This window comes from Burkholderia sp. WP42 (genome assembly GCF_000745665.1).
GTDB classification, from domain to species: Bacteria; Pseudomonadota; Gammaproteobacteria; order Burkholderiales; family Burkholderiaceae; genus Burkholderia; species Burkholderia vietnamiensis.
This window is the reverse complement of sequence record NZ_KN050723.1, coordinates 179098-409783: the sequence shown is the minus strand read 5'-3', so window position 1 is coordinate 409783 and position 230686 is coordinate 179098. Positions and strand designations below refer to the sequence as shown.

Genomic DNA, 230686 nt, shown 5'->3' with positions numbered 1-230686 from the left:
CCTTCGTGCCGAGCACCTTGTACACGTCCTTGGTCGGGACGCCGTCGGCCATCAGCGCGAACTCGAGGTTGTAGCGCGCGCCCTTGCGCATCCCGCGCTTGCCCGGGAATTTCTTCACGTTCCAGAAATCGGCCCAGCCCGTCGGTGCGCTCTTCAGCTTGTCCGCGTTGTAGGACAGCGCCGTCGACCACACGAAGAAGCCGACGCCGCAGGTCTGCGGTGCTTCCGGAATCAGATCGGACTTCTTCGCGATCTTCGACCAGTCGAGCTTCTCGTACAGGCCTTCGTCGCAGCCGCGATTCAGGTCGCCCGATTCGACTTCGACGACGTCCCAGCTCACGTGCTTGGCCTCGACCATCGCCTTGACCTTGGCCTGTTCGCCGTTGTACTCGACGGCCGTGACCTTGTTGCCGGACGCCTTCTCGAACGGCTGGTTGAACGCGGCTTTCTGAGCGTCGCCGTTCGCGCCGCCGAAGTTGACGACCGTGAGTTCGGCCGCGGTGGCCGATGCGCCGACGACGGCGAGCGCCAGGGCGAGCGCGGTGCGACGCGCGGTAGTGCTTGCTCCGTTCATGATGGTTCCTCTCGTGGTGGAAGTGAGGCAGTTGTTGTTGACGTCGTACTGCGGAAAAGCGGATGAACCCGGCGTCACGCGAACACGCGCAGGTGCTCGGGCGCAAAGGCGAGCGAGATCGGCGCGCCGGGCGAGAACGTGTCGAGCGCGCCCGTTCCGAGCGGCACCTTCACGAAGCATTCGTCCTGGCCCGGCAGCGCGCAGCGCATGCGCACGTGATCGCCGAAATAGATGAGGCTGCGCGCCTCGCCGGTCACGCAGTTGGCCGGGCCGCTTGCCTGACCGTTCGCGAGACTCATGCGTTCGGGTCGGATGCACGCGACGGCCGGCGCACCTTCGACCGCATCGCCGATGCGGCGGCCGACGAGTTGCGTGCCGTCGTCGAGACGGAACTCGCAGAATTCGCCGTCGACGCGCGCGATGGTGCCGCGCAGACGGTTGCTGTCGCCGATGAAGTTCGCGACGAATTCGTTGCACGGCGATTCGTACAGGCGGTCGACGGTGTCGAGCTGCTGCACGATGCCCTTGTCGAACACGGCGACGCGATCGGACATCGTCAGCGCCTCGCCCTGGTCGTGCGTCACGTAGACGAACGTGACGCCGAGCTTCTCGTGCAGCGCCTTCAGTTCGTACTGCATGTGTTCGCGCAGCTGCTTGTCGAGCGCGCCGAGCGGCTCGTCCATCAGCACGAGCTTCGGCTCGAACACGAGCGCACGCGCCAGCGCGATACGCTGCTGCTGGCCGCCCGACAGCTGCGCCGGATAGCGCTTCGCGAAGCGCTCCATCTGCACCATCTTCAGCGCATGCGCGACGCGCTCGGCGCGCTCGGCGGCGCCGAGCTTGCGCACCGTCAGCGGATACGCGACGTTCTGTTCGACCGTGAGGTGCGGAAACAGCGCGTAGTTCTGGAACACCATGCCGATGTTGCGCTTGTGCGGCGGCACGGTGTTCAGCAGATCGCCGTCGAGACGGATCTCGCCGCCCGTCGGGAACTCGAAGCCCGCCAGCATCATCAGGCAGGTGGTCTTGCCCGATCCGGACGGCCCGAGCAGCGTCAGGAATTCCCCGCGCTTGATGTCGAGGTCGAGCGATTTGACGACCAGCGTCTCGCCGTCGTAGGTCTTTCGCACGCCGCGAAAGCTGACGATCACATCATCGGACTTCATCGTGGTGGTCCCCTTGCTGCGCGACAAATGTTTTTGACATGCGAACTACTATACGGCGCGTACGGTTCTACAATAGGGAACCATTTCAATATTCCTAGTGGGACCACTTTGGATACCGTGATCCTGGCCGACTGGCTGTCCGCCCGCCTCGACCGCAGCTCGTCCGAGCCGATGTACCGGCAGCTTCTGCAGCAGATGCAGCAGGCGATCCTCACCGGGGAACTGGCGCCGGGCACCAAGCTGCCGAGCTCGCGCACGCTCGCAGCCGATCTGTCGATCGCGCGCAATACGGTGCTTCACGTATACGATCAGCTCACCGCCGAGGGCTACGTGCTGACGACCACCGGCAGCGGCACCTACGTGGCCGACACGCGACCGGACGCCGCGGCGATCCGCGTGCCGGGCGCCGCGCAGCCGTCGTGCGAAGCCGATGCGGCGCCGCAGCAGGACACGCGCCGCGACCTGTCGATGCGCGGCCGGCAATTGATCGAGCATGCGGGCGTGTCGCGGCGCCAGTGGGGCGCGTTCATGCCCGGCGTGCCGGACGTGGCGGAATTCCCGAGCCGGACCTGGAGCCGCCTCCAGGCGCGGCTGTGGAAGGAAGCCAACCCGGAGCTGCTGACCTATGCGCCGGGCGGCGGCTACCGGCCGCTGCGCCGCGCGCTCGCCGACTACCTGCGCGTCGCGCGTTCGGTCAAATGCTCGCCCGACCAGGTCATCATCACGACCGGCATTCATCAGTCGATTGATCTCGCGGTGCGGCTGCTGTCGGACATCGGCGATCGCGCATGGGTCGAGGAGCCGTGCTACTGGGGCGTGCGCAGCGTGCTGCAGGCGGCCGGCCTGACGCTCGCGCCGGTGGCGGTCGATCAGGAAGGGCTGGATCCGCGCACGAGCGACATGCAGCATCCGCCGCGGCTCGTGCTCGTCACGCCGTCGCACCAGTATCCGCTCGGGATGGTGATGAGCCTGGCGCGGCGCCGGATGCTGCTCGAATACGCGCGTCAGCATCGCTGCTGGATCATCGAGGACGACTACGACAGCGAATTCCGCTACGGCAGCCGGCCGCTCGCGTCGCTGCAGGGCCTCGACGACGGCGGCCGCGTGATCTACGTCGGCAGCCTCGGCAAGATGCTGTTCCCCGGCTTGCGGATGGGCTACATGGTCGTGCCCGAGCATCTCGTCGACACGTTTCGCACCGGGCTGTCGGAGCTGTACCGCGAAGGCCAGCTGATGCAGCAGGCCGTGCTCGCGGAATTCATCATGGATGGTCACCTGACGTCGCACGTGCGGCGCATGCGCACGCTGTACGGCGAGCGTCGGCAATTGCTGATCGATGCGATCCATGCGCGCTTCGGCGACGCGCTGCCGGTGATGGGCGACGAGGCCGGCCTGCATCTGGTGCTCGGTCTGCCCGAAGGATGCGACGATCACGCGGTCACGCAAAGCGCGTTCGACGCCGGAGTGATCGTGCGCCCGCTCACCAGTTACTACAGCAGCGAGGCCACCGCACGGCCCGGGTTGCTGCTCGGCTATGCATGCGTCGCGCACGAGCGCATCGGGCCGGCGTTCGATACGCTCGCGGCAACGATCGAACAGCATCTGCCGCGGCATTTCACGCACGCGGCGTAGCGCACGGGCGTCAGCGCGTGGCGTTGGCGCGTGCGGTTACCGCGTGCCGGCCGCGCTGCGATCGAACGCCGCGGCGCGCACCGCTTCGCCCGGCTTCGTGAAGATCCGCTGCCGCAGCGCCGCGATCTGCGCATCGCGATCCTGCTGCGACAACCCGGCCGCATCGATCTGCGCGCGCTGCGCCGCATAATCCGCGTAACGGCTTTGCCACGACGCGTCGTCCTGCTGCATCTGCACGACGCGCGCGGCCACGTCCGCACCGAGCGACTGCGTCAGTTGTGCGCGCACCGCGTCCGGCGTCGCGCCGCTCTTCTGCAATTGCGCGATCTGGTCGAGCGCCGCGCGCTGCCGCTCGGCCGGCGCGCGCGCGGCACGCTCGTCGGCCGGCATCTGCTGGTCGAGCGCCGCGAGCCGCTCCGCTTTCTGCGCATCGGTCAGCGTGCGGTCCTGCACGATCCTGAGCCGTGCGAGATCGTAGCGCTGCTGCGATTGCTCGGCACCGAAGAACGGCTGGCTCCAGTCGCCGAGCGTCTGGTGCGCGATCGACGCGCGCTGGTCGAGCGCGCGCTGCAGCGCCTCGGGATCGATCTTGTCGACCGCGCCGCCGTCCGGCAGCTTCTCGAGCGCGTCGAGATACGCACGGTAGCGGCGCCACACGTCGAGCGCCTCGGGCTGCGCGGGCGTTGCATCGAGCTGCGCGGCGATCTCGCGTGCGACCAATGCGTCGAGCGCGGCCGCAGTGAGCTCGCTGCGCGCGGTCAGGCAGTAATCGAAGAAGTCACGCACCGCGCGCACCTTCGCGAGATGCCCGCCCGAATCGAGCGGCAACCGCGGCGCGCTGGAGCCGACCAGTGGCGCCGGCAATGCGGCGCTCGCCGGCAGCGCGGCCTGACGAACTGCGGCGCTCGCGCCGTCGGCCGCGACCGCATTGGCTGGCGTGCGCGACGCATCAGCGCCGCTCTGCGATCCCGTGCCGCTCCAGATCGCGACGCCGACGATCGCGGCCAGCCCCGCCGCACCGTATGGCGCGATCCGACGCAGCAGCGGTGCGCGTGTTTGTTGTGCACTCATCGATCACACACCCGCGAGTTTCAGCCGGTTCGCATGCGTGCGGATGACCGCGACCGGGTCCTCCGCAAACGCACCGTGCACGCCGAGCGTCTGATTGATCTCGTCGACGTGATTCCACTTGTAGTGCGTGCCCAGCACCTGCCCGTACAGCGCGCTGCATTTCGACACGAGCCCGTCGTTGCGCCCCGAGCCGCGATTGATCATCACCGTGCCGGTGGCGAGCATCGCAAGCGTCGAAGAGTCGTCCTTGTACGCGGGATCGATCAACGGAATCGTGCTGACATCCTTCGCGAGCATGACGCCGGATAGCGAAAAGGCCGGCCGAATCGCGGTGCCCGTCCACGAGTACAGCAGATGCGTATGGCCGCCGATCGTCTCGGTCGACGCGCCCGTCTCGCAGCTGCCCGGCGCGCCAAGGCCCGCGCTCGGATAGTTGACGTTGTAGACGGCGGCCTGCGACGTGGTCAGCGTCTGCAGCGCGGCCAATGCGTCCTGCTTCAGGTTGAAGTTGGTGCTCGTCAGGAATGCCATCAGATTGACGAACTTCGCGATCACCGCCGACGACAGCCCCGTCGGGTCGTAGGCGAGCACGCGCTGCACGAAGTCCGCGAACTCGGAGCCGCGGTGCGGCGTGCCGATCGTCGTCACCGATGCGACGAGTTCCGGCGCGACCGCCGCGACATAGCGCGACGTGAGGCCGCCCTGGCTGTGACCGACCAGGTTCACCCGCGTCGCACCGCTCGCGGCGAGCACCCGCTTGACGTAAGCGAGCAGCTGTTCGCCGCGCCCGTTCGGACCGTCGTCGCTCTGGAACGCCGACAGATTCGCGACATAGACGCTCGCGCCGTGCTGCTGCAGATCGCCACGTATGCCGTACCACTGATCGATCGCGCCGCCGATTTTCTCGTTGCCGTTGATGCCGTGCACGAAAACGAGCGGATAACGCGTCGCCGCGTAAGTGTCCGATGGCGCGGTTGCCGCCACGGCCGTGCGCGTCGTCGCGAGCGCCATCACGGCAGTCGCTCCCGCGAACGGCGCAGCGCTCATCGCGCATGCCGCTGCACCCGCCATCACCCTGGAACGCATCGATTTAGTCATGTGTACACCCCCGAATTCATCGTCCTCAAAGGCGTGCCGCCGGCCATTGCGTTGCCGTTGCGAACACGCGTCGGCGACGCGCACGCGCCGTTGCAGACAACGGTACCGGCGTGCGCGTCGAGGCCGAGAGTGAATCACAAACCGCGAAGGTTTGACCACCCCGCGAGACCGTTCGCCGAGTGGTCGACACGTCCCGCGACGCAACGCGACGCGCGTCGCGTTGCGCGCGAGCGGAGGTCACACACCCGCGAGTTTCAGCCGGTTCGCATGCGTGCGGATGACCGCGACCGGATCCTCCGCATACGCGCCGCGCACGCCGAGCAACTGGTTGATTTCGTCGAGGTGGTTCCACTTGTAGCGCGTGCCCAGCACCTGCCCGTACAGTGCGCTGCACTTCGACACGAGGCCGTCGTTCTGCCCGGCGCCGCGGTTGATCATCACCGTGCCGGTGCCCAGCAGCGCAAGCGTGGACAGGTCGAGCGCGTTGGCTGGATCGATCAACGGAATCGTGCTGACGTCCTTCGCGCCGGTGACGCCGAACATCGACACGGTGGGCTGAATCGCGGTGCCGGCCCACGAGTACAGCAGGTGCGTATTGCCGCCGACCGTCTCCGTCGGCGCACCCGTCTGGCAGCTGCCCGGCGCGCCGAGACCCGCGCTCGGATAGTTCTGGTTGTATGCAGCGGCCTGCGAAGTCGTCAGCGTTTTCAGCGCGGCGAGCGCGTCCTGGTTCGTGTTGTTGCTGCTGCTCGTCAGGATGCCAAAAACGTTGAAGAAGGTTGCAATCACCGACGACGACAACCCCGTCGGGTCGTAGGCGAGCACGCTCTGCACGAAGTCCGCGAACTCGGAGCCGCGGTGCGGCGTGCCGATCGTCGTCACCGATGCGACCAGATCGGGCGCGACCGCCGCGACATAGCGCGACGTGAGGCCACCCTGGCTGTGACCGATCAGGTTCACCTTGGTCGCGCCGGTCGCGGCGAGCACCGTCTTCACGTAAGCGAGCAGCTGCTCGCCGCGCCCGTTCGGACCGTCGTCGCTCTGGAAACCGGACAGATTCGCGACATAGACGGTCGCGCCGTGCCGCTGCAGATCCTCCTGGATGCCGTACCAGTACTCGAGCACGCCTGCGTACTTGTCGGTGCCGGTAAGGCCGTGCACGAGGATGACCGGATAGCGCGTCGCCGCGTAGTCGTCCGTCGCCGCGGTTGCCGCGGTCGCCGCGGTCGCCGCGGTCGCCGCGTGCGTCGTCGCGAGCGTCATCACTGCGGTCGTCCCCGCGAACTGCGCGCCGCTCATCGCGCATGCCACTGCCGCTGCCACCACCCTGGAACGCATCGATCTGACCATCTATGTTCTCCTGATTATTGTGATTCTGGTGCGAATGAGATCGGATCGATGCACATTGCCCGTTGCCTCGAACGCAGCCGGCATGTGCATCGAATGCGGGAGTGAATCACGAGTGGCGAACGTTGGGTCCCGACTAGATACGGTTCTCTAATCGCTTGACGCGCCCCGCCGCTTCGGGCGGGGGCGCGCCGCTGCGCGCGCATGCTGCATCGCACACGCGCTGCGCGTTACAGCTTCGCGCTGACGCGCACCCACGCGGTACGCCCGGGCTCCATCACCGGCGCGTTCGCCGAATAACCGAAGCCCGCGTTGCCCGCGAGGTTCAGATGCTCGGTGTAGGCCTTGTTCAGCACGTTGTCGACGCCGACCGAGATCTGCACCTTCTTGCTGACGTTGTATTGCGCATGGAGCGACAGCACGCCGAACCCGCTGCTCGGACCGAAGTCCTTGCCGACCACGTTGCCCTGGTTCAACGCATAGCGATGCTGCGCCGCAACGACTCGCCACAGGCCACCGGCCGACCAGGCGCCACGGGTGTATTCGAGCCCGAAGCGCGCGTCGAGCGGCGGCATCTGCGGCAACGGATCGCCGCTCGTCGCGTTGCGCCCCCATGCATACGCGAGCGACGTCTCGACGCGCAGCGGCGCGACGGGCCGCCACGACACGCCCGCTTCGCCGCCCATGATCTGCGCGTTGACGTTGGTCGCCCGCGTGGTCGCGCCCATCATTCCGGGCGAGTAGTCGAACAGGATGTAGTCCTGTACGTAGCCCGCATAGGCCGACACCCACGCATCGAACCGGTCGCTCTTGTACTGCGCGCCGATGTCGAGCTGCGTGGTCTTCTCCGGCCGCACCGCCGAGAACGCGTTGATCGAGCCCGCCGGGCCGCGGGTCGCGGAGAACAGCTCCCAATAGTCGGGGAAGCGTTGCGCGTGGCCGATACCGGCGTACCACGTGAGCGGCAGCGACGCGAGGTCGCGTTCATAGCGCACGAAGATGCTCGGCAGCACGCGTGCGCGGTCGTCGTCGAACGTTGGATTCGGCTTGCTCGTCATCATCCCGCTCGTCGCCGCACGCTTGTCGCGCGCGCTCGCGTAGTCGATCCGCGCGCCGCCGATCACGCGCGCCGCATCGCTCGCGAACCACGTCAGCTCGCCGAACGCGCCGGCATTCCACATCGTCGCCTGCGGGTCCCAAGGCTGGTCGCCGTAGTTCTGCCGTCCCATCGCCGAGCGCGAATCGAGCCGGTTCGACTGCGCGTCGACGCCGGTCACGAGCTTGAAGTCGTCGCCGAACCGGAGCGTCGCCGCCGCGCGCGCGCCGAACGTGCGGCGCCGCACCTCGGAGGCCATCCGCATCGGCATGCTGCTGGTCGGATCCGGCTGACGCAACGTGTAGTTGTCCATCACGTGATCGGCTTCGTTGTAGTACACCCGCGCCTCGATCCGCTCGAGCACGTCGCCGAGATGCCGCTTGTCGAACGACAGGCCGAACGTTTCGCGGCGAAAATGCGCGCCGTCCATTCCGCGCCCCGCGTAGCGGGCGTAGCCGTCGCCGGTGCCCGCCGTCAGCTCCACTCGCGTATGGTCGTCGGGCGTCCAGCCGAGCGCGGCGTCCGCGTTCCACTTGTCCCATTGCGACGGCACGGTATTGCCGTTGCCGTCCTGGTAGTCCTGCGCGTGCGCGTGATTCGCGATCACGCGGCCGTAGACGTCCGGCGTGCCGGCCGTCACGTCGACGTTCTGGTCGTTGCGGCCGAACGAGCCGCCGACCACGCTGCCGTCGAAGCGCATGCCCGGCCGCTCGAAACGCGGCGTCACGCGCTCGAACAGCACGGTGCCGGCCGACGCGCCCGGCCCGTACAGCACCGTCTGCGGCCCCTTCACGACGGTGACCTTGTCATAGCTCTCCGGCGCGATGTACGAGGTCGGCGCGTCCATCCGGTTCGGGCAGGCGCCGAGCGTCGGCAGCCCGTTCGCCAGGATGTTCAACCGCGAGCCGAACATCCCGCGCAACACGGGGTCGCCGTTGGTGCCGCCGCTGCGGATCGACGTGAAACCGGGGATCGTCTTCAGATAATCGGCGCCGTCGCTTGCCGGGAGCGGCTGACGCGGCGTCTTCGGATCGGTGACGACGACGAGCGGCGTCGTCAGCGGCGACGCGACGACTTCGACGGGCGGCAACAGCCACGCTGCGTCGTCCGGCGGCGCGCCGGCGACGCGCACGGGTTCGGCCGCGACGGCGGCGGTCATCGCGCTGACGGCCAGCGCGGGAACGGTGAGAGTGAGCACGCGCGGCACGCGCCGTGCATCGGGATGGCGCGACGCGTTCGGCGCGCGCGACGAAAAATTAGTCATGAGTAAGCCCGAGTGACGCCCTCCACGCAGCCTCGACGGACTGCACGGATAGCGGCGATGAAAGAGACGGAAGACTGCGCGTCAGGCGCGCTCGGGCGGTGCGCGTGGATACGCGCGCGGATAGCGTCGTGTGGCAGCCGCAAGCGTGCGCGGTGCGGCAGCGCCCGCGAACACGGCGGGGATGAAGGCGATCGACGCGGCGACGGGGCCGCCGATCGCGGGAACGTGCGCGAAGAAGCCGCAATAGCCGCAGGCGTCGAGATGCGCCGCGTGATCGTGCGTCTGCTGCGCCGCCCGCGCCAGATGTGCGCCGTGCCCGGTGCCGCAGACGACCGCATCGGGCGATGCGGCCTGCGCGATACGCCACTGCGATACCAGCGGCGCGGCGATCGCGAGCCAGATCGCGAACACGCCGAGCCAGGCGGTCAGATGACGATGTCGATGCAGCATGCGCGGCAGTGCGTAAACGGAATGTAAAAGCAGCCGCGATGTTACAGAATGTTCAGCGCGCTGGCCAGCCGAGCGCGGCCGTAAACGACGCAGGGGCGCATGGTTGTATCGACAACCATGCGCCCCTGCAGCGTGCGCGCGTCGAACCTGTGCGGATTACGGCATCATGCGACGCAGCACGTCGTCACGCCGGACGAAATGATGATAAAGCGCTGCCAGTGCATGCAGCCCGATCACGAAGTAGAAGGCGTTGCCGATCAGCTCGTGCGCTTCCTTGATCGTGGGCCGCAGCGCCTTGTCCGGGCCGAACAGCGTGAACGACACGCCGAGCCAGTCGAGCGACACCGGCTTGCCGCCCATGTTGACCATCATGATGCCGAGCAGCGGCTGCGCGACGATGAACACGTACAGCGCCAGATGCGCGAGCGTCGACAGCCACTTCAGCAACGGCGCCTGCATGATCGCGTCCGGCGCGCGGCTCACCATGCGCCACACCACGCGCAGCACCGACAGGACGAGCACGAACGTGCCCGCAGTCAAATGCACGTTCATCCAGAACGCGCGGCTGTCGCTGCCTTTGGGGCCGCGAACCTCGATCGCCAGATAAGTCAGCGCCACCAGCAGGAACACGGCCCAGTGGAAAAAGATAGCCGGCGTGCTGTAGCGCGACTGTTTCGCGATTATGTTTTTCATCGTTGCTCTCATGTTGCTCGTGGAGTATGCGCGGCCGGCACGGGCCGCGGCTGCCCGGCGCGCGGCGGCTGTCGCGATTGTAGCGTCGCGGGCAGCGGGTGTTGCACGACTGGATCAAATATCCGACGAATCGGAGCGGCGCGGCGGCATGGCGGCCATATGGAAAGTCCGCATCGCGCGCGTGCGCGGCTGTGGCACGATGAAGCTTTGGTGCGACGTTGCGCAGGCATCATGAGCAAAGCGTTCTTCGTTGCGGCCTACCGGCTCGTCGCCGCGCTGCTCGCGGTGTCCACCACGCTGCACAGCGTCGCCGGCCGCTGGGGCATGCCCAGTTTTCATCTCGGCAACTATCTCAGCTATTTCACACAACTGAGCAGTCTGTACGCGGCGGCGATGCTGATCGCGGGGCTGTCGCGCATTCCGCGCACGGGCTCCGCGCGCTACGAGTCGATGCGCGGCGCGGCGGTGCTGTACGTGCTGATCACCGCGATCGTCTACGAGCTGCTGCTCGCGCGGCTCGATGCGTTGCGTCACGTCACGCCACCCCTGAACAACTGGGTGCTGCACCGGATCGTGCCGCTCGTCGTGCTGTGCGACTGGCTGTACGTGGGGCCGCGCTCGCCGATTCCGCGCCGCAGCACAGTCGCGTGGCTCGGCTTTCCGGTCGTCTATCTCGGCTATACGCTCGTGCGCGGCGCACTGGAAAACTGGTACCCGTATCCGTTCGTCGATCCGCGGCCGCACGGCTACCTGCCGGTCGCCGTTCAGTGTTCGCTGATCGCGCTCGGCGCCGCGGCGCTCGCGCTGGGGATTCGCTGGCTCGGCAATCGTCCGGCGCGGCTCGGCGCCGCGCAGCTCGAGGACGGGTGAAGGCGGGAACGTGTGCGCCGCGCGGCGCACACGTCGTCATGCGATGGCGTCAGCCGCCGTTGCGCGCCAGGAAGTTCATCGGATCGGCGACCTTGCCGTTCTGGCGAACTTCGAACTCGAACGTCGCGCGTCCGCTCGGATCGGTGCCCATCTCGGCGATCGGCTGCCCCGTGCGCACCGCGTCGCCTTCGTTCACGAGCAGCTTGCCGTTGTGCCCGTACGCGGTGATCAGGCCGTTTTCATGCTTCAGGATCACGAGCGGCCCATATGCCTTGACGCCCGTCCCGGCATAAACCACGCGCCCGTTCGCCGCGGCGCGCACCGAATGATCGGGCCCCGACGCGGCAATCACGATGCCGCGCGTCTTGCCGGCCGAGAACGGCATCGCGACGATGCCGGTAGCCGGCCATGCCAGCGAGCCCGGCTGCGCGGAGGCGGACGGCGCCTGCGTGAGCGACGTCGCGGCCGGCGGCGGCGCGACGCGCAGCACCTGGCCGGGCGACAGCGCGTCGTTGGGCGACATGTGGTTCCAGCTCGCGACGTCCTGCACGCGCTGCCCGTAGGCAGCCGCGACGCTCGCGAGCGTGTCGCCCGGGTTGACGCGGTAATAGCCGGCGATCACGCCGGGCGTCGCGGCCGACATCGGCGTCGACGATCGCATCGGCTGCCAGCTGTCGGTCCACGGCGTCATCGTACAGCCCGACAGCGCCGCGGCCGCGACGACCAACGCCGCCTGCGGCAGCCAGCGCGTCAGCGCCTCGTGGATCGGAATCGTTTCTCTCAAGGGTCCTCCGGGGTTTGCGTCGTTGCGCCGCCCACCGCCCTCCGGCATGCGACGCACGATGTCCGGCCGCACGGCCGGACCAACCAGTATCCGACCGCTGGCGCGGCCGGCAGTTTCCACTGCGGAACGTCGGCGCGAATGGGCTCATCGGCCCCTTTTTCGCGTCGTCCCGCCCGGCAAAGATACCATTGGTCGCGCCCATGCCCGCGACCCGTAGCCGATCCCGCAACAATCTTGCGGCTGCCGCCGCCCGCTCGCGACCGGTGCAGCCCATGAAAACAGCCCGCCGTTCCGGGATGCGGAACGGCGGGCTGTTCGTACTGCCTGAGATCGGTCAACGCGGGCCGCGGTAGCGGCCCGCCGACCGTCGGCGATCAACGACCCTTGTAGATCGGTGCGCCGTCCGACACGCGCTTCACTTGCCAGCCGGTCTTGGCTACCGGTGCACCCGACTCTTGCTGGCCGGCCGGTTGCGCGCCGTAGCCGCTGGTATCGGCAGCGGCGACGTTCTGTTGCGGGTTCACACGCGCTTCAGCTGCCTGGATGCCGACCGGGTAGTCGGTCCGGTCGCTGCCCAGCTTGTAGCCGGCCTGTTGCAGTTGGACCAGCTCGGCCTTCACTTGCGCACGGGTGACCGGCGCATTCTGTTGGGCGAACGACACGGCGGGGACGGCGAGAACGGCAGCTGCAGCGAACGTTGCGATCAGCGATTTCATGATTACCTCCGGAATTTTTTTGCTCCGCCGCACACACCATGTCTGCAGCGATGGAACCAAGTTTAGTCCGGCGAGCACCTAGGGAAAACCATGAAAGAACGAAAACACTGTTTCCGTGACGCCAACAATTCCGGGATCTGGAACCAAAAACCCTACTCAAAGAATAGAATTTCGCAACAATCGCGGCTCGCCGCCTCCCTCAGGACCAGTTCGCGTGGAAGCTGCCGGGACGGTCGGTGCGCTCGAACGTATGCGCGCCGAAGAAGTCCCGCTGCGCCTGCACGAGGTTCGCCGGCAGCCGTTCGGAACGATAGCTGTCGAAGTACGCGACCGCCGACGCGAACGCCGGCACCGGCACCCCGGCCTTCACCGCGGCCACCACGACGTCGCGCAGCGCGGTCTGGTAGTTGGCGGCGATGTCCTTGAAGTACGGGTCGAGCAACAGGTTCGCGAGCGCCGGATCCTTCGCGTAGGCGTCCGTGATCTTCTGCAGGAAGCGCGCGCGGATGATGCAGCCCGCGCGGAAGATCTTCGCGATCGTGCCGAGATCGAGATTCCAGCCGTACTCCTCGGATGCGGTGCGCAGCTGCGCGAAGCCCTGCGCATACGAGATCACCTTGCTCAGGTACAGCGCGCGGCGCACGGCTTCGACGAACGCGGCCCGATCGCCGTCGAACGGCGCGGCAGCCGGCCCCGACAGGATCTTGCTGGCCGCGACGCGCTCGGTCTTCAGCGACGACAGCACGCGCGCGAACACCGACTCGGTGATCAGCGGCAGCGGCACGCCGAGATCCAGCGCGTTCTGGCTCGTCCACTTGCCGGTGCCCTTCTGCGCGGCGCGATCGAGGATCACGTCGACGAGCTGCTTGCCGGTTTCGTCGTCCTTCTTGCCGAAGATCTTCGACGTGATCTCGATCAGGTAGCTGTCGAGCTCGCCCTGGTTCCACTCGGTGTACACCGCGCCGAGCTCGTCGTTCGTCAGGCCCGCGACGTCCTTCAGCACCGCGTAGCTCTCGGCGATCAGCTGCATGTCGCCGTATTCGATCCCGTTGTGAACCATCTTCACGTAGTGGCCCGCACCGTCCGGCCCCATGTACGCGACGCACGGCTCGCCGTCCGACGGCGCCTTCGCGGCGATCTGCTTGAGGATCGGCTCGACCAGGTCGTACGCGTCGCGCTGGCCGCCCGGCATGATCGACGGGCCGCGCAGCGCGCCCTCCTCGCCGCCCGACACGCCGGTGCCGATGAAGTGCAGGCCCGATTGCGCGAGTTCCTGGTTGCGGCGGATCGTGTCGGTGAAGTGGGTGTTGCCGCCGTCGATCAGCACGTCGCCCTTCTCGAGCAGCGGCTTGAGCGACGCGATGGTCGCATCGGTTGCTTCGCCGGCCTTCACCATCATCAGGATCCGGCGCGGCGTTTCGAGCGACGCGACGAATTCCTCGAGCGTATAGGTCGGGACCAGATTGCGACCCGGGAATTCGGCGATCAGTTCGTCGGTTTTCTCGCGGCTGCGGTTGTACACCGACACCGCGTAACCGCGGCTCTCGATATTGAGTGCGAGATTGCGCCCCATCACCGCGAGCCCGATCACACCGATTGCTTGTTTGCCCATTAGTCAATTCTCCGGAAAAAACGGTGCGCGGCCCGAATCGGGCCGCGCGCACAGGCGAAAGGATAGTGGAAACCCGGTCGCGATGCGCGACGACGTGTCATTGCTCCGCGTGCGGCAAGCGCCGGAACACGACGCTCAGATTGTTCGCCGGCATTTCGACGACCTCGACGCAGTCGAGCCCGCAATCGAGCCCGAGTGCGACGACGGCCTCCAGATCGCGCACGCCCCACGACGCGTCGCGCTCGCGCAGTTGCCGGTCGAACGCTTCGTTGGACGGCGCGGTGTGACGGCCTTCGCGCCGATACGGACCGTACAGGAACAGCACGCCGCCCGCGCGCAGCGCGCGCGCCGCGCCGGCGAACAGCGCGGCGGTGCACGCCCACGGCGAGATATGGATCATGTTGATGCAGACGACGGCGTCGAGCGCATCGGCCGGCCACGACGCGTCGCGCACGTCGAACGCGAGCGGCTCGGCGAGGTTCGCGACGCCCGCATGCGCGGCCCACGCGGCGATCGAGCGGCGCGCCCGTGGATCGGGATCGCTCGGCTGCCAGCGCAGCCCCGGCATCGCCTGCGCGAAATGCACCGCATGCTGGCCCGTGCCGCTCGCGATCTCCAGCACGCTGCCGTGCGCCGGCAGCACGCGGCGCAGCACGTCGAGAATCGGTCCGCGGTTGCGCTCGGCGGCCGGCGCCGACAACCGTTCGGCCGGATCGGGCGATGCCGTCGGCCCGCTCACGCTGCACGCTCCGGCACGCCGGCCGCAATGCCGAGCCGCGTATTCAACGCGTCGAGCGCGGGCGCGCAATGCGCCTCGACTTTCAGCGTCAGCATCGGATCGGCGCGCGTGTGGCCGAGATTCAGCGCGGCTACCGGCTTGTGCTGCGCGTGCGCCCACACGCAGAAGCGATAGCCCGAGTACACCATCAGCGACGAGCCGACCACGAGCAGCGCATCGGCCGCATCGAGCGCCTGCGACGCCAGTGCGACGCGCTCGCGGGGCACGTTTTCGCCGAAGAACACCACCGCGGGCTTCAGCAGCCCGCCGCACGCTGGGCACGCCGGCGCGCGGAACGTATCGAGCGCGGTCCATTCGAGATGCGCGTCGCCGTCGGCGGCCGGCTCCGCCTGTGCGCCGAGCAGTTCGGGGTTGTCCGTTTCGAGGATGGTCTGGATCGTCGCGCGCGCATGATCGGCGCCGCAATCGAGACACGTCACGCCGTTGATGCCGCCATGCAGTTCGATCACGTCGGCGCTGCCCGCGCGCTGGTGCAGGCCGTCGACGTTCTGCGTGACGAGGCGCTCGATCCGGCCGGCTGCGCCGAGCCGCGCGAGCGCGCGATGCGACGCGTTCGGCTGCGCGCGGCCGACCACCGGCCAGCCGATCATGCTGCGCGCCCAGTAGCGCCGGCGCGCGGCGTCGGAGCCGAGAAAGTCCTGCAGCTGGATCGGCGGCGAGCGCATCCATTTGCCGTCGCGGTCGCGATAGCCGGGAATGCCGGAATCGGTGCTGATGCCCGCGCCGGTCAGCACGAGCAGCCGCGGATGGCGCTCGACGAAGGTATGCAGCGCATCGAGCGCGGCCGGGTCGATGCCGGCAGATGGCGGGTCGTACAGGTCGTGCTGGTCGGGATCGTGCAGGCGGGTGTCGTTCATGTCGGCGGGCGGGATCGAGCGTGATCGAACGTGATGGGGCGCGCCGGAACGTCGTGCGCCCCGCAACGGCGCTCCAGCACGCCAGCACATGATACAGAACGCTGCGCGATCCGGCCGGAGGCCGGCACACGACCGCGATGGCGCAAAAAAAGACGCCCATCGGCCACATGGCGATGGGCGCTCCAACAATTGATCCATCGGGGTAGTGGATCAACTGACAGCACAAACTCGTCGGATCCGCCGCTGCTCGGCCGGCGAACCCTACCCCTGAACTGCACCTGCGATTTCCCGGTATGGCGTGGCGGCCTGCGCGTCCACACTTCGCGGTTTTTGGCGATTCGCCGCGCCGCAGCGAGCGCGTGGCGTCCGGCTCGCGCCTGCTGCGCGCGGCGGGCGGCACGACGACGCTTCGCTGCCGTCGGTCGTCCCGCAGCATGCCGCCGCGGGTCATGCCGGCCGGCAGCGGTCGATCCCGTGCGTCACGCCTGCACACTGGCTGTCGGCGTGCGTCCGGACGGAACGGACGGGCGCGCGCCTACGTCGCCACCAGCAGCGGCGACGCGCGTGCACGATCACGGACAGGACTGCGATTCATGTTTGCAACACGACAGGTTGCGCTTCGATCTGTTCTCATTGTCTTGTCCCCGTGTTCGATGCGTCCGACCCGCTGAAGCGAAGGCCGCGCGCCACGGCGGCGGCGCGCGCACTTTTGGCGTGCACAAGACATGCAAGGAGCGCACCATGCTGCGCGGCGGAAGGCTGCACGGGCCCCGATATCGCGGCGATGCAACGCGCGCAGCGACGCCAACGCGCGAATGATTCGAAAATGAAACAGCGAGGCCGTCCGCGCGAGCGGCGGACGGTGACCGCACTGTCGTGGCGATCGCTCGCGTTGGCGGGCGCGGTTCACCGGTGCCGACGCGATACCGACGATCCGCTTACAATCCTGCGATCGTCGCCGCGGCAGCACGAATCGCGCGGCGCGCTCCGCAGCCGGCCCGACGCACGATGCACGATGCGTGCTCAGCGCGATGCCCGTCGGTACATCGCCAACCCCGGACACGGTCGCACGCGTGCCCGCTTCGTCCACTCATTCGAGGAATGACCATGCCGCCGACCGCTACCGACCACACCGGCGCCGCGAGCCGGGTCTTCTCGGACGAGCGGCTGTCGATCGGCCTGACGCTGCCGCTGCTGCGCGCCGGCGACAGCGTCGCGGATTTCAACGAACAACTCGAACTCGCCGCCCTGGCCGACGCGCTCGGCTTTCGCGCGCTGTGGGTGCGCGACGTGCCGCTGAACAGTGCCGACTATCCCGACCCGGTCGGACATCTCGACCCGTGGGTGCTGCTCGGCGCGCTCGCGTCGCGCACGCGCCGGATCGTCCTTGCGAGCGGTGCGATCGTGCTGCCGCTGCGGCATCCTCTGCACATCGCGAAGGGCGCGCTGTCGGTGGCCGCGCTGTCCGGCGGGCGCTTCGTCCTCGGCCTCGGCTCCGGCGACCGGCCGTCCGAATATGCGGCGTTCGGCGTCGACGCGCAAACGCGGCGCGACCGCTATCGCCGCCATTGGGAAGTCGTCGCGGCGGGGCTCGACGTTCCGTCGCGCGTGCTGCCCGACGAGACGCCGCCCGGCGCGCCGGCGTTCGCGCTGCTGCCGCACGGCGACGCCGCGGTGCCGATGCTCGCGGTCGGCTCGGGAGGACAAAGCGTGGACTGGATCGCGCGCAACGCGATCGGCTGGATGACGTATCACCGCGATCCGGAGACGCAGCATGCGCGTCATTCGATGTGGCGAGCGGCCGTCGAGCGGCTGGCACAACCGGCGTTTCGCGCGTTCGGCGTGGCGATGCGGCTCGATCTCGATGCGAACCGCGCTGCGCCCGCCACCGCCCTGCCGCTCGGTTACGCAACCGGACGCGCGGCGCTGATCGAGGTCCTGCAACGCATGCGCGCAGCCGGCACGCATCACGTGACGCTGAACCTCGGCTCGGCGCGGCCGCTGCGCGAAGTCGTCGAGGAAATCGCGGAACACGTGCTGCCGGTTTTTCACGACGGTCGCGAATGATTCGTCAGTGATCCGGGAAGTGCCGCGCAGCACGTTGCATTCCCGGCGGATGAACCCCATGGTCGCGCAACGATCGAGCGCGCGGGCCGCACCGCGACGCTTTCATCGCCTGAGCCGATGCGCTCGCATGCGCCGCCTGGGTTGCCCCATTCGCGCCCGCTCGCCGCCGATGGAACTATTCGGTTCCGGTCGCGATCATGTTAACGTCCGTCCATCGTCCAGACCGCCGGGCCGCATCCGAATGCGCGCCCGCATGCCCATCCATGCGACATTTCCTGCTCGGCTGGCTGCTCGCCGCCGTCGTCTCCATTGCCCATGCGGCCGCCCCGGCCTCGGCTCCCGCTGCCGCGTCCGCCGCGTCGGGCGCCGTGCCTGCGTTGACGCCGCAACAGGCGCAACAGGCGCTCTCCGTGCTGCAAAACCCGCGCGAGCGCGAACAGGTCGAAACGACGCTGCGCGCGATCGCCGCCGTCGGCGTACTGAGCACGCCAGCGTTGCCGGCGAGCGCGGCGGCGCCGGCCAGCGCTGCGTCGGCGGCCGCGCCCGCCGCGCTCACGACCAACGGGCTCGCGTCGATGCTGGTGCGCCAGGGCTCGCGCTGGGCCGGCGAAATCGGCGGCGCGCTGAACGAATCGCTGCGCTCGCTGCTCGACGTCGCTTCGGTCGGCAACTGGTGGCACGAACGGATGGTACGCGCCGACGAACGTGCGGACCTGCTGCACGCGCTCCTGACCATCGTCGCCGTGCTCGTGCCGGCATTGGGCGCCGAATGGCTCGCGAGAAGGCTGCTGCGACGCACGCTGCGCGCATTGGGCGCGCGTCGCGCGGAGTCGTCGCGACGGGCCGACGCCGCGCCGTCCGACACGGAGCCGCCCGAGTCGACCGAGTTGCCCGAGTCGATCGACCCCGCCGCGTCGACACCGCTCGCGGCCGGCACCCCGAGCGCCTCGAGCGTATCGAGCACGTCCGCCACGCCCGAGACGCAAAGCCGCGGCCACGCGCGGCGCCATACGACGCTGCTGCACCGGATGCCGCGCGCGCTGGTCAGTCTGGTGGTGCGCGCGGTGCCGCTGCTGGTGTTCGCCGGCGTCGCGAGCCTGACGATGTCGGTGCTCGACGGCGACGGCACGCCGACCGACACCGCGCTCGGCTCGCTGATCGACATCTACGTGATCTGCCGTCTCGTGACGATCGTCAGTCGCTTGTTTTTCCAGCCCGATGCGCGACAACTGCGGCTGCTGCACATCAGCGACGCGTGGGCCGCGTACGCGCAGCGCGCGATCGCGCGAATCGCGATCGTCGTCGGCATCTGTACGGCCGCGATCGAGCTCGCCGCGAGCTTCGGCCTCAGCGAGGCCGGCCACGTCGCGCTGCTGAAAGCGGTCGCGCTCGTCGGCCACCTGATGATCTCCGCGCTGATCCTGCGATGCCGGCAGCCGGTCGCCGCGCGCATCCGTGCGACCGGCGACGAGCACCGCGCGTTCGCGATGTTCTCCCACGCGCTCGCCGACGCGTGGGCGCCCGTCGCGGTGTTCGCCGTGATGGCACTGTGGTTCGTGTGGGCGCTCGACGTCCACAACGGCTACCGCGTGCTGATCGCGCTCGGCGGCCGCTCGATCGCGGTGATGATCGGCATGCGGATCGTATCGATCGTCGTGTTCGGCGCGCTCGCGCGGCTGTTCCAGCGCCGCGACGACGACCGTACGCTCGTCCATTTGCACGCGTACCGCTACTACCCGCTGCTGCGCAGGATCGTGTCGACGGTGATTGCGATCGTGACCGTCGTGCTGCTGCTGCAGATCTGGGGCGTGCCGATCTTCCATGCGTTCAAGACCGGCACGATCGGCCATCGGCTGGCGTCCGCGCTGATGACGATCGCGATCGCGGCGCTCGTCGCGCTGTTCGTCTGGGAGGCCGCCAACATCGCGATCGAGCGCCGCCTGCAGCAGTGGACGCGGGAAGGCAATCTCGTGCGCGCCGCGCGGCTGCGCACGCTGCTGCCGATGCTGCGCTCGCTGCTGTTGATCATGATCGCGCTGGTCGTCGTGCTGACCGGCCTCAGCCAGATCGGCGTGAACATCGGCCCGCTGCTCGCCGGCGCCAGCATCTTCGGCGTCGCGCTCGGCTTCGGCTCACAGAAGCTCGTGCAGGACTTCATCACCGGTATCTTCCTGCTGATGGAGAACGCGATGCAGGTGGGCGACTGGGTCACGCTCGCCGGCGTATCGGGTACGGTCGAATACCTGTCGATCCGCACCGTGCGGCTGCGCGGCGGCGACGGCTCGCTGTACACGATCCCGTTCAGTTCGGTCACGACCGTCAACAATACGAATCGCGGGCTCGGCAACGCGGCCGTCAAGGTCAGCATCGCGTACGGCCAGGACATCGATCCGGCAATCGCGACGCTGAAGGAGATCGGCGCCGCGCTGCGCGACGATCCGAACTACAAGGACGGCATTCTGTCGGATTTCAGCTACTGGGGCGTCGATCAGGTCGATGGCGCGACCGTCACGCTCGCCGGGCAGATCCAGTGCAAGGATTCGGCACGCTGGGGCGTGCAGCGCGAGTTCAACCGGCGCATCGCGGTGCTGTTCCGCGAACGCGGCATCCGCATTGCGAACCCGCAGCGCAGCGTCGTCGCGTATGACGCGGGCGCACAACACGGTGGCGCTGAAGGCGCCGAAGGCCCGGATACGGCTGCCGCCCCATCGGCAGCGGTCAATCCGCCGCCGCGGCCCGCACCGCAGTGATCCGCGCCGGGCGCGACGCGCGCGTGCCCGGATGCGCGCCGTTCCGCCCGGCACTTGGCCGAGCCGGCTGTCCGTGCACGTTGCAGGCAGCCCGCGTCACAGCTGCGATTCGATCGGGAACAAGCCGAGAAACCATACCTCGACGCGTCGTGCCGTCGACACTTCCGGCTCGTGGTCGAATTCGGTCACCTTGCCGTCCTCGTCAGTCTGAATCCACTCGAGGCGCCGTGTGCCGGACGGATCGGTCGTCGCTTCGACCCGCCACGCGATGCGATCGAGCCGCGGCTCCAGGTCCGCCGCGACTTGTGCCGCGAGCGCCGGGCTCTCGCAGTAAACGCCGATCTCGGTATTGAGCCTCAGCGAGCGCGGGTCGAGATTCATCGAGCCGATGAACACGCTCTTGCGATCGAACACATAGGTCTTCGCATGCAGCGACGCGCGCGACGAGCCGATGATCAGCCGCTTCGAAATGCTCTTGTCGCCTGACGGCCGGCGCTCGTACAGCCGCACGCCCGCTTCCACCAGTTCGCGTCGATAGCGCCGGTAACCGGCGTGTACGGCCGCGACGTCGGTCGATGCGAGCGAGTTGGTCAGGATCGTCACGCGGACGCCGCGCGCGGTGAGCGCGCGCAGCCGTTCGATCATCGCCGCGCCCGGCACCAGATACGGCGACACGATCAACAGCTCGTGCTCGGGCCGCAGCGCCAGCGCGCGCAGCTGCGGCAGCAGGTGCCCTTCGCTGTCGTTCGGCGCGCGTGCGATCTTCGCCGGATCGTCATACAGCACGGTCGCGCGTCCCCACGACAGCTCCGTGCCTTCGCCATGCACGATCCGGTCGAGCCGCTCGCGCGCTTCGAGCACGTACGGGTTGTCCTCCATCGCGCGCAGATAATCGCGCAGCCGCTCGCGCTCGCGATCGAGGCTGCCCGGCGTCGCGTCGTGCCCGACCAGCGCGCCGACGGAATACGCATACGGCGAATTCCAGAACGTATCGAACTCGGTCGAGATGTCGTTGACCACGCGGCCATGCACGACCACGTCGAGATCGCCGAACTCGAGCATCGACGACGCGCCGAAATACTCGTCGCCGATATTGCGGCCGCCGATGATCGCCGCCTGGTTGTCGGCGATCATCGCCTTGTTGTGCATGCGCCGGTTGACCCGCGAGAATTCGAGCACCGTGCCGATCTTCTTGAACTCGCGCGTCGCGACCGGATTGAACAGACGGATCTCGATGTGCGGATGCGAGCTGATTTCGAGCAGCTTGCGGTCGTCGGCGTTGGTGCCGAGATCGTCGAGCAGCACACGCACGCGCACGCCGCGATCGGCGGCCCGGATGATCGCGTCCGCGAGCGCGTGACCGGTCAGATCGTCGTGCCAGATGTAGTACTGAAGGTCGAGCGAACGATCGGCACGATCGGCGAGCAGCACGCGCGCATCGAGTGCGTCGACCGGATCGCTGAGCAGATGAAACGCGTCCTGCCCAGGGTGGGCGGCGGCCTGCGCGCGGAACGCGACGCCGAGGCGCGTGTTGCCGGTATCGGTGTAGGCATGCGTCGGCGTGCGGTCGACCTGCGGCGGCAGGCTCGCGCACGCGGCAAGCATCAGCAACGAGAGAATCGCACCCCACGAACGCAGCATGGTCATGATGGACGCCCGCCGTCGGGCGAAATCGGTTTGTGTTTGTTCCGGCTGACGGATGAAACGCGGCGCCGGCTGCGTCACAGGATACTTGATTGCGATCGCGCCGCTCCCGACATTTCTCGATGGAAACGTTGCCAGCGGATGCGGTGGCGGCCGCGCGCGGCGAGCCGCCGCCGATCCCGCGAATCGTGCTTGAATACGGTCCGGGGCCAACCGTTCAGCGGCAGCAAATGCTGCCGCGCGATCGAATCGACAATGCACAATATCGAACTTTATTTCGGCAGCACCGAGGAACTGAATTCGTCGGAGCAGCAGGCGCTCGAGCGCGTCGTTCGCTGGCTCGCGGAACACGAACAGGCGGCGGTCATCCTCTGCGACATCTCGGTCAACGGGCGACAGGTCGACATCCTCGTCGGCACCGAGACGACGACGTTGCAACTCGAAGTCAAAGGCTTCCGCGCGCCCGTCACTGGTCAGGAAAACGGCGAATGGACGCTTAACTACGCCGACGGATCGACCAGGCGCGTGGGCAATGGTTACCTGCAGGCGCTACGCAACAACCAGGCATTGCGCAACGCGATGTCGGAACATCGGCCCGACGGCGAAGCGGTCTCCTATCCGAAAGGCGCGGTGTTGTTCGAACCGGAAATCCCGCCGGGATCGAATCTGCGCATTCACGTCGATCCGCGCGTCGAGATCTGCGGCGCCGACGCGCTCGAGCTCCTGCTGTCGACGCGCGGCCGCGCACCGTGGCCGCTGGCGTGGCTGCGTGCGTTCGCGCACGAGCGCGAGCTGATTCCGCGGGCGATACCGGTCGCCACGACCGCACGAACCGTCGAGCGCGCCAGCGCGCCGACTTGGGAGGTGGTCGCGATGCCGGTCGCGAGCATCGTAAAGGCCGCCGAAGTGGTGGAAGCCGCTGAGCCGGCATCATCGCGCGCACCTGCACCGGTGCGGCCCGCGTCGCGCTCAGCCGACGAAAACACAACGTTCACCGTCGCGCCGCGGCCGGCAGCCGAGCGCGGCCACGTCTCGCAGGACACCGCGCGGCACGCGCCGTTGGCGACGGCGCGCGCCGGCGGACACACGCCGTTCGGCTCCGGCGACGCAATCGCGCGGCGACCGAAACGGCGCCGCACCGTGCTGCGCTATGCGTCGGTGGCGATCGCCGCAGCCGCCATCGCCTATGCGGCCGCCCATCGGCATCGGGCCGCCACCGTCGCTGCGACGCCCGCAGCGGCGTCGCAGCCGGTCGGACACACGGCACGTGCGCCGGCGAAGGCGCCGCGCGGCGAGCGCCACGGTGCCGTGCGGCAGGCCGCGCATGAATCGCGCGCACCGGTGACGTCGGCTTCGCCGAACGATACGGTCACTGCGGCGCACACGCGCGCTGACGAGACACGCGCGCCCGTTGCGGCCGTCGCCGCGATGGCCGCGCCGGCCACGTCGGCGATCACCTGTCCCGCAGGCGTCGACCGCCTCGGATGCAACGGCAGGACCGGCACGCTCGCCGCCCCCGAATGTCCGCCCGCGTTCCACGCGCAGGGCAACACCTGTGTTCGCGATCGGGAAAACTGATCGGGCGATACCGATTTCTGAAACGGGAATTTCGGGGCCGCGATTCGTCGGCACCTCGAACCACAAGCAGGATAGCTGAGGCCAAGCGGACAGAATTCCGTCCGCCTCCGAACGCGAGCGATTTCATCGCACCTCGATCATCCCAAGCATGCCCAACCACCGATAAGCCGGCCAGGTTCGAATGTTTCAGATATACGCAATTCGATCGGCATTGTTTTAATTTCGATTGGATTTTCCTCTTTTGCACACCTTGTCATCCGGCATTTCATTTCCTATAAATCACTGGTATCAAATCGATCGACAATAAAACAGCGATACCCGAGACCATCACACCAGAAGGAAATCGAATCCTGGGCCTTCAATGAAGCCATGCTCCCGCATGTCCCGCCGTCGCGGACGTGAGCATCGGCGTCGTCCGCCGCCATGGTCGATCCGCTATTGCCGAGCCAGATCGGAGCACCACGAAATTCGCCGGAATCGCGGCCTTTGACGATGCCGGCGCGCATGCGTCCGCGGCGCATGCAGCTGTTCTCGAAGGCACGGGGAAGCATCCAACCTCTTCAAGGTGAAAAAATGAACCTCAATCCGATTGAAAAGCAGCCGCACGGGACCTTTGCCGAATTCGCCAATACCGTCCCTGTTTCTGCCCGCGCCGTCGATACATTCAAAATGGCGCTCTATCACGATGGCGTGCAGTTGGGCTGGCTGGGGCAAAACAGCGGCGAATGGGCCATTCTGGTCGATTCCGCCGCGAAAGCGCTGACGCTCGAACAGTACCCTTATAACGGCGTGACGTATTACCGGATTCTCGGCACCAGCCGGTATATGTCGGTCAGCAACAATGCCTACGTCGGTTTTTATAACTGGATCGGCGCGCGCGGCTGGACGCGGCAAGGCTCGGTTTTGATTTCCGATTTCAATCACCAGAAACTGTCGATCTATTCGAAGGACAACGCGTATTTATATGCGTGGGACGCGTACACCGTGCTCGATGTGAAATTCGACGAGCAATAACGCAGGACGCTTCGTCCGTTTGCTCGAATTTCCGGCTTCGACCCAGCGCAGGAAGCAGGCGCCCGCCCGGCGACACGGGCGGGACGCCCGCCGGGTTGCGCCGTTCACATTCATCTCACGATCGAAAAAGGCAACACCATGACCTTCAAGATTCTCAGTTGCGACGGTGGCGGTATCCGGGGATTGATCACTGCCCTGCTCATCCAGGATCTCGACCGGCGCAGTCAGATCATCGCGCGCGCCGACGGCTTTGCCGGCACCTCGACGGGCGGCCTGATCGCCCTCGGGCTCGCGAACGGCGTATCCATTTCCGAGATCGTCGACATCTACAGGACGAAGGGTTCGGTGATCTTTCAGGAAAACGACGCATGGCTCGCACAAAAGCAAGCCGTCGAACAGGGCACGGTCTTCGCCGGACCCGGCTTCTTCCAATGCCAGTATGTCAACACCGGGCTGCAGCAGATCGCCAGATCGCTGGTGGGCAACGGCAGGCTGGCCGATCTGTCGCGCTTCGTCGCAATCAACTCGGCACGCCTGTGGGATCCGTCAGTCAAGAGCTGGGCGCCGTGCACGCTGTCCAACGGAAACGGCAACACCTATCGCAATGTCAGCCTGTTCGATGCCGCCCTTGCCACGTCGGCTGCACCGACCTATTTCCCGCCGTACGAGATCGCCGGGCTCGGCTATTTCGCCGATGGCGGCGTGTTTGCCAACAATCCTTCGTTGTCGGCGATCGCCGAGGCGCTGGCCAGCCGTCGCGCAGGCAGTCTGGACGACATGCGCCTGCTGTCGCTCGGCACCGGAACCAGCCCGGCGGGCATTCCGCCGAGTGCGGTCGGCAACCCGTTGGACTGGGGCGTTTCGACATGGCTGTGGCCGGCCGAAAGCGGGAACGTACCGGCAGCCGCGCTGCTCGGGCTGACGATGGATACGACGGCGATGGTCGCCGCACAACAGGCCGGGCAGATCCTGAACGCCAACTACCAGCGCGGCAATTTCGTGCTCAGTCAATTCATCGGCCTCGACGACTGGCATAAGGCGCCGGAGCTGGAGAAGGAAACCCAGGCGTACATGCGCACGGCCGAGTGGCAGCGTGTTTGCCAATGGGTGGAGCAATTCTGGCGCTGACGATGGCGGCTCGATAGTCAGGCCTCGCCGCGATGCTTCCGGGGTTCGCAGAGATGTGGACTGAAACCGGGACGATCGGCGGCGGGCCTGCATCGGCATCTCGTTCGTCGCGAAGACCGGTCAGGCGACGCCGCGACGCAACATCGCCGCAAACACATCCTTCAGAATCCGCGCGGCCAATGAATCGGGCACTGCGTCCGGCATCGACATGCTGAAGTGCCACAGGCCATCCAAGATGCGCGATCACGACGAGCGCGTGATCGGTGGACGAAGCTGCTGTTTCATGGAATCGAGAAGCGGTGGCATGGAGCAAGCGCAGCAGGCGAAGTCGAGGTGGAAGCACTGTCACTATTCGACATGAGAGCGTCCGTCGACACACCTCCGTCGACGAGACAAAAGCGATGCTCGTGCATGCGGTGTTCGGGCTGCTCGCCCGCTGCATCGAGCAGTTGCCCGAGAGTGCCAGCGCCACGCGGCGGCGCTTCACCGTTCGTCCTTTTTTATCGTTGGTAAAACCCGTCAAGCTTCGCCGAGGCGGAATACCGCCACGGCGGCCTTCATCGATTGCGCCTGATGCTCCAGCGCATCCGCGGCGGCGGCGGCCTGCTCGACGAGCGCCGCATTCTGCTGCGTGACTTGATCCATCTGGCTCACGGCGATGCCCACCTGCTGTATGCCGGCGCTCTGCTCGCTCGTCGCCGACGTCATTTCCACCAAGATGGTCGCCACGTTGCGCACGGCGCCCACGATCTCCTCCATCGCCGCGCCCGCTTCGGCCGCGAGCACGTTGCCGTTTTGCACCTCGTTCATCGAGGCGCCGATCAGTTCCTTGATCTCGCGCGCCGCGTTCGCGCTGCGCTGCGCGAGCGTTCGCACCTCGCCCGCGACCACCGCGAAGCCACGCCCCTGTTCGCCCGCACGCGCCGATTCGACGGCCGCGTTCAGCGCGAGAATGTTGGTCTGGAACGCGATGCTGTCGATCATGTTCGTGATCTCGGCGATCTTGAGCGCGCTTGCGCTGATGTCCTGCATGGTCCGGACCACGCGGCCGACCACGTCGCCTCCCCGGCGCGCGAGGTCCGCCGTGCCGCTCGCGAGCGCGCTCGCCTCGGTGGCGTTCGCCGCGTTCTGTCTGACCGTCGAGGTCAGTTCCTCCATGCTCGCGGCGGTTTCCTCGAGCGACGCCGATTGCTGCTCCGTGCGGCTCGACAGATCGAGATTGCCGGCGGCGATCTCGCGCGCGGCAGTGTGGATCGCGTCGCAGCTGTCTCGCACGCCGCTCACGGTGCGCGAGAGTCCGTCGAGCATGCGCCGCATGGCCGCGAAAAGCAGGCCGATTTCGTTGCGGCCCGCCTCCGGCACACGCACGGTCAAATCGTTCGACGCGATGCGGTCGAGCACCGCCACCGCTTCGCCGAGCGGGCGCGTCACGATGCGCGCGAGCGCGACGTGCGTGATGACCACCAGCGCAAGCGCCAGCCCGACGCCGACCACCACGAAGCCCACAATCCACTGGTAGCGCGCGTTGCCGTCGTTGAGCGCCTGTTCGGTGAGGGTGTTCGCGAGTGTCTGCAGCTTCTCGACGTTTTGCGAGTACACCATGCCCGCGCGGGTGACGTCGCGGTCATTGATGGTCACGTAGGCGGCAGTGTCGTTATTGCGCAGCGCGTCGGCCGCGCGCGCGAGCAGCGCGGCGAGCCCGTCCGACGACGCCACGAGCTGGCGCTTGAGCTCCGCATCCATGCCGTCGAACGCACTTGCGTCGCGATACGCGCGGGTTTCGCTCGCGGAGCGTTCCAAGGTGCGGTTCGCGCTCTGCAAGGCCGAATCGCGCGTCGCCGTGTCGTTACGCTCTTTCAGCGCGCTATAGGCGCGCACCAGCGCCGAACGCGTGCGGGTGCTGTCCTTGTAGGCGTCGTTGACGAGGATGGTTTGCCGCGCAATCTCGTGCAGGCGCTGCGCGTTCGCATTGGCCATCCGCAGCGACACGACGCCGGCGATGCCGCCAATCACGATCACCACCCCAAACATCGTCAGTGCCACGAGCAGACTGGCTCGTACCGTCATGTTGCGCATCTTGCTTTCCTGTCTCTGCTTGGTCATTGGCCGCTTGACGGCATGTCGTAGGACGTCCCGGGCATCGGGCCTGTACGTTCCGGGCATTTTTGGGCGGATTGCGAGTGTGTTACGTGGCGCCCGACGCATCGGTCGCGCATTTTAACGTATGACATCGTACTTTTAATACAGGATTTTTGCGCTGCCCCATAGGAAATTCGTGCCCTTTGAGGCAAACCAAAAGGGCACAAAAGACCCCAATACCCTCATATACTGCGTGGAATACACTAGTAACTCTGACGGCTTAGCCTCTGGCAGACACGGACGGGAGCGCTGGTGCATACCGCGATAATATCATCGTGTCATCGTATGACATAAATCCTGCCAATGGTATCGCCTCGTCGACAAGATCACAAGACCAGGACGGAGACAGCAGTGACCGACACCAATTTCGATACGCAACCGGGGCGGACGTCGACTTTTCACCTGAGCGCGAAGTGTGCGATCTTCTTTCGCCCCGGCCGACTACGCGAAGGACGGCCCCGTCGACTGCGGCGCCAACGGCGAGCTGTTCTACAGCCGCTGGCAGGCCAACGACTGCCTGAACTTCGCGCGCCGGTGTACGCCCGCAACGCCAGCCATATCCCGCTCACCGACGAAGGCAACACCTCGCGATCCTGAACGTGCACGCGATGCCGCCGTTTGCCCGCTCGGGCAACACGGCCACCTGCTCGTCGACCGACAAAGGCAACACGGGCGTCTACGATTGCGCTGGCGGGTGCACGCCGTCGCAGGCCTATACGACCCGAACAACGTCGCCCTGAAAACGGCCATCGTCGAGCAACTGCTGCGTGCCGGTCGATCAGTCGCCGGCGCAGTCGTTCAACCCGGATGCCCGTGAGGCCATGACCGGCATCCGAGGCATCATGGACAGACGTCAGAGGGGCTAGAAGGTGCCCGGACTGAACTGGGCATGCCGATTTATCAGAAACGAAAAAGCCGACCCACTGGGTCGGCTTTTTCGCGTCGAATCGCGGTCGATTGCCACCGCGAACCAAACCTTCAAACGTACAGCCAATTTCCGATAAAGCTGAAGCGAAACGTGTCCAGGTGGACAACTTGTGCTCAACGGCACAACGCAACGCATCGACCGGAAAGGAAATCTGGTGGGCCCCCCGGGAGTCGAACCCGGCACCAACGAATTATGAGTTCGCTGCTCTAACCAAGCATGAGCTAGGGGCCCCGATGTGAAACCAGGCGTGCGGCGCGCAGTTGCGGCGACGACGCCGGGCCGGCATTGTAACAACAAAGCGGCGGGGAGAGGACAAACGCCACCGGCATCGCGTGGATGCCGGAGGCGTTCGCAAGTGAAACGCTGGCGATCAGTTCCCTTCGAGGAACGACTTCAGCTTGTCGGAACGGCTCGGATGACGCAGCTTGCGCAGCGCCTTGGCTTCGATCTGACGGATCCGCTCACGCGTGACGTCGAACTGCTTGCCGACTTCCTCGAGCGTATGGTCGGTGCTCATCTCGATGCCGAAGCGCATCCGCAGCACCTTCGCCTCGCGCGGCGTCAGCGAATCGAGCACGTCCTTCACGACGTCGCGCATGCTGGCATGCAGCGCGGCGTCCGCCGGCGCGACCGTGTTGTTGTCCTCGATGAAGTCGCCGAGGTGGGAATCGTCGTCGTCGCCGATCGGCGTTTCCATCGAGATCGGCTCCTTCGCGATCTTCATGATCTTGCGGATCTTGTCTTCCGGCATCTCCATCTTTTCGGCGAGCGTTGCCGGATCCGGCTCGAGACCGGTTTCCTGCAGGATCTGCCGCGAGATGCGGTTCATCTTGTTGATCGTCTCGATCATGTGAACCGGAATACGGATCGTGCGCGCCTGGTCCGCGATCGAGCGCGTGATGGCCTGACGGATCCACCACGTCGCATAGGTCGAGAACTTGTAGCCACGACGGTATTCGAACTTGTCCACCGCCTTCATCAGGCCGATGTTGCCTTCCTGGATCAGATCGAGGAACTGCAGGCCACGGTTCGTGTACTTCTTCGCGATCGAGATCACGAGACGCAGGTTCGCCTCGGTCATTTCGCGCTTCGCCTGACGCGCCTTCAATTCGCCGGCCGCCATCTGACGGTTGGTTTCCTTCAGGTCCTTCAGCGGCAGCACGACGCGCGCCTGCAGGTCGAGCAGACGCTGCTGCTGTTCGCGGATCGCCGGGATGTTGCGCGACAGCACCGCGCTGTACGAATGACCTTCGGCCGCGATCTTCTCGGCCCAGTCGAGGTCCGTCTCGCTGCCGGGGAAGCGCGCGATGAATTCCGAACGCGGCATCCCGCACTTGTCGACGACGATGTGCAGGATCTGACGCTCGACCTGACGCACTTCGTCCACTTGCGCACGCAACGTGTCGCACAGACGCTCGACGGTACGCGCGGTGAAGCGGATCGTCATCAGCTCGGTCTGGATCGTTTCCTGCGCCTTCAGGTAGGACTTCGACTTGTAGCCTTCCTTTTCGAACGCACGGCGCATCTTGTCGAACCACTCGCTGATCTGCGAGAACTTCTCGAGCGACGCGCGCTTCAAGGCTTCGAGCTGGGCGGCGTTGGCGGTTGCCTGAGCGGCGCCGTCATCGTCCTCCTCTTCCTCTTCTTCCTCTTCCTCTTCGGCTTCTTCGTCCTCGTTCTCGATCGCTTCCGCTTCCTTCGCGGAGAAACCGTCGGTATCGGCGGCGTCTGCGGCGTTCGGATCGAGCAGGCCGTCGACGAGCTCGTCGACGCGGATCTCTTCGTTCGCGACGCGCTCGGCCATCGCGAGGATGTCGGCGATCGTCGTCGGGCACGCGGAAATCGCCATCACCATGTGGCGCAGGCCGTCCTCGATCCGCTTCGCGATCTCGATTTCGCCTTCACGCGTGAGCAGCTCGACCGTGCCCATCTCGCGCATGTACATCCGGACCGGATCGGTCGTGCGACCGAATTCCGAATCGACCGTCGACAGCGCGACTTCCGCTTCTTCCTCGACTTCGTCGTCCGACGACGCGGCCGGCGCGTTGTCGTTCAGGAGCAGCGTTTCCGCGTCCGGCGCCTGCTCGTAAACCGCCACGCCCATGTCGTTGAACGTGCCGATGATCCCTTCCAGGGCTTCCGTCTCGGTGAAGTTGTCCGGCAGGTGGTCGTTGATTTCGGCATACGTGAGGAAGCCGCGCTCCTTGCCGAGCTTGATCAGCGCGCGCAGCTTCACGCGGCGCTCTTCGAGCTCCTCGGCCGTGCCGGGCGTGCTCGTCGCGAACGCTTCCTTCAGCAGCGCCTTTTCCTTGGCGCGACGGTCGCGCACCTTGGATTTGCCCGGAGCCGCGGCCGCCGCTGCTGCTGCGGGCTGCTGCTCGTCGCTCTGATTTGCGTCGTCATCGACGGATACTTCGTTCAGCTTTTTGGTCATGGAGTTCGCCGTACCGGCTATATCGACTCGCGGCTGCTGGACGACAGCCGGTTGAACCGTGGGTGCATGAGTAGTACGTACTGCCGTTTCGTCCGCGGCGGCAGTCGTGTCCCTTGCGCTTTTCGCACTTGCCCGCTTCGCCGCCGGCTTGGCCGGCCCGGAGTCGGGTCTCGCGGCAGCTCGTGATCCGGCTGCCGGCGCCGGCGCAGCCTGAGCAGTGCCGGCCGCGGTTTTCTTTCCTGCAGGGGCCGACGTGGCCGAAGACGTTGCCCTGGTGGAAGAAGCAGACTTGGCCGCTGTGACCTTTTTGGTCGGCTCCGTCGAGCCCTTGCCCGTTGCTTTCTTTCCGCCTGTCGTCTTTGCCATCGCGATTCTCGCCTCTGCTTGGAAAACAAACCGCTGGAAACCTTATATTATAGCACGCTGGGTAGCCCTCTCCTGACGCCCCGGCCGCCTACAGCCCGAGCCGACGTTTCATGTCGGTTCGCTGCTGGTTCAATTCCGTCAACTCGGTCAGCTCCTCGGGCGTGAACGTCGATTGCCGCGCCAGCCGGTCGAGCCGGTCGCAGCAGGCGTCGTAGCGCATCTTCAGCACGGCCGCCTGCAATTCCTCCCCGGCGATCCGCTCCTGTTCGCGCTGTCGCTCGAACACCGTCTCGTCCTCCGGATTCTGTAACAGCAGATCGCGGACGTTTTCATCATAGTCCAGAATTTCGCGGAAGATTTCGTCGTAAGTCGCGCTGTTCGACGAGGCTCGCAGCACATCGGACAGCAGCCGGAACTCCGCGCCGTCGCCCAGCGCGCGCGCGTGCTCGGCCACTTCGGCGAACAGCTCGCCGATCCGCGGCAGCGTCCGCAGGGTCGCAAGCTGCTCGTCGTCGAGCGCGGTCGCGATCCGCGGGTACATCACCAGCGTACGCAACGCACGCTTTTCGCTGTCGGTCACGCGCCGCCGCTCGCTGCGCGCGGGCGCCTGGCGCGGCGCCGCCGCGATGCGCGCGTCGACCTCCGACAGCGCCGCGACTTCCTCGAACGGGATGTGCAGGCGGTCAGCGAACATGTGCATGATCTGCGCGCGCAACGCGTTGGCCGGCAGCGCCTGCAGCAACGGCTTTGCGTCGAACAGCGCCTTCGCGCGGCCTTCCGGCTGGTCGAGCGCCTTGCCGGCGATCGCTTCGTTCAACAGAAATTGCGACAGCGGCATCGCACGCTCGACCTGCTCCGAGAATGCATCGGCGCCGAATTCGCGCACATAGCTGTCCGGATCGTGCTCGGGCGGCAGGAACAGGAAGCGGATCGTCCGGTTGTCGGCCGCATGCGGCAGGCACGCTTCGAGCGCGCGGCGCGCGGCGCGCCGGCCGGCCGAATCGCCGTCGAAGCTGAAGATCACCGTATCGGTCTGGCGCAGCAGCTTCTGCACGTGGATCGGCGTGCAGGCCGTGCCGAGCGTCGCGACCGCGTTCGGAAAACCGAGCTGCGCGAGCGCGACGACGTCCATGTAGCCTTCGACGACGAGCACGTACTTGCGCTCGCGGATCGCGAGGCGCGCCTCGAACAGCCCGTACAGTTCGCTGCCCTTGTTGAACAGCGGCGTTTCGGGCGAGTTCAGGTACTTCGGCTCGCCGCTGCCGAGCACGCGCCCGCCGAAGCCGATCACCTGCCCCTTCACGTTGCGGATCGGGAACATGATGCGCTCGCGGAACCGGTCGTAGCGTCGCGCGGCGCCTTGCGCGTCGGTCTTTTCGCTGACGATCACGAGCCCCGATTCGACGAGCGAGTCGTCGCGGTAGTCGGGGAACGCGCTTTCGAGGTTCTGCCAGCCGTCCGGCGCATAGCCGAGGCCGAAGCGGGCGGCGATCTCGCCGGTCAGGCCCCGGTTCTTCAGATACTGGATCGCGACGGTCGCACCGCGCAACTGCTTGCGGTAGTAGTCGCACGCGACGGACATCACGTCGGACAGCGCGGTCGCGACCGATTTCGACACCGGCGCCGGATAGTCGCCACCGCCGCCGCCCGCACCGCCGCGCATCGACGGCTCGTGCGGCACGGTCAGCCCGACCGACTGCGCGAGCTCCTGCACGGCTTCCGGGAAGGTCAGCCCCGCGTGCTCCATCAGAAAGCCGATCGCGGTGCCGTGCGCGCCGCAGCCGAAGCAGTGATAGAACTGCTTGGTCGGGCTGACGGTGAACGACGGGCTCTTCTCGTTGTGGAACGGGCACAAGCCCATGAAGTTCGCGCCGCCCTTCTTGAGCTGCACGTAACGCCCCACCACGTCGACGATATCGACGCGGTTCAGCAAGTCCTGCAGGAACGAATGCGGAATCACCGTGGGATCGAGCGAGAAAGGGCCATACGACGCCCGGCGCGCGCGTGGCGACGCGCGCGCCGGGATGTGGGTGTCAGCTGGACAGCGCGGCCTTGACCAGGGCGGAAACGGCCGTCATGTCGGCACGGCCGGCGAGCTTGCCCTTCAGCACGCCCATCACCTTGCCCATGTCCTGCGGGCCGGCTGCGCCCGTGGCGGCGACGGCGGCCTGCACTTCGGCGGCCACCTCGGCGTCCGACAGCTGCGCGGGCATGTACGCGCCCAGCACGTCGAGCTCGGCTTGTTCCTTCGCGACGAGATCGTCGCGGCCGGCGGCCTGGAACTGGCTGATCGAGTCCTTGCGCTGCTTGATCATCTTGTCGATCACCGCGGTGATGCCCGCGTCGTCGAGCGTCACCCGATCGTCGACTTCGCGCTGCTTGATCGCGGCCATCAGCAGGCGAATCGTCGCGAGACGCTCGCTGTCCTTGGCGCGCATCGCGGTCTTCATGTCTTCGCTGATCTGCTCTTTCAAACTCATCTTGCACCCGGGATGAAAACGTGACTTCGACGCCCGCAACCGGGCGTCAACACAAAAACCCGCTTGGGAACATGTCTCAAGCGGGTTGCTCGAATCCTGCATCGGCGACTCGCGACCCCGGACCGGGGCCGAGCGTGCGAAGCTCGCCGGTGCGCCGCTCAGCGAACCGCGCGGCGCTCAATCGTTCAGTACAGCTTCTTCGGCAGCGTCTGGCTGCGGATGCGCTTGTAGTGGCGCTTCACCGCTGCAGCCTTCTTGCGCTTGCGCTCAGCCGTCGGCTTTTCGTAAAACTCCCGCGCACGAAGCTCGGTCAGCAGACCGTTCTTCTCGATCGTGCGCTTGAAGCGGCGCATGGCGACTTCGAACGGCTCGTTTTCTTTAACGCGAATGATCGTCATGATCCGACACGAATAAAGGTTTGCAGGGAAGATTCACGAGTATAGCAGAGCGACCTCGCGAGGGATAAGGGCCGGGCCCCGCAGCGCGCGGCGCTGCGCCGCACGTCACGCGGCGCGGCTGAACTCCGCCGCGGCTTGTCCCGCGGCCGTCCCCGACGCCCATGCCCACTGAAAGTTGTAGCCGCCGAGCCAGCCCGTCACGTCGACGACCTCGCCGATGAAGAACAGCCCGGGCACCCGCGCGCTCATCATCGTCGCCGACGACAGCTCGCGCGTATCGACGCCGCCCTTCGTCACCTCCGCCTTCTTGTAGCCTTCGGTGCCGTTGGGCGTCAGCGTCCAGCCGGCCAGCGCGTCGCCGATCTGGCGCAGCGTCCGGTCGGGCAAGTCGGCGAGCCGCGCATCGGCCGCCACGCGATGCGTGTCGAGCCACACGTGCGCAAGGCGCGACGGCACCCAGTCGGCGAGCAGCGAGCCGATCTGACGCTTCGACGTGCGCTTCGCGTCGAGCAGCTCCGCGACGGCGTCGCGCTGCGGAAGCAGGTCGATGCGGATCGGATCGCCGGGCTGCCAGTAGCTCGAGATCTGCAGGATACCGGGGCCGGACAGGCCGCGATGCGTCAGCAGCAGGTCTTCGACGAATTCGCCGCCGCGCTTCTTGTCGCCGGTCGACACGCGCACCTCGAGCGACACACCGGACAGCGCCGCGAACGGCTCCCAATCCTGCGATGCGAACGTCATCGGCACGAGGGCCGGCCGCGTGTCGATCAGCTTGTGGCCGAACTGCTTCGCGAGCCGGTAGCCGAAATCGGTCGCGCCGATCTTCGGGATCGACAGGCCGCCGGTCGCGACGATCAACGCCCTGGCGCGGATCGCCCCCGCCTGCTGCGTGTCGAGCGTGAAACCGTCGTCCGGCGCGTGGCGCACGGCGTCGACGACCACCGGGCGGCGCCACGCGATGCCGCCGGCGTCGCATTCGTGCTTGAGCACGTCGATGATTGCGTCGCTGCCGTGATCGCAGAACAGCTGCCCTTTGTGCTTCTCGTGCCAGCTCACTTGATGGCGCTTGAGCAGGCCGACGAAGTCGCGCGGCGTGTAGCGCGCCAGCGCCGAGCGCGCGAAATGCGGATTCGACGACAGGTAGTTGTCGGGCCCCGCGTAGAGATTCGTGAAGTTGCAGCGGCCGCCGCCCGAGATGCGGATTTTCTCGGCGAGACGCGGCGCGTGATCGACCAGCACGACGCGGCGGCCGAGCTGCCCGGCCACCGCGGCGCTCATCATCCCGGCGGCGCCCGCGCCGATCACGGCGATATCGTAAGTTTCCATGGCGCGGATTGTACCTGTCCGACCTCGCACCCGGGCCGCGGAGCCGGCGCGCAGCCTTCGCCTGCTATAATTTCGGGTTACGTTTACCTCCCGCTGCGCGCCGCTACGGCACGCGCCTTCCCGACCCATGCTCGTTCTCGGCATCGAAAGCTCCTGCGACGAAACCGGCCTCGCGCTCTACGACACGCAGCGCGGCCTGCTCGCACACGCGCTCCATTCGCAGATCGCGATGCACCGCGAATACGGCGGCGTCGTGCCCGAGCTCGCATCGCGCGACCACATTCGCCGCGCGCTGCCGCTGCTCGACGAAGTCATGACCCAGAGCGGCACGCATCGCGACGACATCGACGCGATCGCATTCACGCAAGGGCCGGGCCTCGCCGGCGCGCTGCTGGTGGGCGCAAGCATCGCGAACGCGCTCGCGCTCGCATGGAACAAGCCGACGATCGGCATCCATCATCTCGAAGGCCATCTGCTGTCGCCGCTGCTCGTCGACGCACCGCCGCCGTTCCCGTTCATCGCGCTGCTGGTGTCGGGCGGCCACACGCAACTGATGCGCGTGACCGACGTCGGCGTGTATGAAACGCTCGGCGAGACGCTCGACGACGCGGCCGGCGAAGCGTTCGACAAGACGGCGAAGCTGATCGGCCTCGGCTATCCGGGCGGCCCGGAAGTATCGCGGCTCGCGGAAACCGGCACGCCCGGCGCGGTCGTGCTGCCGCGCCCGATGCTGCATTCGGGCGACCTCGATTTCAGCTTCAGCGGCCTGAAGACGGCCGTGCTCACACAGATGAAGAAATTCGAAGCAGCGAAGCTGGAAGGCGACGCGCTCGAACGCGCGAAGGCTGACCTCGCACGCGGCTTCGTCGACGCGGCGGTCGACGTGCTCGTCGCAAAGTCGCTCGCCGCGCTGAAGCAGACGAAGCTCAAGCGACTGGTGGTGGCCGGCGGCGTCGGCGCGAACCGCCAGTTGCGCGCGGCGCTGTCGGCCGCGGCCGCGAAGCGCGGCTTCGACGTGCACTACCCCGACCTCGCGCTGTGCACCGACAACGGCGCGATGATCGCGCTGGCCGGCGCGCTGCGGCTCGGCCGCTGGCCGGAGCAGGCGAACACCGACTATGCGTTCACGGTGAAACCGCGCTGGGATCTCGCATCGCTCGCACGCTGACGCACGCAACGCCCGGCGCATCGCGCCGATAGACGCCGCAAAACAAACAGGCTGCCCGATCGCGAGCAGCCTGTTTTCATTTCAGCGCCGATACGAACCGGCGAACCGGCGAACCGATACGGACAACCCGGCGTTACGCCGCGAGCCGCTTGTCGCGCTCGATCAGCGCATATGCGCTGTGATTGTGGATCGATTCGAAGTTCTCGGCTTCGAGCACGTAGGCGATCACGCGCTCGTCCGCATCGAGACGCTGCGCAACGTCGCGCACCAGATCCTCGACGAACTTCGGATTCTCGTATGCGCGCTCCGTGACGAACTTCTCGTCCGGACGCTTCAGCAAACCCCACAGCTCGCACGACGCCTCTTCCTCCGCGATGCGGATCAGCGCCTCGACCGGCAGGTCGCCCGCGAGTTCGGCATCGATCGTCACGTGCGAGCGCTGGTTGTGCGCACCGTACTGCGAGATCTTCTTCGAGCACGGGCACAGGCTCGTCACCGGCACCAGCACCTTCAGAAACACGCGCGTGTGGCCGTCGCGGCTTTCGCCCGCGAGCGTGACTTCATAGTCGAGCAGGCTCTGCACGCCCGACACCGGCGCCGTCTTGTTCACGAAGTACGGAAACGTCACTTCGATGCGGCCGGCCTGCGCCTCCAGCTTCTCCAGCATCGACGCGAGCATCGCGCGAAAACGCTCGACCGTCAGCGGCGCACGGTTCTCTTCGAGCAGCGCGACGAAGCGCGACATGTGCGTACCCTTCTGATCGGCCGGCAGGCGAACGTCGAGGTTCCAGACACCGACGCTCGGCTGCACGTCGCCGCTCTCGGTGCAGACCGTCAACGGATGCCGGACCGCCTTCACGCCCACGCGCTGAATCGGAATCTGACGGGTATCGACCGTGCTTTGCACGTCGGGCATCACGAAGGCGGGGTTCATCTGGTTCATCTTGTTCAATCCTTGTTGTCCGCGCGTCCGACGACGCGCACGCCGCGTCATGCGGCAGCACAAAAGCAACATGGGCCCGCAGGCCCATGTTTGTCGCATCAGTGAAGACCGGTTGCGCCAGTTTATGCGACGCGCTTCGCCTCGCCGGCGAGATCGGCTACCGGGCTGAGGAAGCGTTCGCGAATCGACTTCGCGATGCCCGCGCTGTCGAGGCCGCATTGCGACAGCAGCTTCGCGGGGTCGCCGTGATCGATGAACTGGTCAGGGAGGCCCAATTGTAGTACGGGTCGGATAACCCCACTCTCCATCAGGGCTTCGACGCACGCGGAACCTGCGCCACCCATCAGGCAGCCTTCCTCGACCGTGACGAGATAGTCGTGCGTCTCGGCGAGCTCACGCACGAGCGCCGCGTCGATCGGCTTCACGAAGCGCATGTTCGCGACCGTTGCGTCGAGCTCGTCGGCCGCCGCGAGCGACGGCGCGACCATCGTGCCGAACGCGAGGATCGCGACGCGCTTGCCTTCCGGCTGCGACGAACGGCGGCGCACTTCGCCCTTGCCGATCGGAAGCGCGGTGAACTCCTTGACCGTCGCCACGCCGGTGCCCGAGCCGCGCGGATAGCGCACGGCGGTCGGGTTCGGCTGCTGAAGCGCCGTGTGCAGCATCTGCCGGCATTCGTTCTCGTCGGACGCGGCCATGATCGTCATGTTCGGGATGCAGCGCATGAACGCGAGATCGTATGCACCCGCGTGCGTCGCACCGTCGGCGCCGACGAGGCCCGCGCGGTCGATCGCGAACACGACCGGCAGGTTCTGCAGCGCGACGTCGTGGATCAGCTGGTCGTACGCACGCTGCAGGAACGTCGAGTAGATCGCGACGACCGGCTTGAGCCCTTCGGTCGCGAGCCCGCCAGCGAACGTCACCGCGTGCTGCTCGGCGATGCCGACGTCGTAGTAGCGATCCTTGAAGCGCTTCTCGAACTCGACCATGCCGGAGCCTTCGCGCATGGCCGGCGTGATGCCGACGACGCGTGAATCGCGCTCGGCTTCGTCGCACAGCCATTCGCCGAACACCTGCGTGTAGGTCTTCTTCGCCGGCGTGGCGGACGGCTTGATGCCTTCGGCCGGATTGAACTTGCCGGGGCCGTGGTAGAGCACCGGATCGGCTTCGGCGAGCTTGTAGCCCTGGCCTTTCTTCGTGACCACGTGCAGGAACTGCGGACCGCGCAGCTCGCGGATGTTCTGCAGCGTCGGGATCAGCGAATCGAGATCGTGACCGTCGATCGGGCCGATGTAGTTGAAGCCGAATTCCTCGAACAACGTGGCCGGCACGACCATGCCCTTCGCGTGCTCCTCGAGCTTGCGCGCAAGCTCGAGCACCGGCGGCGCCACGCTCAGCACGCGCTCGACGCCCGCGCGCGCGGCCGCGTAGAAGCGGCCCGACATCAGGCGTGCGAGATGGCGGTTCAGCGCGCCGACCGGCGGCGAAATCGACATGTCGTTGTCGTTGAGGATCACGAGCAGCTTCGCATCCTCCGACACGCCCGCGTTGTTCATCGCCTCGAACGCCATGCCGGCCGTCATCGCGCCGTCGCCGATCACCGCGATCGAGAAGCGGTCGTCGCCGTTCAGCTGGCTGCCGATCGCCATCCCGAGCGCCGCCGAGATCGACGTGCTCGAATGCGCGGTGCCGAACGTGTCGTACTCGGACTCGCTGCGGCGCGGGAAGCCCGAGATGCCGTCGTACTGGCGCAGCGTGTGCATCTGGTCGCGGCGGCCGGTCAGGATCTTGTGCGGGTAGGTCTGATGACCCACGTCCCAGACGATCCGGTCGTTCGGCGTGTTGAACACGTAGTGCAACGCGATCGTCAGCTCGACCGTCCCGAGGTTGGACGACAGATGGCCGCCCGTCTTCGACACGCTGTCGAGCACGAACGCGCGCAGTTCATCCGCGAGCGGTTGCAGTTGGCGACGATCGAGGCGGCGCAGATCCGCCGGGTCGTCGATGGTTTTCAGCAAGTCGTACATCGTCGTTCCATTGTAGGAAATCAAACGCGCCCGCATTCTATTGCACGCACCGTAGCGTGTGCGCAGCGGCGGGCTTCGCGTCAGCTGACCCGGTTCACTACCAGGTCGGCAAGTTCGGCGAGACGCTGTGCGCGCGCGCCGAACGGTTTCAGCGCATCGTGCGCTTCAGCGCGCAGCTGCGCTGCGAGCTCACGCGATGCGTCGAGGCCGAGGATCGATACGTAGGTCGGCTTGTCGTTCGCTGCATCCTTGCCAGCCGTCTTGCCGAGCGTCGCCGAATCGGTCGTGACGTCGAGAATGTCGTCGACGACCTGGAACGCCAGGCCCACGGCCCCCGCGTACACATCGAGTGCGGCCATCGCATCCGCCGACGGCGTCTCGCCTGCCAGCGCGCCCATCCGCACAGCGGCGCGCAACAGCGCGCCGGTCTTCATCCGGTGCATCGTCTCGAGCTGCTCGCGCGTCAGCTTCAGGCCGACGCTCGCCAGATCGATCGCCTGCCCGCCGGCCATGCCGATCGAGCCGCTCGCGAGCGCCAGCTCGCGCACCAGCGCGGCCTGCTGCACGGGCGACAGCGCGTCGGCATCCGTCAGCGCGACGAATGCCTGCGACTGCAGCGCATCGCCGACCAGCAGCGCCGTCGGCTCGTCGTACTGCACGTGCACGGTCGGCTTGCCGCGACGCAGCGCGTCGTCGTCCATGCACGGCATGTCGTCGTGCACCAGCGAGTAGACGTGGATCATCTCCAGCGCCGCCGCCGCCGCGTTGCGCGCCGCTTCGGTCGCGCCCGTCAGCTCACCCGCTGCATGGCACAGCAGCGGGCGAACGCGTTTGCCCCCACCGAGGACCGCGTAGCGCATCGCCTCGTGGAGTTGCGTGGGCACCACGTTGTCGGCCGGCAAATAGTGGCCGAGTGCGTCCTCGACACGGTCAAGTACGGACCGCATCCATTGTTCGAATGTCATAGATCGTCGTCGTCGCCGTCCGTGGCGGCCGTTCCGGAGGAAAGCGGCTTCAGCGTCGCGCCGTCGAGCACGCGGACCTGTTGCTCCACTTTCTCGAGCTGCTGTTGGCAAAACGCAACGAGGGCCGCGCCGCGGCGATACGCGGCAAGCGAATCCTCGAGGCTCAACGCGCCGCCTTCCATCCGGGCAACCAGCGATTCGAGTTCCGCCAGCGCCGTTTCGTACTTGTCCGGCAACGGTTCGGTGCCGTTACCGGCCGCGGTGTCGCCGGGGGATGCGGTTTTCGCCATGGACGAGGGTGTCAAATTGCAAAACAAGTCGGACATTCTACGGCAAAAGAGAAATTTCCGACCTGCCGACGTGGGTACCCGGCCCCACATGCGACCCCGTATCGGGCGCCGACCATGCGCGGGCCCATCGACGCCCGACAAAAAATTGACACAAATCAGGCACTTAATCCTGGCCTTACGAGGGGATCCGGGTATAATTCCCCGTTTCCCTAAATCGATTTTTCGATGGTTGGGTTGTTCACTGCTTTCACGCTATCACCGGGAGTGGGAATGTCCAATCTGAGCGATGCGCTTCAGTTGAAGTCGGCTCATAGCCAGCTTCCAGTCACTGCTTACTTCGATGAGGCGCTGCTTGAGCGCGAGATCGAAACCCTCTTCAAGAAAGGACCTCGTTACATCGGGCACGAGTTGATGGTGCCCGAAGCGGGGGATTATTTTGCGCTGCCGTCCGAACAGGAAGGCCGCGTGCTGGTACGCAATCAGGCGAACCAGGTCGAGTTGCTGTCGAACGTCTGCCGTCACCGTCAGGCGATCATGCTCAATGGGCGCGGCCGCACCCAGAACATCGTATGCCCGCTGCATCGCTGGACTTACGACCTGGACGGCCAGCTGCTCGGCGCGCCGCACTTCCCCGACAAGCCGTGCCTGAATCTCGGCAAGAGCCCGCTGCAGAACTGGCAGGGGCTGCTGTTCGAGGCCGAAGGCCGCAACGTCGCGCGCGATCTCGCGAATCTCGGCACGAAACATCATTTCGACTTCGCCGAATATCAGTTCGATCACGTCGAAGTGCACGAGTGCGATTACAACTGGAAGACGTTCATCGAGGTCTACCTCGAGGACTACCACGTCGTCCCGTTCCACCCGGGCCTCGGCAGCTTCGTGTCGTGCGACGATCTCAAATGGGAGTTCGGCGAATGGTACAGCGTGCAGACGGTCGGCGTGCACAACGCGCTCGCGAAGCCGGGCAGCGCGACTTACCAGAAGTGGCACGAGCAGGTGCTCAAGTTCCGCAACGGCGTACCGCCTGAGTTCGGGGCGATCTGGATGGTCTATTACCCGGGCCTGATGATCGAGTGGTATCCGCACGTGCTCGTGGTGTCGTGGCTGATTCCGCGCGGCCCGCAGAAGACGACCAACATCGTCGAGTTCTATTACCCCGAGGAAATCGCACTGTTCGAGCGCGAATTCGTCGAGGCGGAGCGCGCCGCATATATGGAGACGGCCGTCGAGGACGATGAAATCGCCATGCGGATGGACGCAGGCCGTCGTGCGCTGATGGCGCGCGGCGAATCGCAGGTCGGCCCGTATCAGAGCCCGATGGAAGACGGCATGCAGCACTTCCACGAGTTCCTGCGCCGCCATCTCGGCGATCTCTGATCGCCCACGCGACGGCCAGCCGCGCAACGCATCCGGCATCATGAAAAGACGGGCTTCGGCCCGTCTTTTTTTGTTTAGACTTCGGGTATCGGGCCGTTCGCACTCCAGGGAGCCGTCATGCCACACACTCACTACACCACGCTCATCTCCGCCGCCAATCTCGCCGAGCGGCTGGCCGCGGCACCGGGCAGCGTCGCCGTGTTCGACTGCCGCTTCGATCTCGCCGATCCGGCAGCGGGCGAAGCCGCTTACGCAGCCGGCCATATTCCCGGCGCACAGTATCTGCACCTCGATCGCGACCTGTCCGGGCGCAAGACCGGCACCAACGGCCGCCATCCGCTGCCGAGCCGCGACGCACTGGCCTCGCTGATGGCCAGCCGCGGCGTCAAGCAGGGCCAGCAGGTGGTTGCGTATGACGCGCACGGCGGCGCCTATGCGGCGCGCCTGTGGTGGTTGCTGCGCTGGCTCGGGCACGACTCCGTGGCGGTGCTCGACGGCGGTCTGCAGGCATGGGAGGCGTCCGGCCAGCCGCTGACGACGGACGTGCAGCATCCGGCTGCCGGCGACTTCCGCGCGGCCGCGCCGCTCGAGTCGACCGTCGATGCTGCGGCCGTGCTCGCGAACATCGCGTCGGGCGCGCGGATCGTGATCGACGCTCGGGCACCGGACCGCTATCGCGGCGAAAACGAAACGATCGATCGTGTCGGCGGCCATATTCCCGGCGCGCGCAACCGCTTCTTCAAGGACAATCTCTCGACCGACGGCCGCTTCAAGACGGGCCACGAGCTGCGCGAGACGTTCACCGCCCTGCTGGCCGGCGTCCAGCCGAACAGCGTGATCCTGCAATGCGGGTCGGGCGTGACCGCATGCCACAACGCGCTCGCGCTCGAAATCGCGGGGCTGCACGGCGCGTCGCTGTATCCGGGCTCGTGGAGCGAATGGAGCGCCGATCCGGCGCGGCCGATCGCGACCGGCCCCACGCCGTAAGCGCCGACACGGCACGACGAACGGGCGGCTCCCGACGCCGCCCGTTCGCTTACATCACGCCGTACTTCTGGAACCACTCGATCGCGCGTTTCCACCCGTCTTCGGCGTCGGCCTTCACGTAGCTCGGCCGGTAATCGGCGAAGAACGCGTGGCCGGCATCCGGATACACGACGATCTCCGACTGGCGCGCGCGCTTCGAATCGCTCGTCTGGATCGCATTACGCATGTCGGCGAGCGACGCCTGCGTGATGTTGGCGTCCTTCTCGCCATAGAGGCCGAGCACCGGCACCTTCAGCAACGACGCATGATCGACCGGATTGAACGGCGTCATCTCGTCGGTCTTGCCCTCGACGAAGCCGTACCACGCCACCGCCGCGAGCACGTGCGGGTTGTGCTCCGCATAGAGCCACGCCTGGCGGCCGCCCCAGCAGAACCCCGTCACGCCGAGCCGCGCCGGATCGCCGCCGTTCCTGCCGGCCCACGCGACGGTCGCATCGAGATCCTCGGTCACCTGCCGGTCGGGCACCTTGCTGATGATGTGCTCGTAGAGATCCTTCATCGTCGGATACTTCGCCGCATTGCCCTGCCGCGCGAACAGGTCGGGCGCGATCGCGAGATAGCCGAGCTTCGCAAAGCGCCGGCACACATCGGCGATATGCGCATGCACGCCGAAGATCTCGTGGATCACGATGACGATCGGCAGATTCGTCTTGTCGACCGGCTGCGCGCGATACGCGGGGATGCTCGCATCGCCGGAACGGATTTCGATCGTGTCGACGTCGAGCCCCGCGCTGTCGGTCGTGATCGTCTGCGCCGACACGGGCAGCACGGCCGCCGCGAAGGCGCTGCCGAGCGCGGCCTGCATGAACTTGCGGCGCGAGAACGGAACGTGGGGGACCAAGCTGTCGACTTCGGGTTTCAACATGAATGCACTCCTCGATTGGGCACCGCCGTCATGGCCGCGAACGGAACCGGACGGAGCGTCGCGCCGTCGAACGACGCGGATGTCGCGGCGGCTGGCACACCGCCGCAACCGGAAACCCGCACAAGATGCCCAATAATCCGTTGTCGCGTCAACTGTCGGAGATGTAAGACTCGATTACCGACGTGGCTGTCCCGCTCGTCGGCGGGCGCGCGACCCACCGCGTCGCGCGAATGAAACGGCGTGTCGTCATGCGTGCGCGGCTGGTCGGAGGCGGACCTCGCAGCGCGGCAATCGCACGTGCCGCGGGCATCGACGCAGCCGGTCACGCGCTGCCCGCTCGATGCCCGCATCCACCGCGCGCGACTAGTGCAGCTTCACACGCGGCAGCGTCGTCCGCCGCAGCCAGTGCGCGACCGTATCGAGCACCATGCGCGGATAGCCGTGCAGCGCCGCGACGTGCAGCCGGTACAACGACATGTACATGAACCGCGCGAACAACCCTTCGATCAGCATGTTGCCGCCGATCAACCCGCCCATCAGGTTGCCGACCGCGCTGAAGTGGCCGAGCGACACGAGCGAACCGAAATCGCGATACGTGAACTCGGGCAGCGGCCGGCCGTCGAGCCGGCATCCGATCGCCTTCAGCAGGAAGCTCGCCTGCTGATGCGCGGCCTGCGCGCGCGGCGGCACGTTGCGTTCGTGGCCGGGCCATGCGCATGCCGCGCAGTCGCCGAGTGCGAACACGTTGTCGTCGATGACGGTCTGCAGCGTACGGCGCACGTCGAGCTGGCCGAGCTTGTTGACCTGCAGGCCGTCCAGTTGCCCGAGCACGGCCGGCGCCTTGATGCCGGCCGCCCACACCGTGAGGTCGGCGCGCACGGCCTTGCCGCTCGCGGTATGCACGAATCCCGGCGCGACTTCGGTCACGCGCTCGGCCAGCATCAGGCGAACACCGAGCTTCTCGAGCAGTTCGGCCGTCGCCGACGACACGCGCTCCTGCAGCGCGGGGAGAATGCGCGGGCCCGATTCGATCAGCACGATGCCGACGTCATGCCGCGGATCAAGCTTGTGCAGCCCATACACGGACAGCACCTGCGCGGTGTTGCGCAGTTCGGCCGACAATTCGACGCCCGTCGCCCCGCCGCCGACGATCACGACCTGGATGCGCGGCTCGGCGGCCGCGCCCGGTGCGGGCTCAGCCGGTGCCTGGTGCTCGGCGCGCATGCACGCAGCAATCAGGCGCTTGCGGAAGCGCTCGGCTTCGCCGACCGTATCGAGCGCGATCGCGTTTTCCGCCGCGCCCTGCACGCCGAAGAAGTGCGTCGTGCTGCCGATCGCGACCACCAGCGTGTCATATTCCAGATTGCGCGCGGGCAGCAGTTCCGCGCCGTCGCTGTCGTTGACCGGCGCCAGCGCGATGCGCTTCGCGGTGCGATCGAGCGCGGTCAGCTCGCCCTGCTGAAACTCGAAGCCATGCCAGCGCGCCTGCGCCGCATATTCGAGCTCCTGCGTGAACGGGTCCATGCTGCCGGCCGCGACCTCGTGCAGCAACGGCTTCCAGATGTGAGTCGGATTGCGGTCGACGAGCGTGACGAGCGCACGCGCGGGACGATTGCCGCTCGCACCGTAACGATCGCCGAGCCGGGTCGCCAGTTCGAGGCCGCCCGCGCCTCCGCCTACGATGATGATCCGATGCATCCGATTCCCCCTTTGCGATTCGACACTGCTGCCGCCGGACGAGGCAGACGCGATGCCTTCGCGCCGCCCGCTGGATTAACCGGTTCGGACACCATCGATGTGCAGTTCGAAACACACTCCGATGCGTCCAAGCCAGGGAACGCGGGGCGCGCAGCCCCGAAACAATCAATTGCTGATCTGCATTGTCCGGAGCTTGCGCGTCGATCACAAGCAAACCATCTCGATATTCAGCATCCCCGCAACAATATGCCGAAGGGAGCGGGAATCGCGCGATGCGTCAGTGGGCCTCTTCCCAGTTCGCGCCGGCGCCGACTTCCGCGACCAGCGGCACCTTCAGCTTCGCGACGCCGCACATCATTTCGGGCAGCTTCTCGCGCACCAGCGACAGCTCGTCGTCGGGCACCTCGAGCACCAGTTCATCGTGCACCTGCATGATCATGCGCGATGCAAGCCGGTCGCGCGTGAGCCAGTCGTCGACCGCGATCATCGACAGCTTGATCAGATCGGCTGCCGTGCCCTGCATCGGTGCATTGATTGCGGCACGCTCGGCCGCCTGCCGGCGCGGCCCGTTGCCGCCGTTGATTTCCGGCAGCCACAGGCGACGGCCGAACACCGTTTCGACATAGCCCTGGTCCTTCGCCGCCGCACGGGTGTCTTCCATGTACTGCGCGACCCCCGGGTAGCGCGCGAAATAGCGGTCGATGTACAGCTTCGCCGCATCGCGCGTGATGCCGAGATTCGATGCGAGTCCGAACGCGCTCATCCCGTAGATCAACCCGAAGTTGATCACCTTCGCGATGCGGCGCTGATCCGAATTCACCTCGAGCGGCGTCACGCCGAACACTTCGGCCGCGGTCGCGCGGTGGATGTCCTCGCCGTGCGCGAACGCGCGCAGCAACGACGCATCGCCGGAGATGTGCGCCATGATCCGCAATTCGATCTGCGAATAGTCGGCCGACACGATCCGATGGCCCGGCGACGCGATGAACGCTTCGCGAATGCGCCGGCCTTCGGCCGTGCGCACGGGGATGTTCTGCAGGTTCGGCTCGTTCGACGCGAGCCGGCCGGTGACCGCCACGGCCTGCGCATAGTTCGTGTGTACGCGGCCTGTGGCGGGGTTCACCATGCGCGGCAGCTTGTCGGTGTAGGTCGACTTCAGCTTCGACAGCCCGCGATGCTCGAGCAGCAGCTTCGGCAGCGGGTAATCCTCGGCGAGCTTCTGCAGCACTTCTTCGTCGGTGGACGGCGCGCCGCTCGGCGTCTTCTTCACGACCGGCAACTGCAGCTTCTCGAAGAAGATCTGGCCGATCTGCTTCGGCGAGCCGAGATTGAATTCGCCGCCGGCCAGCTCGTACGCCTGCCCTTCGAGCTCGATGAGCCGCGTCGCGATCTCGTTGCTTTGCGCGTGCAACAGCGCGTCGTCGATCAGCACGCCGGTGCGCTCCATCTTGCGCAGCACCAGCGACACCGGCATCTCGATCTCGCGATACACGCGCTCGAGGCCCGCTTCGCGTGCGATCTGCGGATAGAGCACGTGATGCAGCTGCAGCGTGATGTCGGCGTCTTCGGCCGCGTACGCGGCGGCCTGGTCGAGCGCCACCTCGTCGAAGCCGATCTGCTTCGCGCCCTTGCCTGCGACGTCTTCGTACTTGATCGTCTTGACGCCCAGATGGCGCAGCGCGAGGCTGTCCATGTCGTGCGTGCGGTGCGATTCGAGCACGTACGACTCGAGCAGCGTGTCGTGCTCGATGCCGTTCAGCGCGATGTCGTAGTTCGCGAGCACCTGCGCGTCGTACTTCAGATGCTGGCCGACCTTCTTGCGGTCGGCCGCTTCGAGCCACGGCTTCAGGCGCGCGAGCACGTCGTCGAGCGGCAGTTGCTCGGGCAGATCGGGCCCGCGATGCGCGACCGGCAGATACGCGGCCTTGCCCGGCTCGACCGAAAACGACAGCCCGACGAGTCGTGCGGTCATCGGATCGAGCGACGTGGTTTCGGTGTCGAACGCCGTCAGTGCGGCTGCATCGATCTTCGCGAACCACGCGTCGAATTGCGCCCAGGTCTGGATCGTCTCGTACTCGCGCACGATGTCGGTTGAGACCACCGGCGCCGGCTCGCCGTCGCGCGCGTCGGCGCCGCCGCCTTCCGGCGGTGCGCTGTCGACCTCGCGCAGCCATGTCTTGAAGCCGTAACGCGCGAAGATGTCGCGCAGCAGGTCGCGTGCTTCGCCGTCGGTCTTCAGCGACGCCTCGATCGATTCGAGATGCGGTGCGAGATCGCAGGCCGTGTCGACGGTCACGAGCTTGCGGCCGAGCGGCAGGAAGTCGAGCGCGCGGCGCAGGTTGTCGCCGACCACGCCCTTGATCTCGCCTGCGTGCTCGATCACGCCGTCGAGGCTGTCGTATTGCGACAGCCACTTCACGGCCGTCTTCGGCCCGCACTTCTCGACGCCCGGCACGTTGTCGACGGTGTCGCCGATCAGCGCGAGGTAATCGATGATGCGCTCGGGCGGCACGCCGAACTTCGCGATCACGCCGTCGCGATCGAGCGTCTCGTTCGTCATCGTGTTGACGAGCGTGACGCGCTCGGTCACGAGCTGTGCGAGATCCTTGTCGCCGGTCGACACGATCACGTTCATGCCGCGCTGCTCGGCCTCGCGCGCGAGCGTGCCGATCACGTCGTCGGCCTCGACGCCCTCGACCATCAGCAGCGGCCAGCCGAGCGCGCGCACCGCGCCGTGAATCGGCTCGACCTGCAAGGCGAGATCGGGCGGCATCGACGGACGGTTTGCCTTATAGTCGGCATAAAGGTCGTCGCGGAACGTCTTGCCCTTTGCATCGAACACGCAAGCGCTATACTCTGCACTGACTTCCTTGCGCATACGGCGCAGCATGTTGATGATTCCGTAGAGCGCTCCGGTCGGCTCCCCGCCAGGGCCACGCAGATCAGGCATCGCATGGTAAGCCCGATACAGATAGCTCGAACCGTCAACCAATAGCAGGGTCTTACCTTCCAGATTTCGTTCTTCAGGCATTATGAACAAGAGAAAAGTGATTCCGAGTCTGCGTTCGCTCGCAGATCAAGAACGCGCGACGGCCAAGAAGGCGCGCGCATCGTGGCAGATGTTCACGATTATGGCAGAGTTTATCGAGGCAACCGAGTACCTGTCGGAGATCCGTCCGGCCGTCAGCATCTACGGTTCTGCCCGCCTCAAGCCCGACACGCCGCACTACAAGCTCGCCGCGCAAATCGCCCGCAAACTGTCCGACGCCGGCTTCGCGGTGATCTCCGGCGGCGGCCCCGGCATCATGGAAGCGGCGAACAAGGGCGCGCACGCCGGCAAGGCGCCGTCGGTCGGCCTGAACATCGAATTGCCGCATGAGCAGGCCGGCAACCATTACCAGGACATCTCGCTGCGCTTTCGCCACTTCTTCACGCGCAAGGTCACGTTCGTCAAGAACTCCGACGCGGTGATCGTGATGCCGGGCGGCTTCGGCACGCTCGACGAACTGTCCGAAGTGCTCACGCTGATCCAGACGAAGAAGTCGCGGCTCGTGCCGATCATCCTCGTCGGCAGCGAGTTCTGGAAGGGGCTGCTGCAGTGGTTCCGCGACCAGCTGATTCCGATGGGCCTGATCAATCCCGAAGACATGGACCTGATGCAGGTGATCGACGATCCCGACCAGGTGCTCGACGCCGTGCTCGCCTTCTACGAGGACAGCGGCGAAGAAGAAGGCCCGGAAGGCGACGACGAACCGCCGCGCCCCGAAGAAGACCGCATGTTCTATCTGTAACGCGGGCGCTGCCGCTGCCGGCGCATTGCCGGCAGCGCGCGGTCCACACGCGGCAGGCGGCGCGATTGCGCTGCCTGCCGCGTGTCATTTTGTAACCTCGCATTAATCGGCGCCGCGCGGCCGCGTGCGGTCGAATGTCAAATTCGCGCGCAACGTCGCACGACGTTGCTTGGCCGTGAACCTTCATTGTCAAATCGCGCCGAACGTGGTGGCCGACACGGCCGCGCCCGGCGCCAATCAGCCGTTACAAACGCGGCTCGCATTTTTCGTCGCGCGCCAGCACACTGCATCTCGTCGGCGCGGCGTCCCCCCGGTGGAAACGATTCCCCCTCGCGTCCATCGCGTCGCACCGGCATCTGATCACGACATCACGGAAAACAACATGAAACCCACGCTGCTCGCCCTTTCTCTCGCCGGCCTCGGTCTCACGGTGTCCGGCCTCGCCCACGCCGTCAACGTCGACGTGAACATCGGCACCGCGGCGCCGGTGATCGTCGCCCCCGCGCCTGCGGTGATCGTCGGCTGGCATGGCGACCGCTATTGGGACGGCCGTCGCTACTGGGAGCGCCGCGAATGGGAAGACCACGAACGCGGCTATCGGCACGAACCGCGCGGCGGCTATCACTGCCCGCCGGGACACGCGAAGAAGGGCGAGTGCTGAGCATCCGCGCGGCGCGCTGATCGCGCCGTGTAACGTACCAACAAGAAGGCCGCTTGCGAACCATGGTTCGCATGCGGCCTTCGTCGTTGCACGCGCAACTGCGCTGCGACGTGAGGTTACTGGAACGCCACCTCGGCAAAGCTCCGCAGCTTGCGACTGTGCAGCTTGTCGAGTCCGTTGGTGCGGAGGATTTCCATCGCCTTCACGCCGATCTGCAGATGCTGATCGACCTGACCGCGATAGAACGTATCGGCCATGCCCGGCAGCTTCAGCTCGCCGTGCAACGGCTTGTCCGACACGCACAGCAACGTGCCGTACGGCACGCGGAACCGGAACCCGTTCGCGGCGATCGTCGCGCTTTCCATGTCGAGCGCGATCGCGCGGCTCTGCGACAGCCGCTGCACGGGCTCGCGATGATCGCGCAATTCCCAGTTGCGGTTGTCGACGCTCGCGACCGTACCCGTGCGCATCACGCGCTTGAGCTCGGCGCCGTCGAGCTGCGTGACCTCGGCCACCGCGCGCTCCAGCGCGAGTTGCACTTCGGCGAGCGCGGGGATCGGCACCCACAGCGGCAGGTCGGCGTCGAGCACGTGGTCCTCGCGCACGTAGCCGTGCGCGAGCACGTAGTCGCCGAGGCGCTGCGTGTTGCGCAGGCCCGCGCAATGGCCGAGCATCACCCACGCGTGCGGACGCAGCACCGCGATGTGATCGGTGATCGTCTTCGCGTTCGACGGGCCGACGCCGATGTTGACCATCGTGATGCCGCTGCCGTCCGCGCGCTTCAGGTGGTACGCGGGCATCTGCGGCAGCCGCGGCGGCGCGGCGCCCTCGACCGGCTCGCTGCCGAGGTTCGCGTTGTACGTGACCACATCGCCCGGCTCCACGAACGAACTGTATTGACTGCGGTACGCACGCACGTCGGGATCGCTGCTTTCCGTCATCAGCGTGCGGCCGAGCTTCACGAACTCGTCGATGTAGAACTGGTAGTTCGTATACAGCACGTAATTCTGGAAGTGCGTCGGCGACGTGGCCGTGTAATGACGCAGCCGGTGCAGCGAGAAGTCGACGCGCGCCGCGGTGAACAGCGCGAGCGGATGCGGCTCGCCGGGCGCCGGCTCGAACGTGCCGTTGACGATGCGATCGTCGAGATACGACAGATCGGGCGTGTCGAAGATGTCGCGCATCGCGAGCAGGCGGTCGCGGTCGAGTTCGCCTTCGAGGTGGATGCCCTCGGGAAACGCGAAGTGCACGGGAATCGGCTGCGACGAAACGCCGATCTCGATCTTCACGTGATGGTTTTTCGACAACAGGCGAAGTTGCTCGCGATAGTAGTTCGCGAACAGGTCGGGGCGCGTGACGGTCGTCTCGAACACGCCGGGGCCGGCGACGAAGCCGTACGAGCGGCGCGAATCGACGTGCGTGTTGACGTCGGTGCGAATCCGCACGAACGGATAGCACGCGCGCACGTGCTCGGTGATCGGTTCGTGGCGCCGGTAGCGCGCGAACGCATCGCGCAGGAAGCCAGTATTGGTGTCGTAGATGGCCGACAGTCGCGCGACGGCGGCGATGGAATCGTCGAAGGCTTCGACGGGTGGGCTTTCGGGCGTCAGCACGCGGTGCCGGCGGCTCAAATCGTTCTTCATTTTCGTCACCTCATCTGATCGGACCACATTACCACGGAACCCGGTCACGCTCATGGCTCCGCGCAGCCACGGCGGTCGCACGCGACGGGCGGGCTGCACGCAGTAATTTGCTAAAATCGGCGGGTTCACTGGAGACTCATCATGAAGCCGCTCATTCTCGTCGTCGCCGCCGCGCTTGCTGGCACGTTTGCCGCCGCCGGAGCCGCGTACGCGGCCGGCAGCACGTCGGACGCCGACGCGCAGGCGCGCGCCGAGGCCAACGAAGCCGCCGGCCTGCCCGATCTCCGCAAGATCAACCGGCCGGGCGCCGAAGTCACGTCCAAGGTCGACTTCGCCGACATCCGCCGCACGCCGAGCTTTCACGAAAAAAGCAAGAACGGCACCGAAGTCACCGAGTATCGCGATCGCGGCAAGCCGGTCGAGATCGACGTGAAGTCGAATTTCGGCACGCGCTATCAGATGAGCTCGTCGATCGACACGTCGCCGAAGCCGCACGACGCCGGCGTGCCGATCACGCGCCTGCCGTCGGTGAACCTGCACTATTGATTTGCGCGACGCCGCGCCGGTTTCGGCGCGGCGCGCCGCGCTCCCTCCATTCCCGTCGCGCCGCACGCCGCGCGCGTCGACAACTGACCAGACGCATCTCGCATGGCCGTTTTCACCGCTGTTTCCGACTCCGATCTCGCGCAATGGATGCGCCACTACGAACTGGGCGACGTGCTGGCGTTCCGCGGCATTCCGTCCGGCATCGAAAACAGCAACTTCTTCCTGACGACGACGCGCGGCGAATACGTGCTGACGATCTTCGAGAAGCTGACGGCCGAACAGCTGCCGTTCTATCTGGACCTGATGCGCCACCTGGCAAGCCATCGCGTGCCGGTGCCCGACCCGGTGCCGCGCGACGACGGCGCCCTGTTCGGCCTGCTGCACGGCAAGCCGGCCGCGATCGTGACCAAGCTCGACGGCGCCGCGGAGCTCGCGCCCGGTGTCGAACACTGCATCGAAGTCGGCCAGATGCTGGCGCGCATGCACCTGGCGGGGCGCGACTACGCGCGCCAGCAGCCGAACCTGCGCAGCCTGCCGTGGTGGCAGGAAAACGTGCCGGCGATCGTGCCGTTCATTTCCGACGCGCAGCGCGCGCTGCTCGAAAGCGAACTCGCGCACCAGGCCGCGTTCTTCGCATCGGACGACTACGCGGCGCTGCCGAGCGGCCCGTGCCACTGCGATCTGTTCCGCGACAACGTGCTGTTCGCGCACGCGGCGCCCGGCACCGGCCACGACGTACGGCTCGGCGGCTTCTTCGACTTCTATTTCGCCGGCTGCGACAAATGGCTGTTCGACGTCGCGGTGACCGTCAACGACTGGTGCGTCGACCTCGCGACCGGCGTGCTCGACACCGCGCGCGCCGACGCGCTGCTGCGCGCATACCAGACCGTGCGGCCGTTCACCGCCGAGGAGCGCCGCCACTGGAGCGACATGCTGCGCGCCGGCGCGTACCGGTTCTGGGTGTCCCGCCTGTACGACTTCTACCTGCCGCGCGCGGCCGAAATGCTGAAGCCGCACGATCCCGGTCATTTCGAACGCATTCTCCGTGAGCGGATCGCCCACACGCCCGCGCTTCCCGAGACCCACACCGCATGCAACTGATCGAAGTACCCGCGAAAGCGGGCTATGTCTGGTTCCGTCAAGGCATCTGGCTGTTCCGCCGGAACCCACTCGCGTTCATCACGCTGTTCTTCACGTACCTGCTCGCGATCACGCTGGTGTCGATGGTGCCAGTGGTCGGCGCGGCGCTGCCGCTGGTGTTCATCCCCGGCATCGCGGTCGGCTTCATGGCCGCGTGCCGCGACACCGTGGCCGGCAAGCCGGTGATGCCGACGATACTCGTCGACGGCTTCCGGTCGTACGGCGCAGCCGCGACTCAGCGGCTGCTGGTGCTCGGCGTCGTCTACGTCGCGCTGATGGTGCTGGTGTTCGCCGCGTCGTCGCTGGTCGACGGCGGCGGCCTGCTCCACATGATGCTTGGCACGACCGGCGACACGAATCCGACGCCGGAATCGCTCGCCGCGCAGCGCACGCTCGGTGCGCTGCTCCTCGCCACGCTGCTCTACACGCCGGTCGCGATGCTGTTCTGGTTCGCGCCGGTGCTCACCGCATGGCACGACATCCCGCCGGCGAAGGCGCTGTTCTTCAGCATCGTCAGCTGCTGGCGCAATCGCGGCGCGTTCATGGTGTACGGGCTGCTGTGGTTCGGCGTCGCGCTCGGCACGTCGTTCGGCCTGTCGCTGCTGTTGCAGGCGCTCGGCGCCGGCGCCTACGTGCTGACGATCATGATGCCGGTGACGATCGTGATCGTTACGATGATGTACTGCTCGTTCTACGCGACCTATCGCGGCTGCTTCGGCGTGCAGGAGCCGGGCACGGCGACGCCGATGTCGGGTCGCTGAAACGGCGGTCGGCCGGCTTGCTCGGCCGGCCCTATCCCGTCCTTGGCGGTCGCCCGACCGCCTCATCCAGCCCCGCTGCCCGCGCGCTGTTCAAGCAAGCCGTTTGGGCGCAAAATAATTTGCGTGCAAATCGTCAGCGCCGTTTCGCGCCCCATCGGATCATGGACCGCACGCCTTCCCTGCCTCAGACCCTCGACGAGCAACTCTGCTTCGCGCTCTATTCGACTTCGCATGCGATGACGAAGGCGTACAAGCCGTTGCTCGACAAGCTGTCGCTGACCTATCCCCAATATCTGGCGATGCTGGTGCTGTGGGAGCGCGACGACATCGCGGTGAAGGACATCGCGGCGCGACTCGACCTCGATCCGGCCACCGTCACGCCGCTGCTGAAGCGGCTGGAGGCGCTCGGCTACGTCGAACGCGCGCGCAGCACCACCGACGAGCGCGTCGTGAACGTGCGGGTGACGCCGGAAGGCCGCGCGCTGAAGGACCAGGCGCGCTCGGTCCCCGCCGATCTTTTTTGCGCAATGCAGCAGACGCCCGAATTCCTCATGAGGCTGCGCGCGGATCTGCAGCAGCTGCACGATGCACTGGCGGCCGCCAACGGCGATTGACGAAGCGACCGCACGATGTTCGTGCTCAGCCCGACCGTGTCGCCGAAATTAATTTGCACACTAATCATTTGTGTTCTATATTGATCGGGTGGCTGGCGGCAGCATGTCGCCGGTCCGCTCTCCTCACTTCTACCGACAGGAGTTGCACGATGAACGTTCTATACAAGACGGGCGCCACGAGTACCGGCGGCCGCGACGGCCGCGCCGTTTCGGCCGACAACAAGCTGGACGTGAAGCTGGCCGCACCGCGCGAGCTGGGCGGCACGGGCGCGGAAGGCACGAATCCGGAACAGCTGTTCGCGGCAGGCTACTCCGCATGTTTCCTGAGCGCGATGAAGTTCGTCGCCGGCCAGAACAAGCAGACGCTGCCGGCCGACACGCAAGTGACCGCCGAAGTGGGGATCGGCCCGAACGATGCGGGCGGCTTCGGCCTCGACATCGAACTGCGCGTGTCGCTGCCGGGCCTCGACAAGGCCGACGCGCAAGCGCTCATCGACAAGGCGCACCACGTGTGCCCGTACTCGAACGCAACCCGCAACAACGTGCCGGTGCGTCTCACGGTCATCTGACGCAGCGCGCCGCAGCGGATGCAAAAAGGGCGTGTGCGGCCCGATGGCCGCACACGCCCTTCTTCGCGTGGTTCTCCGTGCCGGCGGCGACGCCGGCACGCGTCGCGCCGCTTAGCGGGCGCCGATCGAGAACGGACGGTTCATCGCCGCTTCGCGATCGATCTTGCGCATACGGAATTCGAGGTCGTAAATGTCGGTCGCTTCCGCCAGGTATGCGTCGGCGCGCTCTTTCGCGGCCCGGTCGGCGTTCTTGGTCAGCATCAGGAAGAGGTGGCTCAGCAGGTACATGTTCGATCTCGCTATCGGAAAGGTCTTTGACTAGGGTTTTCCCGTATTATAGGGAAAACCCTAGTTCCTTGCCAGCATCGATCACACCACCCGTCGTTCCGTCGCCACAGTGCGGCGATTGCTTTCGAAAAACGACCAGATCATCGCGCTCGCGTCGGGACCAACGGCCGCGTGAAACGGCACCGCTTCGTCGCCGCCGGCCCATGCATGATCGAGCCCTTTCACGTGACACAGGCGCACGACCGGCACGCCTTCCCGTCGCACCTCGGTGATTTGCGCGCCGGCCGACCGCGTTTCCACGCGCTCGCCGCCGCGCAGCGCGCCGCGGCTGTCCGCCAGCCCGTTCAGACGCATGAACTGGACGGCCAGCTGATCGGCATTCTTCGGCGCGACGACGTGATCTCCATCGCCCTGAACGATCAGCGCCGGCATGCCCGGATACGCGCCGGCATCGACGAGCGCATCGACCGCCGCGGCCGGGTTCTGCCGCAGGCCGCGGCGCATCACGTCCATTGCGCTGATCCCGGAATTGGCTTCGCCGAGCGCCGGCCCGGAGTGCAGCGCGACCGCCGCGAAGCGCTCCGGATGGTGCAGCGCCAGCAACGTCGCGAGGCCGGCACCGGCCGACAGGCCGGCCACGTATACGCGCGAGGCGTTGAAGCCGTGCTCGTCGACGACGGCATCGACCAGCGACGCGACGGCATCGGCTTCGCCGCGGCCCGCCCGGTCGGTATCCTCATACCAGTGCCAGCAACCGTGCGCATGGGCGCGCATCGACTGCTCCGGATACAGCACGGCGAACCCGTGCTGATCGGCCAGCAGATTCATCCGCGTGCCTTGCGCGAATTCGTCGGCCGATTGCTGGCAGCCGTGCAGCATCACGACGAGCGGCATCGGACCGCGCCGGCGGCCCTGCGGCACGTACAGCGCGTACGCAAGCTGCTGGACCAGCCGGCCGAGCGCGGGCGCCATCGGATGCTCGCCGCGCGTCCATTCGCCGGTTGCCCATGCCGCCGCGCGCGGACGCACGCGCGACTCGCGCACCGGCGACAGCTCGGCCGCAATGGGCGCCGCGGCGGCCTCCAGCGTTTCACGTGCGATCCGCTGCGCATCGCGCGCAGCGCGCTGCGCAGCCGGAGACAGCATGCGTTTCATGCCGCCCAGCCATACCTTCGTCAGACTTTTGGTCATCGATCGAGCTCGCATTCAGTAAAAAAGGGCACGACGCAGGAGCGCATCGTTTAAGTTTGTGCAATGCACCATAACACTGTTCATGAGATTTTTCCTGCGCCGCGGTAGTTCCATCGACCGGCGAAAAACGGGCCTCGATCAGGCGCGGCGCTATACTGGGGTTTGGCCGCACGTATCCGTTGTAGTCGTTCTGCCCGGCTCGCGCGTTGATTCAAGCATTCGTCCCGCCTCAGCTCGTTCCCTTCCCGATGTTCGACCTGCCCGCTCACTTGTGGATCACGATCACCGCGTTCGGTGGCGCCGGCCTGACGTTGCCGCTCGCGATCACGATCGCCGTATGGCTCGCGCTCGGCTACTCGTGGCAGCGCTCGGCCGCGTGGCTCGGCGTGCTCGCGGGCGCGATCGGCGTCGTCGCGCTGACCAAGATCGCATTCCTCGGCTGGGGTATCGGCATCCGCGCGTGGGATTTCACCGGGTTCAGCGGCCATGCAATGCTGTCGACGTCGGTCTATCCGGTCGCAATGTTCCTCGCGCTGATCCGCATGCGCACCGCCGTGCGGATCGCCGGCGTCGCGCTCGGCCTCGCGGCCGGCATTGCGGTCGGCGTGTCGCGCGTCGCGCTCGCCGCGCATTCGCCGTCCGAAGCCATCACGGGCTGCATCGTCGGCGCGCTCGCCGCGCTGGCGTTCATCGCGGGCTCGTGGCACGCCGTGCCGCATCGCTGGTCGGTGCCGGCCGTGGTCGCCAGCCTCGCGCTCGTAACCGTTGCGCTGCACGGCATCACGGTGCCGTCGCACCGCTGGGTCACGCGCGTCGCGCTCGAGCTGTCGGGGCACGAGCGGCCGTTCGTGCGCGCACGCTGGAAGGCCAATCCGAACTATCGGCCGGCGTCGCAGCCGTCCACGCTGCACCGCACCGCCGCGTCGGCGCCGCTGCACGCCTGAGTCCGCACGCAGCCGTCGTTCCAGCGCCTTTTTCCACGTTCCGTCCCGTCATGCGCAGCGCCGCATCTGCAGTATGCCGAGCGTTATAACCGGCGCTATATTACGATTACGGTTTTCGACCGTTCAGACGACCCGACCATGCGCCCGACCGCCCGCCCGCTTCGCCGTACCCTGCTCCGCCTGCTGCCGTGCGCCGCGCTCGGCGTCGCCATCGCGTTCAGCGCGCCGGCCCGCGCCGCCGACGAGCTCGTCGTGTCGGCCGCGGCCAGCCTGACGAACGCGTTCAAGGCGGTCGGCGACGCCTACCAGAAGCAGCACCCCGAAACCAGAGTGCTGTTCAACTTCGGCGCGTCGGACGTGCTGATGCAGCAGATCGCCAAGGGCGCGCCGGCCGACGTGTTCGCGTCGGCCGATCAGAAGGCGATGGATCGCGCGGTCGGCGAAAAGGTCATCGTGCCCGGCACGCGCCGCGATTTCGCCGCGAACTCGCTCGTGCTGATCGTGCCGGCCGACAGCCGCACGCCGGCACCGACCACGCTCAAAGATCTGAGTGGGCCCGGCGTGAAGCGCATCGCGTACGGCGACCCGGCGTCGGTGCCGGTCGGCCGCTACACCGAAGGCGCGCTGCGTGCGGCGGGCGTATGGGACGCCGTCAGCGCGAAGGGCGTACTGGCCGCCAACGTGCGCCAGAGTCTCGACTACGTCGCGCGCGGTGAAGTCGATGCCGGCTTCGTGTTCGGCACCGACGCGGCGATCATGCCCGGTCGCGTGAAGGTCGCGCTGACCGTGCCGACGCAGACGCCCATCACCTATCCGATCGCGGTCGTCAAGGACAGCCGCCATGCCGCGCAGGCGCAGTCGTTCATCGATTTCGTCGTGTCGCCGCAGGGGCAGGCCGTGCTGTCGACGTTCGGCTTCAAGCCCGCGGGCAAGTGAGCGCCGCATGATGCAGGACGCGTGGGTGCCGCTGCTGTTGTCGCTGAAAGTGGCCGGCTGGGCGACGGCGCTCGACATCGTCCTCGGCGTCGCGGCTGCCTTCATGCTCGCCCGCTGGCGCTCGCCGCTGCGGGATCTGCTCGATTCGCTGCTGACGCTGCCGCTGGTGCTGCCGCCGACGGTGCTCGGCTATTACCTGCTCGTGCTGCTCGGCCGGCGCGGCTGGCTCGGCGCCTGGCTCGACCGGCTCGGCATCGAGCTGGTGTTCACGTGGCGGGGCGCGGTGATCGCGTCGATGGTCGTGGCCTTTCCGCTCATTCTGAAATCGGCGCGCGCCGCGTTCGAGGGTGTCGATCCGCATCTCGAACGCGCGGCGCGCACGCTCGGGCTCGGCGAAGCCGCGGTGTTCTTCCGCGTGACGCTGCCGCTCGCCGCGCGCGGCATTCTGGCCGGCGCACTGCTCGCGTTCGCGCGCGCACTGGGCGAATTCGGCGCGACGCTGATGATCGCCGGCAACCTGCCCGGCCGCACGCAGACGCTGTCGGTCGCGATCTATGCGGCGGTGCAGGCCGGCGACGACGGCACGGCCAACTTCCTGGTGATCGTGACGTCGATCACCTGCGTGCTCGTACTGCTCGCAGCCGGCTGGCTCGTGCCCGCGCGCGCGGCCCGGAGCGAACCGACATGACACGCACGCCGCATCCGCATCGCAGTACGGCGCCGCGCGCGACGGGCGCTCGAACGGCTACGCGTGCGCGACGGAGGCTTGCATGAGCCTCGCCGTGGCTATCCGCAAGACCTACGCGAACACGGAGCGCCGCTTCACGCTCGACGTGTCGTTCACGGCCGATACGCAGCGCGTCGTGCTGTTCGGGCCTTCGGGCGCCGGCAAGAGCATGACGCTGCAGGCGATCGCCGGCTTGCTCGCGCCCGACGAAGGCACGATCACGCTGAACGGCGAAGCGCTGTTCGACGCCGCGCGCGGCATCGACGTGCCGACCCGCGCGCGCCGCGTCGCCTATCTGTTCCAGGACTACGCGCTGTTCCCGCATCTGAACGTGCGTCAGAACATCGCGTTCGGGCTCACCGGCGGGCTGCGCAACCCGCGCGCGAACGCGGTGCCGCCGGAAGTCGCGTACTGGCTGCACGCGTTCGAGCTCGACGCGCTAGCCGGGCAGTTTCCGGCGCAGCTGTCGGGCGGGCAGAAACAGCGCGTCGCGCTCGCGCGCGCGCTGGTCTCGCAGCCGCGCATCCTGCTGCTCGACGAGCCGTTCGCCGCGCTCGACCGCACGATGCGTCAGCGCATGCGTCACGAGCTGGCCGAGCTACAGGCGCGGCTCGATATCCCGATGGTGCTGATTTCGCACGATCCCGACGACGTCGCCGCCTTCGGCGATCAGGTCGTGCAACTCAGCGACGGGCGCGTGCAGGCCGCGACGCCGCCCGCGGCGTGGCCATCGCGCGTGACGTGAGCATGCCGACGCACGAGCGCGCGAGGCGCGGTGTGCGCGCGACCGGAGTCGCAGCGGCGGCATGAGGCGCAATGCTACGAACGCGCGAGCGCAGCGCGCATGTGGCGGGTGAGCGGCGCGGCTGCTATCGCACGGTTAGTCTGTAACGCCGCCGGCGATCGCGCGCCGCCCGAAGTCGAGGCGCAACGCGCCGACACTCTCGTTCGCGATCACGGCAGTGAGCGTGCCGCCGCCATCCCGCTCAGCCCGTCACCGCCAGAATCACGCTCGATGCCTTGAACAGCGCGATCGCGCGCCGTCCGGCCTCGAGCCGCAACGCGCCGGCACTGTCGTTCGTGATCACGGCGGCGAGCATGCCGCCGCCGTCGAGCGCAAGCGTCACCTCGCCGCCATCCCGCTCAGCCCGTCACCGCCAGAATCACGCTCGACGCCTTGAACAGCGCGATCGCGCGCCGCCCGGCCTCGAGCTGCAACGCGCCGACACTCTCGTTCGTGATCACGGCGGTGAGCGTGCCGCCGCCGTCGAGCGCAAGCGTCACCTCGCTGTTGACCGCGCCCGCCGCGATGGTGTCGACGGTACCGTGCAGCTGGTTGCGCGCCGATATTTTCGAGATGGCGCCAGCCTCGCGATCTGCGTCGTCGTCGACGGCCAACACGACCCACGACGCCTTCACGAGCGCACAGGCATCGGCGCCCGGCCGCAACGCGAGCGCATCGGCGCTTTCGTGCGTGAGCACGGCGACGATCGTCTGGCCGCCCGGCAGCGCGAGCGTCACCTCGTCGTTCACCGTGCCGCGCACGATCGCCGCGACCTTGCCGAACAGCTGATTGCGCGCGCTCGTCTTCATCCCGATCCGCCCGATCAGCGCCCAGTCGACGTCGAAACCGGACACCGCCGCGCTGGCGGCCTCGATGAAGCGCCGATGCTCGCGCTCGATGGTGCGGTACGCGGCGATCAGCGATGCGGCACGCGGCGTCAGTGTCGTGCCGCCGCCGCCCTTGCCGCCGGTCGAACGCGTGACGAGCGGCTCGCCGGCCAGGTTGTTCATCGTGTCGATCGCATCCCAGGCGGCCTTGTAGCTGAGCCCGACGGCCTTCGCCGCGCGCGTGATCGAGCCGGTTTCGCCGATCGCCGCGAGCAGCGCGATGCGGTTCGCGCCGCCGAGCGTCTGCGGCCCGGCGCGCAGCCAAAGTTCGCCGCCCAGTGCGAGCGGTTCGGCGGAGGAAGAAGGAGGCGACGCGTCGGTCATCGGTCTGTCGGAAGAATACGGGCGGCCATTATAGGAACGCGAATAGGGACGCGGGCGCGCGCCGCTCAGCGCGCCCGGCCGTCGAGCTTCGGCGCGCGCAGGCTGGCGAGCAGCGTCTCGGCGTCGGCCGCCGCGCGCCGTTCGAGCGCGGCGCCGTAACCGCGCACGAAGCCCAGCTGGTAGGCGGGCGCGCCCAGCTGCTCGAGATGACGCAGCGCGCCGATCATGTCGTTCGCGTCGCCCAGCACGCTCTGCACGCGCGCGAGCGTCTTCACCGTTTCGTTGCGCGTGCGGCGCGACGCGAGCGACGCGAAGAATTCGAGCGCATAGCGCAGCCGCTTCGCGTCGATCCGCACGCGATGCCGCGCAGCCGTATCGAGCGAGCCGAGCGACGGCACCGCGTAGAGGTGACCGAACAGCCGCCGCACGCGCTTGGTCGCGTGACGCCGCAGCGACGGCGCATCGTCGTCGGCGTCCGGCGGCAGCGCGAGCGTGCCGAGCCATTCGAGCCAGCCGAGCGTCAGCCGCGCATAGCGCGCCGAATGCAGCGCCTGACGCAGCTCGGCACGCGCGCTGCGCGCGTGCGCGCGCGACGCGTCGAGCGTGCCGTCCCAGTCGGCGCCGCCGCCATCGGCCGCGGCCAGCGCAGGCAGCGTTTCGGTCGAAAACACGTCCCAGTCGCGCACCGTGCCGAGCAGCGCGGCAAGCCAGCGCAGGTCCGCGCCGAAGGCGTCCTTCCAGCGCTCGTCCGCGAAGCGCGGAAACAGCCGCGCGAGCGTACGCAAACGCCGCAACGCGACGCGCATTTGATGGACGAATTCGGGATCGTCGCGTTCGAGCACGCCGCTCTCGTTGCCGAGCCATTGCGCGGCGATGTCGCCGCACAACGCGAACAGCGCGGCGCGCTGCGTACGCAGGCCGGTCAGGTCGACCGATTGCGCCTTGACCGGCCCGGCGATCGCCGGCTCGCCGGCGCAGGTGCGGTCGATCACGCTCGCCAGTTGCACGAAGGCGGGCCACGCGCCGCTCAGTTCGCGCGCCGCCGCGAACAGCGCATGCAGCGCCGCGGTGCGCGCGGCAGGCGTTTCCCAGTCGGGCGCCGCGAGGCGCAACTCGACGTGGCGGCGCGGCGGCGCGCCGCCGTCGTCGGCGCCGTGCAGCGTCACGTCGTCGAGCGTCATCTCGACCACCACGCCGCTGTCGTCGGCCCAGCGCCCGCGACGGCGTTCGCTGACGAGCCGCAGCGGGCCGGCCCCGGACGCGGCGGCGCGCGCCGCTTCGTCGACGGCGGTGGCCGTCGCGCCGTCGTCTGCGGCGCCCGGCTGGGCGTCATTCTCCGCATCCGCTTCCGCTTCCGCATCTGCCGGCCGCGCGTCGGCGCACTGCGCGGCGACGGCAATCCCCGCATGCTCCGCGTCGAACAGCTCGCGCTCGACGACGCCCGGCGCGAACGGCCTCGTGCGCGACGCGACGACCCGCGGCCCGTGCGCCGTCGACTCGACCCACGTGCACCAGCGCCCGCCGGCGTCCGGCTCGGCCTCGTCGATCCGGCACGGCTCGATCGTCACGCGCTCGTGGCCGCGACGCATCCGCACTTGCGGGCAGATTCGCCACGCGCGCACCAGCTCCGCGCCGAAGTCGCGCGATCCGCCGCGGACGCGGCTTGCGGCCTTCACCGGCCAGCTTTCCAGCGACAAGGACAACACGATTTCCAGCACACGCGACATGGAAGCTCCTGCACATGAAAAACCGCCGGCGCATCGTGCGCCGGCGTCGTCCGTGAAGCAGCTTCCATAGTACACGGCACGAACGGGCGCGGACGACGATCCGGTCCCGCCGCGATGCCGCAGGTCAAACGACGTATTGCGCGATGCCGTTGCCGAACGACCAGTCCTCCTTCAGCACTTCGACCAGGCTGATGAATACGTCCTGCGGGCGCACGCCGGGCTGCTGCGCGAGGTTCGCGACGATGGTCCGATACAGCGCCTGCTTCTGTTCGAGCGTGCGCGTGTTGTTGGCGGTGATCTGGATCATGACCAGGTCGTCGCTGCGCTCGATGTCGAGATAGCGGCGGCCGAACACGAAGTTCTCCGCCGCGTGCTCGGTCACGACCATGAAGATGTCGTCCTCGGGCACGTTGAACGTGTGCATCAGCGCGCGATGCACGCCGTCGACGAGCGCCGCGCGATATGCGGCCGGTTTGCCTTCGCGCAACGCGATACGGGTGAATGGCATGGTCCTGCTCCTTTCGATGACGTTGAACAAGCGAAAACGCCACGTCAGGTTAGGGGCCGCGAACTATAATGAACAGTCATTTCCGAATATTTCATCCATTTACACTTGAAATGAAAGTTCTCGACCTTGATGCAGTGCGTGCGTTCGTGCTGGTGGCCGATCTCGCGAGCTTCACGCGCGCCGCGGACGCGCTCGGCACCACCCAATCGGCCGTCAGCCTGAAGCTGAAACGGCTCGAAGCGCACCTCGGCAAGCCGCTGCTCGCGCGCACGCCGCGCGTCGTGAAGCTCGCGCCCGACGGCGAGAATTTCCTGCCGGCCGCGCGCACGCTGCTCGATGCGCACGAACGGGCGCTCGGCGCGATTTCGGCGGGTACGCATCGGCTGTCGCTGGGCGTCAGCGAGCACGTGGCCGTGCCCGACCTGCCGGCCGTGCTGACGAGCCTGCACCGGCAAGATCCCGGGTTGATGCTGGAAATGCACCTGGGGACGTCGACGAGCCTGCTCGCGCAATACGACGAACGGCGACTCGACGCGGCGATCGTCCGCCATGAACCGGGGGAGGATCCGCCGCGCGACGACGCGACGCTGCTGTTCACCGAGCCGCTGTCGTGGCTCGCCGCGCCCGACTGGGCGCCGCGCGCCGGCGAGCCGCTGCCGCTCGCGGTGCTGGCCGGCCCGTGCGGCGTGCGCGCGGCCGCGCTGCGCGCGCTCGATCATGCGGGGCTGCCTTGGCGCGAGCGCTTCACGGGCGGCGGCATTGCGGCGGTCACGGCCGCGGCGGCGGCCGGGCTGGCCGTCTGCCCGCTCGCGCGGCGCGTGGCGCCGCGCACGCTGGCCGACGTCGGCGCGAAATTCGGGCTGCCGCCGCTGCCGCATTCGCAGGTGGTGCTGTATTCGCGGGTGCGCGACGCGCGCGCCGCCGTCGCGCTCCGCAGGTTTGCCGACAGCCTTGCAATCTCGGCGTAAACTAGCGGGTTTCGCCCGCCGCACGCCTCCGCCCTATTCCGATGACACCCGAAGCCCGCAAGCATGTCCGTGCCAACCTGTTGATGCTCGCAGCCGCCGCGATCTGGGGCTCCGCCTTCGTCGCGCAGCGCTTGAGCCTCGACGTGATCGGCCCGTTCCTGTTCACGGGGCTGCGGTTCCTGCTCGGCGCGCTGGTGCTGGTCCCGCTGCTCGCGCTGAACGCCGCGTCGCGCGCGCAGTGCGCGTCGATACGCCGCACGCCCGCGCAATTGCTGCCCGGCGTCGCGCTGGGCGCGCTGCTCGCGGTATCGATCTCGCTGCAGCAGGTCGGCCTGCAGTACACGCGGATCGCGAATGCGGGCTTCATCAGCTCGCTGTACGTCGTGATCGTGCCGCTGATGGGCGTGTTCGCCCGCCACCGGATCGGCACAGGCACCTGGTTCGGCGCGTTGCTGGCGGCGATCGGCCTGTACTTCCTCAGCATCGACGAGCATTTCGCGGTGCTGTACGGCGACTGGTTCCAGCTCGCCGGCGCGGTGATCATCGCCGCGCACGTGATGGCCGTCGGCCATTTCGCGAAGCGCTACGATCCGCTCGTGCTCGCGTTCCTGCAGTTCGCCACCTGCGGCGCGGCGTGCCTGGCGGTCGGGCTCGCGATCGAGCCGCTCAGCGCGGCGACGCTCGCGCACGCGCTGCCGACGCTGCTGTACGGCGGGCTGCTGTCGGTCGGCGTCGGCTATACGCTGCAGGTCGTCGCGCAGCGCGATGCGGCACCCGCGCACGCGGCCGTGATCTTCAGCATGGAAGGCGTGTTCGCGGCGATCGCCGGCTGGGCCGCGCTCGGCGAAACGCTGACGCTGCGCGCGCTGCTCGGCTGCGCGCTGATGCTGGCCGGCCTGCTCGCGTGCCAGCTGCTGCCGAACGGCGACGCGCGGAAAAAGGACGAGGACGCGCTGCCGGCATGACGCGAGCGATCCCTATAATGTGGGCTCGTATCTCGTTCATGCCAACCGCTTCCGACAGGCCCGCTCCGTGACGTCCCTTCCCGTCGAACCCGCCGCCGACCTGCTGCGCGAACGCGCAGCGCACTACGCCGCCGAGGCCGCGCTGTTCCTGCGCGACCAGGCGCTTTCGACCGCGTCGCACGATCTGCGCAGCCCGCTGAATGCGATGCACAGCTGGGCGTACGTGCTCGAGCGTCAGCTCGCCGGCGCCGATGCGAACGTGCAGCGCGCGCTCGCGGGCATCCGCACCGGGATCGAACAGCAGGTCGCGCTGCTCGACGACGTGCTCGACGCGCCGCGCGCGCAAACCCGCGCGCTGCCGATCGCGCCGCATTCGTTCGCGCTGCGCGCGTTGCTCGACGACACGCTCGAGCTGACGCGCTTCGCGCTCGCCGACGCCCGGCAGGTGAGCATCGACGCAACGCTGCCCGACGGCGAACCGACGCTGCGCGCGGACCGCGCGCGGCTCGCACAGGCGCTGTGGACGATGCTGACCACGGCCGTCGAAGCCAGCGCCGCGGGCGGCCGCGTGACGGCCGCCTGCACGCGCGACGGCGCCCAGTACGTCGTGCGCGCCGAGTGCACGGTGCATGCCGCCGCGCTCGCCGATCCGGCGCTGCCGCACGCATTCGAAGCGTTCGCGCGCCAAGAGATGCTGCGCACGCGCGACGCAAAGCGCGTCGCATGGACGCTCGCGCTGTGCCAGCGCGTCGCACTCGCTCACGGCGGCACGTTCACGCATACGCCGTTCGCCGACGGCGCGGCCGTCACCCTGACGCTGTCGATCCCCTGCGAGGCGCCGGTGTAATCGATCGGCAGCCCGACACATTACGGTTTCCTTTCCGGCCCTATACTGACGGGCCTGTCATGTCCGGAGCAATTCCTTGTTACAAATCTTCGCGCTGATCGGCGCGTTGTTGCTGGTGGCCCTGAACGGCTTTTTCGTTGCGGCCGAATTCGGCCTCGTCAAGCTGCGCGGCACGCGCGTCAAGACGCTCGCACGCAAGCACGGCCTGAGCGGGCGCATCCTCGCGATCGTGCACGGCCGGCTCGACGCGTACCTGTCGGCGTGCCAGCTCGGCATCACGCTCGCGTCGCTCGGCCTCGGCTGGGTCGGCGAGCCCGCCTTCGCCGAGTTGCTCGGCCCGCTGCTCGACCTGCTCGGCGTGCATTCCGAACGCATCGTGCATCTGATTTCCCTGGTGTTCGCATTCTCGCTGATCTCGTTCCTGCACATCGTGGTCGGCGAGCTTGCGCCGAAGTCGATGGCGATCCGGCAGCCGGAGAAGATCGGCCTGTGGGTGGCGCTGCCGCTCTACGCGTTCTACTGGGCGATGTATCCGGCGATCTGGGTGCTCAACACCAGCGCGAACGCGGTGCTGCGGCTCGCGGGGCTGTCGGCCGATCACGGCGGCGATGCGCACTATTCGACCGACGAGCTGAAGCTGATCCTGCGCAGCCGCCGCAGCGCGGCCGGCAATGCCGCGCAGCCGGCGCGCGGCGCCTACACCAACGACGAATGGAACACGCTCGCGCATTCGCTCGACTTCTCGTCGATGACGGTGTCGGACCTGATGCGTCCCGCGCACGAAATGATCGGCCTGCGGCGCGACCTGCCGCTGCCCGACAACATGGAGATCGTCGCGCGGCACCGCTTCAGCCGCTATCCGCTGTTCGAGGATGCGGCGCGCGAGCAGGTGAGCGGGCTGATCCACCTGAAGGACCTGCTGCTCGCGCGTCACGCCGGCGCGGCGCTGGAGGATCTGTCCGATTACGTGCGTCCGGTGCAGTACGTGAAGCCCGACACGCCGGCGCTCGAGCTGTTTCGCCGCTTCCGCAAGGGCGCGCCGCACTTCGCGCTGGTGGGGGACAAGGGCGCAAAGCCGATCGGCTTCCTGACGCTCGACAACCTGCTCGGCGCGCTGGTCGGCCAGATTCACGACGAGTTCCGCCAGGGCGACGCGGACTGGAGCCGCCTCGACGACGGCACGCTGATGGGCAAGGGCAGCCTGCCGGTCGTGTCGCTCGAGCAGGCGCTCGGCATCGACATCGACGAGGGCCGCGCGGAATCGGTCGGCGGCCTGGTGATCCAGGCGTTGAGCGATCTGCCGACCGAAGGCCAGCGCGTGTCGTTCGACCGCTTCGACGTCGTCGTGAAGAAGATGAACGGGCCGCGCATCGTGCTGGTGCGCGTCTATCCGAAGCTCGCGAAAGAGGCCGACGAATGACGGCCCGCGCGCGCGGCGCGCGATGAGCGTCGCGCTGCCCCGCTGCTGCGTGATCACGCCGGAGCCGGCGTCCGCGTCGGCGGCCGCTTGCCGCGCGTTGCTCGAGCGGCTGTCGGCCGTGCTCGCGCGCGGCGAGACGCTCGTGCAGCTGCGCGTCAAATCGCTCGACGCGGCCGCGTTCGCGCGTCTCGCGGCCGATGCGCTCGCGCGCTGCGATGCCGCCGGCGCGCAGCTGATGCTCAACGGCCCGATCGACGCCGCCGGCGTCATGCGGCTCGACGGCGCGGGCTGGCACCTCGACGGCGCCGCGCTGCGCGCCGTCGCGCGGCGGCCGCTGCCGCCCGCGCGCCGCGTGTCGGCCGCGTGTCATACGGCGCACGACCTCGCACTGGCCGCACGCGTCGGCGCGGATTTCGTCACGTTGTCGCCCGTGCTGCCGACGCTCAGCCATCCCGGCGCGCCGACGCTCGGCTGGAGCGCGTTCGCCGCGCTGGCCGCGCAGGCGGCGATGCCCGTCTATGCGCTCGGCGGCATGACGCGCGCGCATCTGGACGACGCACGCCGCCACGGCGCCCACGGCGTCGCCGGCATTCGGGGCTTCTGGTAGGTCGGCCGCGCGCCGCTGCGCGCGTCAGCCGTGGTTCGGCTCGGCAGGCCGCGTGCGCCATGCGCCGCGGTCGATTCGCCGTACGTCGTGCGTGAGCGCATAGCCGTTGACGTCGCCCGTCAGCCAGGCGACGAGCGAGTACGGCGGCAACTCGCCTTCATCGATGCGATCGCGCGCGCGTGCCGGCGTCTCGAACACGACGCGCCCGCACGGCGCGTCGAACGGCACCGCCTCGGGCGACAGGTTCAGCGCGATCGTCAGCGTCTCGTCGTCGGCCAGACGCCACGACGCGAGCAGCGCATCGGCTTCGCCGTCGCCGCCCGCCTTCAGCGTACGCGCGTCCTGCGGGCGGCAATCGGACAAGCGCGGCGCGATCAGCTTCGCACGCACCGCCAGCGCCGACTGCACGAAATGCGCGCGCTCGGTATCGCGCGCGGTTTCGTCGAAGATCAGCGGAATCTGCGGCGTGAGCAGCGACAGCGCGAGCGCCGCGAGGCCGGCCGCCTGCCCTTGCTCGCCGGATGCGGCGCCCTGCCACGCGCCATCGGTGAGCACCAGCGACGTCAGCGACAAGCCGTCGAGCATCGCGCCGCCGTCGGGCGTGGCCGGCTGGAACGCCGCGCCCGACGCCGTCAGCGCGCGCGCGAGCGTGTGGATCGACTGGTGCATCGAGATGCCGTCGTGAGCGACCGCGTCGCGGCACGTCAGCCGATGCAGCGCTCGTTCGCCGCAACCGTTCCACTGCGCATCGAAGTGCGTGTCGGCCAGATGCACCGGATGACGCTCGCTGCCGAGCACGAGATGGATCAGCCGGTCGGCCGGCTCCGCGGCGTGCACGCGATCGGCGATCTCGCGCAGCCAGGACGCGCCGATCCGGTCGGCTTCGCGCAGCCGCAGGCCGTCGCAGCGGTACTCGTCGAGCCAGTACAGCGCGTTGTCGCAGAAGAAGTCGCAGACGTCCGGATGGTCGAGCGCGAGCGGCGCCGCCTGCAGCGGATCGTCGCGCATATGGAAGAACGGCGCGGCGTAATGGCGCAGCGCGTCGGTGCCGCTGCCGAAGCGCGAGTAGTCGAGCTCGAGCAGCACCGCGAGGCCGTAGCCGTGCGCGTCGTCGATCAGCGCCTTCAGCGCGTGCGGGCCGCCGTCCGCCGCGAGCGGCGCGAACGGCAGGCTGTCGTGCGGCGACGCCAGCAGCTCCAGCGCCGTGATGCCGAGCCGTGCGAGCTGCGGCAGCCGGCGGCGCACGCCGTCGAAGCCGCCCGCCGCGTGCGGCCGGATCGCATAGAGCGCGATGTCCTCCCAGGGACGCCCGCGCCAGAACGTGTTGCGCCACGTGAAAGCGCGCGCATCGACGACTTCGCTCGGGCCGTTGAGCCCGTCGGGCTGCGAACGCGATGCGGGATCGGGGATCGACACGGCATCGTCGAGGCGGTAGCGATAACGTGCGCCCGCGCCGCATTCGACGAACGCTTCGAACCAGTTCGGACCGGCCGCCGTCATCGGGACGAGCGTCGGGCCGTGGCCGGTATCGAGTTCGAGCTGGACCTCGGTACTGCCCGGCGCCCACACGCGGAAATGCGTGCGCGGCGGCGCGCCATGCGCACCGCAGGGCTGCGCACCGAACGGCAGGCAGTGGATGTAGTGCTGCGCATACGGATCGTGCGAACAATCTGACATCGTGCGCTCCTCGTGCGGGCCGAGCAGCATGGCCGCATTCGACGCGGCGCATGGCGCCCGGCATGCGACGGCCAGGCAGGGGGGGATGAAAAGTATGCGCCGTTTTGGCGACTGCGACGCAATCCGAACGATCCATTTTTAATACGAATCGACCCTGAGCGAACGCGGGGCGATCGGCCCCGATGGCGGGTAGTCTGCATACCGGAATGGCCGCTGGTCTTGTTGGGCCGCGGCCCGCCCGCTTACGCTCGGGCCAACGCGCGCGGGCAGGTCGTCCGCGCCACGAACCCGAGGAATCCGCGATGTCGCTCCCCGCCAGCGCCGCAAAATTCGATCCTGCCCGCGCGCACGAATACGCCGAACAGTCGCGCATCGCGCTCGCCGGTTACGACGCGTGCCACGAACTGTCCACATGCATGCTCGCGGCGGCGATCGGCGCGCCCGATGCGCGGATCCTCATCGCAGGAGCGGGCGGCACGGGCCGCGAGATCTGCGTGACCGGTGCGCTCGAGCCGGGCTGGCAATTCACGGCCGTCGATCCGTCGGCGCCGATGCTCGCGCTCGCGCGCGCCGGCGTCGAAGCGGCCGGTTGCGGCGCGCGCACGCAGTTCGTCGAAGCCGGGGTCGACGCGCTGCCGGATGCTCCCGCGTTCGACGGCGCGACGCTGATCGGCGTCCTGCATCACGTCCCGGGCGACGCGGCGAAGGCCGCGCTGCTGGATGCGATCGCACGTCGCCTGAAGCCGGGCGCGCCGCTCGTCATCGCGGGCAACCATCGCCGTTACGCCGACCACCCTCGCCTGCTCGATGCCTGGCAGCAACGCTGGCGCATGGCCGGAGCGACACCCGACGCGGTGCGCGCGCAGCTCGCGAAGATCCTGCAAGGCGCGGACCCGCCGGCGTCCGAGGAAGCCGTGTTTGCGCTGCTGCACGACGCCGGGTTCGATGCGCCGCTGCGCTTCTTTTCGAGCCTGTTCTGGGGCGCGTGGATCGCGCTGCGGCGAGCCGCGTGAGCGCGCGCCTCAGCCCAACAACCCCGCCGCGACGTTGATCGACAGCCCGAGCACGGCCATGTTGAAGTAGAACGACAGGATCGACTGCGCGAGCGCCGAGCGGCGCGCGGCGCGGCTCGCGAGCGACACGTCGGCCGTCTGCGACGCGACCGCGAGGGTGAACGCGAAATAGAGGAAGTCCCAGTAGTCGGGCTCCGGATGGTCGTCGGGAAAGCGCAGCGCGCGGTCGGCGCACGGCGAGCCGTAATAGAGCCGCGCGTAATGCAGCGTGAAGATGGTCGGGATCAGGAACCATGCGCCGAACAGCGTCGCGCCGGTGATCGCGTAATGGCCGAGCCCGACGCGAAAGCCGACGCTCTTCGCGGTCGCAAGCTCGAACGCGATCGCGGCGATGCTCGCGACCGTCGCGATGCACACGACCGTCAGCACGGTCGTCGCATTCTCGTCCTCGCGGATCGCGATTTCGCGCACCTTGTGGTGGTGCGCCGTGATCATGCGCGCCCACATCAGCGCGAGATACAGCCACACCGCGCAGTCCCAGCCGATCAGCACGCGCGCGGCCGACCGCAGCGGAAACGGCAGCAATACGGCGCACAGCACGCCCGCGACGAAGGCGGCCACCATGCGCGGCCGGTTGCGTAATACCTGCGGATAAAGCGTCATCGTTGCATTCCGAAAGCGGATGGAAAGGGTTCGGCCGGCACGCGGCTGCCCGCTGCGCACGCGCCGGGGCGCACGGCGCCGATTATCGCCATTCCGGCACCAGGTTGCGATGGTCGCGAGCGCCTAAGATATCTGGATGACTTCCTCCCTGTGCCGCCATCCCGCCAATACGACGGGCCGCGACTTCGTCGTCGGCGATCTGCACGGCTGCGTGGACGTGCTGCGCGCGCTGCTGTACGACGTCGGCTTCGATGCGGCGCGCGACCGGCTGTTTTCGGTCGGCGATCTGGTCGACCGCGGCCCCGCGTCGGAAACCGCGCTCGAGCTGCTCGATCGTCCGTGGTGCCATGCGGTGCGCGGCAATCATGAGGAAGTGCTGAGCCTCGTCGCACGCGGCAAGCTGTCGGCCGACGCGTGGCGCGGCATCGGCGGCGACTGGGGCGCCGACTTGCCGCCGCAACTGCTGCAGGCGCATGCCGCGCGCGTCGACGCGCTGCCGCTCGTGCGCGTGATCGGCGACGGTCCCGAGCGTTTCAACGTGCTGCACGCGGAATTCTTCGGCAGCGACGACGAGCTCGACACGGGCAGCTACTCGCACGACGTGCGCGAGCGGCTGATCTGGGGGCGCGATCTGGTCCAGGGCCTCGCCGACCCGGCGTTGCAGGCCGGGCTGTCGCTGACCTGCACCGGCCACACGCCGGTGCGCGACCTGCAGCGCATCGGCGCGCAATGGTTCATCGACACGGGCGCGTTCGCGCCGTCCGGGCGGCTGACGATCGTCGAGCCGCACACCGGCCGGAGCTGGTCGCTCAGTCAGGCCGACGCACGCGCACGTCGCGCGGCCGATCTGCCGCTGCCGTGACGCCGCGGTTCCCGTGCGCACGCAGCGCGTTGCGCTAACCGACCTGATTCAGTTCGAACACCGCATCGACCGCGCTGCCGTTCCAGTTGTATTCGAGGTACGCGGCGTGATGACAGTCGCGCAGCAGCGTCGTGCGCAACGCGGCGATACATTCGCCGTCCGGGTCGCGCACCGACGGATAGACGATGCCCGCGCCGCCCGCATTGCGCACGGCGCGGCCGAGCGCCTGCCCCGCGCTGTAGTCGAGCGGATCGAGCAGCTGCGGGTGGCGCTGCGGCCAGCTGCGCACGTCGACGACGTCGCCGTGCGCATACACCGTGTAGAGCCGCATCTGCTGGCGCATCGGCGGCTCCTTCGTCGCCGCGAGGAACAGCCCGCTGTGATAGCGCGTCTCCGCGATCGCCGTCGCGCGCGAACGGCCGCAGTAGAACACGCCGTAGGTGCCGTCCGAAAACCGGCTGCCCTGCGGGTTCAGATGCGTGAACGCGGCCATGATCGGCCCCCAGCCGGGGCCATAGCGGCGTTCGGCCGGCGGCACGAGCGCCAGCGTGCCGACTTCCTGACGTATCCGGTCGTTGGTCAGCGATTCGAGCGCATACAGCGCGTCGAAGTCGTCGGCCGATGCGACGCGGTCGAACAGGTTGATCGCGGGAAAGCGGGTGGGTATCACACGATAGGCAGGCGCCCAGTCGACGACGGTCGTCGGCCAGGGTTGCACGTCGATCGGCATCGTCACGCCCAGCCACCTCGCATCGCGTCGAGGTATTGGCGCACGGCGACCAGATCGCCGACGTTGCCGGCCAGCATCCGGTCGAGCGCGCGCTTGCCGCCGAACGGCGCCGCGTCGTTGGGCCGCTTGACCCACGCGTCGGCCGCGGCCGGCTGCGGCAGCAGAATCTGCAAGGCCTTGTAGATGCCGAGCAGCAGCGATAGGCGCTCGAGCGTGTCGCGCGGCAGGCGCGCCGAGCCGGGCGACGCCTTCCACTTGAAGAACGTCGAGCGGCCGGGCGACCCGAGCAGCACGAGCTGCTCGTCGATCGTCAGCTCCCAGTCGCGCGCGATGTTGAAGAACGCACGCAGGCCGGCCGCCGACATCTGCGCAACCGAGGCCTGCGGCGGGGCGAGATCCGGATTCTGTGGGTCGAAGGCGGGCTGTGACATGATCGTTAGTCTCAAAACGAATTTACTAACAAGATTAGTCCATTTTCGCATTTATGCAAGGGTCGTCCCCTTTGCGGCGGCGCCTCTGCGCCGATCATTCCGATATTTTTTGTCCATTCTGGACTGATATTTTATTTTCTGCGTTAATGGGTGGGCGGACAGTCGGCGGCATGCGATGCGGCCATGCACCCACCGCGCCGTCGCGGAACCGGATCGACCACGCCAAGGAACCACCATGAAGAGACTGATTGCCGCCGTTTCGATCGCCCTGCTCGCGGTATCGGCCGGCCCCGCCGTCGCGAAGGACTGGACCACGCTGCGGTTCGGCACCGATGCCAGCTACGCGCCGTTCGAATCGAAGGCGCCCGACGGCAAGCTCGTCGGCTTCGACATCGACCTCGGCAACGAGATCTGCGCGCGGCTGAAGGCGAAGTGCGTGTGGCTCGAGAACGATTTCGACGGGATGATCCCCGCGCTGAAGGCGAAGAAGTTCGATGCGGTGCTGTCGTCGATGTCGATCACGCCGCAGCGCGCGGAACAGATCGGCTTCACGACGAAGATCTACAACCAGCCGACCCGTCTCGTCGTGAAGAAGGGCTCGCCGTTGCTGCCGACCGCCGAATCGCTGAAGGGCAAGTCGATCGGCGTCGAACAGGGCACCACGCAGGAGGCGTATGCGAAGGCGTACTGGGCGAAGCAGGGTGCGAACGTCGTGTCGTACCAGAACCAGGACGGCGTCTATGCGGACCTGACCGCCGGCCGCCTCGATGCCGCGCTGCAGGACGAGGTGCAGGCGGCGATCGGCTTCCTGAAGTCGCCGCGCGGCGCGGGTTATCAGTTCGTCGGGCCGGAGCTGGTCGACGAGAAGGTGCTCGGCATCGGCGCCGGCATCGGGCTGCGCAAGGAAGACACCGACCTGAAGGCGAAGATCGACCGCGCGATCCTCGACATGGTCAAGGACGGCACCTACAAACGGCTGGCGTCGAAGTACTTCGACTTCGATATCTACGGCGGGTGATGGGGCTGATGCGGCGGCGCGCAGCACGCCGCCGCGTATCGCAGGCATCGCGGACAGTTCGTTCCCGCCAGCAAGCACGGACGCTCGACGTCAAAACATGAAGGCAGCGCGCTACTGCCGTCCACTGCCGCACCGGTTTCGTCGCTCGTCTCGCGCGGCACGCTGCCGCGTATCGCCGGCATCGCGGACGATTCCCCCACGCCGCGAGCGCTCGACGTCAGAACGTGAAGATCGGGCGTCGCGGCACCCGCGCGCGCGCACACATGCCCATCCGGATCGGATTGGCGAGCGTGAAAGCACCGGCGCGACGCGGATGGCCGGGAATCAGCCGGATCCGCCTCGCGCCGAGCGCGCAAAGCTGGCCTGTCGATGCATGGCGGCCGGCCGCGCGCTGCGCGCTCGAGCGGCGATGCAACGCATCGCTGCGATCGCGGCCAGCCGGCAGCGGCGTGTGACGATGGTTCATTTTTGGTACCCCGTAGTCGCTGTGCTGCTTGTTTCGGCGTCCGGAAGACCCCGGCGCTCCGGCGACTCGACGACGGCCCTTGCCGCGCGGCGCGCGCCTGTCGCGCGCGCCGCCGCCCTCCCCGTGAGCTCGATTCCGGCCGTGTTCGTCCGTCGTGCTGCCGAACCGGCCGGATGCCCGTCGTCGACTTTCGCACCTCGACATTCGCAAGGAGCGCGCCAGGCGCGCGCAGGCCCGTCGCCACGGGGCTTTCGTCGGACGACTTGCGCCGCGAACCGGCGCCAGCAGGCCTGACGTTTCAAAACTGAAACACGCGATAGGGGAACGGCGACCGCACGGCGACGCGGAATACGCCGCAGGCCGATGCTCGGCGCGGGTGTGGAAAATTTGCCCGGCGCGTGCGGCGCGCCATGGCGGGCGATCGCCGCGCCGGTTCGCGCGCACGCCGGCACGAAACGTTTCACGGGCTTTACACAGAACCGCGAATCGCCCGCGCACGGGCGCACGGCCGGGACCCGCCGCAGCGCCGTTACGCGCCGCGTTCAGCCGACGCGCTGGTTGTCCGCGTCGCCGGCCGGCGAGCCGTCCTTGCCGTTTTCGCCGCCGTTGTCGTGATCGTTGAGCCCGTGCTCGATCATCATCCGGTACAGCGTCACGCGCGAAATGCCGAGTTCGGCGGCCGCCTTGTTGATCCGGTGATCGTTGCGCAGCAGCGCGTTCTCGATCGCCGTGCGCTCGGCGAGCGAGCGCGCCTGCTCGAGCGTCACGGGCTCCGTTTCGCCCGGCACGTCGAGCCCGAGATCGTGCGGCGTCAGCAGCCGGCTCTCGGCCATCACGATCGCGCGCCGCACGCGGTTGATCAGCTCGCGCACGTTGCCCGGCCACTCGTAGCGGCGCATCGCGTCGAGCGCCGCCGACGTGAAGCCGCTGATCTTGCGGCCGCTGTCGGCCTTGTATTTCTGCAGCACGTAATGCGCGAGGATGTCGATGTCCTTGCCGCGCGCGCGCAGCGGCGGCTCGTGGATGCGCAGCACGCAGAGCCGGTGATAGAGATCCGCGCGGAAGCGTCCGGCCTCGACCGCGCCGTCGAGATCGACGTGCGTCGCGGAGATGATCCGCACGTCGACCGGAATCGATTCCTGCCCGCCGAGACGCTCGATCTTCCCTTCCTGCAGGAACCGCAACAGGCTCGCCTGGCTCTCGACCGGCATGTCGCCGATTTCGTCGAGGAACAGCGTGCCGCCGTTCGCCGACTCGATCCGCCCGGCGCGCCGCTGGTTCGCGCCGGTGAACGCGCCGCGCTCGTAGCCGAACAGCTCGGATTGCAGCAGATGATGCGGAATCGCGCCGCAGTTGATCGCGACGAACGGCCCCTTGCCGCGCACCGAGCGCTCGTGGATCGCGAGCGCGGTCAGCTCCTTGCCGGTGCCCGACTCGCCGGAGATGAACACGCTCGCGTCCGTCTTCGCGACCTTGCGAATCGTGCTGAACAACTGCTGCATCGCCTCGCAGTTGCCGATCATCCCGTGCTCGCCGATCGACGCCGCATACGCGGCGCCGTCGACGCGATCGAGCGCGGCCATCCCGCGCGCATGGCCGAGCACGTGCGAAATCCATTCGTACGGCAACGGCAGCGTCACGTAGTCGAAGCAGTAGCTGCGAATCATCTCGCGCACCGCGGCGCTGATCGTGACGCCGCCCTGCGCGACGGAAATCCAGCCGATCGCGGGCTGGCTCAGACACGCCTTCAGCGCCGGATAGTCGCGCGACGTGAAGCCGGTGAAATCGATGAGCCCGGCCGCGACGTTGACGCCGGATGTCATGTTCTGCGCGGCGCCGGCCGTCTTCGCGACCGAGACTTCCCAGCCAAGGTCGCGTAGTTGCGCGAGCAACGGTTCGTCGGGCGAACGCATGATCACGAACAGCTTGCGTCCTGCCTCGGGTGCGGTAACGGACAAGAGCGGCGTTTCGGCCGCCGTCGGGTTTGCATCGGGTGATTTTGCAACCATCGTTGTTCCCCGCTTGGCGTTGGTATCGTGCGCCGGCTCGTCGCGGCGTGCGACGCAGCTGTTCGAACCCACATATTGGCCGCATTTCCGTCCGAATAGAATCCCCCAAGGCAATAATCGCGCGGCCTGCGAATCGGTCGATGAACGGTATATCGATACCGCCGAGGGGCGGCTGGATGGGGGTTATCCCGATTGGTGGGATTTTCCGGGGCGCGCGCGAGCGGTCCGGGAGTGCGCCGGTCGGGAGCGGGCCAGGCGCTGGACGGATGCGGGACGGGCGTGGGTCGGACCGACGCGGGCGCGGCGGCGCTCGCAGTGCGCAGCGCGGGCCGCGCATGCGTAACCGTTTTCCGATTGACCTCGGTCAATCGTCGGATGAAGGCGTCGATGATGCAGGAACGCAACACGCGCCGGTCAGGGCGCCGCAGCGCACCCGTTCGCGCCCCAAAGCGCCCCTCACCCCGCGTCAGCGCGTCGAAGCGATCGGCCCGAGCGCACCGGCGCGGCCGCGGCCGACCGACGGGAGGCTGGCCGCGCGCGATGCGGCGACGAGCCCATCCACCCGGGCGAGATGATGGCGGTTGTCGTGGTCCCACGGATGGAAGCCCGGCCGGAAATAGCTGAGCCATTCGCGCGCGATGCGCGGAAACAGCCCGCGGCGCGGCCCGTACAGGAACGCGATCATCCGCAGCATCCCGCGCAACCGGTGCCGGATCGCTCGATCGCGCGACAACAGCGTGACGTGCAGCAGGAACACGGTCGGCCAGAACGTCAGCGTCGTCAGCAGATAGGCGCCGATCCGGATCAGATAGCGACGCGGGCCGGGGCGGATCGCCGCGTTCCAGACATCGAACGACACGGCCTTGTGCTCGGTTTCCTCGAGCGCGTGCCACAGCCACATCTGCCGATAGCCGTCGACCGAGCCGTCGAGGCGCGTCGGGTCGCTCAGCAGCCAGTCGGCGAGCATCGCCGTGTAGTGCTCGGCGGCCACCGTATGCGCGAGCTGCATCGAATGCGGCAGCTTGCGCTTCAGGTACCCGAGCACGGTCCAGATGCGCTTGTCGAGCTTGCGCGCCGGCAGCCGGTTCGCCTGCATCAGCTCGTTGTATTCGACGTGTTCGCGCGTGTGCATCGCCTCCTGGCCGATGAAGCCGAGCACCTGCTGCTTGAGCAGCGGATCGTCGATGCGGTCGCGGTAGTTGCGCACCGAGTCCATGAAAAAGCGTTCGCCGGCCGGAAACAGCAGCGACAGCGCGTTGAAGAAGTGGGTCACGTGCGGGCCCATTGCGTGCCAATCCTTTGCGCGCTCGACCGCCAGCTCGAAGCGCAGGTCGCGGCGCACCGGCATCACGTCGGCCGCGATGGCGGCGGCGGAAGCGGCTGACTTCATGTTGGTCGTTCTCCTTGCTGCGGGCAGCCTCGAAGGCCGTGCGGCGCGCACGCCGTCCCGCAACGTACTGATCTTGACATCGATAGATGTAAAGATAGGCGCCGTCCGGTGGCGCGGGCAAGCCGAACGGTAGACGCGCGCTTCCAAACGGCGCACCGGGCGCGGCGTCGCAAAAACGGCGTTCGTGCAGCGTGTGGATGGACCGCGATTCGAACGCGCGAACCGTTGCGCGACCGGCACGCGCGGCACCCACGCGCGTGGCGGTATCGCCGCGAAAGCCCCGTGCGGCGGACGCTCCCGACGATCGCAACGCGGCTTGCGACGCGCCGCGGTACGCGCGTGCCGCCACGATTCATACGCGAGCTGCGACCGCCCGGTGCAGCGCGATCGATCGGATCGCAGCCGAATTCAAACGCGCGTTCCATTCGGGTTTCGCGCGCGCCGACGTCAGCGGCCGTGCCGGGCGCGCGGCGCCCGCCCGGCCATGCGCGCGCCGCGTCCGGTAACGCGCGGCGCGCTCGCCTACAATAGCGGTCTTACTCAACCCCTCTCAGGAGAAGTCATGTCCGTCACCACGACCGCATCGGGCCTCAAAATCGAAGACCTGACCGAAGGCACCGGCGCGGAAGCCGCCGCGGGCCAGACCGTCAGCGTCCACTACACGGGCTGGCTGACCGACGGTCAGAAATTCGATTCGAGCAAGGACCGCAACGACCCGTTCGCGTTCGTGCTCGGCGGCGGCATGGTCATCAAGGGCTGGGACGAAGGCGTGCAGGGCATGAAGGTGGGCGGCGTGCGTCGCCTGACGATTCCGCCCCAACTCGGCTACGGCCCGCGCGGCGCAGGCGGCGTGATTCCGCCGAACGCGACGCTCGTGTTCGAAGTCGAGCTGCTCGCCGTCTGACACAGCTGCCGACGCCCTCCCGATGGAACGCGTGCCGTCTCCCGCCATCGCGCTGCGCCGTTACGACACGTGCGAGGCGTCGGACGTGCACGATTTCCATCAGGTCGTGCTGGGCGTCGACGGCGCGATGGTGATGGCGGTCGACGGCGTCGGCCGCCGCATCGACCGGCATGCGGCATGGTTGATCCCGGCGGGCGCGCGCCACGAGTACGCCGGGCTCGGCGAGAATCGCCAGCTCGTGCTCGACCTGCCCGCCGCGTCGCTGGCGCTGCCGCAGCGTCTGTTCGACCGCGCACGCGCGGTGTCGATCGATCCGGCGCTGACGTCGCTTGTCGCGCAGCTCGCGACGGCCGCCGCGCAGCTCGACGGGCCGGCCGACGCCGCGCGCGCGCATCGCTTCCAGTGGCACGCTGCGGCGCGCCTGTGCGATGCGCTGCTCGACGACGCCAGCCTCGCCGCGCCCGCTGTGGGCCTCGATTTCGCGCGCATCGACCGCTGGCTGCGCGCGCGGCTCGCCGAGCCGCTGCGCATCGCGGATCTCGCCGCGCACTGCGGTTACGGGATGCGCCGCTTTCATCAACTGTTCGTCGACGCATTCGGCGAAACGCCGCACCGCTACCTGCAGCGGCTACGGCTCGACGCGGCCGTCGTGCTGCTCGCCGACGGCCGTCATCCGCTCGTCGACATCGCCGGCATGGTCGGCTTCGCCGATCAGAGCACCTTCACGCACGCGTTCACGAAGCGCTTCGGCGTCGCGCCCGGGCGCTGGCGCAGCGAGCGGCACTGAAAGGTTTGGGGCGCGGCTCGGGCGCTGCTGCTGTCACGCTGCCGCATCGCGCGACATCCGCATGGCGTTGCGTGCTTCACGTCCTGATCGGCGGTGGCGTCGGGCACACGCGCTGCCGTCAAGCCGTCGCATCGCGCGGCCACCCGCATGGCGTTGCTTGCTTCACGTCCTCATCGGCGGTGGCGTCGGACACACGCGCTGCCCTCACACAGCCGCATCGCGCGGCCACCCGCCTCGCATCCTCATCCTCAGCAACATCGATACTTCACCGCAGGCCGAAACATCCCGCACCCGACGCGTCCTACGATACGCGCATGGACACGTCACGCTCCCCCGCCCTGCCGCCCGCGCTCGCACGCGTCGTGGCGACCGTCAGCGTCGGCTTCGTCGTCACGCAGCTCGACGTCACGATCGTCAACATCGCGCTCGCGCATCTCGCCGGCGATCTGCACCTGCCGGTCGCCGCGCTGCAGTGGGTCGTCGATGCGTACACGCTCGCCTTCGCGGTGCTGATGCTGACGGGCGGCGCGCTCGGCGACCGCTTCGGCGCGCGCCGCCTGTACGTCGCAGGCCTCATGCTGTTCTCGGTCGCGTCGCTCGCGTGCGGCGCTGCCGTCTCGCCCGCGATGCTGATCGCCGCCCGCGCGGCGCAGGGCATCGGCGCGGCGGCAATGCTGCCGAATTCGCTCGCCTTGCTCAACGACGCGTGCCGGCACGACCCGCGGCTACGCGCGCGCGCCGTCGGTGCATGGACGGCCGCGGGATCGATCTCGATCGCCGCCGGCCCGGTGGTGGGCGGGCTGCTGATCGCCGCCTGGGGCTGGCGGGGCATCTTCCTCGTGAATCTGCCGCTGTGTGCGGCGGGGCTCGCGGCCACGTTCGCGTGGGTGCCCGCGCGGCGCGCCGATGCGGCGCCGCCGCCGGCCGCCGCGCGCCCGCTCGACGTGCGCGGCCAACTGATCGCGATCGCGATGCTCACCGCGCTGACCGCCGCCGTGATCGAATGGCGGCCGCTCGGCTTCGTGCATCCGGTCGTCGCGGGCGGCTTCGCGGTGGCGGCACTCGCCGCGCTCGCGTTCGTCGCGGTCGAGGCGCGCAGCACGGCGCCGATGCTGCCGCTGTCGCTGTTCCGTCGCCGCACGTTCAGCGCGGCCGTGCTGTTCGGCGTCTGCGTGAACCTCACCTATTACGGCACCGTGTTCGTGCTCGCGCTGTATCTGCAGCGCGTGCGCGGCGAAACGGCGCTGCAGGCGGGCCTCGCGTTCCTGCCGCTGACGGGCGGCTTCCTGCTGTCGAATCTGGCGAGCGGCCGCGCGGTCGCGCATGACGGCCCGCGCATGCCGATGTTGGCCGGTGCGCTGGTCGCGGCCGTCGGCTACGGATCGCTGCATTTCGTCGACGCCCAGACGCCGCTGCCGCTGCTGCTCGTGCCGTTCCTGCTGATCCCGGCCGGCATGGGCTTCGCGGTGCCGGCGATGACGACGGCCGTGCTCGCGTCGGTCGAGCCCGCGCGCGCGGGCATCGCGTCGGCCGTGTTGAACACCGCGCGTCAGGCGGGCGGCGCGATGGGCGTCGCCGCCTTCGGCGCGCTCACCGGCGCGGGCGGCGCAGCGCAGACCGTCCACGGCCTGCGCGTCGAAACCGCCGTGTCGGTAGCGCTGCTGATCGCCGCCGCGTTGCTCGCGACGCTGGTGCGGCGCGACGCGCATCGCGACCCACATCGTGACGCGGCGGCCGCACGTCGGCCGGTGTCGGCCGCGGACTGATCGGCAGGTCCATCGTCGGCGCACGACGAGCCGGCCGATCGCAGACGCCAACCGCGATTGCGCGATGCGCAGCCGCGCGTCAGCGCGGCCCGTTCGAATCGTCGACGACCTTGCGCACGAACGTTTCCGCCGCCTTCACCGCGCGCCCGTCGTCGTGCCGCAACGCGATCTTGCGCAGCGCGCGGCCGGTGTTGCGATCGATCAGCACCGAACGCGGCTCGCCACGCTCGAACAGATTCGCCTCGCCCCACTGCCGCAGCATCACGATGACGGGGAACAGCCCCTCGCCCTTCTTCGTCAACGCGTACTCCTGATATGCGCTGCCGTCCGATGCGGGCACGACTTCGAACACGCCGGCGTCCACCAGCATCCTGAGCCGGTCGGACAGGATGTTGCTCGCGACGCCGAGGCTCGCACGGAAATCGCCGAACCGCCGCACGCCGTCGAACGCGTCGCGCACGATCAGCAACGCCCAGCGATCGCCGACGATATCGGTCGCGCGCGCCACCGGGCACGGCGAATCCGCAAGACTTCTCTGTCTGGCCATATTGCTCTCCGCTTTCCTTTCGGCCACGTGGGCCGCTCTCGATGCGCGGTCCCGTCGCCCGACGCTTTTCGGTTGCATTTTAAAACTTGTCTTCCTACACTCCAACACGTTTCTATTTGCAACTACTTTCATGAGAACGTCGATGGAATCGTCCTGCTGTTCCGACCTGGCCGCGTCGGCTGCGCCGCCGCGCGCCGCGAACCAGGCCCGCGTGCCGACCGCGACCGTCGCGTTGCTCGCGGTCTGCTGCGCGGCGAGCGTCGCGAACGTGTACTACGCGCAACCGCTGCTCGATTCGATCGCGCGCGAGTTCCGCGTCGCGCCGGCCGCGATCGGCGGCGTCATCACCGCGACGCAGCTCGGCTGCGCGCTCGCGCTGCTGTTCGTCGTGCCGCTCGGCGATCTGCTGAACCGCAAGCGCCTGATCGCCGTGCAACTCGTCCTGCTGGCGGCGGCATGCGCGTGCGTGGCCACGGCGTCGACACGCATCGCGTTGCTGGCCGGCATGGTCGCGCTCGGCCTGCTCGGCACCGCGATGACGCAAGGACTGATCGCATGCGCGGCCGCGCTCGCGGCGCCCGGCGAGCGCGGCCGCGTGGTCGGCGCAGCACAGGGCGGCGTCGTGATCGGCCTGCTCGCCGCACGCTCGCTCGCGGGTGTGGTGACGGACCTCGCCGGCTGGCGCGCGGTGTATCTGGTGTCGGGCGCGGCCGCGCTCGCGATGCTCGCGGCGCTCGCCCGCCTGTTGCCGGCCATCGACGCGCCGCGCGAGCGGATCGGCTATGCGGCGCTGCTCGGCTCGATGGTCACGCTGCTGCGCACCGAGCGCGTGCTGCGCGTGCGCGGCGCGATCGCGCTGCTGATGTTCGCCGCGTTCAGCATCTTCTGGAGCGCGCTGGTGTTGCCGCTCAGCGCGGGACCGGAGCCGATGTCGCATACGCAGATCGGCGCCTTCGGGCTGGTGGGCGCGCTCGGCGCCGCTGCGGCCGCACGCGCGGGCCGGCTCGCCGATCGCGGGCGCGGCGAGCCGACGACGGGCGCCGCGCTGCTGCTGCTCGCGTGCGCGTGGCTGCCGCTCGCGTTCGCGGGCACGTCGATCGCGTGGCTGATCGTCGGCATCGTGCTGCTCGACGTCGGCGGGCAGGCCGTCCACGTCGTGAACCAGAGCATGATCCTCGGCGCGCGGCCCGATGCGCACGCGCGCGTGGTCGGCTGCTACATGCTGTTCTATTCGGCGGGCAGCGGGCTCGGCGCGATCGCCTCGACGATCGCGTATGCGCACGCGGGCTGGCTCGGCGTCTGCGCGCTCGGCGCGGCGGTCAGCGTAGCCGCGTCGTGCGTATGGGTCGCGACGCTCGAGCGCCGATAGCACACGCCGAACACGGCGCGCAGCCCGCGCGGCGGCCATGCAACGAACGAAAAAAACGGCTCGCCGAAGTCGGGCGAGCCGGTCCGTGCCCCGGCGCGAGGTCGCCCTGCGCGCCGGTCGCGGTGCGTCACGCGCTCAGCTGGCCGCGCGGATCGCCTCCTCATAGACGCCGGCGACGCGCCGCGCGATCACCGCATTGTCGAAGTGCTCGCGCGCATAGCGCTTGCATGCGACTTCGTCGGGCAGCGCGATCGCGCCCGACAGCGCGCCGCCGATCCCTTCCGCGATCGCGTCGGCGCCGGTCGACGGCAGCACGAGGTCGCTCGACAGCCCCGCGACGGCCTCCGGCAGCCCGCCCACCGGCGTCACCAGCACCGGCGTGCCGGACGCCAGCGATTCGACGGTGATCAGCCCGAAGCCTTCGAGCGCGACCGTCGGCACGACGCTGACCGTCGCCGCGCGGTACAGCGCCGCGAGATGGTTGTCCGGCACGAACCCGAGCAGTTTGACGTTGTCCTGAAGCCCCGCGGCGTCGATGCGCTGCTGCAGCTCCTCGCCGATCTTGCCCTTGCCGGCGATCAGCAGCAGCACGTCGGGATGACGGCGCTTCACGATGCCGATCGCGTCGATCAGGTCTTCCAGCCCCATGCGCCGCACGAGCCGCCGCACCGCCAGCACGATCGGGCGGTCCTGCGGCAATTGCAGCTTGTGGCGCGCATCGGCCGGCGTGAGCGGCGTGTCGAACTGCGCGGTGTCGACGCAGCCGGGAATCACGCGCACGCGCGACGGATCGATGCCGTAGCGGTTCGTCAGGATCTGGCCGAACGCCTGCGACAGCACGATCAGGCGCGACGAGCGCACGTAGACGGCCTGTTCGAGATAGCGCTTCGCTCGCTGTCCCAGCGACGCGGCGCCCTCTACCTGACTTTCGTCGGCCCACGGCCCCTGGAAGTGCGACACCTGCGGAATCCCCCGCGTGACGTCGAGGCCCGGGAACGTATAGAGGGCGAAGTGCGACGAGATCACGTCGGGCCGCGCGCTGCGGATTTCGTCGCGCAACGCGCGGCGCGCGGCGAGCATGCGGCGCGCGAGCGGCTGCGATGCGGGCCCGAAGCCCTGGATCGCGCCGCCCGTGTCGTTGGCGACCTTCGGCGAGCCGGCCACCAGCCCGCGCACCTCGACGCCCGCACCGGGCAGCGCGCCGACGAGCGAGTAGTACATCCGGTCGAGGCCGCCCGCACGTTCGGGGAACCAGTGCATGCCGATCTGCAACGATTTGATCGGCCGGGAAGATTGATTCATCAGTTGCTCCGAGAAACTCGCCAGGTCCGCCGCACGCATGCGTGCACCGGATCGCGCGATCAGCTGTGGGAATGCGCCGCGGTCAGGCGGCGGAACACGTCAACACGATTGCTCCTGCGTGAGCGCATCGTCGGCGCGCTCGAACGCAACCGGCTGCGACGGTTCGCCGATGCGCCGGTACAGCGCGACGTACTGCGCGCCCATGTGCGCCCAGCCGAAGCGCGTCATCAGTTCGCGCGCGGCTTCACCCATCGCGCGGCAGGTCTCGCGCGACGCGGCGAGCGAGCCGATCGCCTGCGCGAGCGCGGCCGGATCGTCCGGGTCCTCCAGCACGATCCCGCAGTCGCGCGTGATGATCTCCGCGCCGCCGGCGGTGCGCGCGGTGACGACCGGCAGCCCGGCCGCCATCGCCTCGAGCAGCGACAGGCTCATCGCTTCGTAGCGCGACGGGAACACGTACGCGTCGACCGAGCGCATCAGCGTCGGCATGTTCTTCACCAGCCCGAGGAAATGCACGCGCGCGTCGATGCCGAGCGCGCGCGCCTCGTCCGGATACGGGCTGCCCGGCAGATAGCCGGCCACCGCCAGATGCACGTTCGCCGGCAGCTGCGTCAGCGCCTTCAGCACGGTGCCGAGGTTCTTGCGCGGCGTGCGCAGGTCGCCGACGAACAGCAGCAGGAACGCGTCGTCCGGCAGCTTGAAGGCCGCGCGGTCGGCCTGCGCGTGCGCGAACGCGCCGGCGTCGACGCCGTTGTAGATCACGCTGATCTTGCGGCTGTCGATGCCGAGCCCGGCGATCTCGTCGGCCACCTTCTGCGACACGGCCGTGATCGCGCGCGAGCGCCGGTATGCCCAGCGCTCGAGCGCCGTGTTCACGCGCGTATAGACGTACTGGTACGCGGACCACAGCCCCTTGGTCAGCCCGAACGGGTAGTACGGGCTCTTGAACCAGCCGCCGTGCACGAAGTGCGCGGTGTTCACGTCCGCGCGGACCCACGAGATGAAGCCGTTCACGTGCAGCACGTCGTACTCGGCGCGATGCGTGCGCAGCCACCACGCGCTCTTGAGCGCGAACACCTGCTGCTTGACGAGATTCGACGGCCACCAGCGCCCGGCCTTCACCGGCACCCAGCGCACGCGCGGTTCGGCCAGCAGCTCGGGCGCGACGTGCGACGCGACCAGCGTGACCTCGTAGCCCTCGGCCAGCGCGGCGCGCGCGATTTCGTAATTGACGCGGCCCTGCCCGTCGTTATGACGCACGACATGCGTGACGATCGCGATTCTCAATGGTCGCCTCCCCGTGAACGCGCGGCGGCCAGCAGGCGCTGCGCCTTCTGCCAGTGCGCCGCGGATAGTATGGAAAAAATGGCCGTGTACATCAGCAGCCCGCCCGTGCCGATCAGCGAGTTCGTGAAGACCAGCATCGCGAACGTCGACAGACACAGGCTCAGGCACGCGCCGACGAACTTGTCCTTGCGCAGCTTGAACGCGGCGCGCAACGTGCGGCCGAACAGCATCACCACGCCGGCGAGATACAGCAGCGTGCCGGGCCAGCCGAGCACGAACGGCACGTTCATCACGCCGCTGTCGAAGCTGCCGTACTTGCCGAGCTCACCGCTGTCGCTCGACAGCTTCGTCGAGGCGCCGGTCGCGCCCATCCCTTCGCCGGCGACGTCGGTGAACGCGGTCTGCGCGAAGGTCGCGTAGAACTTGTTCCGGTCGTCGTAGCTGCGGTCGTCCTTCAGGTTCGTGATCGATTCCAGACGCTGACCCAGCCGGTCGGCCACCGGCCCGACGGTCAGCAGCGGCACGCACAGCCCGACCAGCACGACGCCGCTGATCAGGATGCGCATCCGCACGCGATTGCTCGACTGCACGAGCTGGATCGCGAGCGCGATCACCCAGCCGCCCCACGTCGAGCGCACCAGGCACAGCGCGAACGACACGAAGCCGGCCGCGCCGGCGACCCAGCGAATCCGCTGCGGCGCGACCAGCACGAACACGAGCGCGCCCATCATCGCGAACGCGAACGGCCCCGACGAGTTCATCGTGCTGAACACCCGCACGCCGTACGGCACCGGCTCGCCCTGCGAGCCCATCTGCGAGCCGACCATCCACAGCACGTCCCACTGCGGCATCACGAAGTACTGCACGACGCCGTACACGCCCATCACGAGCATGCCCCACATGAAGGTGGCGAGCAGCACGTCGCGGTACTCGGGATAGTTGCGCGCGTTGACCATGATGTGAAAGCCGATCAGGATCGGGTACAGCCAGTTCGCGAGGTCGTAGGTCGCGGCCATCACGCCGCTCGACACGATGCCGACCAGATACGCGTACACGAGCCCGAACAGCATCAGCAGCACCGGAATCCCGCGCCGCTGCGCGAGCACGCGGTAATGCCGGGTCAGGCCGAGGCCGGCGATCATCGTGACCGCGAGCGGCGCGACCTGGATCAGGCTCGTCGGCGTGAACGCGCCCTTCGACCAGTCGGCCAGCCGCCGCACCTCGGGGCTCAGGAACCACACCCACCACATGAAGCCGACGTAGCGCGCCGGGCTCTTGAAATACAGCCAGATGCCGACCGCGATGGCGAGCACCGGGAACGCGAGCGTCAGCACCTTGCCCTGGTGCACGGCGATCAGCGCGGCGGTAAACGACCACAGCGCAGCCTGCCCGGCCCAGTGCTTCGGCTCCGCGAACCAGCTGCGGCTGCGCGACGGCGCGCGTTCGGCGGCGATCGCACTCATCGCGACGAAGGCTGCGAATCCGCGAGCGGCATCGCCAGCTCCGCCGCCGCGGGCGTGCGCCGCCCGCGCAGCAGGTCGCGGGTGATCCGCACGTGCTGCTCGGCGAACGCCTGCGTGGTCAGATTGCGCTCGCGCAGGCACGCCGCGGCGGCGCGCGCGCAGGCGAGCGCCGCCGACGGATCGGCGACGAAGCGATCGGCGGCCTGGCGCATCGCCTGCGCGTCGAACGCCGGCACGTACGCGGCCGTGTCGTGCGGGAAGTAGTCGCTCAGCCCGCCCACGTCGGACACGATCATCGGCTTGCCGACCGCCGCCGCCTCGAGCATCACGGTGATGCCCGACGCATGGAAGTTCGGCCGCAGCGGCACGACGATCACGTCGGCCCACGCGTACAGCTCGTGCTGCTTCGCGAGCCCCGACGCGGAGCCGATCTGCACGTTCGGCGCATGCCATTCGCGCGGCACGCGCCGCCGCGTCGCGAGCCGCACGTCGTAGCGCGCGTCACCGCCGAACGCGGCCAGGAAGGTGCGCCAGTCGCGATCGCGGTCGTTGCCGATCGCGGCGATCCGCAGCGGACGTCCCGGCTGCCATTGCACCGGCTCGATCGGCGGAAAGTCCTGCGTGTTCAGGCCGTAATAGACGAACGTCGCGTCGCGCCCGAGATAGCGGCGGCACAGCTCGGCGTTGTCGCGCGCGAGCGTGGTCAGCACGTCGGCGCGCGCGACCAGCTTGCGGTACAGCCAGCGGCGCGGCGCACCGAAGCTGCTCCACTTGTCGAACAGCCACACGCTTTGCGCGAGCAGCAGCGGGCGCTTGCCCTGCGCGCCCGCGAGCTTGAGGATCAGCGCGGCCGCGAGGTGCTCCTGCTCGGTGTGCGTCCAGATCACGTCGGCGTTCAGCAACGCGCCGCGGTTGCGCCAGGCGTGCACGACGTCGAAGCCGAGCGCGGCCTTCAGCGCTCGCCGCGCGACGCCCGCGGCGCGATTCTCGCGGCGGTCCTGCGAATAGCTCAGCCGGAATTCGTCGGACTCCGCGTGGTGATAGCCGTACAGGCAGCCGATGTTCTCGCCTTGGCGGTAGGTCCGCGGATCGGCGCCGTAGAACAGGTGCACGTGAACTTTCGTTGCGGTCATGAATGCCCTCCGGGGGTGGCCGTGCGCGCTGCGCGCGGCCGGTTCAAGACGTCACCGGCGGCATCGCCGCACGATGGGGGGCAAGGTTCGCGCGGCGCGCCTCGCGGGCGCCGCGGCGCACCGCGCGCCAGTGCTCGCGCACGCGCTCGCGCCGCGCCGTATGCAGCGACAGCAGCAGATGCGCGAGGCCCGGATAGACGCGCGTGCCGACCAGCGTCCACCACCACCAAGCCAGCTCGCGGCGCAACGGCGGCAGATGCTCGCGCAGGATCAGATGCAGGTTGTATGCGCCGTTGCTGATCGCATTCAGCGACGCCGCATCGCGCCGGTCGTCGTCGAAGCGTTCGGCCGGAAAGTGATCGACGGCGATCGCCGGGTCGTAGACGAGCTTCCAGCCTTCGCGCTGCACGCGCATGCTGAACGCCATGTCGTTGTGCACCTGTGCGCCGGCGCCGCGCAGGCGCGCGTCGAAGCGCAGGCGCTCGATCGCCGCGCGGCGATAGCTCATGTTGGCGCCCTTCAGCATGTCGACCTCGCGCGCGCCGCCGACCCCGAGATGGTGATTGCCGACGATCTTGCCGGACAACGTGAGCTGGCCGACGCGCTCGCGCGATTCGTCGAGCACGCGGCCCTTCTCGTGCACCCAGTCGCGGCCGCCGACCGCGCCCACGCGCGGGTCGGCCGCGAACGCGGCTTCGATGCGCGCGAGCCAGTCGGCGCGCGGCGCGGCGTCGTCGTCGGTGATCGCGACGATGTCGCCGCTCGCCGAATCGAGGCCCTGGTTCAGCGCGGCGACCTGCCCCGGCACATCGACCGGCACGATGCGCAGCGGCAGCGTGCCCGCCACGGCCGGATCGGCGAGGCGCTCGTGGGTGGCGTCGTCCTCCGGGCGCGCGACGACGATCACCTCGTCGGGCAGCCGCTGCTGCCGCTGCAGCGCGAGCAGGCAGCGCGCGAGGTCGGCAGGTCGCCGGTAGGTCGGAACGAGCACGGAAATTTTCATCGGGAGTTCTCCAGTCGGCCGGGCCATGCGGTCATGCGCTCAGGTATTCGTGGACGGCCGCGTAGCCGCGGCCGTAGCCGCGCGCCTTCGGCGCCACGCCGTTGAAGATCCCGCCTTCCAGATCGACGCCCGCCGTGCGCAGCCGCTTGATCGCATCGGCGATCTCGCCTTCGGTGTGCATGCCGGAGCGCAGCACCAGGAAGGTCGCGCCCGCCATGCGGCCGATGATGGTCGCGTCGGTCACCGCGAGCACCGGCGGCGAGTCGATCAGCACGACGTCGTAGCGCTTGCTGAGCCCTTCGAGGTATTGCGGCAGCCGCGTCGACATCAGCAGCTCCGACGGGTTCGGCGGCCGCGTGCCGGCCGAAATGAACGACAGGCCCTGCACCGGCGTCTCGCGCACGGCGTCCTCGAGCGGCGACTGGTCGCTCAGCAGCTCGGACAGGCCCGGCTGCGCGGTAAGGCCGAAGTAGCGGTCGAGCATCCCGCGGCGCATGTCCGCGTCGATCAGCAGCACGCGCTTGCCCGAATGCGCGAGCAGCACCGCGAGGTTGACGGTCAGGAAGCTCTTGCCGATGCCCGGCGTCGGGCCGGTCAGCACGATCACGCGGCTCTGCGCGTCGAGCATCGCGAACTGCATCGCGGTGCGCAGGCTGCGCATGCTTTCGACGCTCAGATCCTTCGGGCGCAGGCTCGCGAGGATCGGCCGCGCGCGCGCGCCGCTCTTCTCGGCCATCGCGTCGAGCTTCACCTGCTCGGCGCTTTGCGGCACCAGCCCGTAGAGCGGCAGGTTGAAGGTGCGCTCGACGCGGTCCGGATCCTCGATCCCCTGGAACAGGTTGCGGCGCAGGAACACGATGCCGGTGCCGAGGATCAGCCCGAGGAACACCGCGGCCGACAGGATCAGCACCTTCTTCGGCTTGACCGGATCGCCCGGGCGCAGCGCCGAATCGACCAGGTGGATGTTGCCGCCCGTGCCGGCCTTCTGCACCGACAGCTCCTGCACGCGGTTGAGCAGCAGCACGTAGATGTCTTCGGCGACCTTCGCGTCGCGCTGCAGCTGCACGGCCTTCACCTCGGTCGCGGGCAGGCTGCGGAAGCGGTTGCTGAACTTGTCCTTCTCGGCCTGCAGCTCGGCGAGCTGCTGCTTCGCCGCGATCACCATCGGATGCGAGTCGGTGAAGCGCTGCGCGAGCGAGGCGAGCTGCAGCCGCTGCGCGGCGATCTGCTGCTCGTACTGCACGCTGCCTTCGAGGTAGACCTTCGCCTCGTCGCTCGCGTTGATCGAGCCGGAGGTGCGCTGATACTCGGTGAGCGCGGCTTCCGCGCGCTCGAGATCGGCCTTCAGGCGCGGCTCCTCGCCCTTCAGGAAGTCGAGCATCTTGGTCGCTTCGGCCTGCTTCGCGATCACGTGCTGGTTCAGGTACGACTGCGCGAGCGCGTTAGCGATCGCGGCGGTCTGCTCGGGGTTCTTGCCTTCAAGCGAGATCTGCACGACGCCCGTCTGCTTGCCCTGCTCGGACACCTGGATGCCCGACTGGAAGCCGGTGATCGCGTCGAGATCGTTGTAGCGCACCACGGTGAACTGCGTGCCCGGACGCGCGATGAGCTTCTGCACCAGCAGCGTCACGCCGCCGCCCTGCTCCGTTTCGCCGACGCGGCCCACGAGCAGCCGGCGGCCGTCCGGGTCGACCAGCGTGTAGGTGCCGTCGGGGCCGGCCGTCAGCGTCATCTTCTTGCCTTCGAGCGCCGGCACCACGTTCACGGTGTCGATGTCGGCGACCTCGCCGCCCCACGCGTACGAGCGCAGCCCGAACCACGCGCGCGACGGCTGGCCCGGCGTCGCGATGCGCGCGGCCAGGCTGCCGAGCAGCGGCAGCGTCTTCGGCACGACCGAGAAGTTCAGCTTGAACTGCTCGACCACCGGCGCGACCACGCCGCGGCTCTTGATGATCTCGATCTCGGCATCGGTCGGCGCCTGCTGCGGACCGCTGTTGATCATCGCACCCGTCTGCGTCTGCGTGAGCGCCTGCGTCGTGTTGTCGTTGCCCTCGACGCGCACGTGCACGTCGGCCTGATAGACCGGCTTCGCGACGTAGCAGTAGAGGCCGGCGAGCGCGACGACCGTCACGGCGATGCCGAGCAGCAGCCAGATGTCGTCCATGATGACCTGGAGCAACTGGCCGAGGACGACGTCCTCTTCGTCGGTTTTCGCGGTCAGGTCCGCGTGGGAGTGTTTCGCTTGCGTGTTCACCATTCGTTCCCGCTTCAGTGGTGCCGGGGGGCAGACGCCGCCCCGGCGGGCTATCAGCGCGTGATTTGCCGCATGTAGAAGATCGTCTGGATCGTCGGCAGCACCTGCTGCAGCACACGGTTGAACTGCACCGAGCTGGCCGTGCTGACGTACACGACGTCGAGCGGCTGCAGCGGGAAGCGGCTCGACAGCATCAGCGCATCCGGCTGCGTCATGTCGAGACGGAACACTTCCGGCTTCGTCGGGTTGTCGCGCATGCCGCGCATCACGTAGATCTTGCGCGGGTTCGCGTCGGTGTCGAGGATGCCGCCGCCGGCCGTCAGCGCATCGGCGATGGTCAGGCGGCCCTTGAGCATCGGCACCGTGACCGGCGTCTTCACCTCGCCCATGATGAACACGCGGCTGTCGCTGCGGTCCGGCACGTTGATGATGTCGCCCGGTTGCAGCATCACGTTCTGCTTCACTTCGCCGCGATCGAGCACGCCGTTCGCGTCGAGCGTGTAGAGCTTGCCGTCGCGCGTGAGGCGCACGCGCTGCAGGTCGGCCTCGGCGGTCGAGCCGCCCGAGCGCGAGATCGCGTCGACGAGCGTGAGCGGCACGTCGCTCACCGCGAGCGGCCCCGGCTGCTTCACCTCGCCGGTGACCTGCACCTTCTGGCTGCGGAACGACAGCACGCGCACGTCGAGCTGCGGATTCTTCACGTAGCGCGCGAGGCTCGACGCCATCTGCTCGCGGATCTGCGCGACCGTCTTGCCCGCCACGCGAATCCGGCCGACGAACGGGAAGAAGATCGTGCCGTCCGCGGCGACGGTCTGGCCGTACGGGTCGGCCTGGCCCGGCAGCGCCGACGTATACGGCTGCTGCAACGCCCCGGCGACCGACTGCGTGGTGTTGCCGCCGCTCGAGAACGACTGGCCCTGCGGCGTCGTCAGCTCCGGGTGATCCCACACCGTGACGCCGAGGATGTCCTGCGGGCCGACGCGATACACGTACTGCGACGGATCGGTGTAACGGCCCGGCGGCAGCGGATGCTCGACCTGCTGCTTCTGCAACTGATCCATCACCAGCTTGGCGTCGATGTAATGAACCGGATAGGTCTCGGGCTGGCCTTGCCGGCCGTCGTCCTTCAGGTTCGACGAGTCGAGATAGTTGCCGGGCGCGCTCGCGCAGGCCGACAGGAAGGTCGTCAGCGCGACGGCGAGCGCCAGCGGGCGCATGGGACGTTTCAGCATAGTTTTTGCAGCCATCCTTGAACCAGACGTTCGATCAATGAGTAGCTCTCGCGATAGTCGGCCTCGGGGCCGCCATGCGGATCGGCGATCTCGGCGTCCTCCCACTTGCCCAGCAAGTGGACCTTGCCGCGCGCGAACGGATCGACGGCCTCGACGGCCGCGATCTGCCCGCGCTCGCTGACGAGAATCAGGTCGGCGTCGCGCACGATCCGGCGCGACAGCCGGCGCGAACGATGCGTCGTGGCATCGACGCCGCGCTCGGCGAGCAGGCGCCGCATCACCGGATCGATGCCGTCGCCGTCGTTCGCACGCACGCCCGCGGAATGGAACGTCGGGCGCGGGCCGCCGCGCGACGCGGCATGCGACTTGAACAGCATCTCGGCCGCCGGGCTGCGGCAGACGTTCGCGTGACAGACGATCAGGATGTTCCGGAACATAGCGTGTCGCTTCGGGTGACGGGTAGCGGCGCGCGCGTTACGCGCTCGCGCGCGCGGCGGCCGGCGCACGCGCGGCCACGGCCTGACGCGAACCGGGGCGGCCGATCGGGTGGTATTCGATGCCCTGCTCGCTCATCGTCTCCGGCTCGTACAGGTTGCGGCCGTCGAAGATCACCGGCGACTTCCACAGCCGGCCGAGCGTGACGAAATCGGGGCTCTTGAATGCCTTCCATTCGGTGACGATCACGAGCGCATCGGCGTCGCGCGCGGCCTGCGCCTCGTCGTCGACGAACGTGAGGCGCTCGAGCCAGCTCGGGTGATCCGCGAGATCGAGCGCCAGCACGCGGCGCGCCTCCTGCTGCGCGACCGGGTCGTACGCCGCGATGCGCGCGCCGCGCGACAGCAGCTCGGCGATCAGCTCGCGGCTCGGCGCCTCGCGCATGTCGTCGGTGTTCGGCTTGAATGCGAGGCCCCAGAGCGCGAACGTGCGGCCGCTGAGATCCTCGCCGAAGCGCGCGACGATCTTCTCCGCGAGCACGCGCTTTTGCGTCGCGTTCACCGACGACACGGCCTTCAGGATCTGCAGCGACTGGCCGTGCTCGTCGGCCGTGCGGATCAGCGCCTCGACGTCCTTCGGGAAGCACGAGCCGCCGTAGCCGCAGCCCGCATACAGGAAGTGATAGCCGATGCGCGGATCGGAGCCGATCCCGCGGCGCACGGCTTCGATGTCGGCGCCGAAGCGGTCGGCCAGGTTCGCGAGCTCGTTCATGAACGAGATGCGCGTCGCGAGCATCGCGTTCGCCGCGTATTTCGTGAACTCGGCCGAGCGCACGTCCATATACAGCGTGCGTTCGTGATTGCGGTTGAACGGCGCGTAGAGCTTCTTCATCAGCTCGCGCGCGCGCTCGCCCGGCACGTCGTCGTCGCAGCCGATCACGATGCGGTCGGGTCGCGTGAAGTCGTCCACGGCCGCGCCTTCCTTCAGGAATTCCGGGTTCGACACGACCGAGAACATCTGGCCGTCCTCGCCGCGCTTCGCGAGCTCGTCGGCGACGGCCGCGCGCACGCGCTCGGCGGTGCCGACCGGCACCGTCGACTTGTCGACGATCACCTTGAAGCCCTTCATGTAGCGGCCGATGTTGCGCGCCGCCGCGAGCACGTATTGCAGGTCGGCCGAGCCGTCCTCGTCGGGCGGCGTGCCGACCGCGATGAACTGCACGTCGCCGTGCGCGACCGCGGCCTCGATGTCGGTCGAGAAGCGCAGGCGGCCGGCCGAGCGGTTGCGCGCGATCACTTCCTTGAGGCCCGGCTCGTGGATCGGCACGCCGCCGGCGTTCAGGATGTCGATCTTCGCCTGATCGACGTCGAGGCAGAACACGTCGTGCCCGATGTCGGCGAGACAGGCGCCGGTGACAAGACCTACGTAACCGCTGCCGATGATAGTCAGATTCATGATGTGTCGGACCTCTTGACCAATGATTCGAAATGCGTGGAACCGGGTGTTGCGCGGGACCCGGCGTCAGTAAGCGTTGCTGCCCGTGAAGCCTTTCCAGAGCGTCAGCACGACGATCTTGATGTCGAGCCAGAACGACCAGTTCTGCATGTAGTACAGATCGAGCTTCACGCGGCCCATCATCTTCTCGATCTGGTCGGTCTCGCCGCGATAGCCGTTGATCTGCGCCCAGCCGGTGATGCCCGGCTTGATCCGGTAGCGGAACATGTAGCCCTTCACCAGATCCTTGTAGATGTCGTCGTGCGCGAGCGCGTGCGGCCGCGGGCCGACGACCGACATCTCGCCCTTCAGCACGTTGATGAACTGCGGCAGCTCGTCGAGGCTCGTGCGGCGCAGGAAGCGACCGACCGGCGTCACGCGCGAGTCGTTCCTGGTCGCCTGCGTGACCTGGCCCGCCGTCTCCTGATGCACCTTCATCGAGCGGAACTTGTAGATCTCGAACTCGTGCCCGTCGATGCCCTTGCGCTTCTGGCGGAAGAACACCGGCCCGCGCGACGTCAGCTTGATCAGGCAGGCGATCGCCAGCATCAGCGGCGCGAGCATCGTCAGCGCCGCCAGCGCGAACAGCCGGTCGAACACGAACTTCGGCAGGATCCGCACGTCGGTGATCGGCGACGCCGCGAGGTTGATCGCCGGCACGCCGAGCAGCTCGACCACTTCCTGGTTGAAGAACGACAGCGTGCGCACGTCCGGGATGAAGCGGATGTTCACGAAGTCGTGGCGAAACACGGTCACGATCTGATGAATCCGGCGCTCCTCGGTGATCGGCAGCGCGAGCCACAGCTCGCTGAGCGCGCGGCTGCGCACCAGCCACACGAGCGATTCGAACTGCCGCTCGATGCGCACGTCGTCGAGCGCGACTTCGCCGGGCGCACCGCTTTCGTCGTACACGCACACCGGGTTGAAGCCGGCTTCGGGACGCGCGCGCATCTGCGCGATCAGCCGCCGCGCGGCCGGCGTGCCGCCGACGATCGCGACCGCCTTCAGGTTGTAGCCGCCGCGCCGCAGTTGCCGCAGCACGACGTGCACGCAGGCCTTCGAGCCGGCGAGCAGCGCGGTCGTCACGAGCGCCCAGTAGCCGAGCCACAGTCGCGACAGCTCGCCCGACTGGTGAAAGCTGAAGCTCATCAGGATGCCCGCGAGCTCGACCACGAGCCACGCGAACGCGACGCGCACCATCAGCCCGACCAGACGCTTGCCGCGCCACGACTGATAGATGCCCGCGGCGGGAAAGAACACGACGACGAGCAGGCAGTCGAACAGGACCGTCGTGCGTTGCAGGTCGTTGAGCCAGATGCTGCCGCCGTGCAACGCGGCGGCGAGCAGCGCTCCTGCCACGACCATCGCGATATCGATGACTCTCGCCAGCACGCTCAACATGTCAGCTTCCTCTTTGAACAGGCGTTTGCCGAACCACTCCTCGTACGACCCGTGCCGCACTTTCGATTCAAACGTTGCATGACGCTATTGAAGCGGCAAGAAAATCCACTCTCAAGCGCACAAGTATTTCGAAAAATAATCGGAAATTCTTGCCGCGCAATTCGCGAATTAATTCGGCAGCTTTTCCCGAATCGGCGCTGCCGAGGGGAATTTCATGGAACTTTACGGATCGGCCCGGAGCTTTACGGGAAGCGGCTGCCAGCCACATCGGCGAAATATTTTTTTATTTTTTTATTTACGTCTGACGAGTAGCTGTAAAAATTTCCCGGAAGCGTCGGCGCTGAATATTACAGAGTGCCGCCGGTTTTATTGTCGATTTACTTCATGCTACAAACGGGCACTGACTCTAATCGAGGAGAGTGTCATCATGAATGCTCCGGCCGTGGCAGCAGTGGCAGCCGATACGCCCCCCAGTTCCGCCGCAACCGACGCCGCACTGCGCGTCGCGGTGCAGCCGGTGATTCTCGCCGGCGGTTCCGGCACGCGCCTGTGGCCGATGTCGCGCGAGCACTATCCGAAGCAGCTGATCGGCCTGCTCGGCGATCATTCGCTGCTGCAATCCACCGCGCTGCGCCTCGACGGTCTGGCCGCGTCGCATCCGGTCAACGACGACGTGCTGATCGTGTGCGGCGAGGATCATCGCTTCACGACCGCCGAGCAGTTGCGCGTGACCGGCAAGCGCGCGTCGATCATGCTCGAGCCGCTCGGCCGCGATACCGCGCCGGCGCTGACGCTCGCCGCGCTGCGCATCGTCGCCGACGGCAGCGATGCGGTGATGACGGTGATGCCCGCCGACCACGCCGTCGCGGACCGCACGCGCTTTCATGCGGCCGTCGCGGCCGGCGTGCATTGCGCGGCGCAAGGCAAGATCGCGACGATGGGGATCGTGCCGGCGCGCGCGGAGACGGGCTACGGCTACATCCGCGTCGGCGCGCCGCTCGGCGATGCGGCCACCGGCGGGCTGGACGTGCGCCGCCTCGACCGCTTCGTCGAGAAGCCGCATCTCGAACTCGCGCGGCAGTACGTCGAATCGGGCGAATACTGGTGGAACAGCGGGATCTTCATCGTGCGCGCGTCGGTGTGGCTCGACGCGATCCGCCGGCTCGAGCCCGAGATCCATGCGGCCTGCGAACAGGCGGTTGCGAACGGCAAGCAGGACGGCGACTTCTTCCGCGTCGATCGCGACGCGTTCGCCGCGTCGCCGTCGAACTCGATCGACTACGCGGTGATGGAGCCGCTCGCGAGCCAGCCGCAGCTGTGCGAGAGCGTGGTCGTGCCGCTCGACGCGGGCTGGTCGGACGTCGGCTCGTGGGACGCGATCTGGCAAATCCTGCCGAAGGACGACGCCGGCAACGTCGGCCGCGGCCACGTGCTGTTCGAGAACGCCGACTCGACGTTCGCGCATGCGGAGAGCCGCTTGGTCGCCTGTGTCGGCACGCAGAATCTGGTCGTCGTCGAGACGCCCGACGCGGTGCTCGTCGCGGACAAATCGCGCGTGCAGGACGTGAAGAAGATCGTCGGCCGCATCAAGGCCGAACGCGGCGCGGAAGCGACCGACCATCGCAAGGTTCATCGGCCGTGGGGCCACTACGACTCGGTCGACATGGGCGAGCGCTTTCAGGTCAAGCGCATCGTCGTGAAGCCGGGCGCGCGGCTGTCGCTGCAGATGCACCATCACCGCGCCGAGCACTGGATCGTCGTGCGCGGCACGGCGCGCATCACGCGCGGCGACGAAACCTTCCTGCTCTCCGAAAACGAATCGACCTACATTCCGCTCGGCGTGTCGCACCGGCTCGAGAACCCCGGCAAGATGCCGCTCGAACTGATCGAAGTCCAGTCGGGCGCGTATCTCGGCGAGGACGACATCGTCCGCTTCGACGATACCTACGGACGCCAATGAAGCAACGCATGCCGGGCGCGCGGCTTCGCTTCAATGGCGCGCCCGGCAGGCAACGTTGCGCTCGAGGACCACAAAAAAAGCGGGCGCCGTGTGACACACGGCGCCCGCTTTTTCGTCAAGACCGCGATCAACCCACGCGGTACGCGTACTCGCGGCGATCGGGCTGCACGGGATCGTTGCGGCCTTCGGCCAGCGCGGCGCCGCGACGCTCGGCGATGAAGCGCTTGATGTCCGACTCCGCGCGCGCGAGCGCGGACAGGCCGGCCAGCACTTCGCCTTGCGGTGCGTGCACGGGCTCGTCGCTCGCGCCGTGGCGATCGATCCACTGGCGCGCCCAGTCGAGCGCGTACTGCTCGGCTTCGTCCGCATCGGTGAAACGCGGACCGATCAGGCCCGAGCGCTCGACGCGACGGCCGTCCTGCGTGATCTCGGCCCACGCGCGATACATCAGGTTCTGCACCGGCTGCGCGCTGCCGTAGATCGTATAGCCGCGATACTCGTCGACTTGCGGCTCGGCCGACGCGAAGCTCGCGGCGGACGGCCGGCCCTGACGCAGCCCGGCCGGGCGTGCGCCCGGCACGGTGAACGGCGATGCGGACGCACGCGCCGATTCGACGGCGGCGTCGCTCGACATCGTGGCCAGCGCCGTCGCACCTTCACCATCCCAAACGTTTGCGCGCGCAACCGGTAGTTGCCACGATTCGGGGTTTTGCCAGAACACGCCGCGCAGGCGGTCGTTGTCCTGCACGGGCTCTGCGCGCGATGCCGGCGCGGCGGGCGCGGGCGGCGGCGGCACGTAGGCGAACGTGCGCCCGCTGAACTGCGTCAGCACGTCGATCATCTGAAGCAGCGTGCCGTTGGCGAGCCACTCCTCATAGCGGCGACGGCACGTCGGCCCGGACGGATAGCGCCCGGGAAGTTTGGACCATGCCTCGCCCGTCGTCAGGATCCACAGGACCGCGTTGGCAACGACGCGCGGTTCGGCACGCGGGCGGCCTCGGCGGTTCAGCCGGATCGGTTCATCGGCAATCAGCGTCGAAAGACGAAACCACTCTTCATCGGTAAGCTCATCGAAGAACATAGTAGATCTCTCCACGCAGCCAGGCCGGGGCTGCGATTGTCGCCGCCGCGTCACGCATCGCGCGACGCGGCGGCCCGGTTGCACATTATGTTTATCCGAATGTTGTGCATGCCGGCGCGGCACCGCCCTTCAACGGTGCCGCCATTCCCGGCAATGGCGCACAAATCACGGTCTCACTCCAATGTGGGAATTTTTGTGCACGAAGCATACCATCCTCAGGGTTTATCTCAATATGACAATGACTTAATGTTACGTACTGAAACAACCTGCCAAGGATGCGCAAACCATTTATGCTTGAATTTTTTTGATCGATCCTTATGCAGCGTGCTGGGAAGCCCCGTCCGGCGGGGCTGTGCGGGCGATACGACAGGTCCGCCCGGTATGGCGCAGCGGGTGCTCCGACCCTGACGCGGTAACAAACTCGGCACGTGGCGGCCAAAATCGGTAATTCAGGGAGAAATTCGTAACAAGATATTCACGGATCGGTAAATCATTCAAATTGGCCGAAATGGAATTATCTTTGCGCACAATCTTTTTATTGTTTCTCTGCGAGTCGTGAAAAGCGGGGTTGACGCGCAATGCATGTTGTTTCCTGGTGTGCAAATTGAGCGGCCGGATTGCGGTGGCGGGCCGGCAACCGGGTGGGGCTTCATGCCGAATGGGACGGACGCGGAACACACGGCTCATGCGCGTATCGGGCATGAGTGACATGCGTGTCGGCAGCCAGATGGTTGAAGCCATGCGCGCGCGGATCGCACGGCAGCCGGCATCACTTCGCGCCGGGTCCACGCAATGCAGTCTTCGGCACAACGTCGCGATGCCGCGAGAGCATATGGTTCAGCGGCCGACACGATGCTGGTCCCGTCGCACGCATCGCGGCGTCGATCGGAACGTCACCGGCAGCTAATACATATACATATGCGTCATGCGTCGGCCTGCGCGCGGCACCATGCCGTTGCGCGCGCAAGCGCTTCGACAGCGCCATGCTTGCAGCCCGCTTCGCCGCGACGCCGACGGGATCGCACGGCGCGAGCGGCGGCATAGCGCAGTTGACGTTGCGTACGGACGTCCCGGATGGAACGTCAGAATGTCGCGCGCAGCTTCGCCTGTCATCCGCTGTTGCTCGCTGGCCGCAGCCATGCGCGGCGGAACCGCGTGCACGACCTGCGGCACGCGCCACCGCAAGTCATGCATCCGCCGCGCGTCCGAGCAGCAATTCCCTTTCACGCGCATTGCGCGTCAACTCAGCGGCGCGCCGGAATTCGACCTTCGCCTCGTCGGCGCGGCCGAGCTTCGCGAGCAGGTCGCCGCGTACGCTCGGCAGCCAGTGATAGCGTGCGAGCGCCGGGTCGTCGCGCAGCGCATCGACGAGCTCCAGTGCGGCGGCCGGTCCGAACGCCATCCCGACCGCTACCGCGCGATTGAGCGCGACGACCGGCGAAGGCGCGACTTCGGCGAGTGCGTCGTACAGCGCGACGATCTGCGCCCAGTCGGTGTCCGCTGCGGTGTGCGCACGCGCATGGCAGGCCGCCAACGCGGCCTGCAGCGCATACGGCCCGCGCACACCGCCGAGCTTCGTCGCCCGCTCGAGCGCCGCCAGGCCGCGGCGGATCAGCAGCGGATCCCAGCGGCTGCGGTCCTGATCGAGCAGCAGCACGGGCCGCCCGTCGGCATCGGTGCGCGCGTGCATGCGCGACGCCTGCAACTCCATCAGCGCGAGCAGCCCGAGCACCTCGCTTTCATCGGGCATCAGCCCGGCCAGCACGCGGCCGAGACGCAACGCCTCGTCGCACAGCGCGGGGCGCGTCCAGTCGTCGCCGGCGGTCGCCGCATGGCCTTCGTTGAAGATCAGATAGAGCACTTCGAGCACCGACGCGAGCCGCGCGGGCCGCGCCTCGGCGGCCGGCACCTCGAACGGCACGCGCGCCGCCGCGAGCGTGCGCTTCGCACGCACGATGCGCTGCGCGATCGTCGGCTCCGGCGACAGGAACGCGCGCGCGATCTCGCCGGTGGTCAGCCCGCCGAGCAGCCGCAAGGTCAGCGCGACGCGCGCATCGGCCGACAGCACCGGATGGCACGACGTGAAGATCAGTCGCAGCAGGTCGTCGCCGATGTCGTCCGCGCGCGCGTCGGCGATATCCGGCACGACGTGCGCTTCGAGCGCGTCCATTTCGTGACCGAGCTGATCGCGCTTGGCCGCGTGCAGCGACTCCTGGCGCACGCGGTCGAGCGCACGGCGCTTCACGGCGGTCATCAGCCACGCGGCCGGATTGTCGGGCACGCCGTCGACCGGCCAGTGCTCGAGCGCCGCGACGAGCGTGTCCTGGGCGAGTTCCTCGGCCACGCCGAGGTCGCGCACCACCCGCGCGGCGCGCGCGATGATCTTCGGCGCCTCGATTCGCCACACGGCCTCGATCGCACGATCGGTCGCCTCGCGGGTCACGCCGAGGGCCCCTGGGCGGGGGTGGGTGGCCGGGGCGCGATGGCCTCGATGGTCGCGATGGTGGCGATGGCCGCCGTGGTCGCCGTGGTCGCCGTGGTCGCCGTGGTCGCCGTAGTTGCCGTAGTCGCCGGGGTAGCCGTGGTCCTCACGGTCCATGCGGTCGGCACTGTCCTCACGCTCCTCGCAGTCCTCATGGTCAGCACTGCCTTCGGAGCCCCCAAGCCCCCAGCGCCCGACACGCAACCGAACGCACCATCGAACGCCGCCGCGCCAGCGCCCCGCGCCGCCGACGAAGCGATGAAGGTCATGTCGTCCATAGCGATCACCCGACGACGTGGAATCAAACGCCGCGGCCGTGCCCGACGTTCAGCTCGCGGAACCGTTCGACCGCGTCGCTCGGCGTCAGGTCGTCGAGTTCGAACAGCGGACGCACCTCGATCTCGCAGTCCATTTCCGCACCGAACGGCGCCGGAAACCGCCGCGTCCACTCGAGCGCTTCGTCGCGCGAACGCACCTGGATCAGCGTGTAGCCGGCGATCAGTTCCTTCGTTTCCGCGAACGGGCCGTCGACCACCGTGCCCTTGCCGCCGCTGTACCGCACACGCCAGCCGCTCGCGCTCGGCCGCAGGCCGTTCGCATCGAGCAGCACGCCGGCCTTCGCCAGTTCCTCGTGATAGACCGTCATCGCCTCGACCAGCCGGTCGTCCGGCAACGCGTCGGACTCGCTCACGGCGGTCGCCCGGATCATGATCATGAATCGCATCGCTCGCTCCTTGTCATCGGTGGAAAAGGCAGCCGTTCATCGGCGCCGTGACCCTACGACGCGCCGCACGCGGACGGATCGACGTGCTCCACGCCGAATCAGGGTAAATACCGACGCGGCGCTCGTCACAGGAAGCACGGGCCTACCGCGCGTACCTCGACCGTGCACCATTGGGCGGCCGGGCACTGGCGCGCGATCTCGATCGCTTCGTCGCGCGTGTCGACGTCGACGAGGAAGAAGCCGCCGATCATTTCCTTCGCCTCGGCGAACGGGCCGTCGATCAGGCGCGTGTCGCCGTCGCGCACCTGCACACGCGTCGCGCGCTCGGAACGCTCGAGCGACTCGACGCCGCGCAACACGCCGCGCGCTTGCAGCGTGCCGGCGAACTCCACCATCCGCGCATATAGCGCCTGCCCTTCCTCGAGCGTGCGTTCGGCACGCTGGTCGGTCGGTTCGACTATCAACAGCATGTAGGACATCGTGCTCTCCCGTGGCGGCCGTACGCAGTATTGAACGCGCGGGCCGGAATGACGCGGCGGATGCAAAGCGTAGCAGCCGCTGCCGCGCGCGGCGACCGGCGCGGCTCCAATGGCGATTTCTCACGCTGCAAGCGATTTTGCCTTCAACCGGCGTGGCTGGCGTCCGGATTTTGCTGCGGCAAACGGATCGACGTGATGCGCACTACTCGACACGCCGCCCGTGCGACGCCCCCACCGGCCAGCCCGCTCTCCGCGCGCGCATTCTGCCGTTGCATCGCCGGCCTTGCCCGGATTACAAAACCGGCACGCAACGAGCGACGCGTTACGCACGCCTGCACAACGAACGGCAGCGCGCGACCACGCGTTACGCGCCACGGGCCGTGGCACAGCGGCCCCCCCAACAGCAGGCACGCAACCTGCTGCACGCATCAGCGTCGATTAGTGCAATTGCATCAGCACCATGCGTGCAACGGCACTATTTACCGGGTCCATCGCGGCGGGCCATATTTACCGGACGATCGCTTCATCGCTGACGTCCGCTACGCCGCCGCGACCGATCGCGACATTTTTTAACCGCCGTCCCGCCCGCGTGGCGCAAGGCGCTCAGGGAAGCGCGCCGACGAATTGAAAATTTGTATCGAAACTCAGGCGGACGATATGAATCTCATTGGATGCTGGGTTTCGTCTTATCTTCAAAGTGGCGTGTAAATCAAATCGAAGGAGGATAAACACCATGGCGCTCACCGACTCGATCGAACACAAGCTCGACCGCGGGCTGTCCGAGCTCCGACGCACCGGCCGGCGCGTCGGACGCAGCACCCGTTCGGCTGCTCGCGACCTGCACGAGGACGTCACCGACGACCTGCGCAGCCTCGTCGACGAACTCGAAGATCTGCTGAAGAACGACGGCGACGGCGATATCGCGGCGCTGCGCAAGCGCGTCCAGGCGCGGCTCGACGAAGCGCGCAGCACGCTCGACTACGCGTCGGGCAACGCAGCCGTCCGGTTGCGCGAATCGGCCGAACGCATGGCGCAGGTCGTCCACGACAACCCGTGGCAGACGGCCGGCGTCGTCGGCGGCCTCGCATTCGTCGTAGGCCTGCTCCTTGCCCGCCGCTGAACCGGGCCGCTCGCCCCGCTCGTCCTCAACCCGACAACGAAGGAGAATCGCCATGCAGAAGTCCCTCGCACTGAAAGCCGCCACCGCCGTGATGCTCGGCAGTCTCGCCCTTGCCGGTTGCACGACCACCCCCGACCGACCCGACAATGCCTCGGCCAGCGCGTCGAAACGCGAGTCGATCGACGCGAGCGTGAATGCGACGCTGTCGCGCCTCTATTCGACGGTGCCCGGCTCCCGCGATCTCGTGTCGAAGGCGCGCGGCGTGCTGGTGTTCCCGAACGTGCTGCAGGCCGGCTTCATCGTCGGCGGCCAGTCCGGCAACGGCGCGCTGCGCGTCGGCGGCAGCACCGTCGGCTACTACAACACGTCGTCGCTGTCGGTCGGGCTGCAGGCCGGCGCGCAGTCGAAGGCGATCGTGTTCCTGTTCATGACGCAGGATGCGCTCGACACGTTCCGCAAGTCGGAAGGCTGGTCGGCCGGCGCCGATGCGTCGGTTGCGGTCGTGAAGGTCGGTGCGAACGGCGCGGTCGACACCAATACGGCCACCGCCCCGGTCGAGGTGCTGGTACTGACGAACGCCGGCCTGATGGGCGACCTGTCGGTGAACGGCACCAAGATCACCAGGCTCCACATCTGACGCTCCGGCGCGGCGCCGCCGCGCCCGCTGCCCAGCAACGCCGCGGCCCGTGCCGCGGCGTTTTCGTGTGCGCGCCGCGCAGCGGCTATGACGCGGCCCCCTTTGCGGGCATACTGCGATCCGGGCCGCCGTGCGGTGCGCGTCGCCGTGAACCGTGACGTTCGCGAGCCGATCGCGCCCGAGGCAACGAGATTCAATCAAACCAGGCATCAATCTGCGCGAACCATCCATGGACAGCGGACACGATCACCAAAAATTCTTCTACTTCCTGCTGTTCGCGGTCACCGTCGGACTCTGCTGGATCCTCGCGCCGTTCTCCGGCGCGGTGTTCTGGGGCACCATTCTCGCGATCCTGTTCCAGCCGGTGCAGCGCTGGCTCGCCGCGCGCTTCGGCAAGCGGCGCAACCTCGCCGCGCTGCTCACGTTGTCGCTGATCATCCTGATCGTGATCCTGCCGCTCGTGTTCGTCGCCGGGACGCTCGTGCAGGAAATCGCGTACGTGTACCAGGAGCTGAAGGACGCGCCGCCGAACTATTCGAAGTACGTGCACGACATCATTCAGGCGCTGCCGACGTCGATCCAGCACCTGTTGCAGAAATACGGGCTCACCAACGTCCCCGGCATCCAGAAGAAGCTGACCGACGGCGCCGCGCAGATCAGCCAGTTCGCGGCGACGCAGGCGCTCAGCATCGGCCAGAACACGTTCCAGTTCGTCGTCAGCTTCGGCGTGATGCTGTACATGGTGTTCTTCCTGCTGCGCGACGGCGGTGAAATCGGCCGCCGCGTGCGGCGCGCGCTGCCGCTCGACGAGGAGCACAAGAACCTGCTGCTCGCGAAGTTCACCACGGTCGTGCGCGCGACCGTGAAGGGCAACATCGCGGTCGCGCTGGTGCAGGGCGCGCTCGGCGGGCTGATCTTCTGGATCCTCGGGATCGAGGGCGTCGTGCTGTGGGGCGCGCTGATGGCGTTCCTGTCGCTGCTGCCGGCGATCGGCGCGAGCCTCGTGTGGGTGCCGGCCGCGCTTTATTTCCTCGCGACCGGCGCGGTGTGGAAATGCGTGATCCTGGTCGGGTTCTGCGTCGGCGTGATCGGCCTCGTCGACAACCTGCTGCGCCCGATCCTCGTCGGCAAGGACACGAAGATGCCCGACTGGGTCGTGCTGATCTCGACGCTCGGCGGGATGGCGCTGTTCGGCATCAACGGCTTCGTGATCGGGCCGCTGGTCGCCGCGCTGTTCATGGCCAGCTGGGACATCTACGCACGCGCCGAACAGGGGGAATGACGCGGTGCGCGCCGGTCGTCGCGAGCCGGCAGCCGTCGTCGGCGCCGCTCGGCCATACGAGCCGATACGATGCGCCCGGCTGCGCCACCGGTCGACGCGCGCAGCGCTGACACAAGCGATAACGCCGGGCGTACGTGCGTGATCGTCCGGCTCCCCCGCTTTCCCGCTCGAAGTCGAAAAAAAACGGCGTGACGCGCACGTCACGCCGCCTCGTTCGCCAACACACCAACGTCACCCACAGCAGCCGCAGCGAAGTTCCGCGCAACGGCTGACACGACGCCGTTACGCACGCACGCTGCGCGTCACGCCTGCGGATCGACGCGCAGCACGAGCTTGCCGCGATGGTCGCCGTCGAACAGCCGGTTCAATACGTCGGGCGCGTTTTCGAGCCCGTCGGCGACGGTTTCCTCGGCCTTGAGCCGGCCGTCGCGCAGCCATCCGGCGAGCGTCTGCACCGCTTCGCGGCTCTTGCGGTAGTCGAGGATCAGGAAGCCGCGCATCGTCAGCCGCTTGGAGATCAGCACGCCGACGTCGTCGGCCGCGCGCCCGCTGTTGTAGGTCGAGATCACGCCGCACAGCGCGACGCGGCCGCCGATCACCATCCGCGACAACACCGCGCGCATCACGTCGCCGCCGACGTTCTCGAAGTTCACGTGCACGCCGTCCGGCGTGGCGGCCTTCAACTGCTCGCGGAAGTCGTCGGCCTTGTAGTCGACGGCAGCGTCGAACCCGAGCGTGTCGGTCAGGTAGCGACATTTGTCCGCGCCGCCCGCAATGCCGACGACGCGCGCGCCGTGGATCTTGCCGATCTGGCCGGCGATCGAGCCGACCGATCCGGCCGCCGCCGACACCACCAGCGTTTCGCCCGGCTGCACGGGCGCGATCTCGGTCAGCCCGTAGTACGCGGTCAGGCCGCTCATCCCGCACGCGCCGAGCAGCGTCGGCAACGGCAGGCCCGACTGCGCGGGCAGCTTGACGAGCTGCGCGGCCTGATCGGCCGGCACGCGCGCATAGTCCTGCCAGCCGACGAGCCCCTGCACCAGATCGCCTTCCGCGAAATCCGCATGGCGCGACGCGACCACGCGGCCGATGCCGAGCGCGCGCATCACCTCGCCGATCGCGACCGGCGGCAGGTATTGCGGCACGTCGCTCATCCACACGCGGTTGGTCGGGTCCATCGACAGATACAGCACGCGCACCAGCACTTCGCCGTCGGCGAGCGCGGCGACGGGTGTTTCGACCAGCGAAAAATGTTCGCGGCCGACGCGCGCTTCGGGGCGCGTCTTCAACAGCAGCTGACGGTTCACGAGTGTCGACACGAGGTTCTCCTCCGGTAATGGTTGGTCGGTGCGCGTCACACCGCGCACATGCCGCCGTCGAGCACGAGCTCGGCGGCCGTCATGAAGCGGCTCTCGTCGGACGCCAGATAGACGGCCGCATGCGCGACGTCGTCCGGCTCGCCGAGGCGGCGCAGCGGGATGCCGCGTGCGAGTTTGCGCGTCGCGTCGCGCTCGCCGAGCGACTGGAACAGCGGCTCGACGATGCCGGTGCGAATGAACGCCGGGTGAATCGAGTTGCAGCGCACGTCGAGTTCCCGGCGCGCGCAATCGATCGCGACCGACTTCGTCAGCGACGCGACCGCGGCCTTCGACGCGTTGTACGCGGTGAAGTCCGGCTCGACCTTGAACGCGGCCACCGACGAGATGTTGATGATCGACGCCGCGCCGCTCGCACCGAGGTACGGCAGCGCGTGCTTGCAGCCGAGCACGATGCTCTCGACGTTGATCGCCATCACGCGCCGCCACTCGTCGAGCGCGATCTGCGTCGGCGCGCCGATCGATCCGACGCCCGCGTTGTTGACCAGCACCGACAGGCCGCCCAGCGCCTCGTCGGCCTGCGCGAGCAGCGCCTGCCAGCGCGCCTCGTCGCGCACGTCCTGCGTCGCGGCGAACGCGACCGGCGCCGCGTGCGCGGCGTTCAGCTCGGCCGCGAACGCATCGAGCGCCGTGGCGTCGGCGATGTCGGTCAGGAATACGCGCGCGCCCTGCTCGACCATCCGGCGCGCGATCGCGCGGCCGAGCCCGCCCGCGGCGCCCGTGATGAAGGCACGCTTGCCTGCGAGGCGTGAAGAAACGACTGTCATGGAACCTGCTCCTATCGTGATGGGCCGCGACGGCGGCTGCCGCGCGCCTGTCGGCGCTCGCGCGGTGTGCGAGTATAGCGAGCCCGCGTGGCGGCGTCGGACGAACTGTCCGGCGCAACCGGCCGCGCCGGGGATGCCCGAATTTCACGCGCACGCGGCGCTCGGCGTGAAGCTGATGCCACGCGCGATCGCCTGCCGATGCAGCTTCATCGCCGCCCGCAGCGACGCGCCCGCCCGTCGCTGCCGGCACCGCTCGATCGAACGCCAGCGTACGCGATCGCCGCCGATCGATGAAATGAATATTCGTAATACCCGGTCATCGACGGGATTGATGAGCGCCGCGCCCCTGGCCGGCGCGCGCGACAGGTCGCCGCGCACGGCGCTGGCGCACGCACGCGGGCCGTCGACGACGAAATGGCAAGGCGAGGAGGAAGCAGGCGTTGCAGCGCGACCGCGCCACGCGCGCGGCGGCATCGGCGACCGACGCGCCGCGCCGGCCGCGCGCGTCAGGCGCCGTTGCCGGCGCCGCGCACGAAAGCGCAGAACTGCGGGGAATGGGTGTCGATCATCTGCTGGAACGGCGCGCGGTGCCCGTACGCGATGCTGGACACGAGCAGCAGGCTGACGGCCGCAATGCGCGGCGAGAACGCGCGCGGTTGCGCGTCGCCGTATGCGCGCAGAAAGGCCAGCGCGACTGCCGCGCCGAGCAGCCAGCCGGCGACGACTTCCGGAACGGTATGCGAATGATCGAGCACGCGCGCGATCGCCGTCACCGCGCCGACGGCCAGCCCGGCCGCGACGCCGGGCGCCTTGCCGGCGCGAAACCCATGCCATAACGTCGACAGCGCGACCGTCCACACCGAGGTCGACAGCATCGTATGGCCGCTGATCACACGAAAATCGAACTGCGGGATCTCGATGCCGCACCCCGCATAGAGGATCTTGGTCGCGCCGACCACGCTCATGCCGGCCGCGAGCAGCGCGACCCAGCGCACCGCGAGCCGCCAGTCGGACAGTGCGAGCCAGATAGCGCAGGTCAGCGCGACCGGCAGGGTCAGCGCGGCGTCGCCGATGTTGCTGATTTCACTCCACATGATGGACATCGAACGGCTAGCGAAAGGCCGCAGTTTAACGCATGCACACAGCGCGGCCGTTTCAGCCTGTGACAGGCTGTATCAGCTTGCGACGCCGGTGATCAGCAGCAGATTCGTGCCGCCGATGACGGCGAACAGCGCCCACGCGAGCGCCTGCATCCCGCGGCCGATCGCATGCTCGCCCATCGTGCCGCGATCGCTGACCGAGCGGATCAGCGGCCACATCGCGAACGGCAACTGGAGGCTCAGCACGACCTGGCTCCATACGAGCAGCTGCCCGACCGACCCGTCGCCGAGCCACAGCACGCCGATCAACGCGGGCACCAGCGCGAGCCCGCGGGTGATCAGACGCCGCTGGTAGCACGGGATCTTCGTGTGCAGGAAGCCGTCCATGATGACCTGGCCGGCGATCGTGCCGGTGAGCGTCGAGCTTTGCCCGGATGCCAGCAGCGCGATGCCGAACAGCAGCGCGGCCGCGCCGCCCGCGATCGGCGTGATCAGCCGGTAGGCCTGCTCGATGTCGGTCACGTTGTGCTGGCCGGTCGCATGGAACGCCGCGCCCGCGACGATCAGGATCGCCGCGTTGACGAGCATCGCGACGAACAGCGACACGCAGGTGTCGATGCGCACCAGCGCGAGCGTGTCGCGGATCAGCCCGCGCGCGCCGCCGACCACGTGGCGCGTCTGCACGACCGACGAATGCAGATAGAGGTTGTGCGGCATGATCGTCGCGCCGACGATGCCGAGCGCGAGCACGATCGCGTCCTTGCTGTCGTGGCCGGGGTTGCCCGGCACCAACCCCTTCGCGACCGCATGCCAGTCGGGCGGCGTGATGGCGACCTGCGCGACGAAGCAGAACGCCATCGTCGAGATGAGCCCGAGCACGATCGCCTCGATCTGGCGCACGCCCTTGCCCTGCAGTCCGAGGACGATCATCGTGTCGAGCGCGGTCAGCACGATCCCCCACGCGAGCGGCACGCCGAGCAGCAGCTTGAACGCGAGCGCGCAGCCGAGCACTTCGGCGATGTCGCACGCGATGATCGACACCTCGGCGGTCAGCCACTGCACGAGGCGGCCGACGCGGCCGTAGCGGTCGTAGCTCGCCTGCGCGAGATCCTTGCCGGCGACCAGACCGAGCCGCGCGGCCAGCATCTGCAGGAAGATCGCGGCGAGACTCGAGAACGCGACGACCCACAGCAGCGAATAGCCGAACTGCGAGCCGGCCTGGATGTCGGTGGCCCAGTTGCCGGGGTCCATGTAGCCGATCGCCACCAGCAGGCCCGGGCCGAAGAAGCGCTTGAACTTCATCCAGCGCGACGCGCGCGCGTCGATCGTGATGCTGCCCTTTACTTCCGACGGACAGAACGGGGCGGTGGCGGTGGTGGGAAGCAAGGGCATGGACACGGGCGATCGGATGGGCAATCCGGCCATTTTACGGTCACCCCCCGCTTTTTACCGCAGGTGTGCGCGCGCCGCCGGGCCGGCCCAGTCGCCGGCCGCCGGCGCGGGCCGGGATGCGGTGCGCGCCTCGGGCTGCTGCGCGCCGTCGATCAGCAGCCGCTCGCGCTCCGCGATGCGGAATTCGGTCGGCGACACCAGCAGCCGCTGACGAAACAGTTTCGCCAGACGCTCGCCGCTGCCGAACCCGGTGCGGCGCGCGACCTTGTCGGCGGGCAGCGTCGTATGGACCAGCATGTGGCACGCGCGCTCGAGCCGCACGTGCTGCACGAACTCGGTCGGCGTCACGCCGATTTCCCGCTTGAAGCGCCGCAGGAAGTTGCGTTCGCTCATCGCGGCCGTGCGGGCGACGTCGGCGATCGAGATGCGGTTCGCGCTGAGCGTGCGCAGCCGTTGCGCGGACATCCGGATCGACGGGCTCGCGCTCAGTTCGCGGTACGCCCACATCGACTGCGTATAGCGTTGCTCGACCGGACGCATGAAGTTGTCGGCAATCTGCTGCGCGGCGCCGTCGCCGAGATCGGCGCGGAACATGTCGAGCACGACCGCGAACACGTCGACGGCGCCGGCCGGCGGCTCGATCGTCGCGGCCGGCCGGCGCGTGCCGTCGGCCGCCTGCGCGCGCGCCGCGTGCATGAGCGGCGGCGCCGCGGCGAGGCCCGGCAGATCGACCGCGTCGGCGATCCAGCGCGCCTGGCGACGAACGTCGCCGAGGCGCTGCTGCAAGGCGGTGTCCCAATTAACCGTCACGCGCTCGCCATGAAGATGCAGGAATGCATACGCGCTGCGGCCGTGCTCGTCGTCGAATGCATCAGCGGCGATCCGCACGCCGGACGACGACTCCAGCAACCCGCCGCTTTCGGACACGTACTTCACCTCATAATCCGCGCCGAGCGGCTGCAGGCGATTCGCCAGATTGAAAGCCTCGCCGAGACGCGCGGCCTGCGCCAACGAAAACCCCGTACTCAAATAGACAACTACGCACCGCTGATCTGCTGCTTGCACTGGCAAGGCCCCCGGACTGTTTCGACTTCTGCCGATACCGTCGAACTGTCAGGCTTATATTTGGTGTGGATGCGTGCGACAGGACGGCTATCTCGAAATATGAAGCGACGGCATCGTAGCCGAACGATCCGATTCCCGCGCGCCGGTGGCCGACCGCGACATCATGATGGCGGATTGATACAGGCTGTGCCGCGTGACGGCGCGGCAAACGGCGCGCCGCCGGGCCGGCCGGCGCATGCGCGGGTGCGCTTGGGTTGCCGCCGCATCCTTTAGAATCGCTGCACCGCCCTCTTCGCCGAGTTCGTCCTTGCCCGCCGATCATCGTCTCGACCTGAACCTGTTCCGCGTGCTCGACGCCGTCTACGTGCATGGCGGGATCGGCGCGGCCGCGCGTGCGTTGCACCTGACGCAGCCGGCCGTCACGCACGCGCTGAACCGGTTGCGCGCGCATTTCGACGATCCGCTGTTCGTGCGGCAGGGCAACCGCGTCGTGCCGACCGAACGCACGCGCGCGGTCATCGCCGACGTGCAACTGCACGTCGCGGGCCTGCAGCGCGCGGCGCGCGATCCGTCGGCGTTCGATCCGGCGACGCTCGAGCTGAGCATCGCGATCGGCATTCGCGACGTGCTCGAATCGATCGCGCTGCCGCAAATCGTCGCGGCGTTCGCGAGCGACGCGCCGGGCCTGCGGTTCGTGAGCCGCCGCGTCGCGCTGTCGGAGATCGAACGCGAACTCGCGTCGGGCAATCTCGATCTGGTCGTCGATCGCCGCGTGCAGACCGGCCCGCGCATCGCGACCGAGCATCTGCTCGACGACTCGCTCGTCGTCGCGATGCGGCACGATCATCCGCTGATGCGCGGGCCGCTGCGGCGCAGCGACTACTTCGCGGCGCGGCACGTCGCGGTGTCGTCGCTCGGAGAGCCGCAATCGCTCGACGTGCTGCTCGGCAACGACGGGCGCTTCCGTCACATCCAGCTGATTTGCCAGCACTACTTCGCCGCGTGCCAGATCGCGGCGGCCGGCGACCTGCTGCTGACGCTGCCGCGCACGTATGCGCTGCGCATCGCGACCATGCTGCCGATCGCGGTGCAGCCGCTGCCGCTGCGGCTCAAGCCGTTTCCGCTGCTCGCGTACTGGCACGAATCGCGCGAGACCGACCGGGCGCATCAGTGGGTGCGCGCGCGGGTCGCGGGGTTGGTGCGGGAAATTGCGGGGGGTGCTGTGTAGCGGTGCGTGGCGCTGCGTGCCGCTGCTTGGGCGGTTGACGCGGTCAGTGCTTTTGATGTGTCCGGTGTGCTCGATGCGGTTGATGTGCTTGATACGCTGATGCGGTCGATGTGCTCGACGCCTCCGACGCCTCCGATGTCTCCGATGTGCTCGATGTCCCGATACGCCCACAGCACTCGACGCCCCCGGCGATCGCGACCCGCTCTCCCCGCAGCACGCTGCGCACGCGATGTCGGCTGAGACGGTATGCTGACGAGCCCTTTGCCGCGCCGCGTCGCGGCCGTTCCCATCCCGATCTTTGGAGACTCGCCATGTCGCTCATCCACGCTGCCGCCACGCTCGCCGCTGACGCCCCTGACTACGTCGTCCAGTTGCAAGCCGGCACGCATGCGCTGACCGGCGACGAGGCGCCGCGCGAAGGCGGCCAGGGCGTGGGGCCGGCGCCGTTCGAACTGGTGCTGGCCGGCCTCGCGCAATGCACGGCCGCGACGCTGCGCATGTACATGCAGCGCAAGACGTGGCCGGCCGCGCGCATCGACGTGCGCACCGAGCTGCATGCGGATCGCGAAGGACAGCAATACGTGCGCCGCGTCGTGACGCTCGACGGCCCGCTCGACGACGCGCAGCGCGCGCGCCTCGCCGAGATCTGCGAGAAGACGCCGGTCACGCAGTTCGTGAAACGCGGCACGCGCATCGAAACGACGCTGAACTGACGCGCGCCGGGCCGGGCCGAGCTGAACGGAGCCAACATGCCCTGCCACGCAGCGCACGGCCGCGCCCTGCCAAACCGCCTCCACGCCGCCCGCCACGCGAACGCGCACCATCAAAAAACGGGCGGCCCGCGCAAGATGCGCGGCCCGCCCGTTCACTCCGCTGCTACCGCGCCGCTTACAACCCGAGCGCCGACAGATCCAGCTTGCCGTCCTTCACCGGCGGACACCAGAAATACGCGCCCGTCAGCGGCTGCGTGAAGCGGAACAGGCCGTCGACGATGCCGTCGTCCGCGCCGCACATCCGGCGCATCTGCACGTCGAACGCGCGCAACGAACAGCCGAACGCGACGAAGTAGAGCCCGGCGCGCCGCGCATCCGCCCACGGCGACGAGCGGCGCAACATGAACGCTTCCGGTTCGAAGCTCTCCTGCGCGGTGCGCTTCACGTGCGCGAACGCGGGCGCGTCGTCGATCTCCTCGTTGTCCGAGCGGCGGCGGCCGACGATGTGATCCATGTCGCCCGACGCAATCCGCTCCATCCGGTCGAAGTCGTGCAGCCATTGCTGAACCGCGACGAAGCTCGAGCCGTCCAGGCCCGCGCCCTGCCCGGCCACGACGGCCGCGGCCAGCGCGTCGTCGCCGGTCGGATTCTCGGTGCCGTCCTCATATCCCGACAGGTCGCGATCGCCCGAATAGCGGAAGCCGTCGACCACGTCCTGCAGCGCGAACGCCGGCGCGAGCGCACGCTCGATCGCGCGCGTGCGCAGCACCAACTCGCCACGATCGTCGCCGCGCAGCCACACCCAAACGTCGGCGGGCGTGACGGGCAGCGTGCGGTCGTTCACCGCGAACGCCGGGTATTCGGTCAGGCCCGGCACCGGGCGCCCGAGATGCGCGGCCAGCGCATGACCGAAGCCGGCGACCGCGTCGCGCCCGTCGACGAGCTCGCGCAATGCCCGCAGCGCCGCCGCGACATTGACGTTGCTGGAAATCGTGAAAGTGAGGTATCGGGCCGCCGCATCGATCGGAGCCAGAATGCCTTGCTGAACGTCGCTCATCGTTTCCTCAGGAATGTATCGGGGTGAATCGGCCGGGCCGCAGCAGCCGGCGCAACCGCAAAGTTTAATCGATGCGGCCCCGCGCTCCGCGCCGCGCCGCGCACGAAACGGGGCCGATACATACCGAAACGTATCGAAGCCTCCGACGCGCCGCGTGCCGCGCGTATCGACGCCGCAACGCGCATTCGTCAGACATTGCGGCGAGCCGAACACTGCTGCTAGAATCGATCCACGCTTTTTCGGCGTCCTTTTTTCTTCATTTCAACCGTTCGCTACAGGGAGGTGCAGATGTCACGAATGCCAGCAGCCTTCCCGAACGTGGTCTCGCGACGCCGCTGATCCTGCGCGTCGCACGCGCCGGCTTCCGGGTCCGCTCACCCGCCGGTCCGCGCATTTTCCCGACAGCCCGTTGTTCGTTTCATCCGCGCCGTGCGCGCGGGTCGGCTGTCGCGTTTTCGACGTTCTCCGAACCGGAAAGTCCCGACGCGCGACGCGCCGGGCAACGATACATGACCAGAAAAACCACCCATTCGGGCGGCCACGCATTCCGGGCCGTCTTCGGCTTCACGTTCCGCTACTGGCGCCGGCAGCCGGTACGCATCGCCGCGATCGCGGCGCTGGCGCTGCTCGGCGCACTCGCCGACGTCCTCACGCCGCTGTTCGCCGGCCGCCTCGTCGATGCACTGTCGAGCGGCCTGACCGAGCGCACCGCCGCATGGCGTTCGGCCATCACGGCGTTCGGCACGCTGGCCGGCCTTGGCATCGGCGCGACGCTGCTGCGCCAAGGCGTCTACCTGAACATCATCACGCTGACGCTGAAAATGATGAGCGAGATCGCCGCCGCGTCGTTCCATCGCGTGCAGCGCTTCTCCACCGACTGGCACGCGAACAGCTTCGCCGGCTCGACCGTGCGCAAGATCACGCGCGGGATCTGGGCGCTCGACCTGCTGAACGACACCGTGCTGATCGCGCTGTTGCCGTCGGTGATGATGCTGTCCGGCGCAACCGTGCTGCTCGGCACGCACTGGCCGGTGATGGGCTTCGTCGTCGGCGCGGGTTCGCTGCTGTATATCGCGGTGACGGTGGCCGTGTCGCTCGGGATCGTCGCGCCGGCCGCGCGGCTCGGCAACATGTGGGACACGCGCATGGGCGGCGCGCTCGCGGACGCGATCAGCTGCAACACCGTCGTCAAGGCGTTCGGCGCGGAAACGCGCGAGGAAGCACGCCTCGCGCGCGTGATCGGCAAGTGGCGGCAGCGCACGCGCCGCACGTGGGTGCGCGGCACGCTCAACGGCGGCCTGCAAGGCGCGATGCTGGTCGCGATGCAGGCGGCGATGATCGGCGTCGCGCTGCGGCTGTGGGCGAACGACGAGGCGAGCGTCGGCGACATCGCGTTCTCGCTGACGATGTTCTTCATGCTGCAGGGCTATCTGCGCGACGTCGGCATGCACATCCGCAACCTGCAGCGCTCGGTCAACGACATGGAAGAACTCGTCGCGCTCGAGCGCCAGCCGCTCGGCATCGAGGATCGCCCCGGCGCGCCCGCGATCCGCATCACGCGCGGCGAGATTCGCTTCGAGCACGTGACGTTCCGCTACGGCAACCATCCGGTGTCGCTCTACGACGACTTCTCGATGCGCATCGCGCCCGGCGAGCGCGTGGGGCTCGTCGGCCATTCGGGCTCGGGCAAGACGACGTTCATCAAGCTGATCCAGCGGCTCTACGACGTGTCGGGCGGGCGCATCACGATCGACGGGCAGGACATCGCGCAGGTGCAGCAGGAGTCGCTGCGCAGCCAGATCGCGATCGTCCAGCAGGAGCCGGTGCTGTTTCACCGCACGCTCGCGGAGAACATCGCGTATGCGCGTCCCGACGCGAGCCGCGCGGAGATCGAACGCGCCGCGCGGCTGGCCAGCGCGCACGATTTCATCGACGCGCTGCCGGACGGCTATGACACGCTCGTCGGCGAACGCGGGATCAAGCTGTCGGGCGGCGAACGGCAGCGCGTCGCGATCGCGCGGGCCTTCCTCGCCGATGCGCCGGTCCTGATCCTCGACGAAGCGACGTCGAGCCTCGACAGCGAAAGCGAAGTGCTGATCCAGCAGGCGATGGAGCGCTTGATGGTGGGGCGCACGACGCTCGTGGTCGCGCACCGGCTGTCGACGGTCCGCGCGCTCGACCGGCTGCTCGTGCTCGAGCGCGGCAAGGTGATCGAGGAAGGCGACCACGATACGCTGATCCGTATCCACGGCGGCGTCTATCGCCGGCTGTTCGAGCGGCAGGCGCTGGAGCTCGCGAAGGGCCTGATCGATGCGCCGCCGCGCACGCTCGGCGACGGCGCCGAGTCGCCGGAGCACCGGGCGGCCGTGTAACGCGGGCAGGCCGGTCAGCGGCCCGACGGCGCGGCGGCGGTCCGCGCGCGCGGGCCGCGCCGCCGACCCTGCTCGCGATGCGGGTTCCCGCGATCACTTATCATACGGACCAGGCAATTCGCGACGAAAGGCAGATCATGTTTACAGGCATTGTTCAGGGTGTTGGCGTCATCAAGGCCATCGAGGACCACGGCGAGCTGAGGACGTTCAGCATCGAATTCCCGGAACGCTTCACCGCCGACATCGAGATCGGCGCCAGCGTGTCGGTCGACGGGGTGTGCCTGACGGTGACGACGATCCATTCGCCGACGCTGATCGACTTCGACGTGATGCTGCCGAGCCTGCGGATCACCACGCTGGCCGAGCTGGCGACCGGCGCGCGCGTGAACGTCGAGCGGGCCGCGAAGGACGGCGCGGAAATCGGCGGGCATCCGCTGTCCGGCCACGTCGACTTCACGGGCACGGTCCTGCACATCGCGGCGTCCGAACACAACCGGATGATCCGCATCGGCGTGCCGGCCGAGTTCAAGCGCTACGTGTTCGCGAAGGGCTATATCGCGATCAACGGCTGCAGCCTGACCGTGGCCGACGTCGACCGCGCCGCAGGCTGGTTCGAAGTGTGGCTGATTCCCGAAACGCGCCGCGCGACCACCTTCGATGCGAAGGGCGTCGGCGCCAAGGTCAACATCGAGATCGAGCGCAGCACCCAGGTCGTGGTGGACACGATCCGCGAATCGGTCCAGGAGACGCTCGGCGAGCTGACCGGCATCGTCACGACGCTGCTGGCCGACAAGGGCGTCGATATCGAGGAACTGCTCGCGCGCAACGTCGCGAAGCTGCCGAAGCCGTAACGCGCGCGGCCGCCCCGGCGAGCGCCGGCGGCGGCATCGCGTCGACACCTGACGGCCGGTCGGCCGCCCGCCGCGCCGACGTCAGTCGATCTCGACCTGCGCGCCCTTGCCCACCGCGATGCGCTGCGCGCGGTAAATGCCCGCGTGTCCCGAGAACAGATACGCGACCACGCACGCGACGATCGCATACACGCCGAGATCCGCGCCGAACAGCTCGATCGCCATGATGGTCGACGCGATCGGCGTGTTGGCCGCCCCGGCGAACACCGCGACGAAGCCGAGCCCCGCGAGCACCGGCACCGGCAGCGCGAGCACCTGGCCGAGCGCGTTGCCGAGCGTCGCGCCGATGTAGAACAGCGGCGTCACTTCGCCGCCCTTGAACCCGGACGCGAGCGTCACCACGGTGAACGCGAACTTGCCCGCGAAATCGTACGCCGGCAGCGGCCCGTGGAACGCGGCCTCGATCGTCGGAATCCCGAGGCCCAGGTATTGCGGCACGTTCAGCACGGTGGCCGCGACGGCCACCATCGCGCCGCCGAGCACCGGCTGCAGCGGCGCGTAGCGCACCACGCGCCGGAACCAGGCGGTCAGCGCATGCGTCGCGAACGCGAACAGCCGGCCGACCACGCCGAACGCGACGCCGGCGACGACCGTCGCGGCCAGCCCGGTCGCCGACACCGCCGGCACCGACGCGATCGCATAGACGGTGTGATGCACGCCCCACGCGCGGCACACGACGTCGGCGACGATCGACGACGCGACGCAGGTCAGCAGCGCGTCGTAGCGCAGCCGGCCGATCGCCAGCACCTCGAGCCCGAACACCGCGCCGGCCAGCGGCGTGCCGAACACCGACGAGAAACCGGCCGCGATACCGCCCATCAGCAGCACGCGCCGATGCTCGCGGTCGAGCCGGAACAACTGCGTGACGCGGTCGGCGAGCGCGCCGCCCATCTGCACGGCCGTGCCCTCGCGGCCGGCCGAACCGCCGAACAGATGCGTGACGACGGTCGCGGCCAGCACGAGCGGCCCCATCCGCTTCGGCACGAGCGCCTTCGGATCGTGGATTTCGTCGATCAGCAGGTTGTTGCCGCGCGCGACCGACTGGCCGAAACGGTGGTAGACCCAGCCGGTCGCGAAGCCGGCGGCCGGCAGCCACCACAACAGCCACGGATGCGCGATGCGCGTGCCGGTCGCCCAGTCGAGCGCGATCAGGAAGAATGCGGAAGCCGTGCCGGCCAGGATGCCGAGCAGGGCCGACAGGGCGAGCCAGCGGCACACGTAGCGCACGGTCGCGAAGAAATCGGCAGAGGTCGAGAAAAACATGATTTCCAGATTCGACGGAACATCAAAACCTGGGCGGCAGAATGCCGCAATGGACGGCCTGCGACCTCCTGACGACCCAGGAACACGCAGGCATCATCAGCCGGGCTCACCGGCGGTTGAGGGCCGACTCGCGCGCGCAACGCGCCGTGATCGACCGCAGGGAGGCATGCCATCTCCGCAGCCGGCGATTGTACGCGATGCGCGACGCGGCCGCCAGCATGACGACCAGCGCGGCCGGCCGCGCCGGCAGGCGCTCAGTCGGGCGAGCGGCGCATCACGCGCGAGATGAGCCGCGGCGCGATGCGCTCGAGCGGCAGGATCGCCGCCGCCGCGCCGATCGCCGCGGCGGCCTTCGGCATCCCGTACACCGCACTGGTCGCCTCGTCCTGCGCGATCGTGTAGCAGCCCTTCGCGCGCATCGCCTTCAACCCCAGCGCGCCGTCGCGCCCCATGCCCGTCAGCAGCACGCCGAGCGCGTCGCCCCGCCAGCCGTCGGCGACGCTGGTGAAGAACACGTCGATCGACGGCCGGTACGGCGTGTCGACCGGGTGCCGCGTATAGCCCAGCACGCCGCGCGGCGACAGGCTCAGGTGATCGTTGGTGGCGGCCAGCAGCACCTCGCCCGCACGCGGCACGCCGCCCTGCCGGGCGATGCGCACCGGCAGCCGCGTATGGCCGTCGAGCCACTCCGCCATGCCGACCGCGAACGCCTGATCGACGTGCTGCACGATCACCAGCGCGGCCGGGAAATCAGCCGGCAACGCGCGCAGCAGCGCGGTGAGCGCGGTCGGCCCGCCGGCGGACGCGCCGATCGCGACGAGCGTCGGCTGGCCGCACGCCGGCATCCGCGCGCACGGCGCGAGCGGCGCCGCGCGGCTTTCGAGCAGGCGGCCGATCTGGTCGATCTTCGCGAGCAGCGGCTGCGGCGCGGCGTCCGACGGCAGGCCGAGCGCGAGCGTCGGCGTGTCGACCGCATCGAGCGCGCCCGCGCCCATCGCCTCGTAGACCGACGACGTGTTCGCGCTGACGTCCGCGGTCACGATCAGGATCGCGCACGGCGCACGCGCCATGATCTGCCGCGTCGCGGCGACGCCGTCGAGCTTCGGCATCACGAGATCCATCAGCACGAGATCGGGCGGCTGCGCGATGCAGAAGTCCACCGCTTCGTCGCCGTCGGTCGCGACCCACAGCACGCGATGTTCGGTGCGCGAGGCGATCACCCGGCGCAGCGCCTCGACGGCCAGCGGCAGATCGTTGACGATGCCGATGTTCATCCGCGCGCGTCTCCGATCAGGTCGTGCACCGCGTCGAGCAGCGCCTCGTCGTGGAAGCTGCTCTTGGCAAGGTAGTAGTCGGCGCCGGCGTCGAGCCCGCGCCGGCGATCCTCGTCGCGATCCTTGTACGAGACGATCATCACGGGCACGCGCTTGAGCGCCGGGTCGCCCTTGATCAGCATGACGAGCTCGATGCCGTCCATGCGCGGCATGTCGACGTCGGTGACGACGAGGTCGAACGCGTCGCTGCGCACCGCGTTCCAGCCGTCCATCCCGTCCACCGCGACGGTCACGTCGTAGCCGCGCTTCTCGAGCAGCTTGCGCTCGAGCTCGCGCACCGTCAGCGAATCGTCGACGACGAGCACGCGACGCCGCCGCTCGCCGAGCGCGCGCTGCGGATCGCGCGACAGCGTCGCGAGCTGGCCGCCGCGCACGAGCTTGTCGACCGAGCGGATCAGGTCCTCGACGTCGACGATCAGCACCGGGTCGCCGTTCTCGAGCAGCGCGCCGGCCGCGATGTTCTGGATCTTGTGCAGGCGGCTGTCGAGCGGCTGCACGACCAGCATCCGTTCGCCGAGGAAGCGGTCGACCGCGACGCCGTACAGCTCGGGCTCGCCGCCGACCACCACGACCGCCGTAGTCGCCCGCGCGGCGTCGGGCGCGCCCGCATCGAGCAGCTGATGCGCGGCGACGAGGCCCGCGCGCCGCCCGTCGAACGGAAAATGCGGCTGGCCCTCGAGCACGTCGATGTCGTCGTGCGCCAGTTCGAGCGTGCGGCGCACGTGCGCGAGCGGAAACGCATACGGCTCGCCGCCGACTTCGACGAGCAGGCTGCGGATCACCGACAGCGTGAGCGGCAGCTGCAGCACGAAGCGCATGCCGACGCCCGGTTCGTTGAAGATCCGCACGGCGCCGCGCACGCCGCGCACCATCTCCTGCACCGCGTCGAGGCCGACGCCGCGGCCGGACACGTCCGTCACCGCGTCGCGCATCGAGAAGCCGGGCAGCAGCAGGAATTCGAGCAGCTCGGCGTCGGACAGCCGCGCGGCCGTCTCGTCGTCGGTGAGGCGCTGGCGCACGACGGCCGCGCGCAGCGCGTCGAGGTCGACGCCCGGCCCGTCGTCGATCACGCTGACGAGCAGCGAGCCGGCGCTGTGCCGCGCCTCGAGCGTCACGCGCGCGTCGGCCGGCTTGCCGCGCGCGCGGCGCACGTCGGGCGGCTCGACGCCGTGGTCGATCGCGTTGCGCAGCAGGTGGCCGAGCGGCGCGTCGAGCAGATCGAGGATGTCGCGGTCGACCTGCGTGCCCTCGCCGACGATCGAGAAGCGTACCTGCTTGCCGAGCGAGCGCGCGAGGTCGCGCACGATGCGCGGATACGCGCGCGTCGCATCGCCGAACGGCCGCATCCGGCATTGCAGCGCCTCGTCGTACAGCTGCTCGGCGATGTGCGTGCTGCGCCGCTCGAAGCGGTCGAATTCGTCCATGCGCTCGGCGAGCGCGCGCTGCAGATCGTTCAGCATGTGACGCACTTCGTTCATCGACGCGAGCGCGCCCGCGTCGAGATCGTCGGCGAAGCGTTCGTACAGCAGATCGAGCGAGCGGGCCGCGTCGCGTTGCGCGCGCTTCACGCGCAGCATCGATTCGGCGAACGGCTTGAGCCAGCGCGATTCGACGAGCGACTCGCCGGACAGGCTCAGCAGCCGGTTCAGCGTATCGGCGCGGACGCGGCGCATTGCGGCGGTGGCGGTGGCGGTGGCGGCCGCCTGGGCGGCGTGTGGGGGATCGGTCGCGGGCGGTGGCGTTGCGTGCGGCGGTGTCGCATGCGCCGATGTTGCGTACGGCTGCGCTACGTATGGCTGCGCTGCATGGGGCGGCGTCGCCGCGCCAGCGTCCACTGGTTCGTTCACCGCGCCGTCATACCCGCGCTGCGGCGCGGCTGACGTCGGCGCTGACACCGGTGCCGAAGCCGATGCCGATGCGGGTACGTCCGCCGCCACCGGCACCGCCTGCGCGGCATCGGCACTCGTCAGCGCCAGCGCGAACGCGTCGATCTCGGTGGCCGACACGGGCGGCGCGTCCGGATCTGCGACGCGCAGCAGCAGGTCGACGCCGGCGAGCAGCACGTCGACGTGCGCCGCACTCAGCGCGATCGCGCCGGCCTGCGCGGCGACGAAGCATTCCTCCATCCGCCCGGCGATATCGACGCCAGGCGGCACGCCGACGATGCGCGCGGCGCCCTTCAGCGAATGCGCGGCGCGCATGCACGCGTCGAGCGCGGCGGCGTCGGGTTCGCGCGCTTCCAGCACGAGCAGACGCTCGGACAGCGCCTGCGTCTGCGTGCGCGTCTCCTCGCGATAGAGTTCGAGCAACGACAGATGGCTCAGATCGTCATCGCCGCTCATCGCATGCTCCGCGTGACCGCGTCGAACAGCCGGTCGTCGTCGAGCAGCCCCACCGACTTGCCGCGCCACGACAGCACGCCGCGCGACAGGCCGGCGCCCGCGCGGCCGACCGTCGCCGGCACGGGCACCCATTCGGATACATCGAAGCGCAGCACGCCCTCGACTTCGTCCACCGGAAACACCACCGGCTCGCCGCGGTGCGCGGCCACCAGCAAGCGCGTGAAGCCGCCGTCGGCGCCGCGCGCGCGGGTCTTGCCGGCGTCCAGGCCGAGCAGCGCGCCGAGCGAGATCGCGATGCGCAGCGTGCCGCGAATGTTCACCACGCCGCGCACCGCCGAATGGCGGCGATGCGGCAGCGAATGAATCGGGCGCGTCCCGACGATCTCGCGCAACGCGCCGATCGGCAGCGCCAGCCATTCGTCCGCGACGCGAAACGCCAGCGCCGCATGGCGCGTATCGTCGTCGCGATGCATGCGGGCCGTGTCGTGCGCGCCGAGCCGTCGCGCGCCGTCGGCCATCTCGGCCGCGTCGAGCGGACGCTCCAGCAAGCGCGCAGCATGGTGTGCGTAGACCGGGCAGTTCAGGCAGCGCAGGCACGCGGCGAGCCGCTCGCACGAGCGGTCGCCGCTCGTGCCGATCCGGTTCCAGCAATCGTCGACGTCGATCGGCGCCGCGCCGGCGGCGGCAGCTTCGCGGTTCAGGGTTTCGTCGATCATTCCGCTCTCGGGTCCCAGGTGTCGTTTTCGTTATCCGACCGCACGCCGCGCTCGCTCGAGCAGCCAGCGCGCGCCGGCGCCATCGCCGCCGACGTCGAGCAGCGTCGCGAGATGCGTGAGCGCTTCGTGGTGGGTCGGCCGCAGGTACAGCGCCTTGCGGTAGAAGTCTCCGGCTTCCTCGGCGCGCCCGCGCGCGTCGGCGATCAATCCGTTCAGGTAGTAGGCGTCGGCGTGCGGGCCCGCGTGCGCCGAAAACCGTGCGAGCATGCGCTCGGCCTCGTCGAACGCGCCCGCGTTCGCAAGCGCCTGTGCCTCCTCGAGCGTCGGCGCGTCGACGGCGTTGGCAGGCGCGGGCGATGGCGATCGTGCGCGCGCGAGTGGATCGGCTGGTGGGGGCGCGACCGGTTCGAACGGGCTGGGGGCGCGTGACTGGAATGCTGTCGGCGGTGCCGCGCGTGCGGCATCCAGACCCGACGGCGGCGGCACGACGGCGTGCAGCGCACGCGTTGCTGACGTGGGTGATGACGATGGCAATCCTGATGCCGTCGCGGACACTGACGCACACGTCCACGCTGACGCTAACGGCATCGCTGACGCCGTCGCCGCCCCTGACGTCGGCCCCGCCCCCAACGCCCCGCCCCGCGCCATACGCCCGTAAGAACCATCCCCACCCACATGCCCGGCCACGCACTCATCCGCCACCGCCCCGTCATCGGCGCGCTGAAACGCGAACGCCAGCGGCACCCGCGCCGAACGCATCCCGCAGCGCATCGCGACGCCCGTCTCGGCCGGCCCGACGAACAGCATCCCGTCGTCCGCGAGCCGGCTCGCGAGCTGACGGATCGCGCGATCCTGCGCGTCCCGATCGAAATAGATCAGCACGTTGCGGCAGAACACGAAGTCGTAGCGCACGCCCGTGTCGGCGCACGCCTCCATCAAATTGGCCTGACGAAACTGCACGCGCGATCGCACCTGCTCGTCGAGCAGCCAGCCGTCGGCCGTCGGCGTGAAGAAACGCGTGCGAAACGCCGTCTGCGTGCCGCGAAACGCGTTCCTTCCATAACAGCCGGCCCGCGCGTGCTCGATCGCTCGCGCGCTGAGGTCGAGCGCGTCGATCGCGAAGCTCGCCGGGTCGAGTCCCGCGTCCAGCAGCGCCATCGCCGCCGAATACGGCTCCTCGCCGGTCGAACATGGCGCGCTCAGCACGCGGATCACGCGCCCGGGCGCGCAGGCTATGCGCTCGGCCGCGCGCCGCGCGAGCGCCGCGAACGCCGCGCCATCGCGGAAGAACCACGTCTCGGGCACGACGAACAGCTCGATCAGCGCGCGCCGCTCGTCGGCGCATGCGTGCAGGCGCGCCCAGTACGCGCGCAGCGCCTCCGTCGTCACGGGCGCCCGCGCGGCCGACGGCAATCGTTCACCGTCACTCTTCAGCGCATGCACGCGCTCGGTCAGCGCACGGCTCAGGAAATCATGGCCGAGCGAATCGGGATCGATGCCAGTCTCGCGGCGCAGCCAGTCGCGAAACAGCACGGCGAACGCATTCATCCGGGCGCCCCTTCGTGGGCCGGCTGGCCGTCGAACAGATACAGGTGCGCGACGTCGTCGACCAGGCCGGCAACCGACACCTGCTGCACGACGCCGTCCCGCGTGTTCGCGACGCGCCCGAGCCAGCGCGTGCGCTCGCTCGACACGCCGCTGATGCGAAATGCCGCGCGGTCGATCCGCAGCGTCCGCGTCGCGCGCTCGACGATCAGCCCGATCACGCGCTCGCGTCCGCTCCGGCCGCCGCGATAGCGCACCATCACGAGCCGCGTCGAACGCAGCGCCTGCGCCGGGCGTCCGAGCGCGAGCATCGGCAGGTCGATCACCGGCACCGGCTGGGCGCCGCGCATCAGCAAGCCGGCGATCCACGCGGGCGCGCCGGCCACGGCCGTGGTGGCGGCGAGCGGCAACACCTCGTCGACGTCCGCCGCGTCGAGCGCATAACGCGCGCCGTCGAGCTCGAACATCAGGAACAGCGCGTGCGCGGCGCCGTGCGGCTCGGCGCGCATCATGCGTCGACCTTGAAGCGCGACACGCTGGTGCGCAACTGGTTCGCGACGAGCGTCAGGTCGTCGATCGCCTGCGACGACTGGCGCAACGATTCGGCCGTCTGCTGCGCGGCTTCCGACAGCTGCGACAGCGCCTGCGTGATCTGCTCGGCGCCGCTCGCCTGCGTCTGCATGCCTTCGTTGACCATCTGGAAGCGCGGCGCGAGCGTCTGCACCTCGGCGATGATCTGCGACAGCTGCGCGCCGACCTGCTGCACGTCGAGCATCCCGCGGCGCACTTCCTCGGAGAACTTGTCCATCCCCATCACGCCGGCGGACACGGCCGACTGGATCTCCTTGACCGTCTGCTCGATGTCGTAGGTCGCCACCGCGGTCTGGTCCGCGAGGCGGCGAATCTCGGTCGCGACGACCGCGAAGCCGCGCCCATACTCGCCGGCCTTCTCGGCCTCGATCGCCGCGTTCAGCGACAGCAGGTTGGTCTGGTCGGCGACCTTGGTGATCGTCGCGACGACCTGGTTGATGTTCAGCGCCTTCTCGTTGAGGATCGCGAGCTTCGCGTTCACCGAGCCGGCCGCGTCCATCACGCTGCGCATCGTGTCGCCCATCCGCGTGAGGCCGCTCTGGCTGACGCCCGCGAGCGTCGCCGACTGCTCGGCCACGCCGGCCACCTCGTTCATCGTGCGCAGCAAATCGCGCGACGTCGCGAAGATCTCGCGCGACGTCGCGCCGATCTCGGTCGTCGTCGCCGCGGTCTCGTTCGCGGTCGCCTGCTGCTCGCGCGACGTCGCCGCGATCTCCGCGACCGACGTCGTCACCTGCATCGACGACTGCTGCGCACGCGACACCAGCTCGGTCAGCTCGTCGGCCATCCGGTTGAAGCCGGTCTCGAGCGTGCCGAACTCGTCGCGGCGGCGCAGGTCGAGCCGATGCGTGAGGTTGCCGGTGCGCATCGCGTCGTGCACGTCGACGAGCCGCGCCATCGGCACCGTGACCGAACGGTAGAGCCCATAGCCGAGCCCGAGCGCCGACAGCAGCACGATCGCCAGCGCGATCGCGAGCACGACCTCGGTGTCCTGACCGGATTCGCGGATCAGCTTCGCCGACTGATCGGCGAACTTGCGATTCTCCTGCACCAGGATATTGGCACTGCGCACGACCTCGGCCCACGCCGGCTCGACCTTCGCGTAGGCGGCGACGGCCTCGTCGTGCGACGCGCGGCCCTTCTGCACCGCGTCGTTCAGCAACGGCAGGTAGCGGTCGTATGCGCTGCGGAACACCGCGAAGCGCTGACGGTCCTCGTCGCGGAACGTGGTGTTCTGATAGTCGATCGACAGCGATTCGATTTCCTTGAGCGCGTCGCCGAGCTTCGCGAAATCGCGCTGCACGAGCTCCGGGCTCGTATCGACGAAGGTCGCCTGTTGCAGCGTCGCGAACGATTCGTTGACCGCCCCGCGCAACGACGCCGCAAGATACACGCCGGGCAGCGAATCGCGCTCGATGCTGACGGCTTCGGCATTGATCGCGCGCAGCCGCTCGTACGACACGCCGGCCATCACGAGCATCAGCACGAACAGCACGCCGAAGCTCAGCAGGATGCGATTGCCGAGCGTGAGCCGGGCGGCGCCGAGGGTCGGATGCAAGCTTTCATGGTTCGCACGGGGCGTCAGGGTGGCCATGTTCGTTGTGGGCTTTCAAAACAGCGTTAAAAAACCGCGCCTGCGCGCGCAGGACGGCGTGGCGCGAGCGCATCGGGTGTTACCGGCGGCACGGCGCGGGCAAGCGGCGCGCGCCATCACCGCTCGCGTTGAGCCGGCAACCGCAGCGCGACCATGAAGCCGCGCGCCGTGTCGCGCATCAGGATCTGGCCGCGATGCCGCGCCGCCGTCGCACGCACGAACGCCAGCCCGAGACCGAAACCGCCGCGCATCGCACCATGCACGGATTCGAGCCGCACGAACGATTCGGTCGCGGCCGCGCGCTGTTCGGGCGCGATGCCGGAGCCGGCGTCCTCGACGCCGATCAGCCACGCGCCGCCGTCGTCGTTCAGCGTGCAATGGATGTCGGCGCCGGCCGGCCCGTATTTCAGCGCGTTGTCGATCAGGTTCGCGACCGCGCGCGTGAGCATCATGCGATCGCCCATCGTCGCGCACTCGGCGTCGCACACGTGCGCGACGATGCGGCTGCCGAATCCGAGCGCCTTCTCCCACAGCTGGTCGACCGCGTCGAGCACGACCTCGTCGAGGCTCACGAGCTCGTGCGCGCGGCGCTCCGATTGCGCACGGGTCAGATGGATGAAGCCGTCGGCGAGCGCGAGCGCGCGGCGCGCGTGGCCCGCGATGCGCTCCAGCAGCGCGGGCATGTCGCCGTGTTCGTTCCGGTAGACCTCGAGCAGCGCGAGAATCGACGTCTGCGGCGAGCGCATGTCGTGCGACAGGAAATCCAGCGCCTCGTCGCGCTGCCGCGCCATCAGGTACGAACTCGAGTGGTAGCGGATGCGCGCCGTCAGTTCCATCGCGTCCGGCAACTTCACCAGATAGTCGTTCGCGCCGGCGATGAACGCCTCGCGCTTGACGACCGGCTCCTCCTTCGCAGACAGCACGATGATCGGCACGCGCGCCGTGTCCACGTGCGCGCGCCACGCGCGCACGAGGTCCAGGCCGTCGATGTCCGGCATCACGAGGTCCTGCAGGATGACGGTCGGCTTGACGTCGCGCGCGACGGCCAATGCCCGGTGGGGATCGGTGCACACATGCAGGTCGATGTCGGGCTCGCTGCGCAATGCGCGGCGTATCACTTCGCCGACGAACGGCTGATCGTCGACGAGCAGGATCGACAGCCCCGATTCGAGACAATCCGGCGCATTTTGATCGCGCGATTCTTTCATAAATACCGTTTCAAACGAAAATCACCACCCGATTCATTCTCGCAAGTTGATTATTCAACTCACTCGCCATCTCGATAATTCGACCACATTCTTCACGATGATGGCGTTGTCGCTCGTCAGCCTTTACACACGAGGATTGCAGCGCCGATTTTCCCAAGCAACACCGAATTACATTCGCACACATTCTCTCAATAAAGATTACTGAGCGATTCTAATTGAGATTGCAACAGATCATCTATCTCCTTCAGGTTCAGCTTTGCCAAATATGGTGAAATAACCTGATTTGGATAAATCGGATCATTTCCTTGCGCGAAGCATGAAAACGTTTGCGAGGCCGGCGGGAGACGGTTTACGGGTGCGTATGCGGCGGTCCGGGCCGCCGCGCGTTGGGGCCGGACCATGGACACACTGAGGAATTCGATGGGACGACGGCGGGAGCCCAGGCAAGCCACCGATGCTGCGGGATGACGCGCGATGCGATGCGATGCGATGAGGTGGGCGACGGTGACGGCTGCGGCTCTGATACCGCCGGCAACCCCCACGCCATCGGCGTCCTAAACAACCGCGCTCACCACCCGCGCGCCTGCCGCCGCTCAACCGCGCGCATGCTGCGCCGACACTTCCTGCAGGTCGAGATCGCGCTCGACCATGTGCAGCATCTCGTCGTGAATGTGGCCGGATCGATGCAGCCGCAGCAGTTCGGCGCGCCCGGCCCGGATCGCGGCCAGCACGACGTCGTAATGCGCGGCGCGAACTTCCGGCGGATATTGCGGCGCATCCTTCGTGCGCTCGGTGAGCGCCGCGCGATACGTGTACTGCTCGAGCAGGCGCGGATGTATCACGTTGCCGCTTGCGTCGTGCACCAGCGGCTGGATCGCGGCGAGCTGCGCGGCCTCGATGTACGCCCACGTCTGCGGCTCGCTCAGGTGATGCGCGGCACGTTCGTCGCGTTGCGGCAGGCGCAGCAGCCGAATCAGCGGCCCGATCGTCGTACCCTGCAGCAGCACGGTCACGAGGATCACCGCGAACGACGCGACCAGGATCACGTCGCGGCCCGGCATCGCCTCCGGCAGCGACAGCGCGATCGCGAGCGTCACGACACCGCGCATGCCGGCCCAGCTCATGACCGTCGCGGCCTTCCAGTCGGGCGCCGCGCCGCGCCGCACGATACCGCGCACCGGCCACTTCAGCGCCTCGACCGCATAGACCCACACGAAGCGCGACACGATCACGGCCGCCAGCACCGCGAGCACCGCCGGCATCATCGTGCCGAGCACCTGCTCGAAGCCGCCGAGCCGGTGAATCGCGCCGCGCAGCGACAACCCGATCAACACGAACACCATCGCCTCGAGCAGGAACACGATGACCTGCCAGAACGCGGTGCCGCGCGTGCGCACGGCCGCGGAGAACACTTCGTGCTGATGCCAGCCGACGATCATGCCGGCCGTCACCGTCGCGATCACGCCGGACACCTCGACCATTTCACCGGCGATGTAGGCGAGCCAGCCGGCGATCACCGCGACGGTGATCACCAGATAGTCGTCGTCGAGCAGCTTCAGGAACCACACGACGATGCGCCCCACCACAAAGCCCACCACGACGCCGCCGATTCCCAGCTCCGCGAAACGCACGACCGCGTGCTCGAGGCTGAACGCGCCCGTCAGCGCGGCGGCGACCGCGAAGCGGAACAGCACGAGGCCGGCCGCATCGTTCAGCAGGCTTTCGCCTTCGAGCAGCACCATCAGCCGGCGCGGCAGCGCGACGCGCTCGAGCACCGCCTTCGCGGCGACCGCGTCGGGCGGCGACACGATCGCGCCGAGCGCGAAGCACGCGGCCCACGGCAGCGACGGCGCGACCCAGTGCACGGCGTAACCGACCGCGAACGTCGTGAACGCGACCGCGCCGATCGCGAGCAGCAGGATGCCGCCGACGTTGCGCTTGAATTCCTCCCAGACGGTGAAATATGCGCCGTCCATCAGCAGCGGCGGCAGGAACACCAGCAGCACGAGCTCCGGGTCGAGGTTGACGGGCGGCAGGCCGGGGATGAACGCGATGCCGATGCCGCCCATCAGCAGCGCGGCGGCCGGCGGCAGGCGCAATCGCTTCGCGATGCATTCGAGCGCGACGATCGCGACGAACGACAGCAGAATCAGCTTGAAAGCCGCGACGGGGGACATGAATCGACCTCGTGAAAATTGAACGCGCGGCCGCACGGTGTCGTACGGAGTGCGACCGTTTCGCGCGATTACATCACGATGCGATGCGTTCAGTCGAGCGCATCGAGCGCGCGCGGCGCGGCTGCGCCAGGGTCTCTTCACGCTAATGGCGGGCTTGCGCTGGCCCGCAGAAGAGCCGAGCGCAAGGACTGCGACGAAGCGAATACTCGACGTATTCGCGAAGAGCATGACGCGGCGCACGACCTTCTGGAGGCCAGCGCCACGAACGAACTTTCCAAACAGGTGCTCGTTGTTAGCGCGAACAGCCCCTATCGGCGCCGAACGACCATCAGACGCGGCTCGGTCATGTCCTCGATCGCGTAGCGGATCCCTTCGCGGCCGAGGCCGGAATCCTTCACGCCGCCGTACGGCATGTTGTCGACGCGGAACGACGGCACGTCGTTGATCACGACGCCCCCCACCTCGAGCTCGTCCCACGCGCGCTGCGCGTGCGTGAGCGAATCGGTGAACACGCCGGCCTGCAAGCCGAAGTCGCTGTCGTTCACGCGCGCGAGCGCGTCGTCGAAACGGTCGAACTTCTCGAGGATGGCGACCGGGCCGAACGCCTCCTTGCGGTACAGGTCCTGCTCGCGGCCGACGTCTTCGAGCAGCGTCGCCTCGAACATCGCGCCGTCGACCTTGCCGCCCGCGATGATCTTCGCACCCGCCGCGACGGCCGCGTCCATCCAGCCGGACAGGCGGCGCGACTCCGATTCGGAGATCATCGGGCCGACGAACGTCGATGGATCCTTCGGATCGCCCATCTTCAGCGAGCGCGTCTTCGCGACCAGCTTGTCGCGCAACGTGTCGTACAGGCTCGCATGCACGAGGATCCGCTGCACGCCGATGCAGCTCTGGCCCGACTGGTAATACGCGCCGAACGCGAGCCGGTCGACCACGTAGTCGAGCTGCTCGAACTGGTCCGCGTCGACGATGGCCGCCGCGTTGCCGCCGAGCTCCAGCACGACCTTCTTCTTGCCGGCCTTCTCCTTCAGCGCCCAGCCGACGGCCGGCGAGCCGGTGAACGACAGCAACCTGAAACGCTCGTCGGTGGTGAACAGGTCGGCGCCGTCGCGATGCGCGGGCAGCACCGAGAACGCGCCCTTCGGCAGATTGGTTTCCGCGAGCACCTCGGCGATGATCAGCGCGCCGACCGGCGTGCGGCTCGCCGGTTTGAGCACGAACGGGCAGCCCGCGGCGAGCGCGGGCGCGACCTTGTGCGCGGCGAGGTTCAGCGGGAAGTTGAACGGCGAGATGAACGAGCACGGGCCGATCGGCACGCGCCGCGTATAGCCGGTGTAGCCCTGCGCGCGCGCCGAGATCTCGAGGTTGAGCACTTCGCCGTCGATGCGCACCGCCTCCTCGGACGCGACGCGGAACGTATCGATCAGCCGCGTCACCTCGCCTCTCGAATCGTTGATCGGCTTGCCGGCCTCGATGCACAGCGCCTCGGCCAGCTCGTCGAAACGCTCGCGAAAGCGTGCAACGCAGTGATCGAGCACGGCCTGCCGCCGGTACGCCGGCAGCTCGCGCATCGGCTTGACGGCGTCGACTGCCGCGCCGATGGCCGCGTCGATCGCCTGCGCGTCGGCCAGCGCGACGCGCGTCGCGACCTTGCCGCTGAACTTGTCCGTCACTTCCAGATCGGTATTCGCGTAGACGGCCTCGTTGGCCAGATAGTACGGATAGGTATCCTTCAGCATGGCACGCTCCTTCCGGTGAACTGCGGATTCAGAGTTGCGCCGACAGGCGCTTGATTTCGCGGTTGAGCACGCGCTCGTTGTCCGAATAGTCGATCGGCACGTCGATCACGTGCACACCCGGTGTCGCAAAGCATTCGCGCAGCAGCGGCTCGAGATCGTCGGCCGCCTCGACGCGGTGCCCGTGCGCGCCGTAGCTCTGCGCATACGCGACGAAATCGGGGTTCTTCAGCGTCATCGCGAAGTCGGGAAAATTCATGTTCTCCTGCTTCCAGCGGATCATCCCGAACGCATCGTCGCGCAGGATCATCACGACGAGGTCGAGCTTCAGCCGCACGGCCGTTTCGAGCTCCTGCGAATTCATCATGAAGCCGCCGTCGCCGCACACGGCGATCACCTTGCGCTGCGGATGCACGATCCTGGTCGCGATCGCAGACGGCAAGCCGGCGCCCATCGACGCGAGCGCGTTGTCGAGCAGCAGCGAGTTCGGCTCGTGCGCGCGCCAGTAACGCGCGAACCAGATCTTGTACATCCCGTTGTCGAGGCAGACGATCCCGTCGACCGGCAGCGCGTTGTACAGATCGTTGACGATCCGCACCGGATACATCGGGAAGCGCGGATCGTGCTGGCCCTTCTGCAGATGCGCTTCGAAATGCGCCTTGATCATCGTGAAGCGCTCGAAATCCCAGTGCGGCTGCGGCGCGATCGCTTCCTTCATCTGCCACACGGCGTTCGCGATGTCGCCGACCACCTCGATCTGCGGGAAATACACCGGGTCCACCTGCGCGCCGAGGAAGTTCACGTGGATCACGGTCTTGTCGTCCGTGCGCATGAAGAACGGCGGCTTTTCGATCACGTCGTGGCCGACGTTGATGATGCAGTCCGCGTGCTCGATCGCGCGATGCACGAAATCGCCGTCGGACAGCGTCGCGTTGCCGAGCCACAGCGGATGCGTCTCGTCGATCACGCCCTTGCCCATCTGCGTCGTGAAGAACGGGATGCCCGTCTCGTCGACGAACTCGAGCAGCATCTTGCAGGTCGTCTTGCGGTTGCCGCCCGCGCCGATCATCAGCAGCGGATGCCGCGCGGCCTGGATCGCATCGACCGCGTGCGCGACCGCCTTCTGCTCGGCGATCGGGCGGCGGCTGAAGCTGCGCGGAATCGGCTTGCCGTCGCCTTCCTCGTGCGCGATATCCTCCGGCAGCTCGAGATGCGCGGCGCCCGGACGCTCCTCCTCCGCGCGCCGGAACGCCTCGCGCACCGCCGACGGGATGTTGCCGATCGACACGATCTGCCGCGTGAACTTCGTGAGCGGCTGCATCATGCCGACGACGTCGACGATCTGGAAGTGGCCCTGCTTGCTCGACTTGATCGGCTTCTGGCCGGTGATCATCAGCATCGGCATGCCGCCGAGCTGCGCATACGCGGCGGCCGTCACGAAATTGGTGGCGCCCGGCCCGAGCGTCGCGAGACACACGCCGGTGCGGCCGGTGAGACGGCCGTAGGTTGCGGCCATGAAGCCGGCCGCTTGCTCGTGGCGGGTCAGCACGAGCTTGATCTTCGAGCGCCGCAGCGATTCGAGCAGATCGAGGTTTTCCTCACCGGGAATGCCGAACACGTACTCGACGCCTTCGGCTTCCAGCGCCTTCACAAACAGATCCGATGCTTTCATGGGGACTCTCCGTCGCTGCCGCGTGCCCGGTTTGCGGACGTGCGGCGTTCAGAACGCGCGCCGGCCTACGGCACGCGCACGCTTACCTACGGGATGCTGACCACGGTGCTGCCCGCCGCGCAACACACGGCGGCGCCTCCCGATGCAGGAGGACGAACGGATCCGCCAGCGCGCAGGACGAACGCGCACGGGCGGCAGGGACGTTTTCGATTGTAGACGGATTCGCGGGATTCCTGCTTCGGCCGAACGGCCGATCCGGGCCCCGGCACAGCATCGGCCTGACGGCCAACTTCGCGTCAAACGGCGCGCGCCGCTCTACTGTGACGGCATCGGAACCCCAGTTGAGCTTGTGAACCATGGTTGACATATCGAGTAACGTGCCTTACAGTGCTCCGACGTACAGCATCAGAACGACCGAAGTCTTCGACACATGGTTCGCCGGTCTGCAGGATCGCGTCGCACGGCGGCGTATCCAGGCCCGCATCGACCGCCTGTCGATGGGCAATCCGGGCGACTGGAAGTCGGCCGGCTCCCCGGTCGTCGAGATGCGTATCGACGACGGCCCCGGCTATCGCGTCTACTACGTCAGGCGCGCGACGATCTGGGTGATCCTGCTCTGCGGCGGCGACAAGTCGACGCAACAGGCAGACATTCGCGCCGCGCACGCAATGCTCGGGCGGCTCGACCTGGAGTAAGCGATGGACAAGATCAGCACCCGGCCGTGGGATTCGGCCGCCCACCTCGAAACCGACGACGACATCGCCGACTATTTCGACGCGTGCCTGCAGGAAGGCGGCGACGACCCGGCCTTCATCGCGCATGCGCTCGGCGTCATCGCGCGCGCGCGCGGCATGTCGCAGGTCGCCCGCGACGCTGGCCTGTCGCGCGAAGGGCTGTACAAGGCGCTGTCGCACGACGGCAATCCGAGCTTCGGCACCATCCTCAAAGTGATCAAGGCGCTCGGCCTGCAACTGCACGGCGCGAAAGCGCGCGCGTGACGCGCGGCGCGCGGCGGTGCGCGCCCGATGCGGCGGCGGTTGGCGCGTGACTATCGCGTGACTATCGCGTGACTGTCGCGCGGCAACCGCGTCAATGCAGCCACGCGCCGGCCCAGCGCGGCACCAGCGACACGAGATACAGCCCGAGCCCGATCAGCCCGCCGACCAGCGTGCCGTTGATGCGGATGTATTGCAGGTCCTTGCCGATGTTCAGCTCGATTTGCCGCGACATCTCGCGCGCATCCCAGTTGCGCACCGTGTCGCGGATGTGCCGCATCAGAAAATCGGCGAAATCCGGCGCCATCTCGTGCACGGCCTTTTCGACATGCTCGTTCAGCGACGCGCGCAACGCCGGGCTTTCCGCGAGCCGCGCACCGAGCCAGCGGCCGAGCGTCGCGGCCTGCCGCTGCAGCGTCGAGTCGGCGCGCGCCAGATCGGCCTTCAGCCACGCGCGCAACTGGTCCCACAGATCGCGCACATAGTCGTTGAACGCATCGCCGTCGCGAATGTAGCGCTTGATCTCGTCGCCCTTCGCGATGAACGCCGGGTCGTGCTTCAGCCGCTCGGTGAGCCGCACGACCGTGCCGTCGAAGCGCTGGCGCAACTCGTGCTCGGGGTCGGCCGCGACGCTCTCGAGCACGCGGCTCACCGCGCTCGCGAGCATGCGCGCACCGTTCTCGCCGAACCACTGCGTCGGCATGATCTTCTCGACCTTCGGATATTGCGTCTTCAGCCATTCGACGATGAAGCCCGCGATCACCTCGCGGTTCTCCTCCTTGTCGAGGATGCCGACGATCTGCTCGATCGCATCGTCGAGCAGCGCCTGGTGACGGCCGTCCTTCGTCAGCGTGTCGAGGATCGCGCCGGCAGACTGCGACAGGTCGATCCGGTCGATCATCGCGCGCATCGCGTCGTGGACGAACGAGCGGATGCGCGCGTCGTCGGTCATGTCGAGCGCGAAGCTCATCAGCTTCGTCACGTAGGTGCCGAGCGCCTCGGTATTCGCCGGCTCGCCGAGCCATGCGCCGAGCCGCTGCGCGGGATCGTGCTGGCGAATCTGCGCGGCGAGCGCGTCGGGGCCGAGGAATTTCTCGCGCACGAACACCGCGAGATTGTCGGCGATCTTGTCCTTGTTCTTCGGGATGATTTCGGTGTGGCGCGACACGAACGGGATCGGCACGCGGCGAAACAGCGCAACCACCGCGAACCAATCGGCGAGCGCACCGACCATCGCGGCCTCGGCCACCGCCTTGAAGCCGTCGACCCACGGGCCGCGCGGCAGCAGGATCGTCGTGACGAACACCGCGACGGCGGTCAGCAGCAGCCATAGCGCGCGGCGCTTGCTGCGTTTGAGTTCGAGGGCTTTGTCTGGCGTCATGGGCGATCGGTGAAACGGCAATGCCGCTAATATGCACCGATCGCCCGCCGCCGACAAACCCGCGCGCCGCACGCGCGCGGAACCGCTTGCCCGCAGTCGGATGCGAGCTGCTTTGCCGCGTCGCGCGGCGCCGTCCCGGCGCGATCGCGGTCATACGGAGCGCGTTCGCACCGAGCGCGCGCAGCGCGTCACAGAAACGTCTTCAAGCCGACCGTCGGATCGGCGAGCTGCTGCGGGTCGGGCATCGCGCCGGCCGCGATCAGCCGGCGCGCGGCGCCGATGTCGCGCCCGAGATTGACCGCGGCCGCCGCGACGATCCTGCCGTCGCCGCCGAGCCCGAACACCGTGAACGGCCCGCGTGCCGGATCGCCGCGCACGACGGTCGTCTGCCCGGCGCCGAACAGCCCGAGCATCTGCAGGTTGCAGTCGTACTGATCGGACCACAGCCACGGCAGCTCCGCATACGCGTCGTCCGCGCCGAGCAGGTTCGCGGCCGCGACGGCCGGCTGGTTCTCCGCGACCTGCCACGACTCGATGCGCACGTGACGCCCGAGCAGCGGATTGAAGTGCATCGTCACCTCGCCCGCCGCGAAGATCGCGCGGTCGGCCGTGCGGCAGCCCGCATCGACGCGGATGCCGTTGTCGACGTCGAGCCCCGCCGCCTGCGCGAGCTCGACGTTGGGCAGCACGCCGATGCCGACCACGACGACGTCGGCATGCACGTCGCCGCGATCCGTCTCGACGATCGCGCCGCCGCCCGCCGCGGCACGTATCGCGCGCGGCAGCGTCGCCATCTGAAAACCGACGCCGCGTTCGTCATGCAACCGGTGCGCGTAGGCGCCGACGACTTCCGGCAACGCGCGTTGCAGCAAGCGCGCGGCCGGATCGATCACCGTCACGTTGCAGCCGAGCTGGCGCGCCGCCGCAGCCACTTCGAGGCCGATGAAGCCGCCGCCGAGCACCGCGACGCGGCGGCCGCGCACGAGCTGCGCGCGCAACGCACGCGCGTCGGCGACGGTGCGCACGTAGTGCGCCACGACGCCCGCGTCGATCGGCCCGCCGAAGGTGCGCACGCGCGAGCCGGTCGCCAGCACGAGCTTGGCGTACGGCAGCGTCGTGCCGTCGTCGAGCCGCACACGTTGCGCCTCGCGCTCGATCGCGTCGACGCGCGTGCCGAGCCGCAGCGCGATGCGCTGCGCGTCGTACCACGCGGCATCGCGAACGAACGCGCGCTGCTCGCCGTCGTCGTTCAGCAACGCATCCTTCGACAGCGCGGGCCGGTCGTACGGCAGCTCGCGCTCGGCGCCGATCATCACGATCGGCGCGTCGGCGTCGCGCGCACGCAGCGCCTCGGCCGTGCGCCGCGCCGCGTGGCCGGCTCCGACGATCACGAACGGGTCAGCCGACATTGACTTCCACCTGTCCGTCGACGATCCGGATCGGATAGACGCGCACCGGCTCGGTGATCGGCGCGCATTTCGGCGCACCGGTGCGAATGTCGATCAGCCCCTGATGCAGCGGGCACTCGACGCACCCGTCCTCCACGTAGCCTTCGGACAGCCGCGCGTGGCCATGCGAACACAGGTCGTGCATCGCGAACAGTTCGTCGCCGATCCGGAATACCGCGATCGGCTTCTGGCCGGCGACGCGCGCCGCCGGTTCGTCTTCGGTGAATTCGTCGATGGCGCCCAGCGGATGCCATTCGGCGAGGGTTGCTTCGGTCATGTCGGCTCCTTGCTTCGTCGGGTCGGTCAGATCGGGGTCGCGAGCAGCGTCTGCACGCGCGACGTGTCGTAGATCACGCGCTTGGCCTTGTAGCGCAGGCCGTCGGGCGTGCGCACGACCGTGTCGTAATACTTGCCGGCCTGGTACACGTTCGATTCGCCGTTGCTGCGAGTCTGCACGACCACGTAGTTGCTCTCGGTGTCGATCTCGCCGTCGCGCTGCGCGACGATCGCGAGGCCCGAGGTCATGTGGCGATACGTGTGCTCTTCATAGATGTTCGCGTGCCGCAGCGACACCACGCGATCGCGCAGCATCCGCTGGTTCGTGCAGTGGACGATGCCGACCGGCAGCCCGAGATCCGCGTTCTCCTTCGGCACGATCTCGTACGTGCAGTCCTCGGTGAACATTTCCGGCCAGCGTTCGAGCCGGTCGTTGTCGAGATGGCCGATGTAGCGGTTCTGCAGCATGTAAATCTCGAACCACGTCTTCATGTCTTCCGTCAGGTTTTCCATCTTTGCGCGCTCCCGCTTCAATAGCCCATCAGCTTCTGGTAGCCGACCCAGAACTTGCGGATCAGGCTTTCGGTGATCACCGTGTCCTGCTGCTCCGGATTGCCGCGCGACATCTCGATGACCGAGGTTGCGTCGGCGTCGCGCACCGTGCCGCGCTGCACGAGCTCGGTCGCCTCGGTGTCCTCCATCGAGATGTAGCCTGCCGGCCCGACCAGGTTCGCCTGCTTGATGCGCAGCGCGCGCAGCTCGGGCGTGTCGTCGGCGTAGCCGAAGAAGTGGAAGATCAGCTCGAAGTTGTCCGGCCCCTTCGGCAGGATCTGCCGCGCGACCAGCGTGTTGTGGATCTGCTGGATCACGAGCTGCGGGAAGATCGGCTGGATATGGTTCGTGCAGTCCTCGTCGTATTCCGACACCAGATCGAGAATCGACTCGTCTTCCAGATGGAAGCCTTCGTCGAACGAACGGATGTTCTGCTGCTTGTAGGCGGCCGACGTGTCGTCGCCCGTCTTCGTCACCGTGATGATGCTGTGCAGCCCGTGGTTCGCATCGGGGATCGAGCGCGCCTTCATCCCGACGCGGAAGATGTTGAAGGTCGTATGGAACAGATGCAGCATGCTCGCGTGATACGGATCCTTCACGTTCTCCATGTACAGCTTCCAGTTCGACTTCGAATACTGGCGCGTGCAGCCGAGATACTCGATCGGCTTGTGGAAGATCCGGTCGATCCACGGTCGCATCTGCGCGCCGAGATAATCGGGCAGCGGCGCGACGTCGTCGCTGAAGGTCGCGAACACGAGCCCGCGATAGCTGTCGACGCGCAGCTTGCGTAGCCCGTGCTGCTTCGGGTCGAAGTCGGCCGGCATCCCGGTCATCCCTTTCTGGCCGCGCCGGAACGGCACGCCGAGCAGGTTGCCCTCGTTGTCGAAGCTCCACTGGTGATACACGCACGTGTGCGAGCTGGCGTTGCCGCGCGACTTGCGGCACACCTGCGCGCCGCGGTGCGCGCAGCGGTTCACCCACGCGGACAGCGCGCCGTCCTCGGTGCGCGTGACGACGACCGGCGTGTCGCCGACGAAGGTGCTCTTGAAGTCGCCGGCGTTGGGGATTTCCGCTTCCAGCGCGACGAAGTTCCACGTCGGCCCGCGGAAGATGCGCTCCTGCTCGCGATCGTAGACGGCGCGCGAGCTGAACACCTTGTACGGGACGCGCGAGCCGTCGTCGTGGGGAAAGTGCACGTCGGACGCGTCGTCGCGCGCGGCAAATACGACGGGCGATGCTGTCTGCTCCATGTCGGACTCCTTGTGGTTCCGGTTCGTTGATGGCATGGAGCGGATTTTTGAAAAGCTAATATTCGGCGTCTATCCGGAAAGTGCGATTGCGGCGGCGCAATATCCACTTTCGGCGGATTTCTGCGCTAGCATGACGACACACGCGAGCCGCCGCCCGTTCGTGACCCATTCGTCGGAACGAAGCGCGCGTCGATACCAAGGCCGATGCCCATGTCCCCAACGTCGTTCGAGCCGCTCGCGCTGCGCGCGCACCGGCTGTTCGAATCCCGCGATCTCGACGAGACGCGCGAGCGCATCTCGCGCGTGATGCAGCCGCACGCGCTGCTGCCGAGCGGGCGCATGCAGGGCGCCGCGCACATGGACTTCGTGCGGCTCGGCGGGCTCGGGATCGGCACGATCGCGTTCGGCGACGCGATGCGCGTGCAGGTCGACGCGGTCGACGGCTATTACCTGCTGATGTTCTGTCTGTCCGGGCATGCGCAGGTCGCCGCGATGGGGCGCCGGCTCGGCGTCGACGGCCAGACGGGCGTGCTGTGCGCGCCCGGCGAGCGCTTCGATGCGGTGCTGTCGGCCGACTGCGAGCAGTTCGTGCTGCGCATCGACGCGGCGACCGTCGGCTCGCTGACCGGCAATCCGCGCGCGACGCTCGACCCGGTGCTGCACATCAGCGACGCCGCGCTCGCCGCGTGGCACCAGCAGCTGATGCTCGTCGCCCGCTCGCCGGCGTTGCTGGCGCGCGCCAATGCGAATCCGCGCGTCGCGGCGCAGCTCGAGCATCTGCTGATCGATCTGCTGATCGAAGGGCATCCGCCGGCGGCCGCGAGTATGCGTCACGATCCCGCGCCGGGCTTCCTGCTGCGCGCGCAGGAATTCGTGAACGCGCACTACGCGCAGCCGCTGCAGCTCGCCGATATCGTCGTGGCGGCCAACGTGCCGGAGCGGACGCTGCGCGACGCGTTCCTGCAGTTTCGCGGCATGAGCCCGATGCAATATCTGCGCGCGACGCGGCTCGAGCATGCGCGCGAGTTGCTGCGCAGGTCGCAGCCGGAGCGGCGGATCGCCGATGTCGCGCTCGATTGCGGGTTCACGCATCTCGGGCGCTTCGCGATCGCCTATCGGGAGAAGTTCGGGGAATCGCCGTCGGAAACGGTGGGGGTTAGGCGGTAGGTGTAGGCATTAGGCGGCGGCGGGCACGCGCGGGCCGGCCGCGTTGGCGGGTGGATCGCCGCGTGCGCGGGTGGTGCTGCGTCGGGCTGCATCTTCCGCATCTCCAGCGTCTCCCGCTTGGTCGCCTTGCCCGGTGCGTGCGGTGAGCCCGATGCGCCGCCCGTCGCCCCACGCCCCCTTCTCGACCGAATCGCCCCCGCGTCGCGCCACCCGCCCGAATTGGCCGTTAGTTGCGGCCGCTCCATAAACCGCCCGCGCTAAAGCGTCGGTCCGAACATCGCGCGCGCGATCGCGCAAAACGCGGTCGTCGCCGGGCTTTCGCCGTGCAGCCGGCGGCTCATGATGATCGGCGACGTCGCCGTCGGCTCCGGCAGCCGCCGGTACACGACGCCCTTCACGCGCACGCCTTCCACGCTCTCGGGCACCAGCGACACGCCGACCTGCGCGGCCACCAGCCCGAGCGCCGTCTGCAGTTCGCGCACCTCGTGAACGCCCGCCGGCACGAGCGCGCCGTCGCGCAGCGCCGACAGCTGCTGGTCAGCGAAGCTCGGCCGCGGCGTGCTCGGGTAGACGATCAGCGTCTCGTGCGCGATGTCGGCGAGCGTCAGCGGCCGCTCGGGGTCGGCCAGCGGATGCCCGACCGGCAGCGCCGCGATCAGCTTCTCCTCGATCAGCGCCTCGCGCACCAGCTGGTCGTCGTCGAAGCGCAGGCGGCCGAAGCCGACGTCGATGCGCCCGCCCTTCAGCGCGCCGAGCTGCTCGAGCGTGAACATTTCGATCAGCGACAGCTCGACGCCCGGCTGCGCGTCGCGAAACGCGCGGATCACGTCCGGCAGCGCGCCGTAGAGCGTCGACGGTACGAAGCCGATCACGATCCGCTCCGACAGTTGCGCGAGGCGACGCGTGAGCGGCCCGAGCTCGTCGGCCTGCTCGAGGACGCGCTTCGCCTGCGCGTAGAACACGCGGCCCGCGTCGGTCAGCTTCAGCGGCCGCGCGCCGCGTTCGAACAACGGCAGCCCGATCTCTTCCTCGATCGTCTGCAGCTGGCGGCTCAGCGGCGGCTGCGTCATGTGCAGCCGCTCCGCCGCCCGCGTGATGTTCATTTCTTCCGCGACGGCGATGAAGTAGCGGAGCTGGCGCAATTCCATTTCATGCCTCAAAGGTATGGAAGTAGTCGGAAAGAGTGTTGGACGACGCGGGCCCGGAATTCCTACCATGTGCATCAACAGGAGGAATCGCATGATAGCAACTGCCGCCACCATCGAGCGCATCGACACGCTGCTCGTCGACGTGCCCACGATTCGGCCCCACAAGCTGTCGGTCGCCACGATGAATTGCCAGACGCTCGTACTCGTCCGGGTTCGATGCACGGACGGTATCGAAGGCGTCGGCGAGGCGACCACGATCGGCGGGCTCGCATACGGCGAAGAGAGCCCCGAGAGCATCAAGGTCAACATCGACACGTATTTCGCGCCGCTGCTGCAAGGGATGGACGCGACGCGCCCCGGCGCCGCGATGGCGCGTGCCCGTAAGCTGTTCCAGGGCAACCGCTTCGCGAAATGCGCGCTCGAGACCGCGCTGTTCGATGCGCAGGCGCGCCGCGCCGGCGTGCCGCTGTCGGAGCTGTTCGGCGGCCGCACGACCGATGCGGTCGAGGTCGCGTGGACGCTCGCGAGCGGCGACACGCAACGCGACATCGCGGAAGCCGAGGCGATGCTCGACGCGCGCCGCCATCGCGCGTTCAAGCTGAAGATCGGCTCGAACGCAGTTGACGACGACGTCGCGCACGTAATCGCGATCAAGCGCGCGCTCGGCGATCGCGGCGACGTGCGCGTCGACGTGAACCAGGCGTGGAGCGAAACCGAAGCGATCCGCGCCGGCGCGCGGCTCGCGCACGCCGGCGTGAGCCTCGTCGAGCAGCCGATCGCCGCGACCAACCGGGCCGGGCTGAAGCGCCTCACGCAACTCGCGCACATTCCGATCATGGCCGACGAAGCGCTGCACGGCCCCGTCGATGCGTTCGCGCTCGCGCAGGAGCGCGCGGCCGACGTGTTCGCGGTGAAGATCGCGCAGTCGGGCGGCCTGCTCGGCGCGGCGAGCGTCGCGTCGATCGCATCGGCGGCCGGCATCGATCTGTACGGCGGCACGATGCTTGAGGGCGCGGCCGGCACGATGGCGTCGGCGCAACTGTTCAGCACGTTCGGCTCGCTCAGGTGGGGCACCGAGCTGTTCGGCCCGCTGCTGCTCACCGAGGAAATCCTCGTCGAGCCGCTGCGCTACCAGGATTTCAAGCTGCATCTGCCGGCCACGCCCGGCCTCGGCATCACCTTCGACTGGCCCCGCATCGAGCGGATGCGACGCGGCGCCCGCTGAATCCGCTCGCCCCGACGAACGACGACACGACAAACGAAACCGGAGACACAGATGAACAAGCAAGACATCGACGCACTGCTGAAGACCTTCGACGACGCCGCGGAGAAGCCCGGCAATCCGCGCGTGCGCGCGATCGTCAACCGGATCGTGAAGGACCTCTGCTACACGATCGAGGACTTCGACGTCCAGCCGAGCGAGTTCTGGACCGCGCTGAACTACCTGAACGAAGCCGGCCGCGAATTCGGATTGATCGCCGCGGGCCTCGGGCTCGAGCGCTTCCTCGACGTGCGGATGGACGAGGCCGAGCAGAAGGCCGGCATCACGGGCGGCACGCCGCGCACGATCGAAGGGCCGCTGTACGTCGCGGGCGCGCCGGAATCGGTCGGCCACGCGCGGCTGGACGACGGCACCGATCCCGGCCAGACGCTGATCATGCGCGGCCGCGTGCTCGGCCAGGACGGCGCGCCGCTCGCGAACGCGCTCGTCGAGGTGTGGCATGCGAATCATCTGGGTAACTACTCGTACTTCGACCAGTCGCAGCCGGCGTTCAACCTGCGCCGCTCGATCCGCACCGACGCCGACGGCCGCTACAGCTTCCGCAGCGTGCTGCCGGTCGGCTACAGCGTGCCGCCTGGCAGCAAGACCGAGCAGCTGCTCGATCAGCTGGGCCGCCACGGCCATCGCCCCGCGCACATCCACTTCTTCGTTTCGGCCGACGGCTATCGCAAGCTGACGACGCAGATCAACATCGAAGGCGATCCGCACATCTGGGACGACTTCGCGTTCGCGACGCGCGAAGGGCTGATCCCGAAGGTCAAGCAGGCCGAAGGCGCGGAAGGCAAGCCGTATGGCGTCGACGGTCAGTTCGCGCTGATCGACTTCGATTTCTCGCTCGTCAAGGAACGGCAGCACGTACCGGCGAGCGATGTCGAACGCGCACGCGCGCAGGCCTGAGCGGCCGTAACGTTCGACGAACCGACAATACAAGGAGCGCAGGATGCTGTTTCATGTGGAAATGACCGTCCGCCTGCCGGCGGACATGGACCCGGTCAAGGCGGCGACGCTGAAGGCCGACGAGAAGGCGATGTGCCAGCGGCTGATGAACGACGGCGTGTGGCGGCATCTGTGGCGCATCGCCGGGCAGTACGCGAACGTCAGCATCTTCGACGTGGACAGCGTGCAGCAGCTGCATGACCTGCTGAGCCAGCTGCCGCTGTTTCCGTACATGGAGATGGAAGTGCGCGCGCTGTGCCGGCATCCGTCGTCGGTGCGGGACGACGATCGCTGAGATCCGTGCAGCCCGTGAAGCCCGTGCTGCCCGTGCCGGCGCTTGTCCGGCGGCGCACGGGCCGCAGTCCGTTACGACCCGACGAACGCCTGCCTCACGCGGCGTCCGCCGCCGCGGGCACGGGATCGCGCGCGTTGCTGCGTGGCGTACCGTGCGCCTCCTCGTGCGCGACGTGCGCCGCGAACCCCACGCTGCCGGGCGCGATCTCCGCCTTCAACGTCAGCGCCGGAATCTCGTAATCGCCCGCGTTCTGCCGGCGAAACGGAATCGGCTGCGCGGTCCATAGCTCATCGAGACGCTTGCCGAGCGCCGCGCGTGTTTCGTCGAAGCGCACGTCGTTCATCTTTCCGGTACGGTGGATCGCGAACGGCGGCAGCACGTCGAACCCCGGGTAATACAGGACGCCGTGCTGGATCGGAAACAGCAGGTCGTCGAGCGGCCCGTTGATTCCGCGCGCGCTGTAGTGCGACGCCCAGCCGCCCGTCGTGACGATCACCATCGCACGCTTGCCGGCCATCATCCCTTCGCCGTATCGGTCGCCCCAGTGCGTATCGGAATGCTCGCCGACGCCGTACGCGAAGCCGTAGGCATACACGCGCTCGATCCATCCCTTCATGATCGCCGGCATCGAGAACCACCACAGCGGAAACTGCAGGATCAGCGCGTCGGCCCATTTCAGCTTTTGCTGCTCGCGCGCGATGTCGTCGCGCTGCGTGCCCGTCTCGTATGCGTGCTTCGAATCGCGCGAGGGATCGAAACGCGCGCCGGGCGCGCGCTCGGTCATGTCGTCGGCGTCGAGCGTGGGCTTCCAGTTCATCGCATACAGATCGGACACCTGCACCGCATGGCCGGCGGCCTCGAGATGCTGGACCGCGAAGTCGCGCAACGCACCGTTCAGCGAGCGCGGTTCGGGATGGGCATAGACGATCAGCACGTTCATGTTCGTGACTCCGTTGATTGAATGACTGCAGGATGCCGGCGCACTCGGTATATTGGAAATGAATTCCCGATATTCCTGGTATAGCCATGAACAATCTCAGACGCATCGACCTGAACCTGCTGGTCACGCTCGACGTGCTGCTCGCCGAGCACAACGTCACGCGCGCGGCCGCGCGGCTGAACATGTCGCAGCCGTCGGTGAGTGTGCAGTTGCAGAAGCTGCGCGACCTGTTCGGCGATCCGTTGCTGTTGCCGGGGCCGCGCGGCATGCGGCCGACCGCGCGCGCGCAAGCGTTGCGCGAGCCGCTGCGCGATGCGCTCGAAGCCGTCGAGCGCGCGGTGCTGACGGCCACGCCGTTCGATCCGGCCACCGCGACCAACACGTGGCGCGTGGCCGCGACCGACTACGGCGAATCGACGATCGTGCTGCCCGCCTTGAGCGCGCTGCGCGCGGCTGCGCCGGCAACGCGGCTCGCCGTCGTCGAGCTGGCGCCGCCGCGCATCGAGCAGGAAGCCGAACGAAACGGCATCGACCTCGCGTTCCACACGACCGAAGGCTCGCCCGACGGCATGCGGCGCCTGCCGCTGTTCGTCGAGCGATACGTGCTGGTAGGCCGCGCCGGTCATCCGAAGCTCAAGCGCCGCCCGACGCTCGCGCAGTTCGCTGCGCTGGAACACGTGATCGTGTCGCCCGACGGCGGCGGCTTCTTCGGCGTGACCGACGAAGCGCTCGCGAAAGCGGGCGCCGCGCGGCGGGTCGTGCTGTCGGTGCCGCATTTCCTGTTCGTGATCTCGGTCGTCGCCGCCACCGACCTCGTCGCGATGCTGCCCGAGCGACTGGTGCGCAATACGCCGGGGTTGCGCGTCGTCGACGCGCCCGTCGACGTGCCGGGCTACGAGATGTCGATGCTGTGGCACGAACGCGTGCATCGCGACCCGGCGCATCGATGGCTGCGCGAGACGATCGCCGCGGCAGTGTGACGTGAAGCGGTCGCGGCAACGGGCGATGCATGCCGGTGATCGACGCCGCGGCCGTCGTACCACTGCCCGCACGAAGGACTTGAAACCGGATCGAACACTGTATATATTCACAGTGTTTTTGCATCATTCGACCCGAATTCCGTCAACCATGGCGGACGGACTTTTGTGAGGCGACCATGTTTCAGTCATCCGCATTCGATCCCGAGCAACCCGGCTTCAATCCCGTCCAGTTCGAGCGTGCCGCGCAGCGGGCGGTCGGCGATCTGCAGCGTGTCGTCGGCGGCCCTGCGCAGCGCGCGCTCGGGCTGCGACGCCGCACCCACCCGGCCGCCGCCCGCACGATGAGCTGGCAGGCGCTGCTGAACGTCGAGGAGCTGGCGTTCTCGAATGCCGGTTTCCTGAACCGCAACGATCCGGCCGTCGTCGACGCGTTCATCCGGCTGCGCGACAGCCGGCTGGTCGCCGCGGACGTCGAGGAGCCGGTCGACTGGAGTCGCGACGACGACGATCTCCCGGCCGTCTATCTGATCGTCAAGGCGATGCTCGAAGCGGAACGGGAGGAGCGGGCCGAAGCGGCGTAAGGCGGGTGGCGGGTCGGTCGGGCTGGCGGGAAGCCGGCGGGCAGAACGCGCCGAGAGTGGGTCGGTCGCGCTCGGCATCGCGGGCGTGAGCCGTGTCGGGCCGAGTTAGCCGAGTTGGGGCCGGGGCTGAGTTGGCCGAATTGCGCGTATTGCGTGCGCTGCTCCGTATCGCGCGGCGCCGCGACGGTGCCAATCCGCGCCACCGCCCTGCGCGGAGATCGCCGCTTGATCGAAACAAACTCGCGCGCCCATCGCGCGGCCAAACCGCCGCACCGCCGCGCGCGCCATCGAAACGTCGAACCGAGCGCCGATTACAGCCGCGCCGCCAACCGCGCCCCCTGATCGATCGCCCGCTTCGCGTCGAGCTCCGCAGCCAGTTCCGCGCCGCCGATCAGATGCACCGAGCGCCCGGCCGCCTGCAGCGGCGCGAGCAGCGCGCGCTGCGGCTCCTGGCCTGCGCACAGCACGATCGTATCGGCTTCGATTAGTTCATGATCGCTACGTTGCTCGCCGTACGACACGTGCAGCCCACGTGCATCGATCCTTTCGTAGTTCACGCCGCCGATCATCTTCACCTGCTTCATCTTCAGCGTCGCCCGGTGAATCCAGCCGGTCGTCTTGCCGAGCCCCTTCCCGAGCGGCGCCGGCTTGCGCTGCAGCAGCGTCACCTCGCGCGCCGGCGCGGCGACCCGTGCGCGCGTCACGCCGCCGCGCGTCACGGCCGGATCGGTCACGCCCCATTCGGCTTTCCATTCGTCCAGATCGAGCGCCAGCGACTGGCCGTCCTGCACGAGGTATTCGGCGACGTCGAAGCCGATCCCGCCCGCGCCGACCACCGCGACACGCCGGCCGACCGGTTGCCGGCCCGCCAGCACGTCGATGTAGCTGAGCACGTTCGGGCCGTCCTGCCCCGGAATCTTCGGATCGCGCGGCGTCACGCCGGTCGCGAGCACGATCTCGTCGTAGCCGCCGTCGATCAGCTCGGGCGCGTCGACGCGGCGGTTCAGATGCAGCGTCACGCCGGTCACCTCGATCTGGCGGCCGAAGTAACGCAGCGCCTCGTCGAATTCTTCCTTGCCCGGAATGCGCCTCGCCATGTTGAACTGGCCGCCGATCTGCGCGGCGGCGTCGAACAGGTCGACGCGATGGCCGCGCTGCGCGAGCACCGTCGAGCACGCGAGCCCGGCCGGCCCGGCGCCGACCACCGCGATGCGCTTCGGCTGCCGCACCGGCGTATAGACGAGTTCCGTCTCGTGGCACGCGCGCGGGTTCAGCAGGCACGACGCGATCTTGTTCTTGAACGCGTGATCGAGGCAAGCCTGGTTGCAGCCGATGCAGGTGTTGATCTCGTCGGCGCGGCCCTGCGCGGCCTTGACGACGAACTCGGCATCGGCGAGCAGCGGGCGCGCCATCGACACCATGTCCGCGCAGCCGTCCGCCAGAATCTGCTCGGCCACCTCGGGCCGGTTGATGCGGTTCGTCGTCACCAGCGGGATGCCGACCTCGCCCTTCATCTTCTGCGTGACCCATGCGAACGCGCCGCGCGGCACCGACGTCGCGATCGTCGGCACGCGCGCCTCGTGCCAGCCGATCCCGGTGTTGATGATCGTCGCGCCCGCACGCTCGACGGCCTTCGCGAGCTGCACGGTCTCACTCCAGTCGCTGCCGTCCGGGATCAAGTCGAGCATCGACAGCCGGTAGATCAGGATGAAATCGCGTCCGACCGCTTCGCGCGTGCGCTCGACGATCTCGATCGGCAGCCGGATCCGGTTCTCGTACGCACCGCCCCACTGGTCGGTGCGCTTGTTCGTATGCATCGAGATGAACTGGTTGATCAGATAGCCTTCGGAGCCCATGATCTCGACGCCGTCGTAGCCGGCCTCGCGTGCGAGCTGTGCGCAGCGGACGAACGCGCGGATCTGCCGCTCGACGCCGCGCGCGCTCAGTTCGTGCGGCGCGAACGGCGAGATCGGCGACTTGATCTTCGACGGCGCGACCGCGAACGGGTGATAGCCGTAACGGCCCGTGTGCAGGATCTGCAGCGCGATCTTGCCGTCGTGCGCATGCACGGCGTCGGTAATCACGCGATGCCGCCGTGCGCCGGCCGACGTCATCAGCGTGCCGCCGAACGGCTTGGTCCAGCCGGCCACGTTCGGCGCGAAGCCGCCCGTCACGATCAGGCCGACGCCGCCGCGCGCGCGTTCGGCGAAATAGTCGGCGAGGCGCGGCAGCGTCTTGCGGCTGTCCTCGAGGCCGGTGTGCATCGAGCCCATCAGCACACGGTTCTTCAACGTGGTGAAGCCGAGATCGAGCGGCGCGAGCAGGTGCGGAAAAGCGGTCGTCATGATGGTTTTGCCGGGATGCGATGAGCGTCATCGTAGGCCGCCCGCCGCGTTGAACGTGAGGGGGTAAACAGCCATAATGCTTGTCATTTCCGGCCAACTTCACATGACGAATCCGCGCCGCAAGGACCTTCTCGGGCTACGCCGGCCGACCATCCCGGTCGCCTATCCGCGCCTGCTGCTGCAGGCGCTGGCCGCGCGCGGCGTCGATCCGGCTGCCGTGCGCGCCGGCACGGGCCTGCGCGACGCGGTGCTGGCCGAGCCCGACGCGCGCGTCGCGCCGTCGCAATGGGGGCGGCTGGTGCTGAACGCGATCGCGATCGGCGGCGATCCGGGCATCGGGCTCGCGTTCGGCCTGTTGCTGAAGCCGACCGTGCACGGATTTCTCGGCTATGCGACGCTGACCGCGCGGGACATCCGCGACGCGCTGCGCGTCACGCAGCGCTACTTCCGGATGCGCAACCGCCAATACCGGCTCACCTACTCGGAGGACGCGCTCGGCGCGACGCTGGAATTGCACGGCGTGCAGGCCAGCCCGGTGCTGCAGCATCACGTGATGTTCGAGTTCGTGTTGACCGGGCTCGCGCAGAACATCTCGCAATGGTCGGCACGTTCAGCGCCGCCGATCGCGCTGCGCTTCACGTGGCCGGAGCCCGCCTACTTCGCGCGTTACCGCGAGCAGCTGCCGCCGGTCGAATTCGGCTGCGCGGCGAATGCGCTGTGGATTGCGCACGATGCGCTCGACTGGCCGCTGCCGCTCGCCGACGACGTCGCGCACCGGCAGGCGCTCGTGCAGGTCGAGCGCGAATACGCGCAGGTGCGGCAGGAAGAAGGCGATCTGGTCGAGCGCGTGCGCGCCGAGCTCGCGAGCGCGGCCGGCGACTATCCGGACCCGGATGCGCTCGCCGACGCGCTGCTCGTGTCGACGCGCACGCTGCGGCGCCGGCTGGAGGAAGCTGGATCGAGCTATCGGCAATTGCTCGACGAAGCGCGGTTTCGCGACGCGAAGCAGTTGCTCGCCGCGTCGGATCTCGATCTGAAGACGATCGCCGAGCGCTTACAGTTCACCGATCCGGCGAATTTCACGCGGGCCTTCCGGCGCTGGGCCGGGCAGACGCCGAGCGCGTTTCGGCAAGCGGCTGCGGGCGATACGACGCAGGATTGAGCCGGACTATGCGTGCCGGCACGCGGGCGCGTTCGAGCGGTTCGAGCGGTTCGAGCGGTTCGAGCGGTTCGAGCGGTTCGAGTGGTTCGAGTGGTTCGAGCGACCTCATCGGCTTGACCGACTGGACCCACGTGCCCGACCCGACCAACGCAACAGCGACCGGCGCATCGCGCGCGCAACGTCATCGACCACGCGCGACATCGCATCGGCGCATCTGCGCGCCCGCGCAGTCCAGTCACGACACCGCACCGCGCGTGCGGCCCGGCGCCTTCGCAGCACCTTCGCGACCCGCCGCATCCCTGCCGTATCGCTGCCCGATTACGCCGAACAACTCGCTGCGCAGCGCCTTCGCGCGCGCGCGGCCGAACTGCGCCTCGAACTCGTCCTGCGCGGCCTGCCACGCGATTTTCGCGCGCGCGTAGGAACGCCGGCCGGCCGCCGTCAGGCTCAGTGCATGCGCACGCGCGTCATCCTCGGACGCGGCCGCGGCGACCAGCCCGTCGCGCTGCAACGGCTTGAGTGCGCGCAGCAGCGTCGTGCGGTCCATCACCAGCGTGTCCGCCAGCTCGCTCATCCGCTGCTCGGGACGGTGCGACAGATTGGCCATGATCGCGAACTGCGCGGCCGTGACTCCGACCGGCGCGAGATGCCGCTCATAGAGTTGCGTGACGAAGCGCGCGGCCTGCCGCAGCGCGAGACAGTTGCAGGCCTGCACAATCTGGGTGTCGTTCATGCACGGCAATTTATATGTGCATATGCATAAAGTCAATGTACACTGCGCCGTGACATGGCTGGGCCGGCCGCGTACGTCACGTGCCCCGCCATCGCTTCGAGGAAACGGGCATGGACTACATCGACAAGTTGCGGGTCTTCCGGACGGTGGTCGAAACGCGCAGTTTCACGCGAGCGGCCGATATCCATGGCCTGGCGCGGCCGGTGGTGTCGCGGGCCGTCGCCGATCTCGAGGCGCGCTTCGGTAGTCGCCTGCTGCACCGGACCACGCGTCAGGTATCGCTCACCGAAACCGCCGAGCGCATCTACGACCGCTGTGCGGCGGTTCTCGACGAACTCGACTCGCTCGAAGCACAGGCGCTGGCGCACACGCGCGAGCCGGAAGGGCTGCTGCGCCTCGTCGCGCATACGACGGCCGCGCTGAACCGGCTCGTGCCGCTGATCGCCGGCTTCAAGGCCGCGCATCCGAAAATCCGCCTCGATGTCACGCTGACCGAGCGCCCGGTCGATCTCGTCGGCGAAGGTTACGACATCGGCATCGTCGTCCCGTACATGCTGACGAGCGAAACGACGATCGTGCGGCTCGTGGAACGCATCCCGGTGGTGATCGTCGCGACGCCCGCGTATCTGCGCACGCATCCGCGGCCCGAGACTCCCGCCGCACTCGCCGGCCACGCGTTCGTGCCGATGTCGCCGTCGTTGCGCCGGCCCGCGCTGTCGTTCCGCGACGGCAACGACATGGTGACCGTGCCGCTGAGCTTCGACATTTCGTCGAACAGCCCCGTCTTCAACCGCGAAATGGTGATGCGCGACTTCGGCATCGGCGTGGTGCCGAGGACGCTGGTCGAGCCCGAACTCGCGTCCGGTGCGCTCGTGCAATTGCTCGAAGGCGCCGATCTCGTCGACGCGTTCGTCGAGATCAAGCTCGCCTATGCAAACCGCGCGCTGCTGCCCGCGAAGGTCAAGGCGTTCATCGACTACGCAGCCGCCTACGGCGACGGCGCACGCTGATGGGTGCCGGCGCGCACGCGCCGCGCATCGCGCGCCCGATTGGTACGGCCGCGACACCAATCTGATCCCGCGCGGCTGCTCGCTTCGCGGCGCGCCGCGCCCTAGCATGTGCACATGCACAACACCCCACTCAGCGACGACGATTGCTTCGCGGTCCGGCAAGCCGCGCGGCGGATCTCGCAGTTCTACGAGCGCTACCTGTCGCGGGCGAACGTCACGCCGTCGCAGTACAGCATTCTCGCGCTGCTGCGCGAGCACCCGGGCCTGTCGATGGCGACGCTGTCGGCCGTCCTGGTGATCGAGCGCACCGCACTGTTGCGCGCGCTGAAGCCGCTCGTCGGCGCGGCGCTCGTCAGCGGCCGCGTCGAGCCGCGGTGCCGCCGCCGAACGTTCTCGTTGACCGCAGAGGGCGAAGCGAAGATCGCCGCAGCACAGGTGCACTGGCGCGCCGCCCAGCACGCATTCGAGCAACGCTTCGGCCCGGCCCGGGCGGCCCGCCTCAGAGACGAACTGTTCATGATCACGCACGACCTGGCGACGCGCTGATCGACGACCTCGCCGATCGTCGACCACTCGCCGATCGCCCCGATACGTGCATATACATGGATGCATCGATGGAAACGACCCAAACCGCTGCGTCGCGCGACGCGGCAACAGCCGACCGGCCCGCGAAGCAGCAACGTCGCGTGCCGTGGATGCGGATCGCGGTCGCGGCGGTGGTCGTCGCGGTCGCGGCCGCGACGCTCGACTGGCTGTTCGTGCTGCGCTTCGAGGAAAGCACCGACGACGCCTATGTCGGCGGCGACGTGACGGTGCTCGCGCCGAAGGTCAACGGCTTCGTCGACAAGATCCTCGTGACCGACAACCAGCGCGTGAAAGCCGGCGACGTGCTCGTGCAGCTCGATGCACGCGACTACGACGCGAAGCTGGCGCAGGCCAGCGCCGAAGTCGACGGCGCGCGCTCCGCGGTCGCCGAACTCGAAGCGAAGCAGCAGCTTCAGTACGCGGTGATCGGCCAGCATGCGGCGGACCGGCACGCGTCGGCGGCCGAGCTCGCGCGCGCCGCGTCGGATCGCGAGCGCTACCGCGAGCTCGTGAAGTCCGACGCGGTGTCGAACCAGATCGTCGAGCGCGCGGATGCCGACTATTCGAAGGCGGACGCGGCCGTCGCCCGCAGCGACGCCGCGCTGCTCGCCGCGCAGCGGCAGCTCGACGTGCTCGGCGCGCAGCTCGCCGACGCGCGGGCGCGCGTGAACACGGCACTGGCCGCCCAGCGGGTCGCGGCGCTGAACGTCGAATACACGACGATCCGCTCGCCGGTCGACGGCTACGTGGGCAACCGCACGGGCCGCGTCGGGATGCTCGCGAACGTCGGCGCGCCGTTGCTGACGATCGTGCCCGCGTCCGGCCTGTGGATCGACGCGAACTTCAAGGAAGACCAGTTGCGCAGGATGCGCGCGGGCGAGCGCGTCGACGTCGCGCTCGACGCGTCGAGCACGCGCCTGCATGGCCGCGTCGACAGCCTCGCGCCCGCGACCGGCGCGACGTTCAGCGTGCTGCCGCCCGAAAACGCGACGGGCAACTTCACGAAGATCGTCCAGCGCGTGCCGGTGCGCGTGCATCTCGACCCGCAGCCGGGGCTCGAACGCGTGCTGCGTCCCGGCCTCTCGGCGGTCGTGACCGTGCATCTCGACCGCGCGAACTGAGCCGGAGCCGACGATGACCACCGCGTTTTCCGGCAACCCCGCGTCGCAACCGACGAAGCAGCGCGTGTTCGCGTTCGCGCTGATGTGCGTCGGCTTCTTCATGGCGACGCTCGACATCCAGATCGTCGCGTCGTCGCTGCGCGACATCGGCGGCGGGCTCTCCGCGAGCCAGGACGAACTGTCGTGGGTGCAGACGGCCTACCTGATCGCCGAGATCATCGTGATCCCGATGTCGGGCTGGCTGTCGAAGGTGATGTCGACGCGCTGGCTGTTCGTCGCGTCGGCGGTCGGCTTCACGATCACGAGCATGCTGTGCGGGCTCGCCTGGGACATCAACTCGATGATCCTGTTCCGCGGGCTGCAGGGTGCGCTCGGCGCCGCGATGATCCCGACCGTGTTCACGACCGCGTTCGTGTTGTTTCCGGGCAAGCAGCGGCTGATCGCATCGACGACGATCGGCGCGCTCGCGTCGCTCGCACCGGCGATCGGGCCAGTGATCGGCGGCTGGATCACCGATCAATGGTCGTGGCACTGGCTGTTCTACCTGAACCTCGTACCGGGCATCGTCGTGGCCGCGCTGGTGCCGCGCTACGTGCACATCGACGAACCGGACCCGAGCCTCGTGAAGCGCGGCGACTATCGCGGCATCGCGCTGATGTCGGGCTTTCTCGGCTGCCTCGAATACGTGCTCGAAGAAGGCCCGCGCAAGAACTGGTTCAGCGACGACGCGATCGTCATCTGCGCGTGGATCTCCGCGATCTGCGGCTTCCTGTTCATCGTGCACGCGTTGACGGCCGACGATCCGATCGTCGACCTGCGTGCGCTCGCCGTACGCAACTTCGGGATCGGCAGCCTGCTGTCGTTCGTCACGGGGATCGGGATCTTCGTGACCGTATTCCTCACGCCGCTGTTTCTCGCGCAGGTGCGTGCGTTCAGTTCGCTGCAGATCGGCATCGCGCTGCTGTCGGTCGGCGCATTCCAGTTGCTCGCGCTGTGCGCGTATGCATTCGCCGCGCGCTACGTCAGCATGCGCGCGCTGCTCGTGTTCGGGCTCGTCTGCTTCGGCCTCGGCTGCTACCTGTACACGCCCATCACGCACGACTGGGGCTGGCGCGAGCTGCTGCTGCCGCAGGCGCTGCGCGGCATCGGCCAGCAGTTCAGCGTGCCGCCGATCGTGACGATGGCGCTCGGCTCGCTGCCGCAGTCGCGGCTGAAATCGGCGAGCGGCCTGTTCAACCTGATGCGCAACCTCGGCGGCGCCATCGGCATCGCTGTGAGCGCGACGATGCTCAACGATCGGCTGAACTTTCACTACCTGCGGCTGAACGAGCACGTGAGCGCCGGCGAGCCGCAAGTCGCATCGCTGCTCGATCGCCAGGCCGCGTACTGGAGCGCGGTCGCCGGCAACACGCTCGATACCGCGCAGGCCGGCCTCGCGACCCTGCACCGGCTGATCTATCGCGAAGCGCTGACGCTGACCTACGCCGATGCGTACTACGCGCTGTCGCTGTGCTTCGTCGTCGCGCTGGTTGCCGTCGCGTTTTCCCGTCCGATCACGCTGAATGCGCCGCCGCCCGACGCACACTGAAGCCGAGACCCCGATGATGATAAAACTGCTCGTCGCGCTGGTCGTCAGCGCATTCGCCGCCGGGTGCGCGCTGCAGCCCGCGCAGCATGCCGCGCTTCCCGATGCCGTTGCGTCGGTCGCGCCCGCCGCTTGGGACGCCGACGTGCCGCGCACGGACGTCGACGCCGCCGCATGGTGGGCGCAGTTCGACGACCGCGTGCTCGATCGGCTGGTCGCAACCGTGCTCGACGCCAACCTCGATCTGCAGGCCGCCGCCGAACGCGTGAAGCAGGCGCAGGCGCTGACCGCACGCAAGCGCGCGGCGCTGCTGCCCGAGCTCGATGCGAGCGCGCACGCGGCCGACGCGCGCCAGAACACGCCGCCGCCGCTCGGCTACGTGCGGCAAGCCGGCGTCGGGCTCGCGCTGAGCTGGTCGCCGGACGTGTTCGGCGGCGAGCGGCTCGACCTGCTGGCCGCGCAAGCCGAACTGGTCGGGCAGAAGCATGCGGAAGACGCGATGCGGCTCGCGCTCGCGGCCGACGCGGCGTCCGCCTATGTCGACCTGCGCTGGGCCCAGCAGGAGCTGACCATCCTCGAGGACAACGCGGCGCTGCGCCGGCGCGCGCTCGAACTGACGCGCAAGCGCCAGGCATTCGGGTTATCGACGGAACTCGACGTCACGCGCGCGCAGAACCAGCTCGATGCGCTGGACGCGCGGATTCCGCCGACGCACGCGCAGATCGCTCATCAGCTCAACCTGATTGCCGTGTACGCCGGGAGAACGCCCGAGTCGGTGGACCGGCTCCTGCTCGCGCAGCGCGGCGAGGTGCCGGTGTCGCCGGCCGGCTCGCCCGCGACGCTGCCGTCGCAGGCGCTGCTGCGACGGCCCGACGTGCTCGCCGCCTATGCGCAGGTCGAACGGCGTGCGGCGCAGGTCGGCGTCGCGAAGGCCGAGCGGTATCCGAAGTTCTCGCTGAACCTGACCGACGGAATCCTGGCCGCGTCGTATCTCGGGCTGCCGACGCTCACCGACAACCTGTTCAGCGCGGCATTGAGCGCGACGAGCCCGATCTTCGACGCCGGACGCATCACCGCCGACATCGCGCAGAGCGAAAGCCGGATGCGCGAGTCGGAGCTTCGACTGCGGCAGACGATGCTGCAGGCGCTGCGGGAAGTCGAGGATGCGCGGGCGAATCTGGTCAGCAGCGACGCGGCAACGCAGCGGCTCGCGAGCGCGCTGTCGGCGTCCAATCACGCGCTCGGGCTCGCGAACCAGCTTTACAAGGGCGGCGCCACCGATTTTCTCGACGTGCTGTCGGCACAGGAGGTGTATTTGCGCGACGCCGAGGCGCTCAATCAGGCGCGGCGCGAGCATGCGCTCGCCGCGGTCGCGTTGTATCGGTCGCTCGGTGGCGGCTGGAGCCGCAACGATGCGGCGGGCGGGACGGAGCCGGAAGCCGTCGCGGCCACCGCTGCGGCCCGCTGACCGGTGCGCCGGCGACCTTCGCCGCATCGAAACGCTCCACGCCCGCCCGTCGACTCGGCGATGCCGCGCATTCAGCCGACGTCAGGCCACCGGTATCCGATCACCTCGCTCACCGGATACGCGAGCTCGCGCACCTCGTCGAGCTGATTGCCGCCGAACAGATGCACGTGCGTGTGGTCGTGACGCAGATAGAACCCGACGTGGCCCTTCCAGCTCGCCGGATCGTCGCGCGTGAGCACGGCGATGCAGCCGTACACGGGCTGCTCCAGCGGCCGCCCCCAGTCGAGCCACGAACGCGCGAGCGCCGACCCGGTGCCGCGAATGCCCGCATGCGCGATGCACCAGTTGACGAACGACGAGCACCACGAAATCTTGTCGTCGTAGCCGACCAGATTCGTGTGGCCGTTGTATTCGACGATGCGCGGGTTGCTGCTGCCGGGCGGGAAGCGGCGGATGCCGAGCTCGGCCAAAGCGATGTGCATCCACGGCGGGTGGCCGGTGTGTGCGTTGCGTTCGGGATTCGATCGGTTCACGGGGGCCTCGGGTTCGGTTCTCGGAACGGTCGGCCAATCTTCGCATGAATCGGGCGGCCGTCGCAGCGGCGTTTTGCGGCTCGCGGCCCCGGTAACGAAACATGCGAACGACTTCATCGCCTGCGCCCACGGCCCCAACACGCTAACCGCTCCGCTCTGAGGCGCCGCACACGCACCGCCCGTCCCCGTCACTCCACCGTCACCGATTTCGCGAGATTCCTCGGCTTGTCGATATCCGCGCCGCGCAGCCGCGCCGCGTGATAGGCGAGCAGCTGCAGCGGCACGACGTGCAGGATCGGCGACAGCAGCCCGTAGTAGTCGGGCATCCGCAACACCGACACGCCCTCGCCGTCGTCGATGCGCGTATCGGCATCGGCGAACACGTAGAGCTGGCCGCCGCGCGCGCGCACTTCCTGCATGTTCGACTTGAGCTTCTCGAGCAGCGCGTCGTTCGGCGCGATCGTCGCGACCGGCATCGCGTGGGTCACCAGCGCGAGCGGCCCGTGCTTGAGTTCGCCGGCCGGATAGGCCTCCGCATGGATATACGAAATCTCCTTGAGCTTCAGCGCGCCTTCGAGCGCGATCGGGTAATGCAGGCCACGCCCGAGGAACAGCGCGTTCTCGTGCTGCGCGAATTCCGCGGCCCAGCGCTCGATCTGCGGCTCGAGCGCGAGCACGTCGTCGAGCGCGTTCGGCAAGCGCCGCAACTGCGTCGTGTAGCGGGCGAGCTGCGCGTCGTCGACGCAGCCGCGCAGCCGGCCGAGCGTCACCGCCAGAATGAACAGCGCGACGAGCTGCGTCGTGAACGCCTTGGTCGACGCGACGCCGATTTCCGGGCCTGCACGCGTGAGAAAGCGCAGGCTGGTCTGGCGCACCATCGCGCTGGTCGGCACGTTGCAGACGGCCAGCGTGTCGATGTGGCCGAGCGCCTGCGCATATTTGAGCGCGGCCAGCGTGTCGGCGGTCTCGCCCGATTGCGACACGCACGCGACCAGCGTGTTCGGCAGCGCGAGCGCATCGCTGTAGCGGTATTCGCTCGCGATCTCGACCTGCGCGGGCAGCCGCGCGATCGTCTCGAGCCAGCGACGCGCCGTCAGGCCCGCGTAGTAGCTCGTGCCGCACGCGACGATCAGCACGTTGTCGATCTGCTCGAACGCGCGCGTCGCGTCGGGCCCGAAGGCAGCCGGATCGAACAGCCCCGCGTCGGGAATCGTCGCGGCGACGGCCTGCGGTTGCTCGAAGATCTCCTTCTGCATGAAATGCCGGTACGCGCCGAGCTCGACCACGCCGTGCGCCGGCGCGACCGTCTGCACCGGGCGCTCGACGGGCGCGCCGTCGCGCGTCAGGATCCGCACGCCGGCAGGCGTCAGCTCGACGACGTCGCCTTCCTCGAGAAAGATGAAGCGATCGGTGATGCCGGCCAGCGCGAGCGCGTCGGACGCGAGAAAGCACTCGCCGTCGTTCAGGCCGACCACCAGCGGCGAGCCGACGCGCGCACCGATCAGCCGCTGCGGCTCGTGCTTGCTGAACACGGCGATCGCATACGCGCCGTGCAGCTGCGACGTCGCATCGCGCACCGCGGCGAGCAGGTCGCCGCGGTACTTGCTGTGGATCAGGTGCGCGACGACCTCGGTGTCCGTCTGTCCGTCGAATTCGTAGTGCGCGTCCGATAGTTGCCTGCGCAACGTCTCGTGATTCTCGATGATGCCGTTGTGCACGAGCGCGATCTCGTCGCGCGAGAAGATCGGATGCGCGTTGCAGGTGGCCGGCGCGCCATGCGTCGCCCAGCGCGTGTGCGCGATGCCGGTGCTGCCGGCGAGGCCCGCGCTGCGCACGTGCGCGTCCAGATCGGCGACGCGCGACACGCTGCGCGCGCGGCGCGCCTGGCCGTCGACGACCGTCGCGACCCCGCATGAATCGTAGCCGCGATATTCGAGGCGACGTAAACCCTCGATCAGAACCGGAACGATGTCCCGTTGCGCGACCGCGCCGACGATGCCACACATGACCCGTCTCCTTGCCCCTGTTCGTCCATCGGCCGTGCGCCGCGGTTTTTCGTCCACCGTGGTCGCACCCGCAGGTCCGTCGCAACTGCGCACATGCGCGTGCATCTCGTGCGTCGCGCCACATCCGAACGTAGGCACACCGAGCGCTGTTTCCGGCTCCGCCGTATCGGTATCGCCGAGCTGCGTCGGCCGCCGCACGCCTGCACCATCGAACAAGCAAGCGTCGAGCCATCGACCGACTTCGCCCACACGGCAAGGGCCGGCGATGCGCCGACGCGCTCGCCGACGCGCCGCGCCGTCCGTTTTTGATTCATCGCCGCATCATCGCTCTCGACCGTCGACGAGACGATCCACCGCGTCGCGTCGCGCATCGACGCAAGGCCTGCAAGCCGCGCGGGGTAAGGGCTGCGCAGGCGTCGGTCGTCGCATCGCGACTGCGTCGCCGCGCCGTGCCGTCGGCATCCGCGATGTCGCGCCGGCTGCGAATGGACACCGCACATGTTTCAGATGCGCAACATTTCGCGATCTCGCGCGGCCGTCCGGCCGTTTCATGCGCGGGCCGTCATGCAACGCGATACCGCACACGATGAACGACGCCACGCGTCGTACGCGGCGACGCCACGGGTGCAACTCAGCGTCCCCGCCGCGCGCCGGCGCGCCGCGCTCGTAGCAATTGTGAAACGTTCGACGCGTTGCCGATGCGGCGCGGGCGTCGGGGCCGGGCCACGCGGCGGGTGGTTTGAATATTGCTGTATTGGCAACGGGGAGCGGTCGCGACGAACGGCACGGCAAAGAACGCTCATGACGTAACCGGAATCGCGACGACACCACGGTCGTCCGGCGATGGCGCGGCGCAGATCACGCGGGCCAACACGCGGCGCTCGCCGTTGCAACGCCGCCGCACCTCGTGCGGTGCGAACCGACGCAATCGCGACGTGCGTCGGCCGGTGGCGTGCGAGCAGGTCGATGTCGGGAGCCGGTTCCTTCCGCTCAGAAAAGCTATACGGGGATATCAATGAAGAAGATCTTGCTTGTATTCGGAACCCGGCCGGAAGCCATCAAGATGGCGCCGCTCGTTCGCGCGCTGAAGGCGCGCGCGGATGTCGACGCGAAGGTGTGCGTCACCGCACAACATCGGCAAATGCTGGATCAGGTGCTGTCGTTGTTCGACATCGAGCCCGACTACGATCTCGATCTGATGCGTCAGGGCCAGACGCTCAGCGACGTGACGACCGGCATCCTGCATGCGATCGGCGCGGTGTTCGACGACCTGCGCCCGGACATCGTCCTCGTGCATGGCGACACGACCACCACGCTGGCCGTGAGCCTCGCGGCGTTCTATCGCTACCTGCCGATCGGGCACGTGGAAGCGGGCCTGCGCAGCGGCGACATCTGGTCGCCGTGGCCGGAGGAGCTGAACCGTCGCGTGACGGATGCGGTGTCGTCATGGCACTTCGCGCCGACCGGCCAGGCGCGCGACAACCTGTTGAGCGAAGGCGTGCCGGTCGGCTCGGTGGTGATGACGGGCAACACGGTGATCGACGCGCTGCACGACGTCAAGCACATGCTCGAACGCGACGACGCGCTCAGCCGCGAGGTCGCCGCGCGCTTTCCGTTCCTCGACCCGACGGCCCGCATGGTGCTGATCACCGGCCATCGCCGCGAGAGCTTCGGCGAGCCGTTCCGGAATTTCTGCGAGGCGCTGCGCACGCTCGCGCACCGCTATCGCGACGCGCAGTTCGTCTACCCGCTGCACCTGAATCCGAACGTGCGCGAGCCGGCGCTCGCGCTGCTCGGCGGCGAGGCCAACATCTACCTGATCGAACCGCAGGAATATCTCGCGTTCGTGTATCTGATGTCGCGTTCGCACTTCATCATCACGGACTCGGGCGGCATCCAGGAGGAAGGGCCGGCACTCGGCAAGCCCGTGCTCGTCACGCGCGATACGACCGAGCGCCCCGAAGCGATCCGGGCCGGCACCGCGCGGCTCGTCGGCACGGACCCGGAGCTCATCGTGCGGGAAGCGTCGCGGCTGTTCGACAGCGCGAGCGCCTACGACGAGATGGCGCGTGCGAGCAACCCGTACGGCGACGGACATGCGAGCGAGCGGATCGTCCATGCGCTGATGCACACGCCGGCGTCGAGCGCGAATACGACGAGCTTCTCGATGGGCGCGGCCGAACTGCCGCTCAACGCGCTCACGCTCGGCTTGCAGGCGTTGCGCTCGCCCTGAGCGGGGCGGCATCTGGGGGCTCGGTCTGCCGGTTCCGGGCAGCGCGGAAGGTCGCCGCTATTGAGCGTAGCGGCGCGTGCGTTCGACGGATCGGCAGGCACCGGCAGCAACGCGGCGTCGATCTCGGATGTGGAGCATCAGCACACGCAATGCAATCGCATCCGCAGCCGCAGCCGCCGTTCAGTACGCGACGAAGATCGTCACGCGCCGATTACGCGCGCGTGCGGCCGCGTCGTCGCCGGTGACGAGCGGCTGCGTATCGGCGCGGCCGATCGCCGCGAGCCGGTGCGGCGCGACGCCGCGCTCCGCGAGATAGCGCACGACGCTGCCGGCCCGCGCGGACGACAGCTCCCAGTTCGATTCGTATTTCGCGTTCGCGATCGGCACGTTGTCGGTATGCCCTTCGACGAGGATGTCGCCGCTCGCATGCTCGCTCAATGCGCGCGCGATCTGGGTCAGCACCGGCGCCGCATCGGGCAACAGACGCGCGTCGCCGACGTTGAACAGCACCTTCGCGTCGATGCCGATCTCGATCCCGTGCGGCGCGCGCACGAGCGCGATGCGGCCGGCCGTCTTCAGTGCATCGAGCGACGCGAGCCACGCGGGCACGCGCTCGGGCAGCGTGATGGCCGCCGTGCCGCGCGCGGCGTCGTCGTGCCGCGCGAGCGTCTGATAGCGCGCGTCGAGCGCGTTGTACTTCGCGAGCTGCAGCACGTACAGCGCGAGAAACAGCACCATCAGCGTCGTGATCAGATCCGCGTACGAGATCAGCCAGCGCCCGGTCTGCGCGTCGTCGCCTTCATCGTCGTCGCGACCGGTCGCCGTTGCGCCCGCGCGCGCGGCCTCAGTTCGTGCCGTCATGTCGATGCTCCACGGGCGTCATGCGAGCGACTCGGCCGCGCGGCCGCGCACGTCGCCGGCCAGGCGCGTTTCGATCGTGTGCGGCGATTCCTTGCGCGAAATCGCGAGCAGCCCGTCGAGGTACAGCTTGCGAAACCGCAGCTCGCTGTCGATCTGCGCACGCAGCTTGCCGTACAGCGGCAGAAACACGAGGTTCGCGAACGCGAGACCGTAGAGCGTCGCAATGAACGCGACCGCGATGCCCGGCCCGAGCTGCGCAGGCTCGAGGATGTGGCTCGTCACCTGCACCAGCCCGAGCACCGAGCCGAGAATCCCGAAGGTCGGCGCATAGCCGCCCGCCTGATGCCACACGCGCGCCGCCGCGAGCCGGCTGCGCTCGTAGGCGTCGAGCTCGCGCTGCAGCGCATCCTCGAGCACGGCGCTCGACACGCCGTTCGCGAGCAGTTCCAGCCCGCGTCGCGCGAACGGATGAATGCCGGTCACGTCCATCGATTCGAACGCGAGCAAACCGTTGAGCTTCGCGCGGTCGCCCCATTCGAGCAGGTCGCTCAGATGCTTGCGGTCCACTTCCTGCGCGCGCACGAACGCGAGCCGCAACTGCTTGACCGCATCGAAAAAGCGCGCCCAGGTGTTCTGGATCATCACCGCGCCGAGCGTGCCGCCGAGCACGATCACGAGCGCCTCGAACTGGAACAACATCGAGAAGTGGCCGCCTTCGAGCGCGAAGCCGAACACGATGGCCGCGCCGCCGAGCAGCACGCCAGCCAGGGTCAACAGGTCCATGTCGTCTCCGTCGGGCCGCGCGTCACGCGTCGGACGACGCGAGCGGCGCCGGCGCAGCGCCGGCGGCCGGCGCCTTGGCCGCGCGAACGGCCTCCACCACGCGGCGCTCGATCTCGCCGACCTCGAGCGGATCGAGCTTCAGCTCGCGGCGCATCACCCACGACACCTCGTTGCGCCGCGCTTCGGTCATCACCGAGAACAGCTTGTCGGCGATCGCACGATCGTCGAGGCTCGCGATCAGCTTCGCGAGATCGTACGTATCGAATCCGCTGATCACGTCGAACAGCGTGCGCTGGTCGACCCACACGACGTCCTCCAGCGACTGCACGTCGCCCGCGCGCGGGTGACGCCGCGAGAAATACGCGACGCCCTTCTGCTCGACGTAGCCGAGCACCTTCGACTTGCGGAACGCGAACAACTCGTCGGCGATCTCGCCGTGCGACAGCTTGTTGAGCAGCAGCTTGCGGTCGACGCCGATCAGCGCCTCCAGATCGGCCAGCTCGATCAGCTCGAGCTCGCTGTTGATCGACAGGTCGAGGTCGTGATCGGCGACCTGCTGCGCGCGATCGACCACGCGGGCGGCGTCGAACGTGACGACCTGGCGCCCGTCCGTGGACGATCCATAGTCGGCCATGCCGCCGGCATGCTCGGCCGACGCGGCCTCGATCGTGACGAGATTGAGCTTCTCCATGCGGCGCAGCATCGCGAGCACGTGCGGGCGCGAATGGCCGGCGATCGCGCGGCAGCGGCGAATCACGTCGGCGAGCGGCACCGAGGTCTCCGCGGCTTGCGTCTGCATCGGCCGGCGCGACCATGCGTCGTCCGAGCCGCGCGCGTCGGCGCCGGCCATCAGCGACAGCACATGCGCATACGACAGCACGCCCGGCATGAAGTCGGCGTGCGTATAGGTCGCGAGCTGGTCGTCCTTGCGCTTCACGCGACGGATCATCGTGCGCACGATGTGGCGCAGCAGCGCGGACACATGCTCGATTTCCTCGTCGAGCGTCGACGCCGGCACGACCGTGAGCTGGCAGAACGACAGCGCCTTCGCGGTGTGCGCGCGCGGCTCTGCCCCGAGCAGCGCCGCTTCGCCGAAAAAGTCGCCGCGCCCGAGCGTGCCGATGACGATGCGTTTGTCCTCGCACCGCGTCGACAGCTCGACCTTGCCGTCCGCGATCAGAAAGATGACGGGCTCGCCGGCGAAGCCCTCCGAGTAGATGATCTCGCCGGGCGCGGCCGTACGCGTCCAAGATTGCTGACGGTTCAAGTTGGTTCCCCTGCTGCGCTGATTGTTGCGGACTGCGCGTCGCACGTCGGAGGCATGCGATCGACAGTCTTCCCCGTTCCCGTTTAACGTCATCGCCACACGCATCCTTTAGCAATTTCCTGCGGTTTTCCGGCCGAGATCAACGCCAAACGTTTGCGTGCCGCCTCGCGCACGGTCCACTTCGTGCGATGCGTGCGCCGGCGCTCGACGATGCATGCGTGCGCGTCGGGCGAGCCGAACCGGTGGGTCGTCGCGCGAGCGCGCATGCAGCGCATCGCGCGCCGAAACGCTCCGCGGGGTGAACAGTCGCTCGCGACCGTGCGGAAAACGCGTTCGCGAATTCGCTTGGGGATGCTTCGTTTATCTCGCGCGCGCATGGGTCCGCGCATGCCCTACCGTCCATTGAACCCTTTTTCTTCCATTATCGTCGGATAATTAGCTTTTATTTTCGTCTAAAATCGCGCTTCCTCTGAACATAGGATGGAACGAGTTTTGATTAAGCTGACGAAAACTATCTCGCGTACGGCCATCGCCGCATGCGTGGCTTGTGCCGGTCTGATGCCGCTGTCCCAGTCGGCCCAGGCCCAGGTCGAGCCTTTGAAGAACCCCGTCTATGGGGTCACGCTGGACGACCTGACCAAACTCGATGCGATCGTCGCGTCGCTGCAGAACCTGCCGTACCGCCCGACGGTGCGCGTCGTGTTCGATCCGGGCACGTCGGCGGCCGACTACTACGCGCCGCTGCTGCGCCTGCACTCGGTCGCATACGTGATGGGCGAAATCTACGATTCGTACTATTTCCCGACGACGCTGTCGGCGTACCAGGCGCGCACGCAGGAACTGGTGTCGCAGCTGAAGAACACCGTCGACGTGTGGGAAATCGCGAACGAAATCAACGGCGAATGGCTGCGCAACGACCCGAACGGCACCAACACGGTGGTCAACTCGGAAGAGCAGCAGATCGGCCAGATGGTCGCCGCGGCCAATACGATCGTGAAATCGAACGGCGGCAAGACGGCCATCACGCTGTACTACAACGACGACAGCAAGGGCAACAACTGCTGGGCGAAGCCGCAGGATTACTGGAAGACCTGGCCGACGAATTTCCTGTCGTCCACGGTGCGCCAGCAAGCCGACTACGCGCTGTTCAGCTACTACCCGTATCAGGACTGCCCGGGCCTGAGCCCGTCGTGGAAGAACGACTTCGCGGCGCTGGAAAGCATCTTCCCGAACGCGAAGGTCGGCTTCGGCGAAATCGGCACGTCGGACATCGCCGCGCCGACGTCGGTGCAGCAGAACCTCATCACCACCTACTACCCGATGGTCAACAGCATGACCGATCCGCGCTTCATCGGCGGGTTCTTCTGGTGGAACTACGTCGAGGAGATGCTCCCGTATTCGACGAGCGGCTACTTCAAGCTGCTGCGTCAAACGATCATCACGCTCAAATCGCCCAGCTGATCGCGTCGTAGCGATCCGTCCAGGCGTCAGCGCAGCCGCTCAGAACCACAATGTCGCGCGCACCACGAGACCACGTGCGCGGGCCGCTGACGTCAACGGAAACCGGTATTGCACCGTCACATCGACGTAGCTCGCCGGCGCCGTATAGCGCCCTTCGCGGAACCAGTACCGGAACTGGATGCCCGGCCCCACGCCGATCGCCGTCTCGTCCTTCTCACGGTTGTCGTGATCGCCCGCCACCGCGACGTGCGGATAGACGGTCAGACGATTGCCGAGCATCGGCAGACGCCACGTGTGGCCGTAGCGCAGCTCCGAATAAACGATGTAGCGCCCCGCGTGAATGAAATAGGCGCCTTCTACATAGGCCTGCCAGCTGCGCCAGCTCGGCTCGGTCACGCGCAGGTCGGTGCCCGCTTCCGACGAATATCCCAAACGCATCAGCCAGTCCGTCATCGACAGGCTGCCGATGTGGAACAGCCGCTCGGCGGTCATCACCACGTTCTGATCCGGTATCGGCTTGTAGCGCACGCCCACCGACCCCTGCACCGTCGGCATGCCGGTCACGTTGCCGTTGCCGTCGTACGCGGTGCCGTAACCGCGCACGAAGAACTGCAGGATGCGCCCGTTCTGGTAGCCGATCTTCGGCGGCTGCCAGTACGCCTCGACGCCCGGCTGCAGCACGCTGATCGTTCCTTGCGGGCCGAACGCGGCCGATTGATACGGCGCGCTCAGCACGAAACCCCACGTGCGCTGCAGTTGCTCGACTTCGCGCCGATAGCCGAACTTGCGCTGCGTGTCGAACGCGTGCTCGCTTTCGTCGGCATCGAGACTGTGCTCGAACATCTGCACCGATTCGTCGTTCAGGCCGATCCGCTTCGCCGCATAGCCGGCATCCGCATAGTTCATCGCGTTGCCGGCGCCGCCGGCGAAGCCTTGCTGGAACGCGTCGAGCGCATCGCGATCGCGGTGCTCGCGCAGCAGGTCGTACGCGTGTTGCAGATGCTGCATCGCCGAGTCGTCGGCCGGTGCCTGCGGCGGCCGATCGACCTGCCGCGCCTGCGCGGCGATCGCGGCGGCCATGTTGCGTTCGGTGTCCGTCGCCGCGTCGCTGGCGGCCAGTTCGGCCATCCGGATCGCCGTGTCGTGATCGCCGGCCTGCAGGCTCAATTGCGCGATGCGCACCTGGATCACCGCGGATTTTTCATCGGCGAGCGGCGCCAGCGCGATGCCCGCTTCATGCGGACGGTTCGCCGCGAGCGCGCTGTCCGACCATGCGAGCCGCAGGTTGCGCTGCTGCTCCGCGCTCCACTTGCCGCCCGCCACGGCGGCCGAGAAGTCGCGGCACGCGACGTCGTAGCGCATCTGGCGCTGCGCGAGATAACCGTGCTGCGCGAGCACGGCCGCGCTGTTCGGAAAGCGTGTGCTCAGCGATTCGAGCAGCGCGTCGGCGTCGTCGACCTTGCCTTCGCGCCGGTACACGTCGACGAGCAACAGTCCGAGCTGCTCGCTGCCCGGCTGGATCTGCAGTGCGCGCAACGCATACACCTCCGCGCGGGGCAGGTCGCCGGCGTCGATTGCCTTGTAGGCGCCGTCGGCCAGCCGGAACGCTTTGGGGACGAGCGGCCGGGCAGCGTGCGCGGGCGGCTGCCACGCGAGCGACATGGCGAGCGCCAGTGCGCTGAGCCGCGCGCAGCGCGCGAGGCCGGCGGTGATCGGACGGGTCGAGCGTTTCATGCCTGTTCTCCCGACGGCCGAATCGCCGCAGATGCCTGCATCGACGCGCCGTCGCCGTCGCGTAGCCGCGAGATCTCGACGAAGCGCGAGTGCCGCGCGAGTTCGGCGGAAATTTCCGCATCGCACGCGATGAAGTACGCGACGTTGGTACGCGCGCCGCGTCGCACGACCTCCTGTTCGTCCTGAGTGAGCGGGCGGCCGACCGCGATGTTCAGCGTGCCGTCGTCGGCGGTGGAAAACGGAATCGCGCGATACGCGTACTGCAACTCGAAGGCCAGCGAGTCCGCGAAATGGCCGACAGCAACGTTGCCCAGGCTCACGCGCGGCAGATCGGCCTGCTCGGCGATCGCGTCGGCGAGCGATTCGGTCGACAGCATGCTCGCGTCGAGCAACAGCTCGCCGAGCCGCTTGCCGCACGTCACTTGCTTGTCGAGGCATGCCTGCAGCTGCTCGAGCGACAGCACGCCCCAGCCGACCAGGATCTCGCCGATCCTGCGCCGCACTTTCCCGAGCGCTTCGTTCGACAGATAGGTGTGGCTGGTCTTGTCCCACGCGATCGGCTTGCCGCTCACCAGGTGGCCGAGATAGATGCGCCACGCGCGGCAAACCGCGTAGAAGTTGATCATGTTGTTGACGAACATCCGCGGGACCGACAGCACCCCCTGCAGCGGGCCGTTCAGCTTGCTGACGAAGTGCACGCGTTGTCCGGCGCGCGCGACCAGCATGAAGGTGTTCACCCACAGCAGCGGCGCGATCCACGGGCCGTTCGTCGCGAAATGAACGCTGGCCGGGAGCGCATGGCCGGTTTTCTCGAGGACGGCAAGCAGCACGAAATTGAGCAGCACGACGTAGGCGATCACCGAGAACAGCGACGTCACGATGCCCTTGCGATCGTGGAAGAACATGTAGCGGGTGAGCAGGTCGCCTTTCCAGCCGAGCTGCTCCCAGCCTTGAAACGCGATGCCGAGCACCCAGCGCGCGCGCTGCCGGTATGCTGTTCTGAACGTCTTCGGAAAATACTCGCGCGTCGCGAGCAGGTTCTCACGTGCCGCGCCTTTGCGCGCGTTGCGCGCCTGCGCATCGCGCGCGACGTCCGACAGCGGGAAGCGGGCGAACGTCTCCGTCATCCCGAGGTCCCTCAGCCGGAAGCTGAAGTCGTAGTCCTCGGTCAGCGAACTGGTGTTGAACGCATTGCCGCCGCTCGCCTTCATCGCCGCGTCGATCGCGCGGCGGCTGTAGCACGACGCCACGCCCGCGCCGGGCACGACGCCGGTCAGACGCGCGCGCACCGGCACGTCCTTCTGATGCGTTTCGCTGAAATCGTCGAGGTAACAGCCGGCGACGAACTCGTTCCATTTGCGCGGCAACGACAGCACGGGAAGCTGCACGAGGTCGCTCTGCGTGACCGCGTGGTTCAGGTACTTCAATTCGGCCGGGTGAATCACGTCCTCGCAGTCGTGCATCACGACGCCGGCGAACTGGATGCGGTGGACGTCCTCGTAACGCAGGATCGCATCGAGAATCCAGTTCAGGCAGTCGGCCTTGCAGGTCGGCCCGTCGTTGCGCACCGTCGCGCGCGTGACGCGCCCGGGGTAGCGTCGAACCATCCGTTCGACTTCGGCCGTAGTTTCGGCATCGTTGTGATAGGTGCCGACGAAGATCACATAGCGTTCGTACTCGATGGTCGCGAGCGTGTTCTCGATCATCTTCGCGATCACGTCGTACTCTTTCCAGGCCGGCACCATCAGCGCCAGATAACGCTCGTCGAGCGCGCGCAGCATGCCGATGTCGATGGCTGGCGCCTTCTCGCGACGCAGGACCCGGCGGATTTCGAACGACCAGTAACAGGCATCGAGCGTGAGATCGTCGAGCGTGCTGATCAGGATGACGATCGCGGTCACGATGGCGACGACGTCGAGTGCCGACAGATACGCACTCCATATTGTATGGTTCATCATGTTTTCCGCGATTGTCGCTTGTCAGTGCTGTTTGCGCCTGCCGACGCAAGGCCGATAAGCAGCCCCACCTCGCCCCCGGTACAACTGCCCTTCCGTTCCTGCCCGCTGCGCGTGCGGCTCTGAAGCGGCGCCCGCGCGGCCGAATCGCACGCTCACGCATCAGGCGCCATCGACGCGCTCGCGCAAATTTTCCGACGCTGATTCCAACGAGACGCCGCACACTGCTGCGGTCATGCCCACGCGAAACCGCCGGCGTCGGTCGCGTCGCACGGCCCCCCGTACACCGCCGTCCGCACGCACGACTCGTCAAGCAAGTCGTGCGCCATCGGCACGCAATCCTTGTCGCTCGCGGGGTGCCGGCATGCGCGGCAGGCGGCCGGCACCGCGAAGGCAGGCCAAATGTTTCAGCACTGAAACGTGCGGTCGCGCCGCGCGTGAAAGCTGTCCGACAGGTCGGCCGCGCAGCGACGCCGGCCACGACCGCGCGCGGCTCGGACGAACGGCGCGCACGTCGCGCTCGGCGGCATGATGGGCCGCCATTCGAACGGCCCGCCAGCCGGCCCGCGCGCGGCGGTGCGCAGCGCGCCGCGCGTGCGTCGCGCGACGTTCGCCGCGGCACTCGCGGTCGGGCCCCGCCTTGTGCCCGCGTTACGCGCGTGCAACGTTTATCGCTGCAATTCCGGCTTGCCGCGCGGCGCTGATGTCGGCGTCCCGGCACGGCGCGCGTTTGCGGTGGATGGTATGGATCTGGCTTGAAACACAGCCGACCGGTTTCATTTGCTTATCCGGTATCAGGCGCACAACAAATCACGACATGAAGTCCAGCTACGGATCGGGGGGGCTGGTCGTGCTCGTTTCCCGAACGAGGCGATCGCAATTTGCCTATCAAAGGATGAACACCATGCCTTCGCATCGAAACCACTCTTTCCGAACCGGGGTGAGCGCCGTCGGGCTGCTCGTTGCATTGACGTCCGCGCTCGTCGTGACGGGCCCGCTCCAGGCCGCAAACGCGCAGCAAGCCAGCAGCTCGTCCAGCGGCAAGGTGAAGCCACCGCCGTTGCCGAACGGCTCCGCGCACGTGCGCGTGAAGGCCGGCATGTCCGACGAGGATTGGGAAAAGGCCTACAAGGAGACCGGCCGCCCGCCGTTCAGCCCCAAATCCGTCAAGAAGGCTGGCGGCAACGTGGAACGCGAATAGGGAGAAACGGCCATGAAGAAGATCCTGATCGTCATCGCGCTGCTGGCCGGCTTCGTGCAAATCGCGACGCCCGGCACGGCCCACGCGCAGACCACCACTGCCCGCACGCTCGTGCTCTACGACAACCCGGCCAACGACCCGTATTCGAAGCTCGGACTGATGTACAGCATCATGTTGCGCAATCTGCTCGGCCACTTCAATACGACCGTGGACCTGGTTCCGATCCAGAACTACACGTCGGGCATGGTCGGCAATCACGACGTGACGTTCTACATCGGCGATTACTACAACAACCCGATTCCGACCGCGTTCATGAGCGACGTGATGACCGCCACGAAGACGGTCGTCTGGTTCAAGTACAACTTGTGGCAGCTCGCATGGAACACGGCGTACACGTTCAACCAGACCTTCGGGTTCAGTTTTCAGGGGCTGGCCGGGCTGAACGCGACGCCTTCGTCGAGCAATCCGAACCCCGGCTTCTACGACACGATCACCTACAAGAACCTGCCGATGGTGAAGTACTACGCGTACAACGCGTCGACCGGCGCCGTCAGCGCGGACCCGGACGTCGGCCTGACGCAGGTGGTCGATGCGACCAAGGCGCAGGTGCTCGTCACGATGAAGAACAGCCAGAGCGGCGCAACCGCGCCGTACGTGATGCGCTCGGGCCGCCTCTGGTACTTCGCCGACGTTCCGTTCTCCTACATCGGGCCGACGGATCGCTACCTCGTGATCTGCGACATGCTGCACGACATCCTGCAGACCAACGCACCGGTGAATCATCGTGCGCTCGTGCGTCTCGAGGACCTCGACGCCTTTACGACGACGAGTTCGATGAAGCAGCTCACCGACTACCTGTACTCGAAGAGGATCAAGTTCACGATGGCGACCATTCCGCTGTATACCGACCCGAACGGTTATTACAACGGCGGCGTGCCACAGACCATCCATCTCGCGCAGGCAACGGGGCTCAAGAATGCGCTGAACTACGCAATCCCGCGCGGCGGCTCGATCGTGATGCATGGCTACACGCACCAGTACGACTCGACGCCGAATCTGCTGACTGCCGTCAGCGGCAGCGACTACGAGTTTTGGTACGCGGTGCAGAACCGGCCGGTCGACGAGGACTCGGTGCAATGGGCGGAGGACAGAATGACGAACGGGCTGCTCGAGTTCACGGCCAACGGCTACAAGATCGTCGGCTGGGCTGCGCCGCAGTATCAGGTGTCGCCCAAGGCGGCGGCGGCGACGGCCGCGACGTTCCCGACCACGTTCCAGCGGGCCGTCTACTACACGGCGACCAATCCACAGCTCGGCACCGGCGCAGCCAACCAGGACTTTTCGGCCGGGCAGTTCTTCCCGTACATCATCAACTCCGATTACTACGGACAGCGGATCATTCCGGAGAACCTGGGCAGCATCCAGTACAACATTTGCAGTATCGACCAGTTCTCGTGCATCACGTACACGTGGCAGCAGCTCGTGACCAATGCACAGTACGGGCTGGCCGTGCGCGACGGCTTCGCGTCGTTCTTCTTCCATCCGTACTGGCTCGAACCCGACCTCCGGCTGCCTGCATTGCAGGATTTCCAGAGTCTCGTGACCGGCATCACGAACCTCGGTTATACCTGGGTGGACGGCACGACGGCCAAGTGACGCGGCTGGCCGCAAGCGCGCGATCCGCAATGACGATGCGGATCGCGCGTGTGCTTCGGATGGGCTACGATGATGCGCGGGAGGGCTTATCTGGAGGCAAGCGATGACCATCTATGCCATCCGCGCGTTGCGCAGGTTGCGGCAGCGTATCGGCCGGCTCCGGCAGGCCGCCGGGCCGCGCCGGCGCGTGCGCGTGGCGCATGCGACGCCGTTCGCGGCCGTTGCCGCGTCGCTGGCGATGACCGCTTGCAGCTGGACGGCGCACGACGTGCACGCCGACGGCATCGTCTGGCAGCTCGACAACGCGACGATCAATCCGGCCGGCAACTGGCAGCAGCTCGGCGTGCATGAGCTGTTGATCCAGTGGAGTGCCGTCGACGATACCGCGTATCTCGCCGGCACCGGCATGCGCACGGCCGCGCATCTTCCCGACTGGCAACGCATCGGCCGCGAGCCGTGGGCCCGCAACGTGATCCTCGGCCTGGCCGGCTACCAGGACGAACGGCGTGCGCGCACGCAGCTGTCGGCACTTGCCGATCAGGCGGTCGCGGTCGCACGCGCGCCGGTTCCGCTGCATGTCACCGGCTATTACTTCCCCGTCGAAATCGATCCGACCTGGCAGGACGCGCCGAAGCTCGCGGCGATCCTGAACCGGTTGCCGCGACCGCTGTGGGTGAGCGTGTACGACCAGAGCAACATCGGCGGGAAGGCGCTGGCCGACTGGCTCGTCACGTGGCTGCCCGCGGATGTCGGTGTGTTGTTTCAGGACGGTTGCGGCGTGTATGCGCGCGAACCGTATGTCGCGCGTACGTACGTCGATGACTTGGCCGCGCGGCTGGGCAAGCGACGCGTGCGGCTGATCGCGGAGGCGTTCCGACCCGCGGAGCGTGGTGGGTTTCGCGCGGCCACTGCGGATGAGCTGGCCGCGCAATTGGCTGTTTATCGCGGGTATTCGGTGTATTTGTTCGACGGCCCGCATTATGTGTCGGATGCGCTTACGCGGGAGCTCGCGGGCCGCAAGGGGCGGCCGCGAGCGGTCGCGGCGGGCGGGGTTGGGCAGTGAGGGGTGACTAGCGTGCCGGTGAGTCGGTGTCGTGTATCGCGTATCCCGTATCGCGCATCGCGCATTGCGCATTGCGCATTGCGCATTGCGCATTGCGCATTGCGGCGCGTCGCGTCGCGTCGCGAAACGGCGAAAAGTAACCTTCGTGGAGTTCCGTGGATGTGGGCTTCCGACACGGTGCGGCCTGTCAGATTTGCCTCTAACGGCCATTCAGCGTCAGGCGTGGCGCAGATCGCATTCGCGTCTGGTCGGATGCAGCCGGTTACCCCTGCAACGTGCGACCGTCGCAGATCAGCCCAGGCTGAGAGCATCTACAAGCGACCTCAGTGCTACCTGAGCCGTCCTTCGAACTCGCCGCTAACGCTAGGCAGCAGTGGCCTGAACCAGACGCAGGCCCCATCCAGTTTGCAACGTACCGTCGTCGCTTTGCATGGGCGCGAACGCCGACAACAGTTCACTTATGAACTGCGCGCGCGCCGCTTCCGACATCCTGTCGGCATCGTAGGTGTCCAGCATGTCCAACCACAGCTGCTCGGGTGTAGGCGTCCAGTCGATGTCGATGTCTTCAAAAGCCACATCAACAAAATCGCGTTTTAGCAGTTCTTGCCAACCGGCTTCACTGCGCGTGCGCGCGTCGCCGAGTCGCAACTCGGTGAGCCGAGCCTTCGCGATTGGCTTGAAGATGTCCCAAAAGACTTCGCCGACCTTGCCGGTCAAAAAGCTCCGCCCCACGATAGCGGAAAAACTGCCGCCGTCACGTAATACCCGGCGAATCTCTCGGACCACTTGTTCGATATCGTCCATCAGCATGAGAGCCATGTGCGACAGCACGTAGTCTACTGAACCGCTATCGAGCGACATTTCTTGTGCGCGCTCGTTGAGCAATCGTATTTCGTGCGGCAATATTCCCCGAGCCACGCTCAACTCGCCATCGCTCATGTCTATGCCAATCAGCTTCGTGGCTGCATGCCCCCTGTCGTTCAGAATTTGCAGCAATGGCCCATCGCCACATGCCAGGTCGAGGACAGTCCGCGACATCGCTTCATTCGGCACACGATTCGCCAGTGCGTGATAGGAGGAAGGGTATGCCGCCTGCGCAGATCGGGCAGGTCGATTACCATAGGCTCGACGCGTTGCTCCTGCCCGGCGCCGATGAAAATCTCTCAAATATATTTCTGCGTGCGAGGTCATTCTTGCGCCATCCGATTGTTCGCGAGTTGGGGCAGTTGTGACGCTGGAGGCTGAACCCCCAGCGGATTGTCGACGAACCACACCGCGATGTCGAACGTATCAAAATGGCCGAATGCGGTCGGCAGACGCGTTGCAACGTGCGATGGTCTCGGATTGACCCACAACGGGCATTCAACCTTCTCCAAAGCGGCCGCTGGGGGGGACCTCAATGCTTTGACCAGTCTTAGGACGTTGCGCCACGAACGCTCAGCTCTGCGCAATTCACCGTTCGATTCGAACGGCGACGTTGCCACGCGACGCATCCTATCCGTACATTTCCGCGCCGGCTCAGCGTCGGCAGGATCGTGGCTCGGTCCTGCCTGGTCGCAGTGCACCTTGAAGTGCGTTAGCACGGCGGCCCCGAATGCATTGCTGATCGTGACATCCGCGGCATCGCGCCCGTATGCCGTCAAAACACGTCCATTACGCGGCGCGTTGTTTCGCGGATCGAAGGTCGGCCAGCTACCGCCCACATAGGCTTCGAAGCACCCCGCGAAATCCATCGGCGCCGCAACGGGCGGCAAGCCCACATCGCTGATATAGCCAGTGTAATAGCGCCGTCCCCTATGCGATCACTGAGAGTATTGCATCGGGAAATAAACATGGAATCAGTCGACGGGACCGAGTAACACGTCGATAGCAGCTTGGCCGGCGATTTCGGCTACCAGATAGGCCCATCGCTCAGTAAAAGGGCCGTTGCGCAACGAGATGCGGCCTCCCCGCGCGCCGAGCACTTCGAGGTTTGTGGCGCCTTTAATCTGAAAGGTCACGTCAAAGGTGTCCTCATCAGCAGCCGGAGTCAATTCGACCTGAATCTCGAAGCCGCGGTACGCGATCGTTCGTTGCATGAAAGCCTCCCTTTCGTCTTCGGAGACTAGCATGAGTCAGCATCGGACGGCCTACGCAACTATTCGGTTAGGTAGTCATGCATGCGCCACCACGTGAAATTCAAAATTCTACGTACCGGAGCGTTCAGGACCGCAACTACCAATTTGGTGAATGCGCCCCGATTGTCAGCGATCTAGGCGCTGTGTCGATCGACCGTTCTTGGCCGTACTGCGCCCCACACCCGAGCGCGGCAACCGGCCCGGACACTGGCGTTCATGCACGACGCATAACCCGTCCCTGCGCAGTCATCCAGCGTTCTCCGAAGCGTCCGTGGGCGGGCTATGCGCCGTTGCTGCTGAAGTTCAGCAAAACGATGCCGGATATCGCAGCGATCAATCCAATCGCCTTAACGACGTTCATCGACTCTCCAAACCAGACGAAACCTATCACTACCGTCAGCACGGCGCTGCTTCCAGCCCAGGCTGCGTATGCCAAACTCATTTCGATTCTCTTCGTCGCGACGGCCATCAGAATGACAGCTGCCACGTAGAACGTCACGGTCAGTACTGACGGAAGCAGGCGAGTAAAGCCAACGGAGAGATTGAGGGCTGCAGTGCCGAGTGATTCAGCGGCGACGCTCGCAGCAAGAATGAGCCATGCGGCTTGGGTGGGGGACATGAACGTACCTCGCCAGCCCAACGTTTATACCGAACGTTAGAGCAAGCGTAAGAGGTAGCGGTACCCCGAGACTGAAAATATCCTCCCAAAACGAGGAACGGTTGTCAACGATGCTCAACGTGTCATCGTCGGACGCTTCATGGCTCCGGACTCAACCCGAGGCTGCCCCCGACGATCCGCAACGAAACAAAAAAGCCCCGCCACAACGGCGGGGCACGACGCCCAACGGCGCGTCGACGGACTCGGCGCGAAACCTACCCGCGCCATCGCATTACGAGCAGGCCTTGCCGTGCGACGGGTGGAAGCCCTTCGCCTTCGCATCGGCTTCCGACATGTAGCTGCCGTGCTTGGTCTTGCCGTAATACTTGTCGGTCGAGCAGTGATAGACCTTCGTGCTGTCGTTGGCCCATACCTTGCCCGCGCCGCCGCCCGGCGCGGCTGCGGCGGCTACGGCCGACGCGCTTTTCACCGGCGCGGCGCCGGATGCAGCACCGCCCGACGCAGCCGTCGCGGGCAGTGCAGCCGATGCGCCGGCCGATGCGTTGCCCGCAGCAGCAGCCGACGCGCCATACCAGGCCTTCACGCCTTTGTGTCCTGCGCACGCGCCCTTCTTCGACGCGCCCGCATAGAACGAGCCGTCCTTGCACAGGCCGGTCGTGCCAGCCGGCGCGCTGGCCGGCGCCTGCACCTGTGCGAACGCAGCGGCCGACAGGCCGAAGCCGGCAGCAAGCGCGGCGATCAACATCGTCCTTTTCATCGTCCTCTCCTGATTGCCTGTATCGCGACATCGTCCCGGCCGTAGCCGGGCAAAGCCATGCTCAGCGCACCCAGCGGCACACGCGATGGTGGTGATGATCGAAATGGCACACGCGGTGCGAATGCGCTTCGGCGAGGGCCGGCACGAGCACGGCACATGCGAGTGCGCCGGCCGTCAAAATCTTCACGATGCGGTTCATGGAACGCTCCCGGATAGGTCAGCCGCCGATTCGGCTGATACCGGCTTAACGCCCGCCGACCCTACGCGGTGTACCGGTCAGGATGGAATTGACGATGTTTGACACCCACACATAACGACAACACGAAGCGAACGATCGACGCGACATATGCTTTCGATGGCGCACTCGTCCGCCATTCGACTGTCGCCACCCTGCGGCGACGAAGCGGAGCGTCGACCAATCCTTTGCGTGCGCACCGGCCGCGATGCAGGCAAGGGCGATACCGAGCGCGCGTTTCTTCATGGCGTTCCTGTCAGAGGCGTAACCCTGCATTTGTCTATACTTTTGCAGCCGCAACGCGCGCCGATGCGGTGGTTGCCGCCGGTGCAGCCGGTCGCGAGCACATCGCGTGGACGCCGGACTTACCCGAAGCACCGGCCCGCAAGCGGGCCGGCGCGGCATCGAACCCGGTACACTCCGCCCGGGCACCGGATGAACCCGGGACGAACCGCGGATGACCGCCGGCACGCGACGGCACGCGGCCGCCGTCTCTCGAACAGCAATGCCATGACCACACCGATCTATCAGGAAATCAAGGACTTCATCCTCGCGCGCATTCATTCGGGCGAGTGGGCGGAAGGCGACCAGGTGCCGTCGGAGAACGAGCTTGCGCGCGAATTCAACGTCGCGCGCATGACGGTCAACCGCGCGCTGCGCGAGCTGACGGCCGAGCAGGTGCTCACGCGCACACGCGGCTCCGGCACCTATGTCGCATCGCCGAAATACGAGTCGACGCTGGTCGCGATCCGCAGCATCTCGGACGAAGTCGCCGCGCGCGGCCATGCGTACCACGCGCAGGTGCTCGAAGTCGGCGCCGCCGTCGCCGATGCAGCGCTCGCCGATGAATTGCAGCTCGACACCGGCAGCCCGATTTTCCATTCGCGCGTGCTGCACTTCGAGAACGACACACCCGTGCAACTGGAAGAACGCTGGGTCAATCCGGCCTGCGCGCCCGAATACGCATTGCAGGACTTCACGGCGACGACGCCGAACCAGTACCTGACGCGCGTCGCGCCGCTGCAGCGGGTCGAATACCGGATCGAGGCCGCGCTGCCCGATGCGCAGACACGCCGCCATCTGACGATGGACGAACGCGAACCGTGCCTGCTGCTGCATCGGCGCACGTGGTCGCAGGGGATGGTCGCGTCGGTCGCGAATCTGTGGCATCCCGGCAGCCGCTATCGGTTCACCGGGCATTTCTGAGCACGCACGCGACCTCGCCGCGCGCTGCCCCGTTTGCGCACTGCACAACAGGTTTGTTACGACGAACGCCGTCAGCGCATGCCAAATTTCCCGTGCAGCAGTATGCTGACGTCGTACGGCCGCGCACGCAGCATCGGGACATCCGTTTGGCCCGCACCTCGCCGCGCCGCCGTCGCGACCGCAATCATGCATTGCAAGGAGGGCTTCGTGATGGCTACCACGCATCAGCACTTCCACCTCGAGCTGCGGCACGCCACAGCGCCGACTTACTTCATCAGCTATCTGTTTCCCGCGCTGCTGTTCGCCTACGAGCTGTTGCGCGTCGGGCAGTGGATCCGCGATCACGGGATGCAATTCGGCGCGTTCAAGCAGATGGGTTACGAGTATCTGCTGATGCTGTTGTTCGTCGGGCTGCAGATCGTCGTCGAGGCGATCTTCCTGCTCGGCGCCGCGATGCGCCGCGACCATCGCGATTTCGAGCATCGGGTGCCGAACGTGGTGCTCGGGATCGGCTGCTCGATCGCGCTGCTCGCGATCGATCTCGCGATCCAGCTGGCGTTCTGAGCGTCGGCGGGCGCGGCCCGCCGCGTGCGTCTCAACGAACGCGCGCTTACGCGTGCGCGTCGTGCAGCAACGTCGCGACGGCCGCGAGCACGTCGGCGGGACGCTCGCGGTGCGGGACGTGCCCGCATCCGTCGAGCAACAGCCACGACGACGGCCCCGCGACACGCGCGGCGATCCGCTTCGGATGCGCATCCGAGCCGTACTCGTCCTGCGCGCCGTGAATCGCAAGCGTCGCGCAGCGCACGTGCGGCAGTTCGTCGTCGAGCGTCCAGTCGCGGAACGCGGGCGACAGCCACGTGTCGACCCAGGCACGCAGCACCCACTCGGCCTTGTCGCCGTGATACCGGGCGAGGCGGTCGAGCTGCCCCGGCACGTCGAATTGCCGGGCGGCGTCGCGAATGCCGTCCAGCGTGCGACCTTCCACGAATGCCTGCGCGGCGACCGTGATCAGCGCCCGGCAGCGTCGCGCATGCGCGGCCGCGCACGCAACCGCCATCCCGCCGCCCACGCTGTGCCCGAGCGCGACGAACGGGTCGACGCCGAACCCTTCCAGTACCGCGGCGAAGTCGTGCTCGGCCTCATCGCGCACGAACGTCGCGGCGAGTTGTCCTGGGTGACGGTCCGAACGGCCGAAGCCGAGCCGGTCGTATGCAATCACGTCGCGCGCAGCGGCACGCGCGAGCTGCGCGGGGAAGTCGCGCCAAAGCTCGACACAGCCGAGCGAATCGTGCAGCAGCACGATCGGTGCGGCGCACGCCTGCCCGGCTGGCTGCGCGCCGCGCCAGCGCTTAGCAAAGAGACGCCCGTACGGCGTCTCGATCCAGCTTTCGTCGATTACGATGTCGGTCATGGGTGCACGTGTGGGTGGTCAGTCGTCTGCATGATGGCGGCCGCACGCGCGGCGTCAAGCAAGCCGCCGGCGGCGGCGCGCTCATTCGGGCTGCGGATGCAGATACTCGATCTGCGATTCGTCGTAGAGCCGGTAGATCAGCGCCTGTATCGCGCGGATGTCCTCCGATTCGTCGAGCATCCGCATGCTCATGATGATCGGCGACACTAGGTTCGGATCGTCGAGCGGCTTGTAGCTGATGTCGTCGCGCTTGAGCCCGTACACGCTGTGCGGCACGACGGACACGCCCTCGCCCATCGCGACGAGGCCCAGCGCGATCTGCAGTTCGCGCGTCTCGTAGATGCGCCGCGGCTGCAGCGCGCGGTCGTGGAACGCCGCGAGCACCTGGTCCGCATAGCTCGGTCGCGGCGCCTTCGGGAAGATGATCAGCGTGTCGTTCACGAGGTCGTGCAGCGACAGCACGGGCTTAGCGCCGTCGAGCGCATGACCGACCGGCAGCGCGACGATCATCCGCTCCTCGCGCAGCACGACGCGCCGCACGCTCGGATCTTCGTGGCGAATCCGCCCGAACCCGACGTCGATGCGCCCTTCCTTCAGCGCCTTGATCTGATCCATCGTCGACATTTCGTGCAGGCTCAGCTCGACGGCCGGATACTCGCTGCGAAAACGCCGGATGATTTTCGGCAGCATCCCGTACAGCGTCGAGCCGACGAAGCCGACCGACATGCTGCGCTCGATCTTGCCGACGCGCTTGGTCATCGATTCGAGTTCGGCCGTCTGCGCGAGCAGCTGCACCGCGTGCGAATAGAAGAAGCGCCCGGCGTCGGTCAGCTTCAGCGGCCGCGCATTGCGCTCGAACAGCGACACGCCGAGCGCCTCCTCGAGCTGCTGGATCTGCCGGCTCAGCGGCGGCTGCGCGATATGCAGCCGCTCGGCCGCGCGCGTGAAATTCCGCTCCTCGGCCACCGCGACGAAGTAGCGCAGATGTCTCAACTCCATGTTCGATTCCTCCCGGACGCGCGACGGGCACGCGCGCGGCACCGTGCGCAGATGCCCGCGCTCGTCACGCCGTGAGCGCCCGCTCGCGATGCCGTCACGATACCTCAGCCGGCGCGGGCAATGGGCGCCGCCGCACAAAGCAAAACGGGAAGCCGCGCGGCTTCCCGTTCCATCACCGACACCGCGCCGCGACAGCGCAGCAGCGCGGTGGCCGCGTCATGCCTCGGTCGCGTACAGCGCATCGCGCTGCGCGTCGCTCAGCGAATCGAGCGGCACGTCGGGCAACCGGTAGCAGATCATCGTGCCGTACAGCTCGGCGAGGCAGTTGCTGCCCGCGTCGAGCACGTAGCCGTCTTCGCCGTCCGGTGCCGGCGGATACACTTCGCGCCACGCATTGATCGCGGCTTCGATTCGCACGATGGAAACAGGTCCGGCCTTCCGCTCGGCGGGTGATGCGCTCATGGATTCCTCTGGGTTGCGCGTTCCGCCGGCCGTGCAGGCCGCGGCGGAACGATGAAAACGGCGGGCGCGGCCGGCCGCCGCCCGAGGCGCGCGCCGGATGCCGATCCGCGCGGCGCGCATCGCGCCGGCCGGGACGAGAGCCCGGTAGGGTCGGGAAATATAACCGGCTTTGACCCCCCGCAGCGGAAAGCCGACAAAAAAAAGGAAGGACGTGCGGCTTCCCGTTTTCATCGCGAATCGCGAATCGCGGATCGCACACGGCACGGCCGCACCGGCGTCACGGCGTCACGGTGCCGCGGCCGGCGAAGGCGACGGCGAAATCAGCCGGCCGTCTCGCGGTTCTCGACGCGCGGCGCAGCGCCGCCGCGGTTCGCGGCGATCCACGGCGCGATTTCCATGTCCTCGTAGCGCACGAAGCGGCTCCGGTTCATGAGCCGGTAGCCGAGCCAGACGACGACGAACAGCGGGATGCCGACATAGGTGGCGGCCACGCCCGCCCAGTCGATGCGGTTCGCGAGAAACGCCTGATAGTCCTGCCCGAGCGCGATCACCATGCACAGCACGAACGCGAACAGCGGGCCGAACGGGAACCACTTCGACTGGTACGGCAGCTGATCGATGCTGTAGCCCTGCGTCACGTAACCCTTGCGGAACCGGTAATGGCTGATCGCGATCCCGAGCCACGCGATGAAGCCCGTCATGCCCGACGTGTTCAGCAGCCACAGGTAGACGGTCTTGTCGCCGTACAGCGACGTGAAGAAGCACAGCGCGCCGACGGCGGTGGTCGCGTACAGCGCGTTGCGCGGCACGCCGCCCGGCGACAGCTTCGCGAACAGCTTCGGCGCGCGGCCTTCGGTCGCGAGGTTGTAGAGCATGCGCGTCGACGCATACATCCCCGAGTTGCCGGCCGACAGCACGGCCGTCAGGATCACCGCGTTCATCACGCCGGCCGCGAAAGCGAGGCCCGCATGACGGAACACGAGCGTAAACGGACTCACGCCGATGTCGGTCACGTCGCTCTTCAGCAGGTTCGGGTCGGTGTACGGAATCAGCACGCCGATCACGAAGATCGCCAGCACGTAGAACAGCAGGATGCGCCAGAACACCTGGCGGACCGCACGCGGGATCGTCGTGCGCGGATGCTCCGATTCGCCGGCCGCGACGCCGATCAGCTCGGTGCCCTGGAACGAGAAGCCCGCGATCATCGCGACGCCCATCAGCGCCGGCAAGCCGCCGGCGAACGGCGCATCGCCGATCGTCAGGTTGCCCCAGCCGTTGGCCGGCGCGCCCTTCAGAATGCCGAAGATCATCAGCAGGCCGACGCCGATGAACGCGAGCACCGTGACGACCTTGATCAGCGCGAACCAGTATTCGGCCTCGCCAAAGCCGCGCACCGTCAGCGCGTTGAGCAGGAACATCACCGCAAGGAACGCGGCGCTCCACCACACGCCCGGCACGTCCGGGAACCAGTAGTGCATCACGAGCTGCGCGGCGACGAGTTCGACCGCGATCGTCACCGCCCAGTTGTACCAGTAGTTCCAGCCGAGCGCGAAGCCGAAACCTTCATCGACGTATTTCGCGCCGTAGGTCGCGAACGAGCCCGACACCGGCATGAACGCGGCCATTTCGCCGAGGCTCGTCATCAGGAAGTAGACCATCAGGCCGATCAGCATGTACGCGACCATCGCGCCGCCGGGGCCGGCCTGCGAGATCGACGCGCCGGACGCGACGAACAGGCCCGTGCCGATCGAGCCGCCGATGGCGATCATCGTCAGATGGCGCGCCTTGAGCGCGCGATGAAGCGTGGGAGGGTTCGCGGGCGAACCGGGTGGGTCGGAATTCGGGATTGCAGACATAAACGAGACGAACGTTGAGCGAGCCGGCATCCAGGGCCGGCGCATGCGGAATCGGGACGCGGTGTGCCGCCTGCGATACGGCCCCGATATGCGTTGCACGCCGCGCGGCTGCGGCGAAGCGCGGATTCTACCCGATTCGCCCGCGACGACCCGGCCGCGGAACGCGCGGCGATGCCGGCGCGGCGGCGCAGTCAACGTTTTGCACGCGGCGTGGCGGGCAATCCGCGGACGTGGTACGCCCCTATTTCACGATGGCGAAAATACTGGCTGAAAACGACATTTTGCCGCGGACATTCACAATAATCAGACGAAATAACCGATACTGAAAATTGATTTGAATCAACGTCATTCATACGACCAGGGTAATGATGCGTAACCGTTTTCAAATCGACAGTTGAGATGCATGTTTTGCCTCGCGCGGCGAGAATTCCGATTTCGCGAGATAATGCGATTCACTCCGAAATAATCAACGTGCGCAATCGTCGACGACGAAATGCCCGCACCCCCACCCCTCCAGGATGAAGCTACGCCCGCTGCTTGTCGCATTGCGCCGCTATACCCCGTCGGTCGTGTCCCGCATTCTGTCGCCCCGGGGCGTACTGGTCGCAGGTATCGCGCTACTGGTATTCAGCTGGGGATTGTCGGCATCGCTTTTGATCGAGGCACGTCGCGACGCATACGACCACGCGGTCGAAAATGCGCGCAACCTGCTGCTTCTGATCGAGCGCGATATTTCGCGCAATATCGAATTGTATGATCTATCGCTGCAAAACGTCGTGGACGGGCTCGCCGATCCCGAATTGGCAGCATTGCCGGCCACCCAGCGTCATCGGATGCTGTTCGACCGCGCGGCAAACGGCGCGTATCTCGGCGCCATTTTCGTGATGGATACGCGCGGCAATATCGTGATCGATTCGGGCGTCTCGCCGCCGCGGCAAGGCAATTTTTCCGATCGCGATTATTTCACCGTCCATCGCGACGGGCTCGCGCAGGGGCTTTACATCAGCCGCCCGTATGCGTCGCGGCTGCGCAGCGGCGCGCTGACGATCGCACTGAGCCGCCGGATCACGTTGCCCGACGGGTCGTTCGGCGGGATCGTCGTCGGCACGCTCAGCGTCGATTATTTCCGCGCGCTGCTCGACGGTCTCGCGGTCGGCACGCACGGCAGCGCGGCGATCATCGAGGACAACGGCGCGCTCGTGTCGCGCCTGCCGTACGACGCGCGCATGGTGGGGCTGAACCTGCGCGACGCGCAGCTGTTCATCGAAGCGCGACGCAACCGCGAAGGCGCGATCGTCGGCGTCGGCGTGATCGACGACGTGCGGCGCATCTATGTGTACAAGCACCTCGCGAACCTGCCGCTGACCGTCGACGTCGCGCCCGCCGAGACCGACATCTATGCGTCGTGGCGGCACCGCACGATCTGGACGGCCGTGCTGATGGGCCTGTTCACCGCGTTCATCGCGGGCGGCTCGCTCGCGCTGTCGCGCGAGCTCAAGCGCCGGCAGATCGCCGAGTCGAAGCTGTACCGGCTCGCGCACACCGATTCGCTGACCGGCGTCGAGAATCGCGGCACCTTCGACACGGTGCTCACGAAGGAAGCCCAGCGCGCGTCGCGCAGCGGGCGCCCGCTGTCGGTGCTGTTCGTCGACGTCGATCACTTCAAGGCCTTCAACGATCATTACGGCCACCTCGCCGGCGACGACGTGCTGCGTCGCGTCGCGCAAACCGCGTCGCGCTGCCTGCGCCGCAACAGCGACCACGTCGCGCGCTACGGCGGCGAGGAATTCGTCGTCACGCTGCCCGACACCGATGCGCGCGGTGCGGCGACCGTCGCCGACGCGATCCGGCGCTCCATCGCCGCGCTCGACATCGCGCACGAGCGCAGCCCGTACGGGCACCTGACGGTGAGCATCGGCGTCGCGACCGCCGTCGGCGGCCGCGTGAGCGCAGCGACGCTGCTGCGGCTGGCCGACGAAGCGCTGTACCGCGCGAAGTCGGGCGGTCGCAATCGCGTGTCGGACGCCGAGACGAGCGCGGCCGACGCGTGACGCCGCGGCCGGCCGCCGTGCCGCGCCACGTCCCCGTGGACAGGCCGGCCGCGTTCGGCTAGCGTAACGCCAGCTGCGCGAGCGGCCCGCGCCGGCCCGCGCAGGCCGGTCCGCCTTTCCGGCCCTCCTCGCTTCGTCATGACCGCCCCGCTTCCCGCCCCACTTCCGTCGCTCCTGCGCCAAGCGCTCCGTCCACTGCTCGACCCGTACCGCCGCTACCGGCATGCGAAACTCATCCACGCGGCACGCGTCGCGCTCGCGGTGCTCGTGTCGATCGCATTGTCCACGGGGCTGCAAGTGCCGCACGGCGAATGGTCGACGATCACCGTGCTGATCGTCGTCGGCGGGCTGCAGCACCACGGCAACATCCGCAAGAAGGCAGCCGAGCGCGCGCTCGGCACGTCGATCGGCGCGCTCGCCGGGCTCGGCCTGATCGTGCTCCATTCGATGCTGCATGCGCCGGTCGCGATCTACCTGCTGATGGCGCTCGCTTGCGGCGTCTGCGCCTACCACGCGATCGGCAAGGCCGGCTACATCGCGCTGCTGTCGGCGATCACGCTGGTGATCGTCGCGGGGCACGGCGACAACGAGATCGCCGACGGCCTGTGGCGCGCAGTGAACGTCCTGGCCGGCATCGCGATCGCGCTGGCGTTCTCGTTCGCGCTGCCGCTCTATGCGACCTACTCGTGGCGCTACAAGCTCGCCGACGCGCTGCGCGCGTGCGCGGCCGTCCATGCGCGGATCGCCGGCGACCGCCACGTGAGCGACGACGCGCATCTGAAGGAAATGGCCGCGCTCAGCGCGCTGCTGGTGCAGTTGCGTTCGCTGATGCCGTCGGTGTCGAAGGAACGCGATATCCCGGTCGCGCAGCTCGAGGCGATCCAGCGCGGCCTGCGGCTCTGCATCGGCTACCTTGAGATCCTGTCGAGCGCCGTGCCGGCCGGCGACGACCGCGCCGTCCACGAGTACATGCTGCGCGACATGAAGCCGGTGAACCGGCGCATCCGCGACACGCTGATCGGCGCGAGCCGCGCGCTCAAGTTCGGCAGGCCGAGCCGGCTCGTGCCGCGCCGCCGCCCGGTGGACGGCGCTCACGACGCACCGCCGCCGCAGCTGTCGGGCTACGTGTCGATCAGCGCGAAGCTGGCCGGCGAAGTGGACGTGTTGCGCGAGAAACTGCTCGATACCGCCCAGGCGTGGAATATTTGAGCGTCGGCGGGCCGTACTTCGACTTCGGCACGACACCTTTCACATTGCTTTCGATGCGCTGCGCGGGCAAGCGGCCGGCTTCGGTCGTTTTTGCCGGTCGGTGCCGTTAGACGGGGCCAGGCGTGCTCGCGCCTTCCAGTCGGCTCCGACCGTCATGCGCGGGCGCGTCGCGGCGGATTTTCCGGGCGGTCGAACGGGCGCGGGGCCTGTCGCGGCAGGGCTGACGATGCATTGGCGCGAAAATCAGGTCTTGCCCCAACTTCCCGGACAGCCGATACTCGCGTATTCCGCGAAATACGATCCACCGGCTTCAATCCACGGTAATTCCTATGAGCACGATTCTCGAAAGCCTCCCGACCGGCCAGAAGGTCGGTATCGCCTTCTCCGGCGGCCTGGACACCAGCGCCGCGCTGCACTGGATGAAACTGAAGGGCGCCGTCCCGTACGCATACACGGCGAACCTCGGCCAGCCCGACGAAGACGATTACGATGCGATCCCGAAGCGCGCGATCGAATACGGCGCAGCCGGCGCCCGTCTGATCGACTGCCGCGCCCAGCTCGTCGCCGAAGGCATCGCGGCGCTGCAAAGCGGCGCGTTCCACATCACGACGGCCGGCGTCACCTACTTCAACACGACGCCGATCGGCCGCGCGGTCACGGGCACGATGCTGGTCGCCGCGATGAAGGAAGACGGCGTCAACATCTGGGGCGACGGCAGCACGTACAAGGGCAACGACATCGAGCGTTTCTACCGCTACGGCCTGCTCGTCAACCCCGATCTGAAGATCTACAAGCCGTGGCTCGACCAGACGTTCATCGACGAGCTCGGCGGCCGCGCCGAAATGTCCGAGTTCATGAACCAGGCGGGCTTCGCGTACAAGATGTCGGCCGAGAAGGCGTATTCGACCGACTCGAACCTGCTCGGCGCGACGCACGAAGCGAAGGATCTGGAAAGCCTCGAGAGCGGCATCAAGATCGTCAACCCGATCATGGGCGTCGCGTTCTGGCGCGACGACGTGAAGATCGCCGCCGAAGAAGTGACGGTGCGCTTCGAAGCCGGCCAGCCGGTTGCGCTGAACGGCGTCGAGTTCAAGGATCAGGTCGAGCTGCTGCTGGAAGCGAACCGCATCGGCGGCCGCCACGGGCTCGGCATGAGCGACCAGATCGAGAACCGGATCATCGAGGCGAAGAGCCGCGGCATCTACGAGGCTCCGGGGCTCGCGCTGCTGTACATCGCGTACGAGCGTCTCGTCACCGGCATCCACAACGAAGACACGATCGAGCAGTACCGCGAGAACGGCCGCCGTCTCGGCCGCCTGCTGTATCAAGGCCGCTGGTTCGACCCGCAGGCGATCATGCTGCGCGAAACCGCGCAACGCTGGGTCGCGCGCGCGATCACCGGCGAAGTGAAGATCGAACTGCGCCGCGGCAACGACTACTCGATCCTGAGCACGAAGTCGCCGAACCTCACGTATCAGCCGGAACGCCTGTCGATGGAGAAGGTTGCGTCGACGTTCTCGCCGCGCGACCGGATCGGCCAGCTGACGATGCGCAACCTCGACATCACCGATACGCGCGACAAACTGCGCGTTTATGCGCAAGTCGGTCTGCTGACGCCGGGTGAATCGTCGGCGCTGCCGCAGATCAAGAGCGACAGCGGCGAGTAAGCCGGTCGTTGTTGTGGGCTGCCGGGCGGCGGGAAGCCGGCCGGCAGCTTGTGGTTTCCTTCTTCCCTTTCTTCCCCTTCATTGGCGTCCGTTGCAGACGCTGTCCCATCGGCCGGCAACGCGATCGCTTTCCTGCGCCGCCCGCTTCAGTCGTTTCGGCTCGGACGCGGCAACTGTGCGGTCGTGCCGATCAGCCCGAACCCGGCCGCTGCGCCGCCGAGATTGAAGACCTCGACACCGTCGCAGGCTCATCGCCTGCACCCCCCGCCTCATAGCGAGAAGAAATCGACCTTGAGCCGCGGCACGTAGTTCGACATGTCGGTGTAGTACTGGATCACCTGGTCATGAAACTGATCGAACGCGTGCTTCACGTCGTGCATGTGGTTGATCGCGACGTGCGCGGCGTCGGCCGACACGTCGGTTGTGTGCGCAAGCGCCTGCTCCAGCAGGCCCGCATGGCCCGCGCCGACGTCGATGCGCATATGGCGCATCAGGCCGTCGAACACGTCCGCATCGAGCACGGCGGCGCGCGCGATCTCGCGCCACGCGCCGCGCGCGCCGGCCTCGTCCTCGGGGCTCGCCTCGATCAGTTTCAGGCAGCACAGGTAACCGAGCGACGACGCGCGGCCGACCTCGCACAGCATGTTCACGAGCGACAGCGTGCCGATCACCGGATGCGCGTCGCGGATCTGCTCGCGCGGAATGCCCAGCTTCTCGACCGACGCAGCGATCAGCCTGTGATGCGCGTACTCGTCGGCCAGGTAGCCGCACAGCAGCTCGGCCGTCGCCTGGTCGCGGCAATGCGCGATCGCAGCGCCGACGTGACGCGGCGCGAGCCGGACGAAGTGGTAGGTCTCGAGCAGCAGCCCGGCGATCAGGTCGCGGCTTGCCTCGCCCCGCTCGAGCATGCCGAACAACCGGTGATAGCCGATCTGCGCGCGCCACATCCGCGTGCTGCGCTCGACCCGCTCGAGAAAATCCGCCACGGCGATCGTGGCGGCCGGCTGTTCGCGGCGCAGCAGGCCCAGTTCGTCCAGTTGCCCGACGATCGTCCGCACGCTGCCGATCGACACGTCCGAACGCTGCGCGATGTCATCGAGCGTATGTCGCCCGTCCAGGTAGCGCTTCATGCGCAGGAACGCGTCGCGGCTGCCCTGCACCTGCTCGAGCTCGAAACGCTCGTCGCCTACGATCATCGCCAGCCGCTCGCCGGCCAGCGCCACGAGCGTGCAATGCCGCAGCCTCGGCCGCACGCAGATTTCCGTCATCTCGCCCATGTCTTCGTCTCCGGTTGTTCGACCATCGTCCGATGCATTTTTCGAAACGATCGACGCATGCGCTGATTAAGAGAAAATAATCGCACGGGCGATTAAATCAATCTTGTATTGCGCAAACGTTGTACTAGATTATCTCCATGATTCCGCCAATTCAAGAAATCAGCGGACGTTTAAAATAAAGTTAGTTTTTACAAGAATATAAATAGGGGCCCCTTCCTTGGAATCATCCCAACCCATTTGAAGATCGGAGATGCCGCCGCTCCGGTGCCGCCTGGCCGCGGCACGGCTGCGTGCCGCGCTAATGGCGGCGGGGCGCTTGCGCCCGTTCTCATCGTCGGAGGTTGCTATGAGTGAACCGCTTACTGTCATCGTGCCACGAGGCACCAAGGTCGCCGTCAAGGAAGTCGACGCTTTGCAGACGGTCGACCCGCGCGCCGGCGCCGATCGTCACGCGCTGATCGTCGGCGGGGCCGATCTCAAGATTGCGATTGCAAAACATGCGGACGGTCAGCCGCTTTCGGCACGGGCCGCGTTCATGACCATGTGCGGATGAATATCAGTTAAGGAATCGTCCGCACGACGGATGAAAAGGAATATATCCGATATTCACATTGCATTCCGGATTTCACTGTAAATCATCCAGCCCGATTATTCGAATCAGGCCGGAGCTCCTTTAATTTTCAAAACGGTGATCGATATGGCAAATACCCATCAGCCCACGGTTCATGAAGTGAAGAACGCCGAACCGGCCAAGAACGTGTTCGACGGCCACAAGGTGGATCTCTACATCAATACGGGCACGCTCGGCGGCAAGCACTACCTTGTCACCGTCAACAAGCCCGATGGCACGCCGACGCTGATCGCGATCCACCTGTAATCGCCGCGGCACCGGTTCAGCCAGTTGCGGGGCGAGCCGCGCGCCCGCCCCGTGCGCCCACTTCGGGAGTCTCATCATGGAACAGATCGAATCGCCCGCATCCCGTCCGCGGCTGGTGACGCCGGTGACGCTGGGGCACGTCGACGCGCTGCCCGACGGCCCGCACGCCGCCGCCGCGCTGGCCCGCACGCTCGACCAGTTCGACGGCCGCCGCGATCTCGACGAGATCGCGCGCGACGAGCCCGCGTTGCCGCGCGCGCTGCTCGACGAGCTGGTCGGCACGCTGGACGAGGCCGGCCTGATCGACGACGACGCGCCGGTCGCGAGTCGCGCGGGCGCGGAAGTGATCCTCGAGATCGAGGATCTCGTCGAGCAGTACTGCGAGGAGACGCTCTACCGCAACCCGTTCTGGCGCGCATGCCTCGACACACGCTCGCCGGGCGACCTGCCCGAGCGGCTCGCGATCGGCATGGTGATCGAGAACTGGCACTTCCTGTTCCGCGAAAGCTATTTCGATGCGCCCGTGCTGTCCTACGTGCCGAGCACGCCGGTGCGACTGACGCTCAACCGCTTCTTCTCCGAAGAGTACGGACACGACGAGATCCTGCTGCGCGCGCTGAACTTCGCGGGGCTGAGCCGCGCCGACATGCTCGATGCGATCCCGCTGCCCGAGACGATGGGGCTGTGCAATGCGCTCGCGTACTGGTCGCACAGCGATCCGCTGTTCTTCTTCACGACGCTCGGCTTGCTCGAAGGCCAGGGCATGCAGCACGACAGCTTCATCCAGGCGTGCGAGCGCGCGCAACTGCCCGACGGGCTCGTCGGCCCGCTCAAGACGCACGCAACCATCAACCTCAACGCGGCGCACGGCAGCCTGACACGCGCGATCTTTCACGACGTGCCGGTGCTCGATGCCGCCACCGTCGCACGCATGAAGGCCCAGTTGCGGCTGTTCGTCGAGCTCTACGACGACTTCTACACGGCCGTCTGGCACTACTACACATCCGACGCGCCGCTGCTGCGGCGCGTGTCCGACCTGTGAGGCAACCACCATGGACAGCTCGCTCGCAGCTCCCGCGATGCCGAAATTCCGCGGCATCGTGACCTCGCAGCTCACGGATAGCGGCGCCGTGCTGAGCGCCGGCGGCCGGCAATGCGCGTTCCGCTTCGCGCCCGACGAGGCGACCGACGTCGCGCGCCTGATCGGCGATTTGCACGCGGGCGGCATGACGCCCGAGGAACTGGCCGCGCGCTCGCCCCGCATCGCCGACAAGATCCCGCCGCTGCTCGCCGATTTCAACGTGCTGCGCCTGCTGATCGAATCCGATCCGCGCCGCGCCGCGGTGGCGACCAGCGGCGCGCAGCTCTACCGCGACATCCGCCGCATCGCGGAGCGCACCGCCGCGCGCAGCGCACGCTCGGCATTCCTGCGCGCGCTGGTCGAACAACGCGCGACGCGCCGCCAGCTGATCGGCTATACGCTCGAGTATTACTGGATCGTGCGCGCGGCGCCGGGGCTGATCGGGCCCGCGCTCGGCTGGGCCGCCAGTCCCGCGGAGCGCACGCTGCTGCAGGACTTCCTGAAATCGGAGCTCGGCCACGACCGGTTTCTCGAGGCGTCGCTGAAGGCCGTGGGGCTCGCCGAGGCGCAGATCGAGCAGCACCAGCCGCTGCCCGCGACGTTCTCGCTCGCGGCCGCGCTCGGCGTGCACGCGCGCCAGCATCCGCTGTCGTTCAAGGCGAGCCTGTTTCTGTTCGAGCGCGCGCAGCCTGCATTCATCGACGCGTTCGACGCGCGCTGCGTCGCGCTCGGCATGCCCGAGGCGTTCTACCGGCCGCTGCGCGCACACGCGGACCTGAACGACACGTACCGGCACGAGGACATCTCGCGGCAGTTGATGGCGCTCGACACCGCGATCGATCCCGAAGCCTGCACGGTCACGAAACGCAACGTCTCGCTGATGGTCGAGACGCTGGTGCGCCAGGAGGACACCATCCTCGCCTACTACGCCGACGACAGCGCGCCGCTGCCGCGCATCTTCCACTGAGGGTCGCCATGGAACTCTGGACATTTCAGCGTTATCAGTCGCCGCGCCTCGTCGTCGACGCGATCCACCACGAGCCCGGCTCGGCGCTCGTCAGCATGCGCGCGGGCGCGCACGAATACCGGCTGGCGTTCGACGCCAGCGACGCCGCGGACCAGATCGCCGCGCAACTCCACAGCCTGACCGACACGGCGTCGCCGCTGTGGTGGACGCTGCGCGAAAGCGAACCCGACTCTGGCTGGCACGCGCTCGGCACGTTTCTCGACACGCATTCGCTGATCGGCGAGGCCGACGACACGGCCGCCGATGCGCTTGCCGCGCAGGCCGCGCGGATCGACTCGTGCATCGCGCAGACGGTCGCGGCCAGCCTCGCCACGCTCGACGCCGCGCGGCGCGACGCGGTCGCGCGCGATGCCGCGACGCTCCGACTGCACCTCGATCGACCCGCCTCCGCGCGCACGCTGTTCGACGCGCACGACGATCCGTTCGACGCGCAGGTCGAACCCAACTTCCATCTCGCGCTGCTGCGCATCGAGTTCGAATACTTCCGCCGCGCCGCGCCGCTCACGCTGGCAGCCGTCGCGCTGATGCTCGATGCGTTCTCCGGCGCGCCGCGCGCCAGCGCCGCGGACGACGCGCGGTTCGACACGGCCGGGCTGTACGACGAGCACGACCTGATGTCGCATCTGTGGCTCGTCGCGTCGAGCCTCGTCGCCGCGAGCGGTGAAGACGCGCAGCGGCTGCCGTGCGCGGACGTGCCGGCCGTGTCGCTGTCGAACGGGCTCGAGTTCATGCGACAGACCGAGCTGATCACGCGCGAAACGCTGAACCTCTGGGGCGAGAATCCGTACGTGAGCGCGGTGGACGCGCTGAACGGCGGCTATTCGCCGCTCGTCGCCGGCCCGTTCATCGAGCAGTACCACGTGACGCGGCGCTTCGTGGAAATCATCGCGCCGCTGCTGAGCATGCGGCTCAGCATTCCGCTGCGCACGATGATGTTCCGCTACTACGGCGAGGAATACGGCCACGAGGCGCTCGAAAGCACGACCTGCGAAGCGCTCGGCGTCGCACCGCGCATGCTCGCGCAGATCGTGCCGCTGCCGCTGCACTTCGCGTTCGTCGACGCGCTCACGCTCCTCGCCGATGTCGACCCGGTGTCGTCGTTCGCCGCGATCATGGTCGTCGAGGGCATCTTCGGCGAGCCGCCGAAGATGTCGCTGCGCCTGATGGCGGCGGTCAAGGACAACGACGCGTTCCACAGCGTGTCCGGCGACCACGAGGAACTGAACGAATCGCTGAACCACAACAGCATCTCGCGCGACACGTTCGAGCAGATCGCCGCGATCGATCCCGTGCGCCAGACGATCGCGATGCGCCGCATCCTGTTCCTGCTCGAACTGAACCACCGCGCGTGGAGCGGCATCGCCGGCTTTTACGGCGCGCAGCCGACGCTCGCGCTGCACGGCCCGTACGGCCGCCTGCTCGACCCACGCGGCTGACGGCGCCGCGCCAGCTCACACGCACGAGGAGAAGCCCGTGGACGAACGCTACGACTACATCGTCATCGGTTCCGGCTCGGCGGGCAGCATCGTCGCCGGGCGGCTCGCCGACAACCCGTCGATCAAGGTGCTCCTGCTCGAGGCCGGGCCGCTCGCGTCGCATTTCCCGCCGATCCGCGACCCGAACCAGATCAACTGCCTGTACCGCATCGGCGCGATTCACTGGGGTTACAAAAGCGTGCCGCAGACGCGCATGAACGATCGCGTGATGGACGTCTGGCGGGCGAAGGTGACGGGCGGCTGCACCGCGCACAACGACATGGTCTACGTGCGCGGCGCGCCTGCCGACTTCGATCAGTGGGCGAGCCGGTACGGCTGCGACGGCTGGCGCTACCAGGACGTCGCGCCACACTTCGAGCAGGTCGAACGCATGCTGCAACCGACCACCACGACGCGCAACGCGTTCGGCGAGGCGTTCGTGAGCGCGAGCGAGCAGCTCGGCCACCGCTACAACCCGAACTACAACGACGGGCGGCCGATGGCCGGCGTGTCGCCGCTACGCTCGACCATCGACACGCGCTTCCAGCGCGTGACGAGCTACCAGCGCTACGTCGAGCCGCTGCTCGCGCGGCAGTCGAATCTGACGCTCGCCGCCGAATCGCTCGTCGAACGGATCGAGTTCAACGGCACGCGGCGCGCGGCCGCGGTGCACTACGTCCGTGGCGGCGCGCGCGTACGTGCGATCGCCGACCGGGAAATCCTGCTGTGCGCGGGCGCGATCAACTCGCCGCAGATCCTGATGCGCTCGGGCGTCGGCGACGCCACGCAGCTGCGGCAACTCGGCATCCCCGTGCAGATGGACCTGCCGGGCGTGGGCGCCAACCTGATGGACGCGTTGATCTTCCAGGGCATCTGGACGTCGCGGCAGCCGATCCTCGACCAGCCCGTCAACGAGGGCTACGCGATCGTCTGGGCGAACGCGAATGCCGACGGCCAGCCGGCCAATGCAGCCGAGATGATGCGCGGACGCTATACGTGCGGCCAGTCCGAGCAGGAACTGCGCAGTTTCTATTCGGTGACGGGCGACATGATGCGGCTACAAAGCCGGGGCCGCGTCGCGCTGCGCTCGGCCGATCCGACCGCCGCGCCGCTGATCGACATGAACTTCCTGTCGGCGCCGGGCGACTTCGAGCAATGCGTGCAGGGCTTCGAGCTGATGCGCTCGCTCGGCAACGCGCCGGGGCTCTCGGCCTGGCGCGGCGAGGAGCAGACGCCCGGCCCGTCGGTGCGCACGCCCGCCGAGATCCGCAACTGGATCCTGAGCAATGCGGGCTCGCTCAGCCATCCGGTCGGCACGTGCAGGATGGGCACCGGCAACGATGCTGTGGTCGATCCGCAGTTGCGCGTTCACGGGGTCGAGGCGCTGCGGGTCATCGATGTGTCGATCATGCCGCGCATCACGTCCGGGCATACGCAGGGGCCGGCGTTGATGATCGGGGAGAAAGGGGCTGCGTTGGTGTTGGGGGGTGGGTGATGGCGTGCGTGGATCGATACGCATGCGTTTGCGCGGGTTATGGTTCTTGGAATGTGCCGCGTCAAGAAAATATCCGCTTAGCTTGTTTTCGAGGCTGGACGTATCGAAGCCAACGCTGTTTGTGGCAACGACCGGAGCGCGTCAAGTGCGTCAATGAAGTCTGATCATCCTTGGTAATCCTCAAACTCCCACGCGGAAATGGATCATTCACGTATCGGCTTTAGCCACAGCCCTGTGAGTTGTTCATTTGTCAGTGACGCACCTGCGTTGGCTGCGAATTCCACGATGACATCTGCCGTATCACCGACGCCGGTATATAACCACCCAGACTCGCGGTGGAAATGTGTCTGCCATTCCGTGCCTCCAGGTAAGTCGACCGCAGCTCCGGGCACGAGAACGGAAATATCCGCGAGGAACAATCGGCCTGGACAAGTATTTGGAGGGACCATAACTCGATCTGTCCATCGCGTGTGTGGAAACAAGCCCCACGGAAATAGTATTTCGCCGGTTTCTACGGATACCTCCAATTGAAGCGGACCAATCGAAATAGATCCAGTTCGGGAGCCCGAACTCGGCTGTTTAATTCATTTTCCCTCGGAACGAAGTCGAACGAGTACTCAGCTTGGCAGTACACCAGCTGCCCGGCGAGTACGGGGCCAGATTTCCATGTAAATCTCATTTCGGGCCGCTTTTAAAAAGGAAATGGATAACCGTCTTGGCACTTGGATTCACAACAATTCATATGTGCCTGCCGTACCGTTCATAGTTCCTGGTGAATCCCAGAGGGGTGCCCCGGCACTCCGCCTGGGTCAGGGACTGGCGTAGTCGAGTCCATAATGCTCTGCATCAGAAGCCGCGCATCCCCGTAGAGACGAACCGATGTCCCGCCGCCGCTCACCTCACCAACGCGATTCTGCACCGTTTTCGACCACCGCAATCTGTTGGAGGGCAAGGTCCGAATAACTTGAGATCGACGTCGGCGCAAGCGAGCCGAACAAACCGACTACAATCCCCCCATCCCCGCCGCTGCGCCAACCCTGCCGGAGCCGCCATGTTCGACCTGACCACGCTGACCACCTTCACCGCCGTCGTCCTGGGTCTGTTCCTGATCCCCGGCCCCGCCGTGCTGCTCGTCCTCAGCCGCACCGTACAGGGCGGCCGCAAGACCGGCATCCTGACCGGCTTGGGCGTCGCCAGCGGCGACTTCGTGCATACGCTGTTCGCGGCCGTCGGTTTGTCGGCGCTGCTGATGACGTCCGCGCTCGCGTTCAACGTCGTGAAGTGGGTCGGCGCCGCCTACCTGATCTACCTCGGCGTGCGTGCGCTGATCGAGAAGCCGTCCGACCCGTCGCTGCCGAAGCTGTCGCCCGTCACGCCGCTGAAGGCGTATCTGCAGGCCATCCCCGCCGAAGTGCTGAACCCGAAAACCGCACTGTTCTTCCTCGCGTTCATGCCGCAGTTCGTGCATCCGGAACGCGGCTCGACGTTCGTGCAATTCGCCGTGCTCGGCCTGATCTTCGTCGCGCTCAGTTCGCTGTACACGACGCTGATCGCCTGCTCGTTCCGTCCGCTCGGCCGGCTCGTGAAGCGGCTCGCGTGGCTGACGCGTTGGCAAGGCAAGATCATCGCCTCGATCTTCATCGCGCTCGGCCTGCGCGTCGCGGCTCAGCAGCGTTGACGCATGCGCTCCGCATGATGTCCGACACGGCACCCGCCCGCGAAATCCTCTACACCGACCCGCGCCTCGTCGCGGTCTACGACCTGTTCAACGCGGGCGATCACGACTTCGCGTTCTACGCATCGCGCATCGGCACCGTTCAGCAGCGCATCCTCGATCTCGGCTGCGGCACCGGCCGGTTCGCACGCCGGCTCGCTGCGGCCGGGCACGACGTCGTCGCGATCGATCCGGCCGCCGCGATGATCGAGCATGCACGGCAGCAACCCGGTGCATCCGCGGTGCGCTGGGCCGTCAGCGATCTCGCCGGCCTGTCGCCCGACGCGCGCTTCGATACGGTCGTGATGACCGGCCACGCATTCCAGTGCCTGCTGACCGACGCCGCGATCGACGCCACGCTGCACGGCGTGCGGCGTCTGCTGAACGAGGGCGGACGCTTCATGTTCGAGACACGCAATCCACGTGTCGAACCGTGGCGCAGATGGGCACCGTCCGCGCCCGCATCGCACGTCGAATCGCCCGATTTCGGCCGCGTCGAACTGCATCGCGCGGTCACCGCAATCGACGGCCCGGTCGTGTCGTTCGACACGTACTACCGTTTCTGCCGCGACGATATACAGCTGCAAAATACGAGCCGATTGCGCTTCATCGCCCAACCCGATCTGCAAGCACGCGTGACGGCAGCCGGCTTCTCGGCGACGCAATGGTGCGGCGACTGGCAAGGCGCGCCATTCGACGACGCGACGAGCGCCGAGATCATCGCGATCTGCCGCGCGTGAGCGCACGGATTCGCACCGCCCGCCACGACATCCCGCTGCGCAGCGTCCGCTGAAAACGCACGCGATGCGCCGGCGCACCATAAGCAACAAACGATTCGTTCTAAAGCCCGCAGCGCCCGTGCTCCTATAATCGGCCGACCATCACAACAACGTACGGAGCACCCATGACCGATCAGGCCTCTTCGAACTGGCGCCTTGAAACCATCGCCGTGCACGGCGGCTATCGCCCCGACCCGACCACGCGCGCCGTGGCCGTGCCGATCTATCAGACGGTCGCGTACGCATTCGACGACACGCAGCACGGCGCCGACCTGTTCGACCTGAAGGTCCAGGGCAACATCTACACGCGCATCATGAATCCGACGACGGACGTGCTCGAGCAGCGCATCGCAGCACTCGAGGGCGGCGTCGGCGCGCTCGCGCTCGCGTCGGGCCAGGCGGCCGTCACCTATTCGATCCAGACGATCGCGGAAGCCGGCGACAACATCGTGTCCGCGAGTTCGCTGTACGGCGGCACCTACAACCTGTTCGCGCACACGCTGCCGCAATACGGGATCACGACGCGCTTCGCCGACCCGCGCGATCCGGCGTCGTTCGACGCGCTGATCGACGCGCGCACGAAGGCGATCTTCGCGGAATCGGTCGGCAACCCGCTCGGCAACGTGACCGACATCGCCGCGCTCGCCGACATCGCCCATCGCCACGGCATTCCGCTGATCGTCGACAACACGGTGCCGTCGCCGTACCTGCTGCGTCCGTTCGAGCACGGCGCGGACATCGTCGTGCACTCGCTGACGAAGTATCTCGGCGGCCACGGCACGAGCCTCGGCGGCGCGATCGTCGACTCTGGCAAGTTCCCGTGGGCGCAACATGCAGACCGCTTCAAGCGGCTCAACGAACCCGACGTCAGCTATCACGGCGTCGTGTACACGGAAGCGTTCGGCGCGGCCGCGTATATCGGCCGCGCGCGCGTCGTGCCGCTGCGCAACATGGGTGCGGCGATCTCGCCGTTCAACGCGTTCCAGATCCTGCAGGGCATCGAGACGCTCGCGCTGCGCATCGAGCGGATCAGCGACAACGCGCTGAAGGTCGCCCAGCATCTCGCGCGCCACGAAAACGTCGAATGGGTGAACTACGCGGGGCTGCCCGATCACCCCGATCATCCGCTCGTCGCGCGCTATCTGTCCGGCCGTGCACCGGGCATCCTGACGTTCGGCGTCAAGGGCGGCCGCGACGGCGGCGCGAAATTCCAGGACGCACTCAAGCTGTTCACGCGGCTCGTCAACATCGGCGACACGAAGTCGCTCGCGACGCATCCGGCATCGACGACGCACCGCCAGTTGTCGCCGGCCGAGCTCGCGAAGGCAGGCGTGAAGGAAGAAACGGTGCGGCTGTCGATCGGCATCGAGCATATCGACGACCTGCTCGCCGACCTCGATCAGGCGCTCGCGCAGCTGTGACGCGAAGCGGGCGTGCCGACACGCCCGCTTCGAAAGTCTGCCCTCGAGGCGGCTTCGCCGTGTTCAATCCCCGGCCGATGTCGGGGCGACGCCCGGCACGAAACCGTCGTACGCCGCAGCGCCTGCTGCGACGTCGCGGCCGTCGGATATGTGTCCACAATGTGCGTGGCGTTGACTGGGGCCGCGCCCTGGTTGCGCAATGCACGCCGCCAGTTCGATCGCATCTTCGCGCGACTGGCGGTTGCCGTGGTCGGCCAGCACGTTCAGCGCGCTCACTTCGTCGCACAGAGTCAGTCGTAGTTGCTCGTTCAATTTGCGCGATTGATGCGATGCGGTACCGACCTCGCTGCTCTCCGACGAGCTCACCTCCCGCCCTGCGCCTGGTATCGGCATGGCGGCGTTTCGCATCGCGCAGAAGCGCATCGCCGCGCATTCTCCGGCACGCGCCCGGCTTGCTCATCATCAACATTTCGTTGCTCGTCGCAAACGGCACATGGGGCAATCACCGCAACCGAACAAACAAGCTCCAGTTGCCGCTGATCAGACAATTAGTCTGACGCCTTGACAGTCGATTTTCTTATCGACCCATTCAACTTTTTCCAGTCCGATGAAATTGTTGCCGCGCCTGTTTCGATCGGCAATTTAGGGCTCGCAAACATTTGCGCCGACGCAGAATCGACATTCCACGCCGCGTCCCATGACGGCGACGCGTTGTTCATCGAAGTGTTCGTCAGCACGCGCCACGAGCGGCGGCCGAAGACCTGCCTAACAGCCTGAACGTGGAAGCCGATAATCCGGCGCAAACGTTTTTACCAACGAATCTGTTTCATGAAAATCGGCACCAGCGGTATATAACCCCATGTGCCGCACGGCCGCGCCATTCGATTTTCCTGCCATCCGCTCGAGCAGTTACGTCGCGAGCCGGCGGCCCTGCCGGAACCTTGAAAACACGCCGTTTGAATCAGGGGATAAACCCTGCCTTCAGAAACACAGGGCGGCGCCGTAAACACGACGAGCAAGACACTCAAGCCGTTCGACGCGGCCGTTGAATTCACAACCAACCCGACCGTCATGATCGGCGTGTCGCGCAGCAACATGCCCGTCAACATCCGCAATCCGTACCTCGGTCTGTCATTCATTATCGCGCTGGAAGGCAGCTTCCCGTCGCGCGGCTGATCGCGACCGGGCTTCAATCATCAGGCGGGGCCGGTGCGGCCCCGCAGCCGGCCGCACGGCATCTGGCAGGTAGCAGCAGGGAGAGCATCGTCATGAAGATCATCAAGCAGTGGTTCGCGCGCCAGAAGCAAAACGCCAGCCAGCCCGGCCCGCGCATCGCGGCCTCGCCCCTGTTGCTCGCCCTCGAGCCGCGTGTCGTCTACGACGCATCGGTGGCCGCCGTGGCCGCCCAGCCGCATGCCCACGAGCACGCGCCAGCGGAAGTCATCCATCGCACCGAGGCGCACATCTACACGCCCACGGGCAGCACATCGAACAATGCCACGGCCAACGCACCGGCGGACAAGCCGCAGGGCAGCGACCCGATCTCGCCGTTCGCGCAGAACCGGCAGCAGGCACCATCGACGCAACGGGAAGCGCAACATGCCGCCACGACCGACGGCAGCGCCGCGATGTCGGCCGCGCAGACCCAGATCGTGTTCATCGACCCGAGCGTCGCGAACTACCAGGTCCTGATCGCCGGTCTGCCCGCCGGTACGCAGTACGTGGTGCTCGACGCGAAAACCGACGGCCTCGCGCAGATCGCGCAATACCTGCAGGCCCATCGCGGCGTGGAGTCGATCAGCCTGCTCTCGCACGGCAGCGACGGCGCGATCCAGGTCGGCTCCACCTGGCTCACCAACGGCGATCTGTCCGGCTACAGCACGCAGCTCGCACAGATCGGCGCGGCGATGCACGCCGGCGGCGACTTCCTGATCTACGGCTGCGACGTGGCCCAACAGGCCGACGGTCAGGCACTGGTACAGAAGATCGCCGGCATCACCCACCTGAACGTGGCCGCCTCGATCGACGCGACCGGCTCGGCCGCGCTCGGCGGCAACTGGACGCTCGAATACCAGGTCGGCAACGTCCACACCGCGCTGAACGAATCGGCCAGCGCCCAGGCGCAGTTCAACGAACTGCTCGGCGTGACGACGGAAACCTACGACAGCGCGGCCGCCGACAACTTCGCGGCGATCGGCCTGTCCCAGTTCACGCTCGACGGCCTCGTCTACACGTTCGACCAGCCCGGCAACACCTACGCCTACAACGCGTCGAACTCGCCGTTCCCGAGCGACATCTCCGTGTCGCCCACCGACGGCGTCCTGGACATCAACGCCGACGGCGCCTCGACGATGAGCAACGTCACCATCTCGCTCGCCAACGGCCACCAGTTCAGCCTGCAGAGCTTCGACCTCAGCTCGTTCAACGGCGACCTGTACATCCAGGCCACCTACGCCAACGGCTCGAAGAGCGCGCTGGTCCAGCTCGCCACGGCCGCGGTGGGCGGCTTCACCGGCACCGTGTCGAGCCAGATACAGCTCGGCAGCGCCTTCAACAACATCGTCTCGTTCTCGCTGATCGACCAGAACGACTCGGGCAGCTTCGAGCCCACGCTCAACAACCTCGCCTATACCGACAACGGCCCGTCGGTGACCACCAGCAGCGGCAGCGCGTCGTGGAGTTCGAGCGACAACGGCGTGGGCGGCACCGCTGTGGCGGTGGACCCCGGCATCACGATCTCCGACCCCAGTTCGGCCTCGGCAAGCACCGCCACGGTCCGCATCACCAACGTGCAGAGCGGCGACCAGTTGTCGTTCGTCGCGCAAAACGGCATCACCGGCAGCTACAACAGCGCCACCGGCGTCCTGACGCTGACCGGCAGCGGGTCGCCCAGCCTCGCCAGCTGGCAGGCCGCGCTGCAGTCGATCACGTTCTTCAGCACGCAGGCCTCGCCCAACCTGTCCACCACCACCCGCACGGTGTCGTTCGCGTTCAACGACGGCACCGAGGCGAGCAACGTGGCCACGCGCACCATCACCGTCACCTCCGTCGACCAGACGCCGCTCGTGACCGAGGGCGGCGCCACCAGCACCAGCTACTTCGCCGGCTCGGCCGCGGTCGCGGTCGACGCCAACGTGCACGTCAGCGACGCCGACACGCCGACGCTGACCTCGGGCGCCGTCACGATCGCAAGCGGCTACGCGACCGGCGACACGCTCGCGTTCAACAACTCGAACGTGACGCTGTATGGCAACATCATCGGCAGCTACAATGCGACCACGCACGCGCTCACGCTGACGTCGGCCGGCGGCACCGCCACCGTCGCGCAATGGCAGAACGCTTTCGACGCCGTCACGTTCGCGAGCGCGACGGGCACGACGGGCGGCACGCGCGACATCACGTTCGCCGTCAGCGACGGCACCAAGACCAGCGCGCTGCTGCATCACAGCATGGTGGTCACGGCCGGCCCGACGGTCAGCACCGACAGCGGCTCGGCGCAGTTCGTGAGCGGCGACAACACCACCTCGACGCCGGTGGCGGTCGACCCGGGCATTTTGCTCACCGACGGCAGCAGCACAACGCTGGTCAGCGCGACCGTCGCGATCACCGGAAACTTCCAGGGCAATCACGACCAGCTGCTGTTCACCGCCAATCCGGCGACGATGGGCAACATCAGCGGCGCGTACGACGGCAGCACGGGCGTGCTGACGCTGACCGCGGCCGGCGGCGCGTCGCTGCTGCAGTGGCAGAACGCGCTTGCCTCGATCCAGTTCACGAACGACCTGGTGGTGCCTTCGTCCAGCACACGCACGGTCAGCTTCCAGATCAACGACGGCACGCTGACCAGCTCGACGGCCACGCGCAACGTGACCGTGACGGCCACCGACCAGACGCCGGTGATCGGCGCCGGCGGCAACACCGTCTCGTTCGTGGCCGGCGACAACACCGCCTCGACGGCGGTCGCCGTCAACGACGCCATCACCGTCGGCGATCTGGACGGCGGCCCGCTCCAGCAGGCCGTGGTCACCATCACCGGCCATTACGAGGCGACCGACGTGCTCGCCTTCAACAACAACAGCACCGCGCTGTACGGCAACATCTCGGCCGTATACGCGAACGGCACGCTGACGCTGACCTCGTCGGGCAACCAGGCCACGCTCGCACAGTGGCAGAACGCGCTGCGGGCCGTCACCTACGACTCGACGGCCATTACGCCGGGCGCCCTCGCGCGCACCGTCAGCTTCGCGATCAGCGACGGCACCAAGACCAGCACCGCGGCCACCTCCACCGTGACCGTCGCCGATACCGACCAGACACCGGTGATCGGCGGCTCGTCGGGGAGCCTCACGTTCACGCAGGGCGACAACGTGCCCAGCACGCCGGTCGTGATCGATTCGGGCATCACGGTGTCCGATCGCGACAACGCCACGCTGACCCAGGCCAACGTCGTGATCGCGAGCGGTTACGACGCGAACGGCGATACGCTGCTGTTCACCAACGACGGCTCGACGATGGGCAACATCACGGGCGCGTACTCGAACGGCGTGCTGGCCCTCAGCTCGGCGGGCGGCACCGCCACGCTCGCGCAATGGCAGGCCGCGCTGCGCTCGGTCCGCTTTACCGATTCGGCCGCCACGCCGGACGGCACGCAGCGCGTCATCAACTTCGTGATCACGGACGGCACGAAGGTCAGTACCAACTTCCAGCGCACGATCAACGTCGTTCCGACCGACCAGTCGCCGATCGTCACCGACAGCGGCGGCACCACCACCTTCGTTTCGGGCGACAACGCGCCCTCCGCCCCGGTCGTGGTGGACGCCGGCTTGACGCTGACCGACTCCGACTCGGCGACCATGGCGTCGGCCACCGTGGCGATCACCGGCAACTTCCACAGCGGCGAGGACGTACTCGCGCTCGGCAACGGCGCGTTCGGCGACATCCAGGCGCATTTCGACGCCGGCACCGGCACGCTCACGCTGACCTCGGCAGGCGGCTCGACCGCCGCCCAGTGGCAGGCCGCGCTGCGCTCGGTCACCTACACCGACACGGCCGTGGTGCCGCAGACCGCGAGTCGCACCATCAGCTTCAGCGCCAACGACGGCACCAAGTCCAGCGTCGGCTCGAGCAAGGTGATCGTGGTGCAGGCGACCCATCAGACGCCGCTGGTCGGCGCCTCGGGCAACAGCCTCGACTACCTGACCGGCCAGGCCGCCACCGCGATCGACAGCGGCATCACGCTGACCGACCGGAACGTGAGCGGCTCGACGCTGGTACCGATGTCGATCACGGTACAGATCACCGCGGGTCTGCAAAGCGGCGACACGCTCGGCATCAGCGTGCCGCCTTCGACGCTGACCAACGGCATGAACGTCAACTACGACGCGGCCAGCGGCACGCTGACGATCAGCTCGACCGGCGGCACCGTCGCGCAATGGCAGACGGTGCTCGACAGCCTGCAGTTCTCGACCGGCGCCAACGCCGCGCTCGGCACGCGCACCGTCAGCGTCGTCGTCAACGACGGCGTGAAGACCAGCTCGCCGCTCGACTACAGCGTCAACGTGATCAGCTCGGCGCCGGCGCTGGGCACCTCCAGCACCGGCAGCGCGAGCTTCGTGGCCGGCGACAACGCCAGCGCCGCGCCGGTGGCGATCGACCCGAACCTGACCGTCGCGGACCCGCTCGGCAACGTAGTCGACGGCGCGGTGATCGCGATCACGGGCAACCTGTATAGCGGCGAGGACCGGCTGTCGTTCAGCAACGACGGCCTGACGATGGGCAACATCACCGGCAGCTACGATACGTCGACCGGCATGCTGACGCTGACCTCGGCGAACGGCTCGGCCACGCTCGCCCAATGGCAGGCCGCGCTGCGCTCGGTGGCCTATAGCGACACGCAGGTCACGCCGAACGACGCGACGCGCACCGTCAGCTTTTCGCTGAGCGCCGGCTCGCAGTTCAGCAACGCGCTGACGCGCACCATCGTCGTCACGCCGACCGAGCAGACCCCGCTGCTGTCCACCAGCAGCACCGGTAGCGCCGCGTTCGTGGCCGCCGACAACGCGGCATCCACGCCGGTCGCGATCGACACCGGCATCGCGGTGACCGACCTCGACAATGCGACGCTGGCCGCGGCCACCGTGCAGATCGGCGCGGGCTTCCACGCCGGGCAGGACGTGCTCGCGTTCACCAACGACCGCGCCACGATGGGCAACATCACCGCCGCCTACGACGCCGCGCACGGCACGCTCACGCTCGTCTCGTCGGGCGGCACCGCCACGCTAGCGCAATGGCAGGCCGCGCTGCGCTCGGTCACCTACACCGACACGGCCGTCACGCCCGACACGGCCACGCGCACCATCGGCTTCGCGGTCAACGACGGCGCCAAGACCAGCGTCGCCATCACGCGCGACGTGACCGTCGCCACCACCGACCAGACGCCGACGCTCTCCACCACCAGCAGCGGCCCGGCCGCGTTCGTGGCGGGCGACAACGCCGCATCCGTACCGGTGACGATCGACGGCAGCCTCACGCTGAGCGACCTCGACAACGCCACGCTGGCCTCGGCCACCGTGCAGATCGGCGCGGGCTTCCACGCCGGCGAGGACGTGCTCGCGTTCAGCAACGACGGCACGATGGGCAACATCACGGCGAGCTACGACGCCGCGCACGGCACGCTCACCCTCGTCTCCGCGGGCGGCACCGCCACGCTCGCGCAATGGCAGGCCGCGCTGCGCTCGGTCACCTACACCGACACGGCCGTCACGCCCGACACGACCACCCGCAGCATCGGCTTCACCATCAACGACGGCGTCAAGACGAGCGCCGCGCTGGAGCGCAGCGTGTCGGTCACGGCGACGCACCAGACGCCACTGCTCGGCGTGGACGGCACGCAACTGAGCTATACGGCGGGCGGCCGCGTCACCGTCCCGGTGTCGGTCGGCGCCGGCATCACGCTGACCGATCTGAACGCCACGGCGCCCACCACCGCCACGATCGCCTTCAGCGGCGCCTTCGACGCCCAGCACGACGTGCTGAGCTTCGCGGCAGGCGCGGCCACCGGCGACATCGCCGCGAGCTTCGACGCCGCGCACGGCACGCTCACGCTGCACTCGGCCAGCGGCAACGCCACCGTGGCGCAATGGCAGGCCGCGCTCACCGCGGTCGGCTATCTCCATACGCAGGCCGAGCGCACCGACAGCACGCGCACGCTGGTGTTCACGGTCGGCGACGGCGTCAAGACCAGCGCGCCGCTCACGCGCACGCTGACCATCGTCGGCACGGCGCAGCCGGTCGGCACGCCGATCCTGCCGCAATGGGTGCTGCCGCACGACCAGAACGGTCAACCCGACCGCGAGCAAACCGGCGCCATGCCGATCGGCCTGCCGCACGCCGCGCCGCTGCTCGCCGACGACAGCCTCGGCCAGTCCGACGGCGTATCGAGTCCGCTGATCGTGCTCGATGCATTCGGCGCGACCAGCCAGCGGGACGTCGGTTCGATCGGCACGCGCGACACCTTCACCTTCGCGAGCCACGGTGCGCGCGAGCGTTCGCTCGGCGACACGCACGTGCGGCCGCTCGATTCGCTGGTACCGGCCGGGATCGAAGGCGCGACGCCGGCTGCTCATCCGCTGGCGCCGATCGACGTGCATCCGCTGCATCGTGCCGGCCAGGATTTCGCGGTGAACGTGCGGACGCTGGTGCAGACGCCCGCCACCCGCGACGCGCAGGCGCCGGGCGCCGACGACGCGGCCGTCACCGCCGTCACGCTCGCCAACGGCGCGCCGCTGCCGGCGTGGCTGCACTACGACGCGCAATCGGGCGTGCTCAGCGGCAAGCCGCCCGCCGGCGTGCACGACGTTCGGGTCACGCTCGTGCAGCGCGATGCCGCCGGCAACCTCGTGCGCCGCGAGGTGACGATGCGCTTCGACGCCCACGGCAACGCCGCCGGCAAGCCCGCCGAACATGGCAAGGGCAACGGCCACGCCGTCGCGCCGCACGCGCAGGCCGCGCCCGTCGCCAAGCCCTCGCTCGCCGCCCAGTTCGCCAATGCGCTGGCCACCCTGCACGTCACCGGGGAGCGCCGCTCATGACCTTCGCTTTCGCCCGTTCATTCGCCCATTTTTCCAAGAGACCCCTCGACTTGAAAAACAAGACGCTCCGGGGACGCGCACCGCGTCCCGCATTGCTCGCGGCCGCCGTGGCCGTCGTCTGGCTGTCCGGCTGCGCCATCAAGCCGGTACCGTTCACGGATGCCGAGCGCGCCGCCACCGCCCACACCGACCGCACGGCGATGTTCGCCGACCAGCAGCCGGTGACCGGTCCGATCACGCTCGACGAGGCCATGGCGCGCGCCGTGCGCTACAACCTCGACCATCGCCTGAAGATGATGGAAGAGGCGCTCGCCCAGCGCCAGCTCGACCTGTCGAACTTCGACCTGCTGCCCAAGCTGACGGCCGCAGCCGGTTACGCCAACCGCAACCACGAGCTCGCTTCGTCGTCGGAAGGTCTCTACACGCACGACCAGTCGCTGATTCCGTCGTACTCCACCGACAAGAACAGCCGCACCGCCGACCTGAACCTGTCCTGGAACATCCTCGACTTCGGCGTGAGCTACTTCGAGGCCAAGGAACAGTCCGACCGCGTGCTGGTGCTCGAGCAGCGCCGCCGCAAGGTCGTGCAGCTGATGATGCAGCAGGTGCGCGAGGCCTACTGGCAAGCGGTGGGCGCGCAGCGCCTGCGCGATCGCATCGAGCCGCTGCTGACCCAGGCGCGGTCGGCGCTCGACGATTCGCGCCGCACCCAGGCGCAGGGCCTGCGCTCGCCGCTCGACACGCTGAACTACCAGCGCTCGCTGCTCGATCTGATGCGCCAGCTCGAGGCCGTGCGCGACCAGCTCGAGGAAGCCAAGCCGCGCCTCGCCTCGCTGATGAATCTCGAGCCGGGCAAGGACTTCACGCTGGCCGCGAGCAGCGACTTCAAGGTGCCGGCCTTCGACATGGCCATGCCGAAGATGGAAGACATGGCGCTGCAACGCCGCCCCGAGCTGGTGGAAGCGAGCTACAACGAGCGCATCAGCGTGAACGAGACGCACAAGGCGATGGCCAAGCTGCTGCCCGGCATCGAGTTCAGCCTCGGCGCGCACTTCGACAGCAACAGCTTCCTGGTGTACAACGCCTGGCGCACGGCCGGCATCAGCGTGAGCTGGAACCTGCTGAACCTGCTGAACGCGCGCAACATCCGCGGCACCGCGCAGGCGCAGCTCGACGTGGCCAAGATGCAGCGCATGGCGCTGAGCATGGCGGTGCTCACGCAGGTGCACGTGGCGCGCAGCGAGCTCGCGGCGAAGACGCGCCAGTTCGACCTGTTCAAGCAGATGAACGACGTGGACGGCCAGATCCTGCGGCATACGCACAACGCCACGGAAGCGAACGCGCAGGGCAAGCTCGAGGAAATCCGCATCGCCACGCAGGCGATGATGTCGGAGCTGCGCCTGTACCAGAGCTACGGCGAACTCGAAAGCGCCTATGGCCAGATGCTCGCCACGCTGGGCCTCGACCCGATGAGCGACAAGCCCACCGGCTACGACCTCGCCGCGATTCGCAGCGCGATCACCGCCTCGCAGCAGCGCTGGGACGCGCTCGCCAAGGGCGGCGACCCGGCCGCCGTGGCCCCCGCCCAACCCGGCCCGACGCTGGCCGCGGCCGCCTCGCGCGATGCAGGAGCTGTGCAGAAATGAAGCCGTTCAAGCACTACCGGGCAGCCGGCGCGATCGCGCTGCTCGTCGCCTCGCGCCTGGTCCTGGCGGCGCCCCCGGCGCCGCCGCCGGGCGCGCCGGCCGTCGACAATCCCGATTCGAGGATCCGCATCCAGCTCGTGTCGCGCGATCAGGTGGACATCTCGAGCGAAGTGGCGGCCAAGATCGCCTCCCTGCCGTTCCGCGACGGCGATTCGTTCCGCGCCGGGCAGACGCTCGTCACGCTCGACTGCTCGCTGTACAACGCGCAGCTGCGCAAGGCGCAGGCCGACGCGGACGGCGCGCGCGACCTGCTCGACACCAACCGCAAGCTCCTCGCGCTGCATTCGATCGGCGCGCTCGAGGTGCAGCAGGCGCAGGCCAAGCAGAAGGCCAGCGCGGCCGAGGTGGCCTATATGTCGGCCACCGTCCGCAAGTGCGCGATCGCCGCGCCGTTCGATGGCCGCGTGTCCAAGCGCAGCGCCTCGCCGCAGCAGTTCGCCGAACCGGGCAAGCCGCTGCTCACCGTGGTGGACACCAGCCACCTCGAGCTGAAGATGATCGTGCCGTCGAAATGGCTCGCCTGGCTGCGTCCGGGCCACGCGCTGAGCGTGCAGGTGGACGAAGTCGGCAAGACCTACCCGGCCAAGGTGGCGCGGATCGGCGCGCGCGTCGACCCCGTCACGCAGACGGTGGACGTGACGGCGGCGTTGAATGCCGGCGCGCCCGAGCTGCTGCCTGGCATGAGCGGGTGGGCGACTTTCGCGCGGTGATGCAATGACGGCAAACCGTACGGCGGACGAGGCGGCTCAACCCCGCATCGACGGCCAGCAGCTCGCACTGCTCTGGCAACTGTCGGCGCGCGCTCGCGCGGCCGCGACCGAAACCACGCTCGGCTTCACGATCGTCAACGAGACGCTCGCGCTGGTGCCCTACCGTCAGGCCGCGTGGTGGCGCGGCGACACGCCGGGCCACGTGGCCGCGTTGTCGGGCCTGCCTCAGAGCGATCCGAACGCGCCCTACGTGCAATGGCTCGGCCAGCTTTGCAAGGCGCTCGCGCGCGGCCTGCAGAGCGCCCCGCCCGAGGACGCCGCGGCGCGCGTGGAAGGCCAGGGCGCGCCGGTGCTGCCGGCGCGGCCGCGCGTGCACACCTTCACCGCCGCCGACCTGCGCGCCGACGCGCCGCACGTGGTGGAGGAATGGGCCGCGTGGTGGCCCGAGCACGGCGCGTGGCTGCCGCTGACCGATCGGGCCGGCCGCGCCGTGGGCGGCGTGGTGTTCGCGCGCGACGGGATCTGGAGCGCCACCGACACCGCGCTGCTGACCGAGCTCGGCCAGGTGTGGGCGCACGCGTTCGAGTCGTTCGCGCCCCGCGCCTCGTGGCGCGAGCGTGCCCGGATCTTGCTGAAGCCCGGCCGCCAGCAGCGCCGCGTGCTGATCGGGCTGGCGGTGGCGTGCGTGATCCCGGTGCGGCTCACGGTGCTCGCGCCGGCCGAGGTCACGCCGAAGGATCCGTTCGTGGTGCGCGCGCCGCTCGACGGCGTGATCGACCGCCTGTACGTGCGTCCGAATCAGGTCGTGCAGCAGGGCACGCCGCTGCTCGCGCTCGACGCCACCACGCTGCAGTCGCGCTACGCCGTGGCCCGCAAGGATTTCGACACGGCCCAGGAGGAACTCCGGCAGACGGCGCAGCTCGCGGTGACCGACGACAAGAACCGCCTCGACATGGCCGAGCGCCAGGGCAAGCTCGACCAGAGCCGCGTCGAGCTCGACTACACCGCGCGCCAGCTCGCGCGCGTGAACGTCACCGCGCAGCGCGCCGGCGTGGCGATCTTCAGCGATCCAAACGAATGGACCGGCAAGGCGGTGGCCGTCGGGGAGAAGATCCTGCTGCTGGCCAATCCCGCGCACGTGGAAGTGACCGCGTGGCTGCCGGTGGCCGACAACATCGACGTGAAGCCCGGCACCACGCTGACGCTGTATCCGAAGAGTTCGCCGCTGGCGAGCTACGACGCGCGCGTCGACACCGTGGCCTGGCGCGCCGAGCCGACGCCCGAGGGCGTGCTCGCCTACCGCGTGCGCGCCACGCTCGATGCGGGCGACGCGCATGCGCCGCTCGGCGCGATGGGCACCGCACGGATCCGCGGGCCGTGGGTACCCGCGATCTACTACCTGCTGCGCCGTCCGCTGACGCTGGCCCGCCAGTGGCTGGGCTGGTGAAACACGACGACCCGCACGACGCTTTCGCACCATGCACCGACTCCCGCAACTGCGCCAGGAACTGACGCTCTCGGCCGGCCCCGTGACGCCCGACGGCGCGCCGACCTGGATGCTGCACGATCCTGCCGCGAACCGCTTCTTCCAGATCGGCTGGCCCGCGTTCGAGCTGCTCTCGCGCTGGGCGCTCGACGACGCGAACGCGATCGTCGAGGCCGTGAACCGCGACACCACCCTCACCGTCACGCTCGACGACATGGAGGCGCTGCTGCGCACGCTGCGCCAGGAGAACCTGCTGGTTGCCATGAGCGCCGCGGACACCGCACGGCTCGACGCCCACGAGGCGGCGCAGCATACCTCGCGCGCCATGTGGCTGCTCAAGCACTACCTGATGATCCGGATTCCGATCTGGCATCCGATGTCGTTCCTGCGCGCCACGCACCGCTACGTCGCGTTCGCGTTCCGGCCGGCGTTCTGGTACGTGGTCACGGCGGTGGCTCTGCTCGGCCTGTTCCTCGCGTCGCGGCGCTGGGACGAATTCCTGCACACCTTCCACAACTACGCCGACTGGCGCGGCCTGGTGGGCGTGGGCATCGCGCTCGGCTTCGCCAAGGTGCTGCACGAGTTCGCGCATGCCTACACGGCGCAGCGCCACGGCTGCCGCGTGCCGACCATGGGCGTGGCGTTGCTGGTGATGGTGCCGGTGCTGTACACCGACACCACCGAGGCCTGGAAGGTGCCCGAGCGGCGCCGCCGGCTGTGGATCGGCGCGGCCGGCATGCTCAGCGAGGTGGCGCTCGCCGCGTTCTCCACGCTGGCGTGGACGCTGCTGCCCGACGGGCCGCTGCGCGCCGGCGCGTTCCTGCTCGCCACCACCACCTGGGTGGCCACGCTCGGCATCAACGCGAGCCCCTTCATGCGCTTCGACGGCTATTTCCTGCTGTCGGACTGGCTCGACATGCCGAACCTGCACGATCGCGCGTTCGCGCTCGGCCGCTGGTGGCTGCGCGAACGGCTGTTCGGCTTCGGCGACCCGCAGCCCGAACCGTGCAGCGCCGAGCGCCGCCGCTTCCTGATCGCGTTCTCGTTCGCCACCTGGCTGTACCGGCTGACCGTGTTCATGTCGATCGCGCTGGTGGTGTATCACGCGTTCTTCAAGCTGCTCGGCATGGTGCTGTTCTGCGTGGAATTCGGCTGGTTCATCATGCGCCCGGTGTGGCGCGAGGCGCAGCACTGCTGGGCGCGCCGCGACGCGCTGCACTGGCGCCGCGAAACCCGGCGCAGCGCGTTGCTGGGCGCGGCGCTGCTGGCATTCTTCGTGCTGCCGTGGCATGCCGGCGTGAGCGCGCCGGCCGTGCTCACGCCGCTGCGCGCCCAGGGGCTCTATACGGTCGAGCCCGGCTACCTCGCCGAGACGCCGGAGCCGGCGCGCGACGGGCGCAAGGTACGGGCCGGCGACACACTTGCAGTGCTGGTGTCGCCCGATCTCGACGCGAAGCTGGCCAGCGCCAGCGCCGAGGAGGCGCGGCTGCGCTGGGAAGTCGAGCAGCAATCGTTCGACGATCGCCTGCAGCAGCAGGGCACGGCGTTGCAACGCCGCTGGGAGTCGGCGCGGCAGACGGTGGCGGGGCTGCGTGCCGAGATCGCGCGACTGACGATCCGCGCGCCGTTCGACGGCACCGTGCAGGCCAACGACGACGCGCAAGCGCCCGGCACCTGGCTGCCGCGCGGCGAGCGGCTCTACGACATCGTGGCGCCCGGCGGCGTGAAGGGCGACGCCTACGTGGGCGAGCACGACGTGGAGCGCCTCGCGGCCGGACAGACGGCCGTGTTCGTGTCTGACGTGCCCGAACTCGCGGCGCGCCGTTGCCGCATCGCCGCGATCGACAAGGTCAACGTGGCCACGCTCGACGAGCCCACCGTGGCCAGCACGTACGGCGGCCCGATCCCCGCCGAGCAGGATCCGAAGACGCACCAGCTGGTGCCGCTGCAAGCCACCTGGCAGGTGCGCTTCGACGCGTGCAGCGGCGGCGACGGGCCGGGACGCGAGGTGCCCGGCACGGCGCAGCTCGGCGCCGGCCGCGAAAGCTACCTGGGCCGCGGCCTGCGGTTCGTCGCCGCGGTATTGCAACGCGAACTGGGCTTCTGACGCGTTGAGGAGCCTGCCGAGCGCGGCGCGACCGTTTGCGTATTGCCGGTGTCGTCAGGTTCGGCGCGGCGCGGCATGCGTCGTGCTCCGAGACGCCCTTCGCGAGGTTGGGTGCGGCCGCGTATCTGCGCGGGAAAGTGCGCGGATCGTCGTCGAGCGAAGCCGGTGAAGACACGCCGTTACCGGCATGTTCTCGTCCAGGAACCGTACGTGCAGGTTTCCCCGCATACGGCTCAAGCCCCCGCGAAACCGCACAGGCGTGCAACCGGTCCGCTCGGCTTCAAACGAGCCTGCGCTTCGGTCGAAATCGTTGTTCCGCGCAAAAGCACGGAGGGCGCAGACATCGTCTCGGTGCCCTCTCACGCTCTGCCTCGAAGAACTCGCCGCACGAAAGGAAGATGAAGCGCGGGGCAACCGCGTGCCGGCGCGACTTCCTCCGGCACGCGGCTTTACAGGCTGCGCCGCTTCGTAAGCCGCCGCTCCACCAGCCAGTCCAGCAACTTCCGCCCATCGCGCTCGCCGAACCATTGCGCGTGGCCGATCAGGTAACCGTCGTATGCGACGTCGACGATCTCCGGCGCAGCGACGATACAGCCGAAATACGCGACTTCCGACAGCGCGAACTCCGTATGCACGATCGGCAGCATCGCGACGAGCGCCGCATACGCGTCGTCGCTCAACGGCGCAATCGACTCGTAACCGTCGAGCAGCGCGCCGATCTGATCGTATTCGACGCGGCGTGCAGCGGCCGGCGCCAGCCAGTCGATCGCATTGCGCTCGATCGCGAGCGCGAGGTCCATCACCGCGCAGGTGCGATCCGCCAATCCGAAGTCGAGCACCGTGCGCACCAGCGCGCCCGGTGCGGCGTCGGTCCACAGCAGATTCGACGCATGCCAGTCGCCGTGCGTCCACAGCGGCGGCAGCGCGCCCAGCAGCGGCACGAGGCGCGCGTGATACGGGCCGATCCACTTCGCGACATCGCCGCGCCAGTCGCGCGTGCCGAGCGCGCGCGTCAACAGCGGCTGCGCGTCGACCCAGCGTGCGAGCGCGCCGGTCAGATCCGCGCACGACAACACGCGAAAACTCGACAGCAGCGTGCGCACGGGCCGCGCCGGCGCATCGTAGCCGGCCGACGCGCGATGCAGTTCGGCCAGCGCGCGGCCGGCCGCATACGCATGCGACGGATGCGCGAACGGCTTCCACGACATCACGCCGCGATACGCGTCCACGCCCGGCGCGAGCGCATGCACTTCGTAGGTCCATTCGCCCGATGCGAACGCGCTCGCGCCGTCGCGCGCCGCCAGCACGTCCGCGACCGGCACGCCGTGCGCCCGCAGATGGGCGATGAAGCGATGCTCTTCGGCGAGCGCCGCGACGTCGCGCAGGCTCGCGTGATGGCGCTTGACGAACAGTGCGCGCTCGCGGGTGGTGTGGACCAGCACGGCCGCCGAGAACGGTCGCGGGCTGTGCCACGCGAGCCGCGCCGGTGCGCCGGCGCCGTCGATGCGCGCGAGCACGCCGGCGACTTCGTCGAGCGTCATCAGCGGCCAGTCGCGCTCGGCCTGCTCGCCGTCGACGCCGAATTGCGGCGGCGCGACGTCATGCGTATCGGCTTCACCGCGCACTGCACGCGCGTCCGGCTCGAGAGGAAATGTCATGAACGACGTTGCTCCGTGAGGTGTCAGGCGGCCGGGCTCGTCGCCGCATGCAATGCGTCGGCCGAGCGACGCCAGTCGCGCCAGCCGATCACGGCGAGCGCGATGAACAGCGCATAGAGCCCGGCGGTCAGATACAGCGCCTTGAACACGAACATCCCGACGTACACGACGTTCACGACGATCCACAGCCCCCACGACGCGATGTAGCGTCGCGCGGTCCAGTACTGCGCGACGAGGCTGAACGCGGTCAGCGACGCATCGACGAACGGCAGCGCCGCATCGGTCCAGCGCGCCATCATTCCGCCGAGCAGCGCGCTGCCGACGACCGCCGCGATCAGGTCGGGCAACATCTGCCGCGGCCGCACGCCGGTCACGGGCGCGACGTCGCCGGCCGGCGCAGCGCCCGCGCTGCCGGCGTCCAGCTCACGCTGCGCGATCCAGCGGCGCCAGCCGTACACCTGCAGCACCGCGAACGCGCCCTGCAGCAGCATGTCGGAATAGAGCTTCGCGTCGAAGAAGATCCAGCCGTACAGCGCGACCGACGCGAGGCCGACCGGCCAGCACAGCATGCGCCGCTTCGCGGTCAACCAGATCGCCAGCGCGCTGACGATCACGCCGGCGATTTCGAGTGGGGACATCGTCTGTGCTCTCCTGGGTAACGGCCGGCGGCGCGCGTCATGCCGCGCACACCGGACGATCAGAAATCATAGGTCAACGATACGCGCGCGGTACGCGGCGCGCCCGGGAACAGGTACGCGTCGCCCTGCTGCTCGCCCGCGTCGCGCCAGTAGAACTTGTTGAACAGGTTGTCGACCGACACGCGTAGCACCGTGCGATGGCCGCCGATCTTCGTCGTATAGCGCGCGCCGAGATTGAACACGAACCACGACGGCACGCGCGCGGTGCCCTCTTCGTTCGCGTTGCGGCCCGCGCTGTACTCGACGCCGCCGAGCAGGTTCAGCCCCGCGACGTGCGGCACAGCGTAGTCCGCATACAGCGACGCGCGCAGCGCCGGCACGTTGATGATCTGGTGCCCCTCGTACGCCGGCGAGCCGGAATCGTAGGCACGCGCGCGAATCGCCGCGACGCTCGCGCTCAGCGCCATGCGCTCGGTCAGCCGGCCGGTCGCACCCAGCTCGATCCCCTGGTGCCGTTGCGTGCCGCGTTGCACGAACGTGTAGCTCGCGCCCGATGCGTCGGGGTCCGCGAACTGGAACGGCTTGCTGATCGAGAACACGGCGGCCGTGATGCTCATCCGATCGAGCCAGTCGTATTTCGCGCCGAGTTCGAATTGATGCGACTCGACCGGCGGCAGGAACGCATACGCGTTGGTCGCGCGCACCGGCGCCTGATCGCCGAGCGACAGCGCCTTGCTGTACGACGCATACAGCGACAACGCCGTTACCGGCTTGTAGACGAGCGCGACCTGCGGCAGGAACACCGAGCGATCGGTATGCGTCGCATCGCCGTCGATGCTGTCCCAGCTGCGCTGGCGCAGCAGCACTTCCTTGCCGCCCGCCAGCAGCTGCCAGTGCTCGCCGAGGCTGATGCGATCCAGCCCGAACACGCCGTATTGCCACGCGTCGAGCCGCGGATACGACGGCCCCGGCGTGTTGGGCGACGGCGGGAACGCGACGTCCGGCCCGTAGACGTTCTCGCTGCCCACGTAGTCGTACACGGCATCGGCCATATGCACGACGCGACGCTGCACGCTGATGCCGAGCGTCAGCTCGTGGCGCAGCGGGCCGGTCGCGAACTTGCCGGTGGTGACCGCACGCAGGTCGTCGTTGCGGCGGTATTCGCCCGGGCTGCGGAAGTCGTACACGTCGTAGTCACCGTTCGCGCCGAAGAAGAACGGCGAGGTCGCGCCGCCCGCGCAGCTCGCCGCGTAAGAGCAGCCGTACGGGAACGCGCTGTTGTCGTCGATCATCGTGCGGCTGCGGCCGGCCGCGACGTAGGCTTTCCAGTCGTCGCTGAACTGGTAGTCGAAGCGCGCGTTCAGGTTCAGCGCGTCGGTCGTCACCGGCTTCGCCCACGGCTGCGTGCCGAGCGCCTTCGAGGTCGTCTTGACCGACGGCACGACCGTGCCGCCGAGCAGCTGGTAGCCGGGCGCCGAGCGCTGGATCCACTGCTGGAATTCCGCATTGAGCTGCAGGCTCGCGCGCGGGCTGATGTCCCAGTCGGCGGCGATCGAGCCGAACGTGCGCCGTCCGTTCGTGTCGTCGACGTAGGAGTGCATATTCTCCTTCGCCGCATTGATCCGGAAGCCGAACTGATGATCGGCGCCGAAGCGCCGGCCGAGATCCACGGCCGCCGACGTCGAGCCACGGCTGTCGACACCGGCCGTCACGCTCGCGACGTCGGCCGCGCGCTTCGTCACGAAGTTGATCACGCCGCCCGGCGCGACCACGCCGCTGTCGATGCCGGCGAGCCCCTTCAGGATCTCGACGCGCTCCTTGTTTTCGAGCGGCACGTTCTGTTCGCCGGACACCGTCAGGCCGTCGATCCGGATCGCGCTCGCGAGATCGACCGGAAAGCCGCGAATCGCGAAGCCCTCGAAGTAGCCGACCGGCGCATAGTCGTTGACCACCGACGCGTCGTTGCGCAGCACGTCCGACAGGCGCTTCGCCTGCTGATCGTCGATCAGCGCGCGCGTCACGACGCTGACCGACGCGGGCGTGTCGCGCAGCGGCGCATCGTCGAGGCCGGCGACCGACGCTTCGCGCGCGCGCAGCGCGCTGCCGCGTTCGCCGCTGACCGTGATCGCCGGCAGCGTCGCGCCGCCGGCCGCATCGGCATCCGAAGCCGGTCGCGCGTCGCCCGGCGCGGCCGCGGCCTGCGCCGCGAAAAGCGTGATGCCGAGGCCCACGCCCAAGCCGACCTTCGTGCGCCGCCGCCGTGCGGCCAACGCGATTGTTCTATTCACCGTCATCGTTCTGGATGGAAAACTTGCCGCTCGTTCCTGTCGAAACGCGCTGAACCTGGGAAACACGAAGCGCACGCCGCCGCGACGGTGCCGGACAGACGCCGTGCGCGTGCTCGACCCGCCGTGCGTCGGACGCGCCGCGCGATCGGGCCGCGTGCGGGCCGATCGGTCGGGATAGCGCAGGTTGGGGCATCTGAGCCGCTGACGCGCCGGGCGCCGGCCTGGCCGCCGATCGGTGGATCGGCGGCGCAGCGGGCGGCCGGCGGCTTCGCGCGGGCGTGTCGTGCGGGGAACGCTTCAAACGCCGCGGCGCGCATTTTACCGCGGGCACGGGAACGGGTCGGGGAATGGGGTGAAGCGCGCGCTGCGCGCCGGGCAGGTGAAGCGGGACGACGCGATTGAAGCGAGGAGAACGCCTAGAGAGAAGGACGCGCCGCAGCGGCGCTCGCCGGGCAACGTGCAACGCCCGGGCGAACCGCGAAACGCGCGCGACGGCTCGCGCGCGCTTCGGCCATCGTTCAGAACCCCTGCATCGTCGCGGTCGGATCGGCGACCAGATGAACGACGCCGTAGATCACCGCGCCGACCAGCACGGCGAGCACGATCGCGACGAACGGGAGCAGCGTGAAATTGACGTTCGCGAGGTCGGACGCGTGCGACTTGCTGTTGCGCACGCCGAAGAAACTCCACAGAACCAGACGGATCATGCTGAACAGTTTCATGATGTTGCTCCTTTGTTCGATCGGTTGACGCTATCGTCGGTCCGACAGGTCTCCGGAAAAAGAAGCAGTTGCGCGCGGTTTTAGCGCAGCACGCGTCGTGCGACGGCGTGTCGCAGCGTTGCCGCGTGTGCGTCAGCGGTCGAGCACGAGCGGCTCGCCGGCCCGCGCGGCCGGCTGCGCGACGCACAGCAGCGCGCAGCCGGGTTCGACCGCTGCGTCGTATGCGTGCAGGTAGTCGACCGCGCCGGACAGCACGCGCGTCGCGCAGGTCCCGCACGAGCCGGCCCGGCAATCGGACGGCACCGTCACGCCGCGGCTTTCGGCGAATTCGAGCAGCGTGCCGTCGGCGGGCGTCCATTCGGCGTCGCGCGCCGAGCGCCGAAACACCACGGGCACGCTCGCCGCCGGCGACGTGCGATCGGCTCGGTGCGTCGTACGCACGACGCTCGACGGCCCGAACGCCTCGAAACGGATCCGCTCGTCCGCGACGTTCAGCGCGCGCAGCCCGTCGTACAGCTCGCGCATGAAGGCGGCCGGCCCGCACAGGTAGAAGTCGTAGTCGTCGAACGGCAGGATGCGCTTGAGCTGCGCGACGTCGATGCGGCCCGCGCCGTCGCGCTGCGCGCGGCTGTCGAAGCAGTGCAGCGACACGCGCGCATCGGCATGTGCGAGACGCGCGAGCTCGGCGGCAAACGGCCGGTCGGCCGCGTCGCGCGCACCGTGCACGAACACCACGCGGCGCGACGCGCTGTCGTCGGCCAGCGCGCGTCGCAGCATCGCCATCATCGGCGTGATGCCGATGCCGGCCGACACCAGCACGGCCGGTCGCGGGCTTGCGACGTCGAACGTGAAGCGGCCGCGCGGCATCTGCGCGTCGAGCGTCATGCCGGCGCGCGCGTGGTCGTGCAGCCACGCCGACACGCGCCCTTCCCGCTTCACGGTGATCCGGTAATGGGCGGCGCCGGGCGCATCCGACAGCGTGTAGCTGCGGATCGCCGGCGCATCGCCGCCCGGCAGCGCGACGCGCAGCGTCAGATGCTGACCGGCTTCGTATGCGGGCAGCGCGCCGCCGTCCGCCGCGTCGAAATGAAACGAGCGGATCGCGCGCGCTTCGTCGACGATCTTCGCGATGCGCAGCGCGCGCCAGCCGGACGCCGACGGCGCGGCGGATGCGGGCGTCGGCACATGCGACGCCGCCGTTTGCGAAGCCGTCGCGGCCGGCGCTCGCGTCGCCGCCGCAAACTGCGGCGCCCGCTCGACGGGTGACCAGCGCAACGGCAGCACGCGACGCGTGCGCCGCACTTCGCGCACCCGAAAACGCACGACGCGCTGCGCGCCGTCGAACGACGCGACGAGCGGCCCGTCCCACACGATCTCCGCGTCGGCGGCGACGTACAGCAGGTCGCCGCTGTCGAAGTCGACGAACAGCAGGCCCGCGCGCGGATCGAGCTGCAGATTGCCGAGCGTGTTGAAGAAGCGGTTGCCGCTGAAATCGGGCGTGGTCAGCGTGTGGGCGTCGTCGACGCGCACGAAGCCCGGCATCCCGCCGCGATGCGACACGTCGGCGCCGCGCGCGGGGCCGGCCGCCGCCGCCGTGTTCGCGCTCGCGACGAAGAACGTGTCGGCCTGCGCGAGCAGCACGCGATCGGCGTCGCTCAGCCGGTCCGACACCTCGGGCGCCGCATCAGCCGCGGACCGCTCGCCCTCACGCGGCACGCGCACCGGCTTGCGCGCCTGGATGTACTTCGCGCAATTGCCGAAGCTCTGGTCGACCGCAACCGTCAGCGCACCGCCGTCGACCGCCCGCACGACGCCGTTCACGCGATTGCGCCGACGCGTGTCGAACTCGATGCCGAGCCCGCCGAACGGCACGCCGGGCCGCCACGTGCCGGCGAGCGGATCGCCGGGCAACGCATCGCCGTCGATGCGCAGCGTGCGCGGGTCCGGCGCCGTCACGAAGCCCGGCATGCCGACCCGCAGCGTCGCCCACGGCTGGCCGTGCGCATCGACGCCGCCGAGCACGAACAACGGCAGCTGCGCAAAGAAGGTCCGGTGCTGGTCCGGCATGAAGCGGCGAATGCCGCGCCGGCCGCCCGCACCGGCGGCCTCGGTCACGCCGGCACGCTGCTGCACGGCGAGCTCGCCCGCATGAAACGGCGGCACCTCGAGTTCCCAGCCCGGTACGGCGGCGCTCGGCGCGATCATCTCGTTCTCCCGGTGGTTACGCGTGTCGATCCGCCGCGCGTCACGCGGCGAGCAAGCCGGCGCGCGTCGCCGGCATCCCGACGAAACCCGGCAGCGCCTCGACGCGCGCGAGCCACGCGCGCACGTGCGGATACGGCTCGAGCGACACGCCGCCTTCCGGCGCGTGCGCGATGTACGTGTACGCGGCGATGTCGGCGATCGTCGGCTGCGCGCCGGCCGCGAACGGCTTGCCGGCCAGCTCGCCGTCGATCGCGGCGAGCACCTTCGCGGCGGTGCGCTTGGCCGCGTCGTGATCGAGCGTCGCGTTGAACACGGTGACGAGCCGCGCGGCCGCCGGCCCCGACGCGATCGGCCCCGCTGCGTACGACAGCCAGCGCTGCACGGTGGCCGCGCCGAGCGCGTCGTCCGGCAGCCAGTGGGCGTCGCCATAGCGCTTCGCGAGATAGACCAGGATCGCGTTCGAATCGGCCAGCACGATGCCGTCGTCGTCGATCACCGGCACCTGGCCGAGCGGATTGAGCGCGAGGAACGCGGGCTCACGCTGCGCGCCGCCGGCCAGATCGACGTCGATCGTGTCGAACGGCACGCCGAGCAGCGACAGGAACAGGCGAACGCGGTGCGCATGCCCGGACAGCGGGAACGAATAGACGCGAACCGGACGGGCAGGCTGGTTGGCAGCAGACATGGCAAGGCTCCTGGATCTCGCGCCGCCGGAATTCGGCGACGAACGGCCCCAGCGTAACGTGCGCCGTTGCTGCGCAGAAGACGGATAATCGCGGAAACATCATCCTCTTTTATAGGACAATCGACGATGGCCGATCTGCGCGACGTGAACCTGAACCGGCTGGCGATCTTCGTCGCGGTGGTCGATGCCGGCTCGCTGACGGCCGCCGCCGAGCGGCTCGGGCTGGCGAAGACGGTCGTCAGCACGCACATGCAGCGGCTCGAATCCGAGGTCGGCGCGAACCTGCTGGTGCGCACCACGCGGCGCCTGAGCGTGACCGACGCGGGGCGTGCGTTCTACGATGCGTGCCGCGACATCCTGCGTGCGGCGGAAGCCGCGCTCGACGCCGCGTCGTCCGACGCGGGGCCGCTGCGCGGCACGCTGCGCGTGAGCGTGCCGATCGACTACGGCGCGCTGGTGGTCGCGCCGGCGATCGTCGCGTTGCGCGACGCGCATCCGGCGCTCGACGTCGAGCTGATCGCGAACGACCGGGTCGTCGATCTCGTCGCGGACAACCTCGACGTCGCGATCCGCATCGGCCGGCTCGCCGATTCGAACTACCGCGCGGTGCAGCTCGGCGAATACGAGAAATGGCTCGTGGCGAGCCCCGCGTTCGTCGCGCGCTACGGGCTGCCGCGCGATCCGGACGCGCTCGCCGCGCTGCCGTTCGTGATGCTGTCGACGCTGCCGCGCCCGCATACGCTCGAACTCCACCATGCGCGCGGCGCTCACGCGTCGGTGCGCTGCGTCGCGCCGGTCGTCTCGAACACCGCGACCGCGTGCCGCGCGATCGCGCTCGCGGGCGGCGGCTTCGGGCTCCTGACGGATTTCTCGATCGCGGACGACGTGGCGGCCGGCCGGCTGGTGCGGCTGTTGCCCGCATGGCGCTCGGCGCGAGCCGGGATCCACGCGGTGTATCCGTCGACGCGCATGCCGTCGCGGAAAGTGCGCGCGTTCGTCGACGCGATGAAAGCGTGCATCGGAACCGCACGGCCAACCGCACCGGCGCGCGCGACGGCGTCGAAACGCGCGGCGCGCCGCGCGCCCGGAGCGGCTTAGTCACGCGGCCGCGTGCCGGTCGGGCACGTCGGAAAATTTGAAAGTCGGCGCCTCGTGCGCCGGCTGGCCGGCCGCTACCCGTCTTGCCGCAACGTGCCCAGCAGCACCTTCCGGCAACTCGCGACCATCTGCGCCTCGGGATCGCGATAACCAGTGAGCAGCCACGCCGCGCCGACGTTGGTCATCGCGCCGACCAGCGCAAGCCCGACGAGCCGCTGCTCGATGCGTTCGGCGGGCGTCGCGGCCTCGGGCGTCGCGCCGATCTCCATGATCAGCTTGCCGAAATCGAGCAGCATCCGCTGGTAGGTCGCGTCGGTTTCGGCGCTCACGCCCATCACTTCGAGCAGCAGCACGCGCGCCGCACACGGGTCGCGCAGGTAGCCGAAGAACGCCGCGAGCCCCGCGTCGACGCGCGCGTCGAGGTCGCCGCCGCGCGCCGCCACCGCGCGCGCGACCGCGCCGTGCAGTTGCTGCGCGTGATGCAGGTAGGTCGCGCGCAGCAGCGCCTCGGCGCTGTCGAACGCGGCGTAGAAGTAGCGATCGTTGAGCTTCGCCTCCTGGCAGATCGACCGCACGGTCGCCTTGCGGAACCCCACCGTGCCGAACACCTGCGTCGCGGCGCGCAGCAGCGCGTCGCGCCGCCCGGCCGCCCGGACTTCGTGCGCCACGCCGCCGTAAGCGCGGCCCCGCTTCGGCGTTTCGAGGGCTTTCTCCATTTCGCTGTTTGACATCGGGACGCCCGAAAACTAAGGTGGTGACGAACAACACCACAATAAGCGCGCCGCGGACGCAGCGCAAGCGAAACGGGAGGAAGACGCATGAAGGGATTTTCCGGCAAGGTCGCCGCGATCACCGGCGCCGGTTCGGGCATGGGCCGCAGTCTCGCGGTCGAGCTGGCGCGGCGCGGCTGCGCGGTCGCGCTCGCCGACGTGAACGACGTCGGGCTCGCGGCCACGGCCGCCGCGTGCGCGCAATACGGCGTGCGCACCAGCACGCGGCGGCTCGACGTCGCGAACCGCGACGCGGTGTTCGCATGGGCGGCGTTCGTGCGGGCCGAGCACGGCAAGGTCAATCTGATCTTCAACAACGCGGGCGTATCGCTGGCCGCGAGCGCGGAAACCGCGCGCATCGACGATCTCGAATGGATCGTCGGCGTCAATTTCTGGGGCGTCGTGCATGGCACGCAGGCGTTCCTGCCGCATCTGCGCGCGTCGGGCGACGGACACGTCGTCAACACGTCGAGCCTGTTCGGGCTCGTCGCGATGCCGACGCAGAGCGCGTACAACGCGACGAAGTTCGCGGTGCGCGGCTTCACCGAAGCGCTGCGGATGGAGCTCGAACTCGACGGCGCGCCGGTCAGCGCGACCTGCGTGCATCCGGGCGGCGTCGCGACCGGCATCGTCGACGCGAGCCGCGTCGACACCAGCATCCACGCGCTCACCGGGCAAGACGAAGCGACCCACCGCCGCCAGGCGAACCGCCTGATCGACGCGACGACCGCCGACGACGCCGCGCGGCAGATCCTCGCGGGCGTCGAGCGCAATGCGCGCCGCGTGCTGGTCGGCGCCGATGCGCGCCGCCTCGACAAGATCGCGCGCCTGCTCGGCGCCGGCTATCAGCGGCTCGTCCTGCGCCACGTGCGCCGCGCCCGCGCGCGCAATCTCGCGCGGGCGCACGGGCCGGCCGCGCTGCCCACGTCACCGACCAAGGACCCCGCATGAGCTCGACCACCACCGACCAGCGCGACGCGCGCCGCGATCCCGGCGAGAGCCGCGACCTCGACGTGTTGATCGTCGGCGCCGGCCTGTCCGGCATCGGCGCGGCCTGTCACCTGAAAAAGCGTTGCCCGCATGCGAGCGTGGCGATCGTCGAGGCGCGCGACGCGATCGGCGGCACCTGGGACCTGTTCCGCTATCCGGGCGTGCGCTCGGATTCCGACATGTTCACGCTCGGCTACAGCTTCCGCCCGTGGCACAGCGACAACGCGATCTCGGACGGCCAGACGATCCTCGACTACATTCGCGACACGGCGCGCGCGTACGGCATCGACAGGACGATCCGCTTCGGCCAGAAGGTCGTCGCGGCCGACTGGGATTCGGCCCGCGCGCGCTGGACGGTGCGCGTCGAGCGCAGCGGCGGCGGCGCGGCCGACGCGCTCGTCTATACGTGCCGCTTCCTCTACATGTGCAGCGGCTATTACGACTACGACGGCGGCTACCTGCCCGACTGGCCCGGCATGGAATCGTTCGGAGGCCGGATCGTGCATCCGCAGCAATGGCCGAAGGACCTGTCGTACGCGAACCGGCGCGTGGTGGTGATCGGCAGCGGCGCGACGGCCGTCACGCTGGTGCCCGCGATGGCGGCCGAGGCGAAGCACGTGACGATGCTGCAGCGCTCGCCGACCTACATCGTGTCGCTGCCCGCGCGCGACCGGATCGCCAACGCGTTGCGCCGCGTGCTGCCGTCGCGGTTCGCGCACCGGCTGGTGCGGATCAAGAACGTGCTGCTGACGATGTACCTCTACAACGTGTCGCGCCGCAAGCCCGAACGCACGAAGCGGTTCATCATCCGCGCCGCGAGCCGGCAGCTCGGCCCCGGCTTCGACGTCGCGAAGCACCTGACGCCGCGCTACATGCCGTGGGACCAGCGCGTGTGCCTCGTGCCGAACGGCGACCTGTTCAAGTCGATCCGCACGGGCCGCGCGTCGATCGTCACCGACGAGATCGAACGCTTCACGCCGACCGGCCTGCAGCTCAAGAGCGGCCAGCGGCTCGACGCCGACGTGATCGTCACCGCGACCGGGCTGAAGGTGAAGATGCTCGGCGGCGCGCGCGTCACGGTGGACGGCCGCCCGGTCGACCTCGCGCAGACGGTGTCCTACAAGGGCATGATGTACAGCGACGTCCCGAACCTCGCGTCGTCGTTCGGCTACACGAACGCGTCGTGGACGCTGAAGGCCGAGCTGATCGCGCGCTACGTCTGCCGGCTGCTGAACCACATGCGCGCGCACGGCTACGACACCTGCGTGCCGCGGCTCGGCGCCGGCGAGCTCGGCGACGTGCCGGCCGTGAACCTGAGCTCCGGCTACATCCAGCGCGCGGCCGGCATACTGCCGAAGCAGGGCCATCGCAAGCCGTGGAAGTTTCACCAGAACTACGTGCTCGATCTCGCATCGCTGAAGTTCAGCGGGCTCGCCGACTCGGCGATGCGCTTCGAACGCCGCGCGCAAACCGGCCCGGCCGCCGCGCCGGCTGCCGACCCCGTACTCGAAACCCGTTGAGGCCGACATGACCCACACGCTGCATCTGATCCTGAACGTGCTGCTCGGCGTCGTCGCCGTGCTCGTCGCGCTCGCGTTGTTCTCCGCCTACGTCGCGCACCGCGTGACGCGCGCGTTTCCGCCCGAAGGGCGTTTCGTCGACATCGACGGCGATCGCCTCCACTACGTCGAGTACGGCAGCGGCCCGCCGCTCGTGTTCGTGCACGGGCTCGCCGGGCAATGGCGCAATTTTGCGTATCTGCCGCTCACGCGACTCGCGCAGCAGCATCGCGTGATCCTCGTCGATCGGCCGGGCGCCGGCCGCTCGCTGCGCGGCGCCGGCTCGCAGGCGAACGTGTTCGCGCAGGCGCGCACCATCGCGGCGTTCATGGAAGCGCTGAAGCTCGAGCGGCCCGTGCTCGTCGGCCACTCGCTCGGCGGCGCGATCGCGCTCGCGGTCGGGCTCAACCATCCGGAGCACGTGAGCCGGCTCGCGCTGATCGCGCCGCTGTCGCACGAACTGAGCGCGCCGCCCGGGCCGTTCAAGCCGCTGATGCTGCCGTCGCCGCTGGTGCGCCGCTTCGTGTCGTGGACCTTCGCGATCCCGATGACCATCCTGACCGGGCGCAAGGCCGTCGCGCACGTGTTCGCGCCCGACGCGGTGCCGGACGACTTCGCGGTGAAGGGCGGCGGGTTGCTCGGGCTGCGCCCGCACGTGTTCTATGCGACCGCGACGGACCTGTTGTCCGCGCCGGTCGACCTGCCGGCGATGGAGCGCCGCTATGCGGACCTCACGGTGCCCGTCGACGTGCTGTACGGCCACGCCGATCCGATCCTCGACTGGCGCACGCATGGCGAAGCGCTCGCGCAGAAGTCGCCCCGCGTGCGGCTGAAGGTCGTGGAAGGCGGGCATATGCTGCCCGTCACGATTCCGGACGCGACGGCGGACTGGTTGCTCGAAGTCGCCGCGGCGCCCGTCGATGCGGGTGCAGCGCGCGCGCACGTCGAGCACTGATCGCGTTGGGCGGCGCCGCGGCGGGCGTGAAGCCGCGGGCCGCTCGCGCGAGTCGGCACGGCTCGGCCGCGGTCATGAACCGCGCCGCGCGTCGCGCGCGGTGACGCCGCGGCGGCGCATGCGCGCCCGCGGCCCGCTTCGGCGACGCGGCTCAGGCTTCGTCGTCGGGCAATGACAATCCAAGCTCGGCGATGACCTCGCGCGCGCTGCGAAACGCCTCCACTGCGGCCGGCGCGCCCGCGTAGAGCGCGCTGTGCAGCAGCACCTCGCGGATCTCGACGAGGCTCGCGCCGTTGTTGAGCGCGCCGCGCACGTGGCCCTTCAGCTCCGTGCTGCGGCCGAGCGCCGCGAGCATCGCGCACGTGCAGAGGCTGCGCGTCTTCAGGTCGATGCCGCCGCGTTGCCACGTGCTGCCCCACGCGTGCTCGTTCAGCCAGTTCTGCAGCGGACGCGAAAAACCGTCGAGATCGCGCATCGCGCGTTCGACGAAAGCGTCGCCCATCACCGCCGCGCGGCGCGCCTTGCCCTGCTCCCTGTCCTGTTCGCTCATGTCGATGTCCTGTTCGAAGTGGGCCGCTTCGGCGTCGCCTGCGGCCTGGTGGGTTTCCGGTGGGTTTCCGGTGGGTTTCGCGTGATGTTCGCGGCGTACGGGCGTTTCGTCAAAGGCGTCGCCCATCGCGCCGGCCGGGCGCCCGGGCACGCGCGACGGCGGGCAGGACGCTACGTAACATCCGGCCCGGCGTTACGGCGACTGGCGGGAACACCGCGGCGGGCGATTCGTGCAGCACGCGGCGCCGTCTCGCGGAAACCTGCCTTCCCCCGTTTAAATCACCGCAATCTTCCCGATTCCCGCAACAAAGCGCGCATGGATCGCGCACAACATGTCGTGGCGCGGAATTTGCAGTGTTGGCTCGGACACAACTTCCAATGTCGAGGCCAACATGCATCATTACTTCAAGAAAACGACGGTGGCGCTGGCCGCCTTGTCGGTCGTCACGCTGTATGGCTGCGGATCGGTCGACGGGCCGGTGACGCCGTCGATCAAGCCGAGCACGTCGGGGACTTCGGGGACTTCGGGGACTTCAGGGACTTCAGGGACTTCAGGGACTTCAGGGACGTCGGGGACATCGGGCGGCGGTTCGTCGGGTACGTCGGGCGGCGGTAGCTCGGGCACTTCGGGTACTTCGGGTACTTCGGGTACTTCGGGTACTTCGGG

General features: G+C 68.0%; 196 protein-coding genes, 1 tRNA gene, 3 pseudogenes and 1 riboswitch (1 of these 201 cut by a window edge). Of the genes and pseudogenes, 85 read left to right on the top strand and 115 right to left on the bottom strand.

Annotation, left to right across the window (positions count from 1 at the left end; genetic code table 11):
* Positions 1 to 574: the 5' portion of an ABC transporter substrate-binding protein gene (locus EX20_RS24365; protein WP_011881702.1), read on the bottom strand. The gene continues 473 nt to the left of window position 1, outside the view; the window shows 574 of its 1047 coding nt (coding positions 1-574); its start codon is at positions 572 to 574; its stop codon lies off the left edge, out of view.
* 74 nt (positions 575 to 648) lie between these two features.
* On the bottom strand, positions 649 to 1740 hold the full coding sequence (locus EX20_RS24360; RefSeq protein ID WP_034195060.1) for an ABC transporter ATP-binding protein: 1092 nt from the start codon (positions 1738 to 1740) through the stop codon (positions 649 to 651).
* 108 nt (positions 1741 to 1848) lie between these two features.
* On the opposite strand from EX20_RS24360, the gene EX20_RS24355 reads away from it, so the two are divergent.
* Positions 1849 to 3372 carry a MocR-like pyridoxine biosynthesis transcription factor PdxR gene (locus EX20_RS24355; RefSeq protein WP_034195007.1) on the top strand — a complete coding sequence of 508 codons (1524 nt, stop codon included), beginning with the start codon at positions 1849 to 1851 and terminating at the stop codon, positions 3370 to 3372.
* 36 nt (positions 3373 to 3408) lie between these two features.
* On the opposite strand, the gene EX20_RS24350 is transcribed toward EX20_RS24355, so the two are convergent.
* The 6 genes from EX20_RS24350 to EX20_RS24325 form a co-directional block, all read right to left on the bottom strand.
* Positions 3409 to 4443 carry a lipase secretion chaperone gene (locus EX20_RS24350; protein WP_034195006.1) on the bottom strand — a complete coding sequence of 345 codons (1035 nt, stop codon included), beginning with the start codon at positions 4441 to 4443 and terminating at the stop codon, positions 3409 to 3411.
* 3 nt (positions 4444 to 4446) lie between these two features.
* Complete coding sequence (locus tag EX20_RS24345; RefSeq protein WP_011881698.1) at positions 4447 to 5541, bottom strand: esterase/lipase family protein; 1095 nt, start codon at positions 5539 to 5541, stop codon at positions 4447 to 4449.
* A gap of 237 nt (positions 5542 to 5778) precedes the next feature.
* The gene (locus EX20_RS24340; RefSeq protein ID WP_034195005.1) at positions 5779 to 6891 is read right to left on the bottom strand and encodes a triacylglycerol lipase; all 1113 of its coding nucleotides are present in this window, start codon (positions 6889 to 6891) and stop codon (positions 5779 to 5781) included.
* 227 nt (positions 6892 to 7118) lie between these two features.
* The gene (locus EX20_RS24335) at positions 7119 to 9248 is read right to left on the bottom strand and encodes a TonB-dependent copper receptor (protein ID WP_034195004.1); all 2130 of its coding nucleotides are present in this window, start codon (positions 9246 to 9248) and stop codon (positions 7119 to 7121) included.
* 81 nt (positions 9249 to 9329) lie between these two features.
* A complete protein-coding gene (locus EX20_RS24330) occupies positions 9330 to 9698 on the bottom strand; it encodes a DUF2946 domain-containing protein (RefSeq protein ID WP_011881695.1) in 369 nt (122 codons plus the stop codon).
* 156 nt (positions 9699 to 9854) lie between these two features.
* Positions 9855 to 10391, bottom strand: coding sequence for a cytochrome b (locus tag EX20_RS24325; protein WP_034195003.1), 537 nt, complete (start codon positions 10389 to 10391; stop codon positions 9855 to 9857).
* Positions 10392 to 10622: 231 nt separating this feature from the next.
* Here EX20_RS24325 and EX20_RS24320 point away from each other — a divergent pair, with 231 nt between their 5' ends.
* Entirely contained in the window at positions 10623 to 11261 is a 639-nt protein-coding gene (locus EX20_RS24320) for a Pr6Pr family membrane protein (RefSeq protein ID WP_034195059.1), read from the top strand.
* Positions 11262 to 11310: 49 nt separating this feature from the next.
* Here EX20_RS24320 and EX20_RS24315 read toward each other — a convergent pair whose 3' ends face one another.
* The 5 genes from EX20_RS24315 to EX20_RS24295 form a co-directional block, all read right to left on the bottom strand.
* A complete protein-coding gene (locus EX20_RS24315; protein ID WP_034195002.1) occupies positions 11311 to 12045 on the bottom strand; it encodes a M23 family metallopeptidase in 735 nt (244 codons plus the stop codon).
* 374 nt (positions 12046 to 12419) lie between these two features.
* Positions 12420 to 12761: a DUF4148 domain-containing protein gene (locus EX20_RS24310; RefSeq protein ID WP_011881691.1), complete on the bottom strand. Its 342-nt coding sequence runs from the start codon at positions 12759 to 12761 to the stop codon at positions 12420 to 12422.
* Positions 12762 to 12960: 199 nt separating this feature from the next.
* Entirely contained in the window at positions 12961 to 14373 is a 1413-nt protein-coding gene (gndA, locus tag EX20_RS24305) for an NADP-dependent phosphogluconate dehydrogenase (protein ID WP_011881690.1), read from the bottom strand.
* Positions 14374 to 14470: 97 nt separating this feature from the next.
* Positions 14471 to 15112: a DUF938 domain-containing protein gene (locus tag EX20_RS24300; protein WP_034195001.1), complete on the bottom strand. Its 642-nt coding sequence runs from the start codon at positions 15110 to 15112 to the stop codon at positions 14471 to 14473.
* Positions 15109 to 16029 carry an NAD-dependent protein deacetylase gene (locus tag EX20_RS24295; protein ID WP_034195000.1) on the bottom strand — a complete coding sequence of 307 codons (921 nt, stop codon included), beginning with the start codon at positions 16027 to 16029 and terminating at the stop codon, positions 15109 to 15111. Before EX20_RS24295 ends, EX20_RS24300 begins: the two co-directional genes overlap by 4 nt.
* Positions 16030 to 17136: 1107 nt before the next feature.
* Here EX20_RS24295 and EX20_RS24290 point away from each other — a divergent pair.
* Both EX20_RS24290 and EX20_RS24285 read left to right on the top strand, forming a co-directional pair.
* A complete protein-coding gene (locus EX20_RS24290) occupies positions 17137 to 18096 on the top strand; it encodes a TIGR03571 family LLM class oxidoreductase (protein ID WP_034194999.1) in 960 nt (319 codons plus the stop codon).
* 263 nt (positions 18097 to 18359) lie between these two features.
* Positions 18360 to 20846, top strand: a complete 2487-nt coding sequence (locus EX20_RS24285; protein WP_034194998.1) for a mechanosensitive ion channel family protein — start codon at positions 18360 to 18362, stop codon at positions 20844 to 20846.
* Positions 20847 to 20942: 96 nt separating this feature from the next.
* Here the strand turns inward: EX20_RS24285 and EX20_RS24280 are convergent, their stop codons facing one another.
* A complete protein-coding gene (locus tag EX20_RS24280) occupies positions 20943 to 22493 on the bottom strand; it encodes a phospholipase D family protein (protein WP_034194997.1) in 1551 nt (516 codons plus the stop codon).
* Here EX20_RS24280 and EX20_RS24275 point away from each other — a divergent pair.
* The gene (locus tag EX20_RS24275) at positions 22398 to 24068 is read left to right on the top strand and encodes a nuclease-related domain-containing protein (protein WP_155626121.1); all 1671 of its coding nucleotides are present in this window, start codon (positions 22398 to 22400) and stop codon (positions 24066 to 24068) included. The two genes, EX20_RS24280 and EX20_RS24275, sit on opposite strands and share 96 nt — an antisense overlap.
* A 272-nt stretch (positions 24069 to 24340) precedes the next feature.
* Here EX20_RS24275 and EX20_RS32245 read toward each other — a convergent pair whose 3' ends face one another.
* Positions 24341 to 24619 (bottom strand): hypothetical protein, encoded by a 279-nt coding sequence (locus EX20_RS32245; protein WP_131929023.1) that lies wholly within the window; start codon positions 24617 to 24619, stop codon positions 24341 to 24343.
* Between the two features lie 22 nt (positions 24620 to 24641).
* On the opposite strand from EX20_RS32245, the gene EX20_RS24270 reads away from it, so the two are divergent.
* Together EX20_RS24270 and EX20_RS24265 are read left to right on the top strand one after the other, a co-directional pair.
* Entirely contained in the window at positions 24642 to 25082 is a 441-nt protein-coding gene (locus EX20_RS24270) for a hypothetical protein (RefSeq protein WP_034194995.1), read from the top strand.
* A 138-nt stretch (positions 25083 to 25220) separates the two neighbouring features.
* Positions 25221 to 26210: a patatin-like phospholipase family protein gene (locus EX20_RS24265; RefSeq protein ID WP_034194994.1), complete on the top strand. Its 990-nt coding sequence runs from the start codon at positions 25221 to 25223 to the stop codon at positions 26208 to 26210.
* Positions 26211 to 26729: 519 nt separating this feature from the next.
* Here EX20_RS24265 and EX20_RS24260 read toward each other — a convergent pair.
* Entirely contained in the window at positions 26730 to 28286 is a 1557-nt protein-coding gene (locus tag EX20_RS24260; protein ID WP_034194993.1) for a methyl-accepting chemotaxis protein, read from the bottom strand.
* 459 nt (positions 28287 to 28745) lie between these two features.
* Here EX20_RS24260 and EX20_RS31345 point away from each other — a divergent pair.
* Positions 28746 to 29091 (top strand): annotated as a pseudogene (locus tag EX20_RS31345) (endopolygalacturonase); the annotation flags it as partial.
* Positions 29092 to 29429: 338 nt separating this feature from the next.
* Here the strand turns inward: EX20_RS31345 and EX20_RS24255 are convergent.
* The 6 genes from EX20_RS24255 to EX20_RS24230 all read right to left on the bottom strand — a co-directional run bounded on the left by EX20_RS24255 (position 29430) and on the right by EX20_RS24230 (position 36410).
* Positions 29430 to 29508, bottom strand: a tRNA-Ile gene (locus tag EX20_RS24255).
* 139 nt (positions 29509 to 29647) lie between these two features.
* A complete protein-coding gene (rpoD, locus tag EX20_RS24250) occupies positions 29648 to 32077 on the bottom strand; it encodes an RNA polymerase sigma factor RpoD (protein ID WP_072465298.1) in 2430 nt (809 codons plus the stop codon).
* 88 nt (positions 32078 to 32165) lie between these two features.
* Positions 32166 to 34037, bottom strand: a complete 1872-nt coding sequence (dnaG, locus tag EX20_RS24245) for a DNA primase (protein WP_014724700.1) — start codon at positions 34035 to 34037, stop codon at positions 32166 to 32168.
* A gap of 73 nt (positions 34038 to 34110) precedes the next feature.
* Positions 34111 to 34557: a GatB/YqeY domain-containing protein gene (locus tag EX20_RS24240; RefSeq protein ID WP_011881593.1), complete on the bottom strand. Its 447-nt coding sequence runs from the start codon at positions 34555 to 34557 to the stop codon at positions 34111 to 34113.
* A 185-nt stretch (positions 34558 to 34742) separates the two neighbouring features.
* Positions 34743 to 34955, bottom strand: coding sequence for a 30S ribosomal protein S21 (gene rpsU, locus EX20_RS24235; protein ID WP_006479415.1), 213 nt, complete (start codon positions 34953 to 34955; stop codon positions 34743 to 34745).
* A 105-nt stretch (positions 34956 to 35060) separates the two neighbouring features.
* Positions 35061 to 36410, bottom strand: a complete 1350-nt coding sequence (locus EX20_RS24230; protein WP_258959636.1) for a BaiN/RdsA family NAD(P)/FAD-dependent oxidoreductase — start codon at positions 36408 to 36410, stop codon at positions 35061 to 35063.
* Here EX20_RS24230 and tsaD point away from each other — a divergent pair.
* A complete protein-coding gene (gene tsaD / locus EX20_RS24225) occupies positions 36409 to 37449 on the top strand; it encodes a tRNA (adenosine(37)-N6)-threonylcarbamoyltransferase complex transferase subunit TsaD (RefSeq protein ID WP_034194992.1) in 1041 nt (346 codons plus the stop codon). The two genes, EX20_RS24230 and tsaD, sit on opposite strands and share 2 nt — an antisense overlap.
* A 133-nt stretch (positions 37450 to 37582) precedes the next feature.
* Here tsaD and folE2 read toward each other — a convergent pair whose 3' ends face one another.
* The 4 genes from folE2 to EX20_RS24205 all read right to left on the bottom strand — a co-directional run bounded on the left by folE2 (position 37583) and on the right by EX20_RS24205 (position 41674).
* A complete protein-coding gene (gene folE2 / locus EX20_RS24220; RefSeq protein ID WP_011881590.1) occupies positions 37583 to 38392 on the bottom strand; it encodes a GTP cyclohydrolase FolE2 in 810 nt (269 codons plus the stop codon).
* 122 nt (positions 38393 to 38514) lie between these two features.
* On the bottom strand, positions 38515 to 40419 hold the full coding sequence (gene dxs / locus EX20_RS24215; RefSeq protein WP_014724697.1) for a 1-deoxy-D-xylulose-5-phosphate synthase: 1905 nt from the start codon (positions 40417 to 40419) through the stop codon (positions 38515 to 38517).
* 80 nt (positions 40420 to 40499) lie between these two features.
* On the bottom strand, positions 40500 to 41384 hold the full coding sequence (locus EX20_RS24210; RefSeq protein ID WP_011881588.1) for a polyprenyl synthetase family protein: 885 nt from the start codon (positions 41382 to 41384) through the stop codon (positions 40500 to 40502).
* Positions 41381 to 41674, bottom strand: coding sequence for an exodeoxyribonuclease VII small subunit (locus tag EX20_RS24205; RefSeq protein WP_011881587.1), 294 nt, complete (start codon positions 41672 to 41674; stop codon positions 41381 to 41383). The genes EX20_RS24210 and EX20_RS24205 overlap by 4 nt, the downstream gene beginning before the upstream one ends.
* A gap of 270 nt (positions 41675 to 41944) precedes the next feature.
* On the opposite strand from EX20_RS24205, the gene EX20_RS24200 reads away from it, so the two are divergent.
* Together EX20_RS24200 and EX20_RS24195 are read left to right on the top strand one after the other, a co-directional pair.
* Positions 41945 to 43051: an aromatic ring-hydroxylating oxygenase subunit alpha gene (locus tag EX20_RS24200; protein WP_011881585.1), complete on the top strand. Its 1107-nt coding sequence runs from the start codon at positions 41945 to 41947 to the stop codon at positions 43049 to 43051.
* 117 nt (positions 43052 to 43168) lie between these two features.
* Positions 43169 to 44038: a sulfurtransferase gene (locus tag EX20_RS24195; RefSeq protein WP_011881584.1), complete on the top strand. Its 870-nt coding sequence runs from the start codon at positions 43169 to 43171 to the stop codon at positions 44036 to 44038.
* Between the two features lie 49 nt (positions 44039 to 44087).
* On the opposite strand, the gene EX20_RS24190 is transcribed toward EX20_RS24195, so the two are convergent.
* The 3 genes from EX20_RS24190 to polA form a co-directional block, all read right to left on the bottom strand.
* Positions 44088 to 44963 carry a dienelactone hydrolase family protein gene (locus EX20_RS24190; RefSeq protein WP_014724693.1) on the bottom strand — a complete coding sequence of 292 codons (876 nt, stop codon included), beginning with the start codon at positions 44961 to 44963 and terminating at the stop codon, positions 44088 to 44090.
* 363 nt (positions 44964 to 45326) lie between these two features.
* Complete coding sequence (locus tag EX20_RS24185) at positions 45327 to 46661, bottom strand: NAD(P)/FAD-dependent oxidoreductase (RefSeq protein WP_014724692.1); 1335 nt, start codon at positions 46659 to 46661, stop codon at positions 45327 to 45329.
* A 277-nt stretch (positions 46662 to 46938) separates the two neighbouring features.
* Entirely contained in the window at positions 46939 to 49692 is a 2754-nt protein-coding gene (gene polA / locus EX20_RS24180; RefSeq protein ID WP_034194991.1) for a DNA polymerase I, read from the bottom strand.
* Between the two features lies 1 nt (position 49693).
* Between polA and EX20_RS24175 the strand changes: the two genes are divergently transcribed.
* Positions 49694 to 50452 (top strand): LOG family protein, encoded by a 759-nt coding sequence (locus EX20_RS24175; protein ID WP_011881579.1) that lies wholly within the window; start codon positions 49694 to 49696, stop codon positions 50450 to 50452.
* A 382-nt stretch (positions 50453 to 50834) separates the two neighbouring features.
* Entirely contained in the window at positions 50835 to 51113 is a 279-nt protein-coding gene (locus tag EX20_RS33210) for a hypothetical protein (RefSeq protein ID WP_011881578.1), read from the top strand.
* Positions 51114 to 51229: 116 nt separating this feature from the next.
* Here the strand turns inward: EX20_RS33210 and EX20_RS24165 are convergent, their stop codons facing one another.
* A complete protein-coding gene (locus EX20_RS24165) occupies positions 51230 to 52756 on the bottom strand; it encodes an AMP nucleosidase (RefSeq protein WP_034194990.1) in 1527 nt (508 codons plus the stop codon).
* A gap of 141 nt (positions 52757 to 52897) precedes the next feature.
* Here EX20_RS24165 and EX20_RS24160 point away from each other — a divergent pair, with 141 nt between their 5' ends.
* From EX20_RS24160 to EX20_RS24140, 5 genes are all read left to right on the top strand, one after another.
* Complete coding sequence (locus EX20_RS24160) at positions 52898 to 53302, top strand: hypothetical protein (RefSeq protein ID WP_011881576.1); 405 nt, start codon at positions 52898 to 52900, stop codon at positions 53300 to 53302.
* A 102-nt stretch (positions 53303 to 53404) separates the two neighbouring features.
* Positions 53405 to 54403 (top strand): homoserine kinase, encoded by a 999-nt coding sequence (locus EX20_RS24155; protein ID WP_011881575.1) that lies wholly within the window; start codon positions 53405 to 53407, stop codon positions 54401 to 54403.
* The gene (locus EX20_RS24150; RefSeq protein ID WP_034194989.1) at positions 54394 to 55203 is read left to right on the top strand and encodes a BPSS1780 family membrane protein; all 810 of its coding nucleotides are present in this window, start codon (positions 54394 to 54396) and stop codon (positions 55201 to 55203) included. Before EX20_RS24155 ends, EX20_RS24150 begins: the two co-directional genes overlap by 10 nt.
* A gap of 161 nt (positions 55204 to 55364) precedes the next feature.
* Positions 55365 to 55817 carry a MarR family winged helix-turn-helix transcriptional regulator gene (locus EX20_RS24145; protein ID WP_014724649.1) on the top strand — a complete coding sequence of 151 codons (453 nt, stop codon included), beginning with the start codon at positions 55365 to 55367 and terminating at the stop codon, positions 55815 to 55817.
* Between the two features lie 149 nt (positions 55818 to 55966).
* The gene (locus EX20_RS24140) at positions 55967 to 56386 is read left to right on the top strand and encodes an organic hydroperoxide resistance protein (RefSeq protein ID WP_034194988.1); all 420 of its coding nucleotides are present in this window, start codon (positions 55967 to 55969) and stop codon (positions 56384 to 56386) included.
* A gap of 111 nt (positions 56387 to 56497) precedes the next feature.
* On the opposite strand, the gene EX20_RS31340 is transcribed toward EX20_RS24140, so the two are convergent.
* Together EX20_RS31340 and EX20_RS24135 are read right to left on the bottom strand one after the other, a co-directional pair.
* The gene (locus EX20_RS31340; RefSeq protein ID WP_011881571.1) at positions 56498 to 56674 is read right to left on the bottom strand and encodes a DUF3563 family protein; all 177 of its coding nucleotides are present in this window, start codon (positions 56672 to 56674) and stop codon (positions 56498 to 56500) included.
* Positions 56675 to 56755: 81 nt separating this feature from the next.
* The gene (locus EX20_RS24135) at positions 56756 to 57865 is read right to left on the bottom strand and encodes an extracellular catalytic domain type 1 short-chain-length polyhydroxyalkanoate depolymerase (RefSeq protein WP_034194987.1); all 1110 of its coding nucleotides are present in this window, start codon (positions 57863 to 57865) and stop codon (positions 56756 to 56758) included.
* A gap of 248 nt (positions 57866 to 58113) precedes the next feature.
* Between EX20_RS24135 and EX20_RS24130 the strand changes: the two genes are divergently transcribed.
* The 4 genes from EX20_RS24130 (at position 58114) to EX20_RS24115 (ending at position 61217) form a co-directional block, all read left to right on the top strand.
* Positions 58114 to 58809 (top strand): phosphatase PAP2 family protein, encoded by a 696-nt coding sequence (locus EX20_RS24130; RefSeq protein WP_014724646.1) that lies wholly within the window; start codon positions 58114 to 58116, stop codon positions 58807 to 58809.
* A gap of 138 nt (positions 58810 to 58947) precedes the next feature.
* Entirely contained in the window at positions 58948 to 59745 is a 798-nt protein-coding gene (gene modA / locus EX20_RS24125) for a molybdate ABC transporter substrate-binding protein (RefSeq protein WP_034194986.1), read from the top strand.
* 10 nt (positions 59746 to 59755) lie between these two features.
* A complete protein-coding gene (gene modB / locus EX20_RS24120) occupies positions 59756 to 60433 on the top strand; it encodes a molybdate ABC transporter permease subunit (RefSeq protein ID WP_034195058.1) in 678 nt (225 codons plus the stop codon).
* An 82-nt stretch (positions 60434 to 60515) separates the two neighbouring features.
* Positions 60516 to 61217 carry an ATP-binding cassette domain-containing protein gene (locus EX20_RS24115; RefSeq protein WP_034194985.1) on the top strand — a complete coding sequence of 234 codons (702 nt, stop codon included), beginning with the start codon at positions 60516 to 60518 and terminating at the stop codon, positions 61215 to 61217.
* 241 nt (positions 61218 to 61458) lie between these two features.
* On the opposite strand, the gene EX20_RS31335 is transcribed toward EX20_RS24115, so the two are convergent.
* The 4 genes from EX20_RS31335 to EX20_RS24100 form a co-directional block, all read right to left on the bottom strand.
* On the bottom strand, positions 61459 to 61599 hold the full coding sequence (locus EX20_RS31335; RefSeq protein ID WP_081054335.1) for a TOBE domain-containing protein: 141 nt from the start codon (positions 61597 to 61599) through the stop codon (positions 61459 to 61461).
* Positions 61600 to 61615: 16 nt separating this feature from the next.
* On the bottom strand, positions 61616 to 62467 hold the full coding sequence (locus EX20_RS24110) for a TOBE domain-containing protein (RefSeq protein ID WP_034194984.1): 852 nt from the start codon (positions 62465 to 62467) through the stop codon (positions 61616 to 61618).
* 65 nt (positions 62468 to 62532) lie between these two features.
* Complete coding sequence (locus tag EX20_RS24105; RefSeq protein WP_034194983.1) at positions 62533 to 64194, bottom strand: CHAD domain-containing protein; 1662 nt, start codon at positions 64192 to 64194, stop codon at positions 62533 to 62535.
* Positions 64195 to 64318: 124 nt separating this feature from the next.
* The gene (locus EX20_RS24100; protein ID WP_034194982.1) at positions 64319 to 64702 is read right to left on the bottom strand and encodes a tautomerase family protein; all 384 of its coding nucleotides are present in this window, start codon (positions 64700 to 64702) and stop codon (positions 64319 to 64321) included.
* Between the two features lie 110 nt (positions 64703 to 64812).
* On the opposite strand from EX20_RS24100, the gene EX20_RS24095 reads away from it, so the two are divergent.
* The 5 genes from EX20_RS24095 to EX20_RS24075 all read left to right on the top strand — a co-directional run bounded on the left by EX20_RS24095 (position 64813) and on the right by EX20_RS24075 (position 69509).
* A complete protein-coding gene (locus EX20_RS24095; protein WP_034194981.1) occupies positions 64813 to 65670 on the top strand; it encodes a LysR family transcriptional regulator in 858 nt (285 codons plus the stop codon).
* 41 nt (positions 65671 to 65711) lie between these two features.
* Complete coding sequence (locus tag EX20_RS24090) at positions 65712 to 66635, top strand: DMT family transporter (protein ID WP_014724636.1); 924 nt, start codon at positions 65712 to 65714, stop codon at positions 66633 to 66635.
* A 67-nt stretch (positions 66636 to 66702) separates the two neighbouring features.
* Entirely contained in the window at positions 66703 to 67482 is a 780-nt protein-coding gene (locus EX20_RS24085; protein ID WP_034195057.1) for a sensor histidine kinase, read from the top strand.
* 76 nt (positions 67483 to 67558) lie between these two features.
* Positions 67559 to 68902 carry a hemolysin family protein gene (locus tag EX20_RS24080; RefSeq protein ID WP_011881559.1) on the top strand — a complete coding sequence of 448 codons (1344 nt, stop codon included), beginning with the start codon at positions 67559 to 67561 and terminating at the stop codon, positions 68900 to 68902.
* A gap of 22 nt (positions 68903 to 68924) precedes the next feature.
* Complete coding sequence (locus EX20_RS24075; RefSeq protein ID WP_034194980.1) at positions 68925 to 69509, top strand: thiamine phosphate synthase; 585 nt, start codon at positions 68925 to 68927, stop codon at positions 69507 to 69509.
* Positions 69510 to 69533: 24 nt separating this feature from the next.
* On the opposite strand, the gene EX20_RS24070 is transcribed toward EX20_RS24075, so the two are convergent.
* Complete coding sequence (locus EX20_RS24070) at positions 69534 to 71186, bottom strand: DUF3459 domain-containing protein (RefSeq protein ID WP_034195056.1); 1653 nt, start codon at positions 71184 to 71186, stop codon at positions 69534 to 69536.
* Positions 71187 to 71488: 302 nt separating this feature from the next.
* Between EX20_RS24070 and EX20_RS24065 the strand changes: the two genes are divergently transcribed.
* Positions 71489 to 72199 (top strand): class I SAM-dependent methyltransferase, encoded by a 711-nt coding sequence (locus tag EX20_RS24065; protein WP_034194979.1) that lies wholly within the window; start codon positions 71489 to 71491, stop codon positions 72197 to 72199.
* A gap of 9 nt (positions 72200 to 72208) precedes the next feature.
* Here EX20_RS24065 and EX20_RS24060 read toward each other — a convergent pair whose 3' ends face one another.
* A complete protein-coding gene (locus EX20_RS24060) occupies positions 72209 to 72862 on the bottom strand; it encodes a DUF1345 domain-containing protein (protein ID WP_014724630.1) in 654 nt (217 codons plus the stop codon).
* Between the two features lie 136 nt (positions 72863 to 72998).
* Between EX20_RS24060 and EX20_RS24055 the strand changes: the two genes are divergently transcribed.
* Positions 72999 to 73724 (top strand): metallophosphoesterase, encoded by a 726-nt coding sequence (locus tag EX20_RS24055; RefSeq protein ID WP_034194978.1) that lies wholly within the window; start codon positions 72999 to 73001, stop codon positions 73722 to 73724.
* A 34-nt stretch (positions 73725 to 73758) separates the two neighbouring features.
* Here the strand turns inward: EX20_RS24055 and EX20_RS24050 are convergent, their stop codons facing one another.
* Both EX20_RS24050 and EX20_RS24045 read right to left on the bottom strand, forming a co-directional pair.
* The gene (locus EX20_RS24050; RefSeq protein WP_034194977.1) at positions 73759 to 74454 is read right to left on the bottom strand and encodes an RES family NAD+ phosphorylase; all 696 of its coding nucleotides are present in this window, start codon (positions 74452 to 74454) and stop codon (positions 73759 to 73761) included.
* 2 nt (positions 74455 to 74456) lie between these two features.
* Positions 74457 to 74885 carry an MbcA/ParS/Xre antitoxin family protein gene (locus tag EX20_RS24045; RefSeq protein WP_034194976.1) on the bottom strand — a complete coding sequence of 143 codons (429 nt, stop codon included), beginning with the start codon at positions 74883 to 74885 and terminating at the stop codon, positions 74457 to 74459.
* A 235-nt stretch (positions 74886 to 75120) separates the two neighbouring features.
* On the opposite strand from EX20_RS24045, the gene EX20_RS24040 reads away from it, so the two are divergent.
* Positions 75121 to 75903, top strand: a complete 783-nt coding sequence (locus tag EX20_RS24040; RefSeq protein WP_034194975.1) for an ABC transporter substrate-binding protein — start codon at positions 75121 to 75123, stop codon at positions 75901 to 75903.
* A gap of 217 nt (positions 75904 to 76120) precedes the next feature.
* On the opposite strand, the gene EX20_RS24035 is transcribed toward EX20_RS24040, so the two are convergent.
* From EX20_RS24035 to EX20_RS24025, 3 genes are all read right to left on the bottom strand, one after another.
* Positions 76121 to 76369: a hypothetical protein gene (locus EX20_RS24035; protein WP_014724625.1), complete on the bottom strand. Its 249-nt coding sequence runs from the start codon at positions 76367 to 76369 to the stop codon at positions 76121 to 76123.
* Between the two features lie 542 nt (positions 76370 to 76911).
* On the bottom strand, positions 76912 to 78378 hold the full coding sequence (locus EX20_RS24030) for a sigma-54 dependent transcriptional regulator (protein ID WP_011881549.1): 1467 nt from the start codon (positions 78376 to 78378) through the stop codon (positions 76912 to 76914).
* A 466-nt stretch (positions 78379 to 78844) separates the two neighbouring features.
* On the bottom strand, positions 78845 to 79768 hold the full coding sequence (locus EX20_RS24025) for a metal-dependent hydrolase (RefSeq protein WP_011881548.1): 924 nt from the start codon (positions 79766 to 79768) through the stop codon (positions 78845 to 78847).
* 562 nt (positions 79769 to 80330) lie between these two features.
* Between EX20_RS24025 and EX20_RS24015 the strand changes: the two genes are divergently transcribed.
* The 3 genes from EX20_RS24015 (at position 80331) to EX20_RS24005 (ending at position 83225) form a co-directional block, all read left to right on the top strand.
* Positions 80331 to 80672: an FKBP-type peptidyl-prolyl cis-trans isomerase gene (locus EX20_RS24015; protein WP_011881547.1), complete on the top strand. Its 342-nt coding sequence runs from the start codon at positions 80331 to 80333 to the stop codon at positions 80670 to 80672.
* 22 nt (positions 80673 to 80694) lie between these two features.
* A complete protein-coding gene (locus EX20_RS24010) occupies positions 80695 to 81459 on the top strand; it encodes a helix-turn-helix transcriptional regulator (RefSeq protein WP_034194973.1) in 765 nt (254 codons plus the stop codon).
* A gap of 314 nt (positions 81460 to 81773) precedes the next feature.
* Positions 81774 to 83225, top strand: a complete 1452-nt coding sequence (locus EX20_RS24005) for an MFS transporter (RefSeq protein ID WP_034194972.1) — start codon at positions 81774 to 81776, stop codon at positions 83223 to 83225.
* Between the two features lie 79 nt (positions 83226 to 83304).
* On the opposite strand, the gene EX20_RS24000 is transcribed toward EX20_RS24005, so the two are convergent.
* The gene (locus EX20_RS24000; protein ID WP_011881544.1) at positions 83305 to 83772 is read right to left on the bottom strand and encodes a winged helix-turn-helix transcriptional regulator; all 468 of its coding nucleotides are present in this window, start codon (positions 83770 to 83772) and stop codon (positions 83305 to 83307) included.
* Positions 83773 to 83914: 142 nt separating this feature from the next.
* On the opposite strand from EX20_RS24000, the gene EX20_RS23995 reads away from it, so the two are divergent.
* Positions 83915 to 85141, top strand: coding sequence for an MFS transporter (locus tag EX20_RS23995; RefSeq protein ID WP_034194971.1), 1227 nt, complete (start codon positions 83915 to 83917; stop codon positions 85139 to 85141).
* A 135-nt stretch (positions 85142 to 85276) separates the two neighbouring features.
* Here the strand turns inward: EX20_RS23995 and EX20_RS23990 are convergent, their stop codons facing one another.
* From EX20_RS23990 to EX20_RS23945, 10 genes are all read right to left on the bottom strand, one after another.
* Positions 85277 to 86443: a glycosyltransferase family 4 protein gene (locus EX20_RS23990; protein ID WP_011881542.1), complete on the bottom strand. Its 1167-nt coding sequence runs from the start codon at positions 86441 to 86443 to the stop codon at positions 85277 to 85279.
* A 99-nt stretch (positions 86444 to 86542) separates the two neighbouring features.
* Complete coding sequence (locus EX20_RS23985) at positions 86543 to 87730, bottom strand: glycosyltransferase family 4 protein (protein WP_014724616.1); 1188 nt, start codon at positions 87728 to 87730, stop codon at positions 86543 to 86545.
* Positions 87727 to 89193 (bottom strand): glucose-6-phosphate isomerase, encoded by a 1467-nt coding sequence (locus EX20_RS23980; RefSeq protein ID WP_034194970.1) that lies wholly within the window; start codon positions 89191 to 89193, stop codon positions 87727 to 87729. Before EX20_RS23980 ends, EX20_RS23985 begins: the two co-directional genes overlap by 4 nt.
* Positions 89190 to 90326, bottom strand: coding sequence for a glycosyltransferase family 4 protein (locus tag EX20_RS23975; protein WP_034194969.1), 1137 nt, complete (start codon positions 90324 to 90326; stop codon positions 89190 to 89192). The genes EX20_RS23980 and EX20_RS23975 overlap by 4 nt, the downstream gene beginning before the upstream one ends.
* Positions 90327 to 90369: 43 nt before the next feature.
* Positions 90370 to 91329 (bottom strand): glycosyltransferase family 2 protein, encoded by a 960-nt coding sequence (locus EX20_RS23970; protein WP_034194968.1) that lies wholly within the window; start codon positions 91327 to 91329, stop codon positions 90370 to 90372.
* A 31-nt stretch (positions 91330 to 91360) separates the two neighbouring features.
* A complete protein-coding gene (locus tag EX20_RS23965) occupies positions 91361 to 93586 on the bottom strand; it encodes a polysaccharide biosynthesis tyrosine autokinase (protein ID WP_034194967.1) in 2226 nt (741 codons plus the stop codon).
* A gap of 50 nt (positions 93587 to 93636) precedes the next feature.
* The gene (locus EX20_RS23960) at positions 93637 to 94815 is read right to left on the bottom strand and encodes a polysaccharide biosynthesis/export family protein (RefSeq protein WP_034194966.1); all 1179 of its coding nucleotides are present in this window, start codon (positions 94813 to 94815) and stop codon (positions 93637 to 93639) included.
* Positions 94809 to 95252, bottom strand: coding sequence for a low molecular weight protein-tyrosine-phosphatase (locus tag EX20_RS23955; protein ID WP_011881535.1), 444 nt, complete (start codon positions 95250 to 95252; stop codon positions 94809 to 94811). Before EX20_RS23955 ends, EX20_RS23960 begins: the two co-directional genes overlap by 7 nt.
* A 37-nt stretch (positions 95253 to 95289) precedes the next feature.
* On the bottom strand, positions 95290 to 96705 hold the full coding sequence (locus EX20_RS23950) for a UDP-glucose dehydrogenase family protein (protein WP_011881534.1): 1416 nt from the start codon (positions 96703 to 96705) through the stop codon (positions 95290 to 95292).
* A 66-nt stretch (positions 96706 to 96771) separates the two neighbouring features.
* Positions 96772 to 98145: an undecaprenyl-phosphate glucose phosphotransferase gene (locus EX20_RS23945; protein WP_014724613.1), complete on the bottom strand. Its 1374-nt coding sequence runs from the start codon at positions 98143 to 98145 to the stop codon at positions 96772 to 96774.
* A gap of 427 nt (positions 98146 to 98572) precedes the next feature.
* Here EX20_RS23945 and EX20_RS23940 point away from each other — a divergent pair, with 427 nt between their 5' ends.
* Positions 98573 to 100105 (top strand): mannose-1-phosphate guanylyltransferase/mannose-6-phosphate isomerase, encoded by a 1533-nt coding sequence (locus EX20_RS23940; RefSeq protein WP_034194965.1) that lies wholly within the window; start codon positions 98573 to 98575, stop codon positions 100103 to 100105.
* 127 nt (positions 100106 to 100232) lie between these two features.
* Here EX20_RS23940 and EX20_RS23935 read toward each other — a convergent pair whose 3' ends face one another.
* The 5 genes from EX20_RS23935 to EX20_RS23915 all read right to left on the bottom strand — a co-directional run bounded on the left by EX20_RS23935 (position 100233) and on the right by EX20_RS23915 (position 104871).
* Entirely contained in the window at positions 100233 to 101186 is a 954-nt protein-coding gene (locus tag EX20_RS23935; protein ID WP_011881531.1) for a transposase, read from the bottom strand.
* 315 nt (positions 101187 to 101501) lie between these two features.
* The gene (locus EX20_RS32240) at positions 101502 to 101927 is read right to left on the bottom strand and encodes a hypothetical protein (RefSeq protein WP_124260008.1); all 426 of its coding nucleotides are present in this window, start codon (positions 101925 to 101927) and stop codon (positions 101502 to 101504) included.
* A gap of 445 nt (positions 101928 to 102372) precedes the next feature.
* A complete protein-coding gene (locus EX20_RS23930) occupies positions 102373 to 103629 on the bottom strand; it encodes an RNA polymerase sigma factor (RefSeq protein WP_034194964.1) in 1257 nt (418 codons plus the stop codon).
* Positions 103630 to 103969: 340 nt separating this feature from the next.
* Positions 103970 to 104392, bottom strand: coding sequence for a YciI family protein (locus tag EX20_RS23920; protein WP_011881527.1), 423 nt, complete (start codon positions 104390 to 104392; stop codon positions 103970 to 103972).
* Positions 104393 to 104517: 125 nt separating this feature from the next.
* A complete protein-coding gene (locus EX20_RS23915; RefSeq protein WP_011881526.1) occupies positions 104518 to 104871 on the bottom strand; it encodes a YciI family protein in 354 nt (117 codons plus the stop codon).
* Between the two features lie 733 nt (positions 104872 to 105604).
* Here EX20_RS23915 and EX20_RS23910 point away from each other — a divergent pair.
* The 3 genes from EX20_RS23910 to EX20_RS23900 all read left to right on the top strand — a co-directional run bounded on the left by EX20_RS23910 (position 105605) and on the right by EX20_RS23900 (position 107910).
* Positions 105605 to 105991, top strand: coding sequence for an ElaB/YgaM/YqjD family protein (locus EX20_RS23910; protein WP_034194962.1), 387 nt, complete (start codon positions 105605 to 105607; stop codon positions 105989 to 105991).
* Between the two features lie 52 nt (positions 105992 to 106043).
* Positions 106044 to 106628: a BPSL1445 family SYLF domain-containing lipoprotein gene (locus tag EX20_RS23905; protein ID WP_034194961.1), complete on the top strand. Its 585-nt coding sequence runs from the start codon at positions 106044 to 106046 to the stop codon at positions 106626 to 106628.
* A 229-nt stretch (positions 106629 to 106857) separates the two neighbouring features.
* Positions 106858 to 107910: an AI-2E family transporter gene (locus EX20_RS23900; protein ID WP_011881522.1), complete on the top strand. Its 1053-nt coding sequence runs from the start codon at positions 106858 to 106860 to the stop codon at positions 107908 to 107910.
* Between the two features lie 302 nt (positions 107911 to 108212).
* On the opposite strand, the gene EX20_RS23895 is transcribed toward EX20_RS23900, so the two are convergent.
* The 6 genes from EX20_RS23895 to EX20_RS23870 all read right to left on the bottom strand — a co-directional run bounded on the left by EX20_RS23895 (position 108213) and on the right by EX20_RS23870 (position 113481).
* Complete coding sequence (locus tag EX20_RS23895) at positions 108213 to 109229, bottom strand: NADP-dependent oxidoreductase (RefSeq protein ID WP_014724605.1); 1017 nt, start codon at positions 109227 to 109229, stop codon at positions 108213 to 108215.
* Positions 109230 to 109264: 35 nt separating this feature from the next.
* Positions 109265 to 110053, bottom strand: coding sequence for an SDR family oxidoreductase (locus EX20_RS23890; RefSeq protein WP_014724604.1), 789 nt, complete (start codon positions 110051 to 110053; stop codon positions 109265 to 109267).
* 144 nt (positions 110054 to 110197) lie between these two features.
* Positions 110198 to 110431: a hypothetical protein gene (locus EX20_RS23885; protein ID WP_034194960.1), complete on the bottom strand. Its 234-nt coding sequence runs from the start codon at positions 110429 to 110431 to the stop codon at positions 110198 to 110200.
* Between the two features lie 128 nt (positions 110432 to 110559).
* Positions 110560 to 111147, bottom strand: a complete 588-nt coding sequence (locus tag EX20_RS23880; RefSeq protein ID WP_034194959.1) for a phosphatase PAP2 family protein — start codon at positions 111145 to 111147, stop codon at positions 110560 to 110562.
* A gap of 81 nt (positions 111148 to 111228) precedes the next feature.
* Entirely contained in the window at positions 111229 to 112545 is a 1317-nt protein-coding gene (locus EX20_RS23875) for an Nramp family divalent metal transporter (RefSeq protein ID WP_034194958.1), read from the bottom strand.
* A gap of 54 nt (positions 112546 to 112599) precedes the next feature.
* Entirely contained in the window at positions 112600 to 113481 is an 882-nt protein-coding gene (locus EX20_RS23870) for a helix-turn-helix domain-containing protein (protein ID WP_231572288.1), read from the bottom strand.
* Between the two features lie 436 nt (positions 113482 to 113917).
* On the opposite strand from EX20_RS23870, the gene EX20_RS23865 reads away from it, so the two are divergent.
* Together EX20_RS23865 and EX20_RS23860 are read left to right on the top strand one after the other, a co-directional pair.
* The gene (locus EX20_RS23865) at positions 113918 to 114838 is read left to right on the top strand and encodes a LysR family transcriptional regulator (protein ID WP_014724599.1); all 921 of its coding nucleotides are present in this window, start codon (positions 113918 to 113920) and stop codon (positions 114836 to 114838) included.
* A 311-nt stretch (positions 114839 to 115149) separates the two neighbouring features.
* Positions 115150 to 115551: an OsmC family protein gene (locus EX20_RS23860; protein WP_014724598.1), complete on the top strand. Its 402-nt coding sequence runs from the start codon at positions 115150 to 115152 to the stop codon at positions 115549 to 115551.
* A gap of 175 nt (positions 115552 to 115726) precedes the next feature.
* On the opposite strand, the gene EX20_RS23855 is transcribed toward EX20_RS23860, so the two are convergent.
* On the bottom strand, positions 115727 to 116608 hold the full coding sequence (locus EX20_RS23855; protein WP_034194956.1) for a Dyp-type peroxidase: 882 nt from the start codon (positions 116606 to 116608) through the stop codon (positions 115727 to 115729).
* A 509-nt stretch (positions 116609 to 117117) separates the two neighbouring features.
* Here EX20_RS23855 and EX20_RS23850 point away from each other — a divergent pair.
* Positions 117118 to 118980: an ABC transporter ATP-binding protein gene (locus EX20_RS23850; protein ID WP_034194955.1), complete on the top strand. Its 1863-nt coding sequence runs from the start codon at positions 117118 to 117120 to the stop codon at positions 118978 to 118980.
* Positions 118981 to 119117: 137 nt separating this feature from the next.
* On the top strand, positions 119118 to 119831 hold the full coding sequence (locus EX20_RS23845; RefSeq protein ID WP_011881512.1) for a riboflavin synthase: 714 nt from the start codon (positions 119118 to 119120) through the stop codon (positions 119829 to 119831).
* An 81-nt stretch (positions 119832 to 119912) separates the two neighbouring features.
* Here the strand turns inward: EX20_RS23845 and EX20_RS23840 are convergent, their stop codons facing one another.
* The 11 genes from EX20_RS23840 to EX20_RS23790 all read right to left on the bottom strand — a co-directional run bounded on the left by EX20_RS23840 (position 119913) and on the right by EX20_RS23790 (position 136072).
* The gene (locus tag EX20_RS23840; RefSeq protein ID WP_034194954.1) at positions 119913 to 121154 is read right to left on the bottom strand and encodes a voltage-gated chloride channel family protein; all 1242 of its coding nucleotides are present in this window, start codon (positions 121152 to 121154) and stop codon (positions 119913 to 119915) included.
* A gap of 80 nt (positions 121155 to 121234) precedes the next feature.
* Positions 121235 to 121340: riboswitch (Fluoride riboswitch) on the bottom strand.
* Positions 121341 to 121408: 68 nt separating this feature from the next.
* Positions 121409 to 122428, bottom strand: a complete 1020-nt coding sequence (locus EX20_RS23835; protein ID WP_014724595.1) for a chemotaxis response regulator protein-glutamate methylesterase — start codon at positions 122426 to 122428, stop codon at positions 121409 to 121411.
* On the bottom strand, positions 122425 to 124830 hold the full coding sequence (locus EX20_RS23830) for a hybrid sensor histidine kinase/response regulator (RefSeq protein ID WP_034194953.1): 2406 nt from the start codon (positions 124828 to 124830) through the stop codon (positions 122425 to 122427). Before EX20_RS23830 ends, EX20_RS23835 begins: the two co-directional genes overlap by 4 nt.
* Positions 124827 to 125531 carry a chemotaxis protein CheW gene (locus EX20_RS23825; protein WP_034195055.1) on the bottom strand — a complete coding sequence of 235 codons (705 nt, stop codon included), beginning with the start codon at positions 125529 to 125531 and terminating at the stop codon, positions 124827 to 124829. The genes EX20_RS23830 and EX20_RS23825 overlap by 4 nt, the downstream gene beginning before the upstream one ends.
* Positions 125532 to 125576: 45 nt before the next feature.
* Positions 125577 to 127094, bottom strand: coding sequence for a CheR family methyltransferase (locus EX20_RS23820; RefSeq protein ID WP_034194952.1), 1518 nt, complete (start codon positions 127092 to 127094; stop codon positions 125577 to 125579).
* Positions 127091 to 127603, bottom strand: a complete 513-nt coding sequence (locus EX20_RS23815; protein ID WP_011881506.1) for a chemotaxis protein CheW — start codon at positions 127601 to 127603, stop codon at positions 127091 to 127093. Before EX20_RS23815 ends, EX20_RS23820 begins: the two co-directional genes overlap by 4 nt.
* Positions 127600 to 129276, bottom strand: a complete 1677-nt coding sequence (locus EX20_RS23810) for a methyl-accepting chemotaxis protein (RefSeq protein ID WP_011881505.1) — start codon at positions 129274 to 129276, stop codon at positions 127600 to 127602. Before EX20_RS23810 ends, EX20_RS23815 begins: the two co-directional genes overlap by 4 nt.
* Before the next feature lie 116 nt (positions 129277 to 129392).
* A complete protein-coding gene (locus tag EX20_RS23805) occupies positions 129393 to 130484 on the bottom strand; it encodes a hybrid sensor histidine kinase/response regulator (RefSeq protein ID WP_011881504.1) in 1092 nt (363 codons plus the stop codon).
* A 593-nt stretch (positions 130485 to 131077) separates the two neighbouring features.
* Positions 131078 to 132661 (bottom strand): Na+/H+ antiporter, encoded by a 1584-nt coding sequence (locus EX20_RS23800; RefSeq protein ID WP_034194951.1) that lies wholly within the window; start codon positions 132659 to 132661, stop codon positions 131078 to 131080.
* Between the two features lie 308 nt (positions 132662 to 132969).
* Positions 132970 to 134403, bottom strand: a complete 1434-nt coding sequence (locus EX20_RS23795) for an aldehyde dehydrogenase family protein (RefSeq protein WP_011881502.1) — start codon at positions 134401 to 134403, stop codon at positions 132970 to 132972.
* 28 nt (positions 134404 to 134431) lie between these two features.
* Entirely contained in the window at positions 134432 to 136072 is a 1641-nt protein-coding gene (locus EX20_RS23790) for an acetolactate synthase large subunit (RefSeq protein WP_011881501.1), read from the bottom strand.
* 377 nt (positions 136073 to 136449) lie between these two features.
* Here EX20_RS23790 and EX20_RS23785 point away from each other — a divergent pair, with 377 nt between their 5' ends.
* Positions 136450 to 136767 (top strand): type II toxin-antitoxin system RelE/ParE family toxin, encoded by a 318-nt coding sequence (locus EX20_RS23785; protein ID WP_330995733.1) that lies wholly within the window; start codon positions 136450 to 136452, stop codon positions 136765 to 136767.
* A gap of 3 nt (positions 136768 to 136770) precedes the next feature.
* The gene (locus EX20_RS23780) at positions 136771 to 137070 is read left to right on the top strand and encodes an addiction module antidote protein (RefSeq protein WP_011881499.1); all 300 of its coding nucleotides are present in this window, start codon (positions 136771 to 136773) and stop codon (positions 137068 to 137070) included.
* Positions 137071 to 137161: 91 nt separating this feature from the next.
* Here EX20_RS23780 and EX20_RS23775 read toward each other — a convergent pair whose 3' ends face one another.
* From EX20_RS23775 to andAc, 5 genes are all read right to left on the bottom strand, one after another.
* Complete coding sequence (locus tag EX20_RS23775) at positions 137162 to 138448, bottom strand: DUF445 domain-containing protein (protein WP_014724584.1); 1287 nt, start codon at positions 138446 to 138448, stop codon at positions 137162 to 137164.
* Positions 138449 to 138636: 188 nt separating this feature from the next.
* Positions 138637 to 139857, bottom strand: coding sequence for an anthranilate 1,2-dioxygenase system ferredoxin--NAD(+) reductase (gene andAa, locus EX20_RS23770; RefSeq protein WP_034194949.1), 1221 nt, complete (start codon positions 139855 to 139857; stop codon positions 138637 to 138639).
* Entirely contained in the window at positions 139847 to 140173 is a 327-nt protein-coding gene (gene andAb / locus EX20_RS23765; protein ID WP_011881496.1) for an anthranilate 1,2-dioxygenase ferredoxin subunit AndAb, read from the bottom strand. Before andAb ends, andAa begins: the two co-directional genes overlap by 11 nt.
* A 26-nt stretch (positions 140174 to 140199) precedes the next feature.
* Positions 140200 to 140685 (bottom strand): anthranilate 1,2-dioxygenase small subunit AndAd, encoded by a 486-nt coding sequence (gene andAd / locus EX20_RS23760; protein WP_034194948.1) that lies wholly within the window; start codon positions 140683 to 140685, stop codon positions 140200 to 140202.
* A 17-nt stretch (positions 140686 to 140702) separates the two neighbouring features.
* Positions 140703 to 141974: an anthranilate 1,2-dioxygenase large subunit AndAc gene (gene andAc, locus EX20_RS23755; RefSeq protein WP_014724582.1), complete on the bottom strand. Its 1272-nt coding sequence runs from the start codon at positions 141972 to 141974 to the stop codon at positions 140703 to 140705.
* A 210-nt stretch (positions 141975 to 142184) separates the two neighbouring features.
* On the opposite strand from andAc, the gene andR reads away from it, so the two are divergent.
* Positions 142185 to 143141: an anthranilate 1,2-dioxygenase regulatory protein AndR gene (andR, locus tag EX20_RS23750; RefSeq protein ID WP_034194947.1), complete on the top strand. Its 957-nt coding sequence runs from the start codon at positions 142185 to 142187 to the stop codon at positions 143139 to 143141.
* Between the two features lie 257 nt (positions 143142 to 143398).
* On the opposite strand, the gene EX20_RS23745 is transcribed toward andR, so the two are convergent.
* Positions 143399 to 144289 (bottom strand): LysR family transcriptional regulator, encoded by an 891-nt coding sequence (locus EX20_RS23745; RefSeq protein ID WP_011881492.1) that lies wholly within the window; start codon positions 144287 to 144289, stop codon positions 143399 to 143401.
* Positions 144290 to 144380: 91 nt separating this feature from the next.
* Between EX20_RS23745 and EX20_RS23740 the strand changes: the two genes are divergently transcribed.
* From EX20_RS23740 to catC, 3 genes are read left to right on the top strand one after another with little or no spacing between them, the layout of a single operon-like run.
* A complete protein-coding gene (locus EX20_RS23740; RefSeq protein WP_034194946.1) occupies positions 144381 to 145514 on the top strand; it encodes a muconate/chloromuconate family cycloisomerase in 1134 nt (377 codons plus the stop codon).
* A gap of 51 nt (positions 145515 to 145565) precedes the next feature.
* A complete protein-coding gene (gene catA, locus EX20_RS23735) occupies positions 145566 to 146468 on the top strand; it encodes a catechol 1,2-dioxygenase (protein WP_034194945.1) in 903 nt (300 codons plus the stop codon).
* 43 nt (positions 146469 to 146511) lie between these two features.
* The gene (gene catC, locus EX20_RS23730; RefSeq protein ID WP_014724579.1) at positions 146512 to 146802 is read left to right on the top strand and encodes a muconolactone Delta-isomerase; all 291 of its coding nucleotides are present in this window, start codon (positions 146512 to 146514) and stop codon (positions 146800 to 146802) included.
* A 94-nt stretch (positions 146803 to 146896) separates the two neighbouring features.
* Here the strand turns inward: catC and EX20_RS23725 are convergent, their stop codons facing one another.
* The gene (locus EX20_RS23725) at positions 146897 to 147742 is read right to left on the bottom strand and encodes an NAD(P)H-dependent oxidoreductase (RefSeq protein WP_034194944.1); all 846 of its coding nucleotides are present in this window, start codon (positions 147740 to 147742) and stop codon (positions 146897 to 146899) included.
* Positions 147743 to 147828: 86 nt separating this feature from the next.
* Between EX20_RS23725 and EX20_RS23720 the strand changes: the two genes are divergently transcribed.
* Entirely contained in the window at positions 147829 to 148722 is an 894-nt protein-coding gene (locus EX20_RS23720) for a LysR family transcriptional regulator (RefSeq protein ID WP_034194943.1), read from the top strand.
* A 176-nt stretch (positions 148723 to 148898) separates the two neighbouring features.
* Positions 148899 to 149303 carry a DUF2471 family protein gene (locus EX20_RS23715; RefSeq protein ID WP_011881486.1) on the top strand — a complete coding sequence of 135 codons (405 nt, stop codon included), beginning with the start codon at positions 148899 to 148901 and terminating at the stop codon, positions 149301 to 149303.
* 311 nt (positions 149304 to 149614) lie between these two features.
* On the opposite strand, the gene EX20_RS23710 is transcribed toward EX20_RS23715, so the two are convergent.
* Entirely contained in the window at positions 149615 to 151648 is a 2034-nt protein-coding gene (locus tag EX20_RS23710) for an NADPH-dependent 2,4-dienoyl-CoA reductase (protein WP_034194942.1), read from the bottom strand.
* A 76-nt stretch (positions 151649 to 151724) separates the two neighbouring features.
* On the opposite strand from EX20_RS23710, the gene EX20_RS23705 reads away from it, so the two are divergent.
* Positions 151725 to 152810: an AraC family transcriptional regulator gene (locus EX20_RS23705; RefSeq protein WP_034194941.1), complete on the top strand. Its 1086-nt coding sequence runs from the start codon at positions 151725 to 151727 to the stop codon at positions 152808 to 152810.
* Between the two features lie 307 nt (positions 152811 to 153117).
* Here the strand turns inward: EX20_RS23705 and EX20_RS23700 are convergent.
* Positions 153118 to 153543: pseudogene (locus EX20_RS23700) on the bottom strand (MarR family winged helix-turn-helix transcriptional regulator); the annotation flags it as partial.
* Positions 153544 to 153653: 110 nt separating this feature from the next.
* On the opposite strand from EX20_RS23700, the gene EX20_RS23695 reads away from it, so the two are divergent.
* The 5 genes from EX20_RS23695 (at position 153654) to EX20_RS23675 (ending at position 159312) form a co-directional block, all read left to right on the top strand.
* The gene (locus EX20_RS23695) at positions 153654 to 154553 is read left to right on the top strand and encodes a LysR family transcriptional regulator (protein ID WP_011881482.1); all 900 of its coding nucleotides are present in this window, start codon (positions 153654 to 153656) and stop codon (positions 154551 to 154553) included.
* A 114-nt stretch (positions 154554 to 154667) separates the two neighbouring features.
* Positions 154668 to 155099: a MarR family winged helix-turn-helix transcriptional regulator gene (locus EX20_RS23690; RefSeq protein WP_034194940.1), complete on the top strand. Its 432-nt coding sequence runs from the start codon at positions 154668 to 154670 to the stop codon at positions 155097 to 155099.
* 68 nt (positions 155100 to 155167) lie between these two features.
* A complete protein-coding gene (locus tag EX20_RS23685; RefSeq protein WP_034194939.1) occupies positions 155168 to 156259 on the top strand; it encodes an HlyD family secretion protein in 1092 nt (363 codons plus the stop codon).
* A gap of 13 nt (positions 156260 to 156272) precedes the next feature.
* On the top strand, positions 156273 to 157847 hold the full coding sequence (locus EX20_RS23680; protein ID WP_011881479.1) for a DHA2 family efflux MFS transporter permease subunit: 1575 nt from the start codon (positions 156273 to 156275) through the stop codon (positions 157845 to 157847).
* A gap of 16 nt (positions 157848 to 157863) precedes the next feature.
* On the top strand, positions 157864 to 159312 hold the full coding sequence (locus tag EX20_RS23675; RefSeq protein ID WP_034195053.1) for an efflux transporter outer membrane subunit: 1449 nt from the start codon (positions 157864 to 157866) through the stop codon (positions 159310 to 159312).
* A gap of 71 nt (positions 159313 to 159383) precedes the next feature.
* Here EX20_RS23675 and EX20_RS23670 read toward each other — a convergent pair whose 3' ends face one another.
* Together EX20_RS23670 and glmS are read right to left on the bottom strand one after the other, a co-directional pair.
* Complete coding sequence (locus EX20_RS23670; protein ID WP_011881477.1) at positions 159384 to 159794, bottom strand: TIGR02594 family protein; 411 nt, start codon at positions 159792 to 159794, stop codon at positions 159384 to 159386.
* Positions 159795 to 160033: 239 nt separating this feature from the next.
* Positions 160034 to 161851: a glutamine--fructose-6-phosphate transaminase (isomerizing) gene (gene glmS, locus EX20_RS23665; protein WP_034194938.1), complete on the bottom strand. Its 1818-nt coding sequence runs from the start codon at positions 161849 to 161851 to the stop codon at positions 160034 to 160036.
* Between the two features lie 1015 nt (positions 161852 to 162866).
* On the opposite strand from glmS, the gene wecB reads away from it, so the two are divergent.
* A complete protein-coding gene (gene wecB, locus EX20_RS23660; protein ID WP_011881474.1) occupies positions 162867 to 164084 on the top strand; it encodes a non-hydrolyzing UDP-N-acetylglucosamine 2-epimerase in 1218 nt (405 codons plus the stop codon).
* A 180-nt stretch (positions 164085 to 164264) separates the two neighbouring features.
* Here wecB and EX20_RS23655 read toward each other — a convergent pair whose 3' ends face one another.
* The 3 genes from EX20_RS23655 to EX20_RS23645 are packed head-to-tail and all read right to left on the bottom strand — an operon-like array spanning position 164265 to position 166995.
* Entirely contained in the window at positions 164265 to 164945 is a 681-nt protein-coding gene (locus tag EX20_RS23655) for an OmpA/MotB family protein (RefSeq protein ID WP_014724567.1), read from the bottom strand.
* Positions 164946 to 164963: 18 nt separating this feature from the next.
* Positions 164964 to 165728 (bottom strand): flagellar motor protein, encoded by a 765-nt coding sequence (locus EX20_RS23650; protein WP_014724566.1) that lies wholly within the window; start codon positions 165726 to 165728, stop codon positions 164964 to 164966.
* 22 nt (positions 165729 to 165750) lie between these two features.
* The gene (locus EX20_RS23645) at positions 165751 to 166995 is read right to left on the bottom strand and encodes a Crp/Fnr family transcriptional regulator (RefSeq protein ID WP_014724565.1); all 1245 of its coding nucleotides are present in this window, start codon (positions 166993 to 166995) and stop codon (positions 165751 to 165753) included.
* Between the two features lie 480 nt (positions 166996 to 167475).
* Here EX20_RS23645 and EX20_RS23640 point away from each other — a divergent pair, with 480 nt between their 5' ends.
* Positions 167476 to 168456, top strand: coding sequence for a hypothetical protein (locus tag EX20_RS23640; RefSeq protein ID WP_014724562.1), 981 nt, complete (start codon positions 167476 to 167478; stop codon positions 168454 to 168456).
* A 39-nt stretch (positions 168457 to 168495) separates the two neighbouring features.
* Here EX20_RS23640 and EX20_RS23635 read toward each other — a convergent pair whose 3' ends face one another.
* Both EX20_RS23635 and EX20_RS23630 read right to left on the bottom strand, forming a co-directional pair.
* The gene (locus EX20_RS23635; RefSeq protein WP_014724561.1) at positions 168496 to 170190 is read right to left on the bottom strand and encodes a bacteriophage N4 adsorption protein A; all 1695 of its coding nucleotides are present in this window, start codon (positions 170188 to 170190) and stop codon (positions 168496 to 168498) included.
* Positions 170187 to 172145 carry a glycosyl transferase family protein gene (locus EX20_RS23630; protein WP_014724560.1) on the bottom strand — a complete coding sequence of 653 codons (1959 nt, stop codon included), beginning with the start codon at positions 172143 to 172145 and terminating at the stop codon, positions 170187 to 170189. The genes EX20_RS23635 and EX20_RS23630 overlap by 4 nt, the downstream gene beginning before the upstream one ends.
* A gap of 817 nt (positions 172146 to 172962) precedes the next feature.
* Between EX20_RS23630 and EX20_RS23620 the strand changes: the two genes are divergently transcribed.
* The 3 genes from EX20_RS23620 (at position 172963) to EX20_RS23610 (ending at position 176065) form a co-directional block, all read left to right on the top strand.
* On the top strand, positions 172963 to 173346 hold the full coding sequence (locus tag EX20_RS23620; RefSeq protein WP_224056520.1) for a hypothetical protein: 384 nt from the start codon (positions 172963 to 172965) through the stop codon (positions 173344 to 173346).
* Between the two features lie 12 nt (positions 173347 to 173358).
* On the top strand, positions 173359 to 175002 hold the full coding sequence (locus EX20_RS23615; protein WP_011881464.1) for a DUF2334 domain-containing protein: 1644 nt from the start codon (positions 173359 to 173361) through the stop codon (positions 175000 to 175002).
* 103 nt (positions 175003 to 175105) lie between these two features.
* Positions 175106 to 176065 carry an alpha-amylase family protein gene (locus EX20_RS23610; protein ID WP_034194936.1) on the top strand — a complete coding sequence of 320 codons (960 nt, stop codon included), beginning with the start codon at positions 175106 to 175108 and terminating at the stop codon, positions 176063 to 176065.
* A 363-nt stretch (positions 176066 to 176428) separates the two neighbouring features.
* Here the strand turns inward: EX20_RS23610 and EX20_RS23605 are convergent, their stop codons facing one another.
* The 6 genes and pseudogenes from EX20_RS23605 to EX20_RS32610 all read right to left on the bottom strand — a co-directional run bounded on the left by EX20_RS23605 (position 176429) and on the right by EX20_RS32610 (position 179757).
* Entirely contained in the window at positions 176429 to 177256 is an 828-nt protein-coding gene (locus tag EX20_RS23605) for a class I SAM-dependent methyltransferase (protein WP_034194935.1), read from the bottom strand.
* A 362-nt stretch (positions 177257 to 177618) separates the two neighbouring features.
* Positions 177619 to 177852: pseudogene (locus EX20_RS31325) on the bottom strand (transglutaminase family protein); the annotation flags it as partial.
* Between the two features lie 51 nt (positions 177853 to 177903).
* Entirely contained in the window at positions 177904 to 178143 is a 240-nt protein-coding gene (locus EX20_RS23600) for a hypothetical protein (protein WP_027792420.1), read from the bottom strand.
* Between the two features lie 319 nt (positions 178144 to 178462).
* A complete protein-coding gene (locus tag EX20_RS23595; protein ID WP_034194934.1) occupies positions 178463 to 178801 on the bottom strand; it encodes a DMT family transporter in 339 nt (112 codons plus the stop codon).
* 271 nt (positions 178802 to 179072) lie between these two features.
* Entirely contained in the window at positions 179073 to 179558 is a 486-nt protein-coding gene (locus tag EX20_RS23590; RefSeq protein WP_034194933.1) for a DUF3761 domain-containing protein, read from the bottom strand.
* A 61-nt stretch (positions 179559 to 179619) separates the two neighbouring features.
* Positions 179620 to 179757, bottom strand: coding sequence for an HHHH-motif protein (locus EX20_RS32610; RefSeq protein WP_014724546.1), 138 nt, complete (start codon positions 179755 to 179757; stop codon positions 179620 to 179622).
* 546 nt (positions 179758 to 180303) lie between these two features.
* Between EX20_RS32610 and hutC the strand changes: the two genes are divergently transcribed.
* Both hutC and EX20_RS23580 read left to right on the top strand, forming a co-directional pair.
* Entirely contained in the window at positions 180304 to 180999 is a 696-nt protein-coding gene (gene hutC / locus EX20_RS23585) for a histidine utilization repressor (RefSeq protein ID WP_011881456.1), read from the top strand.
* Between the two features lie 210 nt (positions 181000 to 181209).
* On the top strand, positions 181210 to 181563 hold the full coding sequence (locus EX20_RS23580; RefSeq protein ID WP_011881455.1) for a hypothetical protein: 354 nt from the start codon (positions 181210 to 181212) through the stop codon (positions 181561 to 181563).
* 46 nt (positions 181564 to 181609) lie between these two features.
* Here EX20_RS23580 and EX20_RS23575 read toward each other — a convergent pair whose 3' ends face one another.
* The 4 genes from EX20_RS23575 to EX20_RS23560 form a co-directional block, all read right to left on the bottom strand.
* A complete protein-coding gene (locus EX20_RS23575) occupies positions 181610 to 182413 on the bottom strand; it encodes an alpha/beta fold hydrolase (protein WP_034194932.1) in 804 nt (267 codons plus the stop codon).
* A gap of 81 nt (positions 182414 to 182494) precedes the next feature.
* On the bottom strand, positions 182495 to 183412 hold the full coding sequence (locus EX20_RS23570) for a LysR family transcriptional regulator (RefSeq protein ID WP_011881453.1): 918 nt from the start codon (positions 183410 to 183412) through the stop codon (positions 182495 to 182497).
* 216 nt (positions 183413 to 183628) lie between these two features.
* Entirely contained in the window at positions 183629 to 183874 is a 246-nt protein-coding gene (locus EX20_RS23565) for a DUF3717 domain-containing protein (protein ID WP_011881452.1), read from the bottom strand.
* A 320-nt stretch (positions 183875 to 184194) separates the two neighbouring features.
* Positions 184195 to 185730 (bottom strand): amino acid permease, encoded by a 1536-nt coding sequence (locus EX20_RS23560; protein ID WP_011881451.1) that lies wholly within the window; start codon positions 185728 to 185730, stop codon positions 184195 to 184197.
* 518 nt (positions 185731 to 186248) lie between these two features.
* On the opposite strand from EX20_RS23560, the gene EX20_RS23555 reads away from it, so the two are divergent.
* The 3 genes from EX20_RS23555 (at position 186249) to argG (ending at position 190657) form a co-directional block, all read left to right on the top strand.
* The gene (locus EX20_RS23555; protein ID WP_034194931.1) at positions 186249 to 187781 is read left to right on the top strand and encodes a GGDEF domain-containing protein; all 1533 of its coding nucleotides are present in this window, start codon (positions 186249 to 186251) and stop codon (positions 187779 to 187781) included.
* Positions 187782 to 187919: 138 nt separating this feature from the next.
* Entirely contained in the window at positions 187920 to 188990 is a 1071-nt protein-coding gene (locus tag EX20_RS23550; protein WP_011881449.1) for an FUSC family protein, read from the top strand.
* A 329-nt stretch (positions 188991 to 189319) separates the two neighbouring features.
* The gene (gene argG / locus EX20_RS23545; RefSeq protein ID WP_014724539.1) at positions 189320 to 190657 is read left to right on the top strand and encodes an argininosuccinate synthase; all 1338 of its coding nucleotides are present in this window, start codon (positions 189320 to 189322) and stop codon (positions 190655 to 190657) included.
* Positions 190658 to 190926: 269 nt separating this feature from the next.
* Here argG and EX20_RS23540 read toward each other — a convergent pair whose 3' ends face one another.
* Positions 190927 to 191934, bottom strand: a complete 1008-nt coding sequence (locus EX20_RS23540) for an iron-containing redox enzyme family protein (protein WP_014724538.1) — start codon at positions 191932 to 191934, stop codon at positions 190927 to 190929.
* Positions 191935 to 192280: 346 nt separating this feature from the next.
* Between EX20_RS23540 and EX20_RS29970 the strand changes: the two genes are divergently transcribed.
* From EX20_RS29970 to EX20_RS23500, 9 genes are all read left to right on the top strand, one after another.
* Positions 192281 to 192487 (top strand): hypothetical protein, encoded by a 207-nt coding sequence (locus EX20_RS29970; RefSeq protein ID WP_224019383.1) that lies wholly within the window; start codon positions 192281 to 192283, stop codon positions 192485 to 192487.
* 144 nt (positions 192488 to 192631) lie between these two features.
* Positions 192632 to 192811 (top strand): hypothetical protein, encoded by a 180-nt coding sequence (locus EX20_RS23535; protein WP_034194930.1) that lies wholly within the window; start codon positions 192632 to 192634, stop codon positions 192809 to 192811.
* A 76-nt stretch (positions 192812 to 192887) separates the two neighbouring features.
* Positions 192888 to 193853 carry a heme oxygenase-like domain-containing protein gene (locus EX20_RS23530; RefSeq protein WP_014724535.1) on the top strand — a complete coding sequence of 322 codons (966 nt, stop codon included), beginning with the start codon at positions 192888 to 192890 and terminating at the stop codon, positions 193851 to 193853.
* Between the two features lie 10 nt (positions 193854 to 193863).
* Positions 193864 to 194859, top strand: a complete 996-nt coding sequence (locus tag EX20_RS23525; protein WP_224056523.1) for an iron-containing redox enzyme family protein — start codon at positions 193864 to 193866, stop codon at positions 194857 to 194859.
* Positions 194860 to 194867: 8 nt separating this feature from the next.
* The gene (locus EX20_RS23520) at positions 194868 to 196355 is read left to right on the top strand and encodes a hypothetical protein (RefSeq protein ID WP_014724533.1); all 1488 of its coding nucleotides are present in this window, start codon (positions 194868 to 194870) and stop codon (positions 196353 to 196355) included.
* Positions 196356 to 196392: 37 nt separating this feature from the next.
* Positions 196393 to 197889: a GMC family oxidoreductase gene (locus tag EX20_RS23515; RefSeq protein WP_014724532.1), complete on the top strand. Its 1497-nt coding sequence runs from the start codon at positions 196393 to 196395 to the stop codon at positions 197887 to 197889.
* A 1051-nt stretch (positions 197890 to 198940) separates the two neighbouring features.
* Entirely contained in the window at positions 198941 to 199567 is a 627-nt protein-coding gene (locus tag EX20_RS23510) for a LysE family translocator (protein WP_034194929.1), read from the top strand.
* Between the two features lie 14 nt (positions 199568 to 199581).
* The gene (locus EX20_RS23505; protein ID WP_081350615.1) at positions 199582 to 200343 is read left to right on the top strand and encodes a class I SAM-dependent methyltransferase; all 762 of its coding nucleotides are present in this window, start codon (positions 199582 to 199584) and stop codon (positions 200341 to 200343) included.
* Positions 200344 to 200507: 164 nt separating this feature from the next.
* Positions 200508 to 201803, top strand: coding sequence for an O-acetylhomoserine aminocarboxypropyltransferase/cysteine synthase family protein (locus EX20_RS23500; RefSeq protein WP_011881440.1), 1296 nt, complete (start codon positions 200508 to 200510; stop codon positions 201801 to 201803).
* Positions 201804 to 201866: 63 nt separating this feature from the next.
* Here the strand turns inward: EX20_RS23500 and EX20_RS32235 are convergent, their stop codons facing one another.
* Positions 201867 to 202169, bottom strand: coding sequence for a hypothetical protein (locus EX20_RS32235; protein ID WP_131929024.1), 303 nt, complete (start codon positions 202167 to 202169; stop codon positions 201867 to 201869).
* Positions 202170 to 202364: 195 nt separating this feature from the next.
* On the opposite strand from EX20_RS32235, the gene EX20_RS32230 reads away from it, so the two are divergent.
* Entirely contained in the window at positions 202365 to 202580 is a 216-nt protein-coding gene (locus EX20_RS32230) for a hypothetical protein (protein WP_059624038.1), read from the top strand.
* A 32-nt stretch (positions 202581 to 202612) separates the two neighbouring features.
* On the opposite strand, the gene EX20_RS32225 is transcribed toward EX20_RS32230, so the two are convergent.
* On the bottom strand, positions 202613 to 202900 hold the full coding sequence (locus EX20_RS32225) for a hypothetical protein (protein WP_124260097.1): 288 nt from the start codon (positions 202898 to 202900) through the stop codon (positions 202613 to 202615).
* Between the two features lie 171 nt (positions 202901 to 203071).
* Between EX20_RS32225 and EX20_RS23495 the strand changes: the two genes are divergently transcribed.
* From EX20_RS23495 to EX20_RS23475, 5 genes are read left to right on the top strand one after another with little or no spacing between them, the layout of a single operon-like run.
* Positions 203072 to 209893, top strand: a complete 6822-nt coding sequence (locus EX20_RS23495; RefSeq protein ID WP_034194928.1) for a DUF4347 domain-containing protein — start codon at positions 203072 to 203074, stop codon at positions 209891 to 209893.
* Positions 209890 to 211539 carry a TolC family protein gene (locus EX20_RS23490; RefSeq protein ID WP_072465301.1) on the top strand — a complete coding sequence of 550 codons (1650 nt, stop codon included), beginning with the start codon at positions 209890 to 209892 and terminating at the stop codon, positions 211537 to 211539. The genes EX20_RS23495 and EX20_RS23490 overlap by 4 nt, the downstream gene beginning before the upstream one ends.
* A complete protein-coding gene (locus EX20_RS23485) occupies positions 211536 to 212309 on the top strand; it encodes an efflux RND transporter periplasmic adaptor subunit (protein ID WP_014724525.1) in 774 nt (257 codons plus the stop codon). The genes EX20_RS23490 and EX20_RS23485 overlap by 4 nt, the downstream gene beginning before the upstream one ends.
* 4 nt (positions 212310 to 212313) lie before the next feature.
* Positions 212314 to 213756, top strand: coding sequence for an efflux RND transporter periplasmic adaptor subunit (locus EX20_RS23480; RefSeq protein WP_046427536.1), 1443 nt, complete (start codon positions 212314 to 212316; stop codon positions 213754 to 213756).
* Positions 213757 to 213787: 31 nt separating this feature from the next.
* On the top strand, positions 213788 to 215902 hold the full coding sequence (locus tag EX20_RS23475; RefSeq protein WP_045578230.1) for an HlyD family efflux transporter periplasmic adaptor subunit: 2115 nt from the start codon (positions 213788 to 213790) through the stop codon (positions 215900 to 215902).
* Between the two features lie 449 nt (positions 215903 to 216351).
* Here EX20_RS23475 and EX20_RS23470 read toward each other — a convergent pair whose 3' ends face one another.
* The 6 genes from EX20_RS23470 to EX20_RS23445 all read right to left on the bottom strand — a co-directional run bounded on the left by EX20_RS23470 (position 216352) and on the right by EX20_RS23445 (position 224098).
* Complete coding sequence (locus EX20_RS23470) at positions 216352 to 217560, bottom strand: phosphotransferase enzyme family protein (RefSeq protein ID WP_034194927.1); 1209 nt, start codon at positions 217558 to 217560, stop codon at positions 216352 to 216354.
* A gap of 23 nt (positions 217561 to 217583) precedes the next feature.
* Complete coding sequence (gene pnuC, locus EX20_RS23465) at positions 217584 to 218198, bottom strand: nicotinamide riboside transporter PnuC (protein WP_011881438.1); 615 nt, start codon at positions 218196 to 218198, stop codon at positions 217584 to 217586.
* A gap of 59 nt (positions 218199 to 218257) precedes the next feature.
* Positions 218258 to 220492, bottom strand: coding sequence for a TonB-dependent siderophore receptor (locus EX20_RS23460; protein WP_034194926.1), 2235 nt, complete (start codon positions 220490 to 220492; stop codon positions 218258 to 218260).
* A gap of 512 nt (positions 220493 to 221004) precedes the next feature.
* Positions 221005 to 221208, bottom strand: a complete 204-nt coding sequence (locus tag EX20_RS23455; protein ID WP_011881436.1) for a DUF2970 domain-containing protein — start codon at positions 221206 to 221208, stop codon at positions 221005 to 221007.
* 132 nt (positions 221209 to 221340) lie between these two features.
* Positions 221341 to 223413 (bottom strand): 2Fe-2S iron-sulfur cluster-binding protein, encoded by a 2073-nt coding sequence (locus tag EX20_RS23450; protein ID WP_034194925.1) that lies wholly within the window; start codon positions 223411 to 223413, stop codon positions 221341 to 221343.
* 40 nt (positions 223414 to 223453) lie between these two features.
* Entirely contained in the window at positions 223454 to 224098 is a 645-nt protein-coding gene (locus EX20_RS23445; RefSeq protein ID WP_014724518.1) for a glutathione S-transferase family protein, read from the bottom strand.
* 126 nt (positions 224099 to 224224) lie between these two features.
* On the opposite strand from EX20_RS23445, the gene EX20_RS23440 reads away from it, so the two are divergent.
* A complete protein-coding gene (locus EX20_RS23440) occupies positions 224225 to 225196 on the top strand; it encodes a LysR family transcriptional regulator (RefSeq protein WP_034194924.1) in 972 nt (323 codons plus the stop codon).
* A 74-nt stretch (positions 225197 to 225270) separates the two neighbouring features.
* Here EX20_RS23440 and EX20_RS23435 read toward each other — a convergent pair whose 3' ends face one another.
* Positions 225271 to 225927: a TetR/AcrR family transcriptional regulator gene (locus tag EX20_RS23435; protein ID WP_034194923.1), complete on the bottom strand. Its 657-nt coding sequence runs from the start codon at positions 225925 to 225927 to the stop codon at positions 225271 to 225273.
* 87 nt (positions 225928 to 226014) lie between these two features.
* Here EX20_RS23435 and EX20_RS23430 point away from each other — a divergent pair, with 87 nt between their 5' ends.
* From EX20_RS23430 to EX20_RS23420, 3 genes are read left to right on the top strand one after another with little or no spacing between them, the layout of a single operon-like run.
* The gene (locus EX20_RS23430; RefSeq protein WP_034194922.1) at positions 226015 to 226917 is read left to right on the top strand and encodes an SDR family NAD(P)-dependent oxidoreductase; all 903 of its coding nucleotides are present in this window, start codon (positions 226015 to 226017) and stop codon (positions 226915 to 226917) included.
* Positions 226914 to 228476, top strand: coding sequence for a flavin-containing monooxygenase (locus EX20_RS23425; RefSeq protein WP_034194921.1), 1563 nt, complete (start codon positions 226914 to 226916; stop codon positions 228474 to 228476). Before EX20_RS23430 ends, EX20_RS23425 begins: the two co-directional genes overlap by 4 nt.
* Before the next feature lie 7 nt (positions 228477 to 228483).
* Complete coding sequence (locus EX20_RS23420) at positions 228484 to 229470, top strand: alpha/beta fold hydrolase (protein ID WP_034194920.1); 987 nt, start codon at positions 228484 to 228486, stop codon at positions 229468 to 229470.
* A gap of 151 nt (positions 229471 to 229621) precedes the next feature.
* Here the strand turns inward: EX20_RS23420 and EX20_RS23415 are convergent, their stop codons facing one another.
* Positions 229622 to 230020: a carboxymuconolactone decarboxylase family protein gene (locus EX20_RS23415; protein ID WP_034195047.1), complete on the bottom strand. Its 399-nt coding sequence runs from the start codon at positions 230018 to 230020 to the stop codon at positions 229622 to 229624.
* A 399-nt stretch (positions 230021 to 230419) separates the two neighbouring features.
* Positions 230420 to 230686, bottom strand: a 267-nt coding sequence (locus EX20_RS33205; RefSeq protein ID WP_034194919.1) for a hypothetical protein, incomplete at its 5' end; no start/stop codon positions are given.

Bases quoted from the DNA above. Each gene is read 5' to 3' on its own strand.
- EX20_RS24360 (WP_034195060.1), bottom strand. From the start codon at position 1,740: ATGAAGTCCGATGATGTGATCGTCAGCTTTCGCGGCGTGCGAAAGACC.
- EX20_RS24350 (WP_034195006.1), bottom strand. From the start codon at position 4,443: ATGAGTGCACAACAAACACGCGCACCGCTGCTGCGTCGGATCGCGCCA.
- EX20_RS24345 (WP_011881698.1), bottom strand. From the start codon at position 5,541: ATGACTAAATCGATGCGTTCCAGGGTGATGGCGGGTGCAGCGGCATGC.
- EX20_RS24340 (WP_034195005.1), bottom strand. From the start codon at position 6,891: ATGGTCAGATCGATGCGTTCCAGGGTGGTGGCAGCGGCAGTGGCATGC.
- EX20_RS24335 (WP_034195004.1), bottom strand. From the start codon at position 9,248: ATGACTAATTTTTCGTCGCGCGCGCCGAACGCGTCGCGCCATCCCGAT.
- EX20_RS24330 (WP_011881695.1), bottom strand. From the start codon at position 9,698: ATGCTGCATCGACATCGTCATCTGACCGCCTGGCTCGGCGTGTTCGCG.
- EX20_RS24325 (WP_034195003.1), bottom strand. From the start codon at position 10,391: ATGAAAAACATAATCGCGAAACAGTCGCGCTACAGCACGCCGGCTATC.
- EX20_RS24320 (WP_034195059.1), top strand. From the start codon at position 10,623: ATGAGCAAAGCGTTCTTCGTTGCGGCCTACCGGCTCGTCGCCGCGCTG.
- EX20_RS24310 (WP_011881691.1), bottom strand. From the start codon at position 12,761: ATGAAATCGCTGATCGCAACGTTCGCTGCAGCTGCCGTTCTCGCCGTC.
- gndA (WP_011881690.1), bottom strand. From the start codon at position 14,373: ATGGGCAAACAAGCAATCGGTGTGATCGGGCTCGCGGTGATGGGGCGC.
- EX20_RS24295 (WP_034195000.1), bottom strand. From the start codon at position 16,029: ATGAACGACACCCGCCTGCACGATCCCGACCAGCACGACCTGTACGAC.
- EX20_RS24290 (WP_034194999.1), top strand. From the start codon at position 17,137: ATGCCGCCGACCGCTACCGACCACACCGGCGCCGCGAGCCGGGTCTTC.
- EX20_RS24285 (WP_034194998.1), top strand. From the start codon at position 18,360: ATGCGACATTTCCTGCTCGGCTGGCTGCTCGCCGCCGTCGTCTCCATT.
- EX20_RS24275 (WP_155626121.1), top strand. From the start codon at position 22,398: ATGCGTCGGCGTGCGGTCGACCTGCGGCGGCAGGCTCGCGCACGCGGC.
- EX20_RS24280 (WP_034194997.1), bottom strand. From the start codon at position 22,493: ATGACCATGCTGCGTTCGTGGGGTGCGATTCTCTCGTTGCTGATGCTT.
- EX20_RS32245 (WP_131929023.1), bottom strand. From the start codon at position 24,619: ATGCTTCCCCGTGCCTTCGAGAACAGCTGCATGCGCCGCGGACGCATG.
- EX20_RS24270 (WP_034194995.1), top strand. From the start codon at position 24,642: ATGAACCTCAATCCGATTGAAAAGCAGCCGCACGGGACCTTTGCCGAA.
- EX20_RS24265 (WP_034194994.1), top strand. From the start codon at position 25,221: ATGACCTTCAAGATTCTCAGTTGCGACGGTGGCGGTATCCGGGGATTG.
- EX20_RS24260 (WP_034194993.1), bottom strand. From the start codon at position 28,286: ATGCGCAACATGACGGTACGAGCCAGTCTGCTCGTGGCACTGACGATG.
- rpoD (WP_072465298.1), bottom strand. From the start codon at position 32,077: ATGGCAAAGACGACAGGCGGAAAGAAAGCAACGGGCAAGGGCTCGACG.
- EX20_RS24240 (WP_011881593.1), bottom strand. From the start codon at position 34,557: ATGAGTTTGAAAGAGCAGATCAGCGAAGACATGAAGACCGCGATGCGC.
- rpsU (WP_006479415.1), bottom strand. From the start codon at position 34,955: ATGACGATCATTCGCGTTAAAGAAAACGAGCCGTTCGAAGTCGCCATG.
- tsaD (WP_034194992.1), top strand. From the start codon at position 36,409: ATGCTCGTTCTCGGCATCGAAAGCTCCTGCGACGAAACCGGCCTCGCG.
- EX20_RS24230 (WP_258959636.1), bottom strand. From the start codon at position 36,410: ATGGGTCGGGAAGGCGCGTGCCGTAGCGGCGCGCAGCGGGAGGTAAAC.
- folE2 (WP_011881590.1), bottom strand. From the start codon at position 38,392: ATGAACCAGATGAACCCCGCCTTCGTGATGCCCGACGTGCAAAGCACG.
- dxs (WP_014724697.1), bottom strand. From the start codon at position 40,419: ATGTACGACTTGCTGAAAACCATCGACGACCCGGCGGATCTGCGCCGC.
- EX20_RS24210 (WP_011881588.1), bottom strand. From the start codon at position 41,384: ATGACATTCGAACAATGGATGCGGTCCGTACTTGACCGTGTCGAGGAC.
- EX20_RS24205 (WP_011881587.1), bottom strand. From the start codon at position 41,674: ATGGCGAAAACCGCATCCCCCGGCGACACCGCGGCCGGTAACGGCACC.
- EX20_RS24200 (WP_011881585.1), top strand. From the start codon at position 41,945: ATGTCCAATCTGAGCGATGCGCTTCAGTTGAAGTCGGCTCATAGCCAG.
- EX20_RS24195 (WP_011881584.1), top strand. From the start codon at position 43,169: ATGCCACACACTCACTACACCACGCTCATCTCCGCCGCCAATCTCGCC.
- EX20_RS24190 (WP_014724693.1), bottom strand. From the start codon at position 44,963: ATGTTGAAACCCGAAGTCGACAGCTTGGTCCCCCACGTTCCGTTCTCG.
- EX20_RS24185 (WP_014724692.1), bottom strand. From the start codon at position 46,661: ATGCATCGGATCATCATCGTAGGCGGAGGCGCGGGCGGCCTCGAACTG.
- polA (WP_034194991.1), bottom strand. From the start codon at position 49,692: ATGCCTGAAGAACGAAATCTGGAAGGTAAGACCCTGCTATTGGTTGAC.
- EX20_RS24175 (WP_011881579.1), top strand. From the start codon at position 49,694: ATGAACAAGAGAAAAGTGATTCCGAGTCTGCGTTCGCTCGCAGATCAA.
- EX20_RS33210 (WP_011881578.1), top strand. From the start codon at position 50,835: ATGAAACCCACGCTGCTCGCCCTTTCTCTCGCCGGCCTCGGTCTCACG.
- EX20_RS24165 (WP_034194990.1), bottom strand. From the start codon at position 52,756: ATGAAGAACGATTTGAGCCGCCGGCACCGCGTGCTGACGCCCGAAAGC.
- EX20_RS24160 (WP_011881576.1), top strand. From the start codon at position 52,898: ATGAAGCCGCTCATTCTCGTCGTCGCCGCCGCGCTTGCTGGCACGTTT.
- EX20_RS24155 (WP_011881575.1), top strand. From the start codon at position 53,405: ATGGCCGTTTTCACCGCTGTTTCCGACTCCGATCTCGCGCAATGGATG.
- EX20_RS24150 (WP_034194989.1), top strand. From the start codon at position 54,394: ATGCAACTGATCGAAGTACCCGCGAAAGCGGGCTATGTCTGGTTCCGT.
- EX20_RS24145 (WP_014724649.1), top strand. From the start codon at position 55,365: ATGGACCGCACGCCTTCCCTGCCTCAGACCCTCGACGAGCAACTCTGC.
- EX20_RS24140 (WP_034194988.1), top strand. From the start codon at position 55,967: ATGAACGTTCTATACAAGACGGGCGCCACGAGTACCGGCGGCCGCGAC.
- EX20_RS31340 (WP_011881571.1), bottom strand. From the start codon at position 56,674: ATGTACCTGCTGAGCCACCTCTTCCTGATGCTGACCAAGAACGCCGAC.
- EX20_RS24135 (WP_034194987.1), bottom strand. From the start codon at position 57,865: ATGACCAAAAGTCTGACGAAGGTATGGCTGGGCGGCATGAAACGCATG.
- EX20_RS24130 (WP_014724646.1), top strand. From the start codon at position 58,114: ATGTTCGACCTGCCCGCTCACTTGTGGATCACGATCACCGCGTTCGGT.
- modA (WP_034194986.1), top strand. From the start codon at position 58,948: ATGCGCCCGACCGCCCGCCCGCTTCGCCGTACCCTGCTCCGCCTGCTG.
- modB (WP_034195058.1), top strand. From the start codon at position 59,756: ATGCAGGACGCGTGGGTGCCGCTGCTGTTGTCGCTGAAAGTGGCCGGC.
- EX20_RS24115 (WP_034194985.1), top strand. From the start codon at position 60,516: ATGAGCCTCGCCGTGGCTATCCGCAAGACCTACGCGAACACGGAGCGC.
- EX20_RS24110 (WP_034194984.1), bottom strand. From the start codon at position 62,467: ATGACCGACGCGTCGCCTCCTTCTTCCTCCGCCGAACCGCTCGCACTG.
- EX20_RS24105 (WP_034194983.1), bottom strand. From the start codon at position 64,194: ATGTCGCGTGTGCTGGAAATCGTGTTGTCCTTGTCGCTGGAAAGCTGG.
- EX20_RS24100 (WP_034194982.1), bottom strand. From the start codon at position 64,702: ATGCCATTCACCCGTATCGCGTTGCGCGAAGGCAAACCGGCCGCATAT.
- EX20_RS24095 (WP_034194981.1), top strand. From the start codon at position 64,813: ATGAAAGTTCTCGACCTTGATGCAGTGCGTGCGTTCGTGCTGGTGGCC.
- EX20_RS24090 (WP_014724636.1), top strand. From the start codon at position 65,712: ATGACACCCGAAGCCCGCAAGCATGTCCGTGCCAACCTGTTGATGCTC.
- EX20_RS24075 (WP_034194980.1), top strand. From the start codon at position 68,925: ATGAGCGTCGCGCTGCCCCGCTGCTGCGTGATCACGCCGGAGCCGGCG.
- EX20_RS24070 (WP_034195056.1), bottom strand. From the start codon at position 71,186: ATGTCAGATTGTTCGCACGATCCGTATGCGCAGCACTACATCCACTGC.
- EX20_RS24065 (WP_034194979.1), top strand. From the start codon at position 71,489: ATGTCGCTCCCCGCCAGCGCCGCAAAATTCGATCCTGCCCGCGCGCAC.
- EX20_RS24060 (WP_014724630.1), bottom strand. From the start codon at position 72,862: ATGACGCTTTATCCGCAGGTATTACGCAACCGGCCGCGCATGGTGGCC.
- EX20_RS24055 (WP_034194978.1), top strand. From the start codon at position 72,999: ATGACTTCCTCCCTGTGCCGCCATCCCGCCAATACGACGGGCCGCGAC.
- EX20_RS24050 (WP_034194977.1), bottom strand. From the start codon at position 74,454: ATGCCGATCGACGTGCAACCCTGGCCGACGACCGTCGTCGACTGGGCG.
- EX20_RS24045 (WP_034194976.1), bottom strand. From the start codon at position 74,885: ATGTCACAGCCCGCCTTCGACCCACAGAATCCGGATCTCGCCCCGCCG.
- EX20_RS24040 (WP_034194975.1), top strand. From the start codon at position 75,121: ATGAAGAGACTGATTGCCGCCGTTTCGATCGCCCTGCTCGCGGTATCG.
- EX20_RS24035 (WP_014724625.1), bottom strand. From the start codon at position 76,369: ATGAACCATCGTCACACGCCGCTGCCGGCTGGCCGCGATCGCAGCGAT.
- EX20_RS24030 (WP_011881549.1), bottom strand. From the start codon at position 78,378: ATGGTTGCAAAATCACCCGATGCAAACCCGACGGCGGCCGAAACGCCG.
- EX20_RS24025 (WP_011881548.1), bottom strand. From the start codon at position 79,768: ATGAAGTCAGCCGCTTCCGCCGCCGCCATCGCGGCCGACGTGATGCCG.
- EX20_RS24015 (WP_011881547.1), top strand. From the start codon at position 80,331: ATGTCCGTCACCACGACCGCATCGGGCCTCAAAATCGAAGACCTGACC.
- EX20_RS24010 (WP_034194973.1), top strand. From the start codon at position 80,695: ATGGAACGCGTGCCGTCTCCCGCCATCGCGCTGCGCCGTTACGACACG.
- EX20_RS24005 (WP_034194972.1), top strand. From the start codon at position 81,774: ATGGACACGTCACGCTCCCCCGCCCTGCCGCCCGCGCTCGCACGCGTC.
- EX20_RS24000 (WP_011881544.1), bottom strand. From the start codon at position 83,772: ATGGCCAGACAGAGAAGTCTTGCGGATTCGCCGTGCCCGGTGGCGCGC.
- EX20_RS23995 (WP_034194971.1), top strand. From the start codon at position 83,915: ATGGAATCGTCCTGCTGTTCCGACCTGGCCGCGTCGGCTGCGCCGCCG.
- EX20_RS23990 (WP_011881542.1), bottom strand. From the start codon at position 86,443: ATGAATCAATCTTCCCGGCCGATCAAATCGTTGCAGATCGGCATGCAC.
- EX20_RS23980 (WP_034194970.1), bottom strand. From the start codon at position 89,193: ATGAGTGCGATCGCCGCCGAACGCGCGCCGTCGCGCAGCCGCAGCTGG.
- EX20_RS23975 (WP_034194969.1), bottom strand. From the start codon at position 90,326: ATGACCGCAACGAAAGTTCACGTGCACCTGTTCTACGGCGCCGATCCG.
- EX20_RS23970 (WP_034194968.1), bottom strand. From the start codon at position 91,329: ATGAAAATTTCCGTGCTCGTTCCGACCTACCGGCGACCTGCCGACCTC.
- EX20_RS23965 (WP_034194967.1), bottom strand. From the start codon at position 93,586: ATGGTGAACACGCAAGCGAAACACTCCCACGCGGACCTGACCGCGAAA.
- EX20_RS23960 (WP_034194966.1), bottom strand. From the start codon at position 94,815: ATGCTGAAACGTCCCATGCGCCCGCTGGCGCTCGCCGTCGCGCTGACG.
- EX20_RS23955 (WP_011881535.1), bottom strand. From the start codon at position 95,252: ATGTTCCGGAACATCCTGATCGTCTGTCACGCGAACGTCTGCCGCAGC.
- EX20_RS23950 (WP_011881534.1), bottom strand. From the start codon at position 96,705: ATGAATCTGACTATCATCGGCAGCGGTTACGTAGGTCTTGTCACCGGC.
- EX20_RS23945 (WP_014724613.1), bottom strand. From the start codon at position 98,145: ATGTTGAGCGTGCTGGCGAGAGTCATCGATATCGCGATGGTCGTGGCA.
- EX20_RS23940 (WP_034194965.1), top strand. From the start codon at position 98,573: ATGAATGCTCCGGCCGTGGCAGCAGTGGCAGCCGATACGCCCCCCAGT.
- EX20_RS23935 (WP_011881531.1), bottom strand. From the start codon at position 101,186: ATGTTCTTCGATGAGCTTACCGATGAAGAGTGGTTTCGTCTTTCGACG.
- EX20_RS32240 (WP_124260008.1), bottom strand. From the start codon at position 101,927: ATGGCTTCAACCATCTGGCTGCCGACACGCATGTCACTCATGCCCGAT.
- EX20_RS23920 (WP_011881527.1), bottom strand. From the start codon at position 104,392: ATGCGATTCATGATCATGATCCGGGCGACCGCCGTGAGCGAGTCCGAC.
- EX20_RS23915 (WP_011881526.1), bottom strand. From the start codon at position 104,871: ATGTCCTACATGCTGTTGATAGTCGAACCGACCGACCAGCGTGCCGAA.
- EX20_RS23910 (WP_034194962.1), top strand. From the start codon at position 105,605: ATGGCGCTCACCGACTCGATCGAACACAAGCTCGACCGCGGGCTGTCC.
- EX20_RS23905 (WP_034194961.1), top strand. From the start codon at position 106,044: ATGCAGAAGTCCCTCGCACTGAAAGCCGCCACCGCCGTGATGCTCGGC.
- EX20_RS23900 (WP_011881522.1), top strand. From the start codon at position 106,858: ATGGACAGCGGACACGATCACCAAAAATTCTTCTACTTCCTGCTGTTC.
- EX20_RS23890 (WP_014724604.1), bottom strand. From the start codon at position 110,053: ATGACAGTCGTTTCTTCACGCCTCGCAGGCAAGCGTGCCTTCATCACG.
- EX20_RS23880 (WP_034194959.1), bottom strand. From the start codon at position 111,147: ATGTGGAGTGAAATCAGCAACATCGGCGACGCCGCGCTGACCCTGCCG.
- EX20_RS23875 (WP_034194958.1), bottom strand. From the start codon at position 112,545: ATGCCCTTGCTTCCCACCACCGCCACCGCCCCGTTCTGTCCGTCGGAA.
- EX20_RS23860 (WP_014724598.1), top strand. From the start codon at position 115,150: ATGTCGCTCATCCACGCTGCCGCCACGCTCGCCGCTGACGCCCCTGAC.
- EX20_RS23855 (WP_034194956.1), bottom strand. From the start codon at position 116,608: ATGAGCGACGTTCAGCAAGGCATTCTGGCTCCGATCGATGCGGCGGCC.
- EX20_RS23850 (WP_034194955.1), top strand. From the start codon at position 117,118: ATGACCAGAAAAACCACCCATTCGGGCGGCCACGCATTCCGGGCCGTC.
- EX20_RS23845 (WP_011881512.1), top strand. From the start codon at position 119,118: ATGTTTACAGGCATTGTTCAGGGTGTTGGCGTCATCAAGGCCATCGAG.
- EX20_RS23840 (WP_034194954.1), bottom strand. From the start codon at position 121,154: ATGTTTTTCTCGACCTCTGCCGATTTCTTCGCGACCGTGCGCTACGTG.
- EX20_RS23835 (WP_014724595.1), bottom strand. From the start codon at position 122,428: ATGAACATCGGCATCGTCAACGATCTGCCGCTGGCCGTCGAGGCGCTG.
- EX20_RS23830 (WP_034194953.1), bottom strand. From the start codon at position 124,830: ATGAGCGGCGATGACGATCTGAGCCATCTGTCGTTGCTCGAACTCTAT.
- EX20_RS23820 (WP_034194952.1), bottom strand. From the start codon at position 127,094: ATGAATGCGTTCGCCGTGCTGTTTCGCGACTGGCTGCGCCGCGAGACT.
- EX20_RS23815 (WP_011881506.1), bottom strand. From the start codon at position 127,603: ATGATGCGCGCCGAGCCGCACGGCGCCGCGCACGCGCTGTTCCTGATG.
- EX20_RS23810 (WP_011881505.1), bottom strand. From the start codon at position 129,276: ATGGCCACCCTGACGCCCCGTGCGAACCATGAAAGCTTGCATCCGACC.
- EX20_RS23805 (WP_011881504.1), bottom strand. From the start codon at position 130,484: ATGAAAGAATCGCGCGATCAAAATGCGCCGGATTGTCTCGAATCGGGG.
- EX20_RS23800 (WP_034194951.1), bottom strand. From the start codon at position 132,661: ATGTCCCCCGTCGCGGCTTTCAAGCTGATTCTGCTGTCGTTCGTCGCG.
- EX20_RS23795 (WP_011881502.1), bottom strand. From the start codon at position 134,403: ATGCTGAAGGATACCTATCCGTACTATCTGGCCAACGAGGCCGTCTAC.
- EX20_RS23790 (WP_011881501.1), bottom strand. From the start codon at position 136,072: ATGAAAGCATCGGATCTGTTTGTGAAGGCGCTGGAAGCCGAAGGCGTC.
- EX20_RS23780 (WP_011881499.1), top strand. From the start codon at position 136,771: ATGGACAAGATCAGCACCCGGCCGTGGGATTCGGCCGCCCACCTCGAA.
- EX20_RS23775 (WP_014724584.1), bottom strand. From the start codon at position 138,448: ATGACGCCAGACAAAGCCCTCGAACTCAAACGCAGCAAGCGCCGCGCG.
- andAa (WP_034194949.1), bottom strand. From the start codon at position 139,857: ATGTCGGCTGACCCGTTCGTGATCGTCGGAGCCGGCCACGCGGCGCGG.
- andAb (WP_011881496.1), bottom strand. From the start codon at position 140,173: ATGACCGAAGCAACCCTCGCCGAATGGCATCCGCTGGGCGCCATCGAC.
- andAd (WP_034194948.1), bottom strand. From the start codon at position 140,685: ATGGAAAACCTGACGGAAGACATGAAGACGTGGTTCGAGATTTACATG.
- andAc (WP_014724582.1), bottom strand. From the start codon at position 141,974: ATGGAGCAGACAGCATCGCCCGTCGTATTTGCCGCGCGCGACGACGCG.
- andR (WP_034194947.1), top strand. From the start codon at position 142,185: ATGTCCCCAACGTCGTTCGAGCCGCTCGCGCTGCGCGCGCACCGGCTG.
- EX20_RS23745 (WP_011881492.1), bottom strand. From the start codon at position 144,289: ATGGAATTGCGCCAGCTCCGCTACTTCATCGCCGTCGCGGAAGAAATG.
- EX20_RS23740 (WP_034194946.1), top strand. From the start codon at position 144,381: ATGATAGCAACTGCCGCCACCATCGAGCGCATCGACACGCTGCTCGTC.
- catA (WP_034194945.1), top strand. From the start codon at position 145,566: ATGAACAAGCAAGACATCGACGCACTGCTGAAGACCTTCGACGACGCC.
- catC (WP_014724579.1), top strand. From the start codon at position 146,512: ATGCTGTTTCATGTGGAAATGACCGTCCGCCTGCCGGCGGACATGGAC.
- EX20_RS23725 (WP_034194944.1), bottom strand. From the start codon at position 147,742: ATGAACGTGCTGATCGTCTATGCCCATCCCGAACCGCGCTCGCTGAAC.
- EX20_RS23720 (WP_034194943.1), top strand. From the start codon at position 147,829: ATGAACAATCTCAGACGCATCGACCTGAACCTGCTGGTCACGCTCGAC.
- EX20_RS23715 (WP_011881486.1), top strand. From the start codon at position 148,899: ATGTTTCAGTCATCCGCATTCGATCCCGAGCAACCCGGCTTCAATCCC.
- EX20_RS23710 (WP_034194942.1), bottom strand. From the start codon at position 151,648: ATGACGACCGCTTTTCCGCACCTGCTCGCGCCGCTCGATCTCGGCTTC.
- EX20_RS23705 (WP_034194941.1), top strand. From the start codon at position 151,725: ATGCTTGTCATTTCCGGCCAACTTCACATGACGAATCCGCGCCGCAAG.
- EX20_RS23695 (WP_011881482.1), top strand. From the start codon at position 153,654: ATGGACTACATCGACAAGTTGCGGGTCTTCCGGACGGTGGTCGAAACG.
- EX20_RS23690 (WP_034194940.1), top strand. From the start codon at position 154,668: ATGCACAACACCCCACTCAGCGACGACGATTGCTTCGCGGTCCGGCAA.
- EX20_RS23685 (WP_034194939.1), top strand. From the start codon at position 155,168: ATGGAAACGACCCAAACCGCTGCGTCGCGCGACGCGGCAACAGCCGAC.
- EX20_RS23680 (WP_011881479.1), top strand. From the start codon at position 156,273: ATGACCACCGCGTTTTCCGGCAACCCCGCGTCGCAACCGACGAAGCAG.
- EX20_RS23675 (WP_034195053.1), top strand. From the start codon at position 157,864: ATGATAAAACTGCTCGTCGCGCTGGTCGTCAGCGCATTCGCCGCCGGG.
- EX20_RS23670 (WP_011881477.1), bottom strand. From the start codon at position 159,794: ATGCACATCGCTTTGGCCGAGCTCGGCATCCGCCGCTTCCCGCCCGGC.
- glmS (WP_034194938.1), bottom strand. From the start codon at position 161,851: ATGTGTGGCATCGTCGGCGCGGTCGCGCAACGGGACATCGTTCCGGTT.
- wecB (WP_011881474.1), top strand. From the start codon at position 162,867: ATGAAGAAGATCTTGCTTGTATTCGGAACCCGGCCGGAAGCCATCAAG.
- EX20_RS23655 (WP_014724567.1), bottom strand. From the start codon at position 164,945: ATGACGGCACGAACTGAGGCCGCGCGCGCGGGCGCAACGGCGACCGGT.
- EX20_RS23650 (WP_014724566.1), bottom strand. From the start codon at position 165,728: ATGGACCTGTTGACCCTGGCTGGCGTGCTGCTCGGCGGCGCGGCCATC.
- EX20_RS23640 (WP_014724562.1), top strand. From the start codon at position 167,476: ATGGAACGAGTTTTGATTAAGCTGACGAAAACTATCTCGCGTACGGCC.
- EX20_RS23635 (WP_014724561.1), bottom strand. From the start codon at position 170,190: ATGAAACGCTCGACCCGTCCGATCACCGCCGGCCTCGCGCGCTGCGCG.
- EX20_RS23630 (WP_014724560.1), bottom strand. From the start codon at position 172,145: ATGAACCATACAATATGGAGTGCGTATCTGTCGGCACTCGACGTCGTC.
- EX20_RS23620 (WP_224056520.1), top strand. From the start codon at position 172,963: ATGAAGTCCAGCTACGGATCGGGGGGGCTGGTCGTGCTCGTTTCCCGA.
- EX20_RS23615 (WP_011881464.1), top strand. From the start codon at position 173,359: ATGAAGAAGATCCTGATCGTCATCGCGCTGCTGGCCGGCTTCGTGCAA.
- EX20_RS23610 (WP_034194936.1), top strand. From the start codon at position 175,106: ATGACCATCTATGCCATCCGCGCGTTGCGCAGGTTGCGGCAGCGTATC.
- EX20_RS23605 (WP_034194935.1), bottom strand. From the start codon at position 177,256: ATGACCTCGCACGCAGAAATATATTTGAGAGATTTTCATCGGCGCCGG.
- EX20_RS23600 (WP_027792420.1), bottom strand. From the start codon at position 178,143: ATGCAACGAACGATCGCGTACCGCGGCTTCGAGATTCAGGTCGAATTG.
- EX20_RS23595 (WP_034194934.1), bottom strand. From the start codon at position 178,801: ATGTCCCCCACCCAAGCCGCATGGCTCATTCTTGCTGCGAGCGTCGCC.
- EX20_RS23590 (WP_034194933.1), bottom strand. From the start codon at position 179,558: ATGAAAAGGACGATGTTGATCGCCGCGCTTGCTGCCGGCTTCGGCCTG.
- EX20_RS32610 (WP_014724546.1), bottom strand. From the start codon at position 179,757: ATGAACCGCATCGTGAAGATTTTGACGGCCGGCGCACTCGCATGTGCC.
- hutC (WP_011881456.1), top strand. From the start codon at position 180,304: ATGACCACACCGATCTATCAGGAAATCAAGGACTTCATCCTCGCGCGC.
- EX20_RS23580 (WP_011881455.1), top strand. From the start codon at position 181,210: ATGGCTACCACGCATCAGCACTTCCACCTCGAGCTGCGGCACGCCACA.
- EX20_RS23575 (WP_034194932.1), bottom strand. From the start codon at position 182,413: ATGACCGACATCGTAATCGACGAAAGCTGGATCGAGACGCCGTACGGG.
- EX20_RS23570 (WP_011881453.1), bottom strand. From the start codon at position 183,412: ATGGAGTTGAGACATCTGCGCTACTTCGTCGCGGTGGCCGAGGAGCGG.
- EX20_RS23565 (WP_011881452.1), bottom strand. From the start codon at position 183,874: ATGAGCGCATCACCCGCCGAGCGGAAGGCCGGACCTGTTTCCATCGTG.
- EX20_RS23560 (WP_011881451.1), bottom strand. From the start codon at position 185,730: ATGTCTGCAATCCCGAATTCCGACCCACCCGGTTCGCCCGCGAACCCT.
- EX20_RS23555 (WP_034194931.1), top strand. From the start codon at position 186,249: ATGAAGCTACGCCCGCTGCTTGTCGCATTGCGCCGCTATACCCCGTCG.
- EX20_RS23550 (WP_011881449.1), top strand. From the start codon at position 187,920: ATGACCGCCCCGCTTCCCGCCCCACTTCCGTCGCTCCTGCGCCAAGCG.
- argG (WP_014724539.1), top strand. From the start codon at position 189,320: ATGAGCACGATTCTCGAAAGCCTCCCGACCGGCCAGAAGGTCGGTATC.
- EX20_RS23540 (WP_014724538.1), bottom strand. From the start codon at position 191,934: ATGGGCGAGATGACGGAAATCTGCGTGCGGCCGAGGCTGCGGCATTGC.
- EX20_RS29970 (WP_224019383.1), top strand. From the start codon at position 192,281: ATGAGTGAACCGCTTACTGTCATCGTGCCACGAGGCACCAAGGTCGCC.
- EX20_RS23535 (WP_034194930.1), top strand. From the start codon at position 192,632: ATGGCAAATACCCATCAGCCCACGGTTCATGAAGTGAAGAACGCCGAA.
- EX20_RS23530 (WP_014724535.1), top strand. From the start codon at position 192,888: ATGGAACAGATCGAATCGCCCGCATCCCGTCCGCGGCTGGTGACGCCG.
- EX20_RS23525 (WP_224056523.1), top strand. From the start codon at position 193,864: ATGGACAGCTCGCTCGCAGCTCCCGCGATGCCGAAATTCCGCGGCATC.
- EX20_RS23520 (WP_014724533.1), top strand. From the start codon at position 194,868: ATGGAACTCTGGACATTTCAGCGTTATCAGTCGCCGCGCCTCGTCGTC.
- EX20_RS23510 (WP_034194929.1), top strand. From the start codon at position 198,941: ATGTTCGACCTGACCACGCTGACCACCTTCACCGCCGTCGTCCTGGGT.
- EX20_RS23505 (WP_081350615.1), top strand. From the start codon at position 199,582: ATGATGTCCGACACGGCACCCGCCCGCGAAATCCTCTACACCGACCCG.
- EX20_RS23500 (WP_011881440.1), top strand. From the start codon at position 200,508: ATGACCGATCAGGCCTCTTCGAACTGGCGCCTTGAAACCATCGCCGTG.
- EX20_RS32225 (WP_124260097.1), bottom strand. From the start codon at position 202,900: ATGTTGCTGCGCGACACGCCGATCATGACGGTCGGGTTGGTTGTGAAT.
- EX20_RS23495 (WP_034194928.1), top strand. From the start codon at position 203,072: ATGAAGATCATCAAGCAGTGGTTCGCGCGCCAGAAGCAAAACGCCAGC.
- EX20_RS23490 (WP_072465301.1), top strand. From the start codon at position 209,890: ATGACCTTCGCTTTCGCCCGTTCATTCGCCCATTTTTCCAAGAGACCC.
- EX20_RS23485 (WP_014724525.1), top strand. From the start codon at position 211,536: ATGAAGCCGTTCAAGCACTACCGGGCAGCCGGCGCGATCGCGCTGCTC.
- EX20_RS23480 (WP_046427536.1), top strand. From the start codon at position 212,314: ATGACGGCAAACCGTACGGCGGACGAGGCGGCTCAACCCCGCATCGAC.
- EX20_RS23475 (WP_045578230.1), top strand. From the start codon at position 213,788: ATGCACCGACTCCCGCAACTGCGCCAGGAACTGACGCTCTCGGCCGGC.
- EX20_RS23470 (WP_034194927.1), bottom strand. From the start codon at position 217,560: ATGACATTTCCTCTCGAGCCGGACGCGCGTGCAGTGCGCGGTGAAGCC.
- pnuC (WP_011881438.1), bottom strand. From the start codon at position 218,198: ATGTCCCCACTCGAAATCGCCGGCGTGATCGTCAGCGCGCTGGCGATC.
- EX20_RS23460 (WP_034194926.1), bottom strand. From the start codon at position 220,492: ATGACGGTGAATAGAACAATCGCGTTGGCCGCACGGCGGCGGCGCACG.
- EX20_RS23455 (WP_011881436.1), bottom strand. From the start codon at position 221,208: ATGAAACTGTTCAGCATGATCCGTCTGGTTCTGTGGAGTTTCTTCGGC.
- EX20_RS23450 (WP_034194925.1), bottom strand. From the start codon at position 223,413: ATGATCGCGCCGAGCGCCGCCGTACCGGGCTGGGAACTCGAGGTGCCG.
- EX20_RS23445 (WP_014724518.1), bottom strand. From the start codon at position 224,098: ATGTCTGCTGCCAACCAGCCTGCCCGTCCGGTTCGCGTCTATTCGTTC.
- EX20_RS23440 (WP_034194924.1), top strand. From the start codon at position 224,225: ATGGCCGATCTGCGCGACGTGAACCTGAACCGGCTGGCGATCTTCGTC.
- EX20_RS23435 (WP_034194923.1), bottom strand. From the start codon at position 225,927: ATGTCAAACAGCGAAATGGAGAAAGCCCTCGAAACGCCGAAGCGGGGC.
- EX20_RS23430 (WP_034194922.1), top strand. From the start codon at position 226,015: ATGAAGGGATTTTCCGGCAAGGTCGCCGCGATCACCGGCGCCGGTTCG.
- EX20_RS23425 (WP_034194921.1), top strand. From the start codon at position 226,914: ATGAGCTCGACCACCACCGACCAGCGCGACGCGCGCCGCGATCCCGGC.
- EX20_RS23420 (WP_034194920.1), top strand. From the start codon at position 228,484: ATGACCCACACGCTGCATCTGATCCTGAACGTGCTGCTCGGCGTCGTC.
- EX20_RS23415 (WP_034195047.1), bottom strand. From the start codon at position 230,020: ATGAGCGAACAGGACAGGGAGCAGGGCAAGGCGCGCCGCGCGGCGGTG.